Annotated in this window: 237 protein-coding genes and 2 tRNA genes (2 of these 239 cut by a window edge); 114 read left to right on the top strand and 125 right to left on the bottom strand. The window is 57.0% G+C overall.

The window, feature by feature from the left end; translation table 11 throughout:
* Positions 1–83, top strand: partial view of a phosphorylase family protein gene (locus PCAL_RS04335; RefSeq protein ID WP_011849498.1) — the 3' portion only. 583 nt of this gene lie to the left of the window's left edge; 83 of the gene's 666 nt are visible here — the last part of the coding sequence; the start codon falls outside the window, past its left edge; the stop codon is at positions 81–83.
* A 24-nt stretch (positions 84–107) separates the two neighbouring features.
* On the opposite strand, the gene PCAL_RS11575 is transcribed toward PCAL_RS04335, so the two are convergent.
* Positions 108–377, bottom strand: a complete 270-nt coding sequence (locus PCAL_RS11575; RefSeq protein WP_011849497.1) for a hypothetical protein — start codon at positions 375–377, stop codon at positions 108–110.
* Positions 378–489: 112 nt separating this feature from the next.
* Here PCAL_RS11575 and PCAL_RS04325 point away from each other — a divergent pair, with 112 nt between their 5' ends.
* A complete protein-coding gene (locus tag PCAL_RS04325; RefSeq protein ID WP_011849496.1) occupies positions 490–1,326 on the top strand; it encodes a lysine exporter LysO family protein in 837 nt (278 codons plus the stop codon).
* Between the two features lie 221 nt (positions 1,327–1,547).
* On the top strand, positions 1,548–1,715 hold the full coding sequence (locus PCAL_RS04320; protein ID WP_011849495.1) for a hypothetical protein: 168 nt from the start codon (positions 1,548–1,550) through the stop codon (positions 1,713–1,715).
* Here the strand turns inward: PCAL_RS04320 and PCAL_RS04315 are convergent.
* The 4 genes from PCAL_RS04315 to speD (PCAL_RS04300) form a co-directional block, all read right to left on the bottom strand.
* A complete protein-coding gene (locus PCAL_RS04315; protein ID WP_011849494.1) occupies positions 1,687–2,253 on the bottom strand; it encodes a UbiX family flavin prenyltransferase in 567 nt (188 codons plus the stop codon). The two genes, PCAL_RS04320 and PCAL_RS04315, sit on opposite strands and share 29 nt — an antisense overlap.
* On the bottom strand, positions 2,250–2,954 hold the full coding sequence (locus PCAL_RS04310) for a hypothetical protein (protein ID WP_193322902.1): 705 nt from the start codon (positions 2,952–2,954) through the stop codon (positions 2,250–2,252). Before PCAL_RS04310 ends, PCAL_RS04315 begins: the two co-directional genes overlap by 4 nt.
* Before the next feature lie 250 nt (positions 2,955–3,204).
* Positions 3,205–3,813 (bottom strand): 6-phospho-3-hexuloisomerase, encoded by a 609-nt coding sequence (gene hxlB, locus PCAL_RS04305; protein WP_011849492.1) that lies wholly within the window; start codon positions 3,811–3,813, stop codon positions 3,205–3,207.
* Positions 3,814–3,844: 31 nt separating this feature from the next.
* The gene (gene speD, locus PCAL_RS04300; protein ID WP_193322901.1) at positions 3,845–4,222 is read right to left on the bottom strand and encodes an adenosylmethionine decarboxylase; all 378 of its coding nucleotides are present in this window, start codon (positions 4,220–4,222) and stop codon (positions 3,845–3,847) included.
* A gap of 284 nt (positions 4,223–4,506) precedes the next feature.
* On the opposite strand from speD (PCAL_RS04300), the gene PCAL_RS04295 reads away from it, so the two are divergent.
* From PCAL_RS04295 to acnA, 3 genes are read left to right on the top strand one after another with little or no spacing between them, the layout of a single operon-like run.
* Complete coding sequence (locus PCAL_RS04295) at positions 4,507–5,070, top strand: hypothetical protein (RefSeq protein ID WP_193322900.1); 564 nt, start codon at positions 4,507–4,509, stop codon at positions 5,068–5,070.
* Positions 5,067–5,249: a hypothetical protein gene (locus tag PCAL_RS04290; RefSeq protein ID WP_011849489.1), complete on the top strand. Its 183-nt coding sequence runs from the start codon at positions 5,067–5,069 to the stop codon at positions 5,247–5,249. Before PCAL_RS04295 ends, PCAL_RS04290 begins: the two co-directional genes overlap by 4 nt.
* Positions 5,250–5,276: 27 nt before the next feature.
* The gene (acnA, locus tag PCAL_RS04285; protein ID WP_011849488.1) at positions 5,277–7,898 is read left to right on the top strand and encodes an aconitate hydratase AcnA; all 2,622 of its coding nucleotides are present in this window, start codon (positions 5,277–5,279) and stop codon (positions 7,896–7,898) included.
* A gap of 162 nt (positions 7,899–8,060) precedes the next feature.
* Here the strand turns inward: acnA and PCAL_RS04280 are convergent, their stop codons facing one another.
* Positions 8,061–8,741, bottom strand: coding sequence for an acyltransferase (locus tag PCAL_RS04280; RefSeq protein ID WP_193322899.1), 681 nt, complete (start codon positions 8,739–8,741; stop codon positions 8,061–8,063).
* Between the two features lie 46 nt (positions 8,742–8,787).
* Here PCAL_RS04280 and PCAL_RS04275 point away from each other — a divergent pair, with 46 nt between their 5' ends.
* Positions 8,788–9,114, top strand: coding sequence for a hypothetical protein (locus tag PCAL_RS04275; protein ID WP_011849486.1), 327 nt, complete (start codon positions 8,788–8,790; stop codon positions 9,112–9,114).
* A gap of 18 nt (positions 9,115–9,132) precedes the next feature.
* Positions 9,133–10,356, top strand: a complete 1,224-nt coding sequence (locus tag PCAL_RS04270) for a coiled-coil domain-containing protein (RefSeq protein ID WP_011849485.1) — start codon at positions 9,133–9,135, stop codon at positions 10,354–10,356.
* Here PCAL_RS04270 and PCAL_RS04265 read toward each other — a convergent pair.
* Complete coding sequence (locus PCAL_RS04265; protein ID WP_011849484.1) at positions 10,339–10,632, bottom strand: hypothetical protein; 294 nt, start codon at positions 10,630–10,632, stop codon at positions 10,339–10,341. The two genes, PCAL_RS04270 and PCAL_RS04265, sit on opposite strands and share 18 nt — an antisense overlap.
* Positions 10,633–10,727: 95 nt before the next feature.
* On the opposite strand from PCAL_RS04265, the gene PCAL_RS04260 reads away from it, so the two are divergent.
* From PCAL_RS04260 to PCAL_RS04205, 12 genes are all read left to right on the top strand, one after another.
* Positions 10,728–12,350: a hypothetical protein gene (locus PCAL_RS04260; RefSeq protein WP_226951997.1), complete on the top strand. Its 1,623-nt coding sequence runs from the start codon at positions 10,728–10,730 to the stop codon at positions 12,348–12,350.
* Between the two features lie 75 nt (positions 12,351–12,425).
* Positions 12,426–13,550: a DUF1512 domain-containing protein gene (locus PCAL_RS04255; RefSeq protein WP_011849482.1), complete on the top strand. Its 1,125-nt coding sequence runs from the start codon at positions 12,426–12,428 to the stop codon at positions 13,548–13,550.
* A 35-nt stretch (positions 13,551–13,585) separates the two neighbouring features.
* Entirely contained in the window at positions 13,586–13,903 is a 318-nt protein-coding gene (locus PCAL_RS04250) for a hypothetical protein (protein WP_011849481.1), read from the top strand.
* A 53-nt stretch (positions 13,904–13,956) separates the two neighbouring features.
* Positions 13,957–14,187: a ribbon-helix-helix domain-containing protein gene (locus PCAL_RS04245; protein WP_193322898.1), complete on the top strand. Its 231-nt coding sequence runs from the start codon at positions 13,957–13,959 to the stop codon at positions 14,185–14,187.
* 32 nt (positions 14,188–14,219) lie between these two features.
* Complete coding sequence (gene pheS, locus PCAL_RS04240; RefSeq protein ID WP_011849479.1) at positions 14,220–15,686, top strand: phenylalanine--tRNA ligase subunit alpha; 1,467 nt, start codon at positions 14,220–14,222, stop codon at positions 15,684–15,686.
* Positions 15,683–16,219, top strand: coding sequence for a nicotinamide-nucleotide adenylyltransferase (locus PCAL_RS04235; protein WP_193322897.1), 537 nt, complete (start codon positions 15,683–15,685; stop codon positions 16,217–16,219). The genes pheS and PCAL_RS04235 overlap by 4 nt, the downstream gene beginning before the upstream one ends.
* Positions 16,220–17,014: 795 nt before the next feature.
* Positions 17,015–17,821: an NAD+ synthase gene (locus PCAL_RS04230; protein WP_193322989.1), complete on the top strand. Its 807-nt coding sequence runs from the start codon at positions 17,015–17,017 to the stop codon at positions 17,819–17,821.
* Positions 17,814–18,287, top strand: coding sequence for a PadR family transcriptional regulator (locus tag PCAL_RS04225; RefSeq protein WP_011849476.1), 474 nt, complete (start codon positions 17,814–17,816; stop codon positions 18,285–18,287). Before PCAL_RS04230 ends, PCAL_RS04225 begins: the two co-directional genes overlap by 8 nt.
* A 41-nt stretch (positions 18,288–18,328) precedes the next feature.
* Positions 18,329–19,915 (top strand): helix-turn-helix domain-containing protein, encoded by a 1,587-nt coding sequence (locus PCAL_RS04220; protein ID WP_011849475.1) that lies wholly within the window; start codon positions 18,329–18,331, stop codon positions 19,913–19,915.
* A complete protein-coding gene (locus tag PCAL_RS04215) occupies positions 19,890–20,756 on the top strand; it encodes an AzlC family ABC transporter permease (protein ID WP_011849474.1) in 867 nt (288 codons plus the stop codon). The genes PCAL_RS04220 and PCAL_RS04215 overlap by 26 nt, the downstream gene beginning before the upstream one ends.
* Positions 20,757–20,775: 19 nt before the next feature.
* Positions 20,776–21,966, top strand: a complete 1,191-nt coding sequence (locus tag PCAL_RS04210; RefSeq protein ID WP_011849473.1) for an AAA family ATPase — start codon at positions 20,776–20,778, stop codon at positions 21,964–21,966.
* A 24-nt stretch (positions 21,967–21,990) separates the two neighbouring features.
* Positions 21,991–22,338, top strand: a complete 348-nt coding sequence (locus PCAL_RS04205; RefSeq protein WP_011849472.1) for a HEPN domain-containing protein — start codon at positions 21,991–21,993, stop codon at positions 22,336–22,338.
* Here PCAL_RS04205 and PCAL_RS04200 read toward each other — a convergent pair.
* On the bottom strand, positions 22,319–22,606 hold the full coding sequence (locus tag PCAL_RS04200; RefSeq protein WP_193322896.1) for an acylphosphatase: 288 nt from the start codon (positions 22,604–22,606) through the stop codon (positions 22,319–22,321). The genes PCAL_RS04205 and PCAL_RS04200 overlap by 20 nt on opposite strands.
* Positions 22,607–22,651: 45 nt before the next feature.
* On the opposite strand from PCAL_RS04200, the gene deoC reads away from it, so the two are divergent.
* Positions 22,652–23,332 carry a deoxyribose-phosphate aldolase gene (deoC, locus tag PCAL_RS04195; protein ID WP_011849470.1) on the top strand — a complete coding sequence of 227 codons (681 nt, stop codon included), beginning with the start codon at positions 22,652–22,654 and terminating at the stop codon, positions 23,330–23,332.
* On the opposite strand, the gene PCAL_RS04190 is transcribed toward deoC, so the two are convergent.
* From PCAL_RS04190 to PCAL_RS04180, 3 genes are all read right to left on the bottom strand, one after another.
* Complete coding sequence (locus PCAL_RS04190; RefSeq protein ID WP_011849469.1) at positions 23,329–24,378, bottom strand: phospholipase D-like domain-containing protein; 1,050 nt, start codon at positions 24,376–24,378, stop codon at positions 23,329–23,331. The genes deoC and PCAL_RS04190 overlap by 4 nt on opposite strands.
* 57 nt (positions 24,379–24,435) lie before the next feature.
* Positions 24,436–24,768, bottom strand: coding sequence for a class I SAM-dependent methyltransferase (locus tag PCAL_RS04185; RefSeq protein WP_264317715.1), 333 nt, complete (start codon positions 24,766–24,768; stop codon positions 24,436–24,438).
* A gap of 96 nt (positions 24,769–24,864) precedes the next feature.
* On the bottom strand, positions 24,865–25,995 hold the full coding sequence (locus PCAL_RS04180; protein ID WP_011849467.1) for a hypothetical protein: 1,131 nt from the start codon (positions 25,993–25,995) through the stop codon (positions 24,865–24,867).
* Positions 25,996–26,039: 44 nt separating this feature from the next.
* Here PCAL_RS04180 and glcV point away from each other — a divergent pair, with 44 nt between their 5' ends.
* Together glcV and PCAL_RS04170 are read left to right on the top strand one after the other, a co-directional pair.
* A complete protein-coding gene (gene glcV / locus PCAL_RS04175; RefSeq protein WP_011849466.1) occupies positions 26,040–27,110 on the top strand; it encodes a glucose ABC transporter ATP-binding protein GlcV in 1,071 nt (356 codons plus the stop codon).
* 45 nt (positions 27,111–27,155) lie between these two features.
* Positions 27,156–28,340, top strand: coding sequence for a thiolase family protein (locus PCAL_RS04170; RefSeq protein WP_011849465.1), 1,185 nt, complete (start codon positions 27,156–27,158; stop codon positions 28,338–28,340).
* Here PCAL_RS04170 and PCAL_RS04165 read toward each other — a convergent pair.
* Positions 28,337–28,510, bottom strand: a complete 174-nt coding sequence (locus PCAL_RS04165) for a hypothetical protein (protein ID WP_193322895.1) — start codon at positions 28,508–28,510, stop codon at positions 28,337–28,339. The genes PCAL_RS04170 and PCAL_RS04165 overlap by 4 nt on opposite strands.
* Positions 28,511–28,539: 29 nt before the next feature.
* Here PCAL_RS04165 and rnhB point away from each other — a divergent pair, with 29 nt between their 5' ends.
* Genes rnhB through PCAL_RS04150 form a run of 3 tightly spaced genes read left to right on the top strand, consistent with a single transcriptional unit; the run spans position 28,540 to position 30,290 of the window.
* Positions 28,540–29,121: a ribonuclease HII gene (gene rnhB, locus PCAL_RS04160; protein ID WP_193322894.1), complete on the top strand. Its 582-nt coding sequence runs from the start codon at positions 28,540–28,542 to the stop codon at positions 29,119–29,121.
* Positions 29,122–29,145: 24 nt separating this feature from the next.
* Positions 29,146–29,754 carry a 30S ribosomal protein S5 gene (locus tag PCAL_RS04155; RefSeq protein ID WP_011849463.1) on the top strand — a complete coding sequence of 203 codons (609 nt, stop codon included), beginning with the start codon at positions 29,146–29,148 and terminating at the stop codon, positions 29,752–29,754.
* Positions 29,751–30,290 (top strand): 50S ribosomal protein L30, encoded by a 540-nt coding sequence (locus PCAL_RS04150; protein WP_011849462.1) that lies wholly within the window; start codon positions 29,751–29,753, stop codon positions 30,288–30,290. Before PCAL_RS04155 ends, PCAL_RS04150 begins: the two co-directional genes overlap by 4 nt.
* Here the strand turns inward: PCAL_RS04150 and galT are convergent.
* The 4 genes from galT to PCAL_RS04130 all read right to left on the bottom strand — a co-directional run bounded on the left by galT (position 30,287) and on the right by PCAL_RS04130 (position 33,368).
* Positions 30,287–31,228: a galactose-1-phosphate uridylyltransferase gene (gene galT, locus PCAL_RS04145; protein ID WP_011849461.1), complete on the bottom strand. Its 942-nt coding sequence runs from the start codon at positions 31,226–31,228 to the stop codon at positions 30,287–30,289. The genes PCAL_RS04150 and galT overlap by 4 nt on opposite strands.
* Complete coding sequence (locus tag PCAL_RS04140; protein WP_226951996.1) at positions 31,218–32,309, bottom strand: GHMP family kinase ATP-binding protein; 1,092 nt, start codon at positions 32,307–32,309, stop codon at positions 31,218–31,220. Before PCAL_RS04140 ends, galT begins: the two co-directional genes overlap by 11 nt.
* Complete coding sequence (locus tag PCAL_RS04135) at positions 32,279–32,902, bottom strand: zinc metalloprotease (protein WP_011849459.1); 624 nt, start codon at positions 32,900–32,902, stop codon at positions 32,279–32,281. Before PCAL_RS04135 ends, PCAL_RS04140 begins: the two co-directional genes overlap by 31 nt.
* Before the next feature lie 148 nt (positions 32,903–33,050).
* Positions 33,051–33,368, bottom strand: coding sequence for a hypothetical protein (locus PCAL_RS04130; RefSeq protein ID WP_011849458.1), 318 nt, complete (start codon positions 33,366–33,368; stop codon positions 33,051–33,053).
* 58 nt (positions 33,369–33,426) lie between these two features.
* On the opposite strand from PCAL_RS04130, the gene PCAL_RS04125 reads away from it, so the two are divergent.
* Genes PCAL_RS04125 through coaBC form a run of 3 tightly spaced genes read left to right on the top strand, consistent with a single transcriptional unit; the run spans position 33,427 to position 37,246 of the window.
* Positions 33,427–35,142: a S9 family peptidase gene (locus PCAL_RS04125; RefSeq protein WP_011849457.1), complete on the top strand. Its 1,716-nt coding sequence runs from the start codon at positions 33,427–33,429 to the stop codon at positions 35,140–35,142.
* A gap of 11 nt (positions 35,143–35,153) precedes the next feature.
* Positions 35,154–36,023 (top strand): polyamine aminopropyltransferase, encoded by an 870-nt coding sequence (gene speE, locus PCAL_RS04120; protein WP_011849456.1) that lies wholly within the window; start codon positions 35,154–35,156, stop codon positions 36,021–36,023.
* On the top strand, positions 36,020–37,246 hold the full coding sequence (coaBC, locus tag PCAL_RS04115) for a bifunctional phosphopantothenoylcysteine decarboxylase/phosphopantothenate--cysteine ligase CoaBC (protein ID WP_011849455.1): 1,227 nt from the start codon (positions 36,020–36,022) through the stop codon (positions 37,244–37,246). The genes speE and coaBC overlap by 4 nt, the downstream gene beginning before the upstream one ends.
* On the opposite strand, the gene PCAL_RS04110 is transcribed toward coaBC, so the two are convergent.
* Positions 37,200–37,904, bottom strand: a complete 705-nt coding sequence (locus tag PCAL_RS04110; RefSeq protein ID WP_011849454.1) for a transcriptional regulator — start codon at positions 37,902–37,904, stop codon at positions 37,200–37,202. The genes coaBC and PCAL_RS04110 overlap by 47 nt on opposite strands.
* An 85-nt stretch (positions 37,905–37,989) precedes the next feature.
* Between PCAL_RS04110 and PCAL_RS04105 the strand changes: the two genes are divergently transcribed.
* A complete protein-coding gene (locus tag PCAL_RS04105) occupies positions 37,990–38,421 on the top strand; it encodes a hypothetical protein (protein WP_011849453.1) in 432 nt (143 codons plus the stop codon).
* Positions 38,421–39,827, top strand: a complete 1,407-nt coding sequence (gene malQ / locus PCAL_RS04100; protein ID WP_011849452.1) for a 4-alpha-glucanotransferase — start codon at positions 38,421–38,423, stop codon at positions 39,825–39,827. Before PCAL_RS04105 ends, malQ begins: the two co-directional genes overlap by 1 nt.
* A gap of 12 nt (positions 39,828–39,839) precedes the next feature.
* On the opposite strand, the gene PCAL_RS04095 is transcribed toward malQ, so the two are convergent.
* The 20 genes from PCAL_RS04095 to PCAL_RS04005 all read right to left on the bottom strand — a co-directional run bounded on the left by PCAL_RS04095 (position 39,840) and on the right by PCAL_RS04005 (position 70,595).
* Complete coding sequence (locus PCAL_RS04095) at positions 39,840–55,016, bottom strand: chromosome segregation ATPase-like protein (RefSeq protein ID WP_011849451.1); 15,177 nt, start codon at positions 55,014–55,016, stop codon at positions 39,840–39,842.
* Complete coding sequence (locus PCAL_RS04090; RefSeq protein WP_011849450.1) at positions 55,013–55,945, bottom strand: hypothetical protein; 933 nt, start codon at positions 55,943–55,945, stop codon at positions 55,013–55,015. Before PCAL_RS04090 ends, PCAL_RS04095 begins: the two co-directional genes overlap by 4 nt.
* A 4-nt stretch (positions 55,946–55,949) precedes the next feature.
* A complete protein-coding gene (locus tag PCAL_RS04085) occupies positions 55,950–56,411 on the bottom strand; it encodes a hypothetical protein (RefSeq protein WP_011849449.1) in 462 nt (153 codons plus the stop codon).
* A 222-nt stretch (positions 56,412–56,633) separates the two neighbouring features.
* A complete protein-coding gene (locus tag PCAL_RS04080; protein WP_011849448.1) occupies positions 56,634–57,218 on the bottom strand; it encodes a hypothetical protein in 585 nt (194 codons plus the stop codon).
* Positions 57,215–58,099 (bottom strand): AAA family ATPase, encoded by an 885-nt coding sequence (locus PCAL_RS04075; RefSeq protein ID WP_193322893.1) that lies wholly within the window; start codon positions 58,097–58,099, stop codon positions 57,215–57,217. Before PCAL_RS04075 ends, PCAL_RS04080 begins: the two co-directional genes overlap by 4 nt.
* 167 nt (positions 58,100–58,266) lie before the next feature.
* Positions 58,267–59,205: an ATPase domain-containing protein gene (locus tag PCAL_RS04070; protein ID WP_011849446.1), complete on the bottom strand. Its 939-nt coding sequence runs from the start codon at positions 59,203–59,205 to the stop codon at positions 58,267–58,269.
* A 158-nt stretch (positions 59,206–59,363) separates the two neighbouring features.
* Entirely contained in the window at positions 59,364–60,863 is a 1,500-nt protein-coding gene (locus PCAL_RS04065) for a hypothetical protein (RefSeq protein WP_011849445.1), read from the bottom strand.
* 201 nt (positions 60,864–61,064) lie between these two features.
* Entirely contained in the window at positions 61,065–61,328 is a 264-nt protein-coding gene (locus PCAL_RS04060; protein WP_011849444.1) for a hypothetical protein, read from the bottom strand.
* Positions 61,328–61,594, bottom strand: coding sequence for a hypothetical protein (locus tag PCAL_RS11570; RefSeq protein WP_011849443.1), 267 nt, complete (start codon positions 61,592–61,594; stop codon positions 61,328–61,330). Before PCAL_RS11570 ends, PCAL_RS04060 begins: the two co-directional genes overlap by 1 nt.
* A gap of 12 nt (positions 61,595–61,606) precedes the next feature.
* Positions 61,607–61,783 (bottom strand): hypothetical protein, encoded by a 177-nt coding sequence (locus PCAL_RS11565; RefSeq protein ID WP_226951995.1) that lies wholly within the window; start codon positions 61,781–61,783, stop codon positions 61,607–61,609.
* Positions 61,776–62,531, bottom strand: a complete 756-nt coding sequence (locus PCAL_RS04050; RefSeq protein ID WP_011849442.1) for a hypothetical protein — start codon at positions 62,529–62,531, stop codon at positions 61,776–61,778. The genes PCAL_RS11565 and PCAL_RS04050 overlap by 8 nt, the downstream gene beginning before the upstream one ends.
* Complete coding sequence (locus PCAL_RS04045) at positions 62,525–63,340, bottom strand: hypothetical protein (protein WP_193322892.1); 816 nt, start codon at positions 63,338–63,340, stop codon at positions 62,525–62,527. Before PCAL_RS04045 ends, PCAL_RS04050 begins: the two co-directional genes overlap by 7 nt.
* On the bottom strand, positions 63,337–65,274 hold the full coding sequence (locus PCAL_RS04040; protein ID WP_011849440.1) for an ATP-binding protein: 1,938 nt from the start codon (positions 65,272–65,274) through the stop codon (positions 63,337–63,339). Before PCAL_RS04040 ends, PCAL_RS04045 begins: the two co-directional genes overlap by 4 nt.
* Positions 65,271–65,672: a hypothetical protein gene (locus tag PCAL_RS04035; protein WP_011849439.1), complete on the bottom strand. Its 402-nt coding sequence runs from the start codon at positions 65,670–65,672 to the stop codon at positions 65,271–65,273. Before PCAL_RS04035 ends, PCAL_RS04040 begins: the two co-directional genes overlap by 4 nt.
* A complete protein-coding gene (locus PCAL_RS04030) occupies positions 65,669–66,253 on the bottom strand; it encodes a nucleotide-binding protein (protein WP_011849438.1) in 585 nt (194 codons plus the stop codon). Before PCAL_RS04030 ends, PCAL_RS04035 begins: the two co-directional genes overlap by 4 nt.
* A 23-nt stretch (positions 66,254–66,276) precedes the next feature.
* Complete coding sequence (locus PCAL_RS04025) at positions 66,277–66,609, bottom strand: hypothetical protein (protein WP_193322890.1); 333 nt, start codon at positions 66,607–66,609, stop codon at positions 66,277–66,279.
* Positions 66,596–67,345: a hypothetical protein gene (locus tag PCAL_RS04020; RefSeq protein ID WP_011849436.1), complete on the bottom strand. Its 750-nt coding sequence runs from the start codon at positions 67,343–67,345 to the stop codon at positions 66,596–66,598. Before PCAL_RS04020 ends, PCAL_RS04025 begins: the two co-directional genes overlap by 14 nt.
* 10 nt (positions 67,346–67,355) lie before the next feature.
* Positions 67,356–68,039 (bottom strand): hypothetical protein, encoded by a 684-nt coding sequence (locus tag PCAL_RS04015; RefSeq protein ID WP_011849435.1) that lies wholly within the window; start codon positions 68,037–68,039, stop codon positions 67,356–67,358.
* Positions 68,040–68,567: 528 nt separating this feature from the next.
* Positions 68,568–69,410, bottom strand: a complete 843-nt coding sequence (locus PCAL_RS04010) for a Nif3-like dinuclear metal center hexameric protein (RefSeq protein WP_011849434.1) — start codon at positions 69,408–69,410, stop codon at positions 68,568–68,570.
* A 222-nt stretch (positions 69,411–69,632) separates the two neighbouring features.
* Positions 69,633–70,595, bottom strand: coding sequence for a hypothetical protein (locus tag PCAL_RS04005; RefSeq protein ID WP_193322889.1), 963 nt, complete (start codon positions 70,593–70,595; stop codon positions 69,633–69,635).
* A 330-nt stretch (positions 70,596–70,925) separates the two neighbouring features.
* Between PCAL_RS04005 and PCAL_RS04000 the strand changes: the two genes are divergently transcribed.
* Both PCAL_RS04000 and PCAL_RS03995 read left to right on the top strand, forming a co-directional pair.
* Positions 70,926–72,368 carry an HsdM family class I SAM-dependent methyltransferase gene (locus PCAL_RS04000; RefSeq protein ID WP_193322888.1) on the top strand — a complete coding sequence of 481 codons (1,443 nt, stop codon included), beginning with the start codon at positions 70,926–70,928 and terminating at the stop codon, positions 72,366–72,368.
* Positions 72,369–72,568: 200 nt separating this feature from the next.
* Positions 72,569–73,222: a hypothetical protein gene (locus PCAL_RS03995; RefSeq protein ID WP_011849431.1), complete on the top strand. Its 654-nt coding sequence runs from the start codon at positions 72,569–72,571 to the stop codon at positions 73,220–73,222.
* 602 nt (positions 73,223–73,824) lie between these two features.
* On the opposite strand, the gene PCAL_RS03990 is transcribed toward PCAL_RS03995, so the two are convergent.
* Genes PCAL_RS03990 through PCAL_RS03980 form a run of 3 tightly spaced genes read right to left on the bottom strand, consistent with a single transcriptional unit; the run spans position 73,825 to position 75,315 of the window.
* Positions 73,825–74,058 carry a hypothetical protein gene (locus PCAL_RS03990; RefSeq protein ID WP_011849430.1) on the bottom strand — a complete coding sequence of 78 codons (234 nt, stop codon included), beginning with the start codon at positions 74,056–74,058 and terminating at the stop codon, positions 73,825–73,827.
* Positions 74,058–74,387, bottom strand: coding sequence for a hypothetical protein (locus PCAL_RS03985; RefSeq protein WP_011849429.1), 330 nt, complete (start codon positions 74,385–74,387; stop codon positions 74,058–74,060). The genes PCAL_RS03990 and PCAL_RS03985 overlap by 1 nt, the downstream gene beginning before the upstream one ends.
* Before the next feature lie 22 nt (positions 74,388–74,409).
* Positions 74,410–75,315 carry a 2-hydroxyacid dehydrogenase gene (locus PCAL_RS03980; protein ID WP_011849428.1) on the bottom strand — a complete coding sequence of 302 codons (906 nt, stop codon included), beginning with the start codon at positions 75,313–75,315 and terminating at the stop codon, positions 74,410–74,412.
* 53 nt (positions 75,316–75,368) lie between these two features.
* Between PCAL_RS03980 and PCAL_RS03975 the strand changes: the two genes are divergently transcribed.
* Positions 75,369–76,478: a fucose isomerase gene (locus PCAL_RS03975; RefSeq protein WP_193322887.1), complete on the top strand. Its 1,110-nt coding sequence runs from the start codon at positions 75,369–75,371 to the stop codon at positions 76,476–76,478.
* Positions 76,479–76,495: 17 nt separating this feature from the next.
* On the opposite strand, the gene PCAL_RS03970 is transcribed toward PCAL_RS03975, so the two are convergent.
* From PCAL_RS03970 to PCAL_RS03955, 4 genes are all read right to left on the bottom strand, one after another.
* Positions 76,496–77,401 (bottom strand): class I SAM-dependent methyltransferase, encoded by a 906-nt coding sequence (locus PCAL_RS03970; protein ID WP_011849426.1) that lies wholly within the window; start codon positions 77,399–77,401, stop codon positions 76,496–76,498.
* Complete coding sequence (locus PCAL_RS03965; RefSeq protein ID WP_011849425.1) at positions 77,392–77,703, bottom strand: hypothetical protein; 312 nt, start codon at positions 77,701–77,703, stop codon at positions 77,392–77,394. Before PCAL_RS03965 ends, PCAL_RS03970 begins: the two co-directional genes overlap by 10 nt.
* Before the next feature lie 23 nt (positions 77,704–77,726).
* Positions 77,727–78,785, bottom strand: a complete 1,059-nt coding sequence (gene mqnC / locus PCAL_RS03960) for a cyclic dehypoxanthinyl futalosine synthase (RefSeq protein WP_226951994.1) — start codon at positions 78,783–78,785, stop codon at positions 77,727–77,729.
* An 86-nt stretch (positions 78,786–78,871) separates the two neighbouring features.
* A complete protein-coding gene (locus tag PCAL_RS03955; protein WP_011849423.1) occupies positions 78,872–79,456 on the bottom strand; it encodes a hypothetical protein in 585 nt (194 codons plus the stop codon).
* A gap of 301 nt (positions 79,457–79,757) precedes the next feature.
* On the opposite strand from PCAL_RS03955, the gene PCAL_RS03950 reads away from it, so the two are divergent.
* Positions 79,758–80,768, top strand: a complete 1,011-nt coding sequence (locus PCAL_RS03950; protein WP_193322987.1) for a CofH family radical SAM protein — start codon at positions 79,758–79,760, stop codon at positions 80,766–80,768.
* A gap of 16 nt (positions 80,769–80,784) precedes the next feature.
* Positions 80,785–81,501: an MqnA/MqnD/SBP family protein gene (locus tag PCAL_RS03945; protein WP_011849421.1), complete on the top strand. Its 717-nt coding sequence runs from the start codon at positions 80,785–80,787 to the stop codon at positions 81,499–81,501.
* Here PCAL_RS03945 and PCAL_RS03940 read toward each other — a convergent pair.
* From PCAL_RS03940 to PCAL_RS03925, 4 genes are read right to left on the bottom strand one after another with little or no spacing between them, the layout of a single operon-like run.
* Positions 81,498–81,881, bottom strand: a complete 384-nt coding sequence (locus PCAL_RS03940; protein WP_011849420.1) for a hypothetical protein — start codon at positions 81,879–81,881, stop codon at positions 81,498–81,500. The two genes, PCAL_RS03945 and PCAL_RS03940, sit on opposite strands and share 4 nt — an antisense overlap.
* Before the next feature lie 45 nt (positions 81,882–81,926).
* Positions 81,927–82,238 carry an FHA domain-containing protein gene (locus PCAL_RS03935; RefSeq protein ID WP_011849419.1) on the bottom strand — a complete coding sequence of 104 codons (312 nt, stop codon included), beginning with the start codon at positions 82,236–82,238 and terminating at the stop codon, positions 81,927–81,929.
* Positions 82,239–82,295: 57 nt separating this feature from the next.
* Positions 82,296–82,799 (bottom strand): hypothetical protein, encoded by a 504-nt coding sequence (locus tag PCAL_RS03930; RefSeq protein WP_011849418.1) that lies wholly within the window; start codon positions 82,797–82,799, stop codon positions 82,296–82,298.
* Positions 82,800–82,854: 55 nt separating this feature from the next.
* Positions 82,855–83,490 (bottom strand): hypothetical protein, encoded by a 636-nt coding sequence (locus tag PCAL_RS03925; RefSeq protein WP_011849417.1) that lies wholly within the window; start codon positions 83,488–83,490, stop codon positions 82,855–82,857.
* Positions 83,491–83,589: 99 nt separating this feature from the next.
* Between PCAL_RS03925 and PCAL_RS03920 the strand changes: the two genes are divergently transcribed.
* The 5 genes from PCAL_RS03920 (at position 83,590) to PCAL_RS03900 (ending at position 87,337) form a co-directional block, all read left to right on the top strand.
* Entirely contained in the window at positions 83,590–84,081 is a 492-nt protein-coding gene (locus PCAL_RS03920) for a helix-turn-helix transcriptional regulator (RefSeq protein WP_011849416.1), read from the top strand.
* Positions 84,082–84,345: 264 nt separating this feature from the next.
* Positions 84,346–84,813, top strand: coding sequence for a DUF411 domain-containing protein (locus PCAL_RS03915; RefSeq protein WP_011849415.1), 468 nt, complete (start codon positions 84,346–84,348; stop codon positions 84,811–84,813).
* Complete coding sequence (locus tag PCAL_RS03910) at positions 84,795–85,817, top strand: thioredoxin fold domain-containing protein (RefSeq protein ID WP_011849414.1); 1,023 nt, start codon at positions 84,795–84,797, stop codon at positions 85,815–85,817. Before PCAL_RS03915 ends, PCAL_RS03910 begins: the two co-directional genes overlap by 19 nt.
* Positions 85,818–85,980: 163 nt before the next feature.
* Positions 85,981–86,877: a manganese catalase family protein gene (locus PCAL_RS03905; RefSeq protein ID WP_011849413.1), complete on the top strand. Its 897-nt coding sequence runs from the start codon at positions 85,981–85,983 to the stop codon at positions 86,875–86,877.
* Positions 86,878–86,899: 22 nt separating this feature from the next.
* The gene (locus PCAL_RS03900; protein ID WP_011849412.1) at positions 86,900–87,337 is read left to right on the top strand and encodes a hypothetical protein; all 438 of its coding nucleotides are present in this window, start codon (positions 86,900–86,902) and stop codon (positions 87,335–87,337) included.
* Here the strand turns inward: PCAL_RS03900 and PCAL_RS03895 are convergent.
* Positions 87,324–89,693 carry a heavy metal translocating P-type ATPase gene (locus tag PCAL_RS03895; RefSeq protein ID WP_193322886.1) on the bottom strand — a complete coding sequence of 790 codons (2,370 nt, stop codon included), beginning with the start codon at positions 89,691–89,693 and terminating at the stop codon, positions 87,324–87,326. The genes PCAL_RS03900 and PCAL_RS03895 overlap by 14 nt on opposite strands.
* Before the next feature lie 50 nt (positions 89,694–89,743).
* Between PCAL_RS03895 and PCAL_RS03890 the strand changes: the two genes are divergently transcribed.
* Genes PCAL_RS03890 through PCAL_RS03865 form a run of 6 tightly spaced genes read left to right on the top strand, consistent with a single transcriptional unit; the run spans position 89,744 to position 92,451 of the window.
* Positions 89,744–89,917, top strand: a complete 174-nt coding sequence (locus tag PCAL_RS03890) for a YHS domain-containing protein (protein WP_011849410.1) — start codon at positions 89,744–89,746, stop codon at positions 89,915–89,917.
* A gap of 1 nt (position 89,918) precedes the next feature.
* Positions 89,919–90,338 carry a CoA-binding protein gene (locus PCAL_RS03885; RefSeq protein WP_011849409.1) on the top strand — a complete coding sequence of 140 codons (420 nt, stop codon included), beginning with the start codon at positions 89,919–89,921 and terminating at the stop codon, positions 90,336–90,338.
* A gap of 43 nt (positions 90,339–90,381) precedes the next feature.
* The gene (locus tag PCAL_RS03880) at positions 90,382–90,870 is read left to right on the top strand and encodes an EVE domain-containing protein (RefSeq protein ID WP_011849408.1); all 489 of its coding nucleotides are present in this window, start codon (positions 90,382–90,384) and stop codon (positions 90,868–90,870) included.
* A gap of 2 nt (positions 90,871–90,872) precedes the next feature.
* A complete protein-coding gene (locus tag PCAL_RS03875) occupies positions 90,873–91,394 on the top strand; it encodes a hypothetical protein (protein ID WP_011849407.1) in 522 nt (173 codons plus the stop codon).
* 2 nt (positions 91,395–91,396) lie between these two features.
* Positions 91,397–91,753, top strand: coding sequence for a MazG nucleotide pyrophosphohydrolase domain-containing protein (locus PCAL_RS03870; protein ID WP_011849406.1), 357 nt, complete (start codon positions 91,397–91,399; stop codon positions 91,751–91,753).
* A 29-nt stretch (positions 91,754–91,782) separates the two neighbouring features.
* Positions 91,783–92,451: a hypothetical protein gene (locus tag PCAL_RS03865; RefSeq protein WP_011849405.1), complete on the top strand. Its 669-nt coding sequence runs from the start codon at positions 91,783–91,785 to the stop codon at positions 92,449–92,451.
* Here the strand turns inward: PCAL_RS03865 and PCAL_RS03860 are convergent.
* Complete coding sequence (locus PCAL_RS03860) at positions 92,438–93,232, bottom strand: hypothetical protein (RefSeq protein ID WP_011849404.1); 795 nt, start codon at positions 93,230–93,232, stop codon at positions 92,438–92,440. The genes PCAL_RS03865 and PCAL_RS03860 overlap by 14 nt on opposite strands.
* A 196-nt stretch (positions 93,233–93,428) precedes the next feature.
* Between PCAL_RS03860 and PCAL_RS03855 the strand changes: the two genes are divergently transcribed.
* The 3 genes from PCAL_RS03855 to PCAL_RS03845 all read left to right on the top strand — a co-directional run bounded on the left by PCAL_RS03855 (position 93,429) and on the right by PCAL_RS03845 (position 99,799).
* Positions 93,429–96,272, top strand: coding sequence for a DUF1156 domain-containing protein (locus PCAL_RS03855; protein WP_011849403.1), 2,844 nt, complete (start codon positions 93,429–93,431; stop codon positions 96,270–96,272).
* A 108-nt stretch (positions 96,273–96,380) separates the two neighbouring features.
* Complete coding sequence (locus tag PCAL_RS03850) at positions 96,381–99,428, top strand: hypothetical protein (RefSeq protein ID WP_011849402.1); 3,048 nt, start codon at positions 96,381–96,383, stop codon at positions 99,426–99,428.
* The gene (locus PCAL_RS03845) at positions 99,425–99,799 is read left to right on the top strand and encodes a hypothetical protein (RefSeq protein ID WP_011849401.1); all 375 of its coding nucleotides are present in this window, start codon (positions 99,425–99,427) and stop codon (positions 99,797–99,799) included. Before PCAL_RS03850 ends, PCAL_RS03845 begins: the two co-directional genes overlap by 4 nt.
* On the opposite strand, the gene PCAL_RS03840 is transcribed toward PCAL_RS03845, so the two are convergent.
* Entirely contained in the window at positions 99,768–102,227 is a 2,460-nt protein-coding gene (locus PCAL_RS03840; protein ID WP_011849400.1) for a DEAD/DEAH box helicase, read from the bottom strand. The genes PCAL_RS03845 and PCAL_RS03840 overlap by 32 nt on opposite strands.
* Complete coding sequence (locus PCAL_RS03835) at positions 102,227–102,676, bottom strand: hypothetical protein (protein ID WP_011849399.1); 450 nt, start codon at positions 102,674–102,676, stop codon at positions 102,227–102,229. The genes PCAL_RS03840 and PCAL_RS03835 overlap by 1 nt, the downstream gene beginning before the upstream one ends.
* 73 nt (positions 102,677–102,749) lie before the next feature.
* Here PCAL_RS03835 and PCAL_RS03830 point away from each other — a divergent pair, with 73 nt between their 5' ends.
* From PCAL_RS03830 to PCAL_RS03820, 3 genes are all read left to right on the top strand, one after another.
* On the top strand, positions 102,750–102,932 hold the full coding sequence (locus PCAL_RS03830) for a hypothetical protein (protein ID WP_011849398.1): 183 nt from the start codon (positions 102,750–102,752) through the stop codon (positions 102,930–102,932).
* Positions 102,933–103,217: 285 nt separating this feature from the next.
* Entirely contained in the window at positions 103,218–103,634 is a 417-nt protein-coding gene (locus PCAL_RS03825) for a hypothetical protein (protein ID WP_011849397.1), read from the top strand.
* Between the two features lie 28 nt (positions 103,635–103,662).
* Positions 103,663–103,938, top strand: coding sequence for a hypothetical protein (locus PCAL_RS03820; protein ID WP_193322884.1), 276 nt, complete (start codon positions 103,663–103,665; stop codon positions 103,936–103,938).
* Here PCAL_RS03820 and PCAL_RS03815 read toward each other — a convergent pair.
* Complete coding sequence (locus tag PCAL_RS03815; protein WP_011849395.1) at positions 103,919–104,233, bottom strand: MTH1187 family thiamine-binding protein; 315 nt, start codon at positions 104,231–104,233, stop codon at positions 103,919–103,921. The two genes, PCAL_RS03820 and PCAL_RS03815, sit on opposite strands and share 20 nt — an antisense overlap.
* A gap of 44 nt (positions 104,234–104,277) precedes the next feature.
* Here PCAL_RS03815 and PCAL_RS03810 point away from each other — a divergent pair, with 44 nt between their 5' ends.
* The gene (locus PCAL_RS03810) at positions 104,278–105,081 is read left to right on the top strand and encodes a KaiC domain-containing protein (protein WP_193322883.1); all 804 of its coding nucleotides are present in this window, start codon (positions 104,278–104,280) and stop codon (positions 105,079–105,081) included.
* Here the strand turns inward: PCAL_RS03810 and PCAL_RS03805 are convergent.
* The gene (locus PCAL_RS03805; RefSeq protein WP_193322882.1) at positions 105,067–105,285 is read right to left on the bottom strand and encodes a hypothetical protein; all 219 of its coding nucleotides are present in this window, start codon (positions 105,283–105,285) and stop codon (positions 105,067–105,069) included. The genes PCAL_RS03810 and PCAL_RS03805 overlap by 15 nt on opposite strands.
* Before the next feature lie 40 nt (positions 105,286–105,325).
* Between PCAL_RS03805 and PCAL_RS03800 the strand changes: the two genes are divergently transcribed.
* Positions 105,326–106,015 carry a glycerophosphodiester phosphodiesterase gene (locus PCAL_RS03800; protein ID WP_011849393.1) on the top strand — a complete coding sequence of 230 codons (690 nt, stop codon included), beginning with the start codon at positions 105,326–105,328 and terminating at the stop codon, positions 106,013–106,015.
* Positions 106,016–106,086: 71 nt separating this feature from the next.
* Here PCAL_RS03800 and PCAL_RS03795 read toward each other — a convergent pair whose 3' ends face one another.
* Positions 106,087–106,746: a LysE family transporter gene (locus PCAL_RS03795; protein ID WP_011849392.1), complete on the bottom strand. Its 660-nt coding sequence runs from the start codon at positions 106,744–106,746 to the stop codon at positions 106,087–106,089.
* A gap of 44 nt (positions 106,747–106,790) precedes the next feature.
* Between PCAL_RS03795 and PCAL_RS03790 the strand changes: the two genes are divergently transcribed.
* A complete protein-coding gene (locus PCAL_RS03790; RefSeq protein WP_011849391.1) occupies positions 106,791–107,942 on the top strand; it encodes a DUF401 family protein in 1,152 nt (383 codons plus the stop codon).
* Here PCAL_RS03790 and PCAL_RS03785 read toward each other — a convergent pair.
* The 3 genes from PCAL_RS03785 to dph5 all read right to left on the bottom strand — a co-directional run bounded on the left by PCAL_RS03785 (position 107,923) and on the right by dph5 (position 110,053).
* Positions 107,923–108,453: a hypothetical protein gene (locus PCAL_RS03785; protein WP_011849390.1), complete on the bottom strand. Its 531-nt coding sequence runs from the start codon at positions 108,451–108,453 to the stop codon at positions 107,923–107,925. The two genes, PCAL_RS03790 and PCAL_RS03785, sit on opposite strands and share 20 nt — an antisense overlap.
* A gap of 689 nt (positions 108,454–109,142) precedes the next feature.
* Entirely contained in the window at positions 109,143–109,328 is a 186-nt protein-coding gene (locus tag PCAL_RS03780) for a hypothetical protein (RefSeq protein ID WP_193322880.1), read from the bottom strand.
* Positions 109,298–110,053, bottom strand: a complete 756-nt coding sequence (gene dph5, locus PCAL_RS03775; protein WP_011849389.1) for a diphthine synthase — start codon at positions 110,051–110,053, stop codon at positions 109,298–109,300. Before dph5 ends, PCAL_RS03780 begins: the two co-directional genes overlap by 31 nt.
* 35 nt (positions 110,054–110,088) lie before the next feature.
* Between dph5 and PCAL_RS03770 the strand changes: the two genes are divergently transcribed.
* A complete protein-coding gene (locus PCAL_RS03770; protein ID WP_193322879.1) occupies positions 110,089–110,568 on the top strand; it encodes a molybdopterin-binding protein in 480 nt (159 codons plus the stop codon).
* Here PCAL_RS03770 and PCAL_RS03765 read toward each other — a convergent pair.
* The 3 genes from PCAL_RS03765 to PCAL_RS03755 are packed head-to-tail and all read right to left on the bottom strand — an operon-like array spanning position 110,561 to position 112,230.
* Positions 110,561–111,211, bottom strand: a complete 651-nt coding sequence (locus tag PCAL_RS03765) for a hypothetical protein (protein ID WP_011849387.1) — start codon at positions 111,209–111,211, stop codon at positions 110,561–110,563. The two genes, PCAL_RS03770 and PCAL_RS03765, sit on opposite strands and share 8 nt — an antisense overlap.
* Positions 111,212–111,230: 19 nt before the next feature.
* Positions 111,231–111,509 carry a hypothetical protein gene (locus tag PCAL_RS03760; RefSeq protein ID WP_011849386.1) on the bottom strand — a complete coding sequence of 93 codons (279 nt, stop codon included), beginning with the start codon at positions 111,507–111,509 and terminating at the stop codon, positions 111,231–111,233.
* Between the two features lie 28 nt (positions 111,510–111,537).
* A complete protein-coding gene (locus PCAL_RS03755) occupies positions 111,538–112,230 on the bottom strand; it encodes a GNAT family N-acetyltransferase (protein ID WP_011849385.1) in 693 nt (230 codons plus the stop codon).
* Positions 112,231–112,256: 26 nt separating this feature from the next.
* Here PCAL_RS03755 and PCAL_RS03750 point away from each other — a divergent pair, with 26 nt between their 5' ends.
* Positions 112,257–113,030, top strand: coding sequence for a tRNA pseudouridine synthase A (locus PCAL_RS03750; RefSeq protein WP_011849384.1), 774 nt, complete (start codon positions 112,257–112,259; stop codon positions 113,028–113,030).
* On the opposite strand, the gene PCAL_RS03745 is transcribed toward PCAL_RS03750, so the two are convergent.
* On the bottom strand, positions 113,015–113,875 hold the full coding sequence (locus PCAL_RS03745; RefSeq protein WP_011849383.1) for an NAD(P)-dependent oxidoreductase: 861 nt from the start codon (positions 113,873–113,875) through the stop codon (positions 113,015–113,017). The two genes, PCAL_RS03750 and PCAL_RS03745, sit on opposite strands and share 16 nt — an antisense overlap.
* Before the next feature lie 40 nt (positions 113,876–113,915).
* On the opposite strand from PCAL_RS03745, the gene PCAL_RS03740 reads away from it, so the two are divergent.
* Complete coding sequence (locus PCAL_RS03740; RefSeq protein ID WP_011849382.1) at positions 113,916–115,319, top strand: V-type ATP synthase subunit B; 1,404 nt, start codon at positions 113,916–113,918, stop codon at positions 115,317–115,319.
* Positions 115,320–115,333: 14 nt separating this feature from the next.
* Complete coding sequence (locus PCAL_RS03735; RefSeq protein ID WP_011849381.1) at positions 115,334–115,744, top strand: hypothetical protein; 411 nt, start codon at positions 115,334–115,336, stop codon at positions 115,742–115,744.
* Positions 115,745–115,747: 3 nt separating this feature from the next.
* On the opposite strand, the gene PCAL_RS03730 is transcribed toward PCAL_RS03735, so the two are convergent.
* On the bottom strand, positions 115,748–117,976 hold the full coding sequence (locus tag PCAL_RS03730; RefSeq protein WP_011849380.1) for a DNA-directed DNA polymerase: 2,229 nt from the start codon (positions 117,974–117,976) through the stop codon (positions 115,748–115,750).
* Between the two features lie 232 nt (positions 117,977–118,208).
* Here PCAL_RS03730 and PCAL_RS03725 point away from each other — a divergent pair, with 232 nt between their 5' ends.
* Together PCAL_RS03725 and PCAL_RS03720 are read left to right on the top strand one after the other, a co-directional pair.
* Positions 118,209–118,754, top strand: a complete 546-nt coding sequence (locus PCAL_RS03725; RefSeq protein ID WP_011849379.1) for a PaREP1 family protein — start codon at positions 118,209–118,211, stop codon at positions 118,752–118,754.
* Between the two features lie 2 nt (positions 118,755–118,756).
* Positions 118,757–119,296: an ADP-ribose-binding protein gene (locus PCAL_RS03720; RefSeq protein WP_011849378.1), complete on the top strand. Its 540-nt coding sequence runs from the start codon at positions 118,757–118,759 to the stop codon at positions 119,294–119,296.
* On the opposite strand, the gene PCAL_RS03715 is transcribed toward PCAL_RS03720, so the two are convergent.
* A complete protein-coding gene (locus PCAL_RS03715; protein ID WP_011849377.1) occupies positions 119,285–119,674 on the bottom strand; it encodes a hypothetical protein in 390 nt (129 codons plus the stop codon). The two genes, PCAL_RS03720 and PCAL_RS03715, sit on opposite strands and share 12 nt — an antisense overlap.
* Before the next feature lie 77 nt (positions 119,675–119,751).
* Between PCAL_RS03715 and rgy the strand changes: the two genes are divergently transcribed.
* Positions 119,752–123,450 (top strand): reverse gyrase, encoded by a 3,699-nt coding sequence (gene rgy / locus PCAL_RS03710; protein ID WP_011849376.1) that lies wholly within the window; start codon positions 119,752–119,754, stop codon positions 123,448–123,450.
* Between the two features lie 2 nt (positions 123,451–123,452).
* On the opposite strand, the gene leuS is transcribed toward rgy, so the two are convergent.
* Positions 123,453–126,293 (bottom strand): leucine--tRNA ligase, encoded by a 2,841-nt coding sequence (gene leuS, locus PCAL_RS03705; protein ID WP_011849375.1) that lies wholly within the window; start codon positions 126,291–126,293, stop codon positions 123,453–123,455.
* 87 nt (positions 126,294–126,380) lie between these two features.
* Between leuS and PCAL_RS03700 the strand changes: the two genes are divergently transcribed.
* Complete coding sequence (locus tag PCAL_RS03700) at positions 126,381–127,325, top strand: EVE domain-containing protein (protein WP_193322878.1); 945 nt, start codon at positions 126,381–126,383, stop codon at positions 127,323–127,325.
* On the opposite strand, the gene PCAL_RS03695 is transcribed toward PCAL_RS03700, so the two are convergent.
* Positions 127,242–127,766 carry a class I SAM-dependent methyltransferase gene (locus PCAL_RS03695; RefSeq protein WP_011849373.1) on the bottom strand — a complete coding sequence of 175 codons (525 nt, stop codon included), beginning with the start codon at positions 127,764–127,766 and terminating at the stop codon, positions 127,242–127,244. The genes PCAL_RS03700 and PCAL_RS03695 overlap by 84 nt on opposite strands.
* Positions 127,767–128,388: 622 nt before the next feature.
* Between PCAL_RS03695 and PCAL_RS03685 the strand changes: the two genes are divergently transcribed.
* Positions 128,389–128,682 (top strand): ArsR/SmtB family transcription factor, encoded by a 294-nt coding sequence (locus tag PCAL_RS03685; RefSeq protein WP_011849371.1) that lies wholly within the window; start codon positions 128,389–128,391, stop codon positions 128,680–128,682.
* Here the strand turns inward: PCAL_RS03685 and PCAL_RS03680 are convergent.
* Together PCAL_RS03680 and PCAL_RS03675 are read right to left on the bottom strand one after the other, a co-directional pair.
* Positions 128,670–129,365, bottom strand: a complete 696-nt coding sequence (locus PCAL_RS03680) for a rhomboid family intramembrane serine protease (RefSeq protein WP_011849370.1) — start codon at positions 129,363–129,365, stop codon at positions 128,670–128,672. The genes PCAL_RS03685 and PCAL_RS03680 overlap by 13 nt on opposite strands.
* Before the next feature lie 37 nt (positions 129,366–129,402).
* Complete coding sequence (locus PCAL_RS03675) at positions 129,403–130,293, bottom strand: SPL family radical SAM protein (RefSeq protein WP_193322877.1); 891 nt, start codon at positions 130,291–130,293, stop codon at positions 129,403–129,405.
* Positions 130,294–130,360: 67 nt separating this feature from the next.
* On the opposite strand from PCAL_RS03675, the gene PCAL_RS03670 reads away from it, so the two are divergent.
* Positions 130,361–131,128 carry an RAD55 family ATPase gene (locus PCAL_RS03670; RefSeq protein ID WP_011849368.1) on the top strand — a complete coding sequence of 256 codons (768 nt, stop codon included), beginning with the start codon at positions 130,361–130,363 and terminating at the stop codon, positions 131,126–131,128.
* Positions 131,129–131,546: 418 nt separating this feature from the next.
* Here PCAL_RS03670 and PCAL_RS03665 read toward each other — a convergent pair whose 3' ends face one another.
* Positions 131,547–133,088 carry an ATP-binding cassette domain-containing protein gene (locus PCAL_RS03665; RefSeq protein WP_226951993.1) on the bottom strand — a complete coding sequence of 514 codons (1,542 nt, stop codon included), beginning with the start codon at positions 133,086–133,088 and terminating at the stop codon, positions 131,547–131,549.
* Between the two features lie 181 nt (positions 133,089–133,269).
* Here PCAL_RS03665 and PCAL_RS11560 point away from each other — a divergent pair, with 181 nt between their 5' ends.
* From PCAL_RS11560 to PCAL_RS03650, 4 genes are all read left to right on the top strand, one after another.
* A complete protein-coding gene (locus tag PCAL_RS11560) occupies positions 133,270–133,407 on the top strand; it encodes a hypothetical protein (protein ID WP_226951992.1) in 138 nt (45 codons plus the stop codon).
* Between the two features lie 26 nt (positions 133,408–133,433).
* Positions 133,434–134,165, top strand: coding sequence for a zinc ribbon domain-containing protein (locus PCAL_RS03660; RefSeq protein WP_011849366.1), 732 nt, complete (start codon positions 133,434–133,436; stop codon positions 134,163–134,165).
* Positions 134,166–134,267: 102 nt separating this feature from the next.
* The gene (locus PCAL_RS03655; RefSeq protein ID WP_193322876.1) at positions 134,268–134,561 is read left to right on the top strand and encodes a translation initiation factor aIF-1A; all 294 of its coding nucleotides are present in this window, start codon (positions 134,268–134,270) and stop codon (positions 134,559–134,561) included.
* 81 nt (positions 134,562–134,642) lie between these two features.
* Positions 134,643–135,086, top strand: coding sequence for an AAA-associated domain-containing protein (locus PCAL_RS03650; RefSeq protein ID WP_193322875.1), 444 nt, complete (start codon positions 134,643–134,645; stop codon positions 135,084–135,086).
* Here the strand turns inward: PCAL_RS03650 and PCAL_RS03645 are convergent.
* Positions 135,083–135,817 (bottom strand): ABC transporter ATP-binding protein, encoded by a 735-nt coding sequence (locus tag PCAL_RS03645; RefSeq protein WP_011849363.1) that lies wholly within the window; start codon positions 135,815–135,817, stop codon positions 135,083–135,085. The two genes, PCAL_RS03650 and PCAL_RS03645, sit on opposite strands and share 4 nt — an antisense overlap.
* Positions 135,808–137,169: an ABC transporter permease subunit gene (locus PCAL_RS03640; protein ID WP_011849362.1), complete on the bottom strand. Its 1,362-nt coding sequence runs from the start codon at positions 137,167–137,169 to the stop codon at positions 135,808–135,810. Before PCAL_RS03640 ends, PCAL_RS03645 begins: the two co-directional genes overlap by 10 nt.
* Positions 137,170–137,264: 95 nt before the next feature.
* On the opposite strand from PCAL_RS03640, the gene PCAL_RS03635 reads away from it, so the two are divergent.
* Positions 137,265–137,987 carry a HesA/MoeB/ThiF family protein gene (locus tag PCAL_RS03635; protein ID WP_011849361.1) on the top strand — a complete coding sequence of 241 codons (723 nt, stop codon included), beginning with the start codon at positions 137,265–137,267 and terminating at the stop codon, positions 137,985–137,987.
* Between the two features lie 92 nt (positions 137,988–138,079).
* Here PCAL_RS03635 and PCAL_RS03630 read toward each other — a convergent pair whose 3' ends face one another.
* Complete coding sequence (locus PCAL_RS03630; protein ID WP_011849360.1) at positions 138,080–138,778, bottom strand: helix-turn-helix domain-containing protein; 699 nt, start codon at positions 138,776–138,778, stop codon at positions 138,080–138,082.
* Complete coding sequence (locus PCAL_RS03625; protein ID WP_011849359.1) at positions 138,775–139,776, bottom strand: pyridoxal-phosphate dependent enzyme; 1,002 nt, start codon at positions 139,774–139,776, stop codon at positions 138,775–138,777. The genes PCAL_RS03630 and PCAL_RS03625 overlap by 4 nt, the downstream gene beginning before the upstream one ends.
* Before the next feature lie 97 nt (positions 139,777–139,873).
* Between PCAL_RS03625 and PCAL_RS03620 the strand changes: the two genes are divergently transcribed.
* Positions 139,874–140,344, top strand: coding sequence for a TSUP family transporter (locus tag PCAL_RS03620; RefSeq protein WP_226951991.1), 471 nt, complete (start codon positions 139,874–139,876; stop codon positions 140,342–140,344).
* A gap of 44 nt (positions 140,345–140,388) precedes the next feature.
* Here the strand turns inward: PCAL_RS03620 and PCAL_RS03615 are convergent, their stop codons facing one another.
* From PCAL_RS03615 to PCAL_RS03600, 4 genes are all read right to left on the bottom strand, one after another.
* On the bottom strand, positions 140,389–141,594 hold the full coding sequence (locus PCAL_RS03615; RefSeq protein WP_011849357.1) for an MFS transporter: 1,206 nt from the start codon (positions 141,592–141,594) through the stop codon (positions 140,389–140,391).
* A gap of 16 nt (positions 141,595–141,610) precedes the next feature.
* Complete coding sequence (locus tag PCAL_RS03610) at positions 141,611–143,023, bottom strand: DUF3536 domain-containing protein (RefSeq protein WP_193322874.1); 1,413 nt, start codon at positions 143,021–143,023, stop codon at positions 141,611–141,613.
* Positions 143,024–143,149: 126 nt separating this feature from the next.
* Positions 143,150–143,560: a hypothetical protein gene (locus tag PCAL_RS03605; RefSeq protein WP_011849355.1), complete on the bottom strand. Its 411-nt coding sequence runs from the start codon at positions 143,558–143,560 to the stop codon at positions 143,150–143,152.
* A 145-nt stretch (positions 143,561–143,705) separates the two neighbouring features.
* Entirely contained in the window at positions 143,706–145,586 is a 1,881-nt protein-coding gene (locus tag PCAL_RS03600) for a carboxypeptidase-like regulatory domain-containing protein (RefSeq protein ID WP_011849354.1), read from the bottom strand.
* 139 nt (positions 145,587–145,725) lie between these two features.
* On the opposite strand from PCAL_RS03600, the gene PCAL_RS03595 reads away from it, so the two are divergent.
* The gene (locus tag PCAL_RS03595) at positions 145,726–146,007 is read left to right on the top strand and encodes a hypothetical protein (RefSeq protein ID WP_193322873.1); all 282 of its coding nucleotides are present in this window, start codon (positions 145,726–145,728) and stop codon (positions 146,005–146,007) included.
* Entirely contained in the window at positions 146,004–146,423 is a 420-nt protein-coding gene (locus PCAL_RS03590) for a type II toxin-antitoxin system VapC family toxin (RefSeq protein ID WP_011849353.1), read from the top strand. Before PCAL_RS03595 ends, PCAL_RS03590 begins: the two co-directional genes overlap by 4 nt.
* On the opposite strand, the gene porB is transcribed toward PCAL_RS03590, so the two are convergent.
* From porB to PCAL_RS03565, 5 genes are all read right to left on the bottom strand, one after another.
* Entirely contained in the window at positions 146,420–147,364 is a 945-nt protein-coding gene (gene porB, locus PCAL_RS03585; RefSeq protein ID WP_011849352.1) for a pyruvate synthase subunit PorB, read from the bottom strand. The genes PCAL_RS03590 and porB overlap by 4 nt on opposite strands.
* On the bottom strand, positions 147,361–148,539 hold the full coding sequence (locus tag PCAL_RS03580; RefSeq protein WP_011849351.1) for a pyruvate ferredoxin oxidoreductase subunit alpha: 1,179 nt from the start codon (positions 148,537–148,539) through the stop codon (positions 147,361–147,363). The genes porB and PCAL_RS03580 overlap by 4 nt, the downstream gene beginning before the upstream one ends.
* Positions 148,539–148,850 carry a 4Fe-4S binding protein gene (locus tag PCAL_RS03575; protein ID WP_011849350.1) on the bottom strand — a complete coding sequence of 104 codons (312 nt, stop codon included), beginning with the start codon at positions 148,848–148,850 and terminating at the stop codon, positions 148,539–148,541. Before PCAL_RS03575 ends, PCAL_RS03580 begins: the two co-directional genes overlap by 1 nt.
* Positions 148,847–149,371: a 2-oxoacid:acceptor oxidoreductase family protein gene (locus tag PCAL_RS03570; protein ID WP_011849349.1), complete on the bottom strand. Its 525-nt coding sequence runs from the start codon at positions 149,369–149,371 to the stop codon at positions 148,847–148,849. Before PCAL_RS03570 ends, PCAL_RS03575 begins: the two co-directional genes overlap by 4 nt.
* Positions 149,372–149,436: 65 nt before the next feature.
* Positions 149,437–151,296, bottom strand: a complete 1,860-nt coding sequence (locus PCAL_RS03565) for an aldehyde ferredoxin oxidoreductase N-terminal domain-containing protein (protein WP_193322872.1) — start codon at positions 151,294–151,296, stop codon at positions 149,437–149,439.
* Positions 151,297–151,392: 96 nt separating this feature from the next.
* Here PCAL_RS03565 and PCAL_RS03560 point away from each other — a divergent pair, with 96 nt between their 5' ends.
* On the top strand, positions 151,393–151,776 hold the full coding sequence (locus PCAL_RS03560) for a CBS domain-containing protein (RefSeq protein ID WP_011849347.1): 384 nt from the start codon (positions 151,393–151,395) through the stop codon (positions 151,774–151,776).
* A gap of 12 nt (positions 151,777–151,788) precedes the next feature.
* Positions 151,789–152,457 (top strand): ribose 5-phosphate isomerase A, encoded by a 669-nt coding sequence (rpiA, locus tag PCAL_RS03555; RefSeq protein WP_011849346.1) that lies wholly within the window; start codon positions 151,789–151,791, stop codon positions 152,455–152,457.
* Here the strand turns inward: rpiA and PCAL_RS03550 are convergent.
* Complete coding sequence (locus PCAL_RS03550; protein ID WP_193322871.1) at positions 152,454–152,906, bottom strand: hypothetical protein; 453 nt, start codon at positions 152,904–152,906, stop codon at positions 152,454–152,456. The genes rpiA and PCAL_RS03550 overlap by 4 nt on opposite strands.
* 192 nt (positions 152,907–153,098) lie before the next feature.
* The gene (locus PCAL_RS03545; protein WP_011849344.1) at positions 153,099–153,314 is read right to left on the bottom strand and encodes a hypothetical protein; all 216 of its coding nucleotides are present in this window, start codon (positions 153,312–153,314) and stop codon (positions 153,099–153,101) included.
* A 58-nt stretch (positions 153,315–153,372) separates the two neighbouring features.
* Between PCAL_RS03545 and PCAL_RS03540 the strand changes: the two genes are divergently transcribed.
* Positions 153,373–154,074, top strand: a complete 702-nt coding sequence (locus PCAL_RS03540) for a hypothetical protein (RefSeq protein WP_011849343.1) — start codon at positions 153,373–153,375, stop codon at positions 154,072–154,074.
* Positions 154,075–154,128: 54 nt separating this feature from the next.
* On the opposite strand, the gene PCAL_RS03535 is transcribed toward PCAL_RS03540, so the two are convergent.
* Together PCAL_RS03535 and PCAL_RS03530 are read right to left on the bottom strand one after the other, a co-directional pair.
* Positions 154,129–155,130 carry a hypothetical protein gene (locus PCAL_RS03535; RefSeq protein ID WP_193322870.1) on the bottom strand — a complete coding sequence of 334 codons (1,002 nt, stop codon included), beginning with the start codon at positions 155,128–155,130 and terminating at the stop codon, positions 154,129–154,131.
* A 203-nt stretch (positions 155,131–155,333) separates the two neighbouring features.
* Positions 155,334–155,525 carry a hypothetical protein gene (locus tag PCAL_RS03530; protein WP_193322869.1) on the bottom strand — a complete coding sequence of 64 codons (192 nt, stop codon included), beginning with the start codon at positions 155,523–155,525 and terminating at the stop codon, positions 155,334–155,336.
* Positions 155,526–155,536: 11 nt separating this feature from the next.
* Between PCAL_RS03530 and PCAL_RS03525 the strand changes: the two genes are divergently transcribed.
* On the top strand, positions 155,537–155,683 hold the full coding sequence (locus tag PCAL_RS03525; protein WP_193322868.1) for a hypothetical protein: 147 nt from the start codon (positions 155,537–155,539) through the stop codon (positions 155,681–155,683).
* A gap of 46 nt (positions 155,684–155,729) precedes the next feature.
* On the opposite strand, the gene PCAL_RS03520 is transcribed toward PCAL_RS03525, so the two are convergent.
* From PCAL_RS03520 to PCAL_RS03505, 4 genes are all read right to left on the bottom strand, one after another.
* A complete protein-coding gene (locus PCAL_RS03520; protein WP_011849341.1) occupies positions 155,730–156,611 on the bottom strand; it encodes a thiamine-phosphate kinase in 882 nt (293 codons plus the stop codon).
* Between the two features lie 311 nt (positions 156,612–156,922).
* Positions 156,923–157,255 carry a hypothetical protein gene (locus PCAL_RS03515; protein ID WP_011849340.1) on the bottom strand — a complete coding sequence of 111 codons (333 nt, stop codon included), beginning with the start codon at positions 157,253–157,255 and terminating at the stop codon, positions 156,923–156,925.
* A gap of 80 nt (positions 157,256–157,335) precedes the next feature.
* On the bottom strand, positions 157,336–157,746 hold the full coding sequence (locus PCAL_RS03510; protein ID WP_193322867.1) for a secondary thiamine-phosphate synthase enzyme YjbQ: 411 nt from the start codon (positions 157,744–157,746) through the stop codon (positions 157,336–157,338).
* A gap of 156 nt (positions 157,747–157,902) precedes the next feature.
* A complete protein-coding gene (locus PCAL_RS03505) occupies positions 157,903–160,008 on the bottom strand; it encodes a COG1361 family protein (RefSeq protein WP_011849338.1) in 2,106 nt (701 codons plus the stop codon).
* Between the two features lie 81 nt (positions 160,009–160,089).
* On the opposite strand from PCAL_RS03505, the gene PCAL_RS03500 reads away from it, so the two are divergent.
* Genes PCAL_RS03500 through PCAL_RS03490 form a run of 3 tightly spaced genes read left to right on the top strand, consistent with a single transcriptional unit; the run spans position 160,090 to position 162,090 of the window.
* Entirely contained in the window at positions 160,090–161,313 is a 1,224-nt protein-coding gene (locus PCAL_RS03500; RefSeq protein ID WP_011849337.1) for an ABC transporter permease, read from the top strand.
* Positions 161,310–161,855 (top strand): hypothetical protein, encoded by a 546-nt coding sequence (locus PCAL_RS03495; RefSeq protein WP_011849336.1) that lies wholly within the window; start codon positions 161,310–161,312, stop codon positions 161,853–161,855. The genes PCAL_RS03500 and PCAL_RS03495 overlap by 4 nt, the downstream gene beginning before the upstream one ends.
* Positions 161,830–162,090: a winged helix-turn-helix domain-containing protein gene (locus PCAL_RS03490; RefSeq protein WP_011849335.1), complete on the top strand. Its 261-nt coding sequence runs from the start codon at positions 161,830–161,832 to the stop codon at positions 162,088–162,090. The genes PCAL_RS03495 and PCAL_RS03490 overlap by 26 nt, the downstream gene beginning before the upstream one ends.
* On the opposite strand, the gene PCAL_RS03485 is transcribed toward PCAL_RS03490, so the two are convergent.
* Positions 162,087–163,490 (bottom strand): ABC transporter substrate-binding protein, encoded by a 1,404-nt coding sequence (locus tag PCAL_RS03485; protein WP_011849334.1) that lies wholly within the window; start codon positions 163,488–163,490, stop codon positions 162,087–162,089. The two genes, PCAL_RS03490 and PCAL_RS03485, sit on opposite strands and share 4 nt — an antisense overlap.
* Before the next feature lie 22 nt (positions 163,491–163,512).
* The gene (locus PCAL_RS03480) at positions 163,513–164,721 is read right to left on the bottom strand and encodes an acetyl-CoA C-acetyltransferase (protein ID WP_011849333.1); all 1,209 of its coding nucleotides are present in this window, start codon (positions 164,719–164,721) and stop codon (positions 163,513–163,515) included.
* 111 nt (positions 164,722–164,832) lie between these two features.
* Here PCAL_RS03480 and PCAL_RS03475 point away from each other — a divergent pair, with 111 nt between their 5' ends.
* Both PCAL_RS03475 and trm10 read left to right on the top strand, forming a co-directional pair.
* Positions 164,833–165,987 carry a cobalamin-independent methionine synthase II family protein gene (locus PCAL_RS03475; protein WP_011849332.1) on the top strand — a complete coding sequence of 385 codons (1,155 nt, stop codon included), beginning with the start codon at positions 164,833–164,835 and terminating at the stop codon, positions 165,985–165,987.
* Positions 165,978–166,979: a tRNA (adenine(9)-N1)-methyltransferase Trm10 gene (gene trm10 / locus PCAL_RS03470; protein ID WP_011849331.1), complete on the top strand. Its 1,002-nt coding sequence runs from the start codon at positions 165,978–165,980 to the stop codon at positions 166,977–166,979. Before PCAL_RS03475 ends, trm10 begins: the two co-directional genes overlap by 10 nt.
* Here the strand turns inward: trm10 and PCAL_RS03465 are convergent.
* The 8 genes from PCAL_RS03465 to PCAL_RS03430 form a co-directional block, all read right to left on the bottom strand.
* Complete coding sequence (locus tag PCAL_RS03465) at positions 166,976–167,374, bottom strand: hypothetical protein (RefSeq protein ID WP_011849330.1); 399 nt, start codon at positions 167,372–167,374, stop codon at positions 166,976–166,978. The genes trm10 and PCAL_RS03465 overlap by 4 nt on opposite strands.
* Before the next feature lie 27 nt (positions 167,375–167,401).
* A complete protein-coding gene (locus PCAL_RS03460; RefSeq protein WP_011849329.1) occupies positions 167,402–168,322 on the bottom strand; it encodes a dipeptidase in 921 nt (306 codons plus the stop codon).
* Positions 168,322–168,513, bottom strand: coding sequence for a hypothetical protein (locus tag PCAL_RS03455; RefSeq protein ID WP_193323060.1), 192 nt, complete (start codon positions 168,511–168,513; stop codon positions 168,322–168,324). The genes PCAL_RS03460 and PCAL_RS03455 overlap by 1 nt, the downstream gene beginning before the upstream one ends.
* A 317-nt stretch (positions 168,514–168,830) precedes the next feature.
* The gene (locus PCAL_RS03450; RefSeq protein ID WP_011849327.1) at positions 168,831–171,191 is read right to left on the bottom strand and encodes a hypothetical protein; all 2,361 of its coding nucleotides are present in this window, start codon (positions 171,189–171,191) and stop codon (positions 168,831–168,833) included.
* A gap of 597 nt (positions 171,192–171,788) precedes the next feature.
* Positions 171,789–172,025: a hypothetical protein gene (locus PCAL_RS03445; protein ID WP_193322866.1), complete on the bottom strand. Its 237-nt coding sequence runs from the start codon at positions 172,023–172,025 to the stop codon at positions 171,789–171,791.
* Positions 172,026–172,740: 715 nt separating this feature from the next.
* On the bottom strand, positions 172,741–173,391 hold the full coding sequence (locus PCAL_RS03440) for a 7-carboxy-7-deazaguanine synthase QueE (protein ID WP_011849326.1): 651 nt from the start codon (positions 173,389–173,391) through the stop codon (positions 172,741–172,743).
* The gene (locus PCAL_RS03435) at positions 173,378–173,803 is read right to left on the bottom strand and encodes a hypothetical protein (RefSeq protein ID WP_011849325.1); all 426 of its coding nucleotides are present in this window, start codon (positions 173,801–173,803) and stop codon (positions 173,378–173,380) included. Before PCAL_RS03435 ends, PCAL_RS03440 begins: the two co-directional genes overlap by 14 nt.
* 20 nt (positions 173,804–173,823) lie before the next feature.
* Positions 173,824–173,970: a hypothetical protein gene (locus PCAL_RS03430; protein ID WP_193322865.1), complete on the bottom strand. Its 147-nt coding sequence runs from the start codon at positions 173,968–173,970 to the stop codon at positions 173,824–173,826.
* Between the two features lie 263 nt (positions 173,971–174,233).
* Between PCAL_RS03430 and PCAL_RS03425 the strand changes: the two genes are divergently transcribed.
* From PCAL_RS03425 to PCAL_RS03415, 3 genes are all read left to right on the top strand, one after another.
* Positions 174,234–174,318, top strand: a tRNA-Leu gene (locus PCAL_RS03425).
* An 85-nt stretch (positions 174,319–174,403) separates the two neighbouring features.
* Positions 174,404–175,789 (top strand): AAA family ATPase, encoded by a 1,386-nt coding sequence (locus PCAL_RS03420; RefSeq protein WP_011849324.1) that lies wholly within the window; start codon positions 174,404–174,406, stop codon positions 175,787–175,789.
* Positions 175,790–175,891: 102 nt separating this feature from the next.
* Complete coding sequence (locus tag PCAL_RS03415) at positions 175,892–176,158, top strand: hypothetical protein (protein ID WP_193322864.1); 267 nt, start codon at positions 175,892–175,894, stop codon at positions 176,156–176,158.
* Here PCAL_RS03415 and infB read toward each other — a convergent pair.
* The 5 genes from infB to PCAL_RS03390 form a co-directional block, all read right to left on the bottom strand.
* Complete coding sequence (gene infB / locus PCAL_RS03410) at positions 176,150–177,928, bottom strand: translation initiation factor IF-2 (RefSeq protein WP_011849322.1); 1,779 nt, start codon at positions 177,926–177,928, stop codon at positions 176,150–176,152. The two genes, PCAL_RS03415 and infB, sit on opposite strands and share 9 nt — an antisense overlap.
* 125 nt (positions 177,929–178,053) lie before the next feature.
* A complete protein-coding gene (locus tag PCAL_RS03405; RefSeq protein ID WP_011849321.1) occupies positions 178,054–178,962 on the bottom strand; it encodes a hypothetical protein in 909 nt (302 codons plus the stop codon).
* 19 nt (positions 178,963–178,981) lie between these two features.
* Complete coding sequence (speD, locus tag PCAL_RS03400; protein WP_011849320.1) at positions 178,982–179,362, bottom strand: adenosylmethionine decarboxylase; 381 nt, start codon at positions 179,360–179,362, stop codon at positions 178,982–178,984.
* Positions 179,363–179,468: 106 nt separating this feature from the next.
* Positions 179,469–181,292: a threonine--tRNA ligase gene (locus PCAL_RS03395; RefSeq protein ID WP_011849319.1), complete on the bottom strand. Its 1,824-nt coding sequence runs from the start codon at positions 181,290–181,292 to the stop codon at positions 179,469–179,471.
* A gap of 26 nt (positions 181,293–181,318) precedes the next feature.
* On the bottom strand, positions 181,319–181,894 hold the full coding sequence (locus tag PCAL_RS03390) for a nucleotidyltransferase (RefSeq protein ID WP_193322863.1): 576 nt from the start codon (positions 181,892–181,894) through the stop codon (positions 181,319–181,321).
* 115 nt (positions 181,895–182,009) lie between these two features.
* Here PCAL_RS03390 and PCAL_RS03385 point away from each other — a divergent pair, with 115 nt between their 5' ends.
* Genes PCAL_RS03385 through PCAL_RS03370 form a run of 4 tightly spaced genes read left to right on the top strand, consistent with a single transcriptional unit; the run spans position 182,010 to position 185,779 of the window.
* Entirely contained in the window at positions 182,010–183,236 is a 1,227-nt protein-coding gene (locus PCAL_RS03385; protein WP_011849317.1) for a phosphoglycerate kinase, read from the top strand.
* On the top strand, positions 183,233–184,267 hold the full coding sequence (locus tag PCAL_RS03380) for a type II glyceraldehyde-3-phosphate dehydrogenase (protein WP_011849316.1): 1,035 nt from the start codon (positions 183,233–183,235) through the stop codon (positions 184,265–184,267). Before PCAL_RS03385 ends, PCAL_RS03380 begins: the two co-directional genes overlap by 4 nt.
* Positions 184,260–184,685, top strand: a complete 426-nt coding sequence (locus PCAL_RS03375; protein WP_011849315.1) for a universal stress protein — start codon at positions 184,260–184,262, stop codon at positions 184,683–184,685. Before PCAL_RS03380 ends, PCAL_RS03375 begins: the two co-directional genes overlap by 8 nt.
* Positions 184,685–185,779, top strand: coding sequence for a family 1 glycosylhydrolase (locus PCAL_RS03370; protein ID WP_011849314.1), 1,095 nt, complete (start codon positions 184,685–184,687; stop codon positions 185,777–185,779). Before PCAL_RS03375 ends, PCAL_RS03370 begins: the two co-directional genes overlap by 1 nt.
* Here the strand turns inward: PCAL_RS03370 and PCAL_RS03365 are convergent.
* From PCAL_RS03365 to PCAL_RS03355, 3 genes are read right to left on the bottom strand one after another with little or no spacing between them, the layout of a single operon-like run.
* Positions 185,743–186,387 (bottom strand): ERCC4 domain-containing protein, encoded by a 645-nt coding sequence (locus tag PCAL_RS03365; protein WP_011849313.1) that lies wholly within the window; start codon positions 186,385–186,387, stop codon positions 185,743–185,745. The genes PCAL_RS03370 and PCAL_RS03365 overlap by 37 nt on opposite strands.
* Positions 186,380–186,823 carry a 30S ribosomal protein S17 gene (locus PCAL_RS03360; RefSeq protein WP_011849312.1) on the bottom strand — a complete coding sequence of 148 codons (444 nt, stop codon included), beginning with the start codon at positions 186,821–186,823 and terminating at the stop codon, positions 186,380–186,382. Before PCAL_RS03360 ends, PCAL_RS03365 begins: the two co-directional genes overlap by 8 nt.
* Before the next feature lies 1 nt (position 186,824).
* The gene (locus tag PCAL_RS03355; RefSeq protein ID WP_011849311.1) at positions 186,825–187,301 is read right to left on the bottom strand and encodes a 30S ribosomal protein S19; all 477 of its coding nucleotides are present in this window, start codon (positions 187,299–187,301) and stop codon (positions 186,825–186,827) included.
* A 72-nt stretch (positions 187,302–187,373) separates the two neighbouring features.
* On the opposite strand from PCAL_RS03355, the gene PCAL_RS03350 reads away from it, so the two are divergent.
* Positions 187,374–188,336, top strand: coding sequence for an NAD(P)/FAD-dependent oxidoreductase (locus PCAL_RS03350; protein ID WP_011849310.1), 963 nt, complete (start codon positions 187,374–187,376; stop codon positions 188,334–188,336).
* 56 nt (positions 188,337–188,392) lie between these two features.
* On the opposite strand, the gene PCAL_RS03345 is transcribed toward PCAL_RS03350, so the two are convergent.
* Entirely contained in the window at positions 188,393–189,754 is a 1,362-nt protein-coding gene (locus tag PCAL_RS03345) for an MmgE/PrpD family protein (protein ID WP_011849309.1), read from the bottom strand.
* A gap of 6 nt (positions 189,755–189,760) precedes the next feature.
* Positions 189,761–190,681 carry a methylisocitrate lyase gene (prpB, locus tag PCAL_RS03340; protein ID WP_011849308.1) on the bottom strand — a complete coding sequence of 307 codons (921 nt, stop codon included), beginning with the start codon at positions 190,679–190,681 and terminating at the stop codon, positions 189,761–189,763.
* 202 nt (positions 190,682–190,883) lie between these two features.
* On the opposite strand from prpB, the gene PCAL_RS03335 reads away from it, so the two are divergent.
* From PCAL_RS03335 to rpl12p, 3 genes are all read left to right on the top strand, one after another.
* On the top strand, positions 190,884–191,408 hold the full coding sequence (locus PCAL_RS03335) for an ATP:cob(I)alamin adenosyltransferase (RefSeq protein ID WP_193322862.1): 525 nt from the start codon (positions 190,884–190,886) through the stop codon (positions 191,406–191,408).
* A 237-nt stretch (positions 191,409–191,645) separates the two neighbouring features.
* On the top strand, positions 191,646–191,849 hold the full coding sequence (locus PCAL_RS03330) for a hypothetical protein (protein ID WP_011849306.1): 204 nt from the start codon (positions 191,646–191,648) through the stop codon (positions 191,847–191,849).
* A 96-nt stretch (positions 191,850–191,945) separates the two neighbouring features.
* The gene (gene rpl12p, locus PCAL_RS03325) at positions 191,946–192,272 is read left to right on the top strand and encodes a 50S ribosomal protein P1 (protein ID WP_011849305.1); all 327 of its coding nucleotides are present in this window, start codon (positions 191,946–191,948) and stop codon (positions 192,270–192,272) included.
* On the opposite strand, the gene PCAL_RS03320 is transcribed toward rpl12p, so the two are convergent.
* Complete coding sequence (locus PCAL_RS03320; RefSeq protein ID WP_193322861.1) at positions 192,252–192,947, bottom strand: DUF2208 domain-containing protein; 696 nt, start codon at positions 192,945–192,947, stop codon at positions 192,252–192,254. The two genes, rpl12p and PCAL_RS03320, sit on opposite strands and share 21 nt — an antisense overlap.
* Positions 192,948–192,994: 47 nt before the next feature.
* On the opposite strand from PCAL_RS03320, the gene PCAL_RS03315 reads away from it, so the two are divergent.
* The 3 genes from PCAL_RS03315 to PCAL_RS03305 all read left to right on the top strand — a co-directional run bounded on the left by PCAL_RS03315 (position 192,995) and on the right by PCAL_RS03305 (position 195,554).
* Positions 192,995–193,465 carry a hypothetical protein gene (locus PCAL_RS03315; protein WP_226951990.1) on the top strand — a complete coding sequence of 157 codons (471 nt, stop codon included), beginning with the start codon at positions 192,995–192,997 and terminating at the stop codon, positions 193,463–193,465.
* Between the two features lie 128 nt (positions 193,466–193,593).
* Positions 193,594–195,102, top strand: a complete 1,509-nt coding sequence (locus PCAL_RS03310) for a site-2 protease family protein (RefSeq protein ID WP_011849303.1) — start codon at positions 193,594–193,596, stop codon at positions 195,100–195,102.
* Positions 195,099–195,554 (top strand): hypothetical protein, encoded by a 456-nt coding sequence (locus tag PCAL_RS03305; protein ID WP_011849302.1) that lies wholly within the window; start codon positions 195,099–195,101, stop codon positions 195,552–195,554. Before PCAL_RS03310 ends, PCAL_RS03305 begins: the two co-directional genes overlap by 4 nt.
* Before the next feature lie 50 nt (positions 195,555–195,604).
* Here the strand turns inward: PCAL_RS03305 and PCAL_RS03300 are convergent, their stop codons facing one another.
* The gene (locus PCAL_RS03300) at positions 195,605–196,957 is read right to left on the bottom strand and encodes a RuvB-like helicase (protein WP_011849301.1); all 1,353 of its coding nucleotides are present in this window, start codon (positions 196,955–196,957) and stop codon (positions 195,605–195,607) included.
* Between the two features lie 44 nt (positions 196,958–197,001).
* Between PCAL_RS03300 and PCAL_RS03295 the strand changes: the two genes are divergently transcribed.
* Positions 197,002–197,595 (top strand): DUF4443 domain-containing protein, encoded by a 594-nt coding sequence (locus PCAL_RS03295; RefSeq protein ID WP_011849300.1) that lies wholly within the window; start codon positions 197,002–197,004, stop codon positions 197,593–197,595.
* A gap of 309 nt (positions 197,596–197,904) precedes the next feature.
* Here the strand turns inward: PCAL_RS03295 and PCAL_RS03290 are convergent.
* From PCAL_RS03290 to sufB, 3 genes are all read right to left on the bottom strand, one after another.
* Positions 197,905–198,021: transfer RNA gene (locus PCAL_RS03290), tRNA-Val, on the bottom strand.
* Positions 198,022–198,082: 61 nt separating this feature from the next.
* Positions 198,083–198,676: a hypothetical protein gene (locus PCAL_RS03285; protein ID WP_011849299.1), complete on the bottom strand. Its 594-nt coding sequence runs from the start codon at positions 198,674–198,676 to the stop codon at positions 198,083–198,085.
* A gap of 28 nt (positions 198,677–198,704) precedes the next feature.
* Complete coding sequence (sufB, locus tag PCAL_RS03280; RefSeq protein ID WP_011849298.1) at positions 198,705–200,126, bottom strand: Fe-S cluster assembly protein SufB; 1,422 nt, start codon at positions 200,124–200,126, stop codon at positions 198,705–198,707.
* Positions 200,127–200,198: 72 nt separating this feature from the next.
* Here sufB and sufC point away from each other — a divergent pair, with 72 nt between their 5' ends.
* Entirely contained in the window at positions 200,199–200,975 is a 777-nt protein-coding gene (sufC, locus tag PCAL_RS03275) for a Fe-S cluster assembly ATPase SufC (RefSeq protein ID WP_011849297.1), read from the top strand.
* On the opposite strand, the gene PCAL_RS03270 is transcribed toward sufC, so the two are convergent.
* Entirely contained in the window at positions 200,932–202,200 is a 1,269-nt protein-coding gene (locus PCAL_RS03270; RefSeq protein ID WP_011849296.1) for a hypothetical protein, read from the bottom strand. The genes sufC and PCAL_RS03270 overlap by 44 nt on opposite strands.
* Before the next feature lie 169 nt (positions 202,201–202,369).
* Here PCAL_RS03270 and PCAL_RS03265 point away from each other — a divergent pair, with 169 nt between their 5' ends.
* From PCAL_RS03265 to upp, 3 genes are read left to right on the top strand one after another with little or no spacing between them, the layout of a single operon-like run.
* Positions 202,370–202,840, top strand: a complete 471-nt coding sequence (locus PCAL_RS03265) for an Lrp/AsnC family transcriptional regulator (RefSeq protein ID WP_011849295.1) — start codon at positions 202,370–202,372, stop codon at positions 202,838–202,840.
* A 43-nt stretch (positions 202,841–202,883) separates the two neighbouring features.
* Positions 202,884–205,352, top strand: a complete 2,469-nt coding sequence (locus PCAL_RS03260; protein WP_011849294.1) for a M1 family metallopeptidase — start codon at positions 202,884–202,886, stop codon at positions 205,350–205,352.
* Between the two features lies 1 nt (position 205,353).
* Positions 205,354–205,986, top strand: coding sequence for a uracil phosphoribosyltransferase (gene upp / locus PCAL_RS03255; protein ID WP_011849293.1), 633 nt, complete (start codon positions 205,354–205,356; stop codon positions 205,984–205,986).
* On the opposite strand, the gene PCAL_RS03250 is transcribed toward upp, so the two are convergent.
* Both PCAL_RS03250 and PCAL_RS03245 read right to left on the bottom strand, forming a co-directional pair.
* Complete coding sequence (locus PCAL_RS03250) at positions 205,983–206,591, bottom strand: peptidase A24 (RefSeq protein WP_011849292.1); 609 nt, start codon at positions 206,589–206,591, stop codon at positions 205,983–205,985. The two genes, upp and PCAL_RS03250, sit on opposite strands and share 4 nt — an antisense overlap.
* Complete coding sequence (locus PCAL_RS03245; protein ID WP_011849291.1) at positions 206,588–207,487, bottom strand: bifunctional phosphoglucose/phosphomannose isomerase; 900 nt, start codon at positions 207,485–207,487, stop codon at positions 206,588–206,590. Before PCAL_RS03245 ends, PCAL_RS03250 begins: the two co-directional genes overlap by 4 nt.
* 59 nt (positions 207,488–207,546) lie before the next feature.
* Between PCAL_RS03245 and PCAL_RS03240 the strand changes: the two genes are divergently transcribed.
* Entirely contained in the window at positions 207,547–209,490 is a 1,944-nt protein-coding gene (locus tag PCAL_RS03240) for a DEAD/DEAH box helicase (RefSeq protein WP_011849290.1), read from the top strand.
* Here the strand turns inward: PCAL_RS03240 and PCAL_RS03235 are convergent.
* Positions 209,477–210,058, bottom strand: a complete 582-nt coding sequence (locus tag PCAL_RS03235; protein WP_011849289.1) for a winged helix-turn-helix domain-containing protein — start codon at positions 210,056–210,058, stop codon at positions 209,477–209,479. The two genes, PCAL_RS03240 and PCAL_RS03235, sit on opposite strands and share 14 nt — an antisense overlap.
* A 116-nt stretch (positions 210,059–210,174) precedes the next feature.
* On the opposite strand from PCAL_RS03235, the gene PCAL_RS03230 reads away from it, so the two are divergent.
* The 4 genes from PCAL_RS03230 (at position 210,175) to PCAL_RS03215 (ending at position 215,917) form a co-directional block, all read left to right on the top strand.
* A complete protein-coding gene (locus tag PCAL_RS03230) occupies positions 210,175–210,837 on the top strand; it encodes a hypothetical protein (protein WP_011849288.1) in 663 nt (220 codons plus the stop codon).
* A gap of 5 nt (positions 210,838–210,842) precedes the next feature.
* Positions 210,843–211,121, top strand: a complete 279-nt coding sequence (locus tag PCAL_RS03225) for a hypothetical protein (protein ID WP_011849287.1) — start codon at positions 210,843–210,845, stop codon at positions 211,119–211,121.
* A gap of 556 nt (positions 211,122–211,677) precedes the next feature.
* On the top strand, positions 211,678–214,611 hold the full coding sequence (gene ileS, locus PCAL_RS03220) for an isoleucine--tRNA ligase (RefSeq protein ID WP_011849286.1): 2,934 nt from the start codon (positions 211,678–211,680) through the stop codon (positions 214,609–214,611).
* Positions 214,612–214,753: 142 nt separating this feature from the next.
* Entirely contained in the window at positions 214,754–215,917 is a 1,164-nt protein-coding gene (locus PCAL_RS03215; RefSeq protein ID WP_011849285.1) for a phospholipid carrier-dependent glycosyltransferase, read from the top strand.
* Here PCAL_RS03215 and PCAL_RS03210 read toward each other — a convergent pair.
* The gene (locus PCAL_RS03210; RefSeq protein WP_011849284.1) at positions 215,892–216,251 is read right to left on the bottom strand and encodes an Sjogren's syndrome/scleroderma autoantigen 1 family protein; all 360 of its coding nucleotides are present in this window, start codon (positions 216,249–216,251) and stop codon (positions 215,892–215,894) included. The two genes, PCAL_RS03215 and PCAL_RS03210, sit on opposite strands and share 26 nt — an antisense overlap.
* Before the next feature lie 31 nt (positions 216,252–216,282).
* On the opposite strand from PCAL_RS03210, the gene PCAL_RS03205 reads away from it, so the two are divergent.
* Complete coding sequence (locus PCAL_RS03205) at positions 216,283–216,960, top strand: serine/threonine protein kinase (protein ID WP_011849283.1); 678 nt, start codon at positions 216,283–216,285, stop codon at positions 216,958–216,960.
* Here the strand turns inward: PCAL_RS03205 and PCAL_RS03200 are convergent.
* Complete coding sequence (locus PCAL_RS03200; RefSeq protein ID WP_193322860.1) at positions 216,937–217,452, bottom strand: RNA-binding protein; 516 nt, start codon at positions 217,450–217,452, stop codon at positions 216,937–216,939. The genes PCAL_RS03205 and PCAL_RS03200 overlap by 24 nt on opposite strands.
* Before the next feature lie 205 nt (positions 217,453–217,657).
* Here PCAL_RS03200 and PCAL_RS03195 point away from each other — a divergent pair, with 205 nt between their 5' ends.
* Genes PCAL_RS03195 through PCAL_RS03180 form a run of 4 tightly spaced genes read left to right on the top strand, consistent with a single transcriptional unit; the run spans position 217,658 to position 220,407 of the window.
* Positions 217,658–218,404, top strand: coding sequence for a helix-turn-helix domain-containing protein (locus PCAL_RS03195; RefSeq protein ID WP_011849281.1), 747 nt, complete (start codon positions 217,658–217,660; stop codon positions 218,402–218,404).
* The gene (locus PCAL_RS03190) at positions 218,397–219,473 is read left to right on the top strand and encodes a tRNA (guanine(26)-N(2))-dimethyltransferase (RefSeq protein WP_011849280.1); all 1,077 of its coding nucleotides are present in this window, start codon (positions 218,397–218,399) and stop codon (positions 219,471–219,473) included. Before PCAL_RS03195 ends, PCAL_RS03190 begins: the two co-directional genes overlap by 8 nt.
* 2 nt (positions 219,474–219,475) lie before the next feature.
* Positions 219,476–219,979 carry an AAA family ATPase gene (locus PCAL_RS03185; RefSeq protein WP_011849279.1) on the top strand — a complete coding sequence of 168 codons (504 nt, stop codon included), beginning with the start codon at positions 219,476–219,478 and terminating at the stop codon, positions 219,977–219,979.
* Positions 219,976–220,407 carry an RNA-binding domain-containing protein gene (locus PCAL_RS03180; protein WP_011849278.1) on the top strand — a complete coding sequence of 144 codons (432 nt, stop codon included), beginning with the start codon at positions 219,976–219,978 and terminating at the stop codon, positions 220,405–220,407. Before PCAL_RS03185 ends, PCAL_RS03180 begins: the two co-directional genes overlap by 4 nt.
* Here PCAL_RS03180 and PCAL_RS03175 read toward each other — a convergent pair.
* The 3 genes from PCAL_RS03175 to PCAL_RS03165 form a co-directional block, all read right to left on the bottom strand.
* On the bottom strand, positions 220,404–220,874 hold the full coding sequence (locus tag PCAL_RS03175; RefSeq protein ID WP_226951989.1) for a TRM11 family SAM-dependent methyltransferase: 471 nt from the start codon (positions 220,872–220,874) through the stop codon (positions 220,404–220,406). The two genes, PCAL_RS03180 and PCAL_RS03175, sit on opposite strands and share 4 nt — an antisense overlap.
* A gap of 182 nt (positions 220,875–221,056) precedes the next feature.
* Entirely contained in the window at positions 221,057–222,064 is a 1,008-nt protein-coding gene (locus PCAL_RS03170) for a DUF373 family protein (RefSeq protein ID WP_011849276.1), read from the bottom strand.
* Complete coding sequence (locus PCAL_RS03165) at positions 222,064–223,053, bottom strand: coiled-coil protein (RefSeq protein ID WP_011849275.1); 990 nt, start codon at positions 223,051–223,053, stop codon at positions 222,064–222,066. The genes PCAL_RS03170 and PCAL_RS03165 overlap by 1 nt, the downstream gene beginning before the upstream one ends.
* A gap of 92 nt (positions 223,054–223,145) precedes the next feature.
* On the opposite strand from PCAL_RS03165, the gene PCAL_RS03160 reads away from it, so the two are divergent.
* Entirely contained in the window at positions 223,146–223,865 is a 720-nt protein-coding gene (locus PCAL_RS03160) for a helix-turn-helix domain-containing protein (protein WP_011849274.1), read from the top strand.
* Between the two features lie 7 nt (positions 223,866–223,872).
* Here PCAL_RS03160 and PCAL_RS03155 read toward each other — a convergent pair whose 3' ends face one another.
* Positions 223,873–224,346 (bottom strand): ribosomal protein L13e, encoded by a 474-nt coding sequence (locus tag PCAL_RS03155; RefSeq protein WP_011849273.1) that lies wholly within the window; start codon positions 224,344–224,346, stop codon positions 223,873–223,875.
* A 75-nt stretch (positions 224,347–224,421) separates the two neighbouring features.
* Here PCAL_RS03155 and PCAL_RS03150 point away from each other — a divergent pair, with 75 nt between their 5' ends.
* On the top strand, positions 224,422–224,669 hold the 5' portion of the coding sequence (locus tag PCAL_RS03150) for a hypothetical protein (protein WP_011849272.1). The gene runs 61 nt beyond the window's last position; only the first 248 of its 309 coding nucleotides appear in the window; the start codon lies at positions 224,422–224,424; the stop codon falls past the right edge of the window.

The raw sequence follows: 224,669 nt of genomic DNA, 5'->3' as shown, positions 1-224,669 counted from the left end.
CCAACGTAGTGGGCAGGCACGAGGTCGTAGACTTGAGTCAGAGGTTCGTGGAAGTATTCAAGAGGGTGGCTGAGGTGGCCTAGTCGGCTCCACGTATTCGTCACTTGTCAGCAGCGACAGCCGCCCTCACCAAGCACATACTCTATGTAGTCTCTTAAACATTTTCTGCACAGCACGAGCTCTATGCCGTTGCCAACTCTGGCGTATCCCACCTCTTCTACCCTCCCGCCGCAGAGGTGGCACTTGGCCCTCGTCACGCTTAGGAGTATTTTCAGCTCACTTTCAGAACCCTCGTAATACTTTAGACTTCCCAGATTTAGAAAGCGTATCTTTCGCTCTTTTAATACTTTCAGTGAACTCCCCCTCTCTCTCACCACGTCTTTATTTGTATTTTTAAGCAACTATAGGGGCCGGAGTCGAGGGAAGGCGTGGGCCAGCTCGCCTCGCTGAGGTGGAATAGGCATTTTTACCCCCTGCAATTTCTGCCACGTGTTTGAGGTAGTGAAATACGTAGCGCCAATAGCGTTTGGGTATCTCATCGGCGTTATAATTAAGAAGAGGCCTCCTCAACTCCTCTTCACAGTCGTTGTAGTGGCTTTGGTGTTTTTCGTTTCTGCAAATGCGGCGGGCGTTGTCTTGGGAAATCTCGCCACGTTCCTCGTCGTGTCCCTCCTCTACGCCCTGGCCCTTGTGGTAGTCACCGCAGTCTTGGGCTCGCTTGTGGATAGAGGCAGCGCCGGGGGCTCAGTGGGGCGACCCTCTATCTCCATCTACGTGGCCACGTCGCTCGTGGCAGGGCTAGTTGTCGGCGGCTTTTACAAGGCCAACTACGCCGCTTTGATAGACCCCCTCCTGATCTTCCTCCTCCTCGTAGCTGGAATTGACATGGCCGGGGTTGGGCTTAAGTGGGAGAAGAGGGCCCTCCTGGCGCCCGCCGTGGCGCTGGCGGGGGCTGCGGCAGTGGCGCCTCTCTTCACCCTCACGCTCGGCATTACACCAGCAGTGGCATTTGGGCTAGGGTGGTACTCCTTCACTGGCCCCTACTTGGCGAGTGCCGGAGATGAGGTCGGCGGGGCCTACGGCCTCCTTGTAAACTTCTTGAGGGAGCAACTCACCTTCCTCCTGGGGCCCCTACTCGCCAGGAGGTTCAGCCGGGTCGGCGTACTGGCAGCCGGCGGCGCAACTACCATGGACAACACGCTCCCCCTCTACGTAGCCCTCTACGGCCCCTCCTTTTCTCTATACGCCTTCGCCAACGGCGTAGTCTTGACGTTCCTCGTGCCAGCGATTGTCCCACTAGTCCACACCCTAGCCCTACACCCCTAGCCCCTTGCCCTGGGAACGACCCCCGCCCGCTACGCCGTCCAGGGCTTAGGGTTCGAGCTCTGCAGTTAGAAACTCTCTCAATAGTTTGGATGAGGAGCTTTAACGATTATTCCCGTGGAGTTTTCATTATCTGGCCTCCTCCCCGCCCTAAAGGGCGGGGCTTTCCATTATGTAAAGGCGCCTATACCGTATGCGTTTTATAATAAGGTATTGTGTTGTCTGTGACTACTGTGAGAGAGCTCTTGGGCGTCTCTGCCTTTTCGCTTCTCCGCTATGGCATACATCCCGACGACGACATTTACCGCGCCATAGAGATCTTGGAACGGGAGGCTCCCCACGTAGCAGATTTGTTGAAAAGCGTCATGGGGGGTTGGCGCCTCTCCACCTAGGAGTAAAGTCGTGTCTTATGCCTAGTGCGTCTAATACTCTGCCGGCGAAGGTTGTCACTAGTTCGTCCAAGTTCTTGGGCCTTGTGTAAAAGCCGGGCGCCGCTGGCATTACCACTGCCCCGGCCAGCGTGGCCAATTCCATGTTCTTAATGTGGACTAGGGAGAGGGGGCTCTCCCTTACCACGAGAACTACCCTCTTCCTCTCCTTGAGCCCCACCTCGGCCGCTCTGACGATCAAGTTGTGTGTTATTCCGTGGGCCACTGCGGCGAGAGTCTTGGTAGAGCAGGGGACTATTGCCACCGCGTCTATTCCAAAGCTACCCGAGGCGGGGGGCGCCGTGAGGTCGTTCTCGTCCCAGACGTAGTGGGCCAGCGATTTTACATACCCCACGTCGTAGTCTGTCTCAAGCCTTATGACCCTCTCCGCGGTGCGCGAGATTGAGAGATGAATCTCGACGTCTGCGCGGCGGAGGAGCTCTAGAACTTTTATCCCATATATGACTCCAGAGGCGCCGGTGATGCCGACAAATACCTTCATATAAAGTGGTGCACCTCGTTGTCGAGCAACACGCCGTCGTCCACCTGCCTACCCCCGTGTAGTAGGTATATTTCCTTTGCCGCCACTTTAACCGTGGGCTTTGTCACTGGGGGCAGCGCCGCGGCTTGCCTCAGCAGGCTTGCCACATGTCTTAGGTAGATGTGGAAGTCTCTTGGCGTGTGTGGGATCCTTATTACTAGGGCGTGGCTGTACTTCAGCGTGGCGGCGCCCTCGGGGGTGTGTGGATGCGGCGTGATCTTCTTCACGGCTAGGGCGCTGGCCGCCGCCTCCGTAGTTGCGGTGACTTCGAACTCTCTTCCGCCTAGGAACACGGCCACTACCCGCGGCCTGGCCTTGTGGTAGAACTGCGTGACCTCTCTCGCTTCGGCGCTTTTAAGCTCTAAGAAGTCGAAATACGCCTCCCATCCCCCTCCACCTATAAAGGCTTTTTCGTTTACCACAGGGGCCGCCGCGGTGGGAGGAAGCTCCACCTGCCCCCTTTTCCACTTGTAGATCAATAGGGAGAGAAAGTTCGTCGCGGGCCAGTCGTCCTCGGAGAAGCCCGCCAATGCCAACACCTCCTCGTCTCCTCTGCCGAAGACCACGGGCCCTCCGCCGAGTAGCTTCGCCATAAGCGCTTTGACGTATCGCACGTCTGTCGTAGTTGAGGCGAGGGCCTTCTTGGGGTGTAGGTAGTACACAAAGCCCACTACAAACGGTATATAAATTGGTGGCTACAAGCTAAGTGCTGATGAAGGCAGGTGTGTGGCGACGATGAGCGCAGGTGACACGGCTGACGCCCCTGGGCCCTCTAGCGGAAATACTTCCACGAGTTGCCAAGGCTATTTGCAACTGCGTTGTGACAGTGGTGGGTCAGCCTGCCGGCGCCAATGAGTGCTTCACGCGGAGCAACTGCGCCAGTCTCCGCTGCTTGTGGAGTGCCGCGGAGGGTTAGGGAATTTCTATGTTGGCGTGCCGTTTTGCCATTTCGCTTTCGTTTTTGCCTAGCCGCTTCATGAGCTCTGCTATGACTGCGTCGAGGAAGACCATTGCGGTGTCTTCGAAGAGGGTGCCGAGGGGGGACAGCGGCTCGTGGATTCCGAGGATTTGTCTCGCGAAGTAGTCGTCCATTGAGGCCAGCTTTGTTCTACCTGGCACATAGACGACTAAGTCGGCGAGGCGTGCCAGCGGCGAGTCGTAGTAGGAGGTCACAGCTACAACCTTTGCCTTCATCTTCTTGGCTGCCTCTGCCACTGCTACTATTATCTGTGTAGCTCCGCTACCAGATATGGCGACCACTAAGTCGCCCTCTTCTACAGACGGCGTAATAGTCTCGCCTATTACGTAGGACCTGGCCCCCAGGTGGCGTAGCCTCATGGCGAAGGCGCGGCCTACGAGGCCGCTTCTGCCGACGCCGACAACAAGAATCTTCTTATTCGTCTTGTACGCGTCTTCTAGCGATTTTACAAATTTTTCAACTTCTTCCAAGTTAAGCTTTTCAAGAGCCTTCGCGATAAAAGTCGAAATTTCTATATACGCCTGTTTAAAATATGTAACCATATTTTTCAAAAACTTAGATGTATATAAAAATTTACTCGCTGTACATCGAGCGGTCGCCGAAGTACACCTCTACTCTGTGCGGCTTTAGCTTAGATACTATGTAGTCAAAGGCCGCCTTGGGGTCGGTGTGGTCGCCGCACGTATATACATCTACTGTGGCAAATCCATGCTCTGGCCAAGTGTGGATTGATATGTGACTCTCGGCCACTACGGCGAATACTGTGAGTCCTCCACTGGGGCCAAAGCGGTAGGACCCTATTGAGAGCAACATGGCGTTTGCCACACGCACAGCCTCTTTTACAATTGTTATAAGAGCCGCCTCGTCTTTTAACACCTCTCGGTCACACCCGTACAAGTTGCCGTATATGTGTCTCCCCACTACCACTCTGCCCCCCACGCCCCCCGCCATGTGCCCCACATATTCCCCAATTTAAAAGCTTAACCCCCAAAAACCCTTAGATTACTGCCTTGTACCTGCAGAAGCCCCACTTGTAGAACATTTACATAATACTATAAAAATGTAAAGGGTCAAAAGGGACTATTTTTGAAAAAGTTCTACCACTCCTCTTCCTCTTCCCACTCCTCTTCGAACTCCTCCCAGAGCTCTTCCTCCTCTTCCCACTCCTCTTCCTCTCTAAAGTACATCGGCATAGGCCCACGAATTGGGCTATTTATAAGTATTCAAACAAGGCCGTGCCTAGGGAGAGCTATGTGCAAGGGCTAGTGCAGAGGAGGGTCAAGTATAGAATCGACCTCGGGGCCCCCACCACGCTCCGGAGGTGGATCGCCGAGGAGTTTCCACAGCTTGCTAAATGGCTTGAGGAGAGGTGGGACGCAAAGCTGTGCCCGCTTCCCCAGCCGCCCTCCCTCGGCCTACTACTCATAAACTGGCGAGGGGGACACCTGCTGGCCGATGTCTCCATATGCGCCCCTGTGTCACACCCAGCCCCACCCGACGTGGCCTTCGACGTCTACTTCAAGCGCGTGGACGTATGCGTAGAGCCCATAGCCCCCGTGGCCGAGCCCGTGGAATATGTAACATTACAAATCCCCTCGGTTAAGCAGTTTGGGAGAATAACTCTGCGGGAGGGCTACGCGGTTGTAAAACACAGAGGCTTGCTCTTTGTCACCTCCGCCTTCTGTGAGCCAGAGGCCAGAGGCGGGGTGTTGCTCAAGGTGGGGAAATACCCCTGTTTCACATACCGCGTGGGAGAGGCGTTTAGGCTTATAAAGAGGGTGCTTGAGAGAAGGCGTTGAAGTACATAGCCTCTGTCTGTCCGCGCTGCGGCAAGGCAAGCGCCGCCAGGGCAAGCGCGAAGACTCACCAGTGCCCCTACTGCGGCGCCGCCTACTCGGTGGACAGTTCTACGATACTGCTGGTGGGTACTGCAAGGGAGGTGCGCGAAGCCGTTGTTCGACATAACTCGGAAAAATAGTTATTTATCACGTTAGTTGTACTCACGATGTCTATAGAGAAGATAGAGGTTGGAGGGAGGAGCTTCCGCATCTACTCGCTTAAGTCGCTTGAGAGAGAGGGGTACGACGTGGCTAGACTGCCCTACTCGATAAGAGTATTGTTAGAGAACGTAATGAGGAACTTAGATGGGCGGGATATAACCCGGGAGCACTTGGAGAGACTTGCCCGGTGGAATCCCAAGGCGCCTGAGGGCGAGGTGGCCATCAAGGTCTCGCGCGTAATTATGCAGGACTACACGGGGGTTCCCGCCGTCGTTGACTTGGCCACGATGCGGGATATTGTGGCCAAGATGGGGAAAGACCCCTCTATTGTGAATCCGCAGGTGCCAGTGGATCTGGTAATTGACCACTCGGTGCAAGTGGACTTCTGGGGGTCTAGAGAGGCTCTGAGGCGAAATATTGAGCTAGAGATCGAGAGGAATAGGGAGCGCTACCGCTTTTTGAAGTGGGCGCAGCAGGCTTTTAAGAACTTTAGGGTGTTTCCCCCCGGCACGGGGATTATACACCAGGTGAATTTGGAGTACTTGGCCAAGGTCGTGATGACGGAGGGGGACTTGGCCTACTTTGAGACGTTGGTGGGGATGGACAGCCACACGACTATGATAAACGGCCTCGGCGTGGTGGGCTGGGGCGTGGGCGGCGTAGAGGCGGAGGCCGCGATGCTGGGAGAGCCCATCACGATCCGCGTGCCGAGAGTGGTGGGCGTCCACATGTACGGCGAGCCTAGGCCCGGCGTCACTGCGACTGACATAGTGCTAGCGATTACCGAGGCCCTCCGCAAGGTGGACGTAGTTGACGCCTTTGTGGAATTCTTCGGCGAGGGAGTAAAGAAGTTGGCCGTCCCCGACAGGGCCACCATCGCCAACATGGCCCCCGAGTACGGCTCTACCACCGGCCTATTCCCAGTGGACGAGAACACCCTCTCGTATCTCAAGGCCACGGGCAGGCCGGCTGAGCACGTGGCGTTAGTGGAGGCCTACTACCGGGCGCAAGGCGTCTTCGGCGGCGTAGAGGGCGCGGAGTATAGCCAAGTGGTGGAGCTCGACCTCTCTGCCGTGGAACGCAACGTAGCAGGGCCAACGCTTCCGTGGCAGAGGAGGACTCTGGCCGAGGTTCCCAAGAGCTTCGCCGAGTTTCTACAGGAGAGGAAGAAGAGGGGACGGAAGGCCGTGGAGATAGAGATAGATGGGAAGAGGGTCTTGTTCGGAGATGGGGACGTGGTAATAGCCGCGATCACTAGCTGTACCAACACCAGCAACCCCTACCTCCTAGTGGCGGCTGGCCTCCTCGCCAAGAGGGCTGTGGAGCTTGGGCTAAGGCCTCCGCCGTATGTAAAAACCAGCTTTGCGCCTGGCTCGCGGGCCGCCGCCGAGATCCTCGAGAGGAGCGGGTTGCAGAAGTACTTAGACGAGCTGGGCTTCCACGTCGTGGCCTTTGGGTGTACCACCTGTATAGGCAACTCCGGCCCCTTGCCCGAGCCTGTGGCAAAGGCGATAAAGGAGCACGACATAATGGCCGCCGCAGTGTTATCTGGGAATAGGAACTTCGAGGCAAGGGTGCATCCCGACGTCCGCGCGGCGTATTTAGCCTCGCCTCCCCTCGTGGTGGCCTACGCCCTCGCTGGCACAGTCAACAAGAACTTAGACTCCGAGCCTCTCGCCAAGACGCCGGACGGCAAGCTGGTATATTTGAAGGACATTTGGCCCACTCCGCAGGAGGTGAATAGAGTCGTCGAAGAGTGGCTCGACCCCGCGATCTACGTGGAGAAGTATAGCAAAGTAGATGAGTATGTGCCAGAGTGGAAGGCCCTCGAGGCCCCCTCCGGCCTCCTCTATCCCTGGAGGGCGGACGACACATACATCCAGCCGTCGCCGCTGTTTGAGACAGAGGTCAAGCTCGAAGACATAAAAGGTGCCCGCCCGCTCCTCATCCTAGGGGACAGCATTACCACAGACCACATCTCGCCCGCTGGCGCCATTACTAAGGACAACCCAGCTGGGCAGTACCTACTATCGCTGGGGGTAAAGCCGTCGGAGTTTAACACCTTTGGCGCACGGCGCGGCAATTGGCAGGTAATGGTCAGGGGGACGTTCTCAAGCAAGGGGTATAGAAACAAGATCGGCAACTTGGAGGGCGGCCTGACGATAAAGTTCCCCGAGGGCAAGGTCATGACTGTCTATGAGGCGGCTGAGGCCTACAAGAAGGAGGGAACCCCCGTGATCATAATCGCTGGCAAAAACTACGGCGCTGGCTCTAGCAGAGACTGGGCGGCCAAGGGCCCCAAGCTGTTGGGAGTCAGAGCAGTCATAGCAGAGAGCTTTGAGCGCATCCACAGGTCCAACCTCACAATGGTCGGCATTGTGCCTATACAGCTCCCGCCCGGGGTCAAAGTAGACGACTTGGGCCTAGACGGATCTGAGACCTTTGACATACTAGGCCTCTCCGACCTGGCGCCGGGAAAGGAGGTCGTGATCAGGATACACAGGCGGGACGGACGCGTAGACGAGATAAAGGCGAGGGCCGCCGTCTACACGTGGGCAGAAGTCGAATACATTAAGCACGGGGGCATACTCCCCTACGTGTTGAAGAAGTTGCTAAGCCGGGCGTAGCGCTTTCTCGACCCTACCGCGCAATTCACCATCTTTGTGAGCTACTTGGCTCACACCATTTGGTTATGATACTCTTTTTGCGCTGACACATGGTTTGAAGAAGCCGCCCTAGGCCCTCTCTCGTATGCGGTGTTTTCGTAGGCTGGCTTACCCCGCACCGCCTTATGTGACGCCTTCGTATACAGACTTTTTCTTGAGGTACTCCTCTGCTTTGCCTATCACTCTCGCTGGCACTCCGGCTACGACGGTGCCCGGCGGCACGTCTCTAGTCACCACGGCGCCTGCCGCCACCACCGCGCCTTCCCCCACTTCAATGCCGGCTACCAATGTGGCGTTGGCGCCTATGACGGCGCCTCTTCTAATAACCACTGGTGCAAGTCTCCTGCTAGGGGGATACTTGTCGTTTGTTATAACAGCGTTGGGGCCTATGAATACGTCTTCCTCTATTACTGTGCCGTTGGGTATATACACCAAGGACTGTATCCAGGCGCCGTCGCCGATTTTCACGTCGCGCTCTATTATGGTCTGTGTGCCGATTCTCACGCGGCTTCCAATCTTGGTCAACTCTCTGACTAACACGTTGTGGCCGAACTCCACGCCGTCTCCGATTTCCACGTCCTCGTATATCACCACGCCGCTTCTTACGATAACTCCTCTGCCTATCCTCGCGCCGTTACTCACTTCGTCGGGCGGCTTGAAGGTCAGGAGCTTGGCCCTCGAGGGGTAGCCGACCACCGCCGCGTCGATGTACGAGTCCTCGCCCACCGCCGTGGGGCCGTAGATGTAGGCGTCTGGCGACACGTACCTCGCGTTAATCTTCGCCTTGGGGGATATGAACCCCATGGGCGTTGCGTTGAGTCACCTTTATAAGATGTATGCTGTAGGAGGCGTGGTTGAGGAATTTGGCTACCCGGACTACGTGGTGGAAATTCTCAACGAGCTGAAGGAGTTGCGCAGGGAAGTGGCTAAGTTGCAACAACAGGTGGCCGAGCTGGCTAAGCGGCAGTCTGAGAGCCGTGTGTCTGACGCCGACGTACTTGCCGCCCGCTTGAGGGAAGAGCTGGATAAGCTAAACGCCGCGGTGGTTGCTGTTTTGGAAAATGCCAGTTGGCTGAGGTCGGCAATTGCCGAGGGGGTGTACAAAAGAGAGGAGCTGTGCGCCGCTTTGTTGGAAAAAATATTGGCGTTGCAGGAGTTGTTGAAAAGGAATTTATAGCCGTGCGCCCAATGTGCTATGTTTAGGCGGGAGGACGCTGGGAAGAAGCTCGACGATGTTATAAAGAAGCTTTCAGACGACGTTGTCGCACTTTCGGCTCGGCTGGAGGAGGCGAAGAACGAGGTGGTGGCAGAGGTTAAGTCCAGCTCGCTTGATTTGAAGAAGTCTGTGGAGGGACTCGCATCGCTCCTCAGCCGCGTGTCGAGGGACTTGGCGGAGGGGGCGGCCCAGCTCAGCAGAACCGTCGCCCAGCTCAACGCCTCCTCTGAAAAACTTGCGGAGCTTTCGGCGCTGGCGGAGCGGCTCTCCGCCTCGGCGAAGGCTGTCACAGATGCCACTAACCAGTTCATTTCTCTCGCCGAAAAGCTTGAGGACGTGGCCGCCAAGGTGGGGGGCTTGGCCGAGCAGCTCAACGCCTTGAAGGCCCAGAGTGAGCAGATCAGAAGCGTGGCTTCGGCAATGTTGGAGCTGATGAAGGACTTCAACGCCAAGATGCAGGAGTATGAGAACAAGATGCGTCAGTTTGCGTATAAGGAGTCTGAGCTTAAGACGAGAGAGGAGGCTCTGCGGAGGAGGGAGGGCGAGCTTGCGCTTATGTTGGAAAACTTGAAAAAGACGGCGGAGCTCTCAGACCCCGTAAAGTCGGCCCTTGAGGAGGCCAAGAAGGCCTTGGCGCTGTTGGCCGCAAGGCAACAGGAGGTGGCGCAGAAGGAGGAGGAGCTGAGGGCGTTGAGAGAGGAGCTTTTGAGAAAGGAGTTTGAGCTAAAGAAGGCTGAGCAAGAGTTGCTGGTGAAGCAGAGGCAGTTGTCGGAGCAGGAGGAGAGGGCCAAGGCCCTCCTCGCGCAGGCGGCTGAGGTGGAGAAGCGGCTGGCCGAGCTTGCTCAGAAGGAGCAGGAGCTCGCCGAGTTGCAGAAGGCCCTTGAGAAGAGGAGGGCCGAGCTCGAGGAGCTTGTAGCCAAGTACAAGGTGTTTGAAGACGCCGTGGCGAAGAAGCAGGAGGAGCTGAGGAGGCTGGAGGAGGCCGTGAGGGCCAAGGAGGTAGAGCTGTTGGACAACTTGGGCAGATTTGCCAAGAGGCTGATAGAGGAGGAGCAGAGGCTCAACGAGATGGAGAGGCGCGTCGTGGAGCAGGAGAGAGAGGTGTTGGCGTTTTACCGTAGCCTCTTGCTGAGAGAGGCTATGTTGGCGCAGCTAAAGGCGCAACTTGAGGAGTGTAAAAACAAGCTAGAGAAAGGGGAATAACGACTTTAGAAAGCCGTATCCAAGAACTCCAACTGCGATCACAAATGTGGCTATTAGCAACGCTTGTAGCAACCTAACCTCTGCCCTCTCCCTCTCATCTGCGGCGATGTCGAGAGAGGCGGAGAGGTCCTTAAGCGCCACTCTGAAAAGCACAACCGCGATCAGAATGAACACGAGGTCCAGCGCGGCGGCGATCCACCTCTCTGCCCCGAGGATTAGGAGGCCGAGAGTGAGGACCCCAATCTGGTACAACGTGGCGTAGAGACTCCACCGCACGCCCAACTCAAAAGGGCCTTATTTAAGAGTGACGGATGAGGCCACAGCCAGGGCCCACCCCCGAGCTTGCGGCGGAGGGGACAGGGAGAGCGGCCATGCGCCAAAGACTGCCAGCTGTGCAAAAGTCGCCCCGCCTCTGCCGTATGCCGCTGTCGCCTCCCTTTTTGAACGTCTTAATCGTGTCGCTTGCCTATTTAAACACCGGCGCGTATGGCTATATGTTAGGACTGTTGCTCTTAGCCATAAATGCCACGTTAGCCGCGGTGCCTATACCATACGTCCCCTACGTATACACGGCGCAGATAGGCGGCTGCGTCAACTTCTCCGCGTACATCGACCCGCTTTCGCCGTGGGGCATATCCTCCGTCTACGTGGTATTAAACAACGGGGCAGTAGTTGCGCCACAGCTAAATCGGTACCCCACGCCCAAGTACGTCAGCGGGACGGCGTGCGGGGACTTTATCTCAGTTAAAGTGGACAAGTGGAGGAGCCTAGGCCCCCTAATCCCCGTGTCCGTCAAGGGGCAAGACTCGGCGTTGTTATACCAGGGATTCCCGCTGGAGGTCAACGGCACGGCCATCCTTGTGGTCAAATCGCTACTGCCGCCGAGGGTTGTTGGAGACTTTGTATACAGAGTTAACTCGACGGCTTTCCAAGGCGTCTACGTAGAGGAGTATATAGCATACGGCCACGTGGAAGTTTCGGGGTACGGCATAGTGAACGTCACGTACATAAGCCTCACCGGCGATAGGCCGGACTACTACATATATGTGCCGTCGAGGGGGGTGCGGGTAGAGGGGGTCAAGCCGTGGACGCCTGACATACCCCTGCTCTTTGCCTCAAACCAATCTGCAGTTGTGGGGAAGCCTCGTCTCGTGGTTGAGCCCATATCGATACCTGTGGTGGGCGAGTGCGCGGGCACGGCCACTGTGTCAAACCCCCTGCAACGCCCCCTCCTAGTCTACGTCAAACTGCAGAGCGGGGAGGAGTACGTGCTCCAGTACTACTATTTGCCGGACAACGTCACGACTTGGCTCTACAGAGGCGCAGAGGCCTGGAGCATAGACGGCGTAGAGCTCCCCGTCTCCTACGTAGAGGCCGAGGGGGGATATCCGGTGGGTAAATGCCTCGTAGAGGGCTTGAGATACTACGTATACATCGATGTGAATGGGACGACGTATAAATACCCCGCGGCCGTTAGACAAGGCACATTAGAAGCGCACACGGATCTTGTAAAGCCTAAGGTGGCTGTAGAAGCCCCCATTACCGCGGCGGTGGAGCCGCCCATTGCCAAGGCGGGGGACAACGTGACGGTCCGCCTCTTCATAAACGGCACCGTGGTGGCGGAGCTGAAGACCAAGGCGGCGCCTGTGATCAAGGTGAACTCTACCCTCTTCAAAGAGGTCAGAGTCGTGGACCTCTTAGGCTCGCCGATTCACGCCTTCGTGGTATACGTGGGGACGCTGAAGTTCTATGGCACAAACGGCGTGGCCAAGGTAGTCGCCGTAGACAACGCGGTGGTCGTGGAGGTAAACGGGGCCAAGTATCTGGCCCCGCTGGCGCCGGAGATTAGGCTTCCCACGCTGGCTAGGGAGAGCTTCTTAAAGATACTCGCCGCGGCCATCATAGTTGGCGTATCTGCGGCATTTGTGGTTGGGGTTAAGAAGAGGGAGTCTGGGGAGAAGGTTATAAAGGGTGGAGATGTGGTAGAGGTGTGATGAGGGGATTCTAGGTGACATGTGATGTAGCCCTCGAATTCTGAAACTTTTTAAAGACATAAGTAGCCTTAGACGATGTTTGCCCAAGTGGCTGGGGGAACAGACCCGCTGTGGTACTTAATTACGATGTTCATATGGATAGCGTTCATCTTCCTTCTGCAGGACTTCCAGATGTGGAGGTACCTCAGCCAGGTCAGCGGCTTTTTGACGTATCTGGGCCAGTTGTTGAACACGGCCTCTGCTAATGTGCTTTCAGCGCTTGAGAAAGCAAAGAAGCGCGATGTGCAAAGGCAGCAGTTGGAGTCGACGTTGAAGAGGATGGTGGATTTCGCCGTGATTGAGCCAACGTCGCTTGACCCCAGTGGGATTGTGCCTAAGTATAAGCACATCTTGAACACGTATCAAAGCACTTACGAGGGGGAGATCGGCAAAATTGTGGAAGACGGCGTCGCCGTCAAGAACTTGGCCACCGCCGTGGAGGCACTCCGCTACATGAACTTCATATACAAGGTGGTTGACCACTACTATAAGACCGCCAAGAGGTATAAGGCCTTCTACCTAGTGATTCAGCTCACGATGTTGCTACCCCTGTTGAAGGAGTTGACGGACACGGTCAACGAGGCGGTCAGCTCGTTCATAAAGGGGATCCCCATAGGCGACAGCGCGGGGCCGCTGGTGGCCTACAACGTGCTCAGCCAGTGCTCTGCCGTCAAGTACTACCACGACGTGAAAGACACCGTGGTGGCCGAGTGTGACTACCAGGGGAGGAGGGTCTACGTGGTGAAGGCGAGGGGGCCCGGTAGCACAGTGGGGAGGCTAGACGAGGCTGTGGAGTACGTCTTCAACACGCTGAAGGCGACTCCTAAGTACATTATTACTGTGGACGCGGCTCTGAGGCTGGAGGGCGAGAAGACGGGGGAGGTGGCCGAGGGCGTCGGCGTGGCCATGGGAGGGGTGGGCGTGGAGAAGTTCAACATAGAGACCTACGCCACTAAGTACAACGTCCCACTCTACGCCTACCTGATAAAGATGAGGCAGTCTGAGGCGCTGACCACAATGACCAGTGAAATATACAACGCGGTTCAGTTGACCACTAAGAGAGTCCTCGAATTTATAGTCAACAACGTGGGCGTGGGGGAGTCCGTGTTGTTGGTGGGGGTGGGGAACACCGTTGGAGTGGGGCAGCCGGAGGCTGCTTGACGGTTATTTTTATATAGGAGTATCAACACTGGGTCGTGAGACTTAGGGCCCCCTTCATAAGGCTTACCCTAAAGAACACCTACATGGAATTGGAGGTGGACGACGTGGTTGTTTTTGCAGAGAGCAGGGGCAGGGGGCTCTACGCCGAGATCTACATGGGCGACATGGGCTACATATATGAGCGTGGGAGATGGCTCTCCTACGACAAGGAGGGCCGTCTAAGGCCGCTATCGGAGGAGGACTTGGAGAAGTTGAAAAAACTCGCGAGGCGGCTTGCCACACTGCCGCGCTACGCCGTGTTGGAACAGCTTTTGAAAGCAATTGCCTCGGCCAAGCTTAAGATAAGCGCATAGTACGGGGGTATTATCGGGGAATGACCTTTATTAACGCGGGGAAAATAGTCTACATGCCGAGGAGCAAGAGCCAGGACAGAATGACGCTCATATCCGTCCACGTGCCAAAGAAAATGCTCGAGGAGCTTGACGAGCTGGTGAGACGCGGCATATTCCCCAATAGGAGCGAGGCGATTAGAGCGGCGCTGCGCGACCTCCTGTATAAAGAGGTGTTTAAGACAAAGGCGGCCAGAGAGGAGGAGAAAGAGGAGGAACCCCCACTGCCCCTCCTCAAGGGCCGCTAGTTCAATACATAAACCCACATTTTTCAGACCACATGCTCGTTTTACCTCCCCCGCTGTATGAAATTGTAAAAAGGGCGCAGGAGTGGCGGCCACTAGATGAAATAGCCCGCGAACTCGGCGTGACGCAGGAGAGCTTGATGAGATATGTAGAGGAGGGAAGGGCCAAGGGGGTGCTCCAAGTAGATAAACGTTACGCAGTCGCCTACGAGCTCACAGAGGAGGGTGCGCTCAGAGTTAGAGAGGGTCTCCCAGAGTACAAACTCCTCAAGGCGGCCGTCTGCGACGAGGCGCGATGCGTAATAGAACTTAAACACCCAGAGGCCCCCCTAGCCCTAGCCAATTTGGCAAAGCTCGGCGTCAAGCCCAGGGGCGGCGTCATTGAGTTGAGCAGAGACGTCTATGAGAGAGTACTTGCCTCAATTGAAGAAAAGCAGAGGGCTCTCGCCCAGTTGGATTCGGCGCCGCCCGACCTCCTCCAAGAATTTCTACGCCGAAAGCTCGTGAAGAAGGTGGAGAAGACCCTGATATACGTAAAAGCGGCGGCGCCGCTTGACTCAGTAAAGCCGGCTGAGGTTAAGACCGCGTTGACGAGCGAGGACATCGCCACTGGCCGCTGGCGCGAGTACTACCTAAAGCCCTTCGACCTCTCCATAGAGCCGCCCCAGTACCCAGCCCCCGTGCCCCACTTCTTCAACGAGTTTCTAAACTACGTCCGAGAGGTCATGGTGGGACTCGGCTTCGAAGAAGTGAGAGGCCCCATACTCGAGGTGGAGTTCTGGAACTTCGACGCTCTCTTCCAAGCCCAAGACCACCCAGCTAGGGAGGTCCACGACACCTTCTACGTGCATTGGGACGGGCCCCGGGAGGAGCCCCCCAGACACCTCATGGAGGCGGTGGGGAGGGTGCACGAGGAGAAGTGGCGCTACAAGTGGAGCCCTCAGAAGGCGCTCAACCTCGTCTTGCGCACGCAGACGACTGCCACCACCATAAGGGCGCTGGCGGAGAGGGGCGAGGGGGCCTACAAGGTGTTTACAATTGGCAGAGTGTTTAGGCCGGAGAAGCTCGACCCCAAACACAGCATGGAGTTCCACCAGCTCGACGGAATAGTGGTGGGGCCAGGCCTCACCTTCAAGCACCTGCTAGGCCAGCTGGAACAAATCGCCAAGGCCCTCGGCATGGGGAGAGTGAAGTTTAGGCCAGCCTACTTCCCCTTCACCTCGCCCTCCGTCGAGGTCTACGCCGAGCATCCAACCCTCGGCTGGGTGGAGTTCGGCGGCGCGGGCATATTTAGGCCTGAGGTCACTGAGCCGCTTGGCGTGAAAAACAGCAGAGTATTGGCATGGGGGTGGGGCCTAGACCGCGTGGCCATGATACTCCTGGGCATAGACGACATAAGAGACCTATTTACAAAAGACCTAGACAAGTTAAGGGAGTACTACGCCAGGTGGGAAAAGTACAGACGGGGAGTGGGGACTAGGGGAATCAAGTACACTCTGTGATGCGCGCATTGTTTCCCGGGCGCTTTCAGCCGCCGCACTGGGGCCACGTATACGCCATTAGAGAAATTCTAAGGGAAGTAGACGAGGTCATCGCCGCGGTGGGCTCCGCCCAATTTAACTACATAGCCAAGGACCCCTTCACCGCGGGGGAGAGGATATGGATGCTTAGAGAGGCCCTCAGAGAGGGCAGAGTTGACCTAAGCCGCGTCATTATTGTCCCTATACCAAACGTGGAGAACAACTTGGAGTGGCTCGGGAGGGTCAAGTCGTACGTCCCGCCGTTCCACGTGGTATACACGGGGAACCCCTTCGTAGCCCTCCTCTTTAGACAAGCCGGCTACGAGGTGCGGCAACAGCCGCTGTACCGCAGAGACCTCTACAGCTCCACGAGGGTACGTGATTTGATTATACGCAGAGACCCCAAGTGGGAAGAGCTTGTACCAGCCTCAGTGGCGGCAATAATAAAACAGGTAGGTGGAGAAGAAAGACTAAGAATAGCATCACTCGGCGAGGCAGAGCCACATATGTGGTAAACAACAGACAAGAACAAAACAATACACTATTTAAACTCTGTAAACAACAGCAAAACACAGATTTATATCTCCCAAATATTGTAAACTGGAGGTCCAATTAGGTAGACAGAAGCAGACCAAAGAGAAGGCTCTTCTTTGAGAACGTTTATTCCACAATGCCATGGCTAGACCCCGCGGCGTTTAAACTTGCATATAACAACGACGCCTCCCCTTCTAAGGACGGCCTCCGCCCCCTCAGCGTCCCGTCCAGTGCCACCAACTCGTCCCAATGGTATTCGGCGTTGAGCTACAAAGTACAGTAGTTTGTGTATGTCTTTACAATCGTCGTTCTTCCCTCTGCCGTACAGCAACAGCCAGCCACATGCTCACTTAAGCTTGCGACACCCCCCTCTTCTATTCTCATAGGAATATTCCGGTGAGAATAAAGAAAAATCTGTGCAAAATGGGTCCACACCGTCGGGCAGGGATGCGTGTGTTAGCTTGCCCAAGCTAACACGCACGAGAGAGTTGAAGGCGTAGACGGCGAATTTAAAACAGGGCCGCGTTAACCTGTAATATTTCAACTGCCTAGAGCCAGGTTAACTGGGCACAATTGAAAGCGTCGGCTTAACCCGGCGAGAGTTAACGGCGTCACAGGTGTGTAAAGCTAAGGAGCGGCAAAAATCTACAGCTAAAGGTTGACGAGTCGTAGAAGAGGTGATTTGGGCTCGTGTGTGAGCGAGTTGGGACCCATGGTAATGTCGGGGAAAGGGCATCGCGTGGGGGGTTCTGTTGTTTAAAAAGGTGTCTTGTTTTCTGTCTGTGGATCCTAAGTCTGTCGTCGACGCGGTGGACTACGACAAGGCGGCTTCAATAATTGTAGAGTTTATAGTGAGGCAGGTGGGTGAGGCAGGTGCGCGGGGCGTAGTTGTGGGGCTTAGTGGTGGGATTGACTCCACGGTGGCGGCGGCGCTTGCGGTCAAGGCGCTTGGGAGTGAGAGAGTTCTGGGGTTGATAATGCCGTCGGTCTTTACGCCTGTGGAGGATGTGCGAGACGCTGAGGAGGTGGCGGAGAGGCTGGGGATTCGCATGAGGAAGGTGGACATTACGCCGATTGTGGAGAGCTTTAAGAGGTCTATACCGGACTACGTAGAGGATAGGCTGGCGTCGGGGAACCTCCTCCCGAGGATTAGGATGACCATACTCTACTACTACGCCAATAGGGACAACTTGCTGGTGTTGGGGACTGGGGATAGGAGCGAGCTTCTCTTGGGGTATTTCACCAAGTACGGGGACGGCGGCGTGGATCTGTTGCCCATCGGCGGCCTTTACAAGCTCCAGGTGAGAGAGATGGCTAGGCGGCTGGGCTTTTCTAAAATAGCGGCTAAGCCCAGTAGCCCCCGGCTCTGGCCTGGGCACATGGCCGAGGCGGAGCTCGGCGCTACCTACGACGTAATAGACCCCATACTTTTCGCCGTATTTGACATGGGGAAGCCCGTGGATGAGGTGAAGAGGGTGTACGGCCCAGTGGTTGACCTAGTGCTCCAGAGAGTGCAGCGGAATAGGCACAAGCTTAACCCGCCTCCCATCCCCGACCTAGCCCCCGCGAGGAGGAATGTTTAAACGTAGGCGCGGCCTCTACAAGGGGGTAGTGCTCTACATGCTTAAGTCAAGGCCTCTGAGCGGCTACGAGATTCTCAAGGAGTTGGCCAAGCTTACTGGCGGTCGCTTCACTCCGTCGCCCGGCTCTCTCTACCCACTGCTCTCGTATTTAGAGGCCGAGGGGCTTGTGGAGGCCAGGGAGGTGTATGTGGGGAGGCGTAGGAAGAAGGTATACGCCTTGACGCAGGCGGGGGAGGCATATCTAAAGGAGCTTGAGGAAAATCCAGAGTTTGTCCAACTATTGCAGGAGCTTGAGAGGGGCCCCGGCGGGGCGGACTTCCTCGCCGCTATTAGAGACGAGCTGGCGTACATAGAGGAGGTCTTCGACGAAGTGGAAGACGGAAACGCCGACACTCTGAAAGAGATATACGAAATACTTAAGCGGTTGGAGGCAAAGGTATTACAGAGGCTTTCTAAATCCAGTTAGCTTCTCCGAAAAAACATATTAATTTGTTCTATTTTTAGAACGTGGAGGAGTATTTGAAGCGGAGCGTCGGCGAAAGAATTGCGGCGTTGAGGAGAGAGCGTGGGCTATCGCTGAGCGAGTTGGCGGAGAGGGCGGGTGTGTCAAAGTCTACGTTGTATGAGATAGAGATGGGTCGCGTGGCGCCTAGCGTTACTACTTTGTGGAAGATTGCAAACGCCTTGGAGGTTGGCTTTGGGGCTCTTGTGCCAGAGTGGGTCTTGGTGTCTGAGCGTTCCGTTGACGTTCTATTAATCGAACGGGGAGACGGTTTTGAAGCGTACTTAATGAGACTTAAGCCATACGCCGTCCACGTCTCGCGGCCCCACGTCGGCGTCGTAAGCGAGTATGTCTTTGTCGCAAAGGGCGCGGCGGTGGTGGGCCCCGTAGATTCGCCTATTTTTCTACGCGAGGGAGAAGCTACGGAGTTCCCGGGCAACGTCCCCCACTTCTATGCCCCGTTTGGCGGAGAGACGAGACTCATAGTTAGGCTAGTTTATGCGCAGAAGGAGTCAGCGGAGTTGCCTCTAGGCGTAAGAGTGGTGAAACGCCCGCCTGGGCCGCTGGGGCTTTGGTCTAGTGGGGACGTGAGGGAGTTTGGGACAACACGTGGGAGATACATCTATAGGTCGTTTTGGGCAGAGGTGGAAATTGCCCCATGGCTCAGTGAAATCCATAAGCGGTTGCTACAGTCGTTGAAGAATATAGACGTTGAAACTCTTAAAAAGTACGCAGAGGGGGATGGCCCCTTGAAGTTTTTGGCGGTGGAGACGTTGGCGTACTTTGGCATATATATGGACGTCAACGTGAGTGTTGGAAGCGCTGAGACGACGTTTGGGGAAATTTTCAGCCCTGCCCACTACGCGAGATACGAGGTATACCACCCAGGCTATGGGAGACAGATCGTGTACATAAACGAGTTAGTCGAAAGACTTGGCGTAAGGGAGGTACTCGACGTGGGCACCGGGCCTGGATACCACTTGTTCTACCGGGCGGACTGTGTAGAACCTGAGGCCGCGTTCTGGGAGATGTTGAAGGGCAAGTGTAGGCAAGTGTTGAAGGAGTTCGACGTCTCTAGGAGCTACAACGCCGTAGTCGCCATGGGATCCCCCCACCGTATCGGCATTGAGGTCTTTCTGGAGAAGGTGAGCGCCGTCTTAAAGTCCGGCGGCTTTTTAATAGTGGCAGACGAATTTCCAGGGGAGTTCAAAGACGAGGAGGAGCGGGTGATAAACGTGGCGAGGCACCATGCGGCGTATGTGTTAGACATTTGGCCACGCGATGTCGACCCGGCGCTCGCGGCGCCCCTCTTAGAGATATACCTAGCCCGAGATATGGCCAGGGTAGTCGAGCACGCGGCCGCTTTCAGGGCTGGCCTCGAGCTGGCGCAGGGCCACCCCTTCGTCGAATTTGCAAAACTGGAGGCTCTGTCGATGTACCTGGGGATGATGTACTACGAGGAGAAAAAGACGCACTTGGCTGAGTTTGTGAGTCTTGCCAAATCTGCGGGCTTTAGGCTTGTTGAGAAATCCAGAGTTTACCACACTTATGGAGACGGAGGCACCTATGTCCTCCTGTTTGAAAGAGTTTAAGGGGGGCGTTGCCGCTGGCTTGTCTCTACTCCTGCCGTATTTCTCGGTGTCCGTAATCTTTGGGGCGACGTGGACGGCGGCTGGCCTCCCAGCCCTTTTGGCCGTGGTTTCAAGCGCGTTTATTTTCGCAGGAGCAGCACAATTTATTTTACTCGGCTTAAAAGACGCCCCCGTCTTTGGCGCCTTGCTTGCAATTGCCGTGAATTTGAGGCACTTGGCCTACGGCTCGGCGATGGCGGCTAAGAGGCTGAGGCCCCTCTTGGCGCTTGGGCTTACGGACGAGGTCTTTGCCATTGCGCACGGTGCCGCAGACCCTTGCCGCGTCTTAGGGGTAGAGACAGTGGCCTATGCAGCTTGGGTCTTGGGCACAGCGGCTGGGGCAACGCTGGGACTTTTTGTTCCCAAGTTGAACGCCGACGCCGTGCTGGGAGTCCTCCTCCTAGCCGTCTCGCTACGTCCTCTGAAGTCTGTGGCAAATGTAAGCACCGTGGCTTGGGCAGTGACAGTGTTCGTGGCGCTCTGGTTGCTCTCCCTAGCGGCCCCAGCCCGCGTAGCATACGGACTGGGCATGGACGCCGCAGTGGCCGCCGTGGCCTTAGCCACGTACTTATTCCGCCTGTCGGGATTCTACTTGAGGCTTGGCGGCGGGGCAAAGGCGGCTCGCGCTATACTCATAGCACTGGGCTTTAAATCCCTGGCCTCAGCCCTTGTGGCGGAACCCGTGTCGACTCTCGTCGTTGTCGTCTCTGCGTCATTGGCGCTGTGGCGTGGAGCCAGGGTGGAGGCGGCCGTTGTCCTATCATCCCTCGTGGCGCTTCTCATGAGCCTTACTGCTTTTTAAAAGGGGCATTACTCTAGATATGTTTGTTGCCGTGAGGAATTTTGGCCCGTTTGAACACGTGGAAGTTGAGCTCAAGCCTTTGACCATTATCGTGGGCAAGAACAACGTGGGCAAGTCCACCTTGGCATATTTAATCTGGGCCTTGGCTGCCACAACGCCTAACTTTAGGAGGAATAGAGAGCTTGAGGCGGCCACGGCTGACGACGTGGAAGACGTGGTGGAGATGGTTAAGTCGGGGGCGGATGCCCATGAGAGACTTGTGAAAATTGTCAAGAGGTACATAGATGCCTTGCCCAAGGCCCTGGCCGTGGCCTTGGAAGAGGCGTTGCGGAAGATATACCTCGCCGACCTATTTGACTTAATTAGGAGGGGGACAGACAAGGCGTACATCTCCGTTAAAGGGGCCAACTCGGCCGCTGAGGTCGTGGTCACTGAGAAGAGAGTGGAGGTGTTCCACGCCCCCTATGCGCAGTTTCTAGAAGGACTGCGGTTTGAGACTCTCAAGCCGGGGGTTTTGAGGGTGCCCTGTGAGGAGAAGATTCAGCCGGTCTCCACGGCCTACGACGTTGCAAAAGTCATCGCGTGCATAATAGCGGCGTATATACGCGCAGCCTTTGGCCCCCTCCTCTTCTCCGCCAGCGCCGCGGCGTTTCCCGACGGCAGGGCAGGGCTTTCTAGGGCGCTTCTGAGGCTGTCGTTGCCCGTGACTATGTCCAAGGAGGTGTCGCGGGTGGACGAGCAGTACGCCGGCCTCTTCTACCGCCTCGCCGAGTACGCATACAGGGGGCGCGTAGACATGAGGCTCGTGGAACCCCTCTTGGCGGAGCTCGGCGCCTCGTTAGAGCTAGTGCAGGAGGGCGGGCTATACACAGTACACATCAGAACTTGGACCGGCAAGCGCCTCCGCCTCCAACAAGCGCCCTCGGGGCTCCGCGAGTCTATCGTAGCGGCCCTAGCCCTGGCCTCGGAGGCAGACCCCCTCCTCGTAGTGCTCGAAGAGCCAGAGGCCCGCCTCCACCCAGGGGCACAGCTGGCCCTCCTTAGAATAATAGCAACCGCCGCCAAGAGGGGAAAATACGTCCTCATAACAACACACAGCGAAGAGACAGCCCGCATCCTCGCCAAGGACGTTGGCATGGAGAAGACAGCCATATATCACGCGCACCCACAAAAGGACAAAGCTGTGTTGACACCGCTGAACACAATATAAATAACGCAATTTCGGAAAGTGCCGATGCCCCCCGTACATCCCAAGTGGCTTGAAAGACATGTGAGACACATGGAAGAGGCGCTCAGGGGGGCTGAAAGGGGAGATGCCCAGTGGGCTTGCTACAACGCATACGTGGCAGTCAGAGCGCTGTTAATGGGCCTACAGGGCTATGACCCCTACGCCCCACTTCCCCTACTAACCGCGTTGCCCTCTCTCGTCAAGAAAGTTGTGGGCAACCCCGCTGAGGGTGTCTTAGAATGTGCCTACTGCCTAGAGCGGAGACTTCACGACCCCGATGCGGTTAAGTGCGTCAAATGTGCAGACGTAATTTCGCAGGCCCTATTCCCCGCCTCTACTCAGTGGGCAAGATAGAAAAGTCGTTGAACTCCCCCTTGTACTCTTCCCACTTGACCTCGAGGTCTTCAACTCTGGCCCCGGGCGGGCCGACGCGCGCCCACTCAATAACCTTTAACACGGCGTCTTTGGGCCCCTCCAGCACAGCCTCCACGGTCCTCCCATCACGCCGGTTCCGAACCCAGCCTTTGACCCCGTACTTATTTGCTACATCTTTCATGGACTGTCTAAAGAAGACTCCCTGTACCTTCCCTCTGACAAATATATGCGCTCTCACCAGCTCCACGTCTTGGCTATAGATACGTTTTTTAACTTTTAGGGGTTGTCCCACATGCTACACTTGGTAGACTTCGCCCTCCTAAAGCCGTATCTCTCAATCGAGGAAGTGGTCAAAGGCGCGGAAAAGGCCGAGCGGCTGGGCGTCGCCGCGTATTGTGTAAACCCCGCCTATGCCGCCTACGTGAAGCCCTTGTTAAAGAGGGTTAAGCTCTGTGTAGTTGTAGACTTCCCGTTTGGCGCCTTGCCCACTTGGGCCCGGGCGGGCCTAGTTTCTAAGCTCGCCGAGGTGGCGGAGGAGCTCGACGTCGTGGCGCCCATAGGCCTTGTGAAATCTAAGGCTTGGAGGGAGGTTAGGCGGGACTTGATTAGCGTCGTGGGCGCGGCTGGGGGCCGGGTAGTGAAGGTGATAGTGGAGGAGCCCTATTTGACGGATGAGGAGAGGTACACCCTGTACGACATAGTTGCCGAGGCAGGGGCGCACTTCATCAAGAGCTCGACGGGCTTCGCCGAGGAGGCCTACGCCGCGAAGCTGGGTAACCCCGTGGCTTCAACGCCCGAGAGGGCGGCCGCCATTGCCAGATACGTGAAAGAGCGTGGGTACAAGCTCGGCGTGAAGATGGCCGGGGGCATTAGGACCAAGGAGCAGGCGAGGGCGATAGTTGAGGCCATTGGATTCGGAGAAGACCCTGCCAGAGTGAGGCTGGGCACCTCTACCCCAGAGGCCCTAGCCTAGGGCCTCCTCCTGTTGGCCCAAATGACGAAGAGAATTGCGATTATTATTATCGCCAGCCATATCAATACGTCCAGCGAGTAGCTCCTCCCGGCGTTTTGCGCCTTAGGAGTAGTAGACGTAGAGGGAGGCGCTGTGGCGGTCGAGGCCTCTGTCGTCGTTTCTACCTTGCCCCCAGCCTCCTGGTACCACTTCATGACCAGCGTTTTTAGTCTCTGGGCCAGCCCCGGGTTTTCTATAAGTAGCCCTACCTCGCGGTTCCTCTGGATGGAGTAGTAGCCGATGTTTATAGAGCCCACATACACGTAGTTCCCCACCACGATTATCTTAGCCACGAGGTCTTCATCTACGGCGGTGTTTATGTCGGCGTCTGTCCTAGCCACGACCGCGTAGTAAGGCCCGTTGACTATGTAGGGGACGAGGCCGGAGTCGACGTAGATCTGTTCCATGGCTATGTATCTGACGCCGGGCTGTGAGAGAATCCACAGGAGGCCGTCTTGGGAGTTTATCGGCGAGACTAAGACGCCTGGGTAATTGTACCGTGGGTAGACGCCGCGGTAGTCGTTTAAGACAATTGTGGCCAATTGACGCGCCAATGTGGCGTTTTTTATCACGAGCATAATGCCCTTGTTCTTTGTAAAACCGGACGCAGTGGGGTTAATGTTGCCAATGATCACAGTCTCGTTGTCAATTACGTAGAGCTTTGTATGTACATTGGGGAAGTCGCTGTTCCACTTCACCTTCACCCCGTTGGCCTCTAGGTAGCTGGCTATCTCCTTTGCCGACTGTGGCACTCCGCCGTAAACTCGGGCCGACAATACGACGACTACGTCAACACCCCTCTTGGCCGCGGAGGCGAGGGCGTCTGCCAAGGGCTTATACGTGAAGACATACACCTCCATGTAGACGGCTTTTTTAGCCGCTTTCACGTAGTCCACAATCAACGTGGTGTTGACTGGCGATACGAGCACGCTTTGGACTTCCAGCCTTATGGGGCCAACCGCGAGTACAAGGAAGGCCGCCAGTGTGAGAAGGACAACTAGCCGCATGCCCAGCCCTGCACCTCTCTTAATATATTTTGCTTAGCCGGTACCACAGGCGTTTTATTAGACCGCGTAGCCGAGCGACTTCGCCGCGGCGAGGTCGGCCCCCATCTTTCTCCTAAGCTCCTCGGCGCTGTGGGGGTTTGTCACGCCGCTTGCGTTTGGAGTCCAGTCGTACACAACGACGACTCTTCTGGTGACTCTGGCCATTTCTCTCAAGGCAGCATAGATGTCCCTAAAGTGGTGCAACGCGGCTACAGACACGGCGGAGTCGCACTCCTTGTCGCCGTAGGGGAGCGCCTCGGCGGCCCCCAGCCGCACGTCGAGCAGTCCCAGCTCGACAAATTCTCTAAGCGCCTTTTTTAGATAAATAACCGCGCCTGGGTCAATGTCCACGGCGCATACTCTCAACCCCCCGGGAGAGCAAATAGCGCGTAGTGCTTCCCCACCCAGCGCCGACATCTAACGCGGCGCCTCCCAAGTCGGAGTGTTCTAAGTCGTCGAAGATGTCCATATGGACATTGCGTACTTTGCCGCCTCCTCTGCGCTCTCGGCCTTGACCACGGCCAAAAAGCCCGAGGCGTGTTTAAACACGACTCTGTCCCCCTCCAGCCGCCTGAAGTCTATCTCTTTTGCAAATTTGTCGGGACGCCAGAGCGTGTAGGCGCCGGGGTTCCTCCTGTCCTTTACCACTATGAAGGCGGGGCCGTTCAACACGCCGAGGTCTAAAAGCGCGTTGTACAGCGGGCCGGGGGGTACGTGGTCTTCCACAGCCACCGCGGTCATGGGCCCCTTCACTACCGTGTAGCGGCCCCTCTCTGCCGTCTCTGCCGCCCGCCTAGCCTCAGAGAAGTGGCTCTCAAGCCCCCTCACTATGTAGGGCTCTAGCTCTGGCACCGCCAGTAGAGCATATGAGCCAAAGTCGATGCCGAACCCCGTCTCAAGCGCCTCCTTGGACATAGACGTGGGGAGGGGGTCGCGTGCGGCTTGGAGCATTAGGCGGAGGAGGTGGAAGGTGCGCGGGAAGCGCTCGGCCAAGTCAGCCGCCTTTAGCTTCTCGGCCACTCTGAACGCCTCTCCAAACGCCGTGAGGTCTACGTCCAGCGTGGAGTAAAAGGCGTCTGCCACCAGCGAGAGGAACTTCTCCTCTTTGACCAGCCCCTTCGGCGTAGCGTCGCCGAAGTACTTGGCGAGGCCGTTGTTCAACGAGTTTCCGTAGGGCCCCGCCCACCTCTTGGCGGATGGTCCAAAGCGGTCGAAGAGGTCGACGAAATTTATCAGGGTCTGCACCAGGGGGCCGGCCCTTGCCCCCACCGCCAGGGCCACTTGAACCACGGAGGACGGCTCCTCCGCTGGGTCTCCGACTCCGTGGTGGTCCAGCACCACGAACCGCTGTGGCAGTCTTGCCGCGAAGGAGTCGCCGATGTCGAAGAGCATCACGTCGCCTTCGACCGCCAGCGCCTCCTCCGCCTCGTTTAGCCGGTATATGGCCTCGGCGCCTGCCCTGTGGAGCAGAGCCGCGGCTATTGTATCATCGGCGTGGGCAACTCCGCCGTGCGTAATAGCCTTAAAGCCTCCCCGGCGTATGATCTCGGCCGCCTTGGCCACGTCGCTGAGCCACACTCTGGAGCGAGATATATCTTTAAAATCTCTTTGTACAGGGTACTGTGGTTTCTGTACTGGTGGAGAGGCTTGAGAAAGTCTTTCCTCCTAACACATACGCGCTGAGGGACGTGTCTGTGGAGATTAGGGATGGGGAGTTCCTAGTGGTTTTGGGGCCCTCTGGCTCTGGCAAAACGACCTTCATAAGGTGTATTGCTGGGCTTGAGACGCCGACTAAGGGCCGCATCCTCTTTGGAGACGAGCCCGTGGTAGACGTGGAGAAGGGGGTTTTCGTGCCGCCTGCCAAGAGGAACGTGGGCATGGTGTTTCAAAACTGGGCGCTCTACCCGCACATGAAGGTATTTGACAACATAGCCTTCCCGCTTAAGATCAAGAAGTTGCCCCGCCACGAGATTCAGCGGAGGGTTAAGGAGGTAGCCGAGGCGCTTGAGATAGCCCACCTCCTGGACAGGTACCCTAGGCAACTCTCTGGAGGGCAACAGCAGAGAGTCGCCATAGCCAGGGCGTTGGTCAAAGAGCCACAGGTCTTGCTCATGGACGAGCCCTTCTCTAACCTAGACGCAAGGCTGCGGATTTCTGCCAGAGAGTTTGTGAAAGGGCTTCAGAGGAAGTTGAAAATTACCACTATCCTTGTTACCCACGACCAGCACGACGCCTACGCCTTGGCGGATCGCCTCATGGTGATAAACAACGGCGAGGTGCAGCAGATAGGCACCACAGACGAGGTTCTCAACAACCCGGCGAACCTCTTCGTGGCACAGTTCTTCGGCGACCCTCCCATAAACGTGGTGGAGGGGGAGGGGAGGGGCGAGTACGTCGACTTGGGAGACTTAAAGATCCCCGTGAAGGCGCCGGAGGGGAAGTTGCAAGTTGGCATAAGGCCCACAGACGTGTACGTGGCCGAGGCCCCCCTGTCGCCTAACGACGTCGCGCTACCGCCAGCACGCGTGAAGCTCGTGGAATACCTAGGCTTTACCCCCATCGCCGTTGTGACGTGGGGCAAAACGGAGCTCAGAGCCGTGGCCTATGGCAAGGCCGCAGAGGGCGGCACAGTCAAGGTGTTTCTGAAGCCGGAGGGGGTGAAGCTCTTTAGAGATGGCAAGCGAATTAGGTAATTAACATTAGCGACAAGGCTTATTAACCCTCAGGCCCGCTGGGCCATGGGGATAGTTATTGCGGGCTTCGTTAGGACGCCCATTGGAAAGTTTGGAGGCGCCCTCAAGGACGTGAAGACTCCCCACCTAGCCGCCTTTGTCATAAAGAAGTTGCTGGAAAGGACGGGGCTCTCGGGAAAGGAGGTGGACGAAGTGGTGTTTGGCTCCACCCTCCAGGGGGGCATGGGTCAAAACTTGGCGAGGTACGCCGCTCTGTTGGCTGGCCTGCCGGTGGAGGTGAGCGCATATACGGTGAACAGGGTCTGTTCTTCGGGGATGCAGGCCATTATAGAGGCATATAGGGAAATCGCGGTGGGGGACGCCTCGGTCGTAATCGCGGGCGGCGCCGAGTCTATGTCTACGCCGCCTATATGTCTTCCAGACGACGCCCGGTGGGGGCTGAGGCACTTCATCGGGCGGCGGGCCGAGCTCAGAGACTTGATGGTATACGACGGTCTGACGGACCCCTCCAACGGGCTCCTCATGGGCGAGGAGGCCGAGCTAGTGGCTAGGGAGCACAAAATTACGCGGGAGGAGTTGGACTGGGTGGCTTATGAGAGCCACATGAGGGCGTGGCGGGCTACTGAGAACAGGTGGTTTGAAGAAATGGAGCCCATAGACGGCGAGTTAGGCGGAGTGCGCGTCAAGTTAGACAGAGACGAGGGCATTAGGCCGGACACCACGCTTGAAAAATTGGCCAAGCTTAAGCCCGCCTTTAGGCCCGACGGCGTGTTGACCGCGGGGAACTCCAGCCAGCTGTCCGACGGAGCGGCCGCCCTCCTGCTCACCACTGAGGAGAAGGCAAAGGAGCTCAGCCTCAGGCCAGTGGCGCGCATCCTTGGCTACAGCTGGCACATGGTGGAACCCTGGCGATTCGTCGAGGCCCCCCTCTACGCTGTTCAAAAACTGTTGAAGAAGCTGGGCATGGGAATTAACGACTTTGACTACTTTGAAAACAACGAGGCCTTCGCCGTGAACAACGTGCTATTCCACAGATTCCTCGATGTGCCTTACGACAAGCTGAACGTCTTCGGCGGCGCCATTGCCCTCGGCCACCCGCTCGGCGCCTCGGGGGCAAGGATTGTCACCACGCTCATATCGGTGCTTAGGCGCATGGGCGGGAGGAGAGGCATCGCCGCGCTCTGCCACGGCACAGGTGGAGGAACGGCCCTGGCCATTGAGCTTGTCTAAGTCTCGGCGTATTTTTGGGCAACTTTTACCCCGTGGACACGGTACAAGTGTATCGCGGCATCTCTCACGGTGAAAAATCTCTTTTTACACTTTATACACACTATATGCGCCACGTCCCACTGATCCACCTCCACCTGTAGATACGACTTGAGATCTTGTGGGATTTCCACAAGATTTATTGAGCAGACCCTATTTAACCGTGATCGGAGGCGTCGATGAGGCGGGTAGGGGGCCGCTGGTGGGGCCGTTGGTGATAGCTGTGGTAGTTGGCGACAGCGACGTCCTCCTAGGGGTGGGGGTTAGGGACTCCAAGGCCTTGAGCCCTGGGGCTAGGGAGAGGGTGTTTGCCAGAGTGCTGGAGGTGGCGGAGTGCGTAAACTACATAGTAGTGGAGCCGCACATAGTGGACATGTATACGTCTAAGGGCCTCCTCAACGCGCTTGAGATAGACTACACTGCCAAGTTGTTGGCCACGTGCCCTGCCGATGTGTACTACGTAGATTCGCCAGATGTGAAGCCTGAGAGGTATGGAAGCGCGTTGTCTATGGCCACTGGTAAGCGCATAGTGGCGCTTAACAAGGGCGAGCGCGTGCCCCAGGTGGCTGCGGCGAGTATAGTGGCCAAAGTGGTGAGAGACCGCTTGATAGACTTGTTGAAGAGGGAGGTGGGGGACTTCGGCAGTGGCTACCCCTCTGACCCGCGTACGGTGGAGTTTGTAAAACGCGGACTCGTGCCCAGCGAGTGTATTAGACACTCGTGGAAGGTGAGGTTTAAAGTATAAAAACTGGTCGGTTTTAGAGGCCTCGTGAGCGTCGTCGATTTAAGCCTTTGGGAGCCTAAGACGGCTCTTGGGAGAATGGTGAAAGAGGGGAAGATAAGGACTATAGATGAGATCTTTGCGAACAACCTCCTAATAAAGGAGCCCGAGATTGTGGATATTCTGCTCCCGGGACTAAAGCAGGAGCTTTTAAACCTAAACCTAGTCCAACGCCAGACGCATGCTGGCGAGAGAAACCAGTTTCAGGCGGTGGTGGCGGTGGGCAACGAGGATGGGTACGTTGGCGTGGGAATTGGGAAATCTAGACAGGTGAGGCAGGCCATTGAGAAGGCCACTAGGGAGGCCAAGTTGAACATTACGCCCGTGAGGCGCGGCTGCGGCTCTTGGAAGTGTTCTTGCGACGAGCCTCACAGCGTGCCATTTGTGGTAAGTGGGAAGTCCGGGAGCGTAGAAGTGACGTTAATCCCGGCGCCTAAGGGCGTGGGCCTTGTGGCAGGCGACGTGGCCAAGGTGGTGTTACGTCTGGCGGGGATAAAGGACGTGTGGACAAAGACTAGAGGCGACACTAGAACTACGTTGAACTTTGCGCTGGCGGTGTTCAACGCTCTTAGAAACACCTACTACTTCAAGCTATGATGGCGGCAACTGAGCAAAAGACGGTGTACCCCCGCTACGCCGTAATTAGGCTCAGAGGTATACCCACCACTCCGGGTGACATTGCCGCGACGCTTGACTTGTTGAGGCTTAGGAGGAAGTTCACCATGGTGGTGGTAGTGGGCTCTCCAAGTGTCATGGGCATGATAGAAAGGGTGAATGACTGGGTCACTTGGGGGGAAATTGACGCAGATACTCTCGCAGAGGTGTTGCGTAAGAGGGGGCGAATTGTGGGCGACAAGCCGCTTACGCTTGAATACCTCCAGAAGTGGGGGTGGAACTCCTTTGAGGAAGTGGCCCTCGCGTACATCTCCGGGGAGATAGAGACGCTTGCGTGTAAAAAGGACTTCAAGGCTAGGGAGGGGCAACGGCCGCCGTGTATTCCATACCTAAAGCCCTTCTTCCGCTTACATCCGCCTAGAGGCGGCCTCAACAGTGTAAAATTGCACTTCTCTGTGGGAGGCGACTTGGGCTACAGAGGGCCTTTGATCAACGACTTAATTAAGAGAATGCTCTAACACCGCCTCGCGGCTGTCTCCTTCAGCTTCTGCGCGGCCTCCTCGGGGGTTGTCTCAAGGGTGAATAGTCCTCCCCCTGTTTCAGCGCCGGCGGCGTATTTCAGTCTCCCGTCGGGGCGGTACATGCCGTATATTTCGAAGTGTAGGTGGTAGTAGGGGAGTCTTAGGCGGAGGGGGGCTTGGTGCATTACCATGATGTAGGGCATTGGCTTCTCCAAGACGTTTTTAAAGGCGCATAGCGTCTTTTTTAGGGCGTCTGCCAAGTCCACTAGCTCGTCTTCGCCGAGTTCCACTATAGAAGACACGTGCCGCTTTGGGTAGACGTGGGCCTCGAAGGGCCACCTCGCGTAGTACGGAGTAAAGCTCTTCCACCCGCGGTTTTCATATATGACACGTTTATCTTCCCTTTTCACAATGGCGCAGTGTAAACACTCGCCACGCCTCTTATACCACCTCTTTGAGTGGGCCAGCTCCAGGGCTACCCTAGGCGGCACTACGGGGAGTACATATATTTGGGAGTGGGGGTGGGTAAGCGACACGCCGATTTCCCTCCCCTTGTTTCTAAAGTAGAAGAAGTAGGCCAGTTTCTCATCCCGCTCTGACTCCCGCGCCGCCTCGACCACGAGCTTCAACGCTTTAACTATCTGGCCTATTGGCAAGTCGCTTAAGTCGTCTACGTCGTGTTGAGAAGTTTCCACGAGCACATAGGCGCGGCCATACGCCTCTTGAGCGACATAGAAGTCCTCGGTGTATGGTTTCGGAGGGGTGGGGGTTACCACGGGGTAGCGGTTGGGCAGCAACAAGACGTCCCAGCCGTGGCCTGTCTCAGGCGCGCCGGGGCAGAATGGGCAAAAGCCCTCGGGCTGCCACGGCCTAGAGAGTCTGTGGGGCGAGACGAGGGTGTACTCCCCAGTGAGGGGGTTCTTCCTAATCTCCATACTCCAGGCCCCTATCCACTTCCACAATCCACCACGAGGGTGCTTCTGCCTCTTTAACAATTCTCTGCGCAGTGTGAATATCAGGGGCCAACGCTATTACTACGCCGCCGAGGCCTGCGCCAGAGAGCTTTGCGCCGTACGCGCCCGCGGCCAGGGCGCGTTCTACTAGCAGGTCTAGCTGGGGCAGAGAAACTTCGTAAAGCTTTGACAATAGCCAGTGTTGTTGCGTCATTACTTCGCCCACCCGTTTAAGCTTCTCCAGCGGAGACATTTCACTTTTCAAAACGGCTACCGCCTCCTCAGTGGACTTCTCCATTTTCAGTGTAAACAAGACCCTGCTCCTCAGCGGCTCTGGCAACTGATCAACGACATCTCTGTGGCTGAGAAGCGCGCGCCACGGGAAGTCCCAATACCCCGACGCCTCCACTCTTAGCCACTCCTTTAACAACTCCACAGCCCTCTGTAGCTCCTCCTGCCTCTTTGTGTGAACCTCTGCGGTGCTGTGGCTAATCCCGCTGTGGAGCACCACGAAGACCCCGCCCGGAAGCTCCAGCCTCTCCACCTTGACTGGGGGCGTTGGGTAAATCAGCGAGACGTGGCCAAACGCCGAGCCGTACTGGTCCAGCCGCCCACAGGGCACGCCGAGTACCTCCCTCTCTGCCACATACGCGAGCTCTGCCACGTCGTAGAGAGAGGGAGAGGCGCCGTTGAGCTTTAACAACGCGGCAACGGCGGTTACCAAAATGGCGGCGCTACTCGCCATGCCGGCCCCTATGGGGATCTGTGAATACAACTCCCCCCTGAAGCACCGCCTTGCGCCCACGGCAAGCACAGCCGCCTTCATATAGTCGCAGAACCCCCTCCCCCTCGGCCTCTCGCCTACCTCAAACTCGCACACGTCGCCGGTGTTTCTAGACGAGACAACACACTTGCCGCCCCCCTCCGCCGCCGTCAAATAGGCCCTCAGATTAACGGCAATGGACACAACAGGCAGGCCCTTGTAGTCCTGGTGCGTATTTAGAAAATCCAGCCGACCAGGCGCAGAGACTCTCACCATGTAAGCCGTCTCAAAGTAAGCCACGTCAAAGCGCCGGCCGTGATAATTAACAACAGCCACATGGGCAAATTAGTTTTTATAATCTTCTCGCCGTCAAGCGGCGGCAGTGGAAGCAAGTTAAAAAGAGCAAGCCACGCATTCACATATGCAAAGCCGAGAAGTAGCCCGTACCCAGCCCACAGATATGCGGCTAGGCCCAGAGCTGCAAACACTATATTTGTCAACGGGCCAGCCGCGGAGATGAAAAATATGTCACGCCTCTCGTCGCCGCGGCCATAGAACCTAAATGGCGAAATGACCACGGCCCCCGGCGCGGCGAACACCACGCCCACGAAAAGCGGCAAAATTACGGCCAGGGGTAAGAGCCGGTAGTCGGCCTGAAAATAGGCAAAGTAGCCGAGCCTCCTGGCGACTTGCCTATGGGCCAGTTCGTGTCCAATGAAGGCGAATAGCAGAACGAAAAGCGCTATTGGGAAGAAAAGAGGAATGTGTGCAAGATTTTCAATATGTGCAAGATTTACGTTGGCCATGGCAATGGAAAATCCGAGTGCCAGCGTCAACAAAGCAACTACAATGTCCACCAGCTCCCTCTTTTTAACCTCCTCTGGAGTATACACTAGCAAGAAAAACTCGTAACTTAATATCTCTCACGTCCTAGGCCCCGTCTTCACGGCCGTTGTAGCCATCTGTGGGGCCCCGCCTTGGCAGTACCCCATCTGTGGTACAGCGCCCTGGCTCGGAGCGCTGGCGATCATTAAACAGCCTTCACCGTCTCGTGAGAGACCTGTCCCCAAGCTTTTCTTCTACGAGGAGAAGCGCGCGCCTGCCCCTCCTGCCCACAAAGCTCCTCAAAATGTTCAACGCCATATCTACCAAGTTTTTGTCTATCATGTAGACGCCGGGCTTGTGCCTAACTGCCACGCCGGCTTCCACGAGCGTCATCATTGCCACTCGCATTGCCCAGCCGCACTGCCTGTCGACGCCGCATATCTCTGCGGTGCGCACAACTACGGCGGTACCTCTGTCTGTCTTGGCCTTTTTATACACGTAGTACACCAGTGCCGCAATGTACTCATTCTTCACGTCAATATGCGTGGTTAAAAGCAACTATAGCGTTAAATAGTCCCCAATTGGCGAAGCCATGGAGTGGCTAGTGAAGCGTGCGCTTTCAATACGCTCAGCAACTTCGCCTAGGTTTGGCCCAAGAGGCGAGGTGTACTACCTCAGCGACGTGACTGGCCAAATGCAACTGTGGGTCAACAAGAGCGGCGTACACGACGTAGTTCTGCCGTGGGACGGCAGAGTGGGAGACTACCGCGTTGCGCCAGACGGCGCACTGGCGCTGGCGGCGGACCAAAACGGGGACGAGAAGTGGCGGATCTACATAGCCGTGGGCAACGATGTTGTGCCCGTTTCCACAGAGGGCGTAAACAGCCTGGGCGCCTTTTCCCCAGACGGCAGAAGGCTGGCCTTCACTTCGACGAGAGACGATCCGCAGAACTTCCACCTATACATATACGACAGGGAGAGCGGAGAGACAAAGCTGGCCCTACAGCTGGCCGGCATAAACGTGGTGGAGGAGTGGAACGAGGCAGGCATCTTTATCACGCACTATGAGACAAACTTCGACAGCACCATACTCTGGTACAAAGACGGGGAGGTGAGAGAGCTGACAAAACACGAGGGAGAAGCCCTCAACTACTCCCCACGCCTAGTCGGCGAGAGGCTCTACTTCCTCACCAACATGGCCTGGGAGTACGTGGGCGTGGCGGCCATGAACTTGTCCACTGGCGAGTGGAAGTACGTAGTACAACTCGACAGAGACGTAGAACACTTCGACGTAGACGGGGGGTACATGGCCTTTACCCTAAACGAGGGAGGCGCCTCGGGCCTCTACTTCATGCACCTCCCCTCTGCGCTTACACACAGGGCGGCGATACCCACAGGCGTGATAACCGCACTGCAGTACAGGGGAGGCAAGGCCCTGTTCTCTCTATCCTCCATAAACAAGGGACACGAGGTGTACCTCTACCAGGGCGCCGTGAGGCAGATCACCAGCTCGCCCAAGTACGGCACCCCCCTAGACGCAATACCAGAGCCGCGGATAGTCCAATACCAAAGCCACGACGGGCTGAAGATATACGCCAACATCTACAACCCCCCTGGAGAGGCCAGAGGAGTGGTCGTGTACCTCCACGGCGGCCCCGAGTCGCAGGACAGGCCCGAGTTCAAGCCCCTCGTCGCGGCCCTCCTCCTGGCAGGGTACGTCGTGGCGGCGCCGAACTACCGCGGCTCCACGGGCTTCGGCAAAACCTTTATACACCTCGATGACGTGGAAAAGCGCTGGGACGCAATTAAAGACGTCGAAGCATTCGCCAAATGGCTACAGAGCGAGGGAATCGCCAAGGAGAAGCCCTGCGTCCTCGGCGGGTCGTACGGGGGCTACCTCACACTCATGGCGTTGGCAACGGCGCCAGACCTCTGGGCATGTGGAGTAGAGATGGTGGGAATCTTCAACCTTGTGACCTTCCTAGAGAAGACGGCGCCCTGGAGGCGTAAGTACCGCGAGACGGAGTACGGCTCTCTGGAGAAGCACAGAGATCTACTACTCCAGCTAAGCCCCATTACACACGCCGAGAAGATAAAGCCCCCCCTCATGGTAATCCACGGGGCAAACGACATACGAGTGCCCGTGTACGAGGCCGAGCAGTTGGCACAGCGGCTGAGGGAGCTGGGCAGAGAGGTGAAGCTCGTAATACTGCCAGACGAGGGGCACGGCATAGCCAAAGTGGAAAACAGGGTGAGGGTCTACACCGAGGTGATACGCTTCATAGGCGAAAACTTAAGAAGAGGGTAACACATAGGGCTATGCGCAAGGTGCCCGGTCCCATAACGCTCATAGAGCCCCTCAGCGGCAACACCTCGCTCTTGATAAAGATAAACGCAATACACTCAGTTAAAAAGTCGCCGTATCAAGAGATCATAATAGCCGACACTGAGGACTACGGCCGCGTCCTCATCTTGGACGACTACATCCAGTCCTCCTACGTCGACGAGCAGTACTACCACGAGTCCCTCGTCCACCCAGCCATGGCCACGCACCCCAACCCACGCGACGTGCTAATACTCGGCGGCGGAGAGGGGGCCACGCTCAGAGAGGCGTTGAAACACGGCACGGTGAAGAGGGCAGTGATGGTGGACATAGACCGAGACGTAGTAGAACTGTCGCGGGCGTACCTCCCCCAGATGCACCAAGGCGCCTTCGACGACCCCCGCGCAAAAGTGGTAATACAAGACGGCTTCGTCTACGTGGAAGAGGCAATCAAGGCGGGCGACAAATACGACGTGATAATAATGGACTTGACAGACCCATACAGCTCAGACATCGCAAAACAGCTCTACACCCGGGAGTTCTTCGCAAAAATTAGGCGGATACTAAACGACGACGGCGTAGTGGTCACACAGGCGGGAAACAGCTTCTACTTCCCCGCCGAGTACGACATGGTCCTCGAAGGCGTAAAGGCGAACTTCCCCATAGTGGCCGAGTACGAGGTGTGGATACCCTCCTTCGGCTACGCCGTCAACTTCATACTAGGCTCTTTGAGATACGACCCACACGCCCTCACGCCCTCGGAGGTAGACGAGAGGCTAAGGGCCAGGGGGGTAAAGACCGCGTTCTACACGGGCCGCGTCCACCTAGCCCTTATGAACATGCCAATACACAGAAAACTCAGATGAGCGAAGTAGCGGCGATAAGAGGTACATACAGCTCTCTACTCAAGGGGCGCAGAGTCGTATTGCTCGTATCCTCCGGAGTGTCGCTCTACAAGTCTATCGACCTAGCCCGCTTGCTTATACGCCACGGCGCCGACGTCCACGTATTCATGACCCCCAAGGCGGCGCGCCTAGTTTCGCCCAGCCTATTCCACTGGGCCACAGGCAACAAGCCCGTCGTCGAGTTGACCGGCGCGGCAGAACACGTGGAAATATGCGCAGAGGCGGACCTGCTGGTGGCCGCGCCAGCAACGGCAAACACCATAGTGAAGCTGTCCCTCGGCATTGCGGACAACGCGGCTTTGACATGCGCAGTGGCGGCCAGCGGCGCCAAAAAGGTGGTAGTCCCCGCCATGAACTTAGCCATGTGGAACTCCCCCCAAGTACAAGAGGCCGTGGAGAAACTCAGGAAGTACGCCACAGTCGTGCCGCCAGTAGTAGAAGAGGGCAAGGCAAAGTACCCCCCGCCCGAGGAGGTGGCCGAATACGTCATAGACGCCACAGCCCCCAGAGACTACGCCGGCGTAAAAGTGCTCGTAACGGCGGGACCCACCCACGAGCACATAGACGACGTAAAATACATCACAACCCCAAGTAGCGGCTTGACGGGGTACTACTTCGCAAGAGAAGCCGCCGCCAGAGGCGCCGAGGTCACCCTAGTCACAGGCCCCACCCCCCTGCGCCCACCGCCGGGCGTAGAAGTGGTAAAAGTCGTGTCTGTGCTAGACATGCACAGAGAAGTAATGGCAAGGGCGAGGGAACACCACCTCTTCATATTCACCGCGGCGCCACTAGACTTCTACGTAGAGGGGAAGGCCGCAGGCAAAATCGACAGCTCCCTCCCCGTCTACCAAGTCACGCTGAGGCAGGCCCCCAAAACTGCGCAAGAGGTGAAGCGCGTAAACCCAAGCGCGGTGGTTGTGGGGTTCAAGGCCGAGTACGGCGCGTCAGAGGAAGAGCTCGTGGAAAAGGCCAGGGCGAGGCTGAGGGCCGGCGGCTGGCTGATGGCCCTAGCCCACGACGTCTCAAAGACGGGGTTCGGCACGCTAAAAGACGAGTACATCGTGGTGACAGAGAGCGGCGTAGAGAGACTGGGCCCAGCCCACAAGAGAGAGCTCGCCAGGGAGGTGTTGACAAAGGTCAGGCCTGCCCTCCTCCCCGGCCAGCGGCAAGTTGAAGCGCCTTAATCAACTGGTAGTGCTTCTGCTCGTCGAGCTCAATGGAGAGGACAAGCGCCCTCACCAACGGGCTAAGAGAGCGGTAAAGCTCGGCGAGGCTCTCCCTCATCTCCCACTCCTCCTCAGCCAACTTCTCCAACTCCTCAGACGACAGATCAACCTCCTCCGCCTTCACCCGCCCCCCCAGGTAGTCCAAAATGAGGGTCAAAATCTCGGCATGTCGCAAGCTGTCCGTCGCTATCTGCATGAACAGCGCCCTCACAAGGGGGTTGCGAGTCTTGTAGGAGTAGGCCATGGCCCTAGTGGCCGTCTCCTGCTCTAGCCTAATGCGCTCCCGAATCAAGTCCTCAAGGCGTGCCTCAGGACGCCTCTGCTCCACCAGCCTAGCCACCACCTTGGCCAACTCAGTCAAATCCACAGGCCCCTTGGCACCCCTAGCCGCCATGTCCACGATGGCGTCACAGTGGCTCTTGATAATGGCCATAACCCCCTCATCCCTCGCCAGCTCGTTGACAAGATCGCCGCCCCTCTTCCCAGCCACATACATCGACACAGCAGCGGGAGTAAGCCCCAACAACCTCGCCGTCTCGTTGACGCTCAGCCCCCTCGCCACCAGCTCCCTAGCCACAAGAGCCCTCACAGCGGAGAGGTAGCGCTCAAGACTCACAAAGAAAAGTACGGGCCGATATAAAAAGGCTGTGCAACAAATACGCCGGCCAGAACTTATATAAACACGACCCCGACCCACTGCCATGTACAAGACGTACGAAAGGAGGGTGGAGGTCCCCATAAGAATCTCCAAGGGCGCAGACGAGCAGGCCAGGCTGAGGAAGCTGGAACGCTGGCCACGAGAGGCGGGCACCACGGTGGTGCTCGACGAGTCTGGCTCTAACTTCGGCAAGTTGGTGCAGATATATGCCGCCGACTACGGCCTCGAGCAGGGGCAAAAGACGTGGGATGTGAAGACCGAGGGAGGCGCCATTAGGGCCAGGCTCGAGATCCCGTTGCTGAAGGGTGGCGAGGTGAAGGGCCGCGCGGTGATGGAGGCCGTCATACCCACTACGCCGACGGGGGAAGAGGGAAACAACTACGTCTACACGGCGCAGGTAAACTACTACATTGAAATAGACGAGCAAGTACTCGCCGAGTCCACCACCAGCGGCGTCGTGGAGTTCAACCTCTAATGCTCAGAGGCGCCGGGGTCCTCTTACACATCACCTCGCTCCCAGGCGGCTGCCACGTTGGGGACCTAGGCCCAGAGGCGTACGCCTTCGCAGAGGCGCTGGCATACGCAGAGCAGACCTACTGGCAGACCCTCCCCATAAATCACACACTGCCAGAATACGAAAACTCCCCATACAGCGCCGCCTCCAGCTTCGCCGGAGACCCCCGCCTAGTCAGCCTAGACCTCATGAAGCGAGACGGGCTAATAGACCAAGTCCCCCAGTGCCCGCCCACGCCCCGCGCGGACTATCAAGCTGCCTGGGAGGTAAAGACAAAGGCCCTTGAGAAGGCCTACAAACGCCACAGGAGGCTGAAGGACTTCACCGCGTTCATGGAAGAGGAGTGGGAGTGGCTGGGGGAATACGCGACATACATGGCACTGAGGGAGAGGCACGGCCCACACCCCCCACGCGGCAACGCGCCGAGAGACCGCGTGGAGTTCTACGCATTCGCCCAATTCGTCTTCTGGACCCAGTGGCGCCGCCTCAAGGAATACGTCAACAGCCTCGGAATATTCCTCATCGGCGACTTGCCCTACTACCCGGGGCCAGACAGCGCAGACGTCTGGGCACACCCACGCCTCTTCAAAGTGGGGCAAGACGGGAGGCCCCTCTACGTGGGCGGAGTCCCCCCAGACTACTTCTCGCCCACGGGGCAGCTCTGGGGAAACCCAGTGTACAACTGGGAGGAGATGGAGAGAGAGGGGTACCGGTGGTGGATACGCCGCCTGAAACACGCCCTACGCACCTTCGACTACGTCCGCCTAGACCACTTCAGAGGATACGCCGCGTACTGGGAAGTGCCAGCCGGCGAGCCCACGGCCGCCGGGGGGCGCTGGGTCCCCGGGCCTGGGAAGAGGCTTTTCGACGCCGCGGCCGCCGAGGTGGACCTGGGGCGGCTAGTGGCAGAGGACCTGGGCTACATAACGCCAGACGTGGAAGAGCTGAGGGACTCGCTGGGGCTCCCAGGCATGCGCGTGTTACAATTCGCCTGGGACGGCAACCCAGCCAACCTCCACAAGCCCCACAACCACGTCAAAAACTCTCTAGTCTACACGGGGACCCACGACAACAACACGGCAGTGGGGTGGTTCACAGAGGAGGCGACCCCCGCCGTGCGGCGGGAGGTCTTGAAGTACGGCAACTGCCGCCCCCGCGAGATAAACTGGTGCCTAATACGCCTCGCCCACATGTCTGTGGCAGACGTGGCCATTGTGCCAATGCAAGACGTCCTCGGCCTAGGGTCAGAGGCCAGAATGAACAAGCCGGGCACAGTCGGAGGAAACTGGCGCTGGAGACTGGCAGAGCAGCCGCCCCGCGCCCTCCTGCGGAAGCTGAGAGAAGTAACTCGGCTGTACGGAAGGTAACAATATAAAGGGCTATAACGTCGGCTCCACGCCTAACAGCCTCAAGTCTACGTTAGTGAGATAGATGTAGTGTCTGTCATTGTGCTTGTCGTGCTTCACCTCAACCCTTCTCTCTACTCCCTTTTCGCGGTATAGGGCGTTTATGGCTTCTACGATGACCACGGCGGCTTTGCCAGCGATCATCACATGTCTGCCGCTTTTCTTTCCGCCTGCCGCTCTCCACTCCTGCCCAGTCTTTACGACGAAGTAGTAGTGGTCGCCTTCGGCGCAGAATATGTACATATGCATGTTGCCGACATTATATACTTTCAAGAGCTTTACGCCAGGCATAACCTCGGCGGGCAACGCGCTGGGCGTATCCCTCTCAACTGCTATTGCCACGAGGGCCCACAGCGTCTCGCTGTCAATCTTGACGCCCTCTGGCGTAATCTCCACGGGCACGCCCATCTCCTTGAGCGACTTGTAAAGGGCGAGAGTCTGTACCACGTCTTGAGCCACGAGGAATTCGGCCTCCCTGTGCTTCAACAGTTTGAACTCAACCTCTGCCTTAACATTGCCTGCACTGATAACGATGTGTCTCCCCTCCAGCCGCACCTCGACAGGCTTTGCCTCTACGTGCCTAACGGCGTGCTCCAGAAACGGCTTGAGGTGGGGGCCGTATAGGAGGAGGCGGTGGCCTACAGCGCTACCTTTTTCGTCCACTCTCTCCTTCGGCTCTCCCACCTCCGCCGGGTGGCCCAGCTCCTTAAGCGCTCTCGCCACAGCGTCTCTGACGGCTTCAAGGACTTCGCGCTCTTTGCGCCAGAGCTCGAGAGCTCTCTCCTCGTACAGCCCCTCGACGGCCCTCCACACTCCCTCGTGCTTTACGGCGAAGTAGAAGCGCATACGGCCGCCCTCGGCGCTGGCGTATACCTGTAGATCATTGGAGCGGTACAGCGGCGTAAGGCCTGGCGGCGTGGCATTTGTAACGGCGAGCAGACCGAAGAAGGAGTCGCTGTCTAGCCTAACCACGTTGCCGACTATCCTTGCGTCTACTCCCACGGCCTTAAGCGACGATGCGAAGCGTTCGGCCTCCTCTCTAGACAGAAACATCGGCTCTGCGTAGAACTCTCTCGTCTTGCCAAAGACCCTCTCGCCGAACTCCACCTCTTTATCGCCCACTCTAAACCTAAGGCCGCCCAAGTACTGCACAGCTGGCGGCTCGCCCGGCGGGAGCTCCGGCCTAATGCTAAGCCTTCCGAGGACGGAGTCGCGGAAAGCGCTTGAGAATTCAAGCACTTTGCCGTCACGCACCAGCGACACGCCCTCCACCCCCTCGCGCTTCAGCAGATCGGCAATCTCGGCCAAGTGGTCTCTGAGAATACCCTTAGCCTTGTTGGCATAGACGCTACCTCTAAAGGCGATACTGTCGCCTTTGCGCTGATATGGCTCTATTTCGACGTCCACGTACGGCTGGTCTGGCCTAGTCTCGCGCCACTTGTAGAACCAAAGGCGGAACTTCGCCGTCCCATCCGCCCTAGCCTCCAGAACCTCCACGCGGAGTAGCTCCCGCCCGCCCTCCTCCACGCGGAGAGACATATTATACACCCTCCACAGTTTTAAAAACATGGGCCAGCCCACCTCTGCCGGGAGGTCGAGAGAGTTCCAATGCCACCTCGGCCACTTTTGCTTTTCGGCGGCCAGCCTCAGCCGCTCCTCCAACAGCTCCACCGCAGGCCTCAGCCACTCGGCCACAGTCTCAAGAACCCTCCTCACCGAGACCTCGTTACACGAGTCGCAGGAGAGGTGGAAGTTATGGAAGTCTGTGTACAACTTCAGCGTAGCTGTGCGCTCGACATCCTCTAAACCCCTCACCTTGAAGTAGAGGTTGACGCCCCTCTCTTCCCACTTCACTTCGCCGACGCCCTCAACTCTGGCAAAGAACTTGTCGAGCGCTTGGGCCACCTCCGGCTCCGCAAGCGTCGTTGCGGCCTTGTGGGCGAGCCACAGCTCCACGGCCCACTTCCCCTCGACTACGCCGAGGAGCTGGGCGAGGGCCAGAAGCGAGATGACCTTAGGTGTATGTGAGCCGGCAAGCCCACTCCACGACCTTGCCGAGGACTCCGCGTATTTCAACACCTCGCCCTTGAAGATGGCCCCAAGGACTTTGACTATGTCGTCGGCGCTGGAATACACGGCCATACGCTCCTTCGCCCTTATTCCCGCTCCATATGCGCCAGCCCACGCGGCCAACAGGCGGAGAACGACCTCGGCAACCTCGGCGTATTTGGCTGAGAAGCCCAGCGTTTTGCCGCCAATGTCCACTACGCCATCGCCGGCCAACAGCGAGAACCATTCCCTTGGGCTGTTCACAATGCCCAACAGAAGGCGGCCCGCCACTGCAATCGCGAGGGCATCGTCGAGGCGGCCGGCGCTTAGCGCCTCCCGCTCCCTCTCCTCAAACAAGCGCTTTAGACCCTCGACGAGGGCCTCCCTCCCCGCCTCAACGCCCTTCACCTTGCCCACCTCGGCCGCCTCATTGGCCACGCGCATGATGTCTTTGTACAACTTGCGCACAGCCTCCCGCCACATTTCTCTGGTCTTCTTCATGATTTCCCACAAGTCCTTCCCATACTTCTTGGCTATGTCGCCGAATAGCTCTTCAAACGGCTTTTCGTCCAGTGTGACAGCTCTGAACTGAAGCGAGAAGCCGGCCTTAGTTAGCGTCACCCCAGCCACCTCGACTTTCGCTTTCTCGAAGTGGTCGATGAAAAGCTTGACGAGAAGCGGGTCTGGGGTTCCTATCTCTTTCCCATAGGCGTCCGTCGCCAGTAGGCCCCTAAGCCCCTCAACGCCTGCGGCGCCGCCCCTCACCTCGACCTCCGGCTTCTCAGTAAATCTGAGCTCGATGCGCGCCACATAGTTCTTGGGCTTGTTAATCATAGCAGTGGCCAACCAAACCCACCTCCCTCCACCCCACTCCACTTCCTTAAAGCGTATTGGGAGGCCGGCGACGGACTTGGCCAACACCTCCACCCTTATGATCTTTTCACCACCCAGGAAAACCAACACGACAGCTCCCTCTGTCTTGGCGTCTCCATATGCTATATCTCCTACATCATAGCGCAGGAAGTGCACCACGTCCCTCTCGCGCACGTTGAACACTTCGGCAAACTTCTTGTCCACATGGGCGTAGTTCTCCACAATGCCGGGTCTAGCCACGGCCCTCCACTTCTGCCTCAGGGCCTCGTAAACGAGGCCAAGCGCCGTGTCTGCAACCGCCGCGGCGTTTAAGGCAAAGCGATCGAAGTCGCCCCGCGGCGCCGCCCCGCCCGCAAGCTTGGCCCTTATCAAGCGCCCGGCCTCGGCCGCCTCCGCCTCAGCCCTCAGCCTGGCCTTAACAGCCTCTTCAACAAGGCGGGCAAAGTCGGCCGACGCGTAGCCCCTAGAGACGTGGCCGGCGAGCCCGCCCCTCTCAAGGCCCTCCATTGCCCTAAGCCCGCTCAACACGTCGTCTAAGGCTTTGTCAACGTCGACCTTTTTAACGCCGGCCAAGCCGAAGAATCCGCCGGCGGCCAGTTTGGCAAACTGCGCCATGTCGACGTCGGCCAGTATCTGCTGAGCCGCCATCCACGTCAACAAGCCGGCCGCCACCGCGGCTGTGACAAACGCCAGTACGCGCCAGTGCTCGCCAAGCCACTGTAGCAATCTGGCGACGGCTTCGACTATGGCCTCATAGAGGCGCTCAACGGCGACTCTAACCTCGCCCGCGACGCGCCTCACCGCCAGCTCGACGTTGTGCACCGCTGTCTTGATGACGTCAACGGCCTCCCTGTACCTACCCGCTAAGGCGAGGGAGGCGGCAGACGACACCGTGTAGACGATCTCAGGCCTAACGACGCCTTGCAACGCCTCAGCCAATGCGACGCCGCCGGCGGCGACCAGCGTCGTGTAGAGGGCCTTGTCCACCGTCGTGACTGCCTTTTCCACAAGGCCGCCGTAGGCAAACACAGCGGCCAAGTACCGCTCAAGCGCGGCACGGTAGGCGTTCCAGAGGTGCATTACATCAACGCCGAGGGCCTCCGCCGTTTTCTTCAGCTCTGCGAAGTGCTCGCGGAAGAGCCAAAAGCCCCACTCTCTTGTCACATTGGCCGTCTTCTCCTCCCCCTCCCAAGCCCACATAGCCCTCAAAATCTCCGCATGGGCGTTTGGCAACTCGCCCTCTCTCACCCACTCCTCAAGGAGGATGCCGATTTTCACGAGGGCCGCCTGGGCCTTCTCCTCGCCGTAGCGGTAGACAAGCCTGGCGGCGTGTTTCTCAAGCTCTGCCCTCGCCTTCTCCACAGCCCTATCCTTGACTCTCTTCGGTATGTCAATGCGGCCGTGCCTGCTTGCGAGTATTGAGAGGGCCCTCTCCCGTGAGGCGGCCCACTCCCTAGCCCTCTCCAGGTAGTGCAGGTAGGCCGGCGCCAGTGTCTCTCTCAGCCTGAAGTAGGTCTCCGGCGTCAGCTTTGTAAACCAGTTCTGCGGGTCCTCAGCGGCGAAGGCCTTCACCACGGCGTCGTCTTCATAGCCCTTCTTCACCATGACTTTCCCAACGCGGACAAACTCCTCCTCTCTCCTCTCTTCAGCTTCCTTCTTCTCCTCGACAGCCCTCCTCTCCTCCACTCCGCGGGCCGCCTCGGCCGTAGGCGGCTTCTCCACGGCGGAGGGCTTCTCCTTCTCCTCAGCTTTCTCAACCGCCGGCTTGGCCTCCTCCCTCGGAGCCGCCTCCTTCGCCTCTTCACCCGGCTTCACTGCGGCCTCTCTCTGCTCAACTTCCTCCCTTGGCCTAGCTTCTTCTTTAGGAGCCGCCTCCGGCCTGAGTCTGGTGGCTCGCCTTGCCCTCGCCTTCTCCGCCTCTTCTCTCATCCTCTCCTGTAGCAATTTCCACCGCTCCAGCGCCTCCCGCTCGGCCTCCAGCTGTTGCGCCGTCTTCACCGAGGTGATGAAGGCCCGAACGGCCCTCTCGTAGTCCTCCGACGTTATGTTTCCGCGGAGGGCAATCCTCAGCGCCTCCTCATCCCACTTCGCTATGTTGTTCCTCCTAACCCACTCGTGGAAGAGGTCGAGCGCCTCTCCCCACGACAGAAAGCCGCGCTTGACGGCGATGTTCACCGCCCTAAGGACAGTGGGGTCTCTGAACTCTAGCTCAAGCAGGTCGTACAGCCTACCCCACGCCCACTTCTTCGCCCACCAGACGACGCGGGCGAGGGCCTCCGGGTCTCTGTGCACGTACTTGGCGACAAATTCGCCGCGGCTCCTCGCCCACACCGCGTAGGCCCCCTTCAGCCAGTCAACGGCGTCAAAGCCATACATCCTACGCGAAATGACGGCGGCATGGCGCTCAAGCCCCGGCGTATACCAACGCCGAAGCTCGTCGAACATCCGCTCCACGTCCCCGCCCTCGAACTTCTCCCAGCCCCTAAGCTTGCGCAAGAACAAATATGCGTTGACGGCCTCTACGCCATCCTCCCAGTGCACCAGCTCCCAGCCGTGGCCAAGTGCCTCTCTCACCACGTCCGGCCTAAACCGCTTCACCACCTCCCAAGCCTCCCTAGCCCTCGGGAGAGGCTTCTCCAAACTTAGTTGATATTCGGCGCGTGGCCTAACGACGACGCCCTTCTCTGTGCGCTCGACGACATAGCCAAGGGCTTCAACGGCGTCCCAGGAAATCCAGCGGGGCTCGCCCACAATCTCAACCCCTCTAAGCGACAGAAACGCCTCCCTAATTTCGTCTATTGGCGCATTCTTGGGCGCTAGGACGTAGACGCGGCGCGGGCCGGCCTCTGTGAGCTCATATGCCTCGTACACCAGCCCACCGCCCTTGCGCCAAGCCCTCGCCACTGCCTCGTCCGTCGTGGCGAAGATGTACGGCGTGTATTCGGCGAAGGAGGGCCACCCGACGGCCCTCTCCTCCACAGCCCTAACAGCGTCTAGCTCTGTCAACAACATCCTCAACTCCTCCGGCGTAAAGTGGGTAGAGGCCGCCAGCTCCAACAGCTCACGCGGAATGCGTCTGACACCAGCAGTCCTAATCGAGTCGAAGACTGCCCTCACAACCTCTGCCCTCGCCTCCTCCAGCGCCTTCTTGAGGCGGGCGATTACCTCGCCCCTCTTGTTCACCACGTCGGCCACTAGGTCGGCCGGGGTGATGGCCGACAGCTCTCCTCTCAACGCCTCAATTGCGACGAGGGCCCTAGAGGCGTCGCCGGGCAGTTGTAACACCAGCTTCTTCAGCTCTTTGACGTACCTCTCGATGCCTTCTAACAAGCCGTACTTGGCATACCTCGCCGGCACCCCCAACTCGGCGTAGACGACGTCTGCCACCCCTATCTCCTCCGCCATCTTTGCGTATAGGCCGCGGGGCAGCTTGCCCTCAAGCAGGTCGCGGAGAGAGCGGGGAGCGCCCGCAAACTGCTTAAACTCGGCCGCGGCCTCGCGGACAGCCCTAATGACGTCGCCACGCACTCTTTCAACACCATTTCTAGAAAATTCGTGTAAGTCAACTCCCTTCTGCCTAGCGGCCTCGATCAATTCGCTCCTCGTGATCCTACCCTCAGCAAACTGCTCAAGGAGACCGGCCACAATGGCCCTCTCCGGGCCTTCTCTGCGCAACTCCTCAGCCCTCTTGAGGACGTATTCCCGCTCGAGGAGGACGTGCCTATACTCCGGCCACCGCTTTGCCAACTCTGTCTCGTAAACCACCCGCTCAAGGCCCTCCGAGAGGGCCCTCAAAATGCGCAACAATTCGGCGTATCTGACGGCCCTCTCAGCGGCCTTGTCTAACGCCGCAAGCGCCCTCAGCTCTCTCCACGCATCCTCATCGCCAAGGCCGGCCCTCACGGCGGTGTGGAAGGCCGTGCCGACGGCAACGTGCCTGAGCTCCTCCACGTCTCTCAGAATTGCGACCTCGTTAGCCAGCTTGGCGGTTAAAACGGCGTGTATGTCCTTCAGCCGATTCGGCATCTCGATTGCCCCACACCCCTCCTGCGTGTAGGGGCCGCCGAGCTTGCGCAGTTCATCGGCTAGTTGCGACCTCGTTAATTCGCCGGCGGCGAATTTGGCCAGTAGCTCGCCCTCCCTCGCGACGCGCGGGTCTGAGTGCTTCAGGTAGCGCTGGGCCTTCAGCAGTTCAGCTCTTTCGTCGATGGTCAACGCCTTGACGTCCTCCCCCGGCACCTCCCTCTCTAGGGAGGAGAAGGCGATGTAGACCGGCCTCTCCACGTCGACCGCCTTCAGCTTCTCTATGTCGTCTAACACGGCCCTAACCCGCTCGGCCCTAAGCCTCGCCTCCTCAAGCGCGGCGGGAGACACCTCCCCAACGACGCGCTTAATTGCCTCAATGTCCTTGGCCGCAGTGGGCCTCGCCTTGGCCGCCAGCTCAGCCCACAACGCCAGCGCCACAAGCTCCCTCGGCACGGGAGCCTCCACCTTTGCCGCCGGGATATCCCTCAGCCGCTCAAGCCTAATGGCGACTGGCGCCTCCCAGAGAGTGCGGTACGTGTCCCACTCCCTCCTCATCTTTGCAACAAGCTGGCGGGCCCAATGCGCCGCAAGGCCCCTCGCCGAAGAGGCGTAGGCCACGACCTCTGCAAAGGCGTCGGGAGACACCTTCACAAGCTCCTCCACCTGCCGCCAGAGGGCCTTGGCCTTTGCGCCGCCAGCTTCAACTTCTCTCAAAAGCCTAATAACGGCCTCCCTCGCCACTTCGTCTATGGCAGAGGGCTTCACCTCTGGAAGCGGCCTCGCCAGAGCCCTAGCCACGTAGAGCGGCTGCTCCCTCGCGGGCGTTTCAAGCGGCCTGCCCCTGAGGTAGCGTTCAGCAGTTCTGATAAAGGACTGCGCCCTAGCCACAGACAAAGCCTCTTCGAAGCCCATGGCGGCTAGGCGGTACGCCGTGAGGGCCTTGGCCGTGTACTCAAGGGCCCTATCGGCGTCCGGTATCGCGTAAGTCCTCGTCAGCCCAAGCCTCTCCTCCAGGGCGTGGTAATTCGACTTGGCCCAAGCCGCCTTCAACTGCTCTACCGCCTCCTCCACGGTTCTAGGCCTCAACGCCTCAAGAATCTTGGCCTTGGCCTTCTCGCCCTCCACCTTCTCGATGAACTCGGCCCACGTGCGGTCGTACAGGCCAAGGCGGTACCTCACCTCGGCCACCACGTCCGCCAAGGGCCTTATGTCCCCCTCAAGCCTCATGTAAGTCTTGGCCGCCCGATATGCCAGGGCAATTGCCAAGGCGATTGACGCATCATCGCCTTTCTCAAGGGCCTTTCTGGCGGCTCTCAAGTCGAGGACGGCTCCGCTTGCCTTTGCCACGAGGTGGGCCAGCTCTCTCCACGCTCTTCCTCCCGAGGAGTAGTAGCGCCTGAGGTCGCCGGCCTTCACCAGCTCGTCCACATAGCTCCTAAAGTCGAAGGCCGCCGTAATGGGGCTAACAACAGGGCCAAGCTTCTGCGCCTCCCTCACTGGCAGATATACGGCGGTTGTAGCAACCTCGCGCTCATAGCGGGCGAAGGCCTGCCTAAACACCGACGCCGCCTCTCTCGCAATAGACGCCTCTATTGTCGCCACTACGTATGCGCTCAAAGGCGCCCTCAGCAACAGGCGGTCCACGCCGAAGTCCGCCATCACCCGCCTAACGGCGCCGCCCACATCGTAGGCGTACTCGTCGCCCACCCGCTCGATGGACAGCTTCACGCGGCCAAGCCTCGCGAGGGCCTCATCAACTTCGGATAGGCCTAGGGCCCTAGCCGCCCTCCTGGCCTCCGAAAGTCTGTCGTAGAAGTCTCCCTCCAACAACGCGCGTAGGCCTTCGGCGATGGTAACGGCCTTTGAGAGCTCGTGCCTCGCCGATTGTTCAAGTGCCCTAAGTCTCTTCAACACCTTCTCGTGCCGCTCGAAGACCTCTCGGGCTGTCTCAACGACGGCCTTGAAGTCTGCGGCTTTTTCGAGGAACTCAGCCGTCTTGGTGAAGCCTCCCTCCCTCGCCATCTGAGCGGCCGCCCTAAGCTCCCCAGCGTCGAGGTAGCGCCACCTCTCGACTGACTCGGAGAGGCGTTTTGCAAGCTCTGCCGTGGTCTTCAGCCTAGAGGCCTCCTCCACCGCCCTCTCGTAGAGGGGCTTTACTCCCTCCACTGCCCTGAGCCACCTCCCCACCTCAAGCCCCTCGCCGGCGGCCAACGCCACCTCCTCAGCCAGACGGCCCTTCGCCAAGCCTTTAGCCAGCCTCGAGAGAGCCTCAAACTCCCTCCTCTCAGACGCCTCCTTAGCCACCTTGCCCCACTCGGCGAAGAACTGCGCCGCCCCCCCAAGCCCAACGCCCTTTGCCAACTCGGAGAGACGCTTCGCCTCTTCGGCACCGACGTTGTACAACTCGCACAGTGACGTCAACAATTTCTCCGCCGAGGAGGCCTTTGCCACGGCCTCCTCCAGCTCCCTCCTGGCGAACGGTTCAACGGAGAGGGCCTTCTCTCTAGCCGCCTTAACCGCCGTCGCCGCAACTGAGTACTCCTCCCTCTTCGGTATGTATTTTACATACTCCTCCAAGAACCTCTCAACGCGCCTGAGGCCCAGCGCCTTTGCAACTTCAACGCCCTTTAGGGCGTCTTCGGCAGACATCTGAGACTCGAAGAGGGCCTTCAACTGATGGACGCCCTCGCCCCACCTAACCGCCTCACGCCTGATTACCTCTTTGTACTTCTTAACGGCGGCCTTGACGTCCTCCTTCGCCTTGGCCAGGTCCTCCGACACTTTCTTCAGCCTCTGATAAGCCTCGTCGAGGCGCGACGTGTCTCTCCCCTCTCTTTCGAACTGAGCCTTAAGCGCGCGGTACGCCTCTTCCAGGCTTTCGACGTGCGAGACGGCCGAAAGCCTTACAACGGCTTTTTCAACGTCCTTTAGGCCTAGGGCCTCAGCGGCGGCCTTTACCTCGGCCAGCCGCTCAAGGAGGCGGCCCTCCAACAACGCCTTCAAGCCCTCTGCCACGGCCTTTGCCTTGGAAAGCTCGCCCAGCGCAGTGTCTGACACCTGCCTCTGCTTGAGTTCCACAAAGCGCTCAATGGCCTTGGCCGCCTGCTCAAGGCCCACCTCCCTAGCGGCCTTTGCCGCCTCTCTCAGCTCGGCCACGTCAAGGGAGCGCCACTGCGACAACGCCCTCCCAGCCTTGGCAAGGGCGTCTGCGTAGCGCCTGGCCTCCTCTAGGGCGTCCAGCAACGACGTCGTGAGGGGCTCCCCCGCCCTCCACTTGATCTGCTCCTCTGCATATGCCTTAACTCGCTTGAGGCCAAGGGCCTCAGCCGCCTCTGCCAGTGCTCTATCCGCCTTCCCCTCCGCCAGCTTTCTAACCACCTCCTCAGCCCTCTCCAGCTTGACCTTGACGTCGGCCAGCGGCTGAGAAGCCGCGGCATCAGCCGCCCTAACCTCTCTCACGTACTCAAGGTATTCTGCCAGGCGGTGGAGGCCTAGCGATTTGGCCAGCCTTATGTCTTCTTCAGTAATCTCCGTGGAGAGGGCCCTCTCTAGCCTCTGCACTGCCTCGCTCCACCTCGCCGCCTCCCCCCTTATCACCTCCTCGTGCCGCTTGACGGCGTTTGTGAGCTCCTCGACTAGCCTAGGCCTAACCTCAGCCGCCACGAGGGCGTCTCTAAGCCGCCTAAACGCTGGATCTACTTCACGCCTAACGTCCTCCAAGAAGCCGCGGTATGTTCTGGCAATGCGCTCAATTGCTTCACCAGCCTCTACGCGTATGCGGGCCCTCAGCTCCCTTAGTCTCTCGGCGATGTGGGCCCTCTGGGCCTCAAGCTTTGCGAGCTGGGCCTCAAGGGCGGCCCTCTGCCCATCCGCCGTCGGTAAAAGCTCCCTCACCCTTGCGATCTCCCTCTCCACCTCTGTCAACTTCCTTTCGAGGGAGAGGGCCCTCTTCGCCATCGACCTAAGCTCCCTCAACTGCACTTCGCCGAAGCGCTCAAAGGGCTTTACGGCTTTCAACGCCTCATATGCCCTCTTAGCCTGCTCAACCCCGCCCTCTGCGGCGTACAGCCTAGCCTCTGCGAGGGCGGCGTAGAGCGGCTTGACTAACACGATCTGCCGCATTAGTGCCGCATGTCTCAACTCCTCGTAGGAGAGAGGAGCACTCTCGTAGTGCATCCGCAGTAGCTCCTTGGCCCTCTCCACCACGGCCTCAATCCCAACGCGCTTTTCCCACAGCGCTTCGGCCAGCTTGGCCGTGGTGCCGATGCCGACCCTCCTGCCGAAGGCCGCCAGCTCAAAGGCCTCTCTCACACGCTCGACGGCCTTTAGGTCGATTCTGGCCAGGTGCTCTGCGGCGCTGTACAAAGCTCTCTCTATTTCCTCTTTTGATTTAGCCTCCTTGATCTGCTCAACCGTCGATAAGACGACGCGCAACACCTTCTCCCTATGCTCAAAGTAGTGCTTCAACGCCTCTTCATTGGGCCTCTCCATCGCCACTGCCCTGGCTCGGGACTCTGCCGCCATGGCCCAGAAGAGGTGTCTAAGCCGCCTAAGCTCCTCAGCCTCCTGCGCGGTGATTCGGCCAGTCCGCAGAAGCCACCTAATTGCGCCCTCGGATACGATGGCGAATACCCCGTAGGGCCCCCTGTAGAGGGCCAGAAGAACGGCGATGGCTGGATGTGCCTCAATGAGCTTCTCCTCCATGGTGCGGAAGAAGGCGTCGGCCCTCCCCGACACCCTCCTAGCAAACTCAACCACGTCGTGGGATTGGAGGACGTACCACGTCCTCTTGACGGCCTCTTTTGCCGCCTGCTTCGCACCTTCAGCGGCCGATCTGGCGGCTTCCCGCGCCGCCTCTTCCAGCTCCTCTCCGCGTATTCGCCCTCTCTCAAGCTCCCTAAGCCTTTTCCGCAGCTCCTCCCAGAACCTCCTCTTCACTTGCTCAACCGCGCTGAGCATGTGCACTCTGACCACCCTCAGCGGCGTGGGCTCGTGTCTCACATACCAGCCAAAGGCGCGCCTAAGCCACTCTGGGGCGGGAGGTATCTTAGAGGCGACGGCCCTGCCCGCCCTATCAATGTAGACCTTCACTGGCCTCAGAAGCCTCGCCACGAGCTTGGCCCTAATCGCCACGCGTATCATAAGCCAGTAGCCCAGCTGGGAGATAATGTCTAGCACCAGTGGGTAGATGAGGCGAACCGGCGTGGGAAAGCCAAAGAGGTGGCCGAGGGCCTCAAGAGCGCCCAAAGCGTATAGGCTGCCCGCCACCATCCTAGCCCACGCTTCACCAGCAATCGAGGCCATTAGGACGAGGGCTTGAAAAACAACGCCGTATATGTCGTAGATGGGGAAGCCCCACACAGACGCCGGAAGCGCGCCCGTCTTGTTATAATCGACGGGGGTGTAGGGCAGCGGCGAGCCGTCCCACCACCACTCCCCGCCGGCGGCAAAGCGGGTGTAGCCCCTTACCTCGAAGCGCCTGTCCCCAAGCCACGCCACGAGAGTGACGTTCTTGGGCGGGGGAGGAAAGCCCTTCCTAAAGAGGCGGGCGTAGAAGTCCGCCAGCCTCCCAATCAAGAAGTCGGTTAGGTTTGTGTAGCCCAAGGGGAAGCCGGTGGCCCCGATGGTCCAAAGGGCGGCGGGCTCCATCCTCGTGGTGCCGTTTACGGCGGTCTTGGCCTTCCAGTGGAAGTTGATGCACACCACGTGGTATTGGTGTAGCTGGTAGCCCTCCGGCTCCTCGTGGGGCGGCGGGAGGAAGGCCAGCTGTCCCACGTCTATCTGCGCCATTCGGCGGTAGAACTGTACCAAGTTCCACACCACCTGGGCGTCTCTCCTCTCCTCTGGGTCGGGGGAGTTCATGGCCCTCTGGACGTCTGCCTCAAGCTTTTGGAAGGCCTCGTCGATGTGGCGCAGTTGCCACCACCTAGCCGTGAGGTTGTTGTACGTAACGCCGGCGGCGAGGGCCCTGCGGTTTATAGCAGTCAAATTGCCAATGGCGTATCTCAGCGTGGCGTTGTCAACAGCCCAGTACGGGTAGCGGTCCATGGCCAGTGCGCAGTAGGCCGACTGCACTGCGCCTTCCATCCACACGTCCTCCTGAGGACTAGAGGAGATTTGTCCAATGAGGGTGGTGGAGTTGTAGGCGTACGCCACGTCTGCCCTCGACAGCCAAGCCCAGCCGTACACGTAGCCGACGGCCGGCTGGCGGGGCGTGTGAAACACCGTCACCACCTTGTAGACGTCCGGCGCAGTGGTCCACCAGTTTGCGCAGTAGTTGCCCGGCTGGTCAGGCCACCAAGGCCCGGCCTCCCGCCACTTTACCACGACGGCGATGGCTTCAGTCCAAGGCACTTGCACCACCTTGGAGGAGGGGTGGGCGAGGTGGCTGGGCCTCCACGGCTTGTCTACCCATGCGACGGTGGCGTTGTAGTAGCGGGTGGTGTAGTTCCAGTCGACTCTATACCTCTCGTACCAGTCCCGCCACGACAGTCGCCAGTCTACGCACGTGCCGTTGACCCACTGGGCGCACCAGCGGCAGTACTCGGTGTAGTGGTAGAGGTCCACAGACTTGCTGACGTAGAAAGAGTCGGCCGCCTCCCTCACAGTGAAGTTCCACACAGACTTCACGGCGCCTGGCAACGGGTCTATCTTGGCGGCCCACTGCCCAGCCGCCGCGTCGTACTTGTAGAGGCCAGGCTTGAGGGAGGCCAGTAGCGAGCCGCAGCCGCCCTCTTTCCCATCGGCGTCGTAGCACTTCTCCCCCTCCGGCGGAACAACCCAGCCCCAAGCGCCGGCGACGCCGTAGGCTGAGCCCGCTTGAAAGCCAACGTGGTAAGTCACGTTGTAGGTGTAGGGCTGGACAAGCCGCCTAAACGCCCCATCCCACGTCAGAACCCACGTCTGCAACAAGCCGCTCCGCTCTAGGTAGCGGCAGAGGCGGTGCGCCGTCTCGTTCAACGTCTCAAACTCGCCCCTCTTGTCAGGCCTGCGCTGGAGGAATCGGTCTAGGAGAGCCTTCTCTGCGGGGGCCAGCATGCCCATGGAGCACAGGCTGGCGTTTGAGACATGGACGTCCATGTCGAGCCACACCACGAGGGCCTTCAACTCGTCTGTCGCGTTGCCCCTCTTGAAGAACCAGGTCTTATTCCCATACTCAACGGCGGCGACGAGGCCGCCGTAGAGGGGGGCGTTAGTTACGTTTCGGGCCAGGATGGTCGTGTTGTAGGCGAACTTCCACGCCTCCAGCGCCCTACGCCAAGCCTCGGCGGCCCTCGTGTTATTGCCCAGGACTGGGTCTTTGACGAGGTCTTGGTAGAGGCCCTCCAACGCCCTCGTCGAAAAGGTGTTGTTATAATGCCCTATCCAGAGGGCGGGCTGCATGTAGACGTAGGCGGGTGAGCCGCCGGCCGTTAGATTCTGCTCGGTCTGCCACTCTTTTGAGAGGTCGAGGGCCCATTTTGCAATGGCTTGGGCCCACTGCGCCGTTGCGTAGGCGTCTGCGGCATAGGCGCCAGCCACATACGACACGACTATTGAGATGACGGCCAGCGACACGAATAGGGCTCCAATCCCCCTCAGCCTAGGCACTGACAGCGCCGCCACGCCGAAGGTGATCAGCCACGGCGACCAGAGGGCTATCTGGGCCAAGTGCTTAAGCACCCCCACGATGGCCATGAAGGAGAAGGTGATGGTGAAGAAGGACAGGAGAACCTCGTGGACGCCGCTGGCCACATTGTAGGCCTTGTACATCGACCAGAGGATGGGGACGGCGGCCGCCACCCCCGCGCCAGTGAAGACGGCCATGACGAATATGGCCGTCATCAAAACGCCTATGGCCGCCGTGGCGGCTGTGACGTAGCCGTATGCGTTAGCCAGAGCCTTGGCCGCTTCTGCGAGTGCGTCGTATGCGGCGCAGGTCAGTGCGGCGTTTCGCTCAAGGGCCTCCAGCGAGGGTAGAACGAGGGTGAAGCCCTCTACCGAGTAGAGGGGGGTGGGGTGGCCGAACAGTCCCCCAATTACGAAGTTTATCACGGCGGGCGTTACGACTATGGCGATCAGTGCGCCTAGGATGGGGCGAAACCAGTCCCACTCCCGCCTAGCCCAAGCCCTCAGGAAGGAGTAGAACCCCGCGGCGGCGACTATCCACCATAGGAGGTCCCCCGGGGCGGGCGGGGCCGGGGGCGCCGGGCCACAGGTCATTCAACCCCAATGGCGTGGGGCACCCTTGAGAAGAGGTACGCCACTGCGGCCGCAACGGCGATAAACACCGACAGGCCGATGCCCGCCGTCACGGCGGCCTCGTATATGGCCTTGGCCTTGTCGACGACGGCGCCCCAGTCCCAGAACGTCACAATGTGGTGCCAGCCGGTGAGTCTGACGCTGTCGGGTGGCCACTTCGCCACCAGCGTGTCTGCCAACGTCACGAGGGCCGGCGCCGCCGTTGCCACTCCCAGCACTATTGCCCCCAGCACCCTCGTCCTCTCGTGGGTTACGGCTATGGCGGCCAGCATTAGGAGGTACATGCCGGCTACGTTTCCCAAAAGCCAGCCTGCCACCGTGGCGGCTATGGAGGCGGCCATGAGCGAAGTGGCGGCTGTGGCCGCGGCGAAGAGGATCTGCATGAAGGAGAAGGCGAACTGCTGAACCACGGGGAGCAAGCCGAGCACAGCCACGCCGGTGAACATGTCAGACAGTGTGGCCGCGGCGGCGTCTGCGTACCTTGAGAAGTTGCCCGCGGCGCACCTCATAGTGGCGTTAATCCAGCGCCTATAGTCGTCGAGCAAGCTCGGCTGGCCGGCGAGGTTGAAGCACAATTTGCTTACATTGGCATAGTCGTAGTAGGCCGAAGCGGCCTGCACCGCCAAGTTCCCAATGACGAGGGCCACTGCGAACAGCGCCGCGCCGAATATGGCGTGTAGAAAGGCGTCCACAGCCTCCTCCCTAAGGCGCCTAACCCCCATGAGCCAGAGAATTGCGCCGTATGTGGCCATGGCCCCCAGCACAGCCAGCCCCACGTCCAGCACTGGTATGCCTGTGGAGGGGAGGAAGAGGGCTAGGGAGGGCGAGGGAGTAGGCGAGGAGAGGGAAGGAGAGGTGGAAAAAAGGGGCGTGTTTGAGGTAAGCGTCATTGCCCTACCCAGTTACCACTTTTACCATGTCTACTATTGGCTGGAATATGAGGGCGTTTACTACGTCGATTGGCGATACTCCGAAGGAGGCGCCGAAGGCGTTGGCTATGGCCGCCACGCCTGCGATAATGCCGGTGACGGAGGCTGTGAAGACGAAGATGCCTAACAACACAGTCTTCACGCTCTCGATGAGGTCCACCAATGCGCCCAGCCGGAAGACCTTGGAGGGCGCCACTTGGGTCATAATGGCGTAGAAGGTCAACAAGATGAGAGAAGACCAGAAGGCGATGGCGAATATTGCCCTAAGCCACTTCCCCACGCCAGAGGCGATGTTCTGCCAAAACTCCACGCTGGTAACGCCGCCGCCACCGCCGCCGCTGGCAGGCGTAGTTGTGGCCTGCGCCACTGCGAGCTGTGCCAGCACAAGCGCGGCCAGCGCCACTGCCGCAAACGCGGGTTTGGGCATGGGAGTGGCCTACGCCGAAGGGGAAAAACCCAACGCCCCTGAAAGCCTCAGAAGAACAATAGTGGACACACGCTACGTAAACACGGCGTAAAAACTGCGGGAGAATACGTCGAAGAGAGACGGCGCAAGGGCCGTGGGAAAAGACGTCGAGGGAGAAAGGCGTCTGGAGAAAGCCTATGTGAGGACTGCGGGAAAAGGCGCCGACCGTCTTCTAGGGGCGCCTCAGCCCTCTAGGAGGGCCTTGGCCACTTTTAGGCTGAGCCTCTCCCACGCCAGCTCCACCGGCGACCCGTCGCACAACAGCTCGGCAGACGGCCCCTCGGCGATTATGTAAACTACATACCGCCTCCCCCTGGCGAAGTCGAGGAGCGACCCAGCCTTCTCGAGGGGGGTGATGCGGTGCTCCAGCGACCCCCTCACCTTCACGTTTACACACTCCACCTCAGCTGATGCGAAGTAGACGGGGCGGTTCTCAACTGCCTCCACCGCCCTCTTGAAGCGGCGATAGAGGAGGACAGAGGCCACGTGTGTGCATATGCCCCTCCGCCTCCTCCACCCCCACGTCGAATAATAACACGTGCACTCCCAACGCCCCTCCCGCCCGCTCCACCACACTTGGTAGAGGGGCTTCCAATCCCCCAGCTCCCTCACGCCCTCCACGACGTAGAGGCCATCTCTTACTTCACGCACATACGGCAGTCTCAACAAAGCCCTTTTGATCCAAGAGCGGCTTTTCCCGGGGAAGTCCCGCCTAAGCCTCTCAAGGGCTATGCGGAGGGGGTCGGCGCGCCTATTGGCCCGACTCACGGCGTTACCTCCATGGCGAACTCCGCCTTGGCGCCTCTGAGAGGCACGCCCAATGCGGCAAGAGCCGCCGCGGACCTCTTGGACGCGGCGTACACCGTCACATACGCCACTGAGGGGTGCCAGTGGACGCCTTGCCGTTGGTCCATGTCGAATTCGGGGAATCTCACCCACACCTTGACGTAGCCCATGTGCCTAGCGAACTCCCTCGGCGAGTGGCTTAGCAGGACGAAGAACCGGCCGCTGTGCCTCCCCGTCCTCAAGTGGTCCACGAGGAGTGGGTAGTACGTGGTGAAGAATCGGTGCGCCTCGTCGACGACGTAGATGACGTTGTGCGCCTTGCGGTGTAGCTCCAACAGCGTTAGGACGTATGCGACACGGGCCACTCTGTCCAACGCCGATATGTCCACGCAAGTGGACTTGCCAGCCTCCACTGGGACGTCTGTGGCTTCAAATTGCCTCGCGAAGTGGAGGAGCCTCCTCCTAACTGCGAGGGCGGTGTCCACCATGTGGGGCGGCGCGGCCTCTAACACCCTCTCGTATACCTCCGCCAGAGTGCGCGCCCTCTGGGCGGCCATTAGCAACACCTCGGACATGGCCGGCGTCCACACGTAGGCGTACTCCCCATATGTGGCGCGCAGAGACTCTTCCAAGACCTCCACCAGCTGGAGAGGCGGTAGCTCAAGCGGGTTGACCGAGAACGGGCCGGCGTAGTCACACCTGCGAAACTCGCCGGCCGTATCCAGCACAACCACGGCAAAATCCCTGGGAACGTTTGAGAGAGCCCTCTTCACAAGCGTCGTCTTCCCAGAGCCGGGGAGGCCGGTGACAAGGGCATTACCCTCAGCCGCAACGACAAGGTGGAAGAAGTACTCAGGTCTCATGGACATTTGTAGAAACAAAGAAAACTTGGTAAAGTGTGCTTATCAAGGCTGTATAGGCTGAGGCGGCGGGTTCAACTTTGCCAAGCGCTGGATAGCCGCCGAGAAGGACAATTGGCTCTCCGCTTTTGACGGCGCCGGCGGCGGTTTGACATAGAAAAGGTAAAGGGCTACTCCAGCCCCGCATCTGTGATGCGGTAGTCAATCCTCACGTCGGGGGGCATCCCCGGCACGTCCAGCGGCCACATGTAGCCCTCCGCCTTTGCCTTGTTGGGCCGGGACATCATGAACCTGGCGTTTACCGCGTGTGCCAACACGTTGCCGCCGGCGGGCCTCTTGCCCACGGAAAAGGCCTCTGGCACGTCCATGACCTGGTTAGTGAGCACCGACGTTAGCCCAAAAGTCCTGGCATGCCTCCTCAGCCAGTCCACGAGGTAGTGGATGCGTTGCTGTCTGGCGGCCAGCATCTCCCTCCCAACGAATTCGGCGCGGTACAGCGCAGTAATGGTGTCGATTACGGCGAGGCGGCAACCCTCGGCGATGTGTCTTGGCAGGTCGAACTTCACAATCTGTTCAAGCTGGACAACGTTGGCGGGCTGATAGACGACGATTGCCTCTAACGCCTTGTCGGCGTCGAAGTTGAACCTCTTCGCTACAGCCTCGACGAGGCCGTCGTTGAATGTCCCCTCCGTGTCGATGTACACCACACGCGTGGTGAAGCCTTGGGCGAGGGCCGCAACAGAGAGCTGGTGAGCCAGCATGGACTTCCCCGCGCCGAACTCCCCCGCGAATTCGTAGATAAAGGCCTCGCGTATGCCGCGCCAGGGAGTCTTCTCGTCGAACTCCGAGACGCCGGTTTTGAAGGCCCTGCGCTGTTGCGTCCTAAGCTCTCTCGCGGTCATGGGACGCGTCGTGCCGACGCGCTGTATTGCCTGCTGGAGGATCTTGACGGCGCGGTCGTACTCCACGCCAGCCTCCACAAGCTCCTCCACAGTGAACTCCGCCAGATGCTCCACAGACGTCACCCCCAGCTCCCTAAGCCGCTCCAGCGTCTTTGGCCCCACTCCCTCCAGGCCCTCCAGGGGGTCCCCCTCCCTCCTCTTGCCCACGTAGGAGATTTCTTACGCTGGAAAAAGTCTTTGCTCCTCAATAACCGCCGCTTTACTGCTCTGCACCACAAGTGTCGCTCAGCCTAGGTAGGCTACGCGACGTGTATGGGACAAAGCCGACGAAAAAAGGAGGGGGAAAGTAGGTGTTTTTCAAATTCCTACGTCGTGCCCTCTGCGTCTCTGTCAAGCGTTGAAACACCCACTCTGAAGTCTACAAACAGCGAGGGGAGCGGGTAATAGCCGCCTTGGTATTCAAACTTCACGGGGGGCAGGTAGTACACGGCGTATATGAAGTACTTCGGATTGTTTGTGTTTAGCGCAGCGGAAGCTGTTCCTAATGCGGTAATTTGTGTACTGGCGCCTACGCCAACGGCTAAATTTAACGCGGTATTCACTACTATTGTATCTTGTGGCTCTTTTATAAGCGGTATTCCCAATGCCAAAATATTTATGCCGTTATTCTCAGAGACCGTGGTAATGGAATTTACGCTTACGTCAGATCCGCCGTATTCTGTGTGGTTGTTCCAGTACTTAGATACCAAGTTGAACATGTCGCCCACATAGCTGCTCAGAGACAACACCTCGCCGTAGGACGTAGGATTAGTAACGTTAGGCCTTACCATGTACAAGATGGCGTAGTAGTTGGTTGGAGCACAGGAAGCCCCAATAGATACGATACATTGAACCTCACTATAACGCGCAACGGCGTAGTCGCCCTTAAAGCCAACAACGACGATACCGGGGCCTTGCTGATAGGGAATCATCGTTAGTCCTTTACTCAACTTGAAGGAGCTGTCACTGATAGCAAGTGTGTATATGTCAGCGGAGTAGCCTTGGGGCATGCTTACGCCGTTGACGACATACGTGATCGCCGCTCCGCCTGAAAAGTAGACGTAGTTGCTACTAGAGGCGGCTAGGACATAGTTGACGTATACATCATTTATCAGTGAGGCCTCCCACCCAGTGGACACTCTAGCCGCCACCAGCGGTATCTCTGTGTTGGTCTGATTCACGTAGACTGTGTCCAATATCCAGTAGTAGCAGACTACTACACTCCCCGTTATACACTGGGCCATCATGCCCGGTGGCCAGCTCTGTAGGGCCATTTGCCCCGGACTCTGCAGTGCCAGAGCGGCGGCTTGTCTGCCCTTGGGCGGCTGGGTGGGGGGCTTTCCCTTGACTTTTATCGTGGCTCTCACGCTCTCTCCCCTCAGCACTCGGCCCGGCTGTATTGTGAAGCTCTTCGCCGTGCGTGCCAGTGTGTAGTTCCCGTCTGGGGTTGTGCCGTTGACGTATGTCAGCAGTACTATTACCCCCACCTCCCCCGGCGAGTTTTTCCAAGCCTCTGCGTACTTCCTAAACCGCTCCACGTTTGCCTTTGCCTCTCCTCTGCCGCACACGTCGTCTAGCTTTGCGAGGGTGCCGTTGGGAAACCAGCCTATCAGCGAGGCGCAGAAGTCCACCGGGTGGCCCGACTGGTTCACCACTTGTACCACCACCTCTTGGCCCAGCCCTCTGCTGTAGGCCACGGCGAACGAGGGCACGAACTGCACCACGTGAGGCCAAGTGTAGACAGTCCACCCAGCCCAAAGCCCAGCCACAGCCAAAGCCGCCGCGAAGAGCCACCTAGCCCTCATATCCCACTCCAGTTTATACATGGCGTAGAGAACCTGCCCCTATTTTTTTTCGCTTGCCGTCTGTCGAACTCATTATAGTCCACTGCCGATGGCATTGCCGTGTGGCGGCAAGTCGCGTTAAGCTGTCTTGGCTGGCGGCTAAGGCCCATACGCGGCAAGGCTGGAGAGGCGGTTGCTGGCCAAGGCGGCCAGCGCATGGGGCCCTACTACGCGGCATCGGCCCTAACCCTCTCCTCTACGTCGAGCACACCTTAAGAAGTCCAACGCCTCTTCCCACGCCATGCACCCCACGTCCAGCCTCTTGGCCAGCTCGGCGTCTCCTACCACCACTGCGAATTTGCCCCGGACGTAGGCCTTGACGTCGACCGCCTTTTCTACGCCTTGGCAATCCGCCGTTGAGACCAGCAGATAGCCAAAGCGCCTTAGCTCGAGAAGCTCCTCTGGAGGACAGCCCGCGAAGATGAAGACGACAGACGCGTCGCGCATCACGCAATTGCCTTAAAGCTTTCGCTGGACGCGGCGGAGTGCGCCGTGGCCGCCTCCACAAGCCAAAGGCGGCCCCGCAGAAACAAAAACACTGGCACGCCGCAGTTGCCCACCGCCTTAACCACACCCACGTCTCTGCTGAGGACGGCACAACCGTCTCGGCATGCCAGCTCTGCGGCGAGGGCCTCGGCGGGTTTGAACTCCGACAAGATGCGCTCCACCATCCACTTCCTGCACAGTTCTAAGTAGCGTCTAGCCAAGGGCAAATGCGATTCGTGTCAAGCGTCTATGACGAGGACTGCGCGGCCAGGAAAGCTGGCCATTGAGCGGAAGAGCTCCTCCGGGTCGCTGAGCGCCGCCGCCACCGAGTTCACGTCCACGTATAGGCATTGGACTCCCTCCAGCGTGGCCGGCCTTAGCTTCGCCGCGATGCCCTTCCTCTTTACCTCAACCACGGCCTAGGGCGGCCTCTGTGACTTTGAGGGACATCGTCGTTGGATCATAACGCAAAAGGCCGAGGGCTATGGCCCTCGCCACGGCCCTCTGGCCGAACTGCTCTAATGCATATTTTAGAGAGATAAAGCCGCCGCTTTCCACAGCCGTGCGCACCAGCTCCTCTACCTCTTCCTCTACGCCTGGCGGCGGGGCGGTGGGCGGGGTGCACCACGGGTAGCCCCTATACTCCTTGAGGCCCAGTGCCTCTGCCTTGAAGGCGTGGTTTACCACGACGCGGTCTGCGGCCATTGCCCGCTCGGAGAGGGTGGTGGTGTAAATCCTAACCACGCCCCTCAAGGCCTTGAGGTATAGCAAAACGTCGACGTGCTGTGGCCAGGCGTCGCTGTACACCTCCACAAGCCAGCCGCCCCTCAGCCTGCGCTCAAGGGCGTAGGCAAGGGCAATGGCCACGACGAGGGAGGCTGGGTCTACCACCGGCGCCACGTACGTCGCCTCTCCCCTCTCCACCTTGAGGTCTTCAAGGTCGGCGTATTGAAACAAAAGACAGATGGGGGACGTACAGTCCTTCAACTGCCTAGTGTGAGTGATGTGGATGGGCTGGTTGTACCTCGCCGTGAGGGCGTATATGAGCATGGACGCCTCTGGCTCGAGAGACACTCCGATGCCCGTGTAGCGCTCGGTGGGGCAGAAGGTGTAGACGTAATCCGCATTACGCTCGATTAGGCCGCCCACCACGAGCTCTAGCATATCAGCCTAACCCCCACGCCGATTGACTGCAACAGTTGATTCACGGCATGGCAGTAGGCATAAGCGCCCTTGGAGAGCCAAGAAAGGGCAGTCCTCTTGGCTCCCTTGTCCGAAAGGCGCACAAGGGCAACGAGGGCCGGCGACTGTGCTATCTCTGCGAGGTCTCTGGCAAACGGTGATACTTCTGGGTCGTAGCGCCTGGGCCACTTCAGCCTGGCGCGGGGCACTCTCACCGCAACGAGGGCCGTCTTGCCCCACGCCACCTGCGCCGCGTAGTCTAGCAAGAGCTTTTGCGGTATGGCGTTGAGGGAGAAGCGCACTGCCTCCCCCCTCAGCCTTATCACCCCGTCTCCGACCCACACATCGGCCTTTGGCGCAGGCCTAAGGACGTACCAGTCCCGGCCCACTACGACGAGGACATCGCCCGGCCTAGCCTCTGCGTCTTTCAGCTTGAGGTAGTAGCGGCGGAAGAGGACACCAGTCCTCACCACCACGCCGCTAAGCTCCTCGATGGAGGGCGAAAGCGGCGTGGGATGCGGCGATGGCGGCAGAGGTGCGGGTGGCGGCTGTGGGGACGGCTCTGGCGTGGCTGAGACGCTTTGTGGGCTATTGGACGGATTGACAGAAACCGACAGAGGCGGCGATTGTGGTGACAACTCTGGCGCGCCTTGTGGATTATCGGGCGAGTTTCCGACGGCGGACAAAAGCGGCGTGTACGCCTCACGCCGCCAGTCCTCTCTCATCACGTCGTAGGTGGGTAGGCCCGTGTAGCTCCTCACGGCCTCCCTCTTCACCTCTTCGCCGTTCATGCGCATTCGAAGACGTCTGACGGGAGCTGTATCTCCAGCTTCTTCTTGATTGAGCCAGGCGCGAGTACCGCCAGCACTCTTACCATGCCGCCGGTCTCCCTCGGCGCCCTCCCAGTCATAAGCCAGGACATGTCGTCTGCCGTTAGGCGAAGGACTTCGCGGACGTGGTTCAAATACGTCCAATTGCCGCCGAATACCAGCATTAGGGAGGCCATGTTCCTAAGCGCCTCGGGTATGTCGCCGGGCATCTGGGTGATGAGGAAGACGGCCATTCCGAACTTTCTAGCGCCCCGGGCCATAAACTCCAGCATCTCAAGGACGGGCCCCCTGGCGAGGTATGCTTCATCCACCACAACGACCCGCTCAAGCCTCTCCCTGTGCTCGTCCTTCACCCTGTTCAACTCGTACAACAACCACGCCGTCACCAAGAAAGATTGGCGTAGCGGGTCTAGGCCCAAGAGCGATATTCTGTACTGCTCCGGCACCTCTCTCAGCACCTTGAAGCCAAGCTTCTCCAACGCCTCGCCGGCGGACATGCCGAACTCAGCGGCGATTTTGGCGTAGGACGCCTCGTCGAGGGGAGGCAGGGCGTTCTTGGGAAGGTCCACAAGGCCGAACTCCTCAGCAGTACAGCGGTAGTCCCCGTGGGGGTCGATAATTGCGATTCTAACTCCTTTGTCCCGGAACTGCCTCAACAGCCAGGCCATTGTCTTCGATTTCCCCATTCCAGACCCGCCGAATATCAACAAGTGCGGCGCGGGGAGGGAGTCCACGTCTATTGTCACCTCTCTCCTCGTCACGTGCTCCTCGCCCAGCGTCACGTACCTCTTTCCGCTCTCCAGGTGGGCGCCGCCGTAGAAGATGGGGAAGCGGGTTAGGCCGCCCGAAAGTGCGTCGTGCCAGAGGTCTAGCTGCCAAAACACGGCGGTGGAGATGGGGTCTTTCCGCAAGTGGGTGGTGGTGCCGTGGTAGTCGGCTTCGCCGAACACTTTGACGTAGATGTAGGACTCCCCCCTCTGAATCCTCTCCCGCATGGCCAAGTACTTCTGCACCTCCCGCGTAGTCTTCTCGTCCTCCCTAATCGACACCAGCTTCCTCCCGTATTTTTGGTAGGCGACGGCCTCGGGCATCTTCTTAAAGACGACGGCCCAGTGCCCCATCGCGCGGCTGAGGGAAGACGCCTCCTGCACAGCGTTTCCGTCGAGGGCCTCCGCCCTCTGGTCAAGGTCGTCAAACCTATAGGACATGGCCTCTAGGGGCAGGGGAGAGACGCAGTACGCCCTCTCGAACCACCTCCACTTAGCCCAGAGGGCGAGGGCGGTGGGCAAGGCGAAGAGCGGGGCGGCCCAGCGGGGCAGAGGGGCGATGTAGGGGCTTGCTGTGGAGGCTAGGGCAACCACGGCGAGGACTACGGCGGCGATGTAAAGCGGGGCGCGGGGAGGCTTCTTGATAGAGCAGAGGGGCGGCTCCTCTACCCTCTTCATGACGAAGAGGGTCTTGAGGCCCTCCTCCACCTCCAGTGCCCTCCTCAGCGCCGTGTCTTCGTCGGTTTTGCAGACTGTGAACCGTAGGTACTTGGAGTACGAGTGGATGTAGGCGAGTGCCTCGTTTTCCCTAAGCGACGCGGCGTTCAACATGTGGTGTACCAATGGCAGCGCCTCCCTTCCCAGGGCAGTGTAGAGGGGCTCTACTCGCCAGAAGAAGTGATAACAACGGCGACGCGGGTCGTATGAGGCGGCGACGTCGCCCAGCTTGCGCTCCTCTTTCTCTGGCTCAAGAGGCTCTCTGGACAGTCTGAGGAAGAGGTATTCGCCGACGAGTAGTATGCCGACGGCGACCGCCAAGAAGAGCGGTGGGAAGGCTACGCCTGCGAGTAGCACTATGAAGAGGATGGCGGGGACAGACTTGTAGTAGTTGCGAAGCCAGGAGATCATACCTCGCAGAGGCCAAGCTTTACGCAGTCTTCCACCTGCCTCGACTTGAGGCTGTACTTCACAGCCACCCTCACAGCGGCGTCTATGTCGACGCGTCTGTGGGACAGCGAGTTGAGCCACTCCACAACGGCGCGGCCGTGTTTATACAGCAGGTAGCGTATCCTCGGGTAGCAGGAGTCGGCGTTTTTGCACATTTTCGCCAGGCGCCAGGCCTCTTGGTCGCGCCAGCCGGGCTTGAACTTCTCCGTAATGCGGAGCGGCCTACGCCACTCCCTCTTGAACCTCCTCTCCTCTTCGCGAAGAAGGCGGTAAATCAGCGGCTCCCTCCCCCGCCTCTTCAGCAGAGGCGATAGGACGGCCGAGAGCACGGCCGCCGACGCGTCGATGAGACGTCTCATGGCCCCCTCTTGAGGCCGGCCAGCTCGATGACTCTGTCTGCGAGGCGGCGTATCCCCTCGACAAACTGCTTGTGCTCAGGCGAGGCGGGCCTCACAAGCACCGGCGGGACGTACTCCGCCACAGCCCTCTCCACGGCGTAGGAGAAGGGTAGCTTGACCACCTCAGACGCCGTTGTCAGCTTGAACTCAAAGCCCCTATCTTTGTTCAACACCGCGACCTTCGCCTTCGTCTTCTCAAGCGTCGAGGCGGAGAGCCAGTCCGCAACTGGCACAAGCAGGCCGCCCTCCCCCGGCTTAATGCAAGGCGGGTAGTCAACGACAACGGCCATGACGTCGTTGCCCACTTTCTCCAACAGCTGAGGAAGTTGAGAGTCGTCCTCCAAGTACACAGCAAGGACATCGCCGCGGCCCTCGTGCACCTTGCCGTCCGCCTCAACGCCCAGTATTTTCACGCCCACGGGCACCGGGCCCACCTCCACGTAGAGTGTGCGGCCCCAAGACTTTGACAGCGCTATGGCCAGCGAAGTGGCTACAGTTGTTTTGCCGGTGCCTCCTTTTGAATGCCAGACTTGGACTATCACGCCCTCCTTGTGTGTGAGAGAAGTTAAACCCAAAGGCCCATCCTTCTCGCTACCCTCAGCAGTTCCTCTTCGACGAGTTGGGCTAGGGCAATCTTGGCCTCTACCACTCTGACCGGCCCTCTGCCCAGCCTCGCCCTAACCCTCTTCACCACGTGGGGTAGGGCCTCCTCTACGGCGGTCCTAAAGGCGCCTCCGCGCCACTCCTCCACGACCCCCCTGGCTAGGGAGGCCCTAACCACCACGTAGCCTCCCCTCGCCCCCTCAAGGGCCTTCAAGAGGGCGAAGGCCGCGCAGAGCCTCGCCAGCGCAATTGGGCCGGATGAGCAGAGCCTATCCAAAACCTCAAACTCCCCCACAGCCACACACGGCGCGGCAAAGCCAAGCCAGACATCTAGCGTCAACGCGGCAACCGCACAGTTCAGCAGACACGGCGTTAGAGGCTGAGCCGCCGTCAGCGGCGGCGCCTGCTGACTCTGCGGTAACAGAGCCGCTGGCCAATTCTGCGACACCAGAGCTACCCCTCTGTCTGCCAGCGCCGCTCTTCTGTACATCGTTTGTTTCAAGGCGGCTGGCGTCGGCCGCGCCGTTCTGCGGCTTGCCGCCCAGCGGCTCTAGGGCAATTGGCCGCTTTATGACCTCCCTTATCGCCTGTGCTCTTTTGCACAACGGCTCTAGGGCCGGCGTTGGCCTTTGGCACAGTGTGGGGAACATGAGGAGTGGCGTCACGCTCAGCGCCGCTGGCGGCGCTCCCTCGAAGCGCACCGCGGCCTCGTAGAGGGAGGCCAGTCCCTCCACCCCCCTCTTTACGACAGTGGCAGTGGGGCATATGGCTGGGTCAACGGCCTTGAGGCGGCCAGCCTGCTTTCCGGGGAATAGCGTTGGGTCCGCAAGGGCGTAGGCAAAGGCGTACTTCCCCACTTCCACTAGGTAGAAGAGGAGGAGGTGGCGAGAGGCGCAAGCCGCCTTGACCTCCGCCGCAGGCCTGACAAGGGCCCTCGCCACGTTTTCGTCGAAGCGCCGGGGCACGTGGTACAGACGGAGCTCCCAGCCGAGGGCGGCCAGCTTGACAAGCTTCAGCGCCGCCACGTCCATGGCCCCGCCTTCACCCACCGCGGGTGACCACGGAATTAAATTCCGTGGACACACGCCGTGTTTCCACAGGGACGCCCACCAGTCTCCCCGTGTCTAGCCAAACAAGCCACTCGGCCAGATGGACTTGGCGGCGGCACCTCCCAAAACACCACCTTTGGTTCGCGATGTACACGACGCCCTTTTCGCGGTACAGCTCAACAAGCCAAGGCTCCCTCTCCCAGAGGAGTCGGCGGAGGGTCTCCCACGGCCTTACCCTAAGAGCCTTTATCCCCCCGAGGCGGTATATCAACGGCGCCTCTAGCCTCCACTTGTTGGGAGGGTAGCGGGACGGCGGCAGAGACCGCCTAGAGGCGGCCAAGTCTGCGTCCACCAAGGCGCATGGGGACAGCGTCACGAGCTTCCGCGACAGCCGCGGATCCTGTTCCACATCGACGTAGGGCACTTGCAGTCTGGCGTAGCCGCTTGGCCTGCCCGTTACAGCGTATTGACAGACCCGGCCGAAGTTGGCCGCCTTGCACAAGAGGGAGGCGACGGTCGTGGCCTGCGGAGGGGAATGTGCGACGTAGGACACCAACTCTTCTAGGGACATGTTCATGCACTTTGCTACTTTCACAATCGCCTCGCCGAAGGCCCCCACCCAGTCCTCCACATGGACAGAGAGGAAGATGCACGGGTCAACATCCCTCCCACCCACGCCACAACGAACAAGCCTCTAAAAATTCTTAATGCTTACAAGATGTTACATAGAGAGAGCTCTCTAAAACTTTAAATTTCCAATGTATATGTTGTTAAAGGGGGAGTAGAGTGAAAGTATTTGTGATGTGGTGGCGGCTAGTCCGTCTCTCTGTGCCTAATGAGGTAGGGGCAAGGGGCCGTCTCCAGTTTCATTAGATGTGGATTAACGCTGTTGCAAGTGTAAGAAGGTGTTTGTTTCTGGGTCAATAGTTGACGAAAGTTTTAGAAAATTCTTGCCATTAGCGCTGAAAATGTCTTCATCGAAATGGACTAAGACGCCATCCCGTTATACTTGACGGTAAAATTTAAGATTTTAGAAAAAGTTGATAATTTATTTAGCCTTAATTGCATATACCGCAGATTAGATTGCTAAATGTAGCATTTATAGTATCAACAGTAGAACTATGGAAAGGAACACGAAGCGTAAAGCGAGCTAATGCCTTAGTGGTTCCTCACTGGAAGTTTGACAAGACGGCGCGTACGAAGACTACGTGATTTCAAAGGGCACGCCTGTGTCTATGACAAAGGTTTCTGCCTGTAAACCCCTCCGCCTTAGCTCCTCTTCTGTCCGCCTACGTAGTTCAACCATGCCTATGTACTCAGTTTGGTAGTGAGTAGCCGCTATTAGGCCTATGCCGAGGTCTTTAGCCACCTCTGCGGCTTCCTCAGACAGCTCTCCCGATATGTAGACGTCGAACCCCAAGTCCGCCAACTGCACCACGAAATCTACAAAGAAGCCGCCCCCCGTCGATAAGGCCACTCTCCTCACCTCCTCTCTACCCCCGTCGACATAGGCTATGTGCCTCAAGCCCAGCCTCTCTTTGACGTACTGCGCCAGCTCCCTAAGCTTCATTGGACGAGGAAGCTCTGCTGCTAACACCGCCTTTTTCAACACCAAGTTTCCCAGCTTCAAAGGCAACGGCCTAGCCTCAAGCCCCAGGAGGCGGGCTAGTGTGTCAAAGTTGCCTCCCTCGGCGAAATCCCAGTTTGTATGAGCGGCGTAGAGGTAGAGGCGGTGCCTGCGCAGAAGTTCAAGCACTCTATCCCTATAGCTGTATATAACTGGCGCAGAGTCCTCCGCCCTGGGAAAGAGGAAGTACTCGTGGTGTACCACTAGGAGTTGCGCCCCCCTCTCCACAGCCGCCCTAATGGCCCTAATAGAGGGGTTTAGAGAAAAGCCTATTCTCTCCACGGCCACTTCCTCAAGGCCGTGGAGAGGACCTACCACCAAGCCCAGCCTATTTCTGTGCTCCTCCATAGCTAAACTAGGCGGAGCTATAGACTCCAACACCTCAACTACATCCCGTAGAGTTGGCCTACGCAGACTCATATTACACCGTGACATAACCATAATATAAAACTACTTTTGATACGACATGACGCAAACAGGGATACGCGTGAGCTTTTAAAATCCGGCAATTCTTGCCCCCAGTGAAACTAATAGATTGCCAAAGTAGTTATAACTTGGCCTCTCTACACTCACTTTAAACATTCTCCTTGTCCACCGCTTTTAAATATCAAAGAATTCCCCCCATGAGATATCTACTATTAACTAGGGCTGTTTCACTATGAGTTCCATAAAATTTTTCATATATTTTAGAGCTTTTGCACATTTCTCTCCACACTCCGCTACTAAGTCCTTTTTATCTTTTTCTTTTGGGAAGATACGCATCATAAATGTATTGATTCTTTCAGTTATCTCGTCTTTCTTTCTACCTTTCCCGGCTTTCTTTCTACCTTTGATATACTCTAGACATCTTCTAATTTCTGCTAACGAATCCTCCCATTGTACGCCTTGAGCGAACCATTTGCCTTCTATATCAAAAGTGTCAAGCTCTCTAAAGCCTATCATAAATTGCAAAAGTTGCGTATAAAACGTATCAGTAGGTTTATTGACTCTATAATAATAGTATTTATCTTCCCTTTCTCTAAACGTATTCTTTAAAACGTCTTCGTAGCTATTATATTTGTTGTCCACATATCTCGCCTCTATCACTTTTATAAATTTTGCCGCATTAGTATTAAGATATGTGTTTTCAAGCTTATTATAAATCTCACTGTATTTATTAGAAACTTTTTGCCAATAACTAGATGGTTCCCTTGGTTCGAATTTTTTAATTTGTGAAAATAGATGGATAGGGAATCTATATACTAATTCGTGATTTTTGATTAATTCTTCTATTAAACTTTTAATATCTATATCGCCAATTTTATCTCTATGTTTTATTATAAGTCTCTCTAATAGGTAAACAGCACCAAGACATAGCGCCCAATGTAGATTCTTTATGCATCTAATGCTTAGGTCTATATTATCTTGCAAGTATTCTTCTGCTGTTAGGAACTCGTATTCTCTTTTTGCAACTAATTCCCCCATTAGGTTCATTACCTCTTTAGGCTCCCGAGGTGGATCTCTCCCCATTATTGCTATTACATTTTCGCCCATAATTTCAAATAGTTTTTTTACATCACCGATCTCTTCAGTTAGAAGATTTGCCTTTATAAAGCTAGACAACACTGTATCAAAGTATATTACCTTGTAATGTCTTAATAGGGAGGTTGCGGCGGCTAGCCTTCTTACAGCAGAGGTGTTTCTTCCCCAGAGTAGTTTTGTGACGGCAAGACTCTCGATCTGAGCAAGGAGGTTATTGAGACTCTTAGGAGCCTTATTGAGGAGGGTGCTTCTAATGGAGTCGGACAACTTGAGAGCGAATACAAGAGGAATGCTAAAGTTAAGGAGCTTATTGATAGGTGGTTTAGCGAAAGAGGGTTTAAAATGCCCAGAAACGACGCTGAGCTTCGCAATTTCCTCAAATTACTTCTGAAGGAGCAAATTTATACCTTTACAATGAAACTTCTCTTCTATCTAGTTTTACAAAGTATTGATGCGGATATGGCAACCAAACTTCAAGAATCTATAAAGCCTATTGAGAATGCGCAAGACCCGGAGTATTTTAAAAATATAGCTAACGAGCTATTTAATTATGCTATAAGTAAAACAGGCGACTTTGAAGAGATTTTCGGCGTAAATACTGTAGATAGACTACCCTTTATGCTCACATCGCTTCCTAAGCTCAAGGAAATAGTCAGGTATCTCAACCAGATAAAGTGGAGCGATATAAGCGTGGACGTTATAGGAAGAGTCTTCGAAGGACTCATTTATGAAGAACGTAGACACTTGCTAGGACAACATTACACAGATACAAAAATCGTAGATTTGATACTTACTGGCGTATTTAAAAAATATGGCAAGCCCGATAAATTATTAGACCCGGCATGTGGTTCTGGTACTTTCCTTGTCAGAGCTCTAAACTATTGGAAGATCTTCTATAGTACAGAGCTTGATAAATTGAAGATGCCTATATATGAATACGTAGAAGGAGTTGACATAGATAGATTAGCATCAATGCTTGCGAAGATAAATCTTTACATACAAGCCTTAGAAAAAATAAAAGAGGGATACAAATATGTACCCAAAATATGTCACGATGATTTCTTTAAAATAAATCTCAGCTCAGACTATGCGTACGTTGTGGCTAATCCCCCCTATACTAAACAAGTAGAGATGGCTCTCGCATTTTATGATAAACAATATAAAGAGAATTTATTAAATTACGTCAAAGATATTGAAAACTGGGATGAGAGAGCATCAATCTACGCGTACTTTCTGGTTAGAGGAGGTAAATTACTAAGGAAAAATGGTAGATTAGGCTTTATTGTTGAGAATTCTTGGCTCAATGCCGAATATGGGGCCCCCTTAAAGAAGTGGCTTTTTAAAAACTTCAGTGTCGAATATGTCATTGAGTCTCTGGTTGAAAGATGGTTTGAAGACGCAGCGGTAATAACCAACATAATAATTGCTGAGATGACAGCACAGAGCAATTATGACGTGAGATTCGTTTTTCTAAAGAAGAGTCTTAGAGAACTAATAGGTGATCCCCCTCCTGCAAACGATTTCATGGCAAACATGCAGTATTACAAGAGAATAATGGAACTATATTATGAATTTGATAATTGCACGGTTGCTAAGAATAAAGAATTGAACATATGCGAAAACGAAAAGCATAGAGTAGTTACAGTAAAGAAAGATTTTATAGAAAAGATAGAGACAAAAATAGGCAGACTGGGCATACTAAGAGGACCAAAACTCTATTTAAATCTCGTAGAGAACTTTGTAAATAATAATGATAATAGGTTGATATTATTGGGCGAAATAATCGATATACGACGGGGCTTAACTACTAATGCAGATGATATATTTTATTTACCATCAAGTATTGGGAATATGTAAAAGAAACACCGACCGATCTTGTAGTAAGAAAAACGATCCAACCAAGGACAACTTTAACCATTAGTAAAAAATACTTAAGAAGGTTAATAACGCCAAGACACATAGAAAATTCTACCTATGAAATAGAGTCCCTACCTACTCTAAAGAAAGAAGATTATGTAATTTGGGTCGACGACGTAAATAATGTTACTGATTATGGAATGAGAGAGTACCTTGCATGGGCAGAAAATTTTGTCAAAGAGAAATATGTAACTAGTAATGGAAGAAAGTTTTCAACATTATATAATAAAATCGTTAACAATAATAACTGGACTAAACTAACTGATACTTCAGGTGGGCTACTCATATTTAGGAAAGGCATACACAAAAATTATGGGGTATTACTAAACAGAGTTGTCGATGCCCAGTTCCATCAGAGACTTTACATAGGCTATATAAAAGACGAATTCAGAGGAAGAGTTAGTCCTGAAGTACTATTCGCCGTAGTAAATTCTGTCATAACATATATTGGTATGGAGTTAATTGGACAAACTAGCTTGGGAGAGGGAGTTCTCGACATTAAGACGACCGACTATGAAAGAATACCGATAATCAATCCAATATGGTTAGAAAAACATCTTAGAGAAAACAATAAGTTTAGTGAATTCCTTGATACTGTCAATAATATGCTTAGGCTTAGACCTAAAGATATAGAGAATGAGGCAGAAAGACTAGAAAGGTTAGAGATGGAAAAATTTGTGCTAGGATCTCTAGGATTTGGTGAAAACGAGATAAGGGATCTATATAGAGAACTTATAAAACTTGTCCAATTTAGGACGGAAAGAGCTAGAAATGTAAGACAAGACTATTCATGAATATAGGCATATTTTTATACTATTTTTTCTGACTTATATCGGCTTTGTTTTTGTCCTACCTGGCTACATACTTAACCTATTCTTTCCTAGTGAAAGCGTAAATGTAAATAAAGATCATAACAGAACAAAGAGCTCTAGCAAATACCATGATTTGACCATTCGACGTGGTGGTGGAGAGGGGCGGCTTGAGGGCGGAGGTGAGGGGCGAGTGAGTTAGCCGCAGGGGCGGCCCCTGTTCTTCGCCGCCGCAAGGTAGACTGGGCCTCCCGCTTCGCCGACAGACACATAGTATGTGTCGCGTATGTAGACCGCGACGCGTGTATAGAAGTGGAGTGTGTACCCTTCGCCGAATTTCAAAAGAAGTGGATACCCCGCGGAGAGAGGGATAGAGCCGTTACTTGGCATACAGGCGAGAAGAAGGTTTGTCAAATTGAGCCGGTGGTAGGGTAAACGCAGACCACGTCCAGAGCCCCCTCTGCTACGGCTTTGGCTAGCCGAGGGAGCGCCGCTGGGTGGCGAAAAGATATAAAGGGCTGAGCAATATAGTATTAGTGAGGATGTGTGCCGCAACGGAGCTGTGAAGTGACCCCTGTCGGATCTGACTAATCCTTCGGCGGTATCTTGGCCACCGAGTCGGCCACCTTTTCCACGAGCCACTTAAGCTCCTCAAGCTCCTCCCGGGTGAAGTCGCTGTGCCATTTCTCGAGTACCCGGCGTAACAGCTCCAGGGTGAAGTACAACGTGGGCCAGTAGGGGTGGTGCTCGGCTATGCTCTCGGCCAGGCGCTGGAGCTCCTCCACTCTCTTCAACATCGCCGCAGAAACGTCCGACTGCATCACGCCCAAGTCGACGCCCTAAGCTCTTCAACTGCCTCCTCTCCCCCTTTCCCGCCGCGGCGGCGGGCGGATAGGTACTGGCGGAGCAACGCCGGGAGGACTACGCCCACCACCCGGTCCCAGTCCCTCTGTAGCTCCTCCCTAAGCCACCTACAGTTAACTCCGCCATATTCGGCGTAGTACATAGAAAAAGCCCTGTCTAAGAAAGTGTAGACGTCGTGGCTTTCCCCAGCCCTCTCCACCTCAGAAGCCAGCCTCCGCTCTCCCCAGCGCTCCAACAGGCGGATAACCTCGCCGTGGAGAAGGTCGAATATCACCAGCCTGCTCACACTGCCCTACTCGTATCTCTATTTAAACGTAGTCGCTCCTTTTTGCGATATTCTTCGGCGTCTCGCCCCTGGCCCATGCCAAGAGGTTTTTGACCGCCTCCACAGCCATCTCTCTCCAAACCTCCTCACTCCCGTAACCCCCGGCGACCCAGGGGGTGGCCACCACGTTTGGGAGAGCGAAAAACTCGGCGTCTTTTGCAAAGTTGTTCCTCCCCCACCACACGTCGCTTGCGAAGACAAACCGCGGCCGCTCCTTCAAAATGCGTAAGGCCCCCTCCCTGTCTACCACCTCAGCGCGGCCTACGTTGACAAAGACGGCGTCCTCTGCCATCAGGGCCAGGTGCTCGTACCGTATCAGCCCTCTGGTGTGCTTGTTGAGGGGGAGGGCGCACACGGCGGCGGAGGCCCCCCGGAGCGCCTCCTCGAGGCTCGTGGTAAAGCGCCACGGCCCCTCCCTCCTCGACCTAGAGAAGCCCCAGACCTCTGCCCCCAGCGCCGCGAGGATTTTAGCCACGCGTGTCCCTATCTCCCCCAGCCCCAGGACGGCTACCTTCCTCCCCCTAAGCATGGGGACGGCGTAGACCCGGTCGTACTCCCCCCTCTTCATCCGCTCGTTGTACTGAACAATCTTCTTATACGCCGCCAGCAACATGCCCAGCGCGAACTCCGCCACGGCGTCTGCATTACTCCCCGCGTTGCCCGCCACCACCACGTTGGGAGGAATGTGCTCCCACGGGAGGTGATCTAGCCCAGCCAGCGCCACTTGTATAAACCTGAGCCTGGGCATCTTAGCCAACTCCTCCGGCGTGAGCCTAGTCACCAATGCCGCCTCCACCTCCGACAAGTCTCCGCCGGGGCCCACCACTTCAAACCCCTCTAAGAGCCTACGCGCCTCTTCGGGGAGCTCAAAGTTGACGTAAATCTTCATGCCAACGAGAAAACCTGTGCATAAAAGTTATATAGGCGGGCGGCCTGGGGCCCGTGGCGGTGGTCTTGGCCTCGCCTCTACACGGTTCCTTTGCGGCAGAAGTTTCAGAGCTGGTCAAGCGGACGGTAGGCGAGGCGGCCCCCGGCGCAGTGGGCAAAGTGCCGCTTATCGTGCACGCCACAGGCGGCACCACGTGGGACGCGGTGGAGCTTGTGACGCAGACGGGCGCAAAGGCGGCTGTGCTCGTGGGCTTTGGAGAACACAACAGCTTCGCAAGCGCCCTCCACACCAGGGCAGAGCTAGAGGCCATGGGCATTCCGGCCGTGGTCTTCCACTGCCCCACCTACGCCCAGTGCGAAGACACGTTGAAAAAGGCCAAGAGAGTCGCCGACGCCGCTTCGGCGTTGCTGGGGGCAAAGGCCCTCCTCATAGGCAGAGAGACGGCCCAAGCCGCCGCTGCGCGGCAGAGGTTCCAGTGGGACGTGGAGGTGGTCTCCATAGAGGACTTTGAAAAGGCGGTGGAGGCCGCCCCGCCCGACTCCGCCGCGCTTAAGACCTTCGACGACGAGAAAGTGGCCAAGATAACGGCGGCCCTCAGAGACCTCGCCGCGGGGAGGGACCTAGCCGCCATCCAGTGCTTCCCCTATCTCATGAGGAACAAGGTGACCCCCTGCCTAGCCCTCGCCCTCCTAAACGCCGAGGGCTACACTGTGGCGTGCGAGGGGGACTTAGCCGCTGGCTTCGCCATGTTGATGTCCAGGCGCTTGACCGGGCGCCCCGGCTGGATAGCCAACGTGGTATACGCCAAGGGAAGGCAAGCCGCCTTCGCCCACTGCACCATATCGCTCGACATGGTGAAGAGCTGGAGAACAATGCCGCACTTCGAGTCCGGGTATCCGCACGGCCTCTCGGGGGAGCTCGCCGAAGACATCTACACCGCCGTATCCCTCTCGCCCAGGATGGACAAGATCGTCATAGGCGTGGCCAAGGTGCTGAAAAGCGGGAACTTCATAGAACGCGCCTGTAGAACACAGGCGCTGGTAGAAATAGGCGACGTAGCCGCCAAGGCCCCCGCAAACCACCACGTCTTTATCCCGGGGGACGTGACCGAGGAGGTCAAGGCAGTGGCAAAGCTGTTAAAGCTAGAAATCGTAGAGTACTAGGGGTTCGGCCTGTATTGCTAACTTTCTTCCCGCTTCCACACAGCGCCATAGAAGGGCATAGTCTTTATCAGCCGTCTCTCCAGCTTGAAATGCATTTGCAAGAGGTTTTCTACGTCTTTCCACGAATATACGTGTATGGCGCCTAATGCGGCATGTATGGCCAAGTACCCTGGCATAGACTCCACAACGGGTTGCGCCACATACAACCTCCCGCCTGGTGCCATGGCCCGCCAAATACATTCCAGCTCCCTCGCTGGGTCAGGAAACCACTGCATCTTCTCCACGAGGAGAACTACGTCAAACCGCCCCGACACATCGCACGCGGAGTTTGCCGTAACAAAAGTTCCCTCAGGCGCAGTCTTCTTGGCCAGCTCTACAAGCGACGGGCTTGAGTCGTAGCCCACATAAAGCCGAGGCCTATAATCCTCGAAGTACAGCACGGCAAGGTGGCCCTCTCTGCTGTAGGGCTCCAACACGGCACCGTCATTCCGCATTCCCACAGCCTTAAAAAACGTCTTAATCATAATGCGGTGCCAGCCCTGAATCTGCAAATCGCTGTAAAACAAGTCTAAGACATTTCTATCCACCTCATCTCTGGCGACCTTCACTACGTCGATACTGTCAAAATTTTGATGTAGCTCAACCCACTCCCGGGCATATATACCCTTGGGCATCTCAGGCTTTTTAACATCTCTCCTAACCCCTCCCTCTTCGTCAATAATCCCCCTAGTCAAAAGCGCGTTGTACAACGCCTTCACAAAAGTATTCTGGGTACGATGCGCACCGGCATCCACAAGCTCCCTCCACCACTTCACAGCGTACCACACACTCCAATCCAAGGCCTTCTTAAGCTCAAAAATGCCACCCGACGCCTCTATATACTCCTTGAAAAATCTATATACCGCGGGAAACTCTAGGTACATACCAAAGCCCCAACATCTCTCAATTTCACTAAAAGCGGCAAAAGCTCCCGAGGAGCCCTCCCAGACTCCACAGCTTGTAAAACCATCTGCTGTGCCTTGCCGCTTAGAGCAGCGATACGATCCCAGTCACGTACCTCACAGTCAAAAAGCCTCACCTCCTCCACCAGCTCTTCCACCCCCACCACCACTTGTGAGCCACACCGCCGACAATTAACAACCACGGGGGACTTCTTCTCAACTTCTACAACAACCTCATCTCCACAATTGGGGCACCTCTTTACAACAGAAAAGATAACTTGCATCAAACCTTTTTACGCATAAGTATTTACGTTTTTCGGTACTCCTCGCCGGGTATAATGCGGTAGAGGTTGTCTCTCTCCGCCGGCCTGAACCCAGCCGACTTTATGAGTTTTGCCACGTCCTCCCGCCGGTCGATGGGGGCCTCGGCCCTCTTCCACTCGAGGACCTTCTCCTCGTACAGCGTCCCCCCGAAGTCGTCTGCGCCGAAGTACATGGCCAACTGGGCCGTCTCGGGGCCCGTGGTGAGCCACCCCGTCTGAATGTGCGGTATGAGGTCCCTAAAGACGATCCTGGCCACCGCCACCATCCTGAGCAGAGTCGCCGAAGTCTTTGGGTAGGGGATCTTCTTCCCCAGCTCGCTAGTCCCCGGCTCAAAGTTCCACGCGATAAAGGCCATGAAGCCCCCAGTCTTGGCCTGAAGCTCTGCGATCTTGCGCATGTGCAACGCCACGTCGCGGAGGCTCTCCACGTGGCCGTACATCATTGTGGCAGAGGAGGGAATGCCCAACCTGTGAGCCTCCTCCATAATCCTAAGCCAAGTCTCCGCGTCTATCTTCCTCGGCGCAATCAACCGCCTCACCTCGTCCACGAGAATCTCCCCGCCACCCCCAGGCATAGACTCCATCCCAGCCTCCTTCAACCTCTCCAACACCTCTCTATACGACATCCTCTCCCGCCTAGAGAGATAGTCTACCTCAAGGGGCGATAAGGCGTGAATGGCGATGTGCGGCGCCCTCTCCTTAATCCTCCTAAAAAGCTCCTCAAAGTACTCAATCCCAATCTCAGGGTTTACCCCGCCCTGCACCAAGACCTGCCTAATGCCATACCGCGCGTCCACCTCCAACACCCTCCTAACGGCCTCCTCGACGCTGTAGGTATACACCTCGGGGTGCCGCGGCGGGCGGTAAAAGGCGCAGAAACTACACCCAACCACACAGACGTTCGTATAATTCAAAATCATGTTAGAGATGAACGTAGTCACGTCGCCATACAGCTTGGCGCGAATGGCGAAGGCCCGCCTCCCGAGCTCCCACAAGTCGGCCCTCAGAAGCTCCTCAATTTCATCCACTGTGGGAACCTCCACAGAGGGGAGACAGTTGGCACATATAAATCAAGCGGCGCCGGGCAGAGCCCAGTAAGACAGCGACGAGAGCCGTCTACGACAAGTCGTCAAGAGGTCCGACTACCCTCCCTCTGCCCCCTCTTCCTCAGAGCGATTCCCCTCATTATCGAGGCGTATATCAACAGCTTCCACGCGCCCGGCCTGTCGCCATGTTCTTTTACAAACTTCCTAGCCAGCTCCCTAAGCTCGTCAGCCTCCTCCAGGGTGAGCTCCTCCTTCTCCACAAGCTCTCTAATCCTCCTCAACTCCTCCTCGGTGAGGGGGTTGAGGCGGGCGAGCCTAGCCAACTCCCCCTTGACAAAATCCACATCCCTCGCCTCAAGAACACCCCTAAAACCCAAAAACTCAGCAAAAAACTCAAATTGGTCACGAGTAGCCTGGGCCAGCTCGTCAAACCTCCCTTCAAGCTCCAAGATACTCTTGATAACTTCTCCAAGCTTCTTGTCCATCTCTTCGAACCTCTTATCGATTCTTTCAAACCTCTTATCAATTTCTTCAAACTTTTTATCCACATACTCGAACTTCTTCTCTATCTCGGCGAATTTTCTGCCGAGCCAATAGGCAAGAGAGGCTGTTGAGGCCGCCACAGCGCCTATTGTCCCAATGGCTGTGAGCAACAGCTCAACAGACACACAAACCACTTCACACAAGTTAAAAATCTTTACTCATTGCGCTTGTCAACTGTGAGAGGTCTAGGAGCCGGTGGCCTCCAGCCCTGTACCGGCCGGTGAATGTCTGACGTCTCGATATGCGGTCAGTAGATAAGCGGCCTCTGTGCACGAGCTACCGACCTCCCCCGCTACCTGGCCTACACGCTCTCGGCAGTGCCCGGCGAGATTTATTAAATAGGGAATTCGTAACCAAGTGCTCAAGCCAGAAGACGTGGTGGAGGCCGCCCTTAGGGGGCTCTCTAGGCACGACGCAGAGGCGCTGATGCGCGAGGCGGACATGTTCACGCTGGCCCAGGCCGCCCACGCCGTCTCGCAGAAGTTCTACGGCGACGTGGTGACCTTCGTCAACAACATCGTGGTGAACTACAGCAACGTCTGTGTGGCCAAGTGCCCCATATGCGCCTTCTACCGCCTGCCGGGGAGCCCCGACGCGTATGTGCGTAAGCCCGAGGAAGTGGCCGCCGCAGTGAGACAAGCCGTGGAGCAACGCGGCGTCACGGAGTTGCACATAAACGGCGGCTTTAACCCCTTCCTAACCCCCGAGTACTTCGACCAGCTGTTCTCCGCCGTCAAGAAGGCCGCCCCCCGCGTGGTAATAAAGGGGCCCACCATGGCCGAGGTGGACTACTACGCCAAGCTGTGGCACATGTCTTGGCGAGAAGTCCTCTCCAGGTGGAAAGACGCGGGGCTAGACGCCATATCGGGCGGCGGCGCCGAGATATTCGCAGAAGAGGTGAGGAGGGTGGTGGCGCCACACAAGATATCCGGCGAAGAGTGGATCAGGATAGCCGAGGTGGCCCACGAGCTGGGGATCCCCAGCAACGCCACAATGCTCTACGGCCACGTAGAAGAGGACCGCCACGTGGTAGACCACATATTCCGCGTAAAAGAGCTACAGGAAAAGACCGGGAGGGTACTCCTCTTCATACCCGTGAAGTACAACCCGCAAAACACCGAGTTGTACAAGAGGGGGGTCGTGAAGGGCCCCGCCCCAGCCACATACGACGTAAAAGTGGTGGCCATATCCCGCCTAATCCTCTTAGACAGGCTAAAGGTAGCCGCCTACTGGCTCTCCGTGGGGAAGAAGCTCGCCTCCACGCTACTCCTCGCGGGGGCCAACGACCTTGTCGGCACCATGTACAACGAGGCCGTGCTGAGGTCGGCCGGGGCGCCCCACTCCGCCACGCCAGAGGAGCTGGCCGCCATAGCGAGAGAAGTGGGCAAAAGACCCGCCGAGCGGGACACCTTCCACAGAATAATTAGATATATATAGGAGGCGTAAAACGGGCGTGAAAGTAGTAAGGCTGAAATACGCCCACAACGACCCCCTCTTCCACCGCGCCAGAGTAGCCGCCATACCCGCCTCAAACCTCGCCTCAGCCCAGCTACTCCTAACAGGCGAGGCCTGCTGCGGCTTTGTCCCAGTCACCCTAGCCGCCAGGCACGGACTCCCAGTGGTGCCAAGGCTGGCGGTGTACAGCGACGGGCCCGTGATATCCTCCCGCCTCTTCAAAGGCGGCGGCGCGGGATACGCCGCAGTGGAAGACACCACGGTAAGCGCCCTCGCACTGAAGGCCGCCATGGGGATAGAGCTACAGCGGGTGGCCACCCTAGACGGCGCCTTCGCCAAATACGCAGGCGTGCTAGTAATAGGCGACGACGCGTTGCGCCTAGTAGACGCGGGGCGCCCACACATAGCCGACGTGGGAGAGGCCTGGCGGGAGAAATTCGGAACCCCCCTCGTCTACGCCGTATTCGCCGCCTCCCCCAAGGCAGACAGACAAGAGGTGTTCCGCGCAGTCGAAGAGCTGGAAAACTCCCTAGCCCACTTCTACGAAAACCCCACGCCCCTCGTGGAACAGGCGGCCAAGCGCCTCGGCATCTCCACACAACTAGCCGAGCGGTACTTCGCCACGGGCGTCAAATACCACGTAACCCCCCGCGTGGTGCAAGCCCTCCAAAAACAGGCAGAGATAATGGGCCTAGGAGAGCTCAACCTACTCTAGCCCACAGGGCAGAGGCCCCCCCCCCCCCACCAGAGAAAGCCGAGACCCAACGCCACTAGAAAGAGAGCACCCACCACCCTCTCCGGCACCGCCAAGCCGAGCAATTGCACAACACCAAGCGCCAGGAAGATGGCGCCAAGCCCAAGGAGGAGAGCGGCCCCAAACCGGCCCCCAGAAGAACCAGCGGGAAGAGACGGCGGGCGAGGCGTAGCCTCGGCGCCCTTTTCTTCAGCGCCCCCTCTGAGAAACGCCATTGCTATAAAGCCCAAGCCCATGCCTACAAACAGCCCCACGTCAGGCCTCTCCACTAGGAGACCAAGCCCCATTCCCAGAAACATTAATCCAACAAACACGAGGCCTCCAACGTGCCGCGAGGCCATAGAAAAAGTTGCCCCGCGATATAAATCTATTGCGCTTGTCGAGCGCTACTCCACCACCAGCTCCACCACCCCCGCCACGTTGATCACGTCGCCGCGCTTCAGGGGATAGAGGCCGCGCCCCCTTATATCTACCCCATTCACAAAAGTGCCGTTTGTACTGCCCAAGTCCACCACGTAGTAGGACCCGTCCACCCTCTTCACTGCGAAGTGGCGCCGGGAGATGTACCCGGCCAGCGGGTGCCAGGCAAAGTCAGACCGCCCAAACACCCTATACCCATCCACCTCCACCGCGAACCTCCCGTCCCTGCTCCTAAGCACGACGGCAGGCGGGAAAACCTCCACCTCAAAAACCTCCATGCACCACAGCCCACGCGGGAATAATTAGCCACCGCGCAAAAAACAGACGTAGACGCCCTACTCCTTCTCCGCCTCGTACCTCCTCACAATCTTCAACTCCTCGGCCGTGAGCTTCCTCACGCCGTACGCCACGGCCTTGAGAGATCCCCCCTCCACGTACACTCTGTAAAACGTGATTTCGCCCGGCGTCTCCCTAACGGCAAACCTCACCTCCTTCCCCGCCAAAACCTCCTCCACACCCTCTACCCCATCCAAGTAGTAGAAGATAGGCGTGTGAAGGGCGGCGAACTTCCTCACCCTCCTCAAGACAGCGACGGCGCGCCTCCCCAGCCCCTCCAAGTGGGGACTCATCAGAAGGAGGGCGTTGTCCACGTCCACGTCGAACTCGTCCGACGCGTAAAACTCCACCCTCGCCCTAGACGACGCCCCCACAGCCGCGGCCATGGCCACACAGCTAGGCGTCTTGTCGTACACGACGGCCAACTCGCCCACATCCCCCACGAGGCCCTCCGCGTAAATCTTCCCCAAAAGCGCCCTATAGGCCACCTCAGACCCCCTCATTGAAGAAGTACTACGGCACGTTTAAAAATTTGACAGAAAGAGAAAAGGGTGGGGTTTAATGGGCCTCTGGGAACACTTCGCCGAGGTATTTGCCGTGCCAGCTGTGGAACCACACCGCGCCGCTGTACCCGTTGACGCTCAACATCTGCATATCGCCGCTCACCTCGAAGTGGAAGGTGTAGTAGCCGGGGAACGTGTACTCCTCCTCAATCACGGCGCCTGGGAAGCGGCTGGCTAGCCAGCTCTCCGCAATACGCCTAGCCTCCTCCTCAGAGATCCGCATGGGAGACCCAAGCCACATCATAGACTGGGGCTCCGGATGTATAACGCCGTTGAAGAACACCAAAACCTCGCGCTGAGGGGCGCCGCCGATACCCACAACTACGTAGTAGCCATTGCTGTACTTCTCCACAGAAATAACCTCATACCCAGTAACCCGTTTTACATACTCTACAACATTGCTATCATTTACATACAATCCGCCGCCCCACCCCGCCATAGGGCAACCCCCCACTCCATACATGCCCATTGGGACGCCGGCCGGCCTGCCCCACATGCCTCCACCTCCCATTCCACCGCCCATCATGCCTCCATAAGGTGGGCTATTCCACGAGCCCCACCACGCCGCGGCCGCCAACGCCGCAAGCGCCAACGCGATTACCGCCAATCCTATACCAGTCTTATTCACCATGGTCGACACGTTCCCACGTGGGTAAATACCTGCCGTGAAACCACCGGGAGGTGCGGTGTCGGGGCAGTGAAACTTTTATGAGTATGCGCAACGGGGACTATGCGATTGGCCCCCCTCTTGGCCTTCGCCGCCGTAGCCGCCGTAGTCTTAGACTACCTCCATGTCTCCCTCATGTGTCCACTGTGCCGCTTCCCATCGCCCATGCTCCCAGTATTTTTCCTCTTAACTCTACTTACCACCGCCCTGTTAGACGTGTTTTATACAGGAGGGTTTAAACCAACTAGACAGCAGACCCAGGGCCTACCCGCCGCTGTTATAAACCTCCTCCGAGAGCCCGACCGGTCGATATATATCAAGGTCTATGAAAAGGGGGGAGAGGTGTCGCTGTCCGAAGTAGCCAAGGAACTAGGACTTAACAAACTAAGGGCGTGGAGAGCCGCGCAGAGACTTGCCGAAAAAGAGCTTGTTTACCTAGAAAAAAGGTCCGGGAGATTAGTGGTGCGGCTGAGACCCCTTGAAAATCTGCCTATAAAGCCAGAAAAGGGCAAAGACAATAAACAGCAGAAACAACACAGCCAAAGCCAGCCCTAGCAAGGCCCAGAGAAATCCCCACCAACCCATCCCAGGCCCCCAACCACCGCCCCACCACCAGCCACCACACATAGGACACTGCGCATACGCCAACACCGCAAACACCAACGCCACCAACACCAGCAACTTGCTCATGGCCACCAAAATTGGTAGCTAGCTTTAAACCCTACGAGAAACCCGTCTCCGCCAAAGTTTCACACAGGTGAAAAACACCGCCGCTCAGGGTTTCACGGTAGTCATTTATTCCACATCTCAGTCGCGCCTATGAGAAAGCAAACGGCAACTCTGATCCTCGTCACAGCCATCTTAGCGATAATCATGACAACAGCCTTAAAGCTCTACACATACCCCCCAAGCGAAAAGACACAGGAGAAACCCCCATTTTCTTCAGTGAAATTCTACTATGCCCCGCCCTGCGGCTGTTGTGAAAAATACTTGGCCAAGCTTAGGCAGTACTTCGCAGTGGAAGTGACAGTCCTAGACCCCCAGAAGCTTCAGGAGCTGAAGAAAGAACTCGGCGTGCCAGAAAGGCTGTGGTCCTGCCACACAATTGCGGTAGAGGGGGGCTTGTTCATAGAGGGACATGTCCCAGTCTCGGCTTTTACGGCCTTAGCCAAGAACGGCGTTAGAGGCTTGGCGTTGCCGCACGCCGAGACAGACCCCACGACGTGGGAAGGGCCCGGCTATTACTTGGTCTACGAAAACGGCACTATATGGCGCGTGTACTCTTAGCAGTCCTAACCCTAGCCCTGCTCCTTACAGCGGGCAACATAACTGTGATATACTTTTGGCAACCCAACTGCCCAGGCTGTAAATACATGGAAGAAGTCACATTCAAAGATGCACAAGTCCAAGCCTTCTTAGCCGCTGTCCGTTTCGAAAAGCGGGACGCCAGAGAGGTGCAGTACGTGGAGGCATATGCTCAGAGGGCGTTAGTAGTCGAGGGCGCGTCCTTGACCTTTCTCAACGGTTCTTTAACCACTTCGGGAGCCACCAAGATACGCGTAGTAGAGGTAGACGGCCGCGGCCGTTTCCCCATCTTGGCAACCCCCACGGTGGTTGTGCTAGAGGCAGATGCCGGCGAGGTATACCTCAGAGGATATCTGCTAGGCGCCCTGCCCCCCGAGCAGTTTCTCTCATTTATAAAGAACGCCACTAGCCCAACTCCTCTACAGCCGGCTGCCAGCTCGCCAGCCACGGCGTTGGCGATTGCGGCGGCGCTAGGCGCGGCGTCAGCCGCCTCGCCATGTGTGATAGTCCCCCTGGCCTTGGCATCTACCAGGAGGAGGCTCTACGTCTACTTCCTAGGAGCGGCTACAGGCTACGCCGCGTGGGCCGCAGCTCTGGCGCTATTGGGGGCGCCACTTGTCTTAGACAAGTACACAGCCGCGGCCTTAATCGCCCTCTTCGGCGCCGCGTATTTGCTGGGCCCGCGGGCGCCTCTCTGGAGGGTGCAGACTCTATTTCACAAGCTGTCCAAGGGCTCAGACTTTCTAGCAGGGGCATTTTCGCCGTTTCTGTCTCTGCCTTGCCTCCTCCCCTTCCTAGGGATTGCCGGAACTCTGGCACTGGCGCTCCTAGCCACGCCTTTAGAGAGATTTCTCGCAATGTTCCTCTTCGGCGTATTCCACGTGGCCGCGGTCTCGGCGGCTGGCGCAGCTGTGCAGAAGACCAGGCTTAGGAGATATGTAACTCTGCTTTTGCTAATAGGCGCATTTCTATACCTACTTCTCTAAGCCTCGGCGAGGCGGTCGGGGGCACTCCCGCGGTCGGCGGCCTCATTAACATCGTTAACGCGAAGTGGGTTAGCCCACTCGATATTCCCATTTAACTGAGTTAATAATGTGCCACGTTTTTTAACGAAGTTAATACTTATAAGGTATTTTCGAAGTTAATGGCATGTACCTAAGAATAGACCGGCTCCAAATACAACTGCCAGCTCCAAAAGAGCCTGACCCCAACGCCGCGGCAGCCGTCAGCGAGTTGCTTGGGGGCAGATTTGGGGAAATGAACACGTTGATGACGTACACTTACCAATCCTTCAACTTCCGCATGCACAAAAACCCAGCCATAAAGCCCTTTAGAGACCTGGTCTCCAACATAGCCACAGAGGAACTCGGTCACATCGAGCTGGTATCCGCCGTGGTAAACGCCCTATATGTGGGCTCCACAAAGCCGGCGCCCCCAGACCAAGCCCCACTAAAGCCCCTAAAAGACGTGAGAAACACCTACCACGCGATAAACACAGGCCTCGGCGCCTTCCCCATGGACTCCCACGGAACGCCGTGGCGCGGCGACTACATATTCGTAAGCGGCAACCTAGTGCTAGACTTCCTATACAACTTCTTCCTAGAGGTTGGGGCACGCCTAGCCAAAATCAGGGTATACGAGATGACAGACAACCCAGTGGCCCGGGAAATGATCGGCTACCTACTGGTGCGCGGCGGCGTACACGCCATGGCATACGGCAAAGCCCTAGAGGCTCTGACAGGGGTAGAAGTGTGGAGAATGCTACCCATACCCAAGATAGAGGACTCCAAATTCCCAGAAGCCGCCAAGTACATGAAAATGGGAGTACACAGGACACTGTACAGATTTAGCCCAAGCGACTACAAAGACATAGAAAAAATCTGGAAGGGAGCCCACCCAGCCGACGGCCAGCCGCTACAAGTACACGACGGACCTCCCGAGGGAGGAGAATACCTAGAACTACCAGAAGTCCCCGAGGAATTCGCCCCCGGCCTATACAAAGACGACTTTGAGAGAATCGCCAAGAGACTGGGAATAAACCTCTAAACCTCCAAGTTCTTTTTTCTACGTGGTTGACCTCTTGCTCTGGCTGGTGGGATTCTGGGTCCTCCTATGGGCTCTGATGAGCCTGCTGGCCGGGAGGGCCGTCAACCCCCTCGGGGTGTTGCTAGGCATAATCCTCGCCCCCATAGCCTTCATAGCGGGCGCCGTGCTGACCGCCCTGTCCATAGGCGCCCTCGCCGTGGCGGCGCCCTTCCTCCTACTACTCGCCGCGCCCCTCGCACTCCTCTTGGGCTTCCTCGCCGCCCTGTACACCCTATCCGCCCTCGCAAAGGCCGGCATGTTGGCCACCTTCCTCGCCCTACTGCTGGTGCTCCTCATCTTGGCCGCGCTGGGCCAGCTCACGTGGCACAGCCCCACGCCCCCCTCCCTGCCACTACACTTCTACCCACACGGCTGGCGGGAGATGCCCCTCCCCCGCCCCCACACCCCTACGCCCTTCTAAGCCTCAGGGCGTTCAACGTGACTGAGATGCTACTCAGCGCCATGGCCAACCCGGCGTACTCCGGGCGGAGGTACAACGCGGGGTAGAAGGCCCCAGCCGCCACAGGTATAAGCACTACGTTGTAGAAAAAGGCCCAGAAGAGGTTGAAGCGGGCCGTGCCCACGATCTTCCTAGACAGCTCGAGGAACTCCACCACCTTGGCCAAGTCCCCCCTCCTCACCACCACGTCCCCAGCCTCCTTAGCCACCTCGGTCCCCGAGGCCACCGCAATTCCCACGTCCGCCTCGGCCAGCGCAGGGGCGTCGTTTACCCCATCGCCGATGAAGATGACGCCCCCCTCCCTCTTCAGCCTCCTCACCACCTCGGCCTTGGCCGCGGGGTCGGCGCCGCCGTAGAACCTCTCAATGCCCAGCCTCGCGGCTACCTTGGCCACCGCCGCCTCGTGGTCCCCCGACACCACCACCGGCTCCAGCCCCATGGCCCTCAGCCTCTTCACCACCTCGGCCGCCTCCCTCCTCACCTCGTCCCCCACCGCAACCACCCCCCTCACCACGCCGTCCACAACCACGTACGCCACCGTGTACCCCTCCCCCCTCAGCTCCTCCGCCGCCCTCCGCAGATCCTCGGGGATAGACGCGCCAAGCCCCTCCACCAGCTTCTCATTCCCCACGCCCACCACGGCCCCGTCCACCCTGGCGTAGACCCCCTGCCCCGGGAAAGTGTCAAAGAACTCCGGCTCCGCCAGGCGGACCCCCCTCTCCACCGCGTACTCCACCAACGCCTTGCCCAACGGATGCGTAGACTTAGCCTCGGCTGAGGCCGCCAACGCCAAGGCCTCCCCGTCCCCCACAAACTTGGCCACCCTGGGGGCGCCCACCGTCAACGTGCCAGTTTTGTCAAACGCCACGTACCTAGCCCTAAGAGCCTTCTCCACAGCCTCCACGTTCTTAATCAAGAGCCCCCTCTCCGCCGCCCTCCCCACCCCCACCACCACCGCCAGAGGCGTGGCGAGGCCCAAGGCGCAGGGACAAGCCACCACGAGGACAGACGCAGTGAACAAGAGGGCCTGCGAAAGCGGCGCCCCCACGGCGCTCCACCCCACAAAGGTGGCGACCGCAACGCCGATGACCACCCAGGTGAATACACCAGCCACCCTATCCACAAGCCTCTGAATAGGCAGCCGCGCGTTCTGCGCCTGCCTCACAAGCTTAACCACCTCGGCAAGGTAGGTGTGCCTCCCAGACCTAGTGGCCCTAACCACCAGCCTCCCCCTCACCAGCGCCGTGCCAGCCAGCACCAAGTCGCCCCGCCCCTTCTCCACGGGGAGAGGCTCCCCAGTAAAGGCAGACTCGTCCACCAGCCCAACCCCCTCCTCCACGTAGCCGTCCACCGGCACCCGCTCCCCCTCCCGCACCTCCACCAACTCCCCAGCCCCAACCCCAGACGCCTCCACCTCCACCCAGCCCTCCCCCCTCTTCACCCTGGCCCTCGGCGGCTGAAGCTGCGCCAGCCTCTTCACAGCCTCCCCAGTCCTAAGCCTCATGAGAGCCTCCACGTACCTCCCCGCCAACACAAAGGCGATAACCGCCGCCGACGCCTCAAAAAAGGCGTGGCCCCCCACAGCCACGGCATAGGAGCTGTAGAGGAAAGTGGAAAGGGTCCCCAACGCCACCAACGTGTCCATATTCGCCGTCCCATTCCTAAAAGCCCGCGCCGCCCCCCAGAGAAACCTCCACCCAGAGTAGAACTGCGCCACGCCAGCCAACGCCAACTGCGCCAACGGAGGAACATGCAGGACCCCCACCATGGCCAACATCAACACCGCCGCCGCGACCGCCGCCGGGACAAGCCTCTTCCCCAAATCCCTCACCTCCGCCTCCACAGCCCTCCTATCCACGTCCACCCCCACCTCCCCCCTCCTCACCTCCCTCACCCTAAAACCAGCCCTAGCCACCCTCTCCGCCACCTCCTCCACAGACGTCTCAAGAGGGTTATACTCCACATACACCACCCCAGCCGCCGGGCTCGCCCGCACATAGAAAACCCCCCAGCCCCCCGCCGCCCTCTCCACAGCCTCCACCTCCTCCGGGCGGAAGTCCGCCACTATGTGAGCAGACTCCCTATACACGTCGTACCCCACCCCCCGCACAGCCCTCAGCAACTCCCCCCAATCCAACACCTCGGGATCAACCACAAGCCTAGCCTCGCCACTGGCAAGAGAAGCCTCAGCCCACCTCACCCCCCGCACAGAGAGAAGAGCCCTCTGCACAGTGAGAGAACAAGTGGCACAGTGCATCCCCAAAACCTTAACCACGGCACTACGCCCCCCAACCCTAACCCCAACCTTCACCTCCACACCCAGCACGATGCCCCCAAATAAATATATATGCCAGCCGCGGTGGGTACATGGTCAAAGACCCAGTATGCGGAATGGAAGTAGACCCAGCCACGGCCAAGTGGAAAACCCTCTACAAAGGCAAGCCCTACTACTTCTGCTCACCCATGTGCAAAGAAGCCTTCGAAAAAAACCCAGAATACTACCTCACCCACGGCCCACAAGGAATGCCACACCACCACTGACATGAACCCACAAGAAGTCCTCAAACGCCACCGCACAGTCGCCGTAGTCGGCGCCTCAAAAGACCCCACCAAGTGGGCCCACATAGTGCCAAAATACCTCAAAGAACACGGCTACAAAATCATACCCGTAAACCCCACAGCCACCGAAATCCTCGGCGAAAAAGCCTACCCAAACATCCTAGAAATACCACACGAGATAGAGGTAGTAAACGTCTTCAGACCAAGCGAAGAAGTCCCCAAAATAGCACAGGAAGTAATCAAACGCAAGAGGGAAAGAGGAGACGTCAAAGTACTATGGCTACAACTAGGCATAAGAGCACCCCCCGAAGTAAAACAACAACTAGAACAAGAAGGCATCACCCTAATCGAAGACACCTGCATGATGGAAACACACAAACAAATGACAAGCCAAACCCAGTAAAACGAATAAACACGAATTTTTATCAGCACGCTTTCTAGGCAACATGGGCAAGTACTGGGTATTCGCCTCCAAGAACAAAGAGAACATAAAAACCGCCAGCGAGAGGCTCCTCTGGGGCTTTTGGAAAAAGCCGCACGACAGTAAGTCAAGCAGGAAAAAGTCAACACTTGCAAAAAACTGGCGGCAATTCCTCCACCTCTACAACAACCTCTCGGCTGGCGACGTGGTATTTTTCCAACTCGCCAAAAGCGGCGACATACACGCCGTAGGCATAGCGAAGGATAGATTCTACGACGACCAGACGCCCGTCTGGCCAGAGGAAGTCAACAAGGGCAAGGTCTTATTCCCATGGCGCGTCTCCTTCTACATCATCATATACTCCGAGGAGCCCCTAGGCGCCTACTTCACGCACTTGGAAAACTACGTAGACGGCTACGGGATAGGCGAGGCCCCACCCCACGAGGCAGAGACCGTGCTAGAGAAACTCAGAGAAAAACTGAAATCAATGGGCATCTACGTTAAAATAGCCTAGACATGCCGAAGCCGAGACAAGACCAAGATTCGCAAGAGCGCAAACCTGAAAGGGTATCTCTCAGGAAATTCGTAGATAATGCCGCAGAGACGCTACACGACTACTCTCTCATAGACATAATAGCAATCGCAAGGGCCCTAGGCTTTGAAATAGAGAAGATAAGCCCAGGTAGCGAAGAAGGAGTAGACGTAGTTTTAACCTACGGCGACATAGAAGTGGTCATAGAATCTGAGGTAGGGCACGAAGTAGGTGGCAAGAAATACATAGAAAAACTGGTAAAAAAGCTAGAAAAGATGCCAAAGTCAGGGCGAACGCGCTACCTAGTAATAATGACAAACGTTCCCAGAAGGATCAGAAAAGCGCTTAGATCGATGAACGCGGAATATAGGAAAATGCTTAGAGAATACGACCTCAGAGAGGCGGAGCTCGGCCGCGACGTCTACGTAGTGCCAGCCCTCCTCTATAGAGAGGTGATGCCGGCCTTACTTGCGAAAATATCTGCATGTAAAATGCCGGAGATATAAACATGCGCGCGGGGGCGGAAGTGGAGCTGAGAGAGCTCGCCAAGATACAGGCCCAGTTCTCCGGAGAGAAGTTCCCACACTTCTGGCGCGTAGAAGGCGACCGAGACGCCGCCCTGCGGCTTGAGTACTTCACCAACGCCCTCGCCGGCGAGGTGGGAGAGCTCGCCAACGTCGTCAAAAAGGTAGTCCGCGCCACCGTATACGGAGGGAAAGGCCTCACGCTTCAAGAGGCTCTGCCAAAGATAGAGGAGGAACTGACAGACGTCTTCATCTACGTCCTAACCATGGCCAGCTTCCTCGGCATAGACCTAGAACAGGCATACTTCAAAAAACTGGAAGAAAACATGAAGAGGTTCTAAAACTTAAATAACCACAGCAATTAAATAACGTGACAGAGGCCACCGCCACAGTCGAGCTGATAAGGAGCGTGATATCGCTAGTCAAGCTCGGTCTCGACGTAGCGCCGCAAATTAGGGAATACCTAGAGACAGAGATAAAGAAGGCCAAGAAGCTTGTGCAAATCTACATAACGGCGTTCTTCAGAAGCTCCACCGCGACTAAGCACATAGACAGCACGCTGATGAGGCTCTATGTATGCAAAGACGAGAAGATACTCCCGTGTCTGTACAAGAGCGGCCGTGGGTACATATTAGCCACATGGTACACCTCCCAAGACACCATACCCGACAGCGAGCTCCTCAGAGAGGCCTTCGGCATAGAGGTGGAGGCGCCAGAGGTGGAGAGGGACCACTCAACCGACGTCACCCTCCTCCTAGTGCCGCTGGGAGCGAAGAGCGAGGACGTGGCGGCGGCAATCCGCGAATTCGTCAAATTGACATACAGCGAGCTTGGGGCAATGAGCTGGGCCGGTAGAATAGAGGTCTACTACCTAGACCAGAATAACGCACAAAAAGCCGCGGCAAAGATACAGGACTACCTGGCAAAGAGACAACTCGACCTAAAGGTGTATACACACAAAACCACGGTCGTGGTAGACCTACCGCCGTCCATAGCAAATATGGAGGAGATATACGCCGAAATACTCAACCGGGTTTAAACACGCCGAATTCCTTCAACACCTTCACCACCTCAGCCACCCGCTCCGCCACGGCGACCTCCGCAAGGCGCTGCTGAACGTAGATGCCCCTCACACTCAGTATAAGCCTCAAGCCCTCCTTATTTATGACCAGGGCCGTGACCTGCCCCCGCTCAGACAAGTCAGACACAACAGGATGCCTCTCAAGCCACCTCCCACTCACAATAGCGAACCTAATGCTCACGTCCTGGATCTCAGAGATAGAAATCCACCCGAGCTCCCCCAGCCTGCTCAACATCTCCCTAAACTTCTGACCCCTCGGAAGCTCAAGCCTAGTATCAGGCACATAGATGTGGAGCATTCTAAGCGCTTCCACAGCCCCATTAATCGCCTTAACGCCCTCTGCGGAAGTCAATACAGCAACATCTTCCAAATCCCTATCCACATAGTAGAAGAAGCTACACGTCACCTTCCTCTTCACCCTCCACTCCCCCCTAAGAGTCACCACCTCCTCAGGAACCTCCACCTCAAGCCTAAAATAGTCCTCACCCAACACCTCAGAGCCCCGCAGAGGCACGTCTCCCCTTGAGACCTTCAGCTTAAGCGGAATCACGAGCTTAATGCCCCTCTCAAAATGGCCCTCTCTATCGTCATAAGTCACAGACTCAACATCGCTCCTAGGAATAACTGTGACGATCCTATTGTAGACAAGTTCCTCCCCTGCACGTCTCTTCAACTCATCCACAACCCTATACCTAGCCTCCGCCTGAGGAAACACAACCACCTTAACCAGCGACCCCACGGCCCTTGCTCAGCCCACATTTATAAATGCATGTTTAAAAACAAAGTAGACACATCTGCATACTTAATATAGACCTAGACCCAAAGCTCAACTACATTCTTAAGTACCACAATGTGCACATCTAACGCTATTAAAGACGATTCAGGCGCCATATTATCTATATCGCATGTACATGCTTTAAAGAAGGGGCTGTAGTGTGTACGTGACCCTCCTGGAGAGGGGGCTCCCCATCGACGAGATCAACGAACTTTCAAAAGTGGAGAAGGGGCCCGGCAGGCCGCCCCACTGGGAGATGGTGTTCTGGTGGACCCGAAAGCCCCTCGCCGGCGCCAGGGCGATAATAGCCGCCGCACTCCTAGACGACATAAACCCACAACAATTCCTCACACACCTCTTCCCCTGCAGAGGCGAGCGAAAGACGGTACACACGTGCAACCCATCTCCCCGCCTAGTAGAGAGGCTAAGGGGGAAGAAGCTGTTGGACCCCTTCGCCGGCTTCGGCTCTATCCCCCTTGAGGCGCTCCGCCTTGGCCTAGACGCCACGGCCGTAGAGCTACTCCCCACGGCCTACGTCTTCCTCAAGGCCGTCCTTGAGTACCCCAAGTGGGCCGCCGAGAGGAGGATTGACTTGGCCAAGGAGGTGGAGAAGTGGGGGAGGTGGGTCGTGGAGAGGCTGAGGGAGGACCCCGACGTCAAGGGGCTTTACGGCGACGCCGCTGTTTACATTGGGACGTGGGAGGTGAAGTGCCCCGCCTGCGGCCGCCACACGCCGCTGGTGGGGAACTGGTGGCTGGCAAGGGTAAAGAAGGGCAGTGAGTACGAGAGGCTGGCCTGGATGGAGTGGAACAACGGCGTGAGGGTAGTGGACCTTGGCCGCGTTAGGGCTGAGGTTAAGGCTAGGGGCGAGGAGGGGGAGGGCGGCGTGGTTAAGGCCGGGGGGAGGGAGTACAGAGTGCCCGCCAAGAACATAGACGCGAGGCGGGAGACGGCGCGTTGCCTCCACTGCGGCGCAGAGATAAACCACCGCGCCGTCGACGGGAAGATTGTGAAGCCGAGCGCCAAGAAGAAAGTCGGCGACTGGTACGTCAAGTGGGCCCTCCGCCAGTGGAACGAGAGATACGAGCGCTACCTAAGAGGCGAGACGACGCTGGAGGAGCTCAGGGGAAGCCCCGCCAGGCCGACGCTACTCGTCAAGGTGAGGGCGGAGGGCAGAGACCTACGCTTCGAGCCAGCAGACGGCCAAGACGTGGAAAAGCTGTGGAAAGCCGCGGAAAAGCTTAGGGAGATGTGGGGAGACCCAGACATACCGACAGAGCCTGTATCGCCTTATAGCAACAGGTACCTCTTCCCCATTCTCTATGGCTTTGACGAATGGTTTAAGCTCTTCAACCCGCGTCAGCTTCTTGCTTTGCTCAAGCTGGTGAAGCTTATACGCGAGGCGGGCAGGCTGGCCGAGGAGGAGAAGCTGGGAGAGGGATGGGGCAGAGAAGACGCCCACAAATACGCAGAAGCGGTAACGACGTATTTAGCGGTAGCATTATGCAAATACGTTGATTATAGCTCAATTGTAGCTGGGTGGAATCGATCGTTGATAATGGGCCACTCTCTTTCTATGAGAGGTATTGCTATGATGTGGAATTGGGACGACATGTCGCCGTGGACAATGTGGACGGGTACCTACGTCCGGAGCGTCAACACTGTTATTGAGAGCTTGTCTTATCTTGTCTCCGCGGTCTCTGGTAGCCCTGGTGGGGTTAGGGTTTTGCTTGACGACGCAGCCTCGCTTAGCAAGTTGGAGGGCGAGGTGTTTGACGTCGTTCTCACTGATCCGCCCTACGCCGACGACGTGCCCTATGCGGAGCTTAGCGACTTCTACTACGTGTGGCTTAAGCGGGCTCTCAGCGGCGTTGATGGCGGTCGCCTCGTGCCGAGGTTTTTGCCCGAGGCCTTTTTCGACGAGTTTGGGGAGGAGGTCACTACGCAGTGGCAGTTCTTTGCGCCGAGGGAGGTGTCGGAGAACGAGGGGCGCTTCGAGTACTTTAAGATGAGGGAGGGCTTCGCCGACCTCCTCGCCAGGGCCTTCTCCAACATCCTCCGCTTCCTCAAGCCGGAGGGCCTCCTCGTGGTGTACTACGTGGCCAAGAAGCCGGAGGCGTGGGTGGCGCTGGTGGACGCGCTTTGGAGGCGCAGCGGCCTTGTGCTGACCGCGGCGTATCCTGTGGCTACTGAGAGCGAGGAGAGCGTGGTGGCGAGGGGCAAGGCGTCGGTGCTTGGGGGGTTCGTGGCGGCGTGGAGGAGGCGGGAGGCAGTGGATGGGGAGGGGATAGTGGACTTGGCGGACCCCGCACAGAGGGCCAAGGTGGTGGAGCTTGTGGCAAAGGAGTTTGAGAAGTACAGGGCGTTTTCGCATGACTTCTTTGTCTACGCCTATGTTGCTGGGCTCTCTGCCCTTTTGAGGTTTAAGGAGGTGAGGTACGCCGGCGCCGTCCTGGACGTCGAGTCGGTGTTGGGGGCCGCCACCTCGATTGGGTTCGAGGGGGCTCTGCGGTTTTTGGGAGTGGAGGTGCGGGACCCCTACGCCCTGGCGTATCTCCTGCTCCGCACCGCGTCGGAGCGCGGCGTGGTTGACAGCGACACAGTCGCGTATGTGCAGTACGCCACTGGGCTGTCAGACGGCGACATGGTTAAGGCGGGGCTTTTGGAGCCCGTGGAGTCCGGCGGCGCGAATGTGGCTAAGCGTAAGTCTTTTAGGGTGGTGGCGCCGGCCGAGGCGTCTGTGCCAGCGTATGTGTCGGCGCTGGGAAAGGTGCGGGGCAGGTCGAAGGTGTTGGAGGCGTTTAGAGAGGCCGAGGCGGGGGCCCTCAGCCCCTCGTTCAAGTTTGACCAAATCAAGGCCAAGTTCGGCGAGGAGGTGTTTAAGGAGGTCCTCGCCCTGTGCCGCGCCTTTGTAAAACTCTGCGACGCGGGGGTGTTAAGCAAAGACGACCCAGACGTCAAGGCCGCCGAGGCGATTCTAGGCGCCTCCTCCCTCCTCATGTAGGCCCAGAGGCGGCTGTCGCAAGGGCCAATCCCATCGCCCTACGTGTAGCGGCGGGTTCCTCTCTTAGTTACGTCTTGAATTTTTTATAGTGGTTTTGTGTTTGGCTTTATGCAGTTGAGGGAGTTTGTTAGGCGGCTTGATGTTGTGGATAGGTTTGTGTCTGGTGGTGTATCTCCTGCGGTTGATGTGAAGGTGGTGTTTGACTGTTTGTTTGGTGGGGGGCGGCCTGTCGCAGGTCACGAGGTGTATTGTTCGAGGGAGGAGTTTTTCTCTGTGACGTACCCCACGGCGGGGATGGTTAGGTGGCTGTCTGTGTTGTTTGGGGTTTTGGCTGGGCGGCCTGGGAAGAACGTCTTTGTGCTTCCCGCCTACCTGGGGGCTGGGAAGTCGCACTTTTTGGCGTTTGTGCTTCACGTGGCGGCTCTTTATAGGGAGTGTCGTGGGGTTGGGCAGTGTGTGGTTAAGGAGCTTAAGAGGTATGGGATTGATGTGGAGTTGCCTGACTTGGAGGGGGATTTGAGGGTGGTGCTTTTCCACGGTGGTTACGCTTCGTCGCCGCCTTGGGGGAGCGGCGTGCCGACGAAGGATTTGCTGAGGGGGGAGTTGGTGGGGCGCGGTCCTGTCCTCTACCTCTTTGACGAGGCTGGGATGTTTGACAACAGGTTTGGCGCACAGTTTGCGGACTATATGCAGCTTCTCTCTGAGGTGTTTGTGGAGGCTGGGCCGGGCAAGGCGTTGGTGGTGTCGTATAGCTTGGCCAGCGGCCAGTATTCGCCGCCTAGCTTGGAAAGGCTGAGGAGGGTGGACCCGCTGATTATTGAGATGGATGCTGTGAGGAACATTGTGCATATCGTGAGGAGGTGGGCTGGGATTGACAAGGTGCCGCCTTACCGCGAGTTTAGGGATCTCGTGGGCGTGGTGCCGGAGGACAAGGTGAAGGAGTTTCATGGGAAGGTGGCTGAGACGTATCCCTTCAACCCTGTGGCGCTTGAGACGCTCCTCCTGCTCGCCGAGGAGAGCCTTGTGAAGGCGTCTAGAATTCAGCTCACTAGGGGCCTTCTGCAGTCTGCCTTGAAGGCTTTGAAGAGCGCGGTGGAGAGGGGTGGGGGGCTTGTGGTGCATGGGGATCTGCCTGAGCCTGGCGAGGTGGTGGAGCCGCCTCCCGAGTTTAGCAAGTTCTGGAGCTCCATCCTTGGTCTGTATAGGAAGGATGAGGAGGCGGCGGGCGACGACTTTGTCCTCCGCTCGGTTCTGCGCCATGTGATTTACCGTAGCTTTGTGGGGAGGCTCATGCCTAGGAGTGGGATATACCCAGATGAGGCCGCGCTTATCTTGGGTAACTACGATGTCGTTCTTGGGGCGCTTCCTGTGTCTAACGCGGTGAGGAGGCTTGGGGATTTTAGGGTGCAGAAGACCGCGGGGGGCTACGTCTATTTGCCTCTTCCAGACGAGTACGAGGCTTTGGCAAAGGCCCTGGTGTACGTCTCAGAGGAGGAGGGGGCTAAGGCTGTCCATGACGAGGTGGAGCAACTCGTCAAGTCTGTGGCTAAGAGGTTCAAGCGCGTTGCAGTGCTTGGGTGGAAGGAGGGGAAGGCTGAGGGGGTGTCCTCTTTTGACGATGCAAAGAAGGCCGCCGACTACGTGGGGGAGCGGGACTTCTCGGCGCTTTTGGTGGACCTCAGGGGGACGGCGCAGGTGCCTAGGCGTAACAACCTGTTTGTGGTAAGGGCGAGGGAGGGGGCTGTGCCTGGGGATGTGAAAGAGTTTTTGGGCAAGGTGGCTGTGCCGCCTGATAAGCTTTCTGGGGCTTTGTACATGTTGGGCAGGGTGAAGGTGGCCGTTGACAGAGTGGCGGAGGACTTGGAGAGCTACTTTCCCGACATTGTGCAAGTGGAGGATAGAGCTCTCAGGCAGGCGCTGGAGGATGGGGTGAAGGTGCGTCTTGAGCGTATAAAGGAGGTGGCTAGGTCGTACATTAGGAGGTATGTGGAGAAGTGGCTGGACGAGGTCCTCCTGGGTAGGCGGATCTCTGCGTCTGGGGGCTTGGAGTATTTGGCCAAGTACCTTGGCAGTAGCAAGCCCGAGGCTGTAATAGAGTGGGCGCTTGGGAGGGCGCAAGTCTTTGTGAAAATTGGCGACTTGTGGGATCAGTGGCTTAACAACGACGATGCGCCGCCTTACCCGTTGTCGTTTGACGACTTTGTGGAGGGGCTTCTTAGGAGGTGTAGAGAGGATTGCAACTGTGTGGTGAGGGAGGGGGGCGAGTATCAGTGGATCTCGGAGGGGGGTGGGTGTTTCTACGAGCTGAGGGATCCCAGGAATTCCGAGGTGGCGCTGGCTTACGTGGAGGGCTCGGTCAACGAGTCTGTTGTAGAGCAGTTTCTTACCTATTTGGATAGCCGCGGGTCTGTTGAGTTTACGTATCAGAGGCTAGGCGGTGAAGAGGTGAGGCGTAGCCTCGCAGACGTTTTGAGGGAGAGAGAGGACTGGATGTATCTAAAGCATGCTAAGTACCGCATTGAAAAGCGTAAGAAGAGGCTGGACGTCAAAGTCAACGGTGTGGTTACGTCTCTGGCTGAGGTGAATCCGGGGGACGAGGTTGTGATAGCTGTGGAGTCTGATGAGAAGATTTCCCGCGTCATTTGGGAGTTTGCAGGCGTTCAACACGAGACCACGGTTAACGACGTGTTTTTCCAGTTTAAAGTACGTGTTGGGGAGGATCCGCAGTACGTGGTGAAGATTGTTGCAGAGTTTGCCGATGGTAGCGTGGTGGAGAGGAGCGTAGTTTTGAATGTGCGTGTGAGAAGGAGGCGCGAGGTGTCCACGGCGGTGGTGAATGTGGGCGACGTGGTAGTGGCCGTGTCTGCGTCGTCTGCGGCTGAGGCTGTCCGACTTCTTGAGAGGTTGAAGGAGGACATTGTAGAGGTCGTCGAAGTTAGGGCTATTGAGGCTTCTGAGGATTTGAATCTCAGGCTGGAGTTTAGGGGGCGTAGGGGCCATCTGCAGCAGGCTCGTCGGCTTATAAAGGCTGTGGAGCCGGTGACTCAGAACGTGGGGGTCACTGTCAAGTTTAAGGAGCCTGTAACTGTCGATAAGTCTCTGCTTGAGAGCTTGGGCAAGGGCGCGCTTCTGTGGACTAAGATTGTGGAGGAATGAGAGTGAGGTTTTTGTCTAAGTATGCCGTAGTGGAGTTGGGGAGGCTTAAGTTTCGGAGCGGTGTTAAGCTGGGCGAGTTTCCGCCGCTTTTTAGGCTGTTTATAGCCTTTGACGAGGGTGTAGACTGGCGGGTGGAGGGCAACGTGTTAGAGGTCAAGCACCCCAACCTCAGCGAAAGGGCCTTACTGTACATTGCGCTGAGGAGGGCGGGGTTGCGGTCGGAGGAGGCTAGGCGTATTGTGAATATGATGAGGGCTTTTGAGGCTTCGGCGCTTGCATCGGTGCTTGAGTACCGGCTTCTCCAGTGGGGGATCGACTTTTTGAGGGATTTCGGCGCCGCTATTGCCTCTCTTTATCGACGCTTTCTTTGACTGCCTCTACCACGTAGTCGAGACCCCGCTTGGTGGCCACTTTCCACGTTTTTAAGAATTGGTCAAAGGTGTAGCACTCTACGGTGTTGCACCTCGTGCCTTCTACGGTGGCTACGCATATTAGGTGCCTGTCGGGGTACTTGGAGCCCCAGTCCATCTCGTTTGCCGTCAGGGTCACAGACAGCGCCTCGCCCGGCCGTATGTAGCGCCCTTTGCACTCCACGGTGTACCTCTTTCCGCCTTTTTCTACGACCATGTCAAAGGGCCGGGGAGCGCTGTCATAGTCGCGGACAATCCTGTAGCCTTGTTTGACGAGGTACTCCTTTATGCACTTAACCGCGGTGTGCTCTGTCTTTGTCCTATAGTCACTCCTCTTCAGGGCCTCTTCCACCGCGGCGTCGAAGTCGTCTAGAGAGACGCTTGTGGTGACTATGGCTCTCTCCTCTACCTGTATTCTCAGCCTAACGCTGTCTCTCAGCCTTGGGTCTCCTATGAGTTGCTTCGCGTAGGTCCAAAGGTGGTCTGCAAAAAACTTCAAGGCGGCTTGCTCTATTTTCTTTTTCTCGTCCTGCCTTATTTCGCCTGGCTCTCCCTGTATCTCTACGCCGCTTAGCTCCACCTCTCTGTACACCACATCGCCTTTTACTTGTCTCGTCTTACTTAGCGGCGTGTCGAGCCTGGCCAGTAGGTTCTCTTCTAATGCGGGGAGCCCGCCCACTTCTACCACTAGCTTGGCCTTGTAGTACCCACCGCCGGGCTCTGGGCTCTTCTCCGGCGGCCAGCCCAGCTTGGCCTTTAGGTCTTTGAGGAGTTTTTCGCGGTCCTTGGCACCCCTCAGCGCCTCCTTGAGCTGTAGCAGTTTTTCCACTTTTTCTCTCAGCTCTTCGAGCCGTTTTTCGAAGATGGCGGCTATGGCGTCGCTTGTGGGTATGTAGACCCCTCCGAGGTCGGATATCTTGACTTTGATCTTCTCCTCTAGCTCTCCCTTGAATTCGTATATCTCGTACTCGGCGTAGGCGTGGGGAGTGAGCGCGGTGAGGTTTATCTGGTAGATCTTATCTAAGTACTCGACGTACATCTCAAACTCGCTCCTCGTCCCGGGCGCGTCTAGCGCCATGTCTACCACGGCCACGTCTTGGCTCTTCTGTCCCAGCCGCCACACTCTGCCTATCCGCTGGACGTGTTTTGTGGGGCTCCACACAACTTCGTAGTTCACCACTGCGTCGAACATCTGGAGGTTGACGCCCTCGGTGAATATGTCCGTGGTTATTAGCACTGGCCTGGGCTTGGCGGCCAGCTCCTCGATTTCTCTATTTATCGCGTCGCCGAGCTCCACCCTCGCCTTGTGAGTCGTGTACATGACCGCGCCGTCCTTGCAGTAGGCTTTGCCAAACCCCTCGCCCCACTCCGCGTCGCAGTTCTCCGCCAGCGCTTGGAAGAGGTACTGGGCCGTGGTGGCGTATTCGGTGAACACTATAGTCTTTCTGCCGGCCAGTGGGCCGTTTAAAACCCTCTTCAGCGCAGAGAGCTTCCTATCCTCGGCGGTGTACGCTTTGACGTTTTTCAAGAGGTCTTGCACGTGGGAGAGACACCCGTCTAACTCGCCCTCTTCCAGGTCCTCCTCGGTGCAGGTGCCGCCTACGACCTTGTTCAACGTCGTGATTAGGGACAGGGGGCTGGACAAGGCGCGTTTAAGGACCACGTATCTGACAATTGGCTCTACCTCCGCCTCTTCCAACAGCCTAATTATCTCCCTCAAGGCCTTGGCCTCCTCTTGCGTGGCTTTTACTCTGACGATGTAGTAGCGTATGTTGGGGAAGATTTTCCGCATTTCATACTCTTCTACGTCTCTCTTCTCTCTCCTCACCACCTTATCCACCGTGCCCCTCAAGATGGCGTAGCTCTTCTCATCGCCAGTGTGCGGAGTTGCGGTGAGTAGCAGACAGCTCTTGGCCTTCTCGCACAACGTCTTTAGTCTCAGCCGCTGTGTGTCTAGGCGGAGCTTATGAGCCTCGTCTATCACCACTAAGTCCCACGGGACTTGCTCCAGCAACTTGAGGTACTCGTCCTTCTTTGCTCTGTCCATGGTCACCACGTAGATAGGCCTCCCAGGCGCCAAGACGGCCTCCCTAGCCACGTAGACCTCTTCGTCTGTGAAGCCGAATTTCCTCAGCTCGTCTAGCCACTGGTCGAGAAGCGCGGCTGGGACAACTATAAGCACCTTGGCCAAGCGCCCGCTCTCCACGCCCAATTTCACATAGGCAAGGGTTTCAATTGTCTTGCCGAGCCCCACGTCGTCTGCCAAGAGGACTTTAAACCTGGGCAAGAGGAGGAGGTCTGACACCAAGTCTAGCTGGTGGAGGTAGGGCTCCTTTCCCGCCTGTTTAAACGCCGCCAGTACCTTTGTCGGTGTGACGGCGCTGGCCATTACCTCAGGAGGGACAACAAGGCCTTGGCCTTTTCCTCGGGCAACGGCTGCGCTGGTGAGGGCAGTACTCGGACTCCGATCTGCTGGAGCTGGGCCAGCGTCACTGGTCTCCACCGGGAGGGGTCGAGGGGGCTCTCCGCCACGCCGGGCGCTAGCCTCTCCACCTTTATGGGCAGGAGGATTGGCCACTCGCCCTCTGGCCAATACTTTTCCAACAGCTCCTCCGGCTTTTGCAAGACGCCGTATAACACGACTCCGCCTGGGAAGCCCACCTCTTTGGCGACGTATAGAAATACGTGGGCCCCCTCCTGCAACAACGAGTTTCGCCTAGAGGCGCCCCAGAGGAAGACGCCGGGCAGAAACCGCCTTATTAACGCACTTCTGCGTTCTAGGTAGTCGAGGAGGCTGTGGCTGAAGTTTGCAAGTCTGCCCTTGAACAGTAGATACATATTCAGTCTCGCTACTGTGAATATATAACTATAGCGGTAGAGAAAGATTAAAACACTGTACAATCATGTCACTATGAAGTGTCCCTACTGTGGCTCTGAGGATGTGGAGGCTGTTAAGAGCTGGGAGATGCCGAAGATGGGCTACCGCGTCACCCACTACAGGTGTAGGCGCTGTGGCGGACTCTTCAACCACTACGTGGGGAGGGGCAGAGAGTTTGTGCTAAGGGTGGGGCCGAGGAGGCAGGTGTCTCAATAGGGCCGCGCCGAAGACTCGTAGAAAGGCGGCGTTTTAAGGGCAAGTAGTCCAGGCTCTGTCTTTTGGCAAAGGCGTCGGAGGGCGTGGACCTTACGAGGCCCTTGCCTAGGGTTGTAGGGGCCTTTAAGTTGGTAAGTTGTCTTTTAGGGGCGTCTTGGACCAATGGGGAGGTGGTGAAAGGGAGCTCCAGGGGTTTCCGTCCAAACCGTTGTAGAATTATACATAGGGTTCACTTAGGCGTTGGTAAGCCTGCTGAGTATATATTTTTGTCGTGTTGTTTTGTAGGTGATTTTGCGTAGGAAGGGGGTTTCTGTGGTGTTGGCGCCGGCGTCTCTTGAGGGCGTTTCCTGTCTCTACGTGGATGTGAACTCGGTGGCGGCGGCCCTGGGCGACCCAGAGGAGCTCTTCCGCTCTATGGCCAGCTTCCCCGGCCGCGCAGTCCTCGTCGTTGACGCTTGGCACGAGTCTCACCTGCCCCTCGCCAGGCGGTACCTCGACCTGTGCAGGAGGTGGGTGGTGGACTGTGTCCTCTCTGAGTCTAAGCCGGCGGAGGCCCTCGCCGCTGAGCTGGCGTGCCGAGACCAATGCGCTGTCCTCAGCAGGGACGTGGACGTGGTTAGGGCGGTGGGTGGCTGTGGTGTGCCTGTGTTTCTGTTTGTGAGGGGGAGGGTTTGGCGGGTTGTTTCGTTTGAGCTACGTTAAATTTTTATACATGGGCGTTCGCGCCGACATGTCTTTCGTGTTTGTGTTTACGGAGTGTCCGCCGGGGCACCTCTTGGCGCTTAGGCAGTGGGGTTTCCATATTGTGGCGACTGTGGACTGCCCCGGCTTGGAGAAGGTGGTGGATGTTAAGTCGTATATTCGAGATAAGTTTGCGGTGGTGGTTGGGGACAAGGGGTTGGCTGAGGAGCTTAGGGTGGGGGCTGTGGATGTGGGGGAGGTGGAGGAGTTTTTGAGGTGGCTTTCTGGGGAGGGGGCGCGCCTGTTTAAGGCCGCTCTGCAGTAGCTTCGGCTTTTGCGATTTTTTCGTCGATGTGGAGTTCTTTGTCTAGTCTGCGGTCTATTTTTATGGTGTAGAGTATCCGCTGGGCGCCCATGTCGGTGAGGGCCTTTTCTATTGCCTGTAGTAGGTCTGCCAGCTGGCTGTAGTCGTCGAGTTCTACGTCGGTGAAGCCGGCGCCTGTCTTGTAGCGGTAGCCCTTTTGTCTGAGGATTTGGGTGGCGCGTTGTACGTATTTTGAGACGCTTGGGCTTCCCGTGCCGATGGGGACTACGGAGAAGCTTACTATCATCTTTGCCATGGGGGTGGGGGCGTGTGTTTTTATATCTGTTTTCCCGTTTTGGCGTGAGGAGGGTGTCTATCGGCGTCGAGGCTCTTGACAAGGCGCTTGAGGGGGGCATCCCGCAGGGGTCTTGGGTGGTTGTGACTGGGGAGCCTGGGGTGGGGAAGTCTATTCTCTGTATTCACTTTGCCTATGCGGGGCTGAGGGCGGGGGACCCCGTGGTGTACGTCACTACGGAGCAGGAGTTTCGGGACGTGATGGAGCAGGCTAGGCAGCTGGGGATGGACCTCTCGCAGTTCTCTGTTTTCAACATTGCGTGGAGGAAGGAGCCGGAGGAGCTCCCCGAGATCGTGGTCGTCGACATTTTCGGCCTTTTGAAGGTGGCTAGGCAGCTCACTGAGAGGGCTAGGGAGGAGAGTCCGGAGAAGGTTAGGCGCTACGCGGCGCTTTCTATCGACACGCTGATTGAGGCGATTAACGAGGCGTATGAAGTGCTCGCGGTGGCTAAGGAGAGGGGGAGCCCCGAGAGGCACGTCCGCCTTGTTATTGACTCCATGTCTGCGTTTTGGGTGGATAAGCCTGTCATGGCTAGGAAGTACTCGTACCAGTTGAAGATTGCCACGCATAGGGACAACGTGACTGCGCTCTTGACTAGCCAGTACGCGCCGACGACTAGGCAGGCCTTTGGCTTTGGTCTTGAGCACATTGCGGATGGGGTTATTCACATGTGGATGGACGACGTGGAGACTGTGAAGGAGGTGAGGAGGTGGCTCATTGTGAAAAAGATGCGTATGACTGCCCACGCCACGAGGGCCTTCCGGGTCAAGATAGAGTCTGGCAGGGGGCTTGTGCTAGAGCCCGCGTAGCCTCTTTGCCTTAGCCAAGGCGCGCCCAATCTTGTGCTCCAGCGCCTCCTCTTTGAGCCAGCGTGCGGCTAGGAGGAACAGGGGGAGGACGAGGAGGGCGGCGGCCACTTTCTTCGCCAGGGAGGGCGCGGCGAGGGGGGCCATTGCGGCGATTAGGAGGAGGACGACGGCGCCGAGCTTGAGGGCGTATTTCACCCTCTTCACTTCCCCCTCTCCACATATATTTATAAGAGTTTTGTTTGCCGTGCACCTGGTATTAGAGAGGCTTGGGAGGAGGGCTGTGGTGGGCCACAGGGGGTTTCCCGCGGCGGCTTTGGAGAACACGTTGGAGTCCTTCGCCAAGGCTGTCGAGGCCGGGGCAGACATCGTTGAGATGGATGTGCAAGTGACTGCCGACGGGGTGCCCGTCGTTGTCCACGACGAGGACCTCAGGAGGGTCTTCGGCGTTGGGCTAAACGTCAGGGCGGCGTCGTGGGGGGAGGTGGCGGCGGCTTCGGGGGGCCGGGTGCCGCGGCTGGAGGACGTGCTTAGGCTTGTGGATGGGAGGGCTGGGGCCTTTGTGGAAGTTAAACACCCGGAGGACGTGGGGCTTGTGTTAGACGTAATTAAGGGCGTCGGGGCGGCTGGGTGGGTCGCCGTGATTAGCTTCCATTTGGAGGCGGTGAGGGCGGCGGCTGGCGTGGTGCCCACCGGCCTGGTATACGCCAAGCCTCCTGGGGCTGTGGCGGAGGCCAAGAGGGCTGGGTGTAGCATTGTTCTGCCTAGGTACAACTTGGCCACTGAGAGGGCCGTCGCCTTTGCCCACAGGCTGGGCTTGTACGTCGTGGCGTGGACTGTAAACGACGTGGAGACTGCGAGGGAGCTGTGGAGGAGGGGGGTGGACGGGGTTGCCACCGACGACGTGGCGGCGATTCTCCCAACTAAGCCTTTATAAACTTGGGCGTGTTGTCGGGTGTGATGACTGGGTGACCTCGCCCGAGTGGTGGGGAATTTGCCGAGTGCTGACTAGAGGAGGGACACCCCGAGGTACGTCTTGAGGGCTATGTTGAGCCCGAATACGGCGAGCATGGCGGCTAGGGCTAGGAGCAAGTAGCCGTATCCCCTGGCGCCTAACACCTTTCCTGCGCCTCCGCCGAGGGCTCCCACGACGGCTAGCCAGGCGTAGTCTATCCACACGTGCGCGCTGTACATGGTTGCCAGCCCCACTGCGCCGAGGGCGTAGGCGTCTTGGACTAGGGGGAGGCCCACTGTGAGCCACCAGAGGAGGAAGTAGGGGTTGAGACCCGTGAATATGACGCCGGTGGCCACTGGCCCCCTTGTCACAGAGATCTGGCCTACGCGGATGGCGCCTTTGAGCGCGGCGAGTCCGTCCCGCGCTGTGAGGTAGGCGAAGAAGGCTATGAAGGCTATGGAGACCGCGGCTAGGTATGGCGTGAGGGACTTCACCACGTCGCTTATTGCGCCGTACAGTGCGGCTATTGCCAAGACGTATGGCAACTCAAAGGCCATGTGTCCCAGCGCCACGCCTAGCCCCGCGGCGGCGCCGCTGGCGGGGGTCTTTGCCCGGGCCCCGAGGACGGCCGTCGCCGTGGTTAACGGCCCGGGGGAGAGGGCGCCTGATGGGGTTATCATCAAGGTTTCTATCACGACGGTGGCGAGGGACATTGGGGCCGGTTTTCACATATTTAAATGTCTGTCTGCCGCGCCCCGTGTACTTGGTGGCTGTTTTTCTGGCGTCTGTGGCCGTGGTGCTGGGGGGTAGTCTCTCGAGGAGGGTGGACGTCTCAGTGGCGCTGGGCCTTGGGGCCCTTCTCTACGGGGCGTTGGCGCTTGGGGGCGGGGTTGTGGGGGCCACTGTAGACGCCTTCAACTTCTCGATGTTTAACGTCTTGGTGTCGCTGGTGTTCGCCATGGCGCTGGGCTTCTTGATGCGGGGGAGGAGGGAGGCCATTGCCAGTGGGCTGGTGGCGGTGGGGCCGCGTTTTGCCGCTTTCTCGATCCCCGCCGCGATTGGTCTCCTCCCCATGCCGGGCGGCGCCTACATCTCCGCGGTGGTAGCAGACCCGCTTTATGAGAAGATGGGGATGAGGCCTGTGGAGAAGACGTTTTTGAACTACTGGATGCGCCACATCTGGGTCTCGGTGTGGCCCCTCTACCAGGGGGTTATTCTCACATCTGCCATCTTGGGCGTGTCTGTGGCCGAGGTGGCGGCGCATTCGTGGCCGGCGGCTCTCGCGGCGGCGGTGGGCGGCGTGGCGGTGGGGTGGAGGGCTGTGAGGCGCGTGGGGGCTGTGGGCAGGGCGAGGGACTTGGCCGCCCTCTGGCCCCTGGGCCTAGTCGCGGTTCTCTCCTTTCTACTCCCGCTCCCAGCGGCGGTTGGCCTCACCTTGGCGGCCTTCGTTGTGGTGTATAGAGTGGGCGTGGGGGATCTGGCCGCGGCGTTTAAGTACGCCCTCACGCCGAGGATTTTGGCGATTATCGTGTTTTCCCTGGTGTTTTCTCAGTACATTAGGGAGAGTGGGTTGAGCAGGGTCATGGCCGACGCGCTGGGGCACTTGGCGCTCTTCGCCGTGTTCCTCATCCCGTTTCTCATCGGAATAGCCACGGGGGTGGAGTTCACCTTCGCCGGGCTGGCCTTCCCGCCTCTCCACGACCTTCTCCACGGCTATAGCCTCGCCGTGGGGTTCCTTGGCGGCTTCCTCGGCGTAATGCTCAGCCCCTCTCACAGCTGTTTTGTCTTAACGGCGGAGTACTACAAGGCCGACATGCGGGCGGTGTACAAGCCTCTGACAAAGGCCGCCCTCTACTCAGCCGCCGCACTTGCCCTGCTCTACCTGGCGCTTACAGCCGTTGCATCCTGAACTTAAACCCCTCCCGCCCCCCTACGTTTGTCCCCTTTGTCACATATACGCGAAGTATGTTGGGCTCAGGGGTCTCCACCTGGCCCGCGAACCACCACTCCACGATTTCTGCGCCTTGGGGGAGGACCCACACGGCCTCGTAGTCGTATTCGGCGGTCTCTGCTTCGTAGTAGTTCTCGTAGATGTTTTCCCCCTCTCTGAGGGGGGCTGGGAAGTCGCCGATGAAGGTTATGTACGGCCTGGTGGGAGACCCCCTGAGGCCTATGTACACCTCCCTCACCACGGGCCTGACCCTCTGCCCGTTTATTCTGACGATTTCCTCGTCCATGAACTTCTGCATGTTTTCCCACACTGTGGATATCTCCTCGGCGAGCTCTTCCCCGCCCTTGCGCAACAGCCTGTAGTAGTACTGGGCCTTGTCCAAGTAGTCGAAGATTATCACCATGTTTACCACGCCTGGGTTTACCACGTAGAAGCCCTGGGCGTAGACTGGGACAACCTCCTCCGCCACGCATCAACGGGGGCAACTACTTAAATCCACTATCCTAAGCCCAACAGCCATAGCTCTATATGGTGAGACGGGTGTACAGCGTGCCGTCTTCCCTTTGTCTCACCTCCTCTCTACACCTTTCTTACAGTACACGGCGTTTATGGCTTCGGCGATTGTGGGAGCAACTTCGCCGTGGATTGTCACTGCCACTTGGCGCGCTTTCCGCCCGCCGATCTCCAGCCCCGCCCTGTTTTACGGTGAACATAGCAGTGTACGCCCTCTTCGGAAACCGGAGTACGTACATACGCATCCCGCCAGCGCTGTACACGTTCAACGGCTCCGGGCATTACCTCTGCTGGAAATCCGCGAGGTGTGTTTCTCTGCCCACTGGCTACTGTTGTGCTTATGAAGACGTATGTTGCGGCGACTTCTCACTTCCACACCGTCTACACTTGCTTTAAGCTGACTTCTACTACATGGCGGCATGCAACTGTGCTCTAATCCAGGGAAGATTGTTGAAATCTCTGGAGAGAGGAAGGGCAGAGCAAAGTGACTGCTCTTGTATCTCCTATAGGGAGACTCATTGGGGGAGGGGATGATGAACGTCTTGGGAGGGGACTTCTGCCCGAACCCAGGCTAGCTGACCCTCCCCCTCTTTCTAGTAAACTCTTTGTGTAGTTAGATAAACTTTTCTCCGCCGACCCGACACTCTACTCCCAGGCGACTGTGTAGGCGTCCTCCAACTTCGGCCCGGGGAGCAAACCTACGCTCTCAATAACCTGCTCGCGCCAAGCCCTGCTACGCAGAGCCTTGGCGATGGTTATAAAGCGTGTTTTCTCAACCCCCCTCTCAGCTCGTCGTCTATCTAAATCCTCTGGGCCACCGCCTCTAGGCACTCCTTCTCCACGGGCCCCAGCTGTGCGGGTATTATCAACACGGCGGGGCCCTCCCCGTCCCACTTGGCCACGGCGCCTAGGGGGCCCACCACGACCCCGCCTCCCCAGCCCAGCCTGTGCACTACCACGGCCGGCCTCTGGGGGGTGAACACTCCGCGCCTCTCCCTCTCCTCCAGCGCCATTAGCACCTCTGCGGCGTCTCTCGGCGGCATGAAGGAGCCGTCTTCTCTCACGTCGAGTAGGAGGAGCGTGTGGAGCCCCCTGGCCAGGTTCGCCTCGGCGAGCTCGTAGGGCCTTGTGGAATATACGCCGCCTCGGGGGTACGTCACCGTGGCCACTCCCCCGAGCTTGTATATGGAGAGACACGCCGCCGAGAAGGCGGCGCATATTATCGACACGCCTGGCACAACCTCCACGGGGTGCCCCCTGGCCCTTGCGGCGGCGATGAGCGCGGCGTGGGCAGTGGCGAGCATGGGATCCCCCGCGGTGGCTAACACGGCCCTCTTCCCCTCTCTCAGGCACTCCAGCACCTTCCTCCCGGACTCGTCTTCGAGGTCCCGCCTGGTGAGGCGGATGGGGGGCGTCTTGGCGGCTCTGCGGAGGGTCTCCACGTCGATGGGGCCTGTGTAGTCTTCGTAGAATACGCAGTCGGCTTCCTCAATTGCGCGGATGGCCCTCTCTGTGGCGTAGCCGGGGCCGGGGCCTATCCCCACTATGTAGAGCACGGTGAAGATATATAACTTTATTAAAAGTGGCCTCCGTGTACGCCATTGCTAGGCTGTACGGCTACGTGGAGGAGGTGGGGTTTAGGGCGTGGCTGTCCAGCGACATAGCCAAGGCCCTGGGGGTGAGAGTGGGCGAGGGGGTGAGGCTGGAGAGCAAGATGGGCTCCTCGGCGGCGAGGGTGGTGGACGTCCGCGACGACGTGAAGGCGGGCGTCTACCTAACTCTAGACGTCTACATGGCGGTGAGCGGGTTTAGGACTGTCTTAGTCAAGCGGCTCCCCCGGGTGTTTGAGGCAGACGCCGTGGCGCTGGGCGTAGAGACCCAGAGCCCAGTGGAGGTAGACGACGTGTTGTCCCTCGTCCACCTCATGGTGGCCTACCGCGTCCCCGTCTTCTCCGGCTTCACGGGCTATTTGCAGACAGAGCGGAGCCAGTGGGTCAAGGTAGTGGTTAAGGAGGTCTCGCCCAGGGAGCCGGCCTACCTCTCCAAGGAGACTAAGATTCTGATTAGATAGGGCTGGAGCGGGTGAAGTCGAATTTGAGGAGGAGTAGGGGGTCGGCGGTGGTCCTCAGCGAGCGTATTCTCTCGAGGAGCCTCGCCGCAAGCTCCCCGCGCCTGTAGGCCGCGATGGCCTTCTCTGGCCCTAGGCGCTCTACCATGGCGTTGAGCTCGTCGCGTATTAAGTACTCGGCGATTTGCTCCACGCCGGCCACTTCGCCGTTTCTAATTAGGTTTGAGATGACGAAGAGCCTCAGCTCTGTGAGATTTATCTTCTGGAGGACTTTGTCCAGGTCTGTGGACCACTTCACCGTCTGGGTGGCGCGCTTGAACTCGTCCTCTGAGAAGACTAGGCGGACCCGCTGGTTCCACTTAACGCGCCAGAGCATGAACCACTCCGCCGCCAGGTCGACTACCTTGTCCCAGTTCTTCTCCACGTAGGTGCACAGCCTCAGCCTTGCTCTGTCCTCTGAGAACTTCCCCCAGGCGTATATCCCGGCCCGGGTGGCGAGGTAGTGCAAGAAGTCGCGGAGCATGAACTCTCTCACAGCCTCCAGCTCGCCTCTGGGCATGTCGCCGAAGTGCTCCTTGGCCAAGTCGGCCAATACGCTGTCCACCGCGGCCACCATGGAGTCAAAGTCGCAGTAGTAGAACTCCATGTCCTACTCCACTTGGTATTTAAAAAGTATTCTCTTTGGCGATTTTGTATACACCCTCCTCCACCTTCTCCAGGCGGAAGGCCCCCCTCTCTGTCTTCACCACGACGCGCCGGGGCCACTGCGAGGCGTCTACCTCTACCTGGGCGAAGCCAGCCCTCTTGAACACGTCCTCGAGGTCCCCCTTGGGGAAGTCCTCCGGCATTAGCAACGCGTAGTTAAACACGCCGGCCTTTATAAACTGGGCAACCTCTGCCCGGTCCTCCTCCGCCGTGACGTCGTAGAAGGCGCGGGGCTCCATGGCCGCGGCTGTGGACGGCTTTATAAGCTTAGAGGTCTATGGCGTAGAGGATGTGGGCCGCGTACCTCTCGGCGTAGCCCTCGGGGCTTAGCGACGTGACGTCGGCGCCCGGCGGGCCTTGTGCTTTGCCGAAGGAGAACTTTCCCACGTAGAGGCCGCCTTCTGAGACGCAGGGGGCGGCGCGGCTTAGGAGGTCCCACGGCGTTACGGCGGTGCAGACCCACGGCTCGTCGGGGAGGCACGCATAGCCCCTCGTCATGCCCAAGGCCTCTGCCACGGCCTCGTAGGCCTCAAGGCCCCCGAGGCACTTCCCCTCTCCGGAGCCGGCGGCCTTGCCTCCGTATATCTTGAGCCTCTCCTTGAACCCAACCTTTTGCACTAGCCTGTGGCTTGGGGTATTCCACTCGGCGACTAGGAGCGTCGCCACTTGGGCGCCCCTCCTCTTGGCCTCCTCGATCATGAACTTGGTGAAGGCCTCGCCGACTCCCCGGCCCCTGTACTCCGGCCTAACTCTCAGCCCCTGGAGGTAGGCGGCTTTCCCCACAATAGCCATCGCCGCCACTGCCACAACGGTGTCTCCCATCAACGCCACGTAGGCCCTCCCCTCCTCGACCCACTTCCCAATTACTCGGGGCACGTAGTCCCCCCACTCCCAAGTGTTCCGCGTAAAGGAGATTATCTCGGCCACGTCTCTCTCCTCAGCCCGGCGGAATACAAGCATTATAAACCTGGCATCCCCCACATTTTATGCCTTATCTCTACCGCGTCGCGTACGATGGGGCGCTTTTCCACGGCTTCACTGGCCACTCCAACTCCGTGGAGGCGGCGCTTAGGCGCGTCTTCGGCCATCTGCTGGGCCGGGGGAGTAGGACGGACCCCGGAGTGTCGGCGGTGGGCAACGCCGTATTGGCGCCTAGCCGCCTGCCGCTGGGGTACATAAACTCCAGGTTGCCGAGGGGGGTGTGGACGTGGGCTGTGGCAGAGGTGGGGGAGGGCTTTAACCCGAGGAGGGCCCGGCGTAGGAGGTACCTCTACGTGGCGCCCCACTGGGGGGAGGACGTGGAGGCCATGAGGGAGGTGGCCGAGCTGTTCAAGGGGACGCACGACTTCTCTTCCTTTATCCAGTTCAGGGGGGAGAGGGGGACGCCGCCTGTGACCACGGTGGATGAGGTGGGGGTGGAGGTGGCGGGGCGCCTCGTCTATCTCTACTTCGTGGGCAAGGGCTTTAGAAATAAGCAGATTAGGAAGATGGCTTGGGCTATCTTGGCGGCGGGGCGGGGCGTGGTGTCGAGGCGCTACGTGGAAGAGCTTCTTGAAAGGCCGAGGCCTGGGGCTGTGCCAAGCGCGCCGGCGGAGGGCCTCATCCTGCTCGACATTGAGTACGACGTGAAGTTCGACGTGGACCGCGGCGAGCTTAGGAAGGCCTACGTCTACTTTTTGGAAAAGTATAGGCGGTTGGAGGCCCTCGCGGCGGCTTATAGGGCGGCGGGGGAGCGGCTCCTCTTTTACGACGATTTGTAAAAGCCTAGGGCGTGTATTCCCAAGCTCCCGGCCCCGTCTTCTACCATCTTGCGGTACAGCTCGTAGGCCAGCTCTGCGCCGGGTAGCTTCACGCCGCGTTTCCGGGCCTCTTCTAAGACGTAGCCCAGGTCTTTTTTCAAGTGCTCTGCCTTGAAGCCGGGGGAGAGGTCGCCCTTGAGCAACTTGGGGAGGTAGAGCTCTATTGCGCCAGACCTCGCGGCGCCGCGTGTGAGGACCTCCGCCACCTTGTCCATGTCTAGGCCGAGGGCCTTGGCGAGCTTTAGGCCTTCTACCATGGCCACCGTGTTGAGGGCAACTACGACTTGGTTTACGAGCTTCATGGCTTGGCCGTAGCCCACGGGGCCCATGTACACGATGTCTCTGCCCATCGCCTTGAATATGGGGAGTAGCCTGTGGAAGAGCTCCTCCTTGCCCCCCACCATTATCGTCAGCGTGCCTTCTATAGCGCCTTTTTGGCCGCCTGTCACTGGGGCGTCGAGGAACTCTATGCCGTACTGCGCGAGCCGCTCTGCGAACTTCCTAGCCCAATCCGGCGAGTTTGTAGACATGTCGACCACTATGAGGCCCGGCCTCGCCCCCTCCACTACTCCGGAGGGGCCGAAGAGGACTTGTTCCACGTCGGGCGCGTCTGACACCATGACGATGACCACGTCCACTCTCTTGGCCAAGTCTGCGGGGGACTCGGCGACGTATACCCCGGCCTCTGCAAACGGCTTTGTCTTCTCCCGCGTCCTGTTGTACACGGCGGCGAGGAAGCCCGCCTTTAGGAGGTGCGTCGCCATTGGCCCTCCCATGATCCCCAGGCCGATGAATCCGACGCGCATGGTTCCCCCAAACTATATAAATAAATTTGTTCTGCGGCTTATGCTAACGCCTGTTGTGAGCTATTCCACTGTGAGAGAGGTGAAGGGGCCCCTCCTCGTCATTGAGAGGACGAGGGGAGTTTCCTACGGCGAAATTGGCGAAGTGGTTGGACCAGACGGCGAGCCGCGCAAGGTGCAGGTGATTGAGGTGGCCACGGACTACGCCGTTGCGCAAGTCCTCGGCGGCACGCTTGGCCTGCCGAGCAAGGGCTCCACTGTGAGATTCTACGGCAAGACTTTGAAGATCCCGGTCTCTGAGCAGCTTATTGGGAGAATTCTCGACGGGAAGGGGCAGCCGAGGGACCACATGCCTCTGCCTCCCCCCGAGGACTTTAGAGACGTAAACGGCGAGCCGCTTAACCCGTACTCCAGGGAGTACCCCGAGGAGCCAATTGAGACCGGCATATCCGCCATAGATGGGCTCTACACCTTGGTGAGGGGGCAGAAGTTGCCCATCTTCTCTGGCACGGGCCTCCCCCACAACATGATGGCGGCGCAGGTGGTTAGGCAGTCCACTGTGAGGGGGAGCGGGGAGGAGTTCGCAGTGGTCTTCGTGGGCATCGGCATTAAGACCGAGGAGGCCCTGTTCTTCATGGACGAGTTTAGGAAGACGGGCGCCCTTAGGAGGGCTGTGGCTGTGATAAACCTCGCCTCGGACCCGGTGGCGGAGCGCATCCTAGCGCCGAGGGTTGGCCTCACCATTGCCGAGTACCTAGCCTGGCAACTGGGATACCACGTCCTAGTGGTGATGACCGACATGACTAACTACTGTGAGGGGCTTAGAGAGCTGTCCTCTGGCAAGGGCGAGTTGCCGGGCCGCCGCGGCTACCCCGGCTACATGTACACCGACCTCGCCACAATATATGAAAGAGCTGGGAAAGCCCATGGGAAAAAGGGCTCGGTCACCCAGTTCCCCATCCTCACCATGCCCAACGACGACATTACTCACCCCATCCCCGACCTCACGGGCTACATAACCGAGGGCCAGCTGGTGTTGAGCAGAGCCATGTGGGGCAAGGGCATATACCCGCCCTTCGACGTAATCATGTCTCTATCCCGCCTGGCGAAGGACGCCATTGGCGAGGGGAAGACGCGGGAGGACCACAAAGACGTGGCCAATACCCTAATCGCCGCGTACAGCAAGGCGCTGGAGCTGAGGAACTTGGCCACGCTGGTGGGCGAGCGCAACTTGGGCTGGAGAGAGAGGCGCTACCTCCGCTTCGCAGATGCCTTTGAGCAGAAGTTCATAAAGCAGGGCTACTACGAGAGGAGGTCCTTCGAGGAGACGCTTGACATTGGGTGGGACGTCCTCTCAATACTGCCAGAGGACGAGCTCACAAACGCCAGGCCGCAGATAACCCAGAAGTTCTACAGGCGCCACATATTTGAAAGCGTGGCCGTATAAGCCCCAGCCTTTTCATGGGCCCGGGCCTCTGCGCCGGGGACCTCTGCCTAAGAATTGAAGAGGTGGAGTTCGAGGAGCCGCCGGCCAAGATCGAGGTGAGGGGCGACGGCGCAGTGGCGGTGTGCGTGGCTCCCGAGGCCGTGGGCCACTGGCTGGCCCTCGCGCAGGCCATGTACTACGCCTACCACTGGAAGGGCCCCGCCAGGAACCCCAACATCTCAGCCTTAATGTTCCTAACCCAGAGCACCCAGATAAAAGACGCGCTGGGCGCCTCAGCCGCCGGGCGGAAAAAGGCCATATGTGCAGCGCTGGCGCCGAGAGATGCCCTGGACAAAGTGGAAGTCCCCCGAGGCCGACCCACCCTGCCGCAGGGGACGTGGGACCCGTGGAAGATCACGAAATACGCCCTAGACCTAATAGAGTAGGCTTCAGCCTGTGAGACGCGGTGCGTCCACCAGCGGCCTTTGGGACAGTTGCGCGAAGAGGGGGTGGCTCAGCACCACCGCCTTCGCCCTCTTCCTCACCTGCTCTGGGGCCATGGGCACTGCCATGCGCCTCTTAACCTCAAGCCTTCCGCGCACCGGGTCTATGGCCGCCGTGTATTCCACGGCCACGGGGGAGCCGTCTATGAGGAGTATGTAGGCCTTGGCGTCGCCTCTGGTGGACACTGGGAGGTACCACAAGTTCTCCACTGCGTCTAAGTCCTCGTCTGGGGACGTCTCCACGCCGCGGCTGTTGTACTTGGCGGTGAACTTTGCGTGTCTTGCCGCAAGTAGGGCCAGCCAGGGCTGGCGAGAGGCGTCTAGAGCCTTGGGCGGCTTCCCCTCCCTAGTGAACAAGACCTCCCTAAGCGTCGCCGAGGCCTCTATGAACAAGTCCTCCAGCGGGAGCTCTTCCATCTTGGCCAACAGCTCTGACACAGAGGCCGTCCCTGTGATGAGCGCCTTTGCCCACTGGTAGAACTCGCCGTAGCGCAAGAAGACCGGCAGGCCTCGGGGCCTCAGGGCGGCCCCCCTCACCGCCACCTCGCCGCTCCCCACCTTTACGTAGTTCTTCTCCGCCGGGGTGCCTTTCTCGGTGACGGGTATCCACAGGTAGTCCCAGACCCCCTCCAGCTTGAGCCCCAGCCTCGCGCCGAAGGGCCCCCTCCACTTGTCGGCCACGTAGGCGTTTATCTCCTCGAGGAAGGCCTCGGGGTCTCTCACTTGCACGTACAGGGAGTCGGTGTCCCCGTACACCGGCTTGTAGCGTTGCCAGAGGTCGGCGTGAATCGCGTCTGTCTTTTGCACAATGTAGGCCGCCACCCACTCGTTCACCACGCCCCACCCCGCCCTTTTGCCATATATGCCGAAGCCGGAGTTCGCGAGGATCTTGACCGCTTGATCCGCCGCCTTGCCCACCGCCTTCACAGCCCTCCTGGCCTCAAGCACGGCCACGTGGAGACGCCAAATAGGCCCGCCCTCAAAGCACACCCTCCTCGATCCGCCGGTGGTCTTTACCTCGAAGCCGTCGGAGCACTCCCGCACGGAGGTGGGGTCCACCCCGTCTTGGACAATCAGCGACGGGTACATGGCCGAGAAGTCGTACTCGGCCACGTTGCAGAAGACCCCCGCGGCCCTCACCCTGACCTTGTCCCCTGCGGCGTATTCAGCCTCCTTCCGCCTATCCACGAGGACGTAGCCCAAGCGCTCCATCTCCTTGTGGATTAGAAATTCGAAGAGGTGGCCCGGCGAGGCGGTCTCCCCCACCTGGGCCACCACCATGGCGTTGCCGCCCACAGCGGCCCCCAAGCCCTCCAAGATGGGCACTACTCTGGCGGCTAGGCGGTATGTGACTTTGACGTCTGTGGCTAAGTACTCCTCGGCCTCGGCCGCCGAGAGGTGGGCAAGCCTGCTCCTCAGCCGCTTTATCCTAAGGAGCTCCACGTCCGCGAGCCCCAGCTCTCTGTGGACGCCCAGCTGGCGGGCCACGTCGTATAGCCCATACGACCTCTCGGCGAGCCCCAGAGAGGGGCCAAAGCCCCCGGAGAACAGCGGAAACAAGTCGATGTGCGGCTTATACCCATGGACCGTCTTCAGCGTGTACTTCGTGGCTGAGGGGAGGTAGAGCCAGTCGAACTGCCAAGAGTTGTACCCCACGGCGTAGTCAATGTCGCCGGGCAAGTCGGCCTCCCCAACTCTTTTCCCCCTCTCCAGCTCGACGATGGCGACGTCTTCTCCGTCTACTGTGTAGCCCACGTAGACCCGGCCCCCTGCCACCTCTACGTCGAAGGCCAGCACCCTAGGCCTGGCGTACATCGACTCTACCACCGCGGCTGAGATGTCAGGCGGCCCCGACTTGAGGCTGAGGTCGCCAGCGGCCCTCAATGCGAACTTAATATAGCTCTGAGACACTCCGTACCCCATCCCCAGGAGCTCCTCCCTAGCCCTGGGGACTAGGCCGGGTCTTTCCACGTACACAGCCCAAACTCTGCCGTCCGCGGGCACGTACCGCAGTCCGTCGAATTCCATGGGCGTCAAGTCGGCCTCCTCAACCCACGACGCAGACTTAAGCCTAGGCCGGCTCTTCCCCACGGCGTAGAAGTAGGGAGAGACGTGCACAACGGCGCCGTCTCTCACCACCCACGCCCCCTTCCCAAAGTACCAGAGACCCCTCATAGCGCCTCTCCACGCCCCCTAGGCCCCGCTGTGGCGAATCCCCAACCTGCCAAACTACTCACCCCAACTGTAAAACTGACAAATGACACAGAGCAGAAACACCACAGACATATATCTACCACGTATACACAGATTTCGGGGGAGAGTTAACTGAAAATAAACCCGCACGCACCCTCAAAAGAAATGCGCCACAACACCAACAAGCATTTAAAACGTGGTGCAACAAAGAGCCATGGAACAGGTAATTGAGAGGCCGCTTCCAAAGCCCTCCTCTGCGGACTACGCCTCTGCCCGTCTTTTGGAGGCGCTGGTGGAGGCTGAGCTGGCGTTGGAGTTCCTACGCCGAGGCTTGACACGAAACGCGGCTGGTAAGGCCTTTCAAGCGTGGAGAGCCGTCCTTGCCGCGTTGCTGAAGCTAGAGCTAGAGCGGCTAAAGGCCTTGGCCAAGTCTGAGGAGGAGAGAAGGTGGCTTGAGGAGAGGGCAGTGCCTAGGGTGCCCACCAGCAGGATGATGTCTCTGTCTAGGCTCCTCGAGGAGCTGGGGTATGAGCGTTTGACGTACATCACTGACCGCGCTCTAAACCTCCATGACTATCAGTACCACGGCCCCGACCCTGACATGGCTCTTAGCAAGTACAGGACGAGGGAGGAGGCGGCCTACTTCATTAAGAGTCTCATAGAGGTGGTGGCAGAGTACGCCGAGAAGCTAAAGAACCGCGTCGCGTGGACAGAGGAGCATGAGAGGGCCTACTCAGCCCTAGTTGGGGGGCTTGGGTGAGTATGGAGTTTGTGGTGGGTGGCGTGGTGGTGCGTCTGTTGCAGGGGGATATTACCGAGGTGGAGGCGGGGGCCATCGTCAACGCGGCAAACTCGTACCTAGAGCATGGCGGGGGCGTGGCTGGGGCTATTGTGAGAAAGGGCGGGTGGGTGATTCAAGAGGAGAGCAGGGAGTGGGTCCGGCGCCACGGCCCAGTGCCCGTGGGCGGGGTGGCGGTGACCTCCGCCGGCCGCCTAAGGGCAAAGTACGTGATACACGCGGTGGGGCCTAGGTGCGGCGTTGAGCCCATTGAGAAGCTCGGCGAGGCCGTTAAAAACGCCCTCTTGAAGGCCGACGAGCTGGGGGTAGAGAGCGTGGCACTACCGGCCATCTCCACCGGCATATTTGGATGCCCCTACCGCGACGCGGCACTGCAGACCGCCGCCGCCATTAGAGAGACGGCGCCAAAGCTGAAGTCCGTCAAGCTGATTATGGTCGTCCTCTACGGCGAAGAGGCCTACCGAGCCTTCGCAGACGTATTTAAAAAAGTGTTAGCGGGCTAGAGTTTGGAGCACCGCCTCTAGGAGTGCTATGAAGTCCCCCTCGTTTTTCATCGACTTGATGAAGCTTATCAGCTCGGGGTCGTTGCCCAAGTCGAACTTCTCCACCGCCTGCCGGGAGTACTCGGCCGAGTAGCCGGCGGGTGTTGGACACTTCTTGTACGTGCCGCTCGCCATCTCCATGGAGGCGGCGCCGCCCCGCAGAGCCAGCGTAGCCATGGCGAAGTTGCCCACGCGGCACTCTCCCTCACGCGACACGTCCTCAATGGTAAAAACCGCGTCTACGAAGTCCTCCCCCTTCTCTATTGAGAAGCTGTGAAAGTTATTCTCGTTCTTCGCTATGGTGTTGAAGGCGTTTACCCATTCTACCAACTTTTCCATTTGCCCCCCACCCCTCTACTATTTAAATATTTGGGACGCTGGGACACCACCTTTTTATAGGGTGTCTGTTCAGTGGCGTGGATATCCCACTTGTGGTGTATCTACACTCTTGTCCAAACTGCGGGGGGCCCGTCACCTCTGACAGACTGGCGGGGGGCCTCCCCTGCCGTGAGTGTCTGCCTGAGGTGGTTAAGGCCGGCGGCATTGCCGATGTTGTTAGAGCCCTCCGTAGGAGGAGGGCGTTGAAGGGCTTGGCGTGGGTTGACGAGTACTTGAGGCGGTACGAGGAGTTTTCCTCTCTATTCAAGGCGGCGGTCGGGTTTGAGATGTGGGGTGCCCAGAGGCTTTGGGCTAGGCGGTTTGTCCGTGGGAGGAGCTTCGCAATTGTGGCGCCTACGGGCTCTGGCAAGACCACGTTTATACTTGTGGCCACCTTATACGCGGCGCGGGAGGGGAAGAGGGCGCTCCTCATTTTCCCAACCTCGGCGCTTGCTAGGCAGGTTCACCAGAGGCTTTTGAGCTACGCCGAGAAGGCCGGCGTGTCTGTGAGGGCGGTGGCCTACCACTCGCTTCTAACGGAGAAGGAGAAGAAGGAGGCCTTGGGGGCCGTTGAGGGGGGCGACTTCGACGTGTTGATCGTCACCTCTGCCTTCCTCCCCCGCTACTTCGACTTGTTGAAGAGGTTTAAGTTTGACTTCGTGGCGGCGGACGACGTCGACAGCATTCTCAGGGCGACGAGTAAGAACATTGACAGAATTTTGAGACTCCTCGGCGTCTCCGACGAGGTGTTGAAGCTCGCCCTGGACGTCATAAACGCGGTGAAGGAGTTGCGGAAGGCGGAGATTGCGGGGGATTTGAAGGAGGTGGAGCGGCTAGACGCAGAGGTGACGGCGCTTAGGGCCAAGTTGCAAGAGGAGGCGAGGAGGCTTAAGTTGGGCATCTTCGTCGCCTCTGGCGCATTGGCTAGGGCGAGGAGGACGACGCGGCTCCTCTTGTTTAGGGAGATTCTGGGCTTCGACGTGGGGGGCAGGGCGGAGGGGCTTCGGAACGTGGTCGACGTGTACGTCGAGCAGGGGAAAGACGTGGTGGGGCAGGTGGTGGAGTTGCTCAAGAGGCTTGGCCCCGGGGGGATTGTCTACGTGCAGGACAGAGAGCTTGGGCTTGCCATTGTGGAGAGGGCCGTGGGGGAGAGCCTCGCAGTTGAACACTTTCTGCGGCCTAGGAGGGGGGTGCTGGAGAGGTTTGAGAGAGGGGAGCTCGCGGCGTTGGTGGGGTTGGCCTCTGCCAGGTCGGCGCTGGTGAGGGGGATAGACCTGCCCCACGTGATTAGGTACGTGGTGTTTGTGGGAGTGCCCAAGTACAAGTTTAGGGTTAGGCTGGAGGAGTTCTCCATACCCGCGTACTTGACCTTCTTCTACAACGTCAGAGCTGTCCTCTCTGGCGAGTTGAGGTACAAGGTGGACAGGGCCATTGGCCAATTGAAGCGCCTGGCCCCCTACGCGTTGAGCGTGCAGGAGGCGTTGAAGAAGGCGGCGGAGGGCCAAGAGCTCTCCAGCTTTGAGAAACACGCGGTGGACGTGGCGAAGGGTGCGGTTGAGCTCGCCAACTCCATACTCAGCGACGAGGAGTTGCGCAGAGCCATTGACTCCTCCACGGAGGTGCGCCTGGCGTACATAGGCGGGGAGTTGTACGTGTTAGTGCCAGACGTCACGACGTATATACAGGGGAGTGGGCGGACCTCTCGGCTCTACGCGGGCGGCCTCTCCAAGGGCCTCAGCGTGGTCGTGGTGGACGATTGGAAGGTCTTCACCGCCCTCCAGAGGGAGCTGAAGCTGAGGTTTGACGAGGCTGAGTTTAAGCGCCTGGACGAGGTGGACCTCTCCGCCGTTCTGGCAGAAGTGGACAGGGACAGGAGGACTATTAGGGAGATAATGGAGGGGAAGGCGGTGGTTACGGGGGGCAGAGAGCTTATGAGGACTTTGTTAATGGTGGTGGAGTCTCCCACCAAGGCGAGGACTATCGCCAACTTCTTCGGCAGGCCCAGCATGTTGTTGGTCGACGGGGTGCCCGTCTACGAGGTGTCCACTGGAGACGCCGTATTGATGGTGACGGCCTCGCTGGGCCACATATACGAGCTCCCCACCTCCCTCGATAGAATCTCTAAGGAGGAGAGAGAGGTCCTCAGGAGGTGGTTCGGCGACTTTAGGCGGGGGGACTACGACGGAGGCGAATACGCCGTGTTGGCGACAGAGGGGGGCTTTGTGCCTGTGTACAACAAGATTTGGCGCTGTAGGGGGGCCGTGTACGTGGACGACGTCGACGTGCCGCCGGACTGCCGGCCGCTCGACGTCTTGGCTGCGATTAGGAACCTCGCCGTCGAGGTCGACGCCGTGCTCATCGGCACTGACCCAGACTCTGAGGGCGAGAAAATTGCCTTTGATCTCTACCTCGGCCTTAGGCCCTACGTGGCCGACATTAGGCGTGTGGAATTCCACGAGGTGACCCGCCGGGCGATTATAAGCGCCTTGGCTAACCCCAGGGGCATTGACTACTCCCGCGTAAAGGCGCAGATCATTAGGCGTATTGAGGACCGGTGGATAGGCTTTGGGCTAAGCAAGATTCTTCAGAGGGAGTTCGGGAGCCCGAACTTGTCGGCTGGCCGCGTCCAAACCCCCGTGCTAGGCTGGGTTGTCACGACGTACGAGGAGTCGCTCCGGCAGAGGATGTACAACGTGGAGCTACAGCTAGACGACGTTGACCTGAGGCTACAGCTGCCTCAAGAGGCGCTGAAGGCGCTTAGGGAGAGGCGGAGGGTGGCCATTAGGAAGGCTGGCGCCGAGACGCGGGTCGTAAACCCCCCGCCCCCGTATACCACCGACGAGCTTTTGAGAGACGCCGTGAATAGGCTGGGCCTCTCAGCCGACTACGCCATGAGGATAGCCCAAGACCTCTTTGAGAGCGGGCTTATAACTTACCACCGCACCGACAGCACTAGGGTCTCCGCGGCGGGGATCGCCGTGGCGCGGGAGTACATAACGAAGAGGTTTGGAGAGGGGGCTTTTAGGCCGAGGACTTGGGGCGAGGAGGCAGAGGGGGCCCATGAGGCCATTAGGCCCACGAGGCCCATAGACGTGGAGGAGCTGAGGGGGCTGGTAAACGCCGGGGTGTTGCAGTTGGCCATACGCCTCACGAGAAGCCACTACCAGCTCTACGACCTCGTGTTCAGGCGGTTTATGGCTAGCCAAATGGAGCCGAGCGAGGTGGAGGTAGAGCGGTACGAGGTGGAGATAGACGGGTACGTGGCCCAGGTGGAGAGAGTCGTGGACATCAAGCGCCAGGGCTTCCAAGTGATGTACCAAGTGACGGCGGTCGAGCCCGGCCTCCCCACGGGCACCATAGAGGTGACCGTGAAGAGGTACCGCGTGATTAGGAGAATTCTCTCAGAGGCCGACGTGTTGGCCTTGATGAGGCAGAGGGGGATTGGCAGGCCCAGCACCTACGCCCGCATCCTACAGGTGCTCGCCAAGAGGTACTACGTATACGTGGCGGGCCGGAGGAGGCTAATGGTTCCCACGAAGAGGGGGATAGAGGTGTACCACTACCTCGAGCAGAAGTTCGGCAAACTTGTAAGCGAAGACCGGACTAGGCTAATAGAGCAACACATGGACGCAGTGGAGCAAGGCAAGGCCAAATTCGAGGAGGTACTGGGCGAGCTGTTCGACGAGTTTAAGACCGAAGTTCTGCCAAATCTCTCAGGCGCCTCGCCTAAATCGTAGCCCTAGCCTACTTCTATGAATATGCCGGGCTTTAGGGGTAGCGCCGCCTTCTTCTTTCCGCCTAGGTCTGGCGCCTGGGGGTCGTCTGCCTTGTATATGTCCACTGGAACTCCAAGCGCCTTTTCTACGTACCTCTTGTACGACTGGAGGGCGGCGTATTCGTCGAATTGTTCCACGCGCTCTACGAGCCCCCTCACCTCTTCGCCCATGGACTTGGCGAAGTCTACGAGTCTCTTGGCCAACTGGGGCGGGGCTCCCGCCTCAATGGCCGCCTTGACGTCTTTCCCCACGGCGGCTCTCAGCCACTGGTAGTTGCCGTTGACGTATATCGCCACCCTCTTCGCCCCGGCCTTATATGCGGGGATGTTTTTCACATCTTCAATCAACATGTCCACATACCTCTTGGCCAAGAGGGCGGCTGGGTCTGGGCTCAGCTTTGGCCAAGGCGCCGTCGCGGCAAACCCCTCGCCACCGAGAATTTGCCAGAGCTCCTCGGCGAAGTGCGGCACTATGGGCTCCAGGGCCACTACCCACGCCTTGGCGGCCTCCACCGCGCTTTTAGACGGCTTGTCCACCATGGAGAGGTACTGGCTAAAGACGGCCTCGGCGTTGTACAACAGCTCCACGGCGGCCTGCCTCAGCCTCACTTTCTCATACGCCTCTCTAGCCCTCTCGAGGACGTGCGCCACCTCGGAGATCAGCCACTTGTCAAGCCAAGTCTCCTCTCTCTCCACGGCGCTCTGCGCCAGCCTCTGCACGAGGTTGTAGATAGACATGAGCTGCTGAGAGTTTCTCCTCGCCTCTGCGTCTCTGAAGTCTAGGTCCTGCTCCACCTCCGCCGCTATTGCCAACGTGGCGCGGAGCGGGTCTGGGCCGTACAACGCCACCGCCTTGTCCAAGGGCAAGACGTTCCGCTTAGACTTAGACATCTTCTCCCCCTCCCTCAGCACCCAGCCGTTGGCCACGATCTGCCTTGGCCACTTCTCCCTGGGGAAGATGGCCACGTGGTTGAATATGAAGAAGGTGAGGTGGTTGGGTATGAGGTCTTTGCCCGAGTTCCTAGAGTCCAGGGGGTACCAGTAGTCAAATTCGCGCCTAATCTCCTCAAGGGCCGCGGGGTCTACGCCTATCCTCTTCGCCACCTCTGCCGCGCTCCCCTGGCCGAGGAACACGTAGTCCCAAAACTCCTCTGTCAACTGCTCCGGCCTCAGCCCCAGGGCCCTGATCTTCTTGATGACCGTGTAGAAGGCCATGTAGATGGTGGAGTCGCTTAAGCTCTCGATAACCCACCCCTGGCTCCACGGCAGAGGCGTGCCCAGCCCCCTAGTCCTGGCGCAGGCCCTCTTATCCAGCCAGTCTATGGTGGCCAAGAACTGGGCCTTGGCCTCCTGCGGAATTATGGCCATCTCCTCTACCAACTGCCTCGCCAACTGCTTCCAGCCCCTCTCCCCGTAGTTTATAAACCACTGGTCCTCCAGCACCTTCACCACGATCTCAGTACCACATCTGCAGTACACCGGCTTGTTCATTATGTCGTACATCACGCCGCCTAGCCCAGCCTCGGCGAGCCACTTGGAAATGAACTCCCGCGCCTCTTTCACAGGCCTCCCGGCGAAGTACAGCTTAAACACGGCCCTCACCATAGACCTCGCGGGCTCGGGGAGGTGAGGCGCTATGCGGTCAACCACGTCTTCTCTAACCACGCCCCTCGTATACTCCGCGGAGTAGACCTCCCTAGTCGCCTCCTCGAGGGCTGGGTCGGTCTGGCTCTTTATCCCCATCCGCTCCACCACCTCCTTGGCGGGGTACTCGCCGTACCCCTCCACCCTTATCAGGGGGATGAGCTTCACCTCCCCCATGTCCCTCAGCGCCGCGTAGTCGTACGGCGCGTGGGCGGGCACGGACATCACTACCCCAGTCCCCACCTTGGGGTCCACGAACTTGGCCTCGTAGACCGGCACCCACTCCCCCGTCACTGGGTTTAACACCCGCCTGCCCACGAACTCTCTCCCCCTGGCCTCTCTAATCACTTTGACGTTGCCTTGGAAGGAGAGCCTATACGCCGCGTCTTTGCTCAACACCATCTTCCTCCCCTCGAACTCGGCCACTACGTACTCCGCGTCCGGGTTAATCCAGATGTTCGTCACGCCGGGCACAGTCTCAGGCCTGAGAGTAGCCGTGGGGTACACCAAGCCCTCCCCATCAACGAAGTATATGAGAGTCCACTGGCCGATTTCGGGCTCTTTGTCGTCCTTAGTGTCGTGGGCCCCCACGGGCATTTGATGCCGCGGGCACCACCCCACTGGGTGCCTCCCTCTCACAATTAGGCCCCTCTTCCTCAGTTTCTCAAACTGCCACTGGATAAAGCGCTGGTACTCTGGGTCAATCGTGGTAAACTCCCGGCTCCAGTCAATGCCGAGGCCGAACTTGATCATTGCCTCCTTAGACCTGCGGTGGAAGTACTGCGCCAAGTAGAGCGGGTCCCCCATCTTCTTAATGTCGTCGTCTGACACGCCGTATATCTCCTTGTACTCCTCTATGACGGCCTTGTCCCCAGCGGCGATGACCTCGGCGATGGTCAAAATGGGGGTCCCGGTGTAGTGGAAGGCCATGGGGAACAGCACGTTGTAGCCCAGGTGGCGGCGGAAGCGCGCCATTACGTCTGCGACTAGGTATGTCCTGCCGTGGCCAATGTGTATAGTCCCGTTGGGGTAGGGATACGCCGCCGTTATGAAGAACTTAGGCCTCCCAGGCTGCGGCGAGGGCTCAAACACCTTGGCCTCGGCCCACCTCCTCTGCCACTTCTCCGCCACCTCGATAAAGAACTTGGCAAGCTCGCTCACAGGCCACAAAACCCCAGTATTAATAATACTTTTCCTCAAAAGTAAGGGATAAGTAAAGCGTTGTAATATTCACGTCTTTTAGTACAAATGGCGGCTTTAATAGGTAGCTCATCTCCTCTCTCCGTGGACCTCTACTGGCTCGTCTTGATGGACAGGGACCACTTCCTCCACGCGGTTTCCTACGGCGTCTTCGGCGTGCCGATGGACCAGGCCCGGGTGCGGGGGTTTATCAAGCCCTACTTCAGACTCATCGCAGTTATGGTGGACAAGCGGTGCGGCGCGGCGTGCGGAAGCCAGGCCGCGGTGGCCGAGGTGACGCACAGGTGGACAGAGTCCCAGGGCCCCTACTGGCCCGACGAAATTGCGGCGGGCAGAGTGAAGTACCCCTGGATGTTGCGGGCGAGGGTTTTAACCACGGGGGAGGTGGACTTGTCGCACCTCCGCTGTCTTTATCCAAAGCTGGAGCTCTTGCTCAACGCCTACAGAGACGGGGGGTACGGCATATACTTCGACGACGAGGCACTCCCGCAGTGCATAGGCGAGCTCATTGAGACTAGGCTGATCTCCAACCCCCTCCCCGCCGCCACCTACGACGAGGTGGTAAAAGCCGCCGCGGCCATGGGGGAACTGCTCGGGTTTAACGTGGCTAGAAAACACCTAGTGGGGCTACACCGCGTGGACTTGGCCTTCCTCACCGGGGACGGCCGCCTAGCCGCGGCTGTGCAAGTAACCATGAGGGATAGGTCAGTCATCGCAGATTTAAACGCCCTGAGAGACGCGGCGGAGAACAGCGACGCGGCCTTGGTATACGTGTTGACGAGGTACGACGTGGAGACCTTGGCCACGCTGCGGGAGCTTCTGGAGGGGAGGTACAGAGACCTGGCCAACCGCGTGACAGTGATAGAGGCGGCCCAGCTCATTAAGCTGTACCAACTGCTACAGAGCCTCTCAGTGAGAGAGCTCTTGTCTAGGCTCTTCAGGGCGCTTGTAGATGTACACGCGCAGGGCGGGGTTGTGGGCGACCAAGGCTAGGCCGGGCACCTCCCACATGTACGACACCACGTAGGCGCCTGGTCTCAGCTCCCTCCTTAGCTTCTCGGCGAGCCTGGCGTTGACAGAGGGCCACTGGAATATGTAGACGACGTCGGCGTTTGACACGTCGAATTTAAACATGTCCCCCAGAGCCACCCTACACCGACACCTCGCCGTGCAGATTAGCCAGCGGATTGGGTCAATCTCCACCCCCGCCACCGAGGCGGCGCCCATGGACTTAGCCAACGCCAGCACTCGGCCATAGCCGCAACCCAAGTCCACAACCCTCTTCCCCCTCACCCCCACCACTTGAAACGCCCACCGAGCCGCCGCAACGCTGGAAGTGCTGTAGGCCCCGCCCCTCTTCGCCAAGAATGGCCACACAAAGTGGAGAACCGCCAACAGCGCCGCCAGCACTACGGCGAGTAGCACAGCCGTCATCTCTTCTCAACGACAAGCCCCACATCCCCAACGCCCACAACCTCCACCACGTCGCCTGGCCCACAGCCAACACAAGCCGCGCGCCAGTACACACCATCCACCTTCACTAGGGCAAACCCCCCCCGACGCCTCTACCACAACCCCCCTCTTGCCCACGAGGCCCGCTGGCGAGGGCCTCTTCGACCGTGCCATCCTAAGCCCCGCGACGAGGGCTACCACGTATATGCTTAAAAAGGCCGCGCCAAGGGGATAACCAAGCCAAGGCGGCGCAACGTCAAGTAGAGACAGTCCCACGAAAAGCCCGCCCAAAATCCCTATCAACACTGGCGGAACCACGTCTCACAACACTCGCCAGTTTATAACCTCTCTAGGGTCGCCCAAAACCGCCTTTAGACACAAACACGGACATTGCGACCTCTAAGGCGCATACCCAGACTACAATGGTGGCACGCGGCTTTATCTAACGCGCTAAACGGCTTGCGTGTGTACGCCCCTTGGAGGGGGCGTGTTCACCGGCGCCTGTGCGGCGGCTCGACACCCCACGCCAGGGGCACTAAATATTATGCCAATGTTTAAAAAGTTACTCACCATAAACCATAAATAAGAGAGAGATCTAGACTCCGTGCTTGATAATGTGAAAGTGGAAATCCTCAAGATCGTCGCCTCCCAGGGCTACACGACGGCTAGCGATGTGACTAAGAGGTTGGGCATAACCTGGGGCGCGGCGCAGTGGCACCTCTTCTGGCTTGAGAACAATGGGTACATAAAGTCTGTAAAAGTGGGCGAGTCCACGATATACATCTTGAACTGCGCAAACGTCATGAGGAAGCTGGAGGCAGTAGAGAAGGCTCTGCAGGCCAAAACAACGACAGATAAGAGACGGACCTCCTCGCTCCGCCAGGGCTACGGCCAATAGTAGTAATACACAACCCTCCTCCTACGGCCCCTCGTGGCCAGCGCGGTTAATGCCCCCGCGACGAATCCCCCTATGTGGGCAAAGTATGCGACCTCTACCTTCTGCAGGGCAAAAAAGTCTATGAATCCGTAGATAAGCTGATACAGGAACCAGAAGCCTATATACGCCCACGCTGGCACCTCTATCAACGTAATCACGATGAAGAAGGTCAAGGTGAGAATTCTGGCACGGGGATACAGCACAAGATATGCCCCAAGAACTCCGCTTATGGCCCCGGAGGCGCCTACCGCCGGCATCTTTAGGAGGTAACTCTTGAGGTAGGGGTTCTCGATCATCGACGCCTGGGCGATGGTCGACGCCCAGTGGGCGAAGGCAGCCGCCACTCCCCAGAAGAGGTATAGGAAGAGGAAGCGGAGGTGTCCGTAGTAGTCTTCCACGTTGTCGCCGAATACCCAGAGGTAAATCATATTTCCAGTTATGTGCATTATGCCGCTGTGGAGAAACATGTGTGTTACCCAGCGGTAGAGCTCCGAGGAGGCTTTTTCTGGGACAAAGGCATACTTCGCCGTGATTGCGGGGTCGAGTATCTGGTATATAAACACGGCAATGTTTACAAAGACGAGAGCCTTAGTCACAAAGGGGAAGCTCCTCGTCGGATTTATATCGCGGATAGGTAAAGCCACTCTAACCTCTCCTCACCAATTTTAAATTTTCCCCACTTCAGCGCTGCAGTAGGTGGCTGCCGTCGCAGTAGGCGCCCGGCGTGTTCAAGTCGAGGAATTCCTCACGGCAGATTGTGAACTGTAGGCCGTGTCGCCTGGCCGCCTCCGCCGCGGCGGCGAGCACGCGCCTCCTGTAATCGGCGGGAGCATACCACTGGCCGTGGAAGTACTGACCTTTCTCAAAATACAGGTCGCGCCAGAGGGGGGCCTTGTCTGGGAAGGCGTTTGCCAGTCGCGCGAAGTTGTCTCGCTTTGCCTTGTACGTGCTTGCCACTAAGTGTACAGCGCCGGCGGCGGCCGCGGAGGAGGCGACTTCTTCGATGTTCTCCTCGTCGTCGTTGAGGTAGGGGATGAGGGGGTCGAGTCTCACGGTGACTTTGATGCCGGCCTCGGCGAGCTTCTTAACGGCGTCGAGTCTGCCGCGGGGCCTTGGGGCGCGCGGCTCCAGCCTCTCTGCCAGCTCCTCCCTCAGCGTTGTAATAGTGATTTGCACGGCCACCCTCTCCCTGTGCTTTGCCAGGATGTCTAAGTCGCGTAGGACTAGGGGGGACTTCGTGGTTATAAGCACTCTGTACCCCCTTTCTAGGAGGGCTTCCAGGACCTTCCTCGTGAGGCCTAGCTGGGCCTCGGGCGGGGTGTAGGGGTCTGAGGAGTTTGACAGGGCGACTACGGCCCCCCTTGGGATCTTCTCCAGGTCTCTCCTGACTAGCTCCATGAGCCTCTCCTTGGGCCTTGGGTTAAAGGCGTTGGGAATGTACGAGGTGATGTAGCAGTAGAGGCAGCCGTGGCCGCACCCCGTGTAGGGGTTGAGGCCGTACTTGGGGGGACATGTGCACAGCGGGTTGCGCCAGGGGTCGAAGGGCCGGACGACGCTGAGGGTCACGCGCACGGTAGGTTGGAGATGTGTATTTATCTGTATTACGGGGAATGTTATTATACCCCGCGCCTCTATGCACATGGGTTTAAAGACTGGGGTGGGGCCTCTTGACGAGAATCTGCCGGAGGGCATTCCGCCTGGCTACCTAGTGCTGTTGGAGGGCCAGCTGGGCGTTGGGAAGTCCTTCTTCGCCACCATTATGGCGGCGACGGCGGCTATCTCCGGCGCGCCTGTCTTAATATTCGCCGTGGACTCCATGGCAGATGAAGTGGCTGAGGAGCTCAAGGCCCGGGGCGCGCCCCTGGACCGGGTGACCATCGTCGACGGGTTCGTGGCGCCCAGCGAGCGCTTTTCTAAGCTTAAGCCCCCGGCGAGGCACAGGCTGGAGTCTCTCGACGCCTACACCGTGGTGAACAAGTTGTTGGAGTTCGTGGACGAGTTCAGAGGCGGCCTCGTGGTGTTTGACTCTTTGAACGAGGTCTTGATGAGGAGCCCGGGCGCGTCGCTTGACCTCTTCCGCGCGTTTAAGATCTTCGCCAAGCGGACGGAGTCCGTGGTGCTGGTGACCGCGCACACAGACGTGGAGGAGATATACGGCATGGTGGTGGCGGCAGAGCACTTAGCCGACGTAATCATCGCCCTGGAGGTAGACCCCCAGCTCGAGGAGATGGGCCTCCACGTGAGGAGGATGAGGATAGTGCGGGCCAGGAGGATGAGGGTGCCCCACGACTGGATCCACTTCGAGACCGTGGACAGCCGAGTGGTAGAACTCGACGTAAAGGCGATGCTCAAGCGGCTCAACGCCGCGTTGAAGGACATGGGTATCGAGATAAGGCATACAGGTTAATACACCGCCCTTTTTCTGCTCAACAAAGGCCCGAGACGCGGACAAACACGTCACAAGTTGGCCTTACAACTTCTATATCAAGGGAGGCGTCTCTGGAGCGCTGATGTGCGCATATGATATCACGAGGGCGAGGTAGTTGCTCGGTCGTAGAGTTGCACAAAGTGTGGCAAGCCCAGTGGGACAACGTGTAGAAATAGCATGAGACACTACATAGTAAAGCGGGGTATGAGCACGCCTACGTGTATTGTCTTTTGCTTGTACTCTAGGGCTTATCGGCGCATACTAGCAATAGGTGTTAGCAACATTAAGCAGACCTAGGACAAGCGCCTAGCCCGCCTCCTCTCGGCGTGTAGGTCACACCTCGGCGTGCCCTGAAGTAGGTGGGGCCGTCGTCATATACGCCTTCCCCTCTTTTACTTCATATTATTTTGTTGCTGTACTGTGCTGGGCTGTCTCTGTGCGACACTACTACCACCGCCTTTGCCGCCTGCCGCACAGCTTGTAGCACCTTTGCCTCTAGCTCCTTGTCTAAGCCGGAGGTGGCCTCGTCGAGGACGAGGAGCCTAGGCCTACGCAGCAGAGCCCTGGCGATGAGGACCCTCTGCCTCTGCCCCTCGGAGAGCTCCCTACCCCCCTCCCCACACCTCTTGTCCAAGGGGAAGTCCACCCCCGCCGCCGCGGCGGCCCACTCCACATCCCCCCTAGGCCTCCCCTCCCAAAGGTCGATGTTTTCGTACACAGTGGCGTCGAAGAGGTAGTCGTCGTTGCCCACGTAGACGCAGTCCACAGCCGCCACCGCAACGCCGCCGGCGGGCTCCACAAGGCCACACAGCGCCTTAGCCAAGGTGGACTTCCCAGCCCCAGAAGGCCCCCTAACCCAGACGAAGTCACCCTCCTCAACAGCCACCTCACCCACCACCTCCACAACTACGCCGTTGTCGTAAGAAAAGACCGCGTCCCTTAGATACGCCACGGCCCCCCTCACAACGCGGGGTTGTGCAGAGCGCAGAAGAGGCTCAATACGCTGAAAAGACGAGGCCATAACGTAAAAAGAGCCCACCGTGGACATGAGGTGGCCGATGGGCTCAAAGAGGCCGGTTAACACATTTCTAAGAGCCACGGCTCCGCCCACAGTGCCCTGCCCCTGCAGAGCCAAAAACAGCGCCACCACGAAGACGAGGTTTGGCCCCACGTAGGCTGGTATCTCCATGAGAAAGAAGGCGGAGCGGCTGTACAGCGTGAACCTCCTGAATTGGGTGAAGTATGTGGCGGTGGCGTTTGTCAACAGCTTGGGCGCTCCCCTGAGGCCTAGTCTGTGTAAGCTGTGTGCCCCCTCCACAGCCTCTTTCAGCCTTTTGAACCAGCCGCCGTAGGCCTCCCTCTCCCTAGACCTAGCGTCCAATAGGCGTGGCCCCACCCTCTTCATCAAAACGGCGTAGAGCGCGGCGAAGGGGAGTATAAGGGGGAGGGAGAGGGGCTGAAGCCAAAAGGCGAAGAGGGCGACCGCGGCCACTCGCCCAACCACAAAGAAAAGCCAAAGCGGCGTCGCAATTGCGTAGACGGCGTTCTCCAAATCGGCGGTGACACGAGACAAGACCTCCCCCGACGGGCGAGAGGGGTCCTCCACCCTTCTCTCTACAACGCGGAGGGCCAAGTCAAGCTCAACGGCCTTCTTATACAAGTCGGAGAGGTACTCTGTGAAGAAGTTGACGACCATGGCGGCGCCCAGCGTGGAGAGGAAGGCCGCGGTGTAGAAAACTGCGGCGTGGAAATCCGCCGCGAGAGTAGTGTCGATTAACACCATCAACAGGTAGTTCAAAAGCAGTTGAAAAACGACGAGTAAGACGTAGGTCACGTAAAACGGCACAGCGTACACCCAATACCTTTTGACGTACCCAACGTCGTATTTCAAGAGCTTTAAGAACATGGACGTCGTCACGTGCAACTTGCGCAGCCTCAATTAAATGGGACATCTTGTATGTACATGTGTATGTGGTATTGTATTTGACGGCTTGTGCGCCGCCTGCCTTAGAAGGTGAGGCTACAGGCGGCGAGGGGCAAGGCCACAATCCTATGCAAGCTTTGAGCCAGGGCTATATGGGGAATGATAGAAGGCTGTCGGCAGCACTACAGCGGTAAATATGTGCCCATGGCACGTCGAGGCGATTGCAGAAACTACCAACGCCCTAGCCACGAGTGAGGTAAGGCGGCGCAGTCCAAATACACCGCAGTTCGCCAGCGCCGATTTAGAACTGCTTGGCGGCTACGCGTTGAAATAGTATTTAATGTACCCTCATTCACCTCCGTGTTTACGTACTCGCTTAAGTGCGATGCGGCAAAGGCCAGGGAGGCGTTGGGCGGAGACTACGCAGTGGTGGAGCTGGGCGGCGCGGTTAAAGTAGTGGAGTCCTTTGTGGCGCTCTACGGAGGCGACGTGCCGATCTGCATGTATAAGAGCTGGCGCCTCACGTACACCGACGTTGAGGCGTATGGGCTGGCTAAGGCGGAGGCCTTGGTGAGGGGGGATAGAGTGATTGTCCGCCTGGTTAGGGGGGATGAGAAGGTGGGGCTTCCCGAGATGGTGGATGGGTCTCCGCTGGTTGTACATGCCATGGACGTGAACGAGGGCGGGGTGATGTACCGGGTGTTTAGGATGGGGGGATACGTGGAGCTGGCGGCTAAGGGGGTGGCAAACGGCGTCAAGGAGGCGTTTCACCCTAAGAAGGGCGTAAACATCCTCATAGTGGATTTGCCGCACATGCCCAAGTTCCAGCACCTGCTCTCTGAGGTGTTTGAACTGGCGAGAGAGCACTACGTGGAGCTTCACACCACGATGATCTCCGACGTGTGCCCGCTGTGCGGGGGGAGGATGGAGAAGCGCGGCAGGCTGGTGTACTGCCCCCAGTGCAAAATCCAGCTCAACCGAGACGTCAACGCCGTGTGGGCCCTCGCCAGAAACATCGTGAGGAGGCTTGGAAGAGAGAGGCAATTGGCCGAGCTTAGGGAGATATTCAGGCTGTACTACCCCAACGTCTAGCGGCAAGGGGCGGGGGCGCCGTGGAGCCGGCCCCACTGGAAAACTGCGCCCTTGCTGGGGGGTCGGCCGGCAACTTTATAACCCCCCGCGTGTTTGATGCACGTGTCTGAGTTTAGAGTCCCTGGGGAGGGGGAAGTTCTTGGCAAGGTGTTGGAGATGCTGGGTGATGGGAGGTTTAGGGTTATCTGTGCCGACGGCGAGATAAGGGTGGCGCGTCTGCCGGGTAGGCTGAGGAAGAAGCTTTGGCTCAAGGCGGGGGACTACGTTATTGTGGCTCTGTGGGATTTTGAGAAGGATAAGGGCGACATAGTGCATAAGTACGACAAGAGGGATGTGGAGGAGCTTAAGAGGAGGGGCTTCGCCGAGGCTATTGAGAACTTGGAGAGGTACGCCTAGGGTGAAGAAGTGGTTGGAGTGCTGAGTGGTGACGAGTGGCGGCATGCTGAAAACTTATAAATGGATGCCCCACTTGCGTTTGTGAAATTCCCCGCGGTGGGGGTTGACCAAGTCCTTGGGTTTCTCAAAGTGGTGCACCACTTGGGTGGTCGGGCCGACGTCATGTACATAAACGACGCAGTTGACGCAGACTTGGGCGACCTGTCCCACGTAATTGACGCAGCTGAGGCGCTTGGCTTGGTCAAGTTCTCTGGTGGGGACGTGGAGCTCACTCCAGAGGGCAAGAGGGCTGTGGAGAGCCCGGTGAAAAACTTCCAGCAGTATCTCAAGAGTAAGCTTGCCTCTGTGGAGCCCTTTAGGCAGTTGGTGGAGTATGTGGCTGAGGTAAAATCCGCCAGCGTTGAGGAGGTGTTGGAGTTTATAGAGTCTCTTGGCTACGGCGAGGAGGACGCGAGGAAGATCCTCGACTGGGCTGTCTTTGCCCAACTGGTTGAAATCGATGGGGAGGAGGTAAAGCTGGCCTAGACGTAGGTGTAGAGGAGGTCGACGTATTTCTCGAACTGGGGGCTCCTCCTGTTGCGGGGGTAGGGCAGGTCTATTCTCACGTCTGCCGCCACCTTGGCCGGCCTAGTCGTCAGAACCACGGCCCTAGTGGCCATATAGACGGCCTCGTCTACGGCGTGTGTGACAAGCACCATGGTGTGCACAGAGATTAAGTTGTCGTGCCACATCTTTACGAGCTCGGCGCGTAGGCTCTCCGCGGTTAGTGGGTCCAGCGCGGAGAAGGGCTCGTCCAGGAGCAACACCTCGGGCTCCACCGCCAGCGCCCTGGCCAACGCCACTCTCTGCTGCATGCCGCCTGAGAGCTGCTTGGGGTAGGCATCTTCAAAGCCCGAGAGCCCCACGAAGGAGAGGTACCTCTGCGCCACCTCTCGCGCCTCTTTCCAGTCCATGCCTCTGGCCACCAGCGGGAGGGCCACGTTGTCGAGGGCGGTCTTCCACGGGAGGAGCGTGGGGCTTTGAAACATGAGGGCAATCTCGCGCCTGGGCTTTACCACGGGCTCGCCCCTGAACTTCACCACGCCGGCGTCTGGCTTCTCCAAGCCCGCCATCATTCTCAAGAGGGTGGACTTCCCGCAGCCCGAGGGGCCCAGCAACGCCACCACCTCGCCTTGCTCCACGGAGAGGTCTATCCCGTTGAATACCACCACTCTTCCATACGCCTTTTTTACCCCGACGACGTCTATTAGGCCCATTGCGACGCCAGGCGGTAGAGCCTCCTCCACAGTAGCCTATTCGTCGCCACGACGATTGCGGTCATGACGGCGACGGAGGCAAACAGCGCGTTGACGTCGCCTCTACCTGCGGCGTGGGCCATGTAGGAGCCTAGCCCGGACACATCGGCAAAGGGTTCGGCCACGACGAGCCCGTTCCACGCCCCGCCCCACGTGGTGAGGAGACCTGTGGCGATATAGGGGAGGGCGGCTGGGATGAGGATGTGCCAGAGGTACAGCCAGCCGGATATTTGGTACGCCTTAGCCAAGTCTCGTGGCACATCTCTCCACGCGGCCAGCGTGTTTATGACCGTGTACAGCGCCGCGGCGGGGAGCAAGAGCACCAAGACGAGAATCTCCCCCTTTATAAACGCGGCTAGTAGGGGGTAGAGAAACACGGGCGGGATTGAGGAAAGCACCGCCACGGCGGGAAACACGGCCACTTCTCTGCTCGGCTTTTCCACCACCAGCGCCGTCGTCGCCAGGCCCACCGCGGCACTTATTAAGATCACAGCAAGCACTCTGGCCAAAGAGAAGAGGGATAAATACGTGGACTCCGCCACAGCCGCCGCGAAGCCGCCCGCCGAGAGGGGGGCCGTTGCTACATACTCGGCGAATAGATACGCCAGTAGAAGAATGGCCGCGTAGACCACGTAGGCGCCGTACTTCATCCAAACGCGCCACAGGTCTACAAAAGGCAGCTGGGGCAGACGCGTCAAAACTCTCCTCCATACCAGCGCGTAGAGGGCCACGTTGCCCAACAAGGCCACGGCTATTCCCACATACGCCGTGGCCAAGTCGCCGTCTTCAAAGGCTTTGACGACCAAACTGCCGATGCCGAAGAGGTGGATCTCGGTGCCCAGGGTTATGACCTCGGAGGCGGTTATGAAGAAGAAGGCGTTTGCCCAAGAAATCGCCGCGTTGTAGTAGAGGCTCCTCAGAGTGAATGGTATGACGACGTGGGCGATCTCCAGCCTCTCGTTGAGGTATAGCCTAGCCATCTCCAGATACTCCCGCGGCAGAGTCTTAAGCGCTTGGTAGACGCCGAAGATTATGTTCCAAGCCATCGACGTAAATATTAAAAACACCGCCGCAAGCTCGGCGCCGATGCGCGGGAAGAAGGAAACAAAGACGAAAAGCGCCACGGGGAAAAAGCCCAAAATGGGGACAGACTGCATCACGTCTAAGAAGGGGAGGAGCACGGCCTCGGCCCTCCTGCTCTTGGCCATGGCGTAGCCGAGGGCGTACGCCACGGCTATTGAGACCACAAGCCCCAGCGCCATCCGGGCGTAAGTGGCCAGCAAAGCCAGGAAAGAGACTACGAGAGACTCCACGACCCCATGGCCGCAGAAGGGTAGGGGTATAAAAATGAGGAAAGGCGACGCGGCGGGGGGAGGAGGAATTAAATATGCTCATGTAATTGTCCACGGTGAAGGTCTTAGACCGGTATAGTAGACAGTTGCCCGTGATTGGGGAAGAGGGGCAGAGGGCCATTAGAAATACGTCTGTTGCCATATTTGGCGTGGGGGGCCTTGGGACGCTTATTGCACGCTACGTGGTCGGCGGCGGGTTTAGGCGCGTGATCTTGGTGGACTTCGACACCGTGTCTCTCCCCGACTTGCACAGGCAGATTCTCTATGCCACACACGATGTGGGGAAGCCTAAGGCGGAGGTGGCGGCTAGAGTGCTCCGGGAGGTGAACCCAGAGGTCGAGGTAGAGGCCGTGGCCGAGGCCATAAGCCCCGAGTTGGCCAAAGATGTCTTGAAGAGGGCCGACATTGGGGTCGACGCGTTAGACAATTGGGCCAGCCGCCACGTCGTCAACGGGGCCGCGCTTGTCCTCAGGAGGCCTTTAATCCACGGCGCCGTGCAAGAGTGGTACGGCCACGTCACCACTATTCTGCCGGGGAAGACGCCCTGCCTAGAGGAGCTGTTTGGAAAATTTAGAGAGCTTCCAGCATGCGCGGCGGGGGTCTGCCCAGTGCTGGGGCCCGTGGTGGGCGTAGTCTCCTCTCTAATGGCCCTAGAGGTGTTCAACACGGCGATTGGGGCGCCAAAGCTGGCGGGGAAACTACTAGTGGTTGACTTAAAACACATGGCCTTTGAAGAAATCACCCTGGCCGGCCATTGCGAACACGTTCCTCAGCAGTAGCATATCCGAAGGCATCTTGCAGACGGACTAATCCCAAGTGGTTCGACGTTTGGCTTGTTAGACCTTAACGGGACGGACAAGTGATGTGATAACTAACGCTTCTTCAGTATTAACAGCTCGGCCTTTCGGCCGCCGCAACTCTCCACTACCACTGTACCTAATACGTCGTAGTCAGCTAGTAGCTTCTCCACGTCGGGGCCAGGGGTCTTGATTCTGATAGTGCGCAAGTCGATATCCACGTTTCCGCAGGTGAGGCAGACGCCCACTGCCTTGTCTAACACGTTTGAGGCGCATATGTACTTGGCCTTGGCTGCCAGAGGGGCCACCTTCTCCCAGTCTGCCAGCGAGTTGAAGACTATAGCGACAGACTTTGCCTCTGGGAGTTGGCCGTTGAACGGCTCTAGCCTTTTTGCCAATCCCTCCAGCTTCCTCCGTGGGACTGACTCCGTGTACAGCACTACGTCAGCCCTGGTGACTACGGCGACTGCGTCTGGAGATAGTACGTCGCCTGCCATGTCGACTAGGTATACGCCCTCCAGCTCTGGCTCGGGGAGGAATTTGTCGAGCCTGAGTCTGTGCAACAGCCGCCTTCCCGCGCCGGGGACTAGGTAGCTCTCTATGTAGCCGCGGCGCCTTAGGGCCACGAGGGCTGCCCTGAGGGTCCTCACTGCGAGCCCAGTGCCCCTCTTAATCTCGTCGAAGGTGAACCACGTCTTCCCGTGGTAAACCGCCTCAAACGCCATGTAGTACAGCACGAGCCTCTGTGCAGGCGTCAGCTTGGGCTCAGTCATGGCAGTTTATCTAGGATGGGGACGTATTTAAGCAGATTGTCGGGGAACACCATTAGGTAGACGCCCTCTTCCTCCATCCGCTTATAGGCCGCGTAGACGGCCCCCGCGCTTGGGCCAATGAGGAGCCCGTACCTCCTGGCGAACTCTCTGACGCCCTCCATGGCCTCTCTCAGCGACACCTCTACAACTGCGGCGTCAACCCAGTGGATCCACTTCATGCCCGACTCCACACGCCTAATGCCGGGGATCCAGTCCTTGGGCTCAACGGCGATTAGCTTCGCGCCGTATTTTACGCCGAAATAGAAGCCGAGAGCAGCGGCATGGCCAGAGGTGCCGATCCCCGCCACCACGTGGGTAGGCCTCTTCCCCACCTGGGCCAACTGCCAGTCGGCCTCCGCGGCCGTTCTCACGTGGGCGACGAAGTTCGCGTCATTGTTAAACTGGTTGGGGTGCACCGCCCCCTCCCTAATGTCCTTCTCCAAGTGCTCCAACGCCTCTACTGTGAGCGTCACGTCGAGGATTTGGTGCTCTACGCCCAACACGTCGAGGAGAGGGGCCACGTAGGAGCCGGCGGAGGGGATGTATATCTTCACCCTCTTCCCCATGACGTTGCCAAGCGCCCCCATGGCCACTGCCACGTTGCCGCTGGACACCTCCACCAGCCTCTCCCCCTCCACGCTCCGCAGGAGGGCGTACACCGTCCTGTCCTTTATGCTGAAGCTGAAGGGGTTGTACCACTCCAACTTGGCGTAGGCCTCCCGGGGCGGCCCCGAAATTTTCAAAAGCGGAGTCGGCCACCCCTCGGTGAGCAACTGAAGCGGGCCCTCGTAGACTCTTGCCAAATTCGGCGCGGGGTAGAGCTCCTCAATGCGCACCACAGAGCCCTCCTCAACCCTGCGCTGGAGGAGCCACGACAGGCAGAGGGCCTCACTGCCGTTGCTTGCTCTTATCTCCCCCTCCCTAATGAGCTTAGCATATATTGGCAGACATTCGCGCACCCCACGGGGCAGAGGTAGGAGAGGGATATATACATTGTCCCCTGATGTCACTCAATAACATAGAAACAATAAAGAATAAAGGGGAGCACTAAGACTTTTGGAGGTAGTAATTGTAGTTGTGGCGGCGGCCTTCGTAAGTCTTCTCACTTCGATGGCAGGCGTCAGTGGCGCATTTTTGCTATGGTCTCAGCATTTTAGCAAGGGAAAAGGCCTGGTCGAACACGGAACTGGCATAGTTAAAGTGTTGAAAGTCGACAAGAGAGTGGAGTGCGAATTTCTAGGCCATGTTTACTCCTTTAATGCTATATCGGTTGTCGCCACCTCCTTCGCGGTGGGCATAATAGGAGGCGCCTATGGGATAGGCGGCGGCGCGCCCCTCGCACCCGTATACGCAAGCGTATTCAGCCTGCCGATATACACCACGGCGGGGGCCATCCTCCCTACGGCATTTATCTCATCGACCTTCGGCGTGGTCAGCTACTATGCCATGGGACATCCGCCGAATTGGCCCCTCGGGCTCTCCCTCGGCGTAGGCGGCCTCGTAGGGATGTGCCAAAGAGAGTATTGAGAATTGGGCTTTCCCTCTTAACTCTTGCCGTTGCCTCAGCCTACTTATTTCAACTGGCTTAACAGCCCCTGCCGTTTTGCAAAGGCTATGTGTATAGACGTCATCGCCGCGTAGACGCCCAGCGCGGCCGCCGCAAGCCCGTTAATCTCGTAGCCGCTGAAAGCCCATGAAATGACGCCAGCTAGCCAACTACCGAACCCTATCCCGAGACCGAGCACTACGCTGTATATCCCCATGACGGTGCCTCTGTACCTTATGTCGGCCTCGTCGCCTATTAGGGCCAAGATGCTGGGGCCTATGGCCGAGGTGAGGAAGAGGAGCGGCGCCGTGAGGGCGACGGCCTCCACTGGGCCTAGGCCGAGGTGCAACGCCGCGTTTAACGCCACGAGGGCAGAGAGGCCGCCCACAAGGCCTAGGTAGAACACCTTAAGCCTGCCCCACTTATCCGCCAGCCTTCCGAAGAAAATTGCGCCTGCCCCCAACAGGGCTAGCGCGCCTATGAAAAGCAAGCCGACCACTAAGTTCCCGCCCAGCTTATCCACTATTTGTTGCACTGCACCGTGGGCGCCTGCCTCCACATCTAAAATCCTCGGCGTATACATCGCAAGCCCTATTATCGTAGTTAGCGCAAACCACACGGGCAACAAGGCCACAGCAGACGGCGGAAGCACCGAGAAGAGAAGGCGGCCCTCCGCCGGGGCGACTGGGCGAGTTTCCTGCAGAAACATGGCAAAGAGCGGCGTGGATAAGGCCGTCAACACGGCAATGACTAAGTAAGCCCTTGCGTCAGGAAATATGATATACAAGGCGGAGCCCAGGAGGTAGCCCACCCCGTAGCTACCCAAGTTGACAAACTCGAAGCCGCCCATGCCCAGCCCCCTGTTGCGCACCTCTGTGAGGTCTGTGGCCATGGTCAACGAGGCGGTGAGTATAAACGCGGTGGTGAAGCCTATTATGCCGTTGAGCACGGCCTCTAGGACCGGCGACTCGTGGACAAAGAAGGCCCACGCAAGCGCCAACATGGCGAGAGACCTCACCACGTACCCCACGAGGAGGGTCTTCTTACGGCCCGCCAAGTCGGACCAACGCCCCGCAATCAGCGCGCCTATCGCCTCCAAGAATGGATAGGCGGCCAATACCGCCCCAGCCTCTAAGGCCCCGCCGCTGGCCAACTTCACCACTAGAAAAGCGCTGGCGCCTGATCCAATCCTAGCCACAAATATGGGCGTATATGAGGCGGCGAGTCTCATGCTATATTCGACGTGTTTAAATTTTTTCGAAACCCCATAAGAGGTCGTGTCGAAATCTAAAGACTTCGCGGGTCCTCTCGTCCACGATTTCGAATTCGTCGTTGATGGGCTTCACTATGTAGGGCCCCACCCTCTCCTCCTGGAAGCCGGCGGTGGCTCTGGCTACGTACATCATGGCGGCCATGAGGGGGCCCCTCACGCGGGGGCATAGGGCCAGGGCCGTCTTGCCGTCTATCGCAATCTCGTCTAGCCGGCGCATGAACTCTTCGACGGGGCTTGGGTCGTCTAGCAACTCCACTGCCCTCAGGGCCCACTTGACGGCTATCCCGAACTCTATGCCCACCCTCGCGAAGAACCAAGCGTCGCTCGTATTAGCGGCGAGCTTCGCCCGCTGGGCCTCTAAAAGCTTCAACTGCTCCGTGGTGTATCCCCCGCGGTCGCCGCCCATCAACACGTCTATGTAGCGCTTCAACGTGTCCCACCCCCCTGGGCCCAGCCTCTCCTCAAAGGCCTTGTCCACCGCCTCCCCAACCCAGTCAACTAGCTTCCTCAGTCCCTCTCTCCAGGGCGCAGGCCCGTCGCATCCGCAGTCTCTGCTCCAGCGGCCCAGCCCGTGGGGGCAACTCCACGACGTCCTTTCCACGATCTCTACCTCTCCCTTGACCCCCCTCTCGTAGAGCCAGCCGAGGTTGGCCAGGTGGTCCTTGTGCCGGGATATGAAGTCGGCGAGGAGCTTGTCGCCGCCTTTTATGTGGTGTCCAAAGGTCTCCCCGTCTAGGGCCACTACTACGTCGCCCTCTACGCCTCTGAGTGTCTCGGCGAATTTTTCAAAGCCTTGGAAGGCCAGGGCGTTGGATACCGCGTCGTTGCGTATAAAGACGGCGATGGAGCGCCCGCTGGGCAGAACCACCTTGTAGGGCCCCCCGGCCCTCCCTCCCTTCACCTGGCCTTGGGAGAGGACTGTGTAAGATATGCCGTAGTCGGCCAGAACCTCCAGCGTCTCGAGGTCCACGGCCATCTCGGGGAGCCACATCCCCTCTGGGCTCCTCTTGAAGTGCCTCTTGAAATACTCCACGCCCCAGTGGATTAACACCTCTCGGTCTCGCCTGGGGACTAGGGGCAGGATCACGTGGTAGTAGGGGTGCGCTATGGCGTTGCCGTGGCCCCACCTTTCCAGCCCCGCCTTGTCGCCCTCGAGCAAGGCATTGTACACCACCGGCCTACTCCGCCGTAGCCAGGTCAACAGCGTGGGGCCCACGTCGAAGCTGACCCACTTGTAGTTGCCCAACTCCGCGTTGGGCTCGTAGCACTCGTGCGACACGCGCTCGTTCCAGTGCCTAAAGGGCGAGGCAGAGGGCTCGGGGAAGATGATCTCGAGCCAGGGATCTGCGCGCTCGGGCTGGTAGAGGTGTAGGTGAAATACTATCACATGGACACCCCGCTGTGTAGTTAAAACAGTTTGCGCATTATACACTTAAAAAGGGGGATTGCGGCGGGGCATATGGACTTCGTAGTGGCGCTACTTGCGGCAACGGCCGTGTACGCGGTAGTGGTGTTATTGACCTACTTGGCCCTGCTCAGCGCGGCGCGTAGGAGGCCCGACCGCAGAGGCCTCGCCGTCGTTGCCGCCATGACGCTCTTCTTTTTCCTTCTTGGCCTCCTCCTCATAAACCTTGTACAACTCAGGTAAAACCGCGTCGGGGTCGTCGGGGCCCACGTACTTGACGTTTATCAACTGGACGCCGCCGCTGAACTGGAAGTAGACCAACTCGCAGACGCCGCGGAGGAGGGGCCTCCTTTTCACATACACCTTATACCGCTGGGCTATCTCCACCACCTCTGCGTCCACAGGCGGCGAGGGAAGCTGGGCAAAGACGTCCAGAGAGACGACGTAGGCGCCGTCTTCATCCACAATCCTCGCCACGGGCTCCCCACGCTCGTCAGTGTATATACGGGCAAGCGGCATGGGAGACACAGCGCAGATATTTATAACAGTGACCGACGACAAACAAGGGTCTCTCAAGTGGGAAACCTGATTCTACAAAAGAAGAAAAAGAGGGGGGTAGACGCCGATAAAAACTGGGGTAAATCGGGGAGAAGAAAAGAGAGGTTTAGATTTGTTCTACCTCAGCCACTGGCTCTTTTCTCCTTGAGAGCGCGAAGTAGAGGCCCGCCGCTGAGAGGCCGCCGGCTGTGGCTAAGGCGTCTAGCGTGGTTATCGGCACGCCGCCCACCATGGCGACTATGGGCGTCTTCACCACTTTCTCAACGTCGCCGTTTACGTCTATTGTGTCGCTTACCTTAACTCTGCCGGCCACGTCCACGTTGACTTTGTAAGTCCCCGCGAGCACGTCTGGGAATGTGACAGAGCCAGCGGAGCTGGTCTGGCCGGAGGCTGGGAAGCCCTCGAGCGACACTGAGGCTTGTGCAATGGGCTGGTTGAATGCGCCGACCACCGTCACCTTGACTGTGTATATGCCCAGAGTGATGGGCTGCGGGTTGGCCACCAGCGAGTTGACAGCCACCTGGGCCGCTTTCACACCCTTGTAACTTATCTCTAGGCTGAAGGGCTCTGGCTTATACACCTTGACCTCTACGTAGCCGGCGGAGGCCGCTGCGTCAAACTTGTCCGCGGTGGCCGACAGCTGGGACACGGGCCTGCCCTTGGTGTCAACCACTGGTATCCGCATGGGGGACCAGTTTATCATGAAGGTGTACGTGCCCACCTCCCTCGTGTCGCCCATCTGCACCACTAGGTATGCCTGCCTCCCGTCTGGCGATATTGATGCTACTCTAATGCCGCCGCCCCACACCAGCTTCACGTCTGTGGCGTTGGACAACACGGCGTTGCCGGGCGTCTTTATTGACACAATCTTGGCCAGCTCGGGCAGCTGCATCACTATTGCCGTCCACATGCCGTCGGCCACGTCGGTCTCCGTGACGTTGACAATGGCTCTGTCTTGTAGCCACTTGACTTGAGCCTCCTTGTAGACTATGGGTATGTATATCACGTTCACCGTTGTGGGCAGAGTGGAGGCGACTTTGAACCCGTCGCCGTACACCAGAGCGATCTTGTACCTAATGTTGACGTTCCACACGGGCGGTATTAGGTAGGACACGCTTCTTACAATTATGTTCTGGTTGACGTCGCTCACCGTGTCCACGAGCCCGCCCTGTATCACTATGTCGCCAGTGGGCTCCTTGCCCACCACGTTGACGTCGCCGGTGTAGGCAAACACCACGTAGCCCAACAGCTTCCAGCCCTGTGGCACGCCGACCTCGGCTCCCGAGACGGCGAATTCGCCGTTGGGAGACACTGCGGCCGTCTGCTTAGACAAACTCTTCACCAACATGGCGGCTGGGAGCGGCTGTCCCTGGCCTATCTGTATCTTGTAGGTCCCCGCCGCGTCTATTTCCACCACCTTGGGCTCTACTCTGTACACAGTGGCGGGGGTCCCGTCTGGCCTCTCCACGGCTTTTACCACAAATGGCGCGTAGGGCTCAATGGTCAACCTCGCCATGGCGCTGAAGCCGGGCGCCAGCTTGCCGTCTGGCACCTTGACCTCTAGCACTGTGTCGCCGGTCAGCGGTATGTAGGTAGCCTTTACGTAGGTGTAGGTTATCCTCACCTTTATCTCCACTTGGCTCTTGGCTGTGTTGACTATGGTGACCTTGGAGGCGTCGGGGCCCACGTAGATTGCGGAGATGAAACCGTTTTGGTCAAAGGTCTTGCTCAAAGCGCCGTCTGCCCCCACTTGGATGGAGGGGTAGGCGCCTAGGAACTCGATCTTCATCCCGGCGTATACGTAGCCCTCGCCGGGAGTCACATATGGCTTGGCAAGTGTGACAACGCCAGCGCCGTCGATCTTAAGCGCAGTTTCCTCAACCTTGTACGCTATGTTCTCCAGCTTAGCCATTGGGGGTATCACCACCGTGTTTACGGCGAACAGCAACGCCGCTAGCCCCAGTGTAAGTATTATGGTTTTGTTCATAACCACCCTACGAGCCAATATTTTAACGCCGTCGCCTAAAACCAGCTCACACCAGAAAAATATGCGAAGAATATGTCGAGCATTTTTAAAAAGTGGCCAGCGGGGGCAAAAGTTATTAACATCAACGTGGCTTTTTTACGTGGAAAAGCCAAACGCATTAGCTAAGACAAGGGAGGGCATTATCGTTACAATCATTGTTATCACTTATCCTATTAGCGTCGCCATACCTCATTCGCATGTTAATTTTGTTGGCTATCTAAATATTATATCAGCGCGCGAAAGAGAAGGAACATTAGAGAGATCGTGGGAGGAGGAAATAGATGAGGCGTTGAAAGTCATGGAGAGAATTGCCGAGAAGGCTAGGCCAAGGGAGGACGCCGCCGAGCTGGTGAGGAGGTTTAGAGATGTAAGGCGCTGGTGAGGCTGGTTCTAGACGCGAGCGCGGTAGTTAAGCTATTCAGAGAAGAGGAGGAAACGCCCGAGATGCGGCAAATAGTCGATCTATATAAGAAGAGGCGCGTCTCCATCTACGCCCCATCTCTGTTGTTTGTTGAGTTGGCCAACGCCTTGAGGTACACCCAGGGACTGACTGTGAACGACGTTTTTGATGCCTTAGGGGCCTTGAAAATGCTTCGCCTAATAGTCGTCGATGTAGAACACGTGTTGAATAGGGCTGTGGAACTAGCTTTTGAATACGACGTGACGGTATACGACGCAGTTTATGTAGCGCTGACAGAGTTAGTTAATGGGATACTTATCACATACGACAGAGAACTTCTTAGGAAGTTCCCTGCCGTGGCTAAAAGGGCCGGCGAATTTCTGGGCTCTTTTAGTTAGAGCTGGGCCAATTTGCCGAGGTATTCCCAGTATGCGTCGAGTTCTTTCTCTATTTCTGCGATTTCCTCGTCTGTGAGGTGGGCGAAGCGGCCCTGTAGCCTGAGGTACTCCTTTAGCGGCTTTCTCTTCGACTTGTCGAGGTGGGTGTTGCTGGGCGGGTTGAGCCTCAGCTTTCCGTGGTCCCACTCGTACAGTGGGAAATATCCAGTCTCAACGGCTAGTCTGGCCACCTCCACCGTCTTGTTTTCTGGGTAGCGCCACCCGGGGACGCAGGGGGCGAAGATGTGGAGGAATGTGGGCCCCTCGGCGGTGTACTCCAGCGCCGTTTTAACCTTGTTCACTAGGTCTAATATGTGTGAGATGCTGGCTGTGGCGGCGTAGGGCACTCTGTGCGCCATGACTATTCCCATGATGTCCTTCTTCCACTGCACCTTCCCCCTCACCGCCGCGCCCACAGGCGTGGTGGTAGTCCAGGCGTACTTCGGCGTAGAGCCGCTCCTCTGGATGCCCGTGTTCATGTACGCCTCGTTGTCGTAGAGTATGTAGAGTACGCCGTGCCTCCTCTCCAACATCCCGCTGAGCGACTGAAGGCCGATGTCGTACGTGCCCCCGTCGCCCGCTATTACCACCACCTTGGTATCGCCCGCGTCCCAGTACCCCTTCTTGCTCAACACCTTTATAGCCGTCTCCACCCCGGACGCCGCCGCGGCGGCGTTTTCAAAGGCCACGTGTAGGTAGGGGTGTAGCCACGCGGTCTCTGGATACGGCGTCGTTGTCACCTCCACGCAACCGGTGGCGTTGACTATCACTGCGTTGGCGCCAATGGCCTTGGTGATCCACCTCATGGCGATGGCCGCGCCGCACCCGGCGCACATCCTGTGGCCAGGCGCAAAGAGCTCCTCGCGGGGGAGGTCCCTCAACGTCTTGAAGTAGACCTTCATACCCTCACCCCCATGAATACCACTTCCCTCTTGGGGCCCTCTCTCAACATTGTGTACACCTTGTAGAAGTCTTCTACATACATAGCCCTTTGACCTATGCCGTGGATTATATTCACAGCCGGCTTATCTACGCCGTGCATATACATAGCCGTGGCTATATCCTTGTAGAGAGGCCCCTCGGCGGGGCTCCCAAACATAATCGCCCTGTCCACAACTGCAAACGCCTTCACGCCGCTTAAGGCCCTCAGCACGTCCGCGGTGGGGAAGGGGCGGTAGAGCCTTACGCGGACTACGCCGGCGGCTATGCCCCTCTCCCTCGCCAAATCTGCGGCCGCCCTGGCGTTGCCGTAGGCGGCCCCCCCGTAGGCCACTATTGCGTAATCTGCGTCTTCCATTCTGTACGTCTCCACGACTCCGTAGCCGCGGCCGAACTTGGCCTTGTACTGGGCGTCCACGTCCTTGGCCACTTTGTACGCCTCCCGCATCGCCTCCACTTGCTGGTACTTAAACTCGTAGTACCAGTCTGGGGAGGCCAACGCGCCTAGAGTCACAGGCCTCTTGGGGTTTAGAGTGTAGGGCCTAAGGGCGCGCGGCACGAACTTCCTCACCTCGTCCTCGTCGTTTAGCTCAACTGGCTCCACCGTATGGCTCATGAGGAAGCCGTCGTATGCCACCATGACGGGGAGGAAGACAGACTCTGCCACTCTATACGCCTGTATTATCGTGTCGTAGACCTCCTGCGCCGTGGCGGCGATGTAGATCACCCACCCCGTGTCGCGGGCGTTCATCACGTCGCCGTAGTCGTTGTGGATGCTGATAGGCGCCGAGATGGCCCTAGCCGGCACCGCCATGACGATTGGCAACCTAAGCCCACTCGCTATGTGCAACACCTCGTGGGCCAGCTCCAGCCCCTGGCTAGAGGTGGCCGTGAAGACTCTCGCCCCCGCCGCCGAGGCGCCCACGACGGCGGAAAGTGCGCTGTGTTCAGACTCCACGTGTATAATCTCCGCGTTCAACTCGCCGTTTGCCACAAACTCAGACAGCTTCTCCACGATGGTGGTCTGAGGCGTAATGGGATACACGGCGATTACGTCCACGTCGACCGCCTTGACGGCGTACGCCGCCGCGTAGTTGCCGGTCAGCGCCTCCCTGAGCTTGGTCTTCTCTACCTGCATCATGGCGTCTCCGGGACCATCTCTATTGCCTTTGTTGGACACTCGTTTGCGCATATGCCACAGCCCTTGCAGTAGTCGTAATTGATCTCGTACTTAACGTCGTAGGTCCTATTGCCCACTTTGAAGACGCCCTTTACCTCGACTATGGTGCCCTCGGGGCAGTAGAGCCAGCAGAGCTGGCACCGTATGCACCTGTCGTCGTGTATCACAGGCCTCAAGGTCCTCCAGCCAGCTGTCAAATTGCGCCTAGTGGAGCCCGGCTCTGTAATAGCAGTCCCTATTGGGAGTTGAGACGCCTTTGGCAGACTCATGGCACCTCTCTAGTCTCTTGGTATGCCGCTTCCACGAGTTTGAGGTTTAGGTCGTAGAGCTTCCCAGAGAAGAACTTTGCCAAGGCCTTGGCCACAGATCCCAGCAACACTACGCCGGTGGCCTTGACCACGGCGCCGATTAGGGCGGTGTTCACAATTGGCCTGCCCAAGATCTTCATTGCTAGAGAGGTTGCGTCCACGTAATAAGTCTTTACAGGGGCCTTGTAGACCCCATTTACCACTAGCACTGTGGTCTCCTTCGCCCCCTCTAGGGGGTTCTCGGCCTTAAAAAGCGACTGGTCTGCCACCACCACTACGTCTGGGCGGAGTATGGGCTCTCTTACGTATATAGGCGTATCCGCGATCCTTAGATAGGCCTTTACGGGGGCGCCACGCCTCTCTGGGCCAAACTCGGGGAAGGCTTGTGCGTACTTGCCCTCGAGTATGGCCGCCGTGGCGAGCACTTGCGCCGCTGTTACCATGCCCTGTCCGCCGCGGCCGTGAAAACGCATCTCCAGCATAGTGGAAGAGTGTTCATCACTATTTAACCTTAACTATTTAAGCTAGAGGGGAAAAATGATACGTTTTATGTTGAAAGTACAAGTCGATCCAACTGTTCCTTAAACCGTGTCCACCACTCGTAGTAGTCGTCAAAATCTGTGAACTGCCAGTCTTTTGCGCCGAGCTCCTTAGCGAGCGTTGAGACTAGGTCCCTGGCCCTCTTGCTCTCCCAGGGCATGGGCTCCGCGCCGGCTAATTTGGCGTAGTAGGCGAATTCTCTGTACAAGGCGGGGCTCGGCGGAGTTAGGCCGATAAGCTTGTAGAGGTCTGAGAGGACTGGCTCTGCCCAGCCTCTGTGGAAGCGGCAGATGCCGGCGTTGTCTATGTACAACTCGGCGACTGCCCTCTCGTAGGAGGATTTTGCGAAGTCCTCGGGTGGCATGAAGGTGGGGTTGTAATTGGACCAGTAGCGGCCTAGGATGTACATGGGCGCCACTAGGCCTGGGGCCCAGTAGAAGTTGGGCGTCATGTATCCCTCTGTGCCAAAGGCCGCGTACACTGCTAAGTCTCTGAACTTGACCCCCGTCTCTCTCACTCTGTCTTTGTATCTCCTCTCCAGCTCCCGCGCGGCTCTCCTTATCCCAAGCTTGGCCACTAGGGCCAGCACCTCTGTGGCGTGTTCCACGAGGCCGTCTATGAGCTCGGCGGCTAGCTTGGCGTTTAGCCTCGAGTCCTCCTTTGGCCTAAACTGTAGGGGGTCGAAGGCCGGCCTCTCTCCTATCCCCACTTCCTCCGGCTTGAGTAAGCCGTGGTGTACGGCGTCGAAGAGCCACGCAACGACGTGTCCCATCTCTATGGCGTCTAGGCCGAGGCGGTCTATCTTGTCGACGGGGGGCACCGCCTCCTCGAATATGTAGTTCCCGATGAAGGGGCCCACCGCGTGGAAGGACTCGTAGTCCACCTTCTTGCCCCGCCACACCTTTTTGCACACCACGGGGCACGGCTCGCCGCAGTTGTACCAGCTCTTCCCCTTTTCAAATACTTCTCGCTGGAAGGGGCGCCAGAACAGCTCTAGCACAATGTCGGCGTGTTTTATCCGCTCCTCTCGCGGCATGTAGATAGACTTGTAGCCGAAGAGGGGCAGTAAGTCGCGGTAGTGGGGGTAATTGACGCCGAAGGTGCCGCCTGTGCCTATCTTGGGGTCGTAGCGGTATTTCACAGTCTTCTCGTTTAAAACCTCGACGTAGCTCTTCCCCATCTTCTGTTTAAACAGTTGGTTTATGGCCTCTGCGTCTGCGACTTTCTCGTGGAGGGGCCTCCGGGGCCCGCCCACTACCACTGCCGCCACGTTGTGCCCCTGTGCGAGGGCGGTGCCGGGCCCGCCCCTGGCCGCGAAGTCCTCGGAGCCCAGCTTAAACTCCCCGCTCTTGGCCTCTATGTCCACCGACACAATGGCGCCGTTGTAGGTGGTGTACGCCGCTGGGCCGACTACCAACGCCCTGGCGTCGTTTGCCACGAAGAACTCTCTGTTGGACTCGTATAGCCGCCTTATGAGGGAGTAGGCGTCTTTCCCCACCTCTACCTCTGTAAAAGATACTTGTCCCCCGGCTATGAAAACCGCCGTTGGCCTCTCCGCCTTGCCGACGATGGCCACGGCCTGGGCGCCCATCCCCATGGCCTTGTAGGCGGCTCCCCCCAGCGCGGAGACGTGTAGTGTCCCGCTCTGGGGGCTTTTGAAGACGAAGATTAGGCGGTGGACTCCGTACAGCCTCCCTCCGACGAAGGGGCCGAGGCCGAACACCACGGGGATCTGTGGAGATAGGGGGTCGAGGCGCCACGTCTCCCTTTCCCTGTGCAACTGCAACGCCGCGTCGACGGGGCCGGTGGCGGATATCTCCCTCTTGGCGACCTCTCTCTTTTCCACGTCTATCTCAAGTAGTATCACGCCAGTCCGTGGACTACTCAATAAATTCATTTCGTAGGGGCTGAGTAAACTCGTTAAACTCAGTAACACTTTTAAACATGTGCCTTACCGGTTACAATGAAGGTGAGAGATTTGGTTCGAGACACCGTCATCTCGTGCTATGTCGACGAGCCTGTTGAATGTGCTGTTGCAAAGATGTACGCGGCCAATGTGGGAAGCGTGGTGGTGCTTGAGCGGGATGGGCGACTAGCGGGCATTGTGACAGAGAGAGACATTGTTAGATTTTTGGCGCAGGAGGTGGACTTAAAGACGCCGCTGGGGCAAGTGGCGCGTAAGCAAGTGATAACGGCGTCGCCGGATGAGGCTGTGGTCTCAGCCGCCGTGAAGATGATAGAGAACAACATTAGGCACATGCCCGTGGTAGAGGGCGGCAGAGTAATCGGCGTTATTAGTATTAGAGACGTGTTGAGGGCTCTCTTGGCGGCAGAGGCGTTCCCATAATCCCCCTTTTCTATGAAACACCTCTTGGCTACCCACGCGCTTAGGTACGTAAAGGGGGGCATGGTAATTGGCTTAGGCTCTGGCACCACTGCGAGGGAGTTCATAAAGGCCCTCGCCGCGCTGAGGCACTTGGACCTCACGCTGGTGGCCACCTCTGCCGACAGCGAGGTAGTCGCCTACGAGGTAGGCCTCGGGGACAGGCTCAGGCCCATGTGGGCTGTGGATAAGATCGACTTGGCGGTAGACGGCGCCGACGAGGTGACGAGGGGGAAGCTCATGCTCAAGGGCAGGGGCGGGGCTCTGCTGAGGGAGAAGGTGGTGGACTACGCCGCTGAGAAGTTCGTAGTGCTCGTGGAGCGGCACAAGGTGGTAGACTTTATCCCAGCCCGCAACCCCGTGCCCGTCGAGGTCCTCCCCTGGGCGTGGCGCCACGTGGCTAGGCAGATTGAGAAAAAATTCGGCGGCTCCACCGCGCTGAGGACTGGGGAGGGGAAGCTGGGGCCCGTGGTAACAGACAACGGAAACTACATCGTCGACTGGAGACCGGAGGGGCCCATCGACGAGAGGGTTGAGGACGAGCTAAAGCAGATACCCGGCGTCCTAGAGACAGGGATATTCTCCAAGCGGAAAGACGCCGTGGTGCTAGTCGCAGACGAGAAGGGCACAGTAGAGGAGCTCTAACGCAGAAGCCACATTAAGGCCTCAGTCCCGTAGGCGCTGGCCCCCGCCAAGGCTGAGGCGATGACCACATACACCGCAGTGGCCTTCCAGAAGCTTAAGTCGAGTAAGCGAACTACCAGCGCAGTGGGCAAGGCGCCTAAGACGATCGCCGATGAAACAACGGCGAGGTAGCCCGCCCACGTCAGCTTTGCCCCGCGGAGGCGGGCTATGCGCTCCACCACCTTACGCACATGGTGTGACATCCCCAGGGCCTCATACGTTAGGCCGTACAAGCCTACAAGCGCCGTAGAAGTGGCTAAAAAGGCTATATGCGCGTCTACGCCGACGGCGACAAGCGCAATAGGCGCCAGTGCGTCGAGCGAAAAGAACGCTGGGTAAAACCACAACAAGTGATCCCACAGCAACGGCACGTGAAGAAACCCCACTGCGGCAAAGACGGTCCAACGCACAGGTAGAATGCAATATGGCGATAAATTCCTTACCCCCACGACCGCCCAACGAGAGGGCGAATACACGGGCCAGAAATTAATGCTAAAGGCCCAGGAACGCTTCGGCGCCCATGATAATTATATCCTAGAGCTCGCGAGCAGCGTATGGGTTCCCACGGCAACGATAGATTGCCCCCTGAAGCTGGGGCTTACCTAGAGCAATACCGGCACTCTGGCCCTCCGGAGAAGCTCTCTGAAGTCCTCGTAGTCTAGGCCAGAGAGAAGTTGCGCAAGCCTAAGGTCGCCTGTCTCTATGAAAAACTTCACGGCGGCTCTTAGCCTAGGCGGCAACGACTCTATGAACTGCCAATCAGCCCGCTCCCTCCTCAGACGCCTAGCCTCCTCAAAGGCCTCCACCACCTCATCCACGAGCTCTTTGACGCGCTACTTTAAAAAGTTGCGGAGGTGGATTTAAAGGGCGAGATGTGTGTGGTGGCTGTTCTTCACCGTCGCCGTATTGGTGTTGCTCTTCATAGCAGGCGTATTGGCCGTGCTTGAAGCGGCGTACAAGGGCGCCCTTGAGGCGTACCGCCTGGCCAAATTCGCCCTCGACCAGTGGACATCGCTTACGGCGGAGCTCAACCGTGGTCTCTGCATAGCGGCTGAGGACAAGGCCGCCGAGGCAGTGAAGAGACTAGACATAGAGACGTACCGGTCATTGGGGAAACTCTTTCAAGGCGCGGTGGAGAGAGTGAGGGAGGCCAGCCTGTTGAAGAGGCTGAACGCCACCTGGGGCTTCCAAGGCGACGTGTTTTACTACACGCTGAGGTTTAGGAACAAGACTTACGAGGGGAAGGTGGACTGGCTGAGGCCCTCGGCCCTAATAGACGCGGTCAACAGCATAAAGTCCACCTCCTTTGACTTAAGCGCCGCAAGCGTCAGCGACCATCTACGCCCACTAGTTCCCAACAACGCCAGGCTTACTGGCGTGGTAGAAGGCGTGTTGACGGGCAACGGCACGTACACCGGCGTGCTGAAGGGCTACTACACCTTGACAGACAAGACACCGCTCAAGTGCACCAGCGGCTACATCTCTGTGGACTTCACAGCCGAGCACTACGCCACGCTCACAATAAACAGCACGGCACCCAGCGTCTATGTGTACGAAGCCGTCTACATAGACAAGTAAGGACGGACGCGGCAGTGAGCTCGCGCCGCCACAGGGACGGCTCGGCGAGTGGCGCTACTCTGCCCGGATGGCCTCTAGGGGGGTCAGGGAGTAGAGCTTCCTTAGAGTGGGCGCCAGGGAGAGGGCTGACGCGGCTGTGACCAAGGCCGCCGAGGCCGCCGTGTACAGCCTCACGCTTACCCCAAGCACGTCCTCCACCGAGAGAGAGGCCAATAAGACGACGAGTGCCCCAGCGGCGGAGGGGGTCAAGAAGAGGGCAGCCATTAGGGCGACGAGGCTTCTCCTCTTTAGGCCGAGGAGCCTCAACACGGCGAACTCCTTGTACGAGGCGGCTAGGGTCAGCGCCGCGGCTGTGTAGGTGAGCGAGGCGGCCGTGGCTATGCTGGAGGCCGACACCAGCGCGGTGGCCCCCAGGTATGCAAGCAGTTGAGACCAGACCCCCGTCAGCACTAGGTCTGCGTCAAAGACTTGGGCGCGGGGAAACAGCGCCTCGAGCTCCCGCGCCCCGCCGCAGTTGCCCTTCTCCACCACCAACACGTCGTACCTCGCCGGGCCCAGGAGCTCTGCGTCGAGGTAGAGGTCTGCGGCTAGGCCTGGCACAAAGACTGTAAAGTCTCTGACCTCGGCGATTCTCACCTGGTACCACCTGCCCCCAACCTCCACGTCCACGACGTCGCCTGCGGCGGCCACGTGCCTAAGCGCCACGGCGTCTAGCACCTCAATGCCGCGCATCAAGCCCCTTGGGACAAAGGCCGCGGTAAATGTGGCCACGCTGCCGTTCACATAGCGCACTTTGACGGGCCGGTACACCACGCCGTAGCCCCCAGGCGAGCAGACCGCTTGCACAGCGGCGAGCAGGTCAGCGTCTGAGAAGCTGCCCCCAAACACCACGTATCTGCCAGGCCCCAGCAACTCCGCCAACTGCCCGTAAAGCGCCCCGCCGACCCCCCACATCACGAGAGCCGCCGCCGTGGCCCCAGTGGCCAACATAGAAAGGAAAAACAGAGCCACAGCAATCTTCCTCCGGCCCCTCGCGTAAAGAGACAGAAGAGACACAAAAAACAGTAAAAGGGAGTTTTTAACCCTGCCCTCACACCGCGCAGATTTCAATACTAAGGCAATTCTATACACCCGATGCACATCTGGACTGGGCCGATACTAATGCGGTTGGACGGTGGCGTTCCAATAGATGTGCCACACTTTTAACAGCACAAAATGTAATCAACCTTGATGTAATCACAATGTATATTAAGGCCTAACTACAAAAGTAATATGATACGCGGGCTTGTGGCTAGCTTGGTGCCTGCCCTAGTGTTGCTGGCCGTCGGCGGACTCAACAACGCACTAACGGCGGCAATCTTCGTCGTGATAGGCGTCCTAGCAGATGCCGCGCTTGGAGAGAGGGGATCCCACCTAGCCGCCCTGGCAGGCTTCGCCGCGTGGATCATCATCTTGCTGACTATTGCCTTATTGGCGTCATTCGCGGGGGGGCGAAACGATAATCGAAGGCGTCGATCTGGCGACGGCGGCGGCCATATTCGGCGGCTTCAACGCACTGCTCTGGGGCATCTACTACGCAATACACCGCGTATTAGGCAGATTTCTTTAGTTGTCAGCTACGCAGTTGTGACATTGAGGAGACTTGCACTTTGTAGTCACCCCCACCCGCGGAAGTATGCCCATCCCCTCCATTTGAGCTCTTCCCCTCTCCACCAGACCCGCCCCTCGCCAGGCACCACCTCGGCGAAGGACACATATGGCGACTCCACGGGGCAGTCCCTCCTCACAGCAAAGACGGGGAGGAACTCCTCACCTCCGTTGAAGACTATCTCTCCCACGTCGAGACCCCTCTCAGCCGCAAACTCAAGCACCTCGCGGGGAGCCGGGAGCTCCTTCACCACTATGTCCACGCCTCTCGCCATAGACCACAGGACGTCGCCAAGGCCGTCGGAGGAGTCCATGGCTGCAGTCACACACTCCGCCGGGGGGAGGGGCCAGAGGGGCTTGGGCCTCTTAAGCGCTTCGACCCCCCTCTCCACGACGGCGCCGCCCATCTGCCAAAACCTATACGCAAGAGACGTGTAGCCGAACTGAGGAATTGTCACAAGGACGTCGCCGGGGCGGGGCGCCCTCCCCACACGCGCCCGCGCCCACCCCACCAAGACCACGTCTACAACCACGTCGCGGCCCTCGTTGAGGTCCCCACCCACGTAGGCCAAGGAGAAGAACTGCGACGCCTCTCTCACCCCCTGCACCACCTCAGCCGCGGTTCCCAAGTCCGGCGCCGTCACTGAGGCCAAGAGGAGGCGCGCCTCGGCGAACTTCACCCTCACGTCGCTGTAAGCCGCCGCCACGTTCCTCCACCCAAAGTCAGCCCACGTCTGAAAGGGAAGCCTCGACGTGGAGGCAGCGGCGCCGTCGACCTTAACCACGAGCCCATCGACATAGGCCACGTCGTCTTCCTCCACCCCCAGCTCCCCTAAGAGCCACCTCAAAAACCCCTTCTCATCTACACCGCGGCCCCCAAAGCCAGACACAAGAAAAGAGAAACACCAGTATTTAACCCCCCTGGCCCACAATAGGCCAAGAAAGACAGCGAGCTCTACCGCCCTCTCGAATCCACGAGACGTCGGCGCAAGGATAAGAACTGCACAACTCGCTCAAAGGCAACTACCCACAAGTCTTAGGGGAGCGTTGCGCCGGTTGTCTGTCCTATGAACGAGGGCTTCGTGTCGTTGAGCTCAGCGCCGGTGTGTCCACACGCTTAAGGCGTGGGCGAGGTGGAAATCCCTACAGCAGGCACAATATGCTACGGCTTTAAACAGAGGGAACGGTTAGAGGTAAACAGCTACTCGGCTGTTACCTCCTCCAACATCTTCAGTGTGTCGTCGTCGCCTGACCTGAGCTTCTGCCAGAGGGGGGAGTTTTTGCACAAGACGTACCTAACCCTAGCCCGCGAGTCGTCTCTCTGCATGAGCCCGGCCTCCACGAGCTTCTCCAAGATGTGTTTCACCAAGGTGAGGGCGATGGGCATTGTGGTGTCTATGCCGCCGAACTCCAGAACTCTCCTAGGCGTAAAAGAGACGCAGGACCCCCTCGCCTCGCCCACTATCTTGGCCATGCCCGCATAGACGGTCTTTAACACGGTGCGGAAGTCAGACACGTTAAAACGGTGATTCATGAACATCTACCCCCGGCAAAATTTAACCCCGACTCTCACGCACCAGTTCGAATGATATCAATAAACCTGTAACACACCTGTCATTCCCCCAACACGACCACGACGATGGTCCTCGTCCGCGGCCCATCCATCTCAATCACCATAACCTCCTGCCACGTGCCCCTCCTCAGTCTGCCCCCCACCACGGGCATCACCAGGTGGAACCCCGTGAAGAGGTTGGCGAGATGCGCGTTGGCATTGTCATCGATCTCGTCGTGGCGGTATCCAGCACCGCGCGGAAACAGAGCCCTAAGCTTGTTCAAAATGTCCTCCCTCAGCCTCGGCTCGTTCTCATTAGCGGTGACAATGGCAGTGGCGTGGGGGAGGTATATGAGGACAATGCCGTTCTTCACCCCGCTCCTCGCCACAACGCGCTCCACTTGCTCAGTCACTACTACAATGTCCTCCCTAGCCCTCGTGGCCACTGTAAACTCCTCCACGTGAACCTTCATGACATCCACTAGACACCACTTAAAAAGTTATTAAGTGGGGAGTAATTGCACACGAGGAGAAGTGACTGCCGAGGGCGAGTCCGAGTCGTGAGGCAGCCGGGCCGGCAAGTATCCGCCTCTTTCTGTGCCAAAAACGTAGATTTAACGGGCTTCGGCCTATTGTTGCGTCTTTCTATGCCGTCTCCTGTATACCACAAGGCCCGCGGCCACGGCCACAACGGCGACAATGGCAACGGCTATTGTGGCGAGGGGCAGGCTCTGCTGTTGTTGCTGTTGTCGTGCGCCAGGCGGCGCGGTGCCTCCTGGGAAGAAGCGCGTGGTGGAGTTGCTGACTGTCACCGTCACCTTGTAGGGTATTGTGTAAATGTTGCCGTACTGGTCTGTGTAAGAGATTGTGAAGTCTATCTCGTAAGTGCCGGGCCTTGTGGCGTTGAAGCTGAAGGGCACGTTTGTGGTCTGCTGCGTGTCTAAGATGCCGACGAAGTATATGGGCGAGGTTATGGGCCTAATGCCTGGAGGCGCCCTTGCCTCCACCTGGAGGTTGGAGACTGGGGAGAAGCCCTTGTTTACTATGGTTATAGATACGTAGAATGTGCGGCGCGGCTCGGGGGTCGCGGGGACTACATTTACCGTGGTTATATTGACCGCCGGCGTCTGCAACGCCTGTATGTAGAAGGTGCCCTGAGTTGTGGCACTTGTGCCCAGCTCAGTGGTGTAAGTTATGGTGTAGGTGAAGGCTATGGCGCCGCTGAAGGTGGCTGGCACAATGAAGGAGATGGGCAACTGGGCGCTGTCAAGGGGGGCGAGTCTGCCCAACTGGTACGTGTAAGTGGAGGCCACCACGGAGGGCGAGGCGGGGGACACCGCCACGACTGCCTTTTGTATAGCCACATCGCCGCTGTTAATCACCGTAATAGTGACTGTGCGATTGCCGCCGCTTTTAACAACGCTGGGGGTGGGCAAGACGGTAAAAATGCTGGAGGACACCACGGGCAGATTGACCACGTACTGGTCGACACCGGCGCTGTGGTAGACGTACACTGTGAGAGAGACGGGCTGAGTGGAAAGCGGGGTTAAGAGGAGGTTAGCCGTGGCCTTGTCTACTCCGCCGAAGTAGTAGGGGGAGGGCTTGTCCGACGCCGCGCCGGTCACAGTCACTGAGACGTTGAAGGGGCCGGGGGCCTGCACCACCAACGTCACGTTGTTGGCTATGCCCGCTATCAGCTTGCTCGGCGCCACCTGTAGCCTTGAGAGGCCGCCGAAGGTCTGTTGCACCGCCGCCGAGGCGGCGACTTGCTCAGTCCGGGCTACCCCAGCCGCTTGGTAGGTGGCCACCACGTTGAACGTCACTACGCTTGCCGTGGGGTAGACGGAGACGGTGGCCTTCCCCACGCCGTTTACTATGGGGAAGGTCACGGCGGACTGCGGCATTATGCCTCCGGCCACTGTCGCCGTGGCTGTGCCGTTGGCGCGTATGGGCAACGCCACTGTTATGTTCACCGCGTTGTACTTATTCGCCGAGAGCATTGTGGGGCTTATGGACACCACGGCGGGCGGGGGCGGCGCGGCGGAGATGGGCACTGTGTACGTCAACGTGACGGGGTTCCCCAGCCAGTCTCTACTGTTGATGACTACTGCGAGGGCGGCCGTGTAGGAGTCGGCGATAAGAGTCGCGGGTATCTCCGCCCTGGTAGAGTTAACAACTACGGGGCCCGTGGGCGCAACGACGCGCGCACCCTGGCCTTGCACAGACACAGCTCCCGTCAAGAGGTAGGGAGACACCACAACGAGCTTTACAGTGGAGGGCAGGCCCACGTAGGCGGCGCCTTCTGCGTATACCTGCGCCGTGGGGTACGGCGGTATGTACACGGAGACGTACTCAAGCTTCTCGATGCCGTTTGTGAGAGTGGAGCCAGACGCCTTGTAGGTGGCCTTTAGGTAGACGTTTGTGGGACAGGTGGCGTTCAGCGCCGTGGCCATGACCTTCAGCGTCGCAGTGACCACTCCGGGTCCCGCGGTGGGCATCTGGGCGCTTCCAAGTGCGGTGAGATAGGGACACTGGGGGCTGAGGCTAATAGACACGTCGACATATTGGTCAGCCAGGTAGAAGGACAGCGAGATTACTCCGACATCGCCTGGAAACTTCGGCACCTGTACCCACTGAGCTCCGAGGAATAGGTAGTCCACCTTAGGCGTAAATACGACGGCCTGGGAATAGGCCAGCGCCGCTAGAAGTGCCGCGAGTATTAACCACTTTTTCATGCCCTGGCTTTTGAGGGGTTATTATAAGCTATGCTCACCTGAGGTGAGTTATAATTTTTATCTAGGAACAACGAGGCGCACATGTACGCAGAGATGTTAAGGCTGGCGTGGCAGGCGCTGTGGGAGAGGAAGGGCAGAACCATCGGCGCTATTGTTGGAATAGTCATAGCCTTCACGGCGCTTAGCTACGCCCTCTTGACAGGCCAGACGTTCAAGGACTATACCACACGCTTCTTCACGTCTAACTTCGGCGCTAACACGCTGTTTGTCACAGGTTCCCAGTTCACCGACGCCGACGTGGGGGTCCTGGCGGGGATACAGGGAGTAGACGCGGTGGTTCCTCTGGCCTCCACCAGGGGAGTCGTGAGAGTGCCCGGCAGCAACAGCCCCATACCCGTCACCGTCTACGGCGTAAACCCAGCCGACCTCCAGCGCGTGCTTCCCTCCACCGCGCTCTACGACGGGACTATGTTCGTCGGCTCCAACTTCGCCTTGGTGGGCTACTACGTGGCCTTCGACAGATCCACGGGGCAACAAAGAGTATTGGTGGGGTCTCCGCTTTCTTTAAGCGTTGGGCGGAGGTCTACCACAATTGCGGCCTCGGGGATCTTGGCCACGGGTAGCGTGGGGTTTTTCGACACGTCCCGCGGCGTTATTATGGACCTCTCAACATTCCGCCAGCTGACGGGCATAACTAGCTACAACGTGGTAATAGTGCTGGCGAGAGACCCGTCGCTTGTGGACTCCGTGGCCAATGAAATAAGGGCAAATTACCCCAATGTGGACGTGATTTCTCCCCAGGCAATACTCCAGACGGTGAATACCTACCTCACAGCGTTTCAACTCTTCATGGGCATGTTGGCTGGGGTCAGCACTGTTATCACCGCGCTTTGGCTTTACGACACCATGAGCATAAACGTGGTGCAGAGGACTAAGGAGATCGGCATCATGAGGGCTGTGGGGTTCAAGAGGAGGCACATCACCCTCATGTTCCTCGGCGAGGCGCTCATAATAGCCGCAATAGGCGTGGCCATAGGCGCAATTCTGCTAATTCCAGTGTCTCAAGCCGGCCTCTCTCTGCTGTTCGGCAACGGGGCCACAAGCGCCGGGGGAGGGCAGAGGGGGGCACCAGGCGGGCCTCCGGGCTTCGGCGGAGGCGCATTCCAGATAAGTTCGCTTGTCTTAGACCCAGTGATTTTGGCCGGGACGGCGGCGTTGGTGGTAGCAGTCAACCTCCTCGGCGCCTTGGTGCCAGCAGTGCGGGGAAGCAGGATCGACTTAGTGCAGGCGTTGAAATACGAATGATCTTTATCCCAGACTTAATCATAGTGGCGCTGGCGTTGTACATAGGCTACCTCACTCTTAGGGCGTGGAGGAGCTTGGCCGACTGGAGGCTGTCGCTGTACTCCTTCGGCATGCTGATGCTCGCCGTGTCCCTCGCCGTTGAGGCAGTGGCAGATTTCCTCCTGAGGCTAGCCGCAGGCCAGGCCCCGTGGAGATTTGTGATCCATCAAGCGGCTGGCCTCCGCGCAGTTTTACTTCTGCTTCAGCTGGCCGCCCTCGTCCCCTTGGCCATTGCCGTGACGCCCACCAGCCTCTACGCCGCAGTGCCGTTGCTCCTATTCCTCCTACCCGTCAACGTGGCCCTCTCTCTGTACATCGCCGTGGTCACACTGTTGAGGAGCTTGGAGAGGGGGGTAGCCCCGTGGATTTCCATCGCCTTTATCTTCTTCGCGGCGTCTATTATGACGCCGCTCTTCGCCTTCCAAGACGTGGTGTTTAGATCTCTCACCGCGCTCTTCCTAGCGCTGGGCTTGGCATATGGCCAGGAAAAGAAGGAGAAGTAGGCTTGAGATTGTGATAGACATCCTCGAGACAGTCAAGGCTGAGTGTAAGCCGCCGACTAGGATAGCCACAGAGGCCAACCTGGCCTACGACAGAATGGTTAAAATCCTCGAGGCACTCGTGGCGAGGGGGCTAGTGAGGGAAAACGCGGGGACTTTCTGTATCTCGGCCGAGGGGTTAAAACTGTTGGAGTCCTACAGCCAGTGGAAGTGGCTGCTAGACCTACTGGGTGTCTAGCCCGCCCTCCGCCTCATTAGTAGGTAAGCCCCCACTGCAACTGCAAAGGCGCCGACCGCGGCGGCCGTGAGCAAGGCGGCCGAGGGGGCCCCGCCGGCGGGCTTGGAGGCGAGGTAGCTCTCGAGCCGGCGTTCTACCTCTCTGTACTTGGCCCTGGCGGCTTCTCTCCAGGCTTGATACACTAGGTCTCTGTAAGTGGGGTCTGACCCCACCTTGTCATTGAGCTTCACCGCTACGTCGTATGTAAACTTGAGCCGCTCCCCCGTGGCTGGGTCTGTGAAGTTGACCGGCGCGGCGAGGAGACTCAACAGCTCTTCGAACTGCTGCCGCGTGATGTTGCCGGCGAGGTACGCCTTAACCACCTTCGTCCACACGTCTGTTAAGACGTCTTGCAAGTCAACTAGGGTGGCCTCGTAGTAGTAGATGAAGGAGTAGTAGAACGAAGCCGACTTTTCAGGCGGCACAGCCTTTACCTTCGACTTAAGCAACTCTAGGTGCCTCTTTAACACCGCCGCCTTTGTCTGATTTACATCTGGAGAGTCTAACACGGCGGGGTTGCCGGGGATTATGTAGCGATCTACAAGAGTCTTCTCAATGTCTGTGAGAAAGACTCTTGTCAAAACAGCCGCCGCGGTCATGTTGGCGCCCTTGGGGACCGCAATTGGGTCAAACAGTATGTCTGTGCCGTCCTCTGGCACACAGTAGCCCAGCCCCGCGATGAAGACATAGTAGTCCACCATGGGGCCGAAGAGGGCCTCTCCTCGCTTCACGGCGTCGCGCACGGCGCCGCTGGAGTCCACAAACCTAGCCACAGCCGCCATCGCCGTTAGGTAGCGCCAGCCCTCCTCCCACCCGTATATCTCTGTCACAAGCTGCATCATAGCCGCAGTCGAGGTAGACTTAGTGGGCTTCGCCAAGGCCACGGGGCGGCTCCCTGTCTGGAGGTAGTATTGGACAAGCTTGGGAGAGGAGAAGCCGCTCCAGCTACACACAGGCTCTAAGCCGGCCCTCTTGAGCGCCTCCTGGTTGTAGCCAATTACGTAGCCCAACAAGCCGTATACCACGTAGTACACGCTACCGTTTACCACCCTCTTGAGCGGTATGTTGCCCACCTTGTCCGGCAACGCTTGTAGCTCGGGGACATTGGGCATAGGCGCCAGCCGCCCCTCCTTCAGTAAAACCTCGTATAAAACCGGCGCGCCTGCCCACAGGAAGTCCACGCCCCCTCGGTCAATAAGGGCCCTCCACTGGGTGGGGTCCGCCGGTACTATTTTCACATCGGGGAAATACCGCTGTAGCACTGGCAACGCTCTGTCAATTGAGGCTTGGTCGGCCCTTGTTACAATTGTGACGGAAAAAGCTGCTATTGCCAGCAGTAGGACCGCCGCCAAAAGACGCATATGAGGAGGAAATAAGTTGTTTTTAAACTCTTTCTAGCACAACGGCGGCGCCTTGGCCTCCGCCTACGCAGAGGGTCGCCACTCCGTAGTCCACGCCGTCGAGCTGTAGCTGCCTCGCGAGCGTCCCTATTATCCTTGCGCCAGTTGCCCCCAGCGGGTGGCCGATGGCGATGGCGCCGCCCCTTGTGTTCACAAGCTCCGGGTCTATGCCCAGCTCCTTTATCGCGTAGAGAGTCACCACGGCAAAGGCCTCATTGATCTCCCACCTGCCTATCTGCTTCACCGTGAGGCCTGCCTTTTCAAGGGCCTTCCTAGACGCGGGGACGGGGCCCATGCCCATAACCTCTGGGGGAACGCCGGCAAAGGCCACTGCTCTCACCTTTGCCAAGGGTTGGAGGCCGTACTTCTTAACAGCCTCGCCTGAGGCTAACATTACGTAGGCCGCCCCCGAGTTAAGCGGCGAGGAGTTGCCGGCGGTTATTACGCCGTCTGGCTTAAAGGCAGGCGGCAGCTTGGCCAAGGCCTCTAGAGTGGTGTCCGGCCTAACAGCCTGGTCTCTGTCAACCACCTTTTTCTGCCCCTCTTTCTCCACGGCCACTGGCACTATCTCCTCCTTGAAGTACCCCTTTTCGTAGGCCTCTGCAGCCCTCTTGTGGCTCCTTAGAGACCAGGCATCCATTTCCTCGCGCTTAATGCCAGACACCTCGGCGAGCCTCTCCGCGGTCAGGCCCATGACGTATCCAATGTGGAGGTTGTACAAGTGGACATACTCCTCGTCGGTGAGAAACTTGGGGTTTATCTCGATGTGGGGATTCTCATACATGGGGGTCTTAGACATCTTCTCTACTCCGCCGGCGATAACCACGTCGGCCATGCCTGAGGCCACCTCCATGGCGCCCATGGCCACCGTGGTTATGGAACTCGCGCACTGTCGATCTATATGGGCCGCAGGTATTGTGTAGGGAAGTTTTGCGGCAAAGACGACGTGGCGGCCGCCGTAGAGCCACTGCTCGCCCACCGGAAGCGCGGTGCCGGTAAGCAGGTCCTCCACCGCCTCGGGCTTTACGCCAGTCCTCTCGAGGATTGCCCTGACAGGGACTGCGGCTATCTCCTCCGGCCTTAGGTCCCAGAAGTCGTCTTTCTGAGGCTCCTTCCGCGAGAACCTTGTAAAAGCCGTTCTTGCAAATGCCACTAGGTACACGTTTTCTAATCTTTTCCCACCCACAGACATAGACGCTACTTCATCTCCCCTATATTAACATTGATACGACTGTGGGCTAATCGGCCGGGGGGCGAGCGCGAAGGCCGTGTAGAGTTTTTAAAGGGGGGTTTACTTGCCCCTATGTCTCTGCCACGGGCGTTTATAACGTCGGTAGTGGGGTCGTGGCCGAGGCCCAGCTGGCTAATCGAGGCGTTTGAAAAATTTGAAAAGGGGCAGTTAGACCAGCAGACCTTCTCCCAGTACCTAGACGACGCCGTGAAGCTCGCCATTAGAGACCAGGAGGAGGCTGGGCTAGACGTGATAACCGACGGGGAGCAGAGGAGGACCTCCTTCGTAGCCTTTGTGGGACAGAAGCTCAGGGGGTTTAAGATCGTCCGCGTGGAGGAGCTACATCCAAACGCAAAGGAGATAATGAAGAAGTACAAGGCGCCTCTCACCCTGTGGAGACCCGTGATCGCGGGGTACATAGAGGACAGCATCATAGCCGTGGACGAGGTGGAGTACGCCAAGAAGGTCGCCACGAGGCCTCTCAAGGTCACCCTCCCGTCCCCCTACTTGATAATGTGGGAGGCTTGGCACCACAAGATCTCTGCGCCTTACTACCCGCGGCCCGAAGACGCCGCAGAGGCCTACGCCAAGGTGCTTCGGAGAGAGATCGCGCGCCTCATCGACAAAGGCGTGGCGTTTATACAGCTGGACGAGCCAATGTTGGGGGACTTAATAGAGGCGGAGCCCGACAAGCCGGATAGGTACAAGCAAGTGGCCTCCGAGCTCTATGGACAGCGGTACAGAGGCCTCAGAGACGAGATCCAGCTCGCCGTTGACTTGGTAAACGAGGTGGTGCAGGGCTACGGCACGTCGGTGAGGCTGGGGATGCACCTCGACAGGTGGCCCACTGAGGACTCCCCAGTGGTGGGCTATGAGAGGCTGGCGCCGCAGATCTTCGACATTAAGGTGCGGCAATACGTCGTTGAGTACAAGCACCCGAGGATGGGCAACCCCGAGGAATTCGCCAAGATACTGCCAAGCGACAAAGAGATAGGTCTAGGCTCGATAGACGTGAGAGACCCCAAGAGAGTTGAAACAGTGGAAGAGGTCGTGGCCCACGTGGAGAGAGTCGCGAAGTACGTAGACCCCACGCGGATTTGGCTAAATCCGGACTGTGGCTTCGCCCCAGGCATGTACAGGGCCTTCCCAAGGGCAGTGGCGCTGGAGAAGCTCAAAGTAATGGTAAAGGCCGCCAAGGCGCTGAGGGAAAAGTACTGGTGGGTCTAGCCGCGGATTCCCCCCGCGACCCCCACTTGACTCCCCTCTGGCGTATTTTCTTCGACGCACTGGCCTCACAGGGCGTTTCCTGCCTCTGTATCCCACGCCACTTTAAGTGTAGGGGGGAGCTGGCGCAGTGCGTGGCAGTGGGGGTGGCCATTGGGAAGTACCACGTGTGCAAGTCGCCGTGCAGGGGCTCCCCCCTTGGGGTGTGGAGCGGCGTGGAGCTTCTCCGCGCGGGCGGCGGCGCCGAGTGTCCGTGGACTCTTGCCAAGCAGTGCGCCGAGCCGATCAACGTGGATGTGTCTCTGCCAGAGGCGCCGCGCATAGTGATAGACCTCTCTCTGTGGGACGAACACACGCCTGGCGAAAAACACGAGCTTGTGGAACAGATCTTGGCAACGCTGGGGGTGGTGAGGGGGGTGCTCTGGGATGGCAATCTGTGGATTACCCACGCCCCGGCGGAGTTTGTGAGGCTATTGGAGCTACACGCGAGGGGCATGGTTCACAAGATGCGCATTGTGGAAGACATGCCGCCTCTCCAGTCGCCTGTGGTTTTAGACCCCGAGGGCCCCTGCCTATTCACAGAGGAGGTCGCCCGGAGCCATGTAGAGTTCATCATCGGCGGCATTGTGGACAAGGAACACGTGGTGAAGTCTGGCACAAGGCGGCTGGCGGAGCTCATAGGCGTAGAGAAGAGGTGCCGCATAGAGCTCAGGGGGTCCACCGTGGGGGTGCCCGACCGGATTAACAAAGTTGCAGAAATAGTGCTGAGAACCCTCGCGGGGCAGTCCCTCGAGGAGGCCATTCTAGCCGTGCAGGCGAAGCGGGACAGGGTGTACAGGCTTATGTGGGAGATACAGAAGAGGGGGCAGAGGGGGCCAGACGGCACAATTGAAATTTCCCCCGAGGCGCTGAGGGAGGCCAACTGGCTGGGGGCCTCCGCGGAGGAGGTAGAACTGGCCTTGAAAAAGGCCAGGGCAAAGGTGGCGCGGGGCTAAAACGGCTTAGCCACCATCAGCCAGAGCATTAAAACTAAGACAGCCGCCCACACGGGCACTAGGCGGTTCGCAAGTCTCACATATCGCTCAAGAGGCCACCGACGGACGGCATAGACGTGGAAGACCTCCAGCAGGCCCACCACTATCGCGATCCCCAGAGCCCAGTGTATCCACAGGGGGGACTTGGGGAAGCCGTAGAGGTACACCGCCATGGCCACCCCCGTGGCGAAGACCAAGGCGCCCGCCGCGGCCTCTAGGTGGACAAGCCTTTGATAGGACTTAGGCACTTCGCGGGGGCGCCACTCCCTCAGCACGAAATATGCCCCCGTGGTGAGGCCCGCCCACCCGACGATGCCTAAAACGTGGAGGACCAAGAGCACATCGCCGAGACCCATGCACCAAAGCCGTTTCAACCTTATAAGTTATAAGGCCCTCTTAAAGACTTGTAGCGCGTTTCTCCAAAACACGGCCTCTACCTCCTCTTTGGAAAAGCCGACCTCCACAAGCGCCTTGGCCAAAACAGCTACCTTGTCCACAGTCTCCAGCCCAGGAGGCGCCGAGGAAATGCCAAGGAAGTCTGTCCCCACGGCGAGTACCTCCACCCCAAACTTCTCCCTCACGTACTTGAAGTGCTTTACCAAGTGGTTGAGAGAGGGGGAGGGGGAGATAGTGGAGGGGATCAGTGTGAGGCCTATTACCCCGCCGTTGTCCGCCAAGGCCTTTAACACCTCGTCGTCGACGTTGCGCGGGTGGTCGTGGACGGCTTTTACGTTGGCGTGGCTTATTATCACAGGCCTCTTGGCCATGGCCAAGACGTCTAAAGCCGTGCGGCGGCTGGCATGGGCGAGGTCTATGACCACTCCCAGCCTCTCGGCCTCGGCGACGAGCTCCTCGCCGCTGGCGGTCAAGCCTCCGTCACGCTTGGCGTAGCAAGAGTGGCCCCACTTGTTGTCTAAATTCCACGTAATCCCCAAGACGCGTATGCCCAGCCTATAAAACAGCTTGAGGTCGCCAACGTCGTTTAACACGTCTGCGCCCTCCAGCGCCAGCATGAACTTAAGCGCGGGGGCCCAGAGGTCGCTTGCGCGCTCCACTATCCTCACGCCGTATCTCTCGGCGAGGGAGTAGTACACCTTCACCCCCTCCAGCGCCACTTGAGACGCGGCGGCCCACCTATCGTAGACGTGGACAAAGGGGAACACCGCGGCGACTACCACATCGGCGCCCGCCCTCCTCAGCTTAGGCAAGTCGCTCTGCCTTCCCTCCGCGTCCTCGTGAAACGGAGGGGGGTTGAGAGAGGTGAGAAAATAGTGTGCAATATCCTCGTGCAAGTCGACGAGCATCACTCCTCCAGCTCCTCAAGCAACGCGCGTAGCTCCTCTAGCGCATCCTCCACGAGGCTACAATCCCTCTCCTCCACAGCCGTCTCAAGCATCTCAATGGCGTCGCGCAGTCTCTCCGCCTTGGTGCGAGCCATGGAGGAGAAGGAGAGGGGTAAATATTTTATCTCCCCGAGGGGCTTGGAATCGGCCACACGCCAGGGCGGCTAGAAGCACCTCGCATTAGCCAGACACGTCCATGAACAGCGGCTCTCTAAGAAGCGCTATCGACAACCAGAGACGCAGTTCTTAGACACAGTCCAAGAGCCCACTAGTTTGTGACTAAAGTAAAGGAATTGAGACGCTTAGGCAAACGCGTCGGCGGATCGGCGGCGTTGCGTCGATACAGTTTTTCAATCAACGTGTCGTGTAGGCGGGGCAGAAGCCCCAGCCGTGCTGGGCTAGAGACGTAGCACATGTCGGCAGATGGCGACCTCCTCTGGCGCCGTCTTAGGCGGCCAGCGCTGTGCGCCTAGGCGCCTCTCACCCTGCGGCTTTCACACCACCTGTGTAGGTAACCCAGGCCTTTATAATGGACGAGGTAGAACACCGCGAAGGCCAACAGATAGAGGGGGAGGTCCAGGGGCTCGGGCAGGGGCAGAAAGCCCAGCGGAGGCGCCAGGGCTCGCCACGCCACAGCCGCCGCCACCACGAGGACGTGGCCCACCGCCACGGCTAATACGAGGAGCACCACAGAGGCCACCCTCTGCCCAAAGCCCCTCGCAAAAGTAGCCGCGTAAAGCACGGCCAAAGCCAGCGCCGCCAGCAACACCACAGGCGAGGCCAGCGATCCAACGCGGGGGCCAAAATACAACGAATCTAAGAGAGAGGAGGCAAACGCCGCAAGGTAGAGGGCCGGCGGAAAAATGCGGCGGCCGTGCGCCAAGTAGTAGGCAGAAAACCATGAAATCACAGACGGCGGAAGCAGATCGGGCACGGGAAAACGCAAGAAAAACAGTAGGTAAAGTGGAATGTTGAACAAATACCCTGTATATACGCCGATCTTCATAATAGTGCCATCTGGCGAAATCTGCACAGTGCCTTTTTCTTGTATGGCATTGACATAGGCGTCTAGTGCAATAGTTATGAAGGAGACGGTGGGAAACGACGAGGGAGCCTTTGCAAGATAATCTACGACGGCCTTTCCTAGATCGAGACCTTGCAGAATTATGGATGCCCACTCAATCAGCCTCGCCAACTGGCCTGTGGTACTTTGAGCATTTAAGTCGAACTGGCCGCCAGCGCTAAACTTCACAGGGTTACCATAATAATCTATACCTGTTATATTAATAGTAATTCTTCTATACCTTATATCATTTTCAACATTATTCCACTTGTATGGATTTATTGATACTACAAGTTTATGACCAGCTGAGCCGCTGAATACAAATTCCACTCTAGTCTTAAAAGAGACGCCTTTGAAGCCGCTGGACCACGGCATTACATCGTGATAGGATGCGTCAGCTCTGAGCCTTACAGTCGCATAATGGATCAACACGGCAGAGCTGGCGTTGGCCAGCTCCACGGGCCTCTCCACAAAGACATCTACTCGTGCACTGCCCTTAACTGGGTAGGCTGGGTAGTTGAAGGGGCCTATCGATATCGTGCCGCCGTACCCCCGCGTGTTTGTAATTATCCAGTGTAGGAACGCTGGGACTGTTAAAACTCCATCGAACTTGACGCCGCTGGCGGTGGATATGCCATACAGCCTGCCCATATAGAGCTGTCCCCAGTACACGTCGATGTAGTACCTGCCCTGGGAGTCCTTGCGCACAGCCTCTGGGTTCAAGAGGGCTGAGACGTAGATCTGTATGACGCTCGCCGCGTCTATGTCCACGTAGCCGGGGAAGTACAAATACGTATTAGACATGCGGTAGTTCCTCCGCTGAGACGTGGACATGTCGACATCTATGACGTTGGTATAATACGCGTCGTCTCTGATGATGTTTAGCTGGTTTCTCACGTAGAGGTATACCGTCGCCGAGACGGACCGCGTGACGTTGTCTTTGTTCTGGATGCAGAGCTGGTAGGTGGCTCTGCCGCCGGTTTCGCTGGCCCACAGAGCTGTCCCAAACGGGCCGCCAGTGTAGGAGATAACTCCGCTTGACGCCAGTGTCCCGTTTCTCTTAACCTCGTAGTAGTAGGTGCCTGGGTCCGTCCCCGGCCTAAAGTAGACTGCCACGTAGCTGGTCTCGCTGGGGACGTCAAAGTAGCTACACCTCAATTCGCCGGGCGACAGTTGCGCGCCGAAGAAGCTTCTTAGGCTGAACGAGGCCGCGTAGGAGATGGGAGAGGGCAAGGCGCCCACCTGGGCTAGCTCCACGGCGCGGCCCGCGGGGCTCCCAACCCACTGTCTCTCCACCACCTGGACCTTGGTGAAGTTCTTGGGAAGTGCGGCGGCAGCCAGCGGCTGTGCTGGCCTGTCTACGTCGGCTACGTCGACGATTAGCACGTGGCCTTCCGCGCCCCCCGCCTTGTACACGACGAGTAGTCCACGGGGCGTGTCCCGGGGCAACTTGGGAATTCCACTGCCCGGCTTGAAGCATATCAAGGTCTCGTTTTTCAAGACGCCGGGGGGCAGGACGCCCCTCTGTGCGACCAGCGAAATCGCCGCCTCGTTGCCGCGGGCAAGGGGGGCTGGCACAAAGAGGGCATCTACGCCCTCCACGTAGGCCTCCACGGGCTTCCAGCCGCCGTCCCACACCATGAACTGCACCAGCGGGCTACGCCCAGCAACGCCAAGCTCGCCCGCAGTGGCGCATACGTACTGCGCACCTACCTGCAACACGCCGAGCACTACCGAGGCAACGGTGAGCCACACGTGCAGCTTCACAGACCGTATTACAAGAGCGACTTGATAAGTTTTGCACTTTTAATCAAACTCTAAGAGCCGGTTCACCGAAGGACCCCGCCTTTAAGCCGAAGACCTTCGCCGTTCCCCACGGCGGATCCCGCCGATTGGCAGTATCTTCAATTTGCCTGCGCGCCGTGGTTAAGAGCGGAGGTTCAAGAGCGATACAAAAACGAACATCATTCAAATTGACACGGCGCGCTACAGCTGGAGCCGCCCCTGCCCACTGGTGACAGTTGAACTTGAGGAAGACATAAGATTCAGCGACCCCCCTCGCTTCCACACTGTCTACACTCGCTTTTAAACCGACGTCTGTCACGTGGTGGTATACATCTGTGTTTCAGGCCGAGGAAGTTGGCCAAGTTTTCCATGGAGAGAGGAGGAAGTGGGCAAGTGTGGTTGCTCTTATACGTCATGGGAAAATTCATTGGGGGAGGGAATGATGAGCGGATTGGCAAGGGCTCCTGCCCGAACCCATGCTAGCTGACACTCCCCTCCCCCTCTCCATATAAACTATTTGTAGGCTTAGAAAAATTTTTCCCGCCGACCTGATATTCTACTATTCATGACTCTGAACATTCACGAGTTGACAGTCGCCCCTGGCGGCTGTGCGCCAATTTCTAGCCTCGGCGGCCTCCTCCGGCCAGAGTTGCCCAACTTCGGCGATGCACCTAGCGAAAAGGGGCAGGGGGTATATGACATAGCGGCGGCCAGTATGTTCAACAGCTCTTTTACCGACTTCTCGCGTTGCTCATAGGCAATAAAGGTGGGTATCTCAACGTAGAGCGCATCTCTAAGCCGATTCTTGTTCAGCATGCCTGGGCTATATGCGCCTGCAACAAGCTCGCTCGTTTTAACTACGCCATATATGTACCCTCCTACCTTTTCGCCAGTCTATCGCCGAAGTTATGCAACGTCTGGCTAAAGGAGGTTACCGAAACTTTAATCAGCACACAACCGCCGCCAGGAGCGACTACCAACTCATGAAAGTTCAGAGTCATGAATAGTAGAGTATCGGGTCGGCGGAGAAAAGTTTATCTAAACCCACAAAGAGTTTACTAGAAAGAGGGGGAGGGGAGAGTCAGTGAGCAGGTCAACGGGCATCTGTCCCCTTAGTTCCCTCTCATCATCCCCTCCCCCGATGAGTTTCCCAGGAAATGGGACGTTTGCTTTACCGTCAGTCTCGCCCCCTCCACGTAAAATTTGGCCAATTCCCCCAAGTTAGAGCGTGGGTGCATATCACCGCGTGACAGACGACAGTTTAAAAACGATGTAGACAGCGTGGGAGTGATGTGGAGTTTACCGAAACACGCGCATTCTCCAGACCCAACTGCCACCACTGGGCAGGCACAACGGCGCCTATTTGAACAATCTAAATACATTTATGTACAGCCTTTGAATCCCCGCTTTTAACCACGGCGCGCCGTTTAGTTAAAGGCGCCGCCGACTCGGCGGAAATTCGCCGTAGAAAACAGCGAACCAATTCGGCCTAAGGGCGGGGCCCCGCGGGGAGTAGGCTTCGTAAGCCGCCTCACTTGCCCCTCGCGTTTCCCCACGCCACTATGTGGAGCCTCGGGGTTACCCTAAGGCCTGCCCTCACTGCCGCGTCCCAGATCCTCCTGAGGACCTCGGCGTGCTCCTCCGGCGTCTTCGACATGGGCATTAGCATAACTCTGTCTAGGGGGATCCCCCTCTCCCTTACGTAGGCCAGGGCCTCCTCCACGTCGGCCACGTCCGCCACTACGAATTTAAACCACACCTTGGGGCTCTTGGGGTAGAAGGGGCTCAGGGGGGCCTTCACCCCGGCGTTAGACAACTTGGGAGACACGTCGTAGAAGTCCGCACATGCGTCTAGCTCGGGCGTAGGCGCGTATACTCCGCTGGTCTCAACCTCCACCGCCCCAAGCCGCCTCAGCCCACAGACAAGCTCCTCGAGGCCCCTCCGCATCCACACAAGCGGCTCGCCCCCAGTCACCACCACGTGGCCCCTCACCCCCAGCTCCTCGGCGCGCCGCACGGCCTCCCCCGGCGACATCTCGACGCCCCCGTTGAAGTCCCAAGAGTACTCCGTGTCGCAGTACACGCACCTAATGGGACATCCGGCCAGCCTCACGAAGACTGCCGGCTTGCCCAAGTTGACGCCCTCCCCCTGCAACGAGGCGAATATCTCAAGGACCCTCACGGCGTAGGCCCATCTTGGCCAACTGCTCCAACACCGTAGATATGTAACGCTCGGCCCTAGATCTGTCAATACGCCGCTCTGCGTAGACGTGTTTAACCACCTCGTCATACCTCTTGTACAACTCGTTCAACTTCCTCCACGGCACGCCCCTGAGCCGCTCCGCCAGCTCCCAATCCATCGGCAGTCTGCCCTCAGCCATGAGACAGGCGATAATGGGATACCCCACATACCCCCTATACACAGTCCCATTGTCATCACTACTCACATACACCCCCCTCACAGCCACGTGGTACACCCTATCCCCCTCCGACGACACCACCTCACACACCCCCTCCCCCACCCTCTTAACTCTCCCATCCGCTAACGCCCCCAGCGCCTCCAACACCTTAACCCTAGGCGGAAGCCTAAGCACAGAAAAGAGGGATTGTGAAGTTAAAACTTTTGCAACCTCTCGCCCAGCCGCCCTCTCCCTAAATGGCGCATCGACTCAACCACAGCGAGATAGAAAACCCAGCTCTCAAGCTTCTCCCTCACCTTGTCGAGAGACTTGGGCCCCCAAGCCGCGGCCAACGCATCCACGGTATCTGCCTCACTGCGCGCCTCGCCGCCTCGGCGAGCTCATAGCGGCCGTCAACCTCATATGGCATTCTCAATAGCCCTAATAATCTCCGCATCGTCCATGGCCCTATCCAGATGAAGTTACGGCACAATAATTCTCAGAAACGGCCTGAAGCACATAAAGAGGCTACAACAACATAGACGTCTATATGCGCAGGCTGACGCCAACTAACAGCGCCTCACTACGGCGAGAAAGCTTAAAACCCCGTGTGTATTCACTATCGGCGGGGGTGCCCGAGCCAGGCCAAAGGGGCAGGGCTCAAGACCCTGTGGCGTAGGCCTACGTGGGTTCAAATCCCACCCCCCGCATACCCCTCCTATTCTCCATCGAAGCTTGCTCGTCCCCGGTGTCGCCGTTTAGTAAATTATTTTACGTTCTGGCAAACAATGCATTGTGGTAAGGCTTGTTGTAAAAGACTTTGGACCCTTCGGGGAGGCTGAGGTAGAGCTCAAGCCCTTGACTGTCTTCATTGGTAGAAACAGCGTGGGGAAGTCCATGTTGGCATATCTCATATGGGCGCTGACCCTGGCTATCCCACGTCCAACAAGACTTGAAAAAGCTATCGTTGATGCTGGGGGCAACAAGGCGCTGGAAGCTGTAATTGAGAAAGCTAAGCGTGGTGACGACTTTAAAGAAGAGCTTATGGAACTTATGAACATAGCAATCTATGTATTGCCCAAAGCTCTTGCACCAAGCGTAGAGGAGGCACTTAAGAAAGTCTTCACATTCGATCTAGACGAATTAGTTAGAGAGGGAGCAAACCACGCAACAATAACGCTTAAGGGGGAGAGGACTTCGATAGAAACTACTATCAATGGAAAAAATGTAGATGTTTCTATAAAAGGACCATCTATTGATGAATTTATAAGCGAGATCAAAACTTCGCAAAGAGAAGTAACGATTAGTTATGATAAAAGTCGCTTTACAATAAGTGTTCCACTAACAAGAACAAGCAGATTTAGTATTATAGAATTACTATACACGTTTGTAAGCGTTTATATAATGTTAACTCTCGGTGGACCGTTCAAACACCTTATCCCCTTACCCCTTCCCGTCGGACTTTTTCCCTTTCTTGAGCTCTTTTCTGCGCTTTTGCCTGATAGTCGCGCTGGAATATCCCGGACCCTTCTAAGGCCGTATATCCCGATAGCTATAACATACCCTGATAAGCAATACGTTGAACTATATTATGCATTAGCTGAATGGGTAGCTAAGGAAAGTATTGACTTAGCCGCTGTTAAGCCTCTGCTTTTAGAAATGGGATGTTCTGTTGAGCCTGTAATCGAGGAGGGAGTGTACACTATACACATCAAGACTTGGAGCGGCAAGCGGCTGAGGCTTCCACAGGCGCCGTCTGGAATAAGGGAGGTTTTAACGGTAGCCATTGCGCTTTCTTCAAGAGGGCCGCCACACGTGGTAATAATAGAGGAGCCTGAGGCTCATTTACACCCGCGGGCCCAGGGGGCATTGGCACGGCTTATCGCGAAGGCAGTTAATAGGGGTAAGCACGTGGTTTTGACGACGCACAGCGACTACATGCTCTATAGGCTGAACGACCTCATAGCGCTTTCGCGGTCCCCCGAGAGGGCGAGGGCCTTGGGATTCGCCGAGGATGAGGTGTTGCGCCCCGAGTCGGTGGCCGCGTACCTCGTCAAGGCGGAGGGGGACAGAGCGGTTGTGGAAAAGCTCGATGTTGGGCCGGAGGGATTCTCAGAGGATGAGTTCGCAAGCGTCGCCGTGGAGCTCGCCGAGGAGAGGGCGAGGATACTCTCTAGCTGAATGAGCGACACGTGCAGGCCCGAAAGAATCGACTTAGACGAGTTGCTGGTAATGGGCGGTCAGCAGCGCGCCGATTATTTACTCGTTGGATGGCGAGCTTTAATGGTCGTAGAAGAGGCTGAGGACGTAAGAAAACGCGACATAGACCAGCTGGTGGCCACTGTGGAAACAATTAGGAGGGGCTCTCTTGTTGACTACCAGGGCTTTGGGCTTATAGTGGCAGTTGCCCACGGGCATAGGAGGGTTGACCCCATGGTTCCCAAGATTGCGGCGGCACTGTCGAGAAAACAATCGAGGGAGGGTGTTGTATATCTCGTCGCCAACTGCGACCAACAGCTCGGCAGATTTGTTAAAGAGTATTTATGCTGACTTCTTTCTTGTCTTCAGGTACTCCTCTAAGGCCTCTACCTCGTCTTTTCTGAGGTACTGCTTGTAGCGGAATAGCCACTGTCTGGCCTGCTCGTCTGGGATATAGACGTAGAGCACGTCTCCCTCCTTTATCTGACGGCCCACTATGACGTCTCCCTGTATAGATATGGCCACCTCGTCGCCTGCCACAGCCTCTGCGACGGGTTTGCCCTGGCGCTGTATCTGCATTACCTTGCCCACTTCTCTGCCGTCTTTGGCCAAGGTGACGCCGGGCTTGAGCGTTCCGGCCAACACTTTCACGCCCACTATGGCCGGGTCGCTCCTCCTAAACACGTAGCCGGGGAGTATTTGGATTTTCGCGGGGCGGGTGAGCTGGGAGAGCACTTGCTCAACGGTCTTCGTCTTCACCTCGGTAGACCACTTGACGTACTCGTCGAATATGCGGTAGAGGATTTCCCCGCGTATTATCTTCACTCCAGAGGACTGGGCCTCGGTCTCCACCTCCGGGGGCACTTTCACGTTGAAGGCCAGGATTGCTCCGTAGGCGGGGTTCTTCCTCCTGCTCAGCACCGCCTCCACCACGTCCTTGTGCGTAGGCGGCCCCACGTCCGCCTTTCTGACGGGGACTCCCTGCTGTCTTAAGAAGAGTATTATGCTCTCCAGAGTGCCGAAGGTGTCTGCTCTAACGATTACGCCCTCCTTGTCCGACTCTATTTTGATCTCCGCTATCTCCTCCCCCACGCTCTTAAGCGCCTCGGGGAGGTCCTTTGGGTCCCACACGGCTAGAAGCGGGGCGCCCGCCACCACGCCCTCAAGCCCCTCCGCCACTACCCTCACGCCCGCCGCCGCCTCCACCTCTTGCACAGCCATGAACTTGTCCTCGGGGTCCCGCATCTCCTCCAGCGACTTCGGCATTATGAGCATCCTCACCTTGGCCTGCCGAGACCCGTCTAGCCCCGCCGTGACTATCACGTCGCCCTTCCTCAGCTTGCCGTCGTACAAAATGACGTCGGCCACGACCCCGAGGCCCCTCTCCTCCTTCACCTCCATCACGACGCCGCGCGCGGGGCCGTCTCTGACTTGGAGCTTCTCCCGCGGTATAAACCGCTGGCTAACCCCAGCAAGCACCAGGAGCAGGTCGGCCACCCCCTCGCCGGTGACCGCGCTCGTGGGGACAATCGGCACCTGCTTCGAGAAGTCTCTCACTCTGTCATACCGGTCGGCGTCTATGCCGAGGTTTGCGAGTTGCGTTATCAACTTGCCTATCTGCTCCTCCAGCGTAGCCACCGCGTGCCACTCCTGCTCCTCAACCGCGAAGAGAAACGGGCGGTTTTCCACAGACTTCCAGCCATAGATCCGGTCCAGCTTATTTGCAGCAATTACGAAGGGGACCCCCCTGCTCTGGATAAGCTTAAGCGACTCCACACCCTGGTCCTCCAAACCCGACGTAATGTCTACCACAAGTATGGCCAAGTCGGCCACTGACCCGCCCCTCTTGCGCAAGTTCGAAAAGGCGGCGTGGCCCGGCGTGTCAATGAAGAGGAAGCCGGGTATCCAGATCCTCCCCCTCAGCTTCAGCCTATCCACGAGGGGGCCCGCGAACTTCTCCACAGCCGGCCACGGGACAAGGCTCATGCCAATATGTTGCGTGATCATGCCCGGCTCCCTATACGCCACAGAGGTGCCCCTAATCTTGTCCAACAAGAGGGTCTTCCCCACATCCACGTGCCCCATCACAACCACGAAAGGCGACCTAATCTTCTGTTGCATATATCTCCTCGACGTCTGGGTTTAAAGGTTATTTCCCTAACGCCACGTTTGCTATCAGTCTCGGCTTGCCTTATGCCTGCTGAGTTCACCCCTAGTCGGGAGGCGCCCCATCGGGGGTGGACCCGTTAATATTTCCATTTGTCCTGGACGTACTTGTCCTTCAAGAGCTTGTATGCGGCGTATTCCTGGCCTAGGTAGAAGGCGTGGTCTGGGTGGAGCATTGTTGCCTCGCGTTTCACCGCTTCGTCGGATATTTCCACTTCTCTGAGCAAGACGCCCCGAGCGTCGTAGTGGCGGAGCGCGTCGGGGGAGAGGACGAAGTTGCCGTGTGGGTCGTACACGTCTCGTTTGTATACGTCGAGGCGGGCGGCGGCTAGGGCTTGGCCTATGTGCCGCTTTTGTATAAACGCAGGCGTGGCTATTAGCACGTCGTGTTTTCCGAGGCCGCAGGGCCACTCTTCGACTATGTCGCAGGGGGCCGCCGAGTATACGCCACCGTGGCCGCTGTGGAGCGCCAGCACATTGTACAAGGCGTCGCGGCTCTCTACGCCGTATGTTAATATGTAGTGGATAGCCTTGACTCTGAGGGCTTCTAGGTCTGTGTCGTAGAGGACGTGTAGCCCGAGGTAGGGCATCCTCTTCTCTGGCCGCTGTATTTCGATGGCCGCGTTGGGCCTAGCTGGCGCCTCCCTCGGCCTATAGGCCTCTTCGACTGCGTGTCTGAGGTCTTGTTCGCTTCTCCAGCGGAGGTCTACCACCGCCACGTTCAAGCCCTCGACGTAGTGGCAGGGCACTCTAACCGCCTCGGTGCAGGCGCCGCGTAGAGTCTGGACTATCAGCTCCCCCGCGCCCGTGAAGTCGGGGCCGTACACCACCACTGTGTCTACATAGTTGAGGCGCTCGTAGAGTGCCTTTACTACATAGTTCACGGCGTCCGCCGTATAAGCCGTGCCCACGTAGGCCGCCCTCTTTTTTATATCATCGGCGATGGCGCCTTCGTTTAGCCAAAGTAGGAGTATGAGGACATTAGACACGAGGGAAAAAAGGAAGAGGCTATTTGTAAGACCTGTCGGAGTAGTTGACTGTGAAGCGCTTTGGGTTTAGCTGGGAGACTATGTACCGGAAGGCGGCCATTGGGTCAGAGTGCTCGCCGCATGTATACACGTCCACGGTGGCGAAGTTGTAGACGGGCCACGTGTGAATTGCTATGTGGCTCTCGAGCACTAGCGCTATTACGGACACGCCCTCCTTGTCGCCGCCCTTGAACTTCCACGAGTTGACCTCTACTAGGTGCATGTTTGCGATGTGTGCCGCCTCTATTACAATGCGCCTAAGTCGCTCCTCGTCTTTTAGGAGACTTTCGTCAACGCCGTACAGCTCCCCGTAGACGTGTCTTCCAACCACCGGGGTTTGTACCTGGGCTGTCGCCTGCATTTCGCGTGCGCCATAGCGACCCCTATATAAACTTTTCGGACACAATGATATATCGCGTGAGGCGGCCGCCCCTGCGCCTCTAGCGTAGCCACCCGCCTTGGCGCTGTCAGCCGCGGGTGGGCCTCTGGCTGAGCAACCGCGGCAGGTATAAGGGCCTCGTGGGGTAGCCCCTGGTCTCCTCTCTAACTCTCTTTATGAGCTCCTCAGCCGTCATCTTTGCCTGCCCCTCGCCGCGGATGCGCACTGAGAGAGTGCCCGTCTCCTCCTCCTTAGACCCCACTACGCATACGTAGGGAACCCAACTGGTCTCCGCGTCTCTAATCCGCTTTGACAACGTCTCGTCTCTGTCGTCTACGTCGACGCGGATGCCCGCCTCCTCCAACTTGTCTGCCACCTCCATTGCGAATTTTAAGTTGTCTCTGGCGACGGGGATTATCCTCACCTGGACTGGGGCCAGCCAGGTGGGGAGGCGGGGCGTCTTCCCCTCTCTCTCCGCCTTTGCTATTGTGTCAAAGACGGCGTATAGGTACCTTTCCACGCTGCCGATTATGGCCGTGTGTATTATCACTGGGTATTTTACCTGGTTGTTTTCGTCGACGTATTTGATGCCGAAGCGCTGGGCGTTTCCCACGTCAATTTGGAACGTGGCAATTTCCCTCGGCCTCCCCAGCTCGTCTACTATGTGGTACTCCACGTTGAGGACCCAGTAGTACTTCTGCGTAGGCAGAATTCTCACTAGGATAGGCTTGCCCTCACGCCTCGCCAACTCCACTAAGTAGTCGCGATGGGACTTGTAGAACTCCTCCGTCACGTTGTAAAGCGAGACGTAGGTTCTGCCTAGTTTTCCAATTTCTCTGAATATCGCCTCGTGCACCTTGTAGCTCACCTCCACGGCCTCTGCCAAGTCTTTTGTAAAAATGTGCAAGTCAGGCATGTAGAATCTCCTTAGGCGGAAGAGCACCACCGTCTCCCCCGGCTGCTCGTGCCTGTACGAGTCTGCTATTTCCAACATGCCGAAGGGGAGATTTCGGTAGCTTATCACCCAGTCCTTCGCCATGGCGAACTGCTGAAAGCATGCGGCATATCTGAGGATCAAGTCTGTGTCTGACTCAACTATGTACAACCTCTCTCCGAAGAGCCGCGCGTGCGTCTCTATGGCCTTCTCCGACAGTTTGAACATGTTAGTACCGCGTATCTTAAACACGGGGATCCCCAGCGACTTAGCCACTTGGTATGCGTAGTCCTCCACGAGCTCCATCATGACGGTGGCCTCTGGGCCATAGCGCATGTGCCCCACATCTGACATGGGCTCCCACTCGAACCCAAACTTGCGCAAGTAGTCCAAGTACCGCGGCTCCCCGCCGCCCAGCTCTCTCTTAAACACCTCCTTGTCAATCAACGCCTTGAGGTCCGGGTCGGCGGGGCTATACGCCGCTGGGTCGTGCTCACGCCCGTCGGGGGTTAACACGAGGTATACGTCCCTCCTCTCTTCAACCGCCTTGGCGACCCGCGCCTCCTCAGGCTTAAAGCTCCTGCTGAGCTCTGCCAGGGGGTGGCCGAGGCACTTTACCTCAAAGGCCTTATAGTAGCCGAAGGGCGCCTTGTACACCTCTCCCTTGAACTCCGACTTCACGACCTCGTACAGCTTGTTCACCACCTCCTTCGCCACATACGGCCTGGCCAAGTCGTTTGAAAGGTGGGCGTATGGGTATATCACCACGGCCGTCGCCTTGACCTTCTCCGCCGTTTCCACCACATCGCGGGCCACTCTGCGCAAAAACTCCTCGTCGCTTGAGTCGCCGCGCTCCACTGAGACAAACACCACCAGCGCGTTGGCGGCGGCGCCGGAGCCCGGCTCGTCTCTTATATCTAACGCGGGCTCTCTCGACTCCCAGCTAAAACGCTCCGCATGTATGTACAAAACGCGCATAGGCCCTCTCTACACTCCATTTAAATTTATTCCACGTAGATGCCGTTTCGCCTCAATCTCTTTAGGATGCCCTCGGCGTCCTCTGGGAAAAGCTCCGCGAGAGCCCTTATTCTTTGGTAGTTTAGCCCAATGCCCTTGTCGAGGACTATGCGGGCTACTTCGTTTATGAACTCCTCGGCCTCCTTTGTGGCTATCTTCGCCTTGAGCACCAGGAGCTCCTCAAGGCCGATGGACGCCACCTCGACGCCGTTTATGGCCACTTTCCTTGTCTCAGAGAAGAACTCGGGGGGTATGTATATGTCTAGGATGTTTTCGAGGAGGTCTACTCTGACGGACTCTCCGCCGACTATGAGCTCGTAGTATATAGTGCCGTGGTCCGAGGTGCCGAGGTCCCAGTCGTTTTCTCTCGCTATTTCTTCGAACATCTCGTTGTCTAGCACGGTTGACTTGTTTAATATGAAGAGGTCGACGTCGCGTGGGTCGTACTCTACGCCGTATGCCAGAGGCAATACCGCGCTGCCGATTAGCACGTGTTCAATGTCTCTCTTGGACAGCTCGGTGGACACGAGCTTTAGCGCCGTTTTGTATTTGTCAAGGCGCATGGGCATATTTACACACCTGTTTAATAATGTTGAGGAAGTGGAATATATATACTATATATCTCTATATACTGAGTGTAGTCAATAACACTTATTAACCCCGATAATACCTTCTTACATGTTACTTAATGAAGTTGTAGAGAAACTGCCAAATATGTCAAAGTGTCTTGAAAGAGGGAAAGTGGTCATCATAAGAATAGATATAAATTCGCCCATTGTAGATGGAAAAATCTTGGATGATTATAGGATAAGGGCCCACGCGCAGACGCTTAGGCTGGCCTCTGAGGCGGGGGTCAAGTCCGTGGTCTTGGCGCACCAGGGGAGGCCGGGCCAAGACGACTTCACGTCTCTGGAGGTGCACAAGCCCTATCTGGAGAAGTACGTGGAGAGGCCCATAAAGTTTGTAGACGACGTGGCTGGCCCTGAGGCGAGGAGGCAGATAAGGGAGCTTAGGGATGGGGAAATCCTCCTCTTGGAGAACGTCAGGCTACTGGCCGAGGAGGTTATTGAGCGCGTGCCTGAGGCCCAGGCGGAGACCTACCTGGTGAAGAAGCTTGCGCCTCTCGGCCACTACTTCGTCTTTGACGGGTTTGCCGTTGCCCACAGGTCTCAGCCCAGCGTGGTGGGGTTCCCTATGGTTTTGCCGTCTTGTATAGGCCCCGTCTTTGAGAGAGAACTGAGGGCGCTTGGGGCCGTGTTTGAGAGGCGGGGCGAGGGGGTGATGCTGTTGGCTGGCGGCGCCAAGATACCGGACACTTTGAAGGCCGTGGAGCAACTGTTGAAGAACAACTTTGTGGAAAAGGTGGCTGTGGGGGGCCTTGTGGGGTTTGTGTTCGCGGTGGCGAAGTACGGCCTCCTGAACGATGAGATTAGGCGGGAGGTTGAGCGGGGTGGGTATCTGCCGCATGTGGAGAGGGCGCGCCAGCTCTTGGCCAAGTACGGCAACAAGATACATGTGCCGGTGGACTTCGCCGTGGAGAGGGGAGGCAGAATTGACGTGGACGTGTACTCGCTGTCTCAGGCGCCTCTGGACATAGGGAGGTCTACAATCTTGTTGTTCAAGGAGGTGGTGGAGCAGGGCGACATTGTCATTTTCAGCGGGCCCATGGGCTATATAGAGAACAAGGTCTTTGCCACAGGCACCGTGGAGCTGTTGAGGGCCGCGGCGAAGAAGAGGCTTATCCTCGGCGGTGGGCATACCATAATGGCCGCCGAGATGGCTGGGGTGTTGGATAGGGCTTTCCACGTCTCCACGGGCGGCCGCGCGTTTATACAGACGCTCGGCGGCGAGGAGATGCCGGCGGTAAAAGCCTTATTAATGTCCGCGAAGAAGTTTTGGCCATGATTAAGGTCGGCGTAGTGGGCTACGGCACAATAGGGAAGAGGATAGCCGACGCCGTTGCGTTGCAAGACGACATGAGGGTCGTGGGCGTCGTGAAGATGACCCCGGACTACGAGGCTAAAATAGCCGCCGCCAGGGGGTTCCCGGTGTACACCGCGGCCGACAGAGTGGAGAAGTTCAAAAAGGCTGGCATCGAGGTGGCGGGCACTGTGGAAGACTTGGTGAAGGCCTCAGACGTCGTGGTAGACGCCTCTCCAGAGGACGTTGGCAGAGAGAACAAGGAGAAGTACTACCGGCAACTGGATAAGAGGTACATATTCCAAGGCGGCGAGGAGGCAGATGTGGCAGAGGTCAGCTTCAACGCCTTGGCCAACTACGACGAGGCGAGGGGGAAGAGGTACATACGCGTTGTGAGCTGCAACACCACCGGCATTACGCGCGTCCTCTCCGCGCTTCTGTTGAATGGGATTGGGATTAGGAAGGCTAGGATTTTCATAGCTAGGAGGGGAGCCGACCCCAAGGAGCACAAGAAGGGCCCCATCAACGACGTTGTTCCAAACCCAACCGCTGTGCCGAGCCACCACGGGCCCGACGTGCAGACTGTGCTTAAGGACGTGGACATAGTCACAATGGCCGTGGCCGTGCCTGTGACAATTATGCACATGCACATGGCTTACATAGAGCTGGACGGTCCCAGGAGCCGGGACGAGGTCTTGGAGGCCTTTGCTAAAACGCCGCGTATATTCCTCGCCGACGTGGGGTCGGGCTTCCAGAGCTTGGCGCAGTTCATTGAATACGCCAGAGATCTGGGGAGGCCGAGGGGCGACTTCCCAGAGGTGGCAGTCTTCAGAGACTCTGTCACTGTGAGGGGGGACGAGCTGTACCTAATGTACGGCGTGCACCAAGAGTCAATAGTAGTGCCTGAGAATGTAGACGCCATAAGAGCCGCGCTAGGCGTATTGCCCAAGTGGCAGTCCATAGAGAAGACTGACAAGTCGCTTAAGCTCTTCACTGAGGGGAAGCGCTATGCCTGACGAGCCGTACTACGAGCTTGCCTACAAGTTCAGGCGGATACTAGTGCCAGTGTCGCCCATGGGCGCCGCTAGGCTGAGGGAAGTCCTCAGCGTGGCGTCAGACTTCGCGGAGAGGTACGGCGCCGAGGTGGTCTTCCTATACGTGACCCCCCGCGAGGACGACCCCTCCGCCGAAGAGCTAAAGAGGGCCGTCGACGAGTTTATGTCGAAGAGGGGCGTGAGATACTTCTTCAAAGTCAGAAGGATGGGGGAGATGGAGACCGTCGCTTCAGAGATTGTGAAAGAGCTGTCGGAGAGCAACTACGACATGGTTATCCTCCTCTCGAGGGGCTACTACGGTGCCTCTGCTCTTCTGTACAACAGCACCTCGGTGGCCGTCGCTATCGCGGCCAACACCTCCGTCTTAATACTGAGGTAGTGTTAATAGGCGCCGCCGTTTCGCCGTATCAGCACTTCGGCTTTTGCCGCTGCGATCTGCCCGACGAAAGGGGGGCGCAACACTTCCTCTTCTACGAGGAGGACTTAGACATAGCCCGGGGGATTGGGCTAGACGCCTTTAGGACCGGCGTGGAGTGGGGCCTCCTAGAGCCTCGGGAGGCCGTGTACGACGGAGAGACCGTAAAGCTCTTCAGGACGTATCTCTCCTCGGCCAAGTCGCGTGGGCTCAAGCTGTGGGTGACTCTGCACCATTTTACTAATCCCCGCTGGGTGTGGAAGTGGGGCGGCTGGGAGTCGAGAGAGGTGGCTAAGAGGTTTCTCAGCTACGTGGATCTCGTGGCTAGGGAGCTGGGGGACCTCATCGACGTGGCCCTAATATTCAACGAGCCTAACACATACGCCTATTTGGCGTACATCAGGGGCGACTTGCCCCCCTACGGCTTCCTAGCGGTCAAGCACTGGAGAAGAGCTCAGGCTGTCATAAACGCGGCCATAGCCGAGGCTAGGGACGTGTTAAAGCAGTACGGCATACCCACAACTTTCACTTTCTCATATACGAAAATCCGTGCGTCTCCGCTCCTTAGACCTGTGACGTACGCGCTGGAGGGGCACCGGCAGTACATGGACATGTTTAGAGAAATGGACTACACGGCGATAAACTACTACGTCGTGGGAAAATTCAAGGATCTCGCTCTCACCTACGTGCTGGAACCTGAGGAGCTTGGCCGAGTGAAGGCCCCTACGCCGCTTGCCGTCACTGAGTTTGGAATTGCGACGAGGGACGAGGAGCTCAGGCTTCAATACTTATGTGCCATGGCGAACATCTTCCAGAGGGTAAAGCCTGTGGCCGTGTTTTGGTGGAGTTTTCTACATGGTTATGAGTGGGGCATGGGGTACCAGCCCTTCTTCGCGTTAGTGGACGTGGTTGGGACCACTAGAGTAATTACGCCGCTTGCCAAATCTTTTAGGAAAGTGCTTGAAAGCCCCCCGCCGTGTCAACTAGGTAAACTGGACTTGGGCCTCGAGTGGCGTTGGGATTATAGGAATTTGTCAAGCGACGAGTTGTCGCCGTAGGGCGTCTCTAGCACGCGCTTAATTAAGGCGTGTCTCTTGGTGTCGATGTCCCACGACTTGTAGTTCAGCAGGGCGTTCAACGGCGAGCCGTACCGCCTCAGCAATTCCTCGGCTCGCCTTGGCCCTACGCCGGGAAGCGAGGAAAGGAAGACTATTTGAAGCCTCTTCACGTCGACGCTCTTCTTCACGCTTGGCACTTTTACGCCCCCCTGCCCCTTCTTGGCCGCCAGACAAACGAGAGCCCCCGTCTGCGACTCGTCTCTCACATAGACCACTCCCACGCCCATGGCGTAGAGACCCAGCTGTGCGCCTAAGACGGCATTGGGAGATATCTTCCTAAACTCCAGCTCCGCCCAGAGGTCGCCCTCTATTACAACTAGCGGCTTCAGCCCCGACGCCTTCAGTCTCTCCGCCTGGTCGAAGAGCCTCCCGTCGATTATCGAGTTTACAAAGTCGGAAGCGCTCTTTCGCTCAAAGACGTAGTGGCCGGCGACGTAGTCCCCCACCTCCAGCTTTGTCTTAACTACGCCACAGCCGGTCTCCTTAATCGCTCTGAGGACTGGGGACGCGTGTTCTCGCGTATCTACTAGGACTACCGCATTAGACACTTGGCAGAGTCTCGTGCTTCGCCTTCCACTCAACCACGTCTTCCTTCTTCCCTATTACCACCCACGCGATGGTTTTTGACAGCGGGCGCGTCTCGGCGATTATCACCTTGTCGCCGGGCTTAACCTCTATGCACTCGGGCACCCTGACCCTCATCCTCCTCCGCCGCCTCTCATACCTGTTGTACTTAGGCAGGTAGTGCACCCACTCGTGTGTGACTACCGCTGCCTTGTGCATCCTAACCTTCTCCACCGTCACCTCGAGGAGCTTCAGCCTTATCTTAAGGTGGCCGTGCCAGGGACAGAGCGGGTCGTCGCACACAGCCGCCGGAGGCAAGACGTAGGGCACGCCGATGTTCTTCACCTCCACCTTTTTGCCGTCTGGAAGTGTAACAACGTCGCCAACCTTTGGCCTAGACTGTAGCTTTACGACTGTCATACTACTTCGCCGCGATGTGTAGAGATGACCTAGTGGCCTTTAGACCCGGCTCGCCGTGTTGCACAATCCTCGTCGTAAGTGCAAATTCGCCTAGGTAGTGGCCGATGTGCCACGGCGATATGAACACCGGGATGTAGGTAATGCCGTTGTACACATGTATCGTGAGACCCACCATCTCGGGCAGTATAATCATGTCCCTGCAGTGCGTCTTTATTGTCACCTTCTTGCCCTGCGCCATCAGCCTTTTGGCCTTGCGGATTTTCTCAAGGAGCTTCCTGTGCTCAGGCTTAAGGCCACGCTTCAAGCTCCTCCGTTGCCGCGCAGGCAGGAGCTTTATAAACTCGTCCATAGGCATGTTTAAAAGCTCCTCTAAGGTCTTGCCCCTGTACCTAAAGCTGCCCCACTCCTCGGGCGGAATTACAGTTGGCGTAATCCACCCCTGCTTCCCCTTCTGCGCCTCCGCCTCCTTTGAAGACATCGAAGAAAGCTCAATAGGCAGTGTTTAAAACCTTTTTCATTCATCTTTAAAAACACCCATCGACTCCCCCACATGGAGGTGGACTACGACGTAGTGATAATAGGCGCCGGAATCGCCGGCCTCTCCGCGGCGCTTTACGCCGCGCGGCAGAGGTTAAAGACCCTCGTGGTGAGCAAAGACTTAGGGGGCCAGTTGAACATGACTACCCTTATAGAGAACTATCCAGCAATTCCGAAGATCTCAGGCCCAGAGCTCGCAAAGCGCGTGGAGCAACAGGCCCGCGCCTTCGGCGCCGAGATAATATTCGACGAAGTGAAGACGGTGGAGAAAAGCGGAGACGTCTTCGTCATAAAGACAGAAGGCGGCGACGAGTACAAGGCCCTCGCCGTCATCTTAGCCTTTGGAAAAACGCCAAAGGAGCTGGGAGTGCCGGGGGAGAGCAAGTTCAAAAACAAGGGCGTCTCATACTGCACAATCTGCGACGCGCCGTTCTTCAAAGGCCAAGACGTGGCACTGGTGAGCTGGGGCGACTTGGCGAGAGAGCCTGTGACAATCCTCTCCTCAGTGGCCAACAAGTTCTACTGGATCTACCCATCCGACAAGCCTATACACGACGACGAGTTCATAGAACAGACCAAGAGGCTAGGGAAGGCCGTCTTTGTCCCAAACAGCGAGGTAGTGGAGATAAAGGGCGACACAAAGGTGAGGGCCGTGGTCGTAAGAAACAAGAAGACAGGCGAAGTCCAGGAGCTCCCCGTCGCCGCAGTCTTCGTCGAAGTGGGCTACGTCACCAAGAGCGATTTCGTGCGCCACCTAGTCGACTTAAACGAGAGGGGAGAGATAATTGCCGACTGGGAGGGGAAGACCAAGACACCCGGCGTCTTCGCCGCAGGCGACATAGTGGCATACCCCTACAAACAAGCGGTCATTTCCGCAGCTATGGGCGTCGCAGCCGCGCTCTCGGCTACAGCCTACGTGATGAAGCTAAAGGGAAAGCCCATCCACAGCCTCGTCGACTGGAAAGCATCAAAATAGGAGGCTAAAAAATCCCGTAATCTAAATCTAAAGAAAAAGTGAGAGTTTGCGGCGTATTATACGGCGAGGGCCTCTAGAAGATCGGCAACTGAGTATTTCTCTAGGTTCCACATGATGTCTAGGGCTCTTTTTCTAACTTCGTCGGGGAGTATGCCTTGTGTTAGCTCGTTGAATTTCTGCTCTAGCTCGGCGTCTGTCATTGGGTTCTTGGGGTGGCCCTTTGCGTAGTCGACTCTTTCGGTGTATTTAGAGCCGCTCTTTGTCACAACTGTAATGACGGTGGGGAAGGCTTGTGGATAGAGCTTGTCTAACTCGGGGTCTAGGTTGACTTCCATCTTTTTCATTAGGGAGAGTACCGCTGGGTTTCTAATGTCGCGGTAGTGCTCAATCTTGATGGGGCCCCACACGAGGGCGGCGGCGGTGACCCACATGATGGAGTGGTCGGCCGTCTCCTTGGTGTGGGGGTCCCACTTCTCAGGATCCTTTGGCCCAATGATCGTGTACGCCGCCTCGTACGTGTCTATCCTAACCTTCTCAATCTCGTCTAGCCTCACCTTCTCCCTGAGCTTAAGCGCCGCCTCCACGGCCGTCTGGGCGTGGTACTCCACGGGGTAGGGCTTGATGTATGTGTCTAGGATTCTGCGGGGCGGCTGTAGCTCCTCCAGTCTCTTTAACACAGAGAGGTCGAAGTCCCCCTGTAACAACTGCTTGAAGAACCCCATCTCTCCCTCAAAGGGCTTGTAAGGCCCTGTAAAGCCCTCCTTGGCCAACAGCGCCGCAAAGACGGCGTTTCTGCTGGAGTTAGCCGCCGCGGCGCCCTTCCACATGGACAACTCGCCAACCCTAGTCTGGCGCATCGCGGCGTGGGGCACTGCGTATATGGCCAACGCGTGTTGCGTCTTAACCACGTCTAGGCCTAGCAACTTGGCCGAGGCCAGTAGGCTACCTATGCCGAGGAAGTTCACGTGGTCCCAGCCCCTCTTCCTAAGCGTCCCCCCGTCGCAGAAAGTGACTGAGGCCTCGTAGCCTAAGGCCACGGCCGTTATCAAGTCCGTGCCCCGCGCGCCCACGTAGTCGCCCACAGAGAGGGCGGCTCCAATGAGGTCACTTGGGTGAAGCGGCTCCTTAGAGAGGTATGTGTCGTTGAAGTCGTGGTAGCGTATCATAAGGCCGTTGACAAAGGTGGCCCAGTCGGGAGAGACCTTGTAACGAGTGCCCAAGATCCTAGCCCCCTCGGCCGTGGGGAACCTAGACGCCGCTCTCCTTGCAAGAGCTACGGGCTCGCTGGTGTACGCCGCGAAGGCAACTGCCGCCGAGTCAATGATCCTCCTCTTTACCTCATGCCGAGTCTCGGCGGGAACCTTGGAGAAATCAATATACGCCGTATATTCGGCAAGTGTTTTCGTAACTCTGTCCATGGCCTCTTAACGGACCGCCTTTTTATCTCTTATGAGGCGGTCTACGCTCTCGGCTATTTCTCTGTCCAGTTTTTCATAGTCGTAGTACCTTATCAACTCGTAGAGCTCCTTCCTTGTGAACATTTTGTCGAGCCACGCCACTTGAGTGCCCTCGGCGAGTATTGTCTTAAACACCTCCCTAATGGCGTACATGGCCACCCTAAGCGCCGTGACTGGGAATATCACAAACTTGTAGCCGAACTCTTCCAACTTCTTGGCTGGGATAAGCGGCGACACGCCGAACTCTGTCATGTTGGCCAAAAGAGGCGCCTTAACCCTCTTCGCAAATTCCCTAAACTCGTCCTCCGTGCGGAGCGCCTCTGGGAATATCACATCGGCGCCGGCCTCTAAGTAGAGCTGGGCGCGTTGCACCGCGTCTTCAAACCCTGTTACATTAGCCGCGTCTGTCCTAGCAATGATGACAAAATCGGGGTTCCTCCTCGCCTCGACAGCGGCCTTTATCTTCTTTGCCATCTCGTCGGGGGGTATCAGCGCCTTCCCCGTCAAGTGGCCGCACTTCTTGGGCAATACCTGGTCCTCCAGCTGAACCCCCGCCGCGCCAACTGCCTCAAACTCCCGGACAGCCCTCATCACGTTCAACGCCTCCCCGTATCCGGTGTCTATGTCCACTATAACCGGTATATCAACCGCATCTGTTATATACTTCACCGTCTTCACCATCTCGTCCATCGTAATTAAGCCGAGGTCTGGCAACGCCATTGAAGCAGTGACGGCGGCGCCTGACACATACACCGCCTTAAACCCGAGGCTCTGGGCCATGAGAGCCGTAAGCGCGTTAAACACACCCGGCACGAGGACAATGCCAGGCCTAGAGAGCTCCTCGCGGAGAAGCCTAGCCCCATCCACCCTCCCTTTCTTAACAATCATAGCCCTTCAACTGCGCCACATTATAAACATTGATAAAGGCAACGGGGCCCACACGTAGAAGATAAAGACCGATAACTGCAACTCGTCAAAATTGCGACTAAGGCGGGAGTCAGCCGGCTGAAAAATGCGTCACGACTCAACGCTCAGCGGCCTCATCACTATTCCAAACGATGCATTTATATTTAAAGATGGGGAAAGTATAGTGCTCATTAAGCCTTGCCTACTGTGGATGCGCTGCCCCGGCGACTCTGGAGACACCACTGTGTTTTGGAAGGGGGAGGCCAGGCCAGCTAGGAAGGACGATCCAGTGGTCAAGCTCTTCGGCGCCTTGGACACCGCAGTGGCGTACAGCCACAAGGCGGCGAACCTCCTGCAACGGCCGCAGAGCCGCATCATGCGCCTCGTGGCCTTCTCGCTGATGGAGCTAGGCTTCTACCTCGCCACCGGCAAGCCCGAGTACTTAGACACAGCCTACGAGCTATACCGCCGCGCGTTGAAGCTGGCCTATACAATTGCGCCCCCCGAGCCCCTCAGGGCGTGGCTGGCCTGCTCGTCGCCAGAGTGCTCAGCAGTAGACGAGGCCAGGGTGTGGATTCGGTGGGCCGAGCGCCGTGCTGTATCACTAGATAGCACGGCGGCAAAGCTCATGAATCAGCTCTCCAACCTGACATTCGAAGTAATGAGGACGCTCCCCCACATCCAGTACCGGCACAGGAGGGTGCGATAAGCTTATAAACAAGCTTCTACTCAATAAATGCCCTAGGCAACACCCCCGAGTGGGGCGAATGAGCCTGGCGGGTTACCCCGGCCAAATCACTTCCCTAAGCAACCTCCTCTATACCGTAGCCACGGCTCTGCCCCGCGTAAACCTGATCGCCTCTCGCCGTCATGTGAGCCAGCTGTGTGATACGCGTCGTACATCTCCACGTCCCTAAAACTTATATATCCCCGCCTATGGGCCGTCATGCCTAAGGAGATTTTCCTAGTAGAACTTTGGAAGAAATACGGCGAGAAGGCCCAAGTCGTCAGAGTAAAGCGATATGAGGACTTCGTGAAGCTAAAGGCGAGGCTCTCGGGCTATCTCTACACAATTAGGGTGCCACCCGACAAGGCAGAGCAGTTGATCTCGGAGCTGAAGGCCAAAAACGTGAAGGTGGAGGAGGTTTAATTCGCCGCTCTTTTGACAACCCGCCGGAGTTCTCTTGGACCACCAAGCGGGGCTGTGCTAGGGCTAAGTTTTTAAACCCCCTATTCGGGCCCGCCTATGGAGTACATCTACGGGGCGTTACTGTTGCACTACGCAAAACAGGAAATAAACGAGGAAAATTTGGCCAAGGTGCTCCAAGCGGCTGGCATTACGCCAGATGAGGTTAGGATAAAGACTCTGGTGGCCGCGTTAAAGGAGGTGAACATCGACGAGGCCATTAAGTCTGCCGCGTTTGCCCCAGTGGCAGCGCCTGCGGCCGCTGCGGCGCCGGCCGCGGCTGGAGGAGCGGCTCCAGCGGCTAAGGCTGAGGAGAAGAAAGAGGAAGAGGAGAAGAAGGGGCCGAGCGAGGAGGAGATCGCTGGCTCACTGGCTTCGCTGTTTTAAGGGCTTTATAATTTTTAGTAAAATACTGTCAAGTTCTTTTACGTCTTTGTAATATATTCTAAATATCTGGTTATTTAGTTTAAATTGTATAAATCGCCGCTCTGGGTTGACGGTGTATTCCTCTACCTCGATGGGGGCCTTGAGCCCGACCACCTTGTCTACCACCATTCCGCCCTCGTATATCTTGACGTTTCTCACTATCCTGGGCATTGTGGGGGGCTTGAACAAGAGCATCGAGATAGCGGAGAATATTGAAAATATTGTGACGTAGGCGAGAAATCTGGCGGGGTAGGCGCCTATTACGGGCCCCGCCGTAGATTCCAAGAGCGGCGGGAGAGTGGGGAAGAGGACCGTGGCCAACACCATGAAGGCTGGGAGGAGTAGTAGCGGTATGAGCGAGGAGCGAGTGAGCCTTCTATACTCTGCTACAAGCTCTTTGTCTTTTTCCATGACTTTCCCCACCTCTTTCTCGTCTATTTCGAGGAGGGGCTTCCCCTTGGATATTTCCTGGACTGTAGCCATGCCTCTTCTATAGGTTCTTAAACCCATGGCGATAGTTATTCCGAAGAATAGCACAAAGTAGAGCAGAATAGCTGTGAAATATTCGCCGGGGTAGAATGTGAGAATTGCAGAGAAGGCCAGTATAGATGCCAGCGAGATTAGCAACCTCCTCATGTAGGGGCCGTGGCGCATGTTTTATAAATTTTCCAATGGACCCGCATGTGGTTAAGATAACTGCCGTGTGTTCCGAGAGCCCAGGCGCGGTGGAGCCCAGCCACGGCTTTGGCGTACTAATTGACGACGCCGTGCTTTTCGACAGCTGTAGCAGAGAGGCCATGGACGCGTTTCTAAAGGCGAGTGGGGCAAGGCCCGTGGTCGGCGTCGTGGGAATGCCAGACAGCCCACACCACGTGGGCGGCTTTGAGCTTCTACGCGTGCCGCTGGTCAATCCGCCGCATGACCTCGAGCTGAGGGTGAGGGGGAGGCGCTACCTCTTGTTTAAGGGGAGGCGGGAGAACTTCATGGTGGTGGACGGGGTCGTGGTCTCTCCCTGTGGTCTGTCCACCGTGCCATACGGCGAAATGTCTCGGCGGGGATCAAGGCGAGGTGCTTCGTGGGAGGGCTTGGTGGCACTTCGCAGAGCCCCTACCTCTTACACAGAGTTGTGGCCGAGCTTAGGCTGTTGGGCGTGAGGTGCGTGGCGCCTTTGCACACGGCGCCTCAATTGGTCAAGGAGCTTGAGCGCCGATTTAACGTGTATAGGCTCGGCGCCGGGCTTTCCCTAGAGTTATAATTTTTAAGCTCCTACTGGGCGGCCTCCGTGGACCCGCTAGTGGCCTTCTTGGTGAGCTGGTTCGCCGTGGTGGGGATAGTCTACGCGGTGAATAAAAACGCGGTTAGGTACTTCGTGGCCATATACTGGAAGACCGAGAGGCTTAACCGGCGTATAGAGGGGCTTGTGAAGAGGCTCAGTTTTGTGCCGCTCAGGGCCTATCTGGCGGTCGCCCTCGTCCTCGCCCTTGCGCCAATCTTTATAGCAATGCCGTTTGTGAGGCCGGACGGGCAAGTGCAGGCGTTGCCCGGCTTCTTGTACATGCTCATCGGCGGCACAGTCACAGCCGTTCAGACTCTGCTCAGCGGAGCCCCTGTGGCCGAGGCGGCCTCGCGGTCAGCAGGAGTCACCCCCATAATACCTGGCGTGACTCTCCCCTGGGGGCAACTGCCCTACTTGGCTGTGGCAATAGCCGTGGGAGTGGCGCTTCACGAATTTATGCACGCCTATGCGGCTCTGAGGTATGGAATCCCCCTGCGGCACGTCGGCGTCTTCTCCTTCTTCTACATAATAAGCGGCGCCTTCGTGGAGCCGGATGAGGAGGCGTACAAGAAGAGTGGCGTCGAGGCCAAGGCCGCTGTGTTGGCCAGCGGGGTGGCGGCAAACGTGGCCTTGGCGTTCTTGGCCATGCTTGCGGGGGTTGCGGGTGCTTGGGCCGGGCTTTATGGGGCCGTCTTTGGAGTCTCCGCATTCGGCGTAGATGCCGGCGACCGCGTATTAGAGATAAGGGGCTGCGGCTTGGCCGAGAGGGTGTATACGCCGGACGACTTTATAACCAAAATCAACGTGTTGGCGGGCATGGGGCCCCTCATGGGCATTAATAAGACGGCGGCGTGTAAGCCAGGCGACGAGGTGACACTAGTAGTGGGGAAGTGGTGGGGCACATACGAGGTAAAGCTAGACTACTCAAACTTCACCACGCCGCCGAGGATCAACTGGCTTTTCGAAGACGGCTCTTTGTACAAGTCAGGCGTTAGGCCAGGGGACGTCGTAAAAGCAGTAGAGGGATGCGGCGTCCGCGAGGAAATAAGATGGGGCGGCCAGCTGCTTTCCACCTTGCTCTCTCTTAAAAAGCTTTGCAGGCCAGGCGACGTGATAAGAGTAGCAGTGGAGAGAAACGGCACCACTGTGGCGCTGAACGTGACCCTCGTGGGGAAGGGGGGAGAGGTGTACTACGGGCTAGGCCCTGGAAGCCTCCCGATGCTAGGCTACGACGCGGGCCCCATAAAGGCAAGCGAGATCTACAACACCGAGTTTACAAAGTTTGTATTCTGGTTTCTCGTGGTCAACTACGGCTTAGCGGTGGTGAACGCCCTCCCAATATATCCACTTGACGGAGGCCAGCTTGTGGCGGCTCTGGCGCAGAGGAGGCTGGGAGAGAGGAGGGGGCAGCGGTTGGTGAACGCCTTGTCTGTGGTTTTAGCCGCCATGCTTATCTTCAACCTCGCCCTGGGAGTACTCGGCGAGCAGTACAGAGTGCTTCAGATGATCAGATGATGAAGCTCTACGCCGCCATACTCGCCGTGGCCATCGTCGCGATGTTTCTGCCAGTGGAGTACTTAGTATCAGACGCCTTTCGGCCACCGCCCAACAAAGTGCTAACCCCAACCGGCGTCAAAGAGGTGGCGGGCACGCCCCTTTGGCTATACCCCTGGCGGGCCACCGTCGTCTTAGTAACCCTCCTATTCGCAGCAGTAGTCGCCACATTTTTTACACGGCAAACCGGCAGAGTCCGGTGGACTTTGGCGTTTCTCTCTATAACCACGGCGGTCTTCCACTACCTCACACTCCTCTTCACATCTTCGCCGCCGGGATACGGCGTCGAGGTATACCCCCTCCTCTACGTGATAAAAGTGGGCAACGCGCCACCACAGTTCTACCTAGACCTAGGCCAAATACTTATCCTATACGCCGCCTACAACGCGTACAAGGCCCGGACCCCGCCGTAGACGACGACAAAACTCAAAAAATCCCCAAAAGCCGCCCGTTTTTAAGCACTTTACTTGAGGAATTTCTCCTCGAGCGATTTCACGTACTCCACAGACTCCTTTACTGACACAAAGTGGCGCCTCACGTACTCCACCTCTTCTCTCTCTACGGAGGACTTGCCCCTCTCCTTTGCTATTATGTACGCCGGTGTTAACAACTGGAGGGCGTACCTGAGGGAGTGGTTGACGCCTATGTCGGTCAGCAGCTTCAACGCCTCGTCTGACAGAGATATGCCCTGCTCCCTGGCCTTAATGCGTATAATCTCTCTTATCTCGTCGGCGGTGTAGGGCCTCGTCCTAATGATGACGAGCCTGTCCAACATGTCCTGCGGTATGCCGTGCGGCGCCTCGATGTCGGTACCCCTAATCTTGGCGATCCCCCTATTCGTGGCCATAATTATGATGGGGGCAAACTCAGTCTCCATGGCCCTCATTAGGAAGGAGAAGCTCTCAATGTCGAGCAGATGGGCGTCGTCTATAAACAACACGCCGGGCACGAGCTCCGCCTTCCCCTCGTCCAGCGTCTTTCTCACAATTTCGTCACTCTGCTTCCTAATCTCGTCCGGTATCTCCTTCACCTCCTCCGCAAAGCCAAACAACATCGCAGAGATGAGCCCCCTCTGCCTCGCCAGCGACACGTCCACGTCGTGGAGAGTGAAAAACCGCACAATCTCCTTCTCCTTGTAGACGGGGCCCTTGGGGATCTCAATCCTCCGCCTCACAGCGACGTCGTACTGCTCGCCGCTCTCTCCCCTGCCAACTACAGACACAGCCCCCGTCTCCTCGTCGATCATAATGACGTCGCCCTCCTCAACCCCGAGCTCTATCAACTGCTCGGCGATTTCCGCAGGCACACGGAGAGTCTTCTCCTCGTCCCTAGTGCGCAACTTTATCGTGGCGCCGAGGACCCTCTGGATGTAGGGGTTATATGGGTGTCTGCCATACCTAAATTCTATGGACCTAACCTCCCCCTCGTACACCTTACGCCACTCCCGCACCTTGATGCCAATGGCCCTCCTAAGCGCCCTCATCAAGAACTCCGACTTCTTAACCTCGAGAGAGTATATCTCGCCGCCAGAGAGGGCCACGAAGGGAGTCTCCCTGCCCAACTCCCTAGCTATGCCCAAGGCAAGCGCGGTCTTGCCAGTGCCAGGGGGACCCACGATTAAGACCCCCTTCCCCGCAAACTTGCCCTCCCTAATCATCTTAACGACGATGTACGCGGCTTCTCTGGCCTCCACTTGGCCGACGAAGCCGTCGGCTATGAATTCCACCTTCCCATCCCTTACTCCGAGGCCCTTTATGTGGCTGTGCGCGGCAAATCTCTCAAACTGGGACTTAACCTCCTCTATTCTCACCGACACGGGAGCTGAAAGTATCCTATTTAAAAACTTTGATTTGTAAACACATGCGCGCCGCAAAGACGCGGGAAGTTTTATACATACAGCTACTCGCCCTCCTGCGCACCTCCCCCACGCCCCGGGGCCGGCGCAATTTGGCAGAAGAGCTCAAAATAGGCGAGGGAGTCGCCAGAGCGCTCTTAGAAGCCGGCCGCCACCTCGGCCACATCTACATCATGAGAGGAGGGGCAAAGATAACCGAGGCGGGAGACACCTTTCTAAGGGACATCTTTGCCACATGCAAAATAGGCGCCGTGGTACCCATGAACGACGCTGGGAAATACCTATGCGGGAAAAGGTGCCTAGCCTTCATAATAGACGACAAAATCCCCAACGCCGTGGCCATGAGAGACGAGCTCGTAAGACTAGGAGCCTGCGGAGCATTAATCGTAGAAAAACAAGAAGACCTAGTCCTACCCCCGACATATGAAAAACTAAGAAAGTACATACCACAGCTGGCAGAGAACTTGTCAGAACACCTCAGCCAAGGCCAGAGCGCAGTGGTGACCTGCGGCGAGACATACGCAGACGCGATGAGCTTTATACAGATAAGATGCAAAAACCTCTTGACAGGTGATGAAGAGAACCCGGCGGACATGTGACAGGAGGCATCCTATCTGATGATACGCTACCCCCACACACAACGGCCCACAATTCGCTATCCACCACGTGCCACAAATTCAAACGCAGAGTTGCTCGCGGCACCATTCTATCCCCCGCGTCGATACTATACGACGAAAATGCTGAAAGCGCGAAGTGGAAACTGCTCATGCACAAACAAAGAGCGGCAAAAATTTAGGAGGTTTTTGCGTTGGCTACATTCTTCTTCTTTTTACACGGCATATCCCTACTACTACGCCACTTTTAAAGAGCGCTCGGGCAATATGCATATACTACGCCGAAAATAAGCGTGGTGGGCCCGCCGGGATTCGAATTCCCGGGGTACGCCCTCCCGGGATCACCCGCGCTCTAAGGCTGTTGCGGGTGCGCCATGTAAGGCGGGCATCCTACCGCTAGACTACGGGCCCCTGTGCCTATCTCTGGGGCGTTTATAAAGTTTTATCGTAAGACTGGCGAAACTTGGCGCGATTAGGGTATTCTCACTCCCCAGAGGTCTCTACAGAGGCCGGGGAGGAGGTATTTTGCGACAATCTCCGGCTCTGTTACCTTTAGTTGTTTTAGGGCATTGACCACGGCTGGGAGGGGCTGGCCTTCTAGCACCAGGGGCGGGTTGTAGAACATACAGCCGGTGGGGTGTTCGTAGAGTTGCAACGGCTCTGGCGCCACTTCTCTACAGTTGCCGCTGGCGCATATGTAGACTGCGTATGGCCTTTGGACTATGTAGCCGTCTCCTAGGGGGGCTATTGGGCCTGGGGGGCAGAGGCAGCCTCCCTTGGCGGCTTGGTAGAGTTTTAACAGAGCCGCCTCTACTTTTTCGTAGCCGTGTCTCCTGCCGTAGTTTGTGAGAAATGTGGTTATGGGCTTTTTCACGTTTCCCGATATCTCTACTCCGAGGGCCCTTTTTGCCTCTCTGGGGTCGGCGCCGAAGGCTATGGCTACGCCGATTATGTCGTACGGCGAGGCGTCGAACTGGTGCATTAGGTCTATTGACAGGTCTAGGGCCTTTCTGGGGTCGAACTCTGGCTTGCAGAGTGTGAACTTGTCTTGTATGCAGGGGTTCACGTTGGGGAAAAATTTCTGCTATATATGCTTAGCCGACTTTTGAAAGCTTGCCGAACTCAAGCTCTATCACTCTGCTCAGCACCACTGCGTACTCGAAGGGGAGGTCTTTCAACACGTCGCCGACGAAGCCGAGGACTATGGCCGCCTTCGCGGCGTCTTCTGTGAGCCCTCTGGCGCGGAGGTAGGCTATCTTCTCCTCCGATATTGTCGAGGCGGTGGCCTCGTGGGTCACGACGGCGGTTTCCTCGAACACTTGGTCGTGTGGTATTGTCAATGTGGCTGAGTCCTTGTCTAAGACAAGGGAGTCGCACTGTACGTGTGACTTGGCGTATTTTGCCCCTCGCTGCACGTGGATTAACCCCCTGTACACTGCGACGCCTCCCTCTGCGGAGATGCTCTTGTTCACCACCCTACTGCTCGTCTTTGGGGCTAGGTGCCACACCTTTGCCCCATTCTCCTTCCAGTAGGGCCCCTTTGCCGCAGTTATGCCCACGATCTCCGTGGAGGCCCCCTCGCCCTTTAGCACAGTGGAGGGGAAGGTGTAGGTGGTCTTGCTACCTATCGACCCCTCTACCCAGTGCACCTTGGCGTGGGCCTCCGCTATTGCCCGCTTGTTGTTGAAGTTCACCACGTCTCTTGACCAGTTTTGCACCGTGGTGATTTTTAGAGTGGCGCCTTCGTGGGCGTAGCCCTCGACCATTCCGTCGTGGAAGGAGTACTTCATCAGCCTTGGGGCGGAGCACCCCTCTATCCAGTGCACGTAGGCGCCCTTGTCGGCCACCACTATTGAGTGCTCCATTTGGGACTCCATGGACTGCCCTATGAAGAAGAAGGTCTCCAGTGGTTGCTCTATTCTTACGCCGGGTGGGACGTATATGAAGACTCCTCCTGACCACAACGCGCCGTGTAATGCGGCGAATTTGTGCTCAGGTGGGAAGACGCGCATGAAGTACTTCTGTACCAGGTCGGGGTACTTCTTCACCGCCTCCTCCATTGGCAACATGACGACGCCTTTTTCCTGTAGCTTCTTCTTTAGGTTGAAGTATATGATTTCGCTGTCGAACTGCGCTCCGAGGCCCAGCAACGCCTTTGCCTCTATTTCTGGGAGGCCGAGCTTCTCGTAGTACTCTCTAATCTCCTTCGGCACCTGGTCCCAGCTTGTCACAGTTTCCGTCTGCGGCTTGGCGTAGTGGGCTAGGGCCTCTAGGTCTATTTCCTCCACCGCACGCACCCACTTGGGCATGGGGAGTTTTTCAAAGAGCTCTAGCATGCGCAACCTCAGCCGCCTCATCCAATCGGGCTCGCCCTTCAGCCTGCTGATCTCCTCCACCATGTCTCTCGTGATTTTCCCCTTGAGGACCACTTGGTAGGCTAGCTTCTTCTCTACGCCCAGGGCCTCTTCCACAGACTCCACGTGGCTTATGGCCGTCCTTAGAGCCTCAACTTCCATGTGCCCTTTTGCGAATGATAGATAAAAGCCTTTGTTTGAGAAGTTTTTAAAGTGCCGTTCGAGGACTCTACGATGCACAAACTAGAGGTGGTAAATCTTAGGGTGGCTGTGGGTGGCAGAGAAATTTTGAAGGGGGTCAACTTGTCTGTGTCCAGCGGCGAGGTGGTAGTGGTCATGGGCCCAAACGGCAGCGGCAAGTCGACACTTTTCCAAACAATAGCGGGCAACCCCAAGTACGAGGTGCTCGACGGCGACATACTGCTCGACGGCCAGTCTATAAAGGAGCTCGCGCCCGAGGAGAGATTCGCCAAGGGGATCTTCGTGGGCTTCCAGTCGCCGGTGGCCGTGCCAGAGGTTAGATTTGCCTTTCTGCTCCAGGCGATGGCCAACGTGCGCATGGGCAAGAAGTTGACAGACCCCAACCCGCAGGTGTTGGCTCAGGCGCAGAAAATCGCGGCGGAGCTGGGATTGAGGCCGGACGTGTTTAACCGCGGCGTAGGCGCGGGCTTCAGCGGCGGCGAGTTCAAGAGGGCAGAGGTGTTGCAGGCCCTGTTGCTGAAGCCGGCCTTTGTAATACTGGACGAGCCAGACAGCGGTTTAGACATCGACGGCATAGCAGCTGTGGGCAACGCAATTACTAAGCTGGCGTCGTCGGGTAGCGGGGTCTTGCTCTCTACGCATTATGCAAGAGTTCTGCGCTTCATAAAGCCTACTAGGGTGTACGTCATGGTGGACGGCCGCGTCGCGCTAGAGGGAGACGAAACGGTGATTAAGAGGATAGAGGAGTTGGGGTACCAGGGGTATTTCAAAGAGTTGCAAAACTTCGGCGAGTTGACTTCTTCAAAATAACGACTGCAACTACTACGAAGGTTGCGAGGACGACCAAAAGAGCGTAGGTGGCTGCTGAAAGGCCCTCGTAACTCTGCGCAGTCTCGTTTGAGGATGGCGGCCTTTCAACGGTGAGCGTTACCACTTCGCCGGGCCTCAGTGACACGGTGTATGTCACATTTACGCCGCCTAAGTCCACCACCACCTTGTACACGCCTGGGGGCAACTCCACCCTCCTGGGCATTGCCTCTCTCGCCGTATAGTTTCCGATGATGTACACCCACCGGGCTGGCTGTTGGTAGCGGAACTCGACGTACGCTGTGGGCACAGATATCGTCACCTCTTCCACGGCCCTCGACACGTGTACCGACACGCTCCTCTTAGTGTGTACTGCGTCTACCTCGACCATATACGTGGCGTTTGGAAGAACCCAGAGCTCTGCCCTTCCTCTGAAGGATTCGTTGGCGATTCTGATGGCCCAGTCGTACCTAACGGCGCCGGCGGAGTCCACCGCTGTGACTACTAGCCTACTTGCATTTGGCGTAACGTCGCCGCCGCAGTGCTTGGCTACGTCTATTCTCCACCTGTACCTTGTGCCGTTTGGCGCCACCACGTCGGTCTCTACTACGGCGTAGTAGGCCGCCGTATTGAACGTAAAGAGTGTCACATTCTGGCCGACAGCTACTAGGTTTGTCCCATTGTAGACGTATATGGCCTTAACTGGCTCTCTCGCTGAAATAGTGCACTTCTTTACTATGCCCAGGGCCGCCAGGTCTGCCCCCAGCTCCCAGAGGCTGGTCTTAACAGTTGTATTGACCGCGCGCCCCGCCACCGAGACTATATGTATTTCCGCTGGGTAATTTACATTTCCTACTGGTATCTCCCTCTCTAGTGTATTATTTCTAAAGTTAATTCTCAAGCGGGCGTATGACCCGTTTAGGAGTTTGACCCATATGTCCACATAGCCGTCGGCGGGAAGTGGAGATATGGCGACTTCGCCTACGCGGTATATTGTGGCCACCACGTGGCCTTCCGCGTAAGTTCTCCAAGCCAGGACGCCGTCGACGTATATCTCCACTGGGCCTGTTGGGACCTCTACGAGACCCGTGGCGTTTGTGTATTTGCACAATCCCTCTACGCACACCGTGGCGTTTTGCACTGGGTAACCGAGGGCATCTCTTACGTCTATTATCGCCGCCCCCGCCACAGCTAGCGGCAGGAGAAGGACTAGCGCGATGTACCTCACGTGGGGGGCTTCCCTTTGGGTAATAAACTTGGCGGAGTAAAATATTTATAGCGGAGAGAGGCTTTGTTACGCCGTATTAGATGTGTCTCCTCTTAGCTAAAAAACTGTAGGCCGCATCTTTCCCATAATTGAGCGATACATTTAAATATCTAAAATTCGCTCTCCTATTATGACAGAGGAAATGAAGTTAACAGACCGACAGTTCCAGTTGCTTAACCACTTGCTACAGAGGGCTCAGCCCATGCGAGTGTACACTGTGTACGGAGACCAAGACGAAATTGCAAGAGAGCTGGGCATGACGCGGCAGGCGTTGGCCATCCACCTTAAGCGGCTTAAGGAGCTTGGCCTCGTGAGAACTGGAAGAGAGTTCGTCGACATAACTGAAAAGGCGGTGAAGTTGCTCAAGGGCCAGTCCAACGACGTGATTATACTAGTGAAAGTAGAACCGAAATACCGTGATAAGGTGTACGAGGCTGCCAAGAAGTTGCCTATTGAAAAGGCCCTGCGTCTCGCCGGCGACTTCGATTTGGCAGTGATTACGCAGGAGACTGTGTTGGACAAAGTGTTAGATGCGATAAATAACATGGAGGGCGTCAAGGAGACGAAGACCTTTATCTCCATTGGGGCCATAAAAGAGTAGTTTTTGAGATAGATTTATAACGCCGTCTAAACGTCCACGTTTCATGAAGTACTTAGTGGGGAGGGACTTCGCCTTTCCCGAATATCTGCCTAGGCATCCGCGATCTTACGACTTCGACGTGGTTAAGATGAGCCTTGACGTTGAGGTAGATTTGGAAAATGGCGCCGTTGAAGGCGTGGTGAAGTACGTCGTTAGGGCCAAAAAGAGCGGCGCAGTGGTTGTCTTAGACGCTGTGGACATTGAGGTTTTGGGAGTTAGCCACGACTATTTCTACGATGGCGCCAAGCTCGAGATTCGCCCCGAGTGGAAGAGCGGGGAACAGGTGGAGGTGGTTGTGAGGTATCGGGCCAGGCCGAGGGTTGGCATGTTTTTCGTGAGGAGGGGCAAGGAGGTGTATATGTGGACACAGGGAGAGACCGAGTATAACCGGTACTGGGTCCCTCTGCCAGATTCGCCTAATGTGAAATTCCCGTGGTCTGTGTCCATTACCGTCCCTAAGCCGTATGTGGCTGGGAGCAACGGCGTTTTGGTAGAGGTGAAGGAGAGGGGCGACAAGCTGGTCTACGTGTGGGAGATGCGGCACCCCATGTCGCCTTACTTGTTGGCGCTGGCTGTGGGCAATTTCAAGGTGTATAAAGAGAAGTGCGGCGATGTTGAGCTAGAGTACTATCTGCCTAGCTATGTGGGAGAAGAGTGGAAGTTCTCGTTCTATAACACGTGTAGCATTATGCAGTTTCTGTCGCAGTACTTGGGCGTGCCCTATCCCTATGAGCGTTACGCCCAGGTGGTAGTGCCTGAGTTCATATATGGCGGCATGGAGAATACGACGTTTACAATTTTGACAGATTGGACTATCCACGATAAACACGCCCAGTGCCCCTACTCCGGCTTTCCGTGTCTAGAGCTGGAGGACTTCTCGTCGCACCCACTAGTTGCGCATGAGATGGCGCATATGTGGTTTGGCGACTTGGTCACGGCCAAGGACTGGGCGCATATAACTATCAATGAGTCTTTTGCCACTTTTCTAGAGGCTCTGTGGACTGAGCGCTCCAAGGGAAGAGATGAGTACCTCTACGAGATTTATACAAACTTCAAAATATATCTGGGGGAGTACTCTAGGCGCTACTCGCGGCCAATTGTGACAAATATATACAAGATACCTGACGAGGTGTTCGACCGCCACGCCTATGAGAAGGGGTCTGTGGTTTTGCACATGTTGAGGAGTCTCCTGGGCGACGAGGTGTTTAGGAGGGGGCTCAAGACGTTTCTAGAGAGGTATAGGTACAAGGCCGTCGACGTCGAAGACTTGAGGAAGGTTTTTGAAGAAGTGTCGGAGCGCGACTTGGAGTGGTTCTGGAACCAGTTCTTCTACTCAGCTGGCCACCCAGTGCTGAAGGTGTCTTGGAACTACTCCATGGAGGACAAGGCCGCGAGAGTGCAGATTAGACAGACGCAGGGGGAGGACAGCTTCCCCGTCTACACGCTTCCGTTGGAGCTGAAGATCGTGTATGAGGACGGCAGAAGGGAGGTCAAGTCCTTGGTGCTTAACGACAAGGAGTTGAGCTTTACTTTACATGGGAAGCCCAAGTACATATGCGTAGATCCTGGCTTTAAGATTTTGAAGTCGCTGGATCCTCAGTACCCCCTGGAGTCCGCAGTGGCGATGTTGGAGGACGAGGACCTCTACTGCAGGTTGCAGGCAGTGGAGGCGTTGAAGAAGAACGGTAGTCCAAAGGCCGTGGACGCTCTTGCGAAGGCTCTGCGCGACAATTTCTGGGGCGTGGCCTCTGAGGCGGCAAAGGCGTTGGGAGAGGTTGGAACTGCCGAGGCCGTGGCCAAGCTAATTGAGGCATACCCTGTCGTGGCTCATCCAAGGGCTAGGAGGGCCATCATAGAGGCGCTTGGCAATACAAGGCGGAGAGAGGCCGCCGAGTTTTTAGACAGAGTGCTCCACGACGTGGGGGAGAGCTACTATGTGAGAGCCGAGGCGGCGAGGGCGTTGGGCAAGACTAGGTGGGAGTTCGCCGAGCACAGCCTAAGAAAGGCCCTTGAGTATTCCAGCCACTTGGAGGTTATTAAGAGGGGGGCACTGGAGGGGTTGGCGGAGCTGGGTAGCGAGGAGGCTCTAAGGCTTGTGCTGAAATACGCAGAGGAGGGCGTGCCGACCGTTCTCAGGATGACCGCTGTGCAGGCCCTTGCAAAGTTTGGCCCACGTAGGGAGGTTCTTGAGGTTATAAGGAGGGCGCTGAGGGATGAGAATTTCCGGGTCAGATACGCCGCAGTCGCCGCGGCGTTGGAACTCCTAGAGCCTAGGCTCTTGCCCGACCTCGAGGAGAGGATTGAGCGCGACTTAGACGGCCGTATTAGGCGCATGGCGAGGGAGGTTGTGGAAAAGATTAGGAAGGCCATGGAACGCGGCGCTGAATACCAGCGGCTTAGAGAGGAGGTGGAAAAGTTGCGTGAGGAGTATCGCAAGCTCCTCGACCGCGTGGCTCGGCTGGAGCGCGTCTGAGATGCCTGTACGCATTATAGACCACGTATATGCCCAACACCTGTTGACAAAGCTAAGGGACAAGTCGACGAAGGGTATAGAGTTTCGTAAAGGCCTTGTTAGACTTGGCAGAATAGTGGGGTACGAGCTGGTTAAGACTTTTCCAACGCGGCAGGTGGAAGTAGAGACGCCGCTCGGCAAAGCAACCGGCGTTGAAATAGTGGGCTTGGACAAAGTCGTCATTGTCCAAATTCTTAGGGCGGCGATGCCCTTCGTAGAGGGGCTTCTAAAGGCTTTTCCACAGGCGCGTCTCGGCGTAGTTGCCGCAAGGCGGAGAGAGGAGGGCGGCGCAATATCTGTGGAGGTGTTCTACTCCAAGGTACCCCAGATAGAGGGGGACGTGGTCATAGTGGCGGACCCAATGTTGGCGACGGGGGGTACGATGATAAAGGCAATAGAGGAGGTGTACAAGGCTGGGAATCCGCAACGGCTAATAGTGGCGTCGGTCATAGCCACTCCCATAGGCGTAGACAACGTGCTTTCGAAATATCCGCATGCTGAAATTTACACCGTTGCAATAGACCCAGCGCTTAACGACAGGGCGTTCATAGTCCCTGGCCTCGGCGACGCAGGCGATAGAGCTTTTTCCTCTTAGCGGAGAAGTACAAAATTCCACAAAAGGTATGCCCAATACCCAGCGGCTAGATAGACGAGGTAGGGGATTCCGTACTTGGCCTTTATCCACTCCTCCCGTGGGGGCTCCGGCGGCTTGTAGCGCTCCATGTCACTTTCTTCGCCCACGATGTATTTAAAGGCGGTGCCTCTTGCCAATGCCTCCTTGTACTCTGCCCCTGAGATACACACGTGCGTCAGCCTCTCGACGAGCGACATCTTGCACGGCTTGCCCCTATTCTTGTAGTAGAGCCACAGGGCCGTTGCGGGGAGGAGCACCGCGCTGGCTATTACGACCACAAAGGCTGTTGGGAGAAAGGGCAACGGCAGCGGCGCCGTGGAGACGGCGGCTAGGGCGAGGGAGTCCGCGTAGCCGGTGCCCAGCGCCCTCATAAACAAGGCCAGGAGTATCCCAGCCGCCAGAGAGACGTAGTAGAATGGATTCCCCCAGTTCGCCCACGCCAAAAAAGCCGCTGGAACTGCCATGGCCGCAAAAAGCCAGACGTCTACTTCCCTAGTCTTCAAGTCTTGCCACGCCGCTATGGACAAGAGCGCGGCGAGAGACGCGGCAGCTAACTCTTGTATCATTGGAGGCGCCGTTTTAACGCCTCTATTCTTGGGGTAGCGAGCGGGTTCACTCCTCTGCTCTCTGCCAGCTTGATGGAGGCTACCCCAACTTCTCTGAGGAATGTGAGCACTCCTCTTGTGCTCATTTCAACTACATAGAGGGTGCCTCCAAGTATTTCTAAGGTCGCCTTTACTCGCTCTTGGTGTTCTCTCGGTATGTGGGGGCTTGTGAGCGCTACTATGGGCCGCTCTGAGCCCTCTATCCAGTTGTGGTGGGCCTCTGGGAGAATTTCTACAGATGGCTCAATTTTCGCATTTTCGTTAAACTCGTTTTTCACTCTGTAGGCCACGCCTCGCATAGTCTCTGGGGCAACTATAGTGGGTCTCTTCTGAAAGTCCTCCATTAGCTTGTGTATCAGTGGGTCGTTCGGCGGCTCTAATGCCTCTGGTATTTCAATGGGAATGCCATACACCTTTCTTACGACGTGTAGCGCCGCTGTTAACATCTGTGGCAACGCGGCGCGGGGGGCGCTGGCCTTTGGTATAATTATAGTGGGGACGCCCATCTGCGCCAGCTTTCCGCCGGTGGTGATGGCAACGGTTGGGATTCTCCTCTTCTTTGCGTACTCAACGGAGTAGAGGGTTTCCACGGTGTTTCCCGAGTATGAGACAGCTATTAGGAGGCCGTCCCTGGCTCTGAGGAAGTAGTCCTTGACCACTGTCACTTCGACGTCCCAGTTCCATACTATTGAAAAATCGCGTATCAAGTCTCCCACTACGCCGGAGCCGCCCATTCCGCTGACATAGAGGCGGCTACTCGGCGTTATTTCTACTTCGTCTCCGTCTACTCGATATCTCGTTGGGAATTCTACGCCGCGGAGTATAAACTTCTCCCACTGCAGATAGTCGTTTAACACTCTCGCATGGTTGCCCTACTATATAAACCTAGCTTATAAATGCGGTTCTCAGTTATTTTGTGCCGCGTTTCTGCGTTGTCATAAACGGCGTTGCAGTGTATAGAGAGTGGCAGTGGGACAAAATAGTTAAAGTAAAAGAGGAGCTGAAGCGGCTTGGCTTTAAGTGGGATGGCTCTTGTTGGTCTACTAAGACTCGGAACCTCGCTGTGTTGAGTGAGGTGAGGCGGTTGCTGAATTTAACCGGTGAAGAGTACCTCTCTCTTCTCTCCGCATTCTCATTTGACGTGTCTGGCGGCGCTGTGGCTATTTCTGGCCCTCTTCCGGAGGATCTAAGGCGGCACGTCGTAGCGTCAGACGGCGACGTCCATGTAGTTTCGCTTTCGGGGTTTTTGAGGAGTTTTGTAATGGAGAGCCGGGAGATTTCCCAAGTGGAGAGTTTTGAGGAGTTTGTGGACTTGGGCGTCAAGAGGCTTCTGGAGTTGCTCAAGGGGGCACAAGTGTGGGGGAACTTGGACGAGGCTGTTAAAAACGCGAGGGAAATTGTTCTTGCGTCTGATAGGCTTAGAGAGGCGTTTAACAGGCGGAGGAGTTGGCGAGTTGCCGTGGTGGGGCCTAACTACGCTAAGTTGAATTTCTTGGCCTCTGGCCTCTTGAAGAGGCTGGCAGAGCTTAAGCTGAAATACAACGTGGTTAAGAAAGACGGCGAGTTAGAAGAAAGAGACTTGAAGCTCGTCAAAGTGGAGAAGGGCGACACGTATTTACTTAAGTTCCCTGTCTTCGTGAGAGATAGGGTTGTAAAAATCCTAAGGGAGTTGGGCTACGTAGCCCAACTGGCTGAGGTGGAATACCCAAAGGTGAGCTACAAGAGGGAGTTTTCACTATTCCCGTTTCAGGCCGAAGCTGTGGAAAACTGGGTTGCCCACGGCATGAGGGGCACCGTGATTATACCAACTGGAGGGGGCAAGACATTTGTGGCATTGGAGGCCATGTACAGGGCTGGAGTGTCGGCCCTAGTTCTAGTTGTCACTAGAGAGCTGGCGTTGCAGTGGGTTGAGCGTATTAGAAAGTTCCTCGGCGTACAGCCGGGCATGTTGGGCGGCGGAGAGAGGAACGTAAGAGATGTCACTGTGGCGATCTACAACTCGGCTGTAAAGTACGTGGACGAGTTAGTGGGCCGCTTTGGCCTAGTCGTATTCGATGAGGCGCATCACGTGCCCGCAGAGACGTTTAAAGAGGTTGCGCTTAACATAGATTCTCCGTTTAGACTCGCCCTCTCCGCGACACCAGAGAGGGAGGATGAAAACGAGCACTTGATATTTGAGGCGGTTGGGCCGCCTGTTTATAGGGCGTCGTATCGATCTATGATTGAGTCTGGGCTAGTGGTTCCAGTAGAACACTACCGCGTTTATGTGAAAATGGACGAAGAAGAGGCGCGCGCCTACGCCTCGTTACCTCCTGACAATGCAATTTTGTTGCGCAACGTCGCCGCCAAAAGCAAGGCGAAGATCCCAGTCGTCCTACAGATTGTGTCTAGGGAAGTTGCACTTGGCTCAAAGGTCTTAGTCTTTACGCAGTTCATTGACCAAGCCGAGGAGTTGTACAAGAGGCTCAGAGAGGCGGGTATACAGGCCGAGTTAATTACCTCGGAAGAGGGGGGGCGCGAAGTTGCCTTAAGAAGGTTTAGCGCTGGGAAGAGTCGGGTGGTTGTAACAACCACAGTCCTAGACGAGGGGGTGGATGTGCCAGACGCAGATGTGGCAGTCGTGGTCAGCGGCACTGGATCTAGGCGTCAGATGATCCAGCGGGTGGGCAGAGTGGTTAGGGCGTCGCCGGGGAAGAAGGTGGCGAGGGTCTACGAAATAGTCACGCGGGGAACGATAGAGGAGGCGTTGTCTGAGGCTAGACACTTCGACGACTTTATAGAGGAGGCAGTGTGTAGGAGAGTTCTTGAGAAGGAGTTGGCCGCGCTGTTAAAGAAGCCGACGCTGTCTAACTGGTTTTAACCTCCTTTGAGTAGCTCTCAAACTTTTTCACGAGCTCGGGCGAGTCTTGGTCCTCGGGCACCAGTATTACGAACTCCACGTCTCCCTCGGCGTATCTGTACGATCTCCAGTATCTGAATCTCAGCTCCTTGGGTAGGTATATCATTGCCAGTTTCCTCTCGCCGAATGCGTGTCTAAGCTTGCAGCTGCACCCATCTATTGGCTGGTCAGAAATTATGTAGTACCCAGTGGAGCAGTCACACATCCAGTACTCCTTATCTCTTACCCTTGTGAATATGAATGTGTCAACTCTGTCATCTACTCTTCTATATATGGGCTCTACTACTCCTTCTATGTATAACACAGGCTCTATGGAGAAGTGCAACGGCGCAACTGCCACATAGCCTGAGGCAAGGCGCCAGTAGTACTTCCTATTTTTCTTGACGGGCTCTACTGTCCCCTCGAAGTACAGCTTGTTCAATATCTTTAGAACGCGGTGTCTCGGCTGGCCGAGGATTGCTACAATGTCAGATGTGGTCAATTCACCCTTCTCGCGCAACAGTTGCAGAATAGCCTCTTTTAACTCCATACATGCTGTATCACGTATTATATTTAAATTTTTAACGCTTTGACAACTGGCGTTGTATTACATCGGTGGTATTGGTAGTGATGCGCCCTCTTTTTTAATGAGGCAGATCCTCTATCGTGGCTACTGTACAGAGATCGATAACTTTTCCGCCCATTAGACTCAAGAAGATAGATGAGTACATCGCGTATGTGGCTAAGTACAGGCCGTCGCCTCATCAGCTGAAGAGCGCCGGGCTGGATATTGGGAGAGGGCGGGGAGATATCACAAGATTTCTTGAGAGAGTTGGCGTAGTTGCTTCTGGCGATGTAGTTGAGTTGACTGAGGTGGGAAAGCTCCTTGTCTCCATTAGGGAATCTATAGGCGTAGCGGTGTACCACGCCTTGCTCTACCAAAGAGTGCCGCAGTATAGACTACTTATAGACGTGGTAAAAGATGGCGTTGGCGAATTTTCTCACATATACGCGGAAGTGAATAGGAGAATCGCCGTTATTTCGCCTACTGCTTGGCTGAACAAAGTGGCGTTTAGAACTCTTCTCCAAATTGCCCAAGACCTTGAGGCGGTTAGAAAGATGAGCAGCGTCTACACCTATGTGGGAGACCCAGTGGAGCGTGCAGTTCTACAATACTTTACAAGCTCTGCCGTCAAAGTAGGCGCAGACTACTACACCTCGCTGGACAGAGTCTTGTTCAAGGAATGTGGAAAACTTGGGCCGAGCGGCTTGTACAAAGTCGATGTGAAATGTGTAATTGAGAAGATATATACCTCCTTTGTGCCTTAGCTTAGATGAAGAAAAGAAAAGAGGAGAGGAGAGGGCCCACGTTGTTTGACTTCGTTGAAGATAAGAAGAGGGAGAGGGCCGAGGCTAGAGACTTCTCCGAGGAGTTTTTACTCTTCGTAAAGTCAAGGGGTAGCGTCACTAAAACTGAGGCGCTCCAATGGGCCAAGTCTAGGGGGGTCACCACTGCGGAGTTTATAAGGGCTGTGGAAAAGCTTGTGTCTGAGAAGAAGATTAGGAAGCGGCTCAACGACGAAGGCGAATTAATCTACGAGGCGTATGGATAGGCTCTAGTGATGTTATACACCGCTACTATAAATGTGCCGTTGTAAATCACCCGTATACAGGAGGCGACAACGATGTTTCCCTCCGTGGAATTCGTAAAGCAGTTGGCGTGTCTCGTTGCCTCAAATACATACTTTTCAGAAAGCAGTGAAACTGTTATTTGACCTATATATAAAAGTAAGATAATAGCTATTGAAAATAAAGTTATACACACTATGATTTCTGCTATATTCATTTAAATGCTTTAAAAAGCAAGTCGATGTAGTAAAACGAGGTTGTTAATAAGTAGAGTAGGGCCAACGCAAAGACTAACATGACCAAGTGGTATAAGAATCTCATAGGGTTCTTGTAAAATACGTCATATATTCTATGTCGTCATATATATATTTTACTAGTTTTTCAAACTCGTCCACCGGTAGTAAATATAGCACTATAGCTATTAATAATGCAACTATCAAGGAGACAATCGTTGTATATAACGCTTCCTCTACCACCACGTGTTAAGAGTGTTTTAAAAAGTACCTGAACGCTAAAATACTTTAAATCTCCGCCACATCAATGCGCCATGGGGATTTCAAGCTTGGACACACTTACAGCCCCCACAGCGTTGAAAAAGAGGTAGCTGAGTTTTGGAACAGCAACGGCATCTTCCATAAGTGGAGGCAGTGGCGTGGAGGGCCTAGGTTCACGTTTCTAGAGGGGCCCCCTACGACGAATGGCATGCCTCATGTAGGCCACATACGCGGTAGGACGTACAAGGACGTCGTACTGAGGTTTCACAGACTTCTGGGCTACGATGTGTGGGTCCAGGGCGGCTGGGATATGCAGGGCATGCCGGTGGAGTGGGAGGTGGAAAAGAGGCTCAAGTTGCGGAGTAAGAAAGACATTGAGAAGTATGGTCTCGAAAAATTTGCCCTCGCATGTAACGCGCTAGTCGACGAGTACCTAGAGCAGTGGAAAGAGTGGGGCACTAGGAGGCTAGGCCTCTGGCTCGACCTAGATAACGCGTATGAGACGAGAAAGCCCAACTATCTTGAATACGCCTGGCGCATTGTTAAAAAGGCGCATGAGATGGGCCTTCTGACAGAGGACTACAGAGTCCTCTGGTTTTGCCCCAGGTGTGAAACCTCGCTGAGCGACCACGAGGTAGCACTAGGCTACGAGGAGCGAGAAGACCCTTCTATCTATGTAAAATTCAGAGTCGAGGGAAGCGAGAACGAGTACTTAGTTATCTGGACTACTACTCCCTGGACCTTAATAGATAATGAGGCAGTAGCTGTACACCCAGATTATACATATGCCAAGGTAGAGGTAGGCGGCGAGAGGTGGTGGGTCGCTGAACAGCTTGTGCCTAAGCTTATGGAGCTCTGGGGCATAAAGGAGTGGAAAATCTTAGAAGTAAGGAGGGGCAAAGAGCTCCAAGGCCTACGCTACGTGCATCCCTTCCACGAGGAAGTGCCAGAGAGGGGCACAAGGCCTCACTACGTAGTAGTTGCCGACTTCGTCACCTTAGACCAAGGCACAGGCCTTGTCCACATAGCGCCTGGACACGGCCCCGAGGACTTTGAAGTGGCCAAAAAGTATGGACTGAAGGTAACCAACAGCGTTGAAGTAAACGGCGTATATAACGAGCTAGCCGGCAAATTCGCCGGGAAGTACGTCCACGACGTGGATAAAGAGGTGATTGACGAGCTGAAGAAGAAGGGGCTTCTGGTCTATGCTGAGAAAATTAGGCACGAGTATCCTCACTGTTGGCGTTGTGGCACAAAGCTAATACTGAGGGCCGACCGCCAGTGGTTTATCGCAGTTTCAAAAATACGTGAAAAAATGTACGCAGAGCTTCAGAGAGTAAACGTGGTGCCCCAGAAGCTGAGGGATAGATTCGACGTATTTGTACAAAACGCCAGAGACTGGAACATAAGCAGGAGCAGGGTGTGGGGCACTCCTCTCCCAGTGTGGCGATGCAAGAAAGATGGCAGAATTCTAGTGGTTGGATCAATAGAGGAGTTAAAGCGGCTTGCAAAAGAGCTTCCGCCAGTGGACGATTTTAAGCTAGTCCACAGGCCCTGGATAGACTCTGTAGTATTAAAGACCGAGGACTGCGACGAGTGGGCCCGCGAGCCGTATGTCATGGACGTGTGGCTCGACAGCGGCGTGGCGTGGATCGCCGCAGTAGACGGCGAAAGAAACAGGGAGCTGTGGACCCAGCTCTTCCCATACGACTTTGTAACAGAGGGGATAGACCAGACGAGAGGCTGGTTTTACTCCCTCCTGGCCACCTCAGTCTTATACACAGGCAAAGCCCCATATAAGACAATTCTAATACAAGGACTAATACTAGATAAGCATGGGCAAAAAATGTCAAAGAGCAAGGGAAACGTTGTCTGGGCTAAAGACCTCTTTGAAAAATACGGCGCAGATCCAGTGAGACTTTACATACTCTCCAAGGCTGCTCCCTGGGAAGACTTGGCATTTGACCCCGACGAGGTTAAACACGTGATAAGTGACTTAAACATACTGTGGAACGTGGTGAAATTCGCAGACACGTACATGTCCCTAGACGGGTTTTCCAAAGACAAGTACCCATTAGAGGAGTGGCTCAACAAGGCCCTAGAAGAGGACAAGTGGCTTTTATCAGAATTAAACCTTCTCACGATAAAGGTAAAGGAGTATTTGAGGAACTTCGAATTCCACAAGGCCGCTAACCTGTGGAGAGAGTTCGTGGTAGAGACCTTGAGCCACAGATATATAAGACTGCTCAGGAGACGGGTATGGCTTGAGGAGTCTACTCCAGACAAATACGCAGCATACTCCGTCCTCTTCCACGTGCTTAAGAACGTGCTGATAATAGGCTCAGTCTTTGTGCCATTCGCCACAGAATATCTATGGCAAGCCTTTGTGAGAAAGTACGACAAAGAAGCAGAGGAGTCCGTCCACTTGGCCAAGTACCCAGAGGAGGGGGCAGTGGAAGAGGAGCTGATAAAAGTATACGACGAATTGTTTAAGGTCTTCTCAGTGCTTGCCGAGGCTAGGAACAAGGCAGGTATAAAGCTCAGGTGGCCCATCAGAGAGGCGTATGTGGTCGGCGCCAGCTACGTAGATAGGTATAAAGAGGCGTTGAAGTACCTGGGCAATGTAAAAGAGGTAAAAGTGGGCAAGTGTCCCGAGGGTTACGTCAAAGCAGCAGAAGAGGGAGTTGAAGTGTGTATACCTGGGAAGCTGGAGCCTGAGCTGTTCTACGAGGCGCTGAGTAGAGAGATCGTGAGAAGAATCCAAGTAATGCGCAAGGAGGCTGGGCTTCAAATAAATGACACGATACGCGTCGTCGTAGACACGGCCTCGGACGAGGTAAAGAAGGCCGTTGAGCTTTTCCGCGACTACATAATGCGTGAGACTAGGGCCGTTGAGCTGAGCGTAGAGCATGCAGACGAAGGCAAGGAATGGGACATATTAGGGGAGAAAGTTAAGATATCTGTGAAATCAGCTGGGTAGGGGCGTCTTCACATTTTCATTGTAGAACCACATCGTCATCGTTTATATTCCGCTGAGATTTTTTAAATGTGATGACAATGACCGCTGGCGACCTCGTGACCGGGGTATGCAGCGCTGATAAACACGCCACAGCTTGTGACATATGAAATACGCCGTGGCTCTCCTAGTCGTACTGGCCGTATACGCATATCTCGCATACTCCGTGGCCTCCCTAGGCGGCGTAGACGGCTTGCCCGATGGCCCCGGATACATAAGCGACGAGGTGTGGTATGTCACATCGGCGCGCAACATTTTGCACGACTTCTTCAAGACCCCCGCCTCATCGCCGTATTACACAACCACCTGGCCCTGCGTCAGCAACGCCACTGTGGTAAAGACGTACAAGGAAATAGACGCGGTGACAGTTGTGGGAAATGTCACATGTTACGTCAGGCGGGGGTTCCCCTATCCAGATAAAGAGGGCATCTTGACTTACTACAACTTAGAACATCCACCGCTCGCCAAGTACGTGATAGCGCTAATGGAAGTTGTCAGAGACGAGCCCATCTTTTGGAGAGCCCCGTCAGTTGCTCTAGGCGCTGGCACTCTGCTCCTCGTCTATTTAACTGCGCGCAGGCTAACCGGCAGACTGTGGGCCTTGGTGACCACGACATTGATGCTGTTCGATAGCACTTTCAGAGCCATGGCCGGCATCGCCATGCTTGATATATATCTCGCGTTTTTTACAGCACTTTTGACATACTTCTACGTGGCTGGGAGAGATTTGGCGACAGGCGCCGCCTTAGGTCTCGCAGTTTCTGTCAAGTACTCCGGGGCTTTTCCAATATTCGGCCTGGCCTATTTGTACGCTAAAAAGAGCTTGTGGAAATTCGTCGCAGTGGTGCTTATGGCCACCTCTGTTTTCTTACTCGTCAACATGCCAATGGCCGCCCAGTTGGGCCTACAGAGGTGGCTCCATGAAGTCCTCGCCGCGTTTGCATGGCACACGACCTCGCGGCCAGAGGGGCCAATAGCCTCAACTCCCTTGGACTGGCTAATTATGCGCAACAGCTTCGCGCTCTATCTAAACCCCAACATTTATGCAGGCGGAACGCCCGCGTACTTGCTCGCACTAATATACGCTATTTACAAACGCGACGACGTCTCAGTGCTCTACATCTCGACGTATGGGGGCTACTGGATTGTATATGCGCTTGGAAATCGCACGCTCTACTCTTTCTACACTGTCCACTTCTCCCCCATCGCCCACATACTCTTGGCACAGCTTCTAGCCTCTGTTGCTAAACCTTGGAGGACTGTATCTTAGACAACTTTTCGTAAATGTCGAGAAGAATAGACATAGACCTTAGGTGGTCCACCATCTCCGATGCGCTTAGCTTCTCCAACTCGCGGCCTAGTTGCAGAATTTTGTCAAACACGATTCTCCTAACTTCACGTAGTTGCACCACTTCAACCGCTTGCTGAGCCTCCTCGTCGCTTTTTACTAACACCACCGTGCGTTCGCAGTTTGCGCAATATAGCTCTCCGGTCTTCAGTTTTACTAAAACTGTGCCACAAACTGGACATGTATACGAGGTAAGAGTGGCGCCTGCCCTAACTAGCTGGGCGATTCTCTTCACCACATCTCTCTCCTTTTCCACAAAAGCCTATAAGCAGTAGGTATAAAAGCCTGTGGACACGGTGTATATACTTGCGTCTACGCTAGGAGGCGGGCTGACACACGCCGTTGAAGTACATAGACAACTAAGGGAGCTAGAGCTAGAGCTCTTGCCCGGCGGCGCCCTACTGCACAACGGTGTCTACGTCGTCGGCAAGGGGACGAACAGCGTAGTATTTCGGTGCAAGCCTAGGGTAGGAAATCTACAACTCGCGTGTAAAATTAGGAGGGGAGACTCCACTAGGCCGTCGCTGGCATTGGAAGGGCAGTACCTACACCTAGCCAATACAGTGGGAGTGGGCCCCAGATTGTATACGTACAGCAAAGACGTCTTGGCCTACCGCTTTATCAACGGCGTGGACATAGCCACGTGGTGGAAGTCGGCGACGCCAGAAAAACGGCGTAGCCTTGTGCAAGACCTTCTTACACAAGCGTTTCTACTCGACGAGATAGGCCTGTCCCACAACGAGTTGGCCAGGCTTAGAGACCACGTACTAGTGGAAGAGGACAAGCCCATAATCATGGACTTCGAGTCCGCGTCTCTGGGCAAGAGCCACAACGTGACTCAAGTGGCCAACGGCTTGTCACACCTCGGCTTAAAGCCTCCGCTTGAAGCACTGAGGCGATATAAGGCAGCCCCCTGTAAAGACAGTTTTACAGAGGTGCTATTAGGATTTCTTAGCCAACTCTAGGGAAATTTGCCACAGCTTATCACCAAGGTGGTGTATGTTCAACAAAACCTTCCCCTTTTGCATTTGGACTATTTCTGACTTTGAAAACAAGGCCACTGCGACTGCGATTACCCGCCCCTTTTCATCTGATACAAGCACCACATCCCCTCTGTTAAACTCGCCTACAAGCTCCCTTATTCCCGGCCTCATAATATCTGCGCCATTTACTATAGGCTTGACCGCCCCCGCGTCTACAATAGCCCTTGGGTACTGAGGAAGCAGCTTGGCCTTACTCGATTTATGAACAAAGAAGAGCGTCGGCGCGACCACTTCACCCACGTCTTTAACCGACGTTTTCAAAAATAGAGGCTCGCCGTCGATGAGATATAGCGAGCTGTCGCCAGAGAGGGGGACTACCTCGACGACCTCGGCCTCATCTAGCACGGGCCCCATATGCGGGTAAATTTCCCTCAGCTCCCTCACCTCTCTGTTGCTTAACCTCATACGTTTCACATGTGCTACAACGCTACCATATATAAGTCAGGTCGGCGATTGAACAGAGGCAGATACACCCGCCTGTATATATGGAGAGAGGCGGCTGGTGCCACAAGACGCTTGGTCAGCCCATGAATGTCTCGTCACTGTTAAGACTTGCCAGGTCTCTTCATCCAATCTCCGCGGGCGTTGAACTTTTAAAACTTGGTCTCTTGTATAGACGTTGAAGTTGCTAGAGGCTACGTTAAATATTGTGAAAGCCCGTGGAGAGCCGCTATTCCTAGACGTATCTAGGCCATATGCTTATACTTTGGTCGCCGAAATAAACCGGGAGAGGATGCTAATAAGAATTGCGCAAAATGCGGAAGACGTCTCAGGGAGTTCTATAAAAGACCTCAAACTTCTCTCCTCTTACACCAATGTCACAAGTCTATGTATTACGTCAACTGTAAGGGGGGAGGTTCTGAGGCGCGGCGTAGTATACACAAGAGATAACATAACATTTATCTCACTATCAACATTCACAGACCTTGTAGACGGCAAGCCACCGATATTTAGGCTCAACCACGGGTCTATAACTGCGGCAGTGGACGGAAAGAAGTTGCGCCAAAGACGTGAAGAGGCGGGCATAAGCCTTGGCGCACTTGCCAAAGAACTTGGCGTATCTAGAGAGACCGTATATAGGTACGAAAGAGAGGAAATAGAGGCCCCCGCTAAAATAGCGCAGAAGTTGATTGACATGTTTGGGGAAGACGTGATAAAGAAGATAAGTATTGATAAAGTGCATGTGAGCGCTGAGGAGCTTGCGAGCAGAAGCTTGGGCAAAGACACGTACAAACTCGTGGACTCGCACCCAGATGCGCTTAGGGTTCAAGACAGGGTCCTCTTCATATCGACTTCGGCAGATAAATTCCAGAAGACCGTAGAATTAGCCAACGCCCTAGGCGTAGAAGTTGAGAAAAGTGGATGACTACGTAATAAGGCGAGAGGGCAAGGCGGTATTCTACGCCCCAAACCCCAAGAAGTACGACATATATTCAGCGCCGGTGTTTTACAACCCGGCCATGGAGAAGAATAGGACACTGTCTGTTCTCTTGCTGAAGGTCGCTGGCGCTCAGATGGGGGGTGGCTTGACCGTATGTGAGCCTCTCAGCGGCACTGGCATTCGTGGAATAAGATATGTAATAGAAAGCGGAGTTGTTGGAAAACTAATTTTAAACGATTTGTCAAAAGAAGCTGTACATGTAATTCAAAAGAACTTGTCTATAAACGGCGTAGAAGCAGATGTATATAACGAAGATGCAAATGTCTTGTTGCACAAACTCAGGGGGCAATGCGACGTAGTAGACGTAGACCCCTTCGGTTCGCCGGCGCCCTTCCTAAGCGCTGCATTTAGAGCTCTCAAAAATGAGGGCATTGTATGTGCCACTGCGACAGATACCGCAGTTCTCGTGGGCAGATATCCTAGGAAGTGTCTACGGAGGTACGGCTCGGTCATAAGAAAAAGCCCCTTCTACCTAGAGATGGGGCTTCGCAACCTAGTGGGATACGTGGCACGGATCGCCGCTTCTGAAGATTTTGCAATACGCCCACTCTTGTCGTACTGGGAAGGCCACTATTTTAGAACCTGTGTCTACGCCGTAAAAAGCGCAAAGGACGCAGATGACATGTTGCAGAGAGATGTGGGCTATGTGGAATACAGAAGGTATCGGAAAGTCACAAGGCGGCAGAGCGAATATACATCAGGCCCAGTGTGGATCGGCGAGTTAGGAGATCCGTCGATTGCCTTCTTTATGGCGAGGGAAGGCCAGTACAGCGACTTTTTAAAACTCTTGGAAGAGGAATACTCTGTGTCTCTTCCATGGTTTTACAAGTTACCCGAGTTCGCCGTGGACGGGAAGAGCCCGACGCTAGAAGAGGCCATGGCGGCATTAAGGAGGGCCGGAGTATACGCGGCACGTACACATATGGCCAGCGACGGCTTTAAGGCAGAGGCCACGTACGGAGAAGTGGAAAGAGTTTTGAGACGCGTGACTTAGCCATGCAATTTGTAGCTGTGGCTGGCCTACCTGGGTCTGGGAAAACCACCGTGGCCAAAATCGTGGAAAAGAGGGGATACGTGTATATGAGTATGGGGGATGTGGTTAGGGCAGTGGCGCAAAAGACTGGAATGACGCCCGATAAAGTCGCCGTGTTTATGAGACTTGAGAAAGGGAGGAGGGCCGTTGTCAAACACATACTAGAGACGGCAAAAGGCGAGAGATTTGTCATAGATGGCTTAAGAAGTCCAGAGGAGCTAGACGCCTTAGAGGAGGTGGGCAAGACATTCCTGATCTACGTAGTCGCGAGCAAGAGGACTAGATACACTAGGCTGTATAGCAGAGGTAGAAGCGACGACCCACTTACATATTCACAGTTTCTAATGCGGGACCTTAGAGAGCTGAAATTCGGCCTCGCCGATCTGTTGGCCCGCGCCGATTACATAGTTGTAAACGAAAACAAGACCATAGAACAGCTGGAAGAAGAGCTCTCCTTAGTGATATGAGAGTGGAGGCGGTGGTGGAAGTCAGGCTGACCGAGGACAAAAAGAAGGTCCTAAAGGCGTTGGAAAACGTGTTCACACCTGTGAATATTAGAGAAGAGCCCAGCGACGTAGGCGTAGTATTGATCTCCACGTGCGATGGCCATAAGTGTTTGGAGAAGCTACGGGGGGCAATATGGCGCCAAGGCATTCAAGACGCTGCGCGTAGCGTAATATCTAAAGGCGTCGTCGGCGAGGACACGGTTATCTTTTCCATAAATAAACAAGCGGCGTACGTAGGCGTAGTCAGCTTTGTGACAGAGCCAGGAGAATCCCCGCTGGGACCAATTACGTTCACAGTAAAGACGAGCAACGTGCGCCAGTTTATAGACTGGCTTGCCCCACGTACATATAGAGGTAAAGTGTACTACGAGGCTCCTCCCCCCGACTAGAGTTTTACAAAATACACAACTCTATAGAGGCCGCCGTGTAAATACATCACACAGCTCCTCAGATATGGCAAATCTACGTAGATGGGCGACGCCAATACGACGTATCCGCCCCTTTTAACATGAGAAAAGGCCACTTCTATAAACGCGTTAAGCAGAGCTCTGACTTCCATCGTAGACTTTGTAAGACGGCCATACGGCGGATCTCCCACAACCGCGTCAAATACCTTTGAAAATGGGGGTCTCAAAGCGTCTGAGAGCAGTAAGTCGCCCCGCACATTTAGCCTGGCGATGCGCAAAGCCCCCAGATCCACATCTGTGCCCACCACATGTCCCCCCACTCTCTCTACTTCGTACGCTATCGCGCCTGTGCCCACAAAAGGTTCCCATACGACGCTACCCGGCATAACTCTCGCCAAGTTTACCAATAGACGCGCCGTTACGTAGTCAAGCGTTTTTGGAGATCTCACAAGCGTGGGTAAATGCCTCTTAATTCTCTCTCCATTAACCGACTTAATGAGAGCAGACCTGTGAAATACTTGACAGGAGGGGCAAACAAACTCTAACGACTCCCCTCTCTCTTTAAGGACACAGCCACCTATTTCGGCCAACGCAAGTGCCTCTTCTACGGCTAGACAATGGAAGCGTTTACTTACCTCAACTCTGCACGTCTCCACTTGCCTCTGAGTAGATATACTAAGATTATTATAATGAAGATAGTAGATATATATTGAGCAATAGAAAACATGAGATCGAAAATATCAATTATTGGCTTAGTAATTTTCGGGAAGATAAAGTAGAAGAAGGACGATGCAATACTTCCGGCAACTATGCCTCCATATCTAACGCTTTTGGTTCTTATGTACGACTCTGTCACATATGATACGAAGGGGAGAGTTGCCACAATGACTGCCAGGTAGTCAGGCAGTATAGAACTTCCAATTATTGTGAAAACTATATGGTACACTATGGCAAAGAGCGAAAATAGCGTAATTATAAACGTGATTTCAAATCTCTTCAGTACGTTTCTTAGAAAATCATATATACCAAAACCATAGACTACCAAGAAAAACGAAATAAATAAAAACGTCATATTAATGAGGATTCTTACGATTTCCAGATTAGCCATAGAGCTCAGCAGTATTACAAAGGCAAGAAGCGCGGGAACTCCTACAGTATATCTTCTGTACTGAGGCTCTCTTACAGCTTTATCAAAGTAATACTTAAACAAAGTAACAGTTTCCTCAACTCCTCTTGCCTGTTTTACCACAACCCTATACACAGCAATCACGGGTCGCTTTATTTGAATAGCGTGCACAGACATCTCGTCAGTCGGGCCATCTGAGATAAAGTATATAGCATCTGCGTCAAAAAGAGCCAAAACTTCTTCGAGCTCCTTAACCACGGTCAAATCTGCCAACGCCGGGTCGGGAGAGCCGCTGACAATAGCCACGTTTACGTTCCCCTCTCCGTACTCGGAAACCAATTTGTCGTACGTCTTAACAGCCGCAAAGATCGCGTTAGCGTCGGAATCGTCTGGATTCATTAAAATATACTTGATGCCTGCTCTCAGCACTTCATCTCTGCCCACAATGGGAGTGTCTATTCCATGTGCCTTTAAGTCGCCGTCTCTATCTACATATAAGACGAGGAGGCGCACTACTCTTCTGGCAAGTAGCCTGCCTCAATTAAAATCTTAATTTCCTCGTGCGTGAGCCGCTCCCCGTTCATCAGCTTGTTGAATATCGCCTCGGCCCTCTCTTTCAAGCTTTGAGTTACACGCGCCTGCACTTGGGCCTTTGCTTTACTTCTCTCGGCTAACTCCAACGCCTTGAGCAAGACGTTGTACTTTTCCAACTCCTCTTGTACGCTTCTCCTCTTTTCTCTAAGCTCCTTACGGCGCAGGGCAAGCTGGAGAATCTCCTGCTTAATTTCCTCTCTCCGTTTTTTCAACTCCTCGCGCTTCTCCTTAAGAGACGCTAGTTCTTTGTAAATTTCTTGCCTAGAAGCCTTAAGCTGGGCAATTTCCTGCTTAATCGTAGAAAGATCTTGGACAAGTTTGGCAATTTCGTTACGTATTGCCTCTCTCCTATTTTTAAGCGCATCGGCTTGGCTCTTTAGCTCAGCTATATGTGCCCTTACTTTTTCCATAGAGTCTACAACGTTCAACTCTCTCTCGATTTGACTTATGTACTTGATAAACTGGCGTTCCCACTCTGGGTTCGTCGGCGAAGTTTCAAAAAGGTACTCCAACTGCTCAATAAGCCTCTTTAACTTCTCCTTCTCCGGTACTTTACCCCCAACATATTCATTAAGAGTAGATAATAAGTTTCGATATACTACCAGTTTTTCTCTATACTTTTGAAGATTTATATTTGTCTGAAGAAGCTCAGCCCGCAAAGACCTAATCTGGTTTATTATTTGACTTTTGCGCTCCACTAAAGAACCGATAAGCTCCCTCGTCTTTTGCAACTGCTCCCTCTTCCCCTCTATAAGAGACCTGACCTCGGCCAACTGTTTTCGTATCTCATCCAAGAGAGCTCTTTTAGAATTAATCTCGTTTGTTACAGCATCTATATTCTTTTGAATTTCATCAAGCTGAGAATTAATCTCGCGAATCTTCGCGAGAAGCTCCTCTCTGCTAAGCACGCCAGTAAAAAGACCAAAGGTTTAAATCTTATTGTCCCCCTCTTTCATTCGTTTCTAGACGAAAAAATAAAAAAGGGCTTGTATACTACTCTGTGGATAACGAACACAGACACATAGCAATCTATATAGCCGGCGACATAATTACATCGGACAACCCAGGTGAGGTGATAAAGAAGTGGAGACTAGTCTTTGGACTTACTCAGACTGCCTTAGCCACTCGACTGAACACCTCGCCGAGCGTTATCAGCGACTATGAATCGGGCAGGAGAAAGTTCCCCGGCTCGCGGTTCATCAGGAAATTTGTACAAGCGCTAATAGAGGCGGATCTTGAGCGAGGCGGCCACGTCTTAAATCTACTCCAGCGCCAGCTGTTAAGAGAGAGATTTTGGACAGCTGTAATAGACATGAGAGAATTCACAGAGCCTGTGCCCATTTCTACATTTTTACAAAGCATAGAGGCAGAGGTTTTAGTGCCGCCTCCGCAGACCTTGGACATATATGGCTACACCATCGTGGATAGTGTAAAACTAGTCTTAGAAGTCCCTTCAGTAGAATACGTGAGATTGTACGGAGGCACGTCGCAACGTGCCGCAATTTTTACAAAGGTATCCACAGGCCGCTCCCCCATAATAGCCATAAAATCTATGTCTGCCGTATTAAGCGTAAAACCCTCCATAGTAGTGCTCCACGGGATAAAGCAAGAAACTGTTGACCCCTTGGCTGTGGAAATTGCAAAGAGGAGCTACATACCTCTAGCTGTTACAAACATAACACTTGAGAAAATGATTGAAAATTTACGACGATTTAAGTAAAATTATACTATTCTTTGGACTCGTTTATTATCCTCGAAATTCTCAACACATTTCCAAGTCCTTTAGTGGCCTCGTGTCTCTTCTTCAGCCTCCTCTCCTTAGCCTTCTTCTTAAACTTGTAGTTGTGGGTCTCTCTGAATCTGGTCGAAATTAAGCCGCGCGACCTCCGCCCAGCGCTCGTCAGACCTCTAAACGCCCTGCCTCTCTTCCTCTTCACTTTAACGACTTTTGGAAGCGTAGGTTCAGGCGGCGTCGCTTTGCCCTCCAATACCTCTATAAGCCACTTCCTAAGGGCTTCCACGTTTTGAGGCCACACAGAGTCACGTCGCGTATCTACTGGCAGGCCTAAAAGCCTTGCTTGTTCTGCGTTAAGACCAACCTCTTTCAACTCGCCAAGTGAAAAGCCCCTCCCCTCTTTCCACTTGGTTACTCCACCGCTCTTGATGCTTCTTGGGACTTGTACCACAGGCTTGGGTATCATAAACGGGGGGAGGTACCATACCGGTTTATAAATCTTAGCTAGGTCACTATTTAATACCCCCACCAGTTTCGCGTAGTGCACAGGGCCCTGCTGGTCATAGCGCTCTTCAAGTTCCTAGTAGCCCTAGTTGCTTTCACCATCACATCACGCATAGACCCTGTGCTACTAGTGAGTTGCGTGCTTATGGCAATTTCATCTATAATTGTTCGCGTCGTAGAAGAGGGCGAAGTAGCCATAGTGTTAGTCGGCCTAATACTACTAATAGATAGCATAGGAGTTCTTTTATCATTTACACAAGTCTCTATTCTCTACGTGCTTACATA

It is taken from the genome of Pyrobaculum calidifontis JCM 11548 (genome assembly GCF_000015805.1).
Taxonomy (GTDB): Archaea; Thermoproteota; Thermoprotei; order Thermoproteales; family Thermoproteaceae; genus Pyrobaculum; species Pyrobaculum calidifontis.
This window is presented reverse-complemented; position numbering and strand designations above follow the sequence as displayed.

Excerpts from the sequence above, each read along its gene's own strand:
- PCAL_RS03905 (WP_011849413.1), top strand. The coding sequence starts at position 85,981 with ATGTACCTAAGAATAGACCGGCTCCAAATACAACTGCCAGCTCCAAAA.
- PCAL_RS03735 (WP_011849381.1), top strand. The coding sequence starts at position 115,334 with ATGGGCCCGGGCCTCTGCGCCGGGGACCTCTGCCTAAGAATTGAAGAG.
- PCAL_RS04190 (WP_011849469.1), bottom strand. The coding sequence starts at position 24,378 with ATGCGGCTAGTTGTCCTTCTCACACTGGCGGCCTTCCTTGTACTCGCG.
- PCAL_RS03380 (WP_011849316.1), top strand. The coding sequence starts at position 183,233 with ATGATTAAGGTCGGCGTAGTGGGCTACGGCACAATAGGGAAGAGGATA.
- PCAL_RS03530 (WP_193322869.1), bottom strand. The coding sequence starts at position 155,525 with ATGATGATCCACGCGGCGAAGCCTGCCAGGGCGGCTAGGTGGGATCCC.
- PCAL_RS03515 (WP_011849340.1), bottom strand. The coding sequence starts at position 157,255 with ATGAATCACCGTTTTAACGTGTCTGACTTCCGCACCGTGTTAAAGACC.
- PCAL_RS03465 (WP_011849330.1), bottom strand. The coding sequence starts at position 167,374 with ATGGGTCTCGGCGATGTGCTCTTGGTCCTCCACGTTTTAGGCATCGTC.
- PCAL_RS04150 (WP_011849462.1), top strand. The coding sequence starts at position 29,751 with ATGATGGCGGCAACTGAGCAAAAGACGGTGTACCCCCGCTACGCCGTA.
- PCAL_RS04225 (WP_011849476.1), top strand. The coding sequence starts at position 17,814 with ATGTTTAAACGTAGGCGCGGCCTCTACAAGGGGGTAGTGCTCTACATG.
- PCAL_RS04270 (WP_011849485.1), top strand. The coding sequence starts at position 9,133 with ATGTTTAGGCGGGAGGACGCTGGGAAGAAGCTCGACGATGTTATAAAG.
- PCAL_RS04010 (WP_011849434.1), bottom strand. The coding sequence starts at position 69,410 with ATGAGTCTGCGTAGGCCAACTCTACGGGATGTAGTTGAGGTGTTGGAG.
- PCAL_RS03840 (WP_011849400.1), bottom strand. The coding sequence starts at position 102,227 with ATGGCCAGCGCCGTCACACCGACAAAGGTACTGGCGGCGTTTAAACAG.
- sufC (WP_011849297.1), top strand. The coding sequence starts at position 200,199 with ATGCACAAACTAGAGGTGGTAAATCTTAGGGTGGCTGTGGGTGGCAGA.
- PCAL_RS03765 (WP_011849387.1), bottom strand. The coding sequence starts at position 111,211 with ATGGAGTTCTACTACTGCGACTTTGACTCCATGGTGGCCGCGGTGGAC.
- PCAL_RS03250 (WP_011849292.1), bottom strand. The coding sequence starts at position 206,591 with ATGATACAAGAGTTAGCTGCCGCGTCTCTCGCCGCGCTCTTGTCCATA.
- PCAL_RS03350 (WP_011849310.1), top strand. The coding sequence starts at position 187,374 with ATGGAGGTGGACTACGACGTAGTGATAATAGGCGCCGGAATCGCCGGC.
- rpiA (WP_011849346.1), top strand. The coding sequence starts at position 151,789 with ATGAAACACCTCTTGGCTACCCACGCGCTTAGGTACGTAAAGGGGGGC.
- PCAL_RS03600 (WP_011849354.1), bottom strand. The coding sequence starts at position 145,586 with ATGAACAAAACCATAATACTTACACTGGGGCTAGCGGCGTTGCTGTTC.
- PCAL_RS11560 (WP_226951992.1), top strand. The coding sequence starts at position 133,270 with ATGTGCCCATGGCACGTCGAGGCGATTGCAGAAACTACCAACGCCCTA.
- PCAL_RS03510 (WP_193322867.1), bottom strand. The coding sequence starts at position 157,746 with ATGAAGGTTCACGTGGAGGAGTTTACAGTGGCCACGAGGGCTAGGGAG.
- PCAL_RS03755 (WP_011849385.1), bottom strand. The coding sequence starts at position 112,230 with ATGCTTGTATTCCGCCGGGCTGAGGAGAGAGACGTGGCCGAGATAATC.
- PCAL_RS03460 (WP_011849329.1), bottom strand. The coding sequence starts at position 168,322 with ATGCTCGTCGACTTGCACGAGGATATTGCACACTATTTTCTCACCTCT.
- speD (WP_193322901.1), bottom strand. The coding sequence starts at position 4,222 with ATGGCGGGGGGCGTGGGGGGCAGAGTGGTAGTGGGGAGACACATATAC.
- PCAL_RS04125 (WP_011849457.1), top strand. The coding sequence starts at position 33,427 with ATGGAGTGGCTAGTGAAGCGTGCGCTTTCAATACGCTCAGCAACTTCG.
- PCAL_RS03750 (WP_011849384.1), top strand. The coding sequence starts at position 112,257 with ATGCCTTATCTCTACCGCGTCGCGTACGATGGGGCGCTTTTCCACGGC.
- PCAL_RS03645 (WP_011849363.1), bottom strand. The coding sequence starts at position 135,817 with ATGGGCCTAATAGACGTCGTCGGGGTAAAAAAGGCGTATGGAAGAGTG.
- PCAL_RS03830 (WP_011849398.1), top strand. The coding sequence starts at position 102,750 with ATGAAGTGTCCCTACTGTGGCTCTGAGGATGTGGAGGCTGTTAAGAGC.
- PCAL_RS03880 (WP_011849408.1), top strand. The coding sequence starts at position 90,382 with ATGGGCAAGTACTGGGTATTCGCCTCCAAGAACAAAGAGAACATAAAA.
- PCAL_RS04170 (WP_011849465.1), top strand. The coding sequence starts at position 27,156 with ATGGGGATAGTTATTGCGGGCTTCGTTAGGACGCCCATTGGAAAGTTT.
- PCAL_RS03630 (WP_011849360.1), bottom strand. The coding sequence starts at position 138,778 with ATGACTGAGCCCAAGCTGACGCCTGCACAGAGGCTCGTGCTGTACTAC.
- PCAL_RS03850 (WP_011849402.1), top strand. The coding sequence starts at position 96,381 with ATGCAGTTGAGGGAGTTTGTTAGGCGGCTTGATGTTGTGGATAGGTTT.
- PCAL_RS03725 (WP_011849379.1), top strand. The coding sequence starts at position 118,209 with ATGGAACAGGTAATTGAGAGGCCGCTTCCAAAGCCCTCCTCTGCGGAC.
- PCAL_RS03415 (WP_193322864.1), top strand. The coding sequence starts at position 175,892 with ATGGTCGTAGAAGAGGCTGAGGACGTAAGAAAACGCGACATAGACCAG.
- PCAL_RS03760 (WP_011849386.1), bottom strand. The coding sequence starts at position 111,509 with ATGGAGCCCCGCGCCTTCTACGACGTCACGGCGGAGGAGGACCGGGCA.
- PCAL_RS04050 (WP_011849442.1), bottom strand. The coding sequence starts at position 62,531 with ATGCTAGAGCTCGTGGTGGGCGGCCTAATCGAGCGTAATGCGGATTAC.
- PCAL_RS03740 (WP_011849382.1), top strand. The coding sequence starts at position 113,916 with ATGCTAACGCCTGTTGTGAGCTATTCCACTGTGAGAGAGGTGAAGGGG.
- PCAL_RS03875 (WP_011849407.1), top strand. The coding sequence starts at position 90,873 with ATGCCGAAGCCGAGACAAGACCAAGATTCGCAAGAGCGCAAACCTGAA.
- PCAL_RS04085 (WP_011849449.1), bottom strand. The coding sequence starts at position 56,411 with ATGCCCAAACCCGCGTTTGCGGCAGTGGCGCTGGCCGCGCTTGTGCTG.
- PCAL_RS03950 (WP_193322987.1), top strand. The coding sequence starts at position 79,758 with ATGCGCGAGGCGGACATGTTCACGCTGGCCCAGGCCGCCCACGCCGTC.
- PCAL_RS03885 (WP_011849409.1), top strand. The coding sequence starts at position 89,919 with ATGAACCCACAAGAAGTCCTCAAACGCCACCGCACAGTCGCCGTAGTC.
- infB (WP_011849322.1), bottom strand. The coding sequence starts at position 177,928 with ATGCAACAGAAGATTAGGTCGCCTTTCGTGGTTGTGATGGGGCACGTG.
- PCAL_RS03445 (WP_193322866.1), bottom strand. The coding sequence starts at position 172,025 with ATGCTGAACAAGAATCGGCTTAGAGATGCGCTCTACGTTGAGATACCC.
- PCAL_RS03915 (WP_011849415.1), top strand. The coding sequence starts at position 84,346 with ATGAGAAAGCAAACGGCAACTCTGATCCTCGTCACAGCCATCTTAGCG.
- PCAL_RS03395 (WP_011849319.1), bottom strand. The coding sequence starts at position 181,292 with ATGCGCGTTTTGTACATACATGCGGAGCGTTTTAGCTGGGAGTCGAGA.
- PCAL_RS03965 (WP_011849425.1), bottom strand. The coding sequence starts at position 77,703 with ATGCAAGTTATCTTTTCTGTTGTAAAGAGGTGCCCCAATTGTGGAGAT.
- porB (WP_011849352.1), bottom strand. The coding sequence starts at position 147,364 with ATGAAGGTCTACTTCAAGACGTTGAGGGACCTCCCCCGCGAGGAGCTC.
- PCAL_RS03615 (WP_011849357.1), bottom strand. The coding sequence starts at position 141,594 with ATGAGACTCGCCGCCTCATATACGCCCATATTTGTGGCTAGGATTGGA.
- PCAL_RS04280 (WP_193322899.1), bottom strand. The coding sequence starts at position 8,741 with ATGGGGTTCATATCCCCCAAGGCGAAGATTAACGCGAGGTACGTGTCG.
- upp (WP_011849293.1), top strand. The coding sequence starts at position 205,354 with ATGCCTGTACGCATTATAGACCACGTATATGCCCAACACCTGTTGACA.
- PCAL_RS04000 (WP_193322888.1), top strand. The coding sequence starts at position 70,926 with ATGAAACTTCTCTTCTATCTAGTTTTACAAAGTATTGATGCGGATATG.
- PCAL_RS03575 (WP_011849350.1), bottom strand. The coding sequence starts at position 148,850 with ATGAGTCTGCCAAAGGCGTCTCAACTCCCAATAGGGACTGCTATTACA.
- PCAL_RS04245 (WP_193322898.1), top strand. The coding sequence starts at position 13,957 with ATGCCGAGGAGCAAGAGCCAGGACAGAATGACGCTCATATCCGTCCAC.
- PCAL_RS03795 (WP_011849392.1), bottom strand. The coding sequence starts at position 106,746 with ATGTCCCTCGCCACCGTCGTGATAGAAACCTTGATGATAACCCCATCA.
- PCAL_RS03480 (WP_011849333.1), bottom strand. The coding sequence starts at position 164,721 with ATGTCTGTGGGTGGGAAAAGATTAGAAAACGTGTACCTAGTGGCATTT.
- PCAL_RS03215 (WP_011849285.1), top strand. The coding sequence starts at position 214,754 with ATGAAATACGCCGTGGCTCTCCTAGTCGTACTGGCCGTATACGCATAT.
- PCAL_RS03320 (WP_193322861.1), bottom strand. The coding sequence starts at position 192,947 with ATGAGGAGGTTGCTAATCTCGCTGGCATCTATACTGGCCTTCTCTGCA.
- PCAL_RS03500 (WP_011849337.1), top strand. The coding sequence starts at position 160,090 with ATGTACGCAGAGATGTTAAGGCTGGCGTGGCAGGCGCTGTGGGAGAGG.
- speE (WP_011849456.1), top strand. The coding sequence starts at position 35,154 with ATGCGCAAGGTGCCCGGTCCCATAACGCTCATAGAGCCCCTCAGCGGC.
- PCAL_RS03375 (WP_011849315.1), top strand. The coding sequence starts at position 184,260 with ATGCCTGACGAGCCGTACTACGAGCTTGCCTACAAGTTCAGGCGGATA.
- PCAL_RS03835 (WP_011849399.1), bottom strand. The coding sequence starts at position 102,676 with ATGTATCTACTGTTCAAGGGCAGACTTGCAAACTTCAGCCACAGCCTC.
- PCAL_RS04255 (WP_011849482.1), top strand. The coding sequence starts at position 12,426 with ATGTTTGCCCAAGTGGCTGGGGGAACAGACCCGCTGTGGTACTTAATT.
- PCAL_RS03305 (WP_011849302.1), top strand. The coding sequence starts at position 195,099 with ATGATGAAGCTCTACGCCGCCATACTCGCCGTGGCCATCGTCGCGATG.
- pheS (WP_011849479.1), top strand. The coding sequence starts at position 14,220 with ATGCTCGTTTTACCTCCCCCGCTGTATGAAATTGTAAAAAGGGCGCAG.
- PCAL_RS03870 (WP_011849406.1), top strand. The coding sequence starts at position 91,397 with ATGCGCGCGGGGGCGGAAGTGGAGCTGAGAGAGCTCGCCAAGATACAG.
- PCAL_RS03845 (WP_011849401.1), top strand. The coding sequence starts at position 99,425 with ATGAGAGTGAGGTTTTTGTCTAAGTATGCCGTAGTGGAGTTGGGGAGG.
- rpl12p (WP_011849305.1), top strand. The coding sequence starts at position 191,946 with ATGGAGTACATCTACGGGGCGTTACTGTTGCACTACGCAAAACAGGAA.
- PCAL_RS03485 (WP_011849334.1), bottom strand. The coding sequence starts at position 163,490 with ATGCGTCTTTTGGCGGCGGTCCTACTGCTGGCAATAGCAGCTTTTTCC.
- PCAL_RS03505 (WP_011849338.1), bottom strand. The coding sequence starts at position 160,008 with ATGAAAAAGTGGTTAATACTCGCGGCACTTCTAGCGGCGCTGGCCTAT.
- speD (WP_011849320.1), bottom strand. The coding sequence starts at position 179,362 with ATGCAGGCGACAGCCCAGGTACAAACCCCGGTGGTTGGAAGACACGTC.
- galT (WP_011849461.1), bottom strand. The coding sequence starts at position 31,228 with ATGGAGATTAGGAAGAACCCCCTCACTGGGGAGTACACCCTCGTCTCG.
- PCAL_RS03235 (WP_011849289.1), bottom strand. The coding sequence starts at position 210,058 with ATGGAGTTAAAAGAGGCTATTCTGCAACTGTTGCGCGAGAAGGGTGAA.
- PCAL_RS03745 (WP_011849383.1), bottom strand. The coding sequence starts at position 113,875 with ATGCGCGTCGGATTCATCGGCCTGGGGATCATGGGAGGGCCAATGGCG.
- PCAL_RS03970 (WP_011849426.1), bottom strand. The coding sequence starts at position 77,401 with ATGTACCTAGAGTTTCCCGCGGTATATAGATTTTTCAAGGAGTATATA.
- PCAL_RS03920 (WP_011849416.1), top strand. The coding sequence starts at position 83,590 with ATGCGATTGGCCCCCCTCTTGGCCTTCGCCGCCGTAGCCGCCGTAGTC.
- PCAL_RS04210 (WP_011849473.1), top strand. The coding sequence starts at position 20,776 with ATGTTTGTTGCCGTGAGGAATTTTGGCCCGTTTGAACACGTGGAAGTT.
- PCAL_RS03360 (WP_011849312.1), bottom strand. The coding sequence starts at position 186,823 with ATGACAGTCGTAAAGCTACAGTCTAGGCCAAAGGTTGGCGACGTTGTT.
- PCAL_RS03490 (WP_011849335.1), top strand. The coding sequence starts at position 161,830 with ATGGCCAGGAAAAGAAGGAGAAGTAGGCTTGAGATTGTGATAGACATC.
- PCAL_RS03605 (WP_011849355.1), bottom strand. The coding sequence starts at position 143,560 with ATGCCGCTTGCCCGTATATACACTGACGAGCGTGGGGAGCCCGTGGCG.
- PCAL_RS04060 (WP_011849444.1), bottom strand. The coding sequence starts at position 61,328 with ATGCGCGACGCGTCTGTCGTCTTCATCTTCGCGGGCTGTCCTCCAGAG.
- PCAL_RS04040 (WP_011849440.1), bottom strand. The coding sequence starts at position 65,274 with ATGATCTCCTGGCTTCGCAACTACTACAAGTCTGTCCCCGCCATCCTC.
- PCAL_RS04075 (WP_193322893.1), bottom strand. The coding sequence starts at position 58,099 with ATGAGACCTGAGTACTTCTTCCACCTTGTCGTTGCGGCTGAGGGTAAT.
- PCAL_RS03385 (WP_011849317.1), top strand. The coding sequence starts at position 182,010 with ATGTTACTTAATGAAGTTGTAGAGAAACTGCCAAATATGTCAAAGTGT.
- PCAL_RS03580 (WP_011849351.1), bottom strand. The coding sequence starts at position 148,539 with ATGCAGGTAGAGAAGACCAAGCTCAGGGAGGCGCTGACCGGCAACTAC.
- PCAL_RS03730 (WP_011849380.1), bottom strand. The coding sequence starts at position 117,976 with ATGAGGGGTCTCTGGTACTTTGGGAAGGGGGCGTGGGTGGTGAGAGAC.
- PCAL_RS03940 (WP_011849420.1), bottom strand. The coding sequence starts at position 81,881 with ATGGCCTCGCGGCACGTTGGAGGCCTCGTGTTTGTTGGATTAATGTTT.
- PCAL_RS03330 (WP_011849306.1), top strand. The coding sequence starts at position 191,646 with ATGCCTAAGGAGATTTTCCTAGTAGAACTTTGGAAGAAATACGGCGAG.
- PCAL_RS03935 (WP_011849419.1), bottom strand. The coding sequence starts at position 82,238 with ATGGAGGTTTTTGAGGTGGAGGTTTTCCCGCCTGCCGTCGTGCTTAGG.
- PCAL_RS03225 (WP_011849287.1), top strand. The coding sequence starts at position 210,843 with ATGAAGAAAAGAAAAGAGGAGAGGAGAGGGCCCACGTTGTTTGACTTC.
- PCAL_RS03820 (WP_193322884.1), top strand. The coding sequence starts at position 103,663 with ATGTCTTTCGTGTTTGTGTTTACGGAGTGTCCGCCGGGGCACCTCTTG.
- PCAL_RS03265 (WP_011849295.1), top strand. The coding sequence starts at position 202,370 with ATGACAGAGGAAATGAAGTTAACAGACCGACAGTTCCAGTTGCTTAAC.
- PCAL_RS03355 (WP_011849311.1), bottom strand. The coding sequence starts at position 187,301 with ATGTCTTCAAAGGAGGCGGAGGCGCAGAAGGGGAAGCAGGGGTGGATT.
- PCAL_RS03995 (WP_011849431.1), top strand. The coding sequence starts at position 72,569 with ATGAGAGAGTACCTTGCATGGGCAGAAAATTTTGTCAAAGAGAAATAT.
- PCAL_RS03155 (WP_011849273.1), bottom strand. The coding sequence starts at position 224,346 with ATGATACCCAAGCCTGTGGTACAAGTCCCAAGAAGCATCAAGAGCGGT.
- PCAL_RS03980 (WP_011849428.1), bottom strand. The coding sequence starts at position 75,315 with ATGAAGATTTACGTCAACTTTGAGCTCCCCGAAGAGGCGCGTAGGCTC.
- PCAL_RS04205 (WP_011849472.1), top strand. The coding sequence starts at position 21,991 with ATGCCCCCCGTACATCCCAAGTGGCTTGAAAGACATGTGAGACACATG.
- PCAL_RS04315 (WP_011849494.1), bottom strand. The coding sequence starts at position 2,253 with ATGAAGGTATTTGTCGGCATCACCGGCGCCTCTGGAGTCATATATGGG.
- sufB (WP_011849298.1), bottom strand. The coding sequence starts at position 200,126 with ATGGAAGTTGAGGCTCTAAGGACGGCCATAAGCCACGTGGAGTCTGTG.
- PCAL_RS03930 (WP_011849418.1), bottom strand. The coding sequence starts at position 82,799 with ATGAGGGGGTCTGAGGTGGCCTATAGGGCGCTTTTGGGGAAGATTTAC.
- PCAL_RS03560 (WP_011849347.1), top strand. The coding sequence starts at position 151,393 with ATGAAGGTGAGAGATTTGGTTCGAGACACCGTCATCTCGTGCTATGTC.
- deoC (WP_011849470.1), top strand. The coding sequence starts at position 22,652 with ATGCTACACTTGGTAGACTTCGCCCTCCTAAAGCCGTATCTCTCAATC.
- malQ (WP_011849452.1), top strand. The coding sequence starts at position 38,421 with ATGCTCAGAGGCGCCGGGGTCCTCTTACACATCACCTCGCTCCCAGGC.
- PCAL_RS03990 (WP_011849430.1), bottom strand. The coding sequence starts at position 74,058 with ATGCAGTCGGACGTTTCTGCGGCGATGTTGAAGAGAGTGGAGGAGCTC.
- PCAL_RS04095 (WP_011849451.1), bottom strand. The coding sequence starts at position 55,016 with ATGACCTGTGGCCCGGCGCCCCCGGCCCCGCCCGCCCCGGGGGACCTC.
- hxlB (WP_011849492.1), bottom strand. The coding sequence starts at position 3,813 with ATGGTTACATATTTTAAACAGGCGTATATAGAAATTTCGACTTTTATC.
- PCAL_RS04020 (WP_011849436.1), bottom strand. The coding sequence starts at position 67,345 with ATGGACGTGGCGGCGCTGAAGCTTGTCAAGCTGGCCGCCCTCGGCTGG.
- PCAL_RS03260 (WP_011849294.1), top strand. The coding sequence starts at position 202,884 with ATGAAGTACTTAGTGGGGAGGGACTTCGCCTTTCCCGAATATCTGCCT.
- PCAL_RS03700 (WP_193322878.1), top strand. The coding sequence starts at position 126,381 with ATGGCGGCTTTAATAGGTAGCTCATCTCCTCTCTCCGTGGACCTCTAC.
- PCAL_RS03185 (WP_011849279.1), top strand. The coding sequence starts at position 219,476 with ATGCAATTTGTAGCTGTGGCTGGCCTACCTGGGTCTGGGAAAACCACC.
- PCAL_RS03815 (WP_011849395.1), bottom strand. The coding sequence starts at position 104,233 with ATGGCAAAGATGATAGTAAGCTTCTCCGTAGTCCCCATCGGCACGGGA.
- prpB (WP_011849308.1), bottom strand. The coding sequence starts at position 190,681 with ATGATTGTTAAGAAAGGGAGGGTGGATGGGGCTAGGCTTCTCCGCGAG.
- PCAL_RS04035 (WP_011849439.1), bottom strand. The coding sequence starts at position 65,672 with ATGAGACGTCTCATCGACGCGTCGGCGGCCGTGCTCTCGGCCGTCCTA.
- PCAL_RS04215 (WP_011849474.1), top strand. The coding sequence starts at position 19,890 with ATGTCCTCCTGTTTGAAAGAGTTTAAGGGGGGCGTTGCCGCTGGCTTG.
- PCAL_RS03720 (WP_011849378.1), top strand. The coding sequence starts at position 118,757 with ATGGAGTTTGTGGTGGGTGGCGTGGTGGTGCGTCTGTTGCAGGGGGAT.
- PCAL_RS03910 (WP_011849414.1), top strand. The coding sequence starts at position 84,795 with ATGGCGCGTGTACTCTTAGCAGTCCTAACCCTAGCCCTGCTCCTTACA.
- PCAL_RS04065 (WP_011849445.1), bottom strand. The coding sequence starts at position 60,863 with ATGTATAAACTGGAGTGGGATATGAGGGCTAGGTGGCTCTTCGCGGCG.
- PCAL_RS03695 (WP_011849373.1), bottom strand. The coding sequence starts at position 127,766 with ATGACGGCTGTGCTACTCGCCGTAGTGCTGGCGGCGCTGTTGGCGGTT.
- PCAL_RS03890 (WP_011849410.1), top strand. The coding sequence starts at position 89,744 with ATGGTCAAAGACCCAGTATGCGGAATGGAAGTAGACCCAGCCACGGCC.
- PCAL_RS03390 (WP_193322863.1), bottom strand. The coding sequence starts at position 181,894 with ATGCGCCTTGACAAATACAAAACGGCGCTAAAGCTCGTGTCCACCGAG.
- PCAL_RS03345 (WP_011849309.1), bottom strand. The coding sequence starts at position 189,754 with ATGGACAGAGTTACGAAAACACTTGCCGAATATACGGCGTATATTGAT.
- acnA (WP_011849488.1), top strand. The coding sequence starts at position 5,277 with ATGTCTATAGAGAAGATAGAGGTTGGAGGGAGGAGCTTCCGCATCTAC.
- ileS (WP_011849286.1), top strand. The coding sequence starts at position 211,678 with ATGCGCCATGGGGATTTCAAGCTTGGACACACTTACAGCCCCCACAGC.
- coaBC (WP_011849455.1), top strand. The coding sequence starts at position 36,020 with ATGAGCGAAGTAGCGGCGATAAGAGGTACATACAGCTCTCTACTCAAG.
- PCAL_RS03180 (WP_011849278.1), top strand. The coding sequence starts at position 219,976 with ATGAGAGTGGAGGCGGTGGTGGAAGTCAGGCTGACCGAGGACAAAAAG.
- PCAL_RS03475 (WP_011849332.1), top strand. The coding sequence starts at position 164,833 with ATGTCTCTGCCACGGGCGTTTATAACGTCGGTAGTGGGGTCGTGGCCG.
- PCAL_RS04105 (WP_011849453.1), top strand. The coding sequence starts at position 37,990 with ATGTACAAGACGTACGAAAGGAGGGTGGAGGTCCCCATAAGAATCTCC.
- PCAL_RS04045 (WP_193322892.1), bottom strand. The coding sequence starts at position 63,340 with ATGAACGGCGAAGAGGTGAAGAGGGAGGCCGTGAGGAGCTACACGGGC.
- PCAL_RS03570 (WP_011849349.1), bottom strand. The coding sequence starts at position 149,371 with ATGCTGGAGATGCGTTTTCACGGCCGCGGCGGACAGGGCATGGTAACA.
- PCAL_RS03715 (WP_011849377.1), bottom strand. The coding sequence starts at position 119,674 with ATGGAAAAGTTGGTAGAATGGGTAAACGCCTTCAACACCATAGCGAAG.
- PCAL_RS04260 (WP_226951997.1), top strand. The coding sequence starts at position 10,728 with ATGCGCCAAAGACTGCCAGCTGTGCAAAAGTCGCCCCGCCTCTGCCGT.
- PCAL_RS03495 (WP_011849336.1), top strand. The coding sequence starts at position 161,310 with ATGATCTTTATCCCAGACTTAATCATAGTGGCGCTGGCGTTGTACATA.
- PCAL_RS03670 (WP_011849368.1), top strand. The coding sequence starts at position 130,361 with ATGGGTTTAAAGACTGGGGTGGGGCCTCTTGACGAGAATCTGCCGGAG.
- PCAL_RS03925 (WP_011849417.1), bottom strand. The coding sequence starts at position 83,490 with ATGGTGAATAAGACTGGTATAGGATTGGCGGTAATCGCGTTGGCGCTT.
- PCAL_RS04090 (WP_011849450.1), bottom strand. The coding sequence starts at position 55,945 with ATGACGCTTACCTCAAACACGCCCCTTTTTTCCACCTCTCCTTCCCTC.
- PCAL_RS03295 (WP_011849300.1), top strand. The coding sequence starts at position 197,002 with ATGCGCGCCGCAAAGACGCGGGAAGTTTTATACATACAGCTACTCGCC.